Source organism: Pedobacter sp. MC2016-14, assembly GCF_020991475.1.
GTDB lineage: Bacteria > Bacteroidota > Bacteroidia > Sphingobacteriales > Sphingobacteriaceae > Pedobacter.
Genome location: NZ_JAJMPA010000001.1, coordinates 288357 through 519042, shown reverse-complemented (window position 1 = coordinate 519042; position 230686 = coordinate 288357). Strand labels below are relative to the sequence as shown.

Below are 230686 nucleotides of genomic sequence, written 5' to 3'. Positions count from 1 at the left end.
CATACGCTATTACAGAAAAAAATCAACGTAAATGTGGCCATCAATTTTAACCTTACTGCCCCAAATGGCGCATTTAGCTACAGTGGAACGATGGGCGCTTTTGATATGAAGACATTAAATCCTATAGCAAAGGCACTTGGACTTATTGAAATCAATAGTGGAAAGGTTAATAAGGTTGCTTTTGATATTCAGGGTAATACTTCTGGCTCCAAAGGTCTGGTTCAATTTAATTACACCGACTTGAATATCAAATTGCTAAAAGCAGGTGAGGAGGGCGAGCCCGTTAAAAAGAAAGGCCTTTTGTCGTTTTTAGCCAATGCACTTGTGGTAAAAAATGACAATCCCGATAAAAATAAGCCTGCGCGCACAGCCAACATCACTTTTGTAAGGCCTCCTTCTGCTTCTTTTTTCAACCTCATGTGGAAAAGCGTATACCTGGGCATACGTGAAATTGTAGGCATTGGCATCGTTCCTGTTAAAACACCTCAGCAAAAACAAGAGCAAGTAGAAGATAAACTGGAAGAAAGGAAACAAAAACGGGCGGAGAAAAGGGAGGAAAAGGAGAAAAAACGCAGGGAAGCAAAAGAAAAGAAAGAGTAAATTCGTATATTGGGAAATAAAATGAATGCTCCGTATGGTTAAAAGCTCCCGAAAAACGTATAAAGGCATAAAATGGGCAGCAGGCCTAATTGTTTTTACGGTGATATCGGTGCTTGGTGGCAGCTGGCTCATTTCCATTAGGCTGAAGCCCCTTATCACTTCGGAGCTCAAGAGCTTGATCCTCAAATCTACAGATAGTCTTTATCATGTAGAATTTTCAGATGTAAGGACCAATATTCTTACTGGTAATGCTGTATTTACCAATGTAAAAATCATTCCGGATACCAGGATACTTCAAAAACTGATTTTGCTTAAAAAAGCACCTAATAATAGTTATAGCATCCAGCTTAAACGAGTTGTCATTCAGGGCTTCCATCCTTTTAAACTCTGGGGGGCAAGAAGGTTAAATATAGATCTTATGCTGTTTGACAGGCCCACTATTGTTATGAGTAATAAACAGCTTGATTTTAATGATAATAAGCCACCAAGGCCATCCAAATCGCCATATCAATATATTAAAGCTCATTTAAAGGAGCTAAGGGTAGCCACCGTTGCCTTTAGGGACATTAAGTTTACGTATGTTAATAACAACCTCCCAATGCCTGTAGCGGATGAAGTTGATAAGCTCAACATTACCCTGTCCGATTGGTTAATTGATCCGGGTTCTGCTGAGGATGAAACGCGTTTTTACCTGCTTAAGGATATCAGTCTCAATTTAAATGATTACCAATACGCCACACCAGATAGCCTGTACCATGTAAATATGAATGAGTTAAACTTTCGGGCATCTTCAGGTAAAATCAGCATCCGGCAGTTTGGTCTTGTTCCCCGTTACGGTGAAATGGAATTTGGGAAAAAAGTAGGTTACATAAAGGAACGTTACAACATTCAAATGAGTAACATTAGTCTTGAAGGTGTTGATTTTCCTTTATATGTATCTAAACAGGAATTGTTTTCTAAAGAAATGAGGATCAGTAATGGTTTTGTAGCGGTGTTCAATAACAATGAACTTCCAAAGAATAAAACTTCTAAAAGCGGCAAATATCCTCACCAACTTTTTCAGGCTGTAAAAGGACTCATTACTATACAGCAGCTTAAGGTAGAAAATATTAACCTCAGTTATGCTGAGTTTGACAAGAGGAGTCAGCAGCGGGGAATCATTACTTTTGACAATACTTCGGGCACCTTTAGCAATGTTACCAATTCTGCAAAATATAAAAGTGCTAATCCCATTATGGATGCCAGCTTAAATAGTTACCTGATGGGTAGGGGTAAGCTAGCTGTAAATTTTAAGTTTAACCTGAATGCAAAAGATGCTGCATTTAGTTATAATGGGATTTTAACCGATATGAATGGCAGGTCTTTAAATAAAATTACCAAGCCCCTTGGGATGCTGCAAATTCGCAGTGGATATGTAAATAAACTTGATTTCGATATTCAGGCCAATGACCAGCTGGCCACTGGCAAAGTAAATTTTGCCTATCAGGATTTAAATGTGGGCTTGTTAAAAAAAGTGGAGGGAAAAGACAACCTGGTCAAATTGGGCTGGATCTCTTTTCTTGCCAACCAGATGGTCATCAACAGCGATAATCCAGATCGCCATACTGGTCGTTTTTCTGCAGCCTCAATTCATTATCAGCGGGTGCCTACTGCCAGTTTCTTTAGTTTTGTATGGCATACACTTTTTGAAGGTATTAAGTATAGTGTTGGTCTTACGGCAGAAAAAAAGGCGAAGATCTCCGGTCAGATTGCTCAATTTAAAAAAATTAAGGCTGATCGTGATCTCCGCCGTAAGCTTAGGCAGCGCCGTAAGCTAAAGGATGCTACAACAGGGTATTAAAGTATGGTATTCCATCCAAATTCATCCGGCGCAAGTCCGTAACGGATGTCATTTAGCGTTTTAGCAATACTATTAGAGATATTGTCTGGCGTAGATACCGGAAGGACATAAGATTTTCCATTGTATCCGATTTCGCCAATTGGTGTTACAGTTGCTGCAGTTCCTGCTGCAAAAGCTTCTGTTAAACTTCCGTTTTCAATTCCTTCAATTACTTCTTTTACACTTACCCTTCTTTCTTCTACCGCAATCCCTGCTTTTTTTGCCAGTTGCAGAATGGTATCGCGCGTTACGCCATCCAGCACAGTGCTTCTTACCGAAGGTGTAATTAGTTTGCCATCCATTACAAATAATAAATTTGCAGTGCCAGCCTCTTCAATAAACTCGTGGGTTACAGCATCTGTCCAAATTAGCTGGTCAAAACCTTCTTTTTGCGCTTCGGCAAAAGGATGTAAAGAACGGCCATAATTACCAGCTGTTTTTGCATATCCTACACCACCCTCATCGGCACGTGTAAATTCAGTTTCTATTTTAACTTTTAAAGCTTTAGTATAATACGGACCGGTTGGTGTAGTCAATAATGCGAAAGTATACTGATCTGATGGTCTTACGCCCAGATATGGGTCTGTAGCAAACATCACCGGACGGATATATAAAGAATAGCCATCTTGTGCCGGCACCCATTTCTCATCAATTTCAATCAATGCAGCAATGCCTTGCATAAAAATGTCTTCAGGAATAGCTGGCATAGACATTCTTGCCGCAGATTTGTTAAAGCGTTCAAGATTTTTATTCGCACGGAATACGCTAATTTTTCCATCAGGCTGGCGGTACGCCTTCATTCCTTCAAAAATAGCTTGTCCGTAGTGTAAGGCAGAAATTGCCGGGCTCATAGGGATAGGTCCGTATGGTAAAACCTGCAGGTTGCCCCAGGCGCCATCGTTATATTCCGCAATAAACATGTGGTCAGAAAAGACCTTTCCGAAAGGCAGTTGAGCAAAATCAGTTTCGGTTAATCTGGTTTCTGTTATTTTAGTTATGCTGATGTCTAATATTTCGTTCATATGACTGGTATTGATTTGCAAATTTAAGAAAAATCATGTTTTACTTCGCTAAATCTTTGAGTACGCTAAGTACCCAGCTTTTCCCCCATTCTTCCATTTGGGTTTCAGTCCATAGAAATGGGTAAAAGATTCGCTTCTGAAAACGTGGAGGCAGGTATTTCTGCCAGTTGGTGCCTCCCGTTGCTGCAATGTCTACAGGATCACGTTCCAGGTATCTTACGGCAGATTTGTAATGAGACAGCGGCCATTCAACATTCACATAGAAGTCAAGGTGCCTAAGCTCTTCCGCAAGCTCAGTTACGTCCTGGCCTTCAGCGGCAAATTTATGGTACAAAGCTGTAAAATTGCTGTACTCGCGGTCTTTTGCCAGCTGCAAAAATGTGGCTGCATACTTCTTAACAAACTGTTTCAGCGTCAGCGTTTGTTTGCCACTTGCCAGTTCTGTAGCGCCAAATTTCCAATATATATATTCAAATTGCTCTTCAATAGTGGCATTAGCCAGTTCTTCCCGCTTGCTTTTATCTACTAATCGGTTAAAATTAGTGGCACTGATCTCAATCATGCGGTACTGGCCCGACTGAAAACCAGAAGCTGGTAATAAAGACATCCTGAACTTAAGGAACTGCTCTTTTTCCATACCATTTACCATGACTTCAAAAGAGGTGGTCAGGGCGTTAAAATAAGAGTTGATCCTTTTTATCCGGGCTATAAAAAATGAAAGCGTCAGTTCTTCGTGCTCTGCAATTTGCCTGCATTCATGTAAGGAAAGCTTAAAGTAAAGCTCCGTAATCTGATGGTACATGATGAAGATTTCTTCATCAGGGAAAGGTGTTTTAGGGTTTTGTAAACTCAATAACGTATCCAGATGGATGTAATCCCAGTACGTTAAAAAGTCGGCGTACAATAGTCCGTCCAGATATGCCGACATATCCTGGCCCATCGCCTCGTATTTTTCCTGTAACTTATCTAGTTTTTCTTTAATTTGAGGAGTTAGTTCCATGCCGGCAAAGTTATACTAAACGTTTTGAAATATTAATATAGCACCCTGAATTTTATCGTCTGCTCTATTTTCTTAAGTGATTTAAATACCTGCTGATCGTATTCGGCATTTACATCGGTAATTACATAACCTATGCTGGCATTGGTCATTAAGAACTGACCTACAATATTGATGTTATGTTCTGCAAAGGTTGTATTCATCTGCGCCATAATACCCGGCACGTTATGGTGGATGTGAATTAAACGGTGCGATTTATCAATTCGGGGCAATTGCAGGTTAGGGAAGTTAACACTCATGTAGGTAGTGCCCGTATTCATAAAATCAATCATTCTTTTAGGGATGAAGTTCGAATTTCTCGGGTTGTTTTTAGCATCGTCAAATACCACAATTCCCATTGCCGTACAGGCTTGGGTATCCAGTTTTTTCGCATTGCCCAGGTAACCGATGGTTTTAAGTTTAACCGCTGCTTTTAATTGTTCAGGTTCAATTTTTACACCATCCTCCAGTAGCAACATGTGCACATCTGCCACATACTTTTCTTCAAATGTGGTTTTATGGCGAACAGAAAAGCCATCTTTTCTAAGTAAACTAATGCTTTCCTCTGCTACACCTTCGCCAACAATGAGGCACAGAATCCTGTTTTTTGGGTATGAAATGGCCCTTGGTAAGTTGTTTACATATAAAAACTCGTCAAAACTTGGCGTAACATGATCAGCACGTTTTACAATACTTTCCCTGGCAATATTTTCTGTAAAGGCGTAAAACTTCTTAATCAACCCACTTTCCCGAAGCTGAAAGTCAGAATAACCATCACCAATTCCATATAAATTTCCTTCCAGGTTCATCTGGCTAATCAATTTAACTTTTCCTCCCTCTTCACTTAGCGGATTTGCATGGTCATAATCAATAATCTTCCCATCACCAGTAGTCACAAAGGTATTGGCATAGATGTTTTCTTTTTTAATGTGGTATTGACTTACCACAGGGATGATAAACTCCTTAAATCCACCAGATACAATCAGTACTTCATCAGCATGTTTTTTAAAGAATTCGGCATTTCTCGAAAAAGAGAGAGATACTTTTTTCTTTAAATGTTTAATCAACTGCTTCAAATGATCTTCTGTAGCTTCCAGTAATTTTACCCGCTGGGCCAAACTTTCACTAAAAGACAACTTACCTTCCATAGAAAGATTGGTGTAATCTTCAATTTTCTTATAAATAGCTTCTCTGTCAGGGTGTTTTTGCAGTGAAATTCTAGCCAGTTCGTCTAAAGCCTCAACCTGTGTAAATGTACTATCAAAGTCAATGATGTAAGTATTCTTTTGCTTCATGTTTATGTGTTCCTCAGCGCCGTGCAAACTTCTTTAATGGTTTGCTGTAGCGGTTTAAATTCTATTCCTGTTGTTTGTTTAATTTTTTCGTTACTGTAAATGCTTGTAGTAAGACTGCTTTTTACAGTCGCTTTAGTCAAAGGAGATGGTCTGCCTGTGACTAATGACGCTATCTTCACTAACCGCCAGGCTAAAGCCAGCTTCCAGGGTTGAGCTTCTCTTGTCGGTCCTTTTAAGCCAAATCCCTGGGCAATTGCGCTAAATAAATCTTTATAGCTGATGTTTTCTGCCGAAACCGTATAGCGCTCACCTGAATTTTCGCTGTTCATCAAAAAGATCATACATTTGGCAACATCGCTTACGTCAACAAAGCCGGTACTGCCACTGGTATAGTAAGAGAGGCCGTTTTTAACCATTTTAAACAAAGTGCCACTTCCCTTATATCCGGCAGCTGCACCAATAATTACAGAAGGGTTCACAATCAGGGCATCTAAGCCTTCGGCAATGCCTCTCCAAACCTCCATCTCGCCTTCATATTTAGAAATGGCATAAGTATGCGCCTCCGAATCGTAGTCCCAATAGTCATTTTCGGTAATTGGCCTGCCTTTTTTTGCCAGACCCAGTGCCGCTACAGAACTTACATGTAGTAGCCTTATACCCAATTCAGCACATAAGTTCACCACATTACTGGTACCCTCTATGTTTACCCTCAGCAACTTCATCTTGTCGGCCGGGTTAAATGAAATTATTGCTGCACAATGGTAAACTTGCGAAATTCCCTCCATAGCATCTTCAAGGGCAGAAAGGTCATTGATGTCTGATGTCGCCCATTCAATCATGGTGTTATCCACAAGTAAAACAGGTACAGCAGCATTACTGCGTTTGATTGCACGAACCCGGATCCCCTGCCCGGTCAATTGATGGATAAGCTCCGCACCTAAAAATCCAGTAGCCCCGGTAACCAGTATCATTTCATCTGTTTGTTTTTTTGTAGTCATTTGTCAGATGGAGTTACCATGCTTAAAAAATATTTAAACACGGGCGGTTCATTTTTTTTAGGATGTTCATTAATATATGGGCTCAAAAATAGATATTTGAGCCCATAGATTATATTACTTTATGTCCTTATCAGATTTTTTTTCTCCCTTAAGCCTTGACGAAATCACCCCAAAACAGGGATTCTTGACCAGTCAGTTAGGATTAAAGGCCAGTTTTTACACAGATGAATTTCCGGAACTGGAAGAAAATACCTGGGATATTGCCATAGTTGGAGTACAGGATGACCGCGCTTCAGTAAACAATAGTGGCTGTGCACTGGGGCCTGACTATTTCAGGTCGCAATTTTATCAGTTAAATGAGGGTGCATTCAATAGCAAAATCATTGACCTCGGAAATATTAAGGCGGGGGCAGCAATATCTGATACCTATATCGCCTTAAAAATGGTAGTAACCGAGCTCATTAAGCTAAATATTGTACCTGTAATTATTGGCGGTGGACAAGATTTGACCTATGCACAATACCTTGCTTACGAAGATCTGGAACAAAAGGTAGACCTGGTTGTCATAGACAATAAATTTGATTTGGATGAGGATGATGAAGAGGGTATCGCCGCACGTTCTGATACTTACTTAAATAAAATTTTTCTGCACCAGCCCAACTACCTCTTTAACTTTAGTAACCTTGGCTATCAAACTTATTTTGTGAACCAGGAAAGTTTAAAAGTGATGAGCAAACTGTACTTTGATGTCCATCGTTTAGGCGAGTTTTCTGCAGATATTTCTGCAGCAGAGCCCGTACTGCGCAATGCCAACATGATTAGTTTCGACATTTCTGCTATAAGGTCTTCTGATGCTATCGGTAATGCCAATGCCAGTCCAAATGGTTTTTATGGCGAGCAAGCCTGTCGCATAGCCCGCTATGCCGGAATGAACGACAAGTTAAGCTCCATTGGCTTTTATGAATTTAATCCTGCTTACGATAAAAGTAGTCAGACCGCCATGTTACTGGCCCAAATTGTTTGGTATTTTATAGATGGCTTTTACAACCGTAAAAAGGATTTTCCACTAAGTCCCAAATCACAATACCTCATATACCGCACTACGCTCAGTGATGGTACAGGTGAGATGTTATTTGTAAAAAGCAAAAAATCTGATCGCTGGTGGATGCAAATCCCTTATCCTACAGGGCTGTCAAAAAACGAACGCTATCATTTGGTGCCGTGTTTATATAGCGATTACCAGACCGCAGTTAATGGCGAGATGCCTGACCTTTGGTGGCGTACTTTCCAAAAGCTGCTCTAGTGCTACCGATAATTTTTGTGCAGAATTAAAAAGCTGGTCTTTTCTTTCTTCTTCAATGGTACGTTCCAATTTCCCTGATAGGTAATCTTGGCTGGCAGCTTCACTTCATTTAGATAACTCATTTCAATGTTCATCTGCACATCAAAGTTAAACAGCATGTTGCCGTATTTCATGTCTACATAACGACCCAGGATTTCAAAGTTACGTTTGTCAAAAATCGTGACGAGTTCTTTGATCATCAATCCATCTTTTGTCCAGCTGCTCAGGTCTGGTTTCAGCGCTACTTTAAAGTGATATACAGGGATGCTGTCCAGGTATGTCGCATTGCTAAAGGTATAGTTATAATACTGCCGCATATTGGCTGTAAATATCTCAGTTTTACTGCCGATAAAGGGGATACCCTTCACAGGTCTGCCGGGTGCAAAAATCAATGTTTTCAGCTTGTCCTTATATCCGGAGTTTTTATCTTGTGTTTTGGATTTTGAGTCTTCAGTAGGATAAGGGCTCGACTTGCCAAAATCTGACTGGTAAGCATTCATAAAAATATGGTTAAACAGCTCTACAGTATATGACTGGTATTTGCCATCTTTCTTATACACTTTTCCGCTATCCTGCTTAACCAGGTAGCTGATCTTCTGCGGAGCAAGTGCCATGTGTGCAATCTTGCGATATAAACGTGCGGCTAACTTGTCTTTTTTGTCAAAAGTGTAAATGCGGTGCTCGGCAATAAAGTCGTACTTTTTCATGCTGCGGAAAGCACTGTAAAAACTGGTATCAGCCATTATTGCGTTGATAAACGTTTCCACACTTAATTTCTGTGCCTGAATGTTTACGGCATCATCTAATTGAATAGTTTGCAGCGTGTCAGGATTAAAGCGACTAATTTCCTGTGTAAAAGCAGTTTCCGGAAAAGGCAGGAGGCAGAGTACTAAAAGCCTGTAAATACTTTTCATCTGCGCCTGATCCTGTTAATTTCCCAGTTGCTTCAATGCAATATAGGCCATTAATCCTGTAGATATTTTCAGGGCATCTTCATCTACATCAAAGTTGGGTGTATGTACAGAATAGGTGCTGCCCTTTTCGGCATTTCCTGTTCCAAGCCTGTAAAAGCAAGCATCAGTAACTTGAGAATAATAGGCAAAATCTTCTGCTGCCATCCAGATGTCAAGGTCAATTACATTCTCTTTGCCTAAATAATCTTCGGCAAAACTACGTGCATTGCCAGTTAGCACCGGCTCATTGATTAAAAATGGATAACCGTCATGAATGTCAAACTCACAGCTTCCACCCATGCTTTCTGCAATGCCTTCAGCCATTTTTTTCATTAACCTTTTAGCTTCCTTACGCCATTCCTCGTTTAAAGTCCTGAAAGTCCCTTCCATTTTTACCTCATTAGGAATGATGTTCGTGGCGCCCATGGCCTGTACTTTTCCAAATGAAAGTACTGATGGCAAACGTGGATCTGCATTGCGACTCACAATTTGCTGTAAAGCCACAATTATATGCGCAGAAATGAGCACCGGATCTATATTTTGTTGTGGTTGGGCACCATGGCCACCTTTGCCTTTAACTGTTACATAAAGTTCATCCGTACTGGCCATATAAATGCCAGATCGGAAACCTACTTTTCCCGTTTCGATGAACGGCATTACATGCTGTCCAACAATATGCTGTGGTTTAGGATTTTCAAGTACGCCCTCTTTAATCATGATGCTGGCACCACCAGGCAACAGTTCTTCACCGGGCTGAAAAATCAGCTTAATGGTTCCGCCAAATTCTGCTTTTAGCTGATTTAAGATATGGGCTGCTCCTAGTAAGGAAGAGCTGTGTACATCATGTCCGCAGGCGTGCATAACGCCTTTGTTTTTTGAAATGTACGGTTTGTCATTGGCTTCCAGAATGGGTAGCGCATCCATATCAGCACGGAGGGCAATTACTTTATCTGAGGGTAAATCACCTTTTATCAAGCCTACAACGCCCGTATTTGCTAAAACAGTAAAGGGGATTCCCCATCCCTGAAGTTTCTCCTGTATAAAAAGTGAAGTTTCAAATTCATTAAAAGACAATTCAGGATTGGCATGGATGTGTCTGCGATAGGCCACTACATCATAGAATATTTCTGCTGCTAACTGCTGTATTTGATCTTTTATTGCCATCACTTCTAATCTAAATCTGGTGCGTTAATTTTTTCCTTAAAAATAAACAAGGTTGGGTAGGCTCCTTTGAGTTCATTCATTAAAGCCTGGGCTTCCAAGCGTGTGCGGAAATCTCCCGCCCGTAGGTAATAATTAGGCTCCTTATAGGTAATGTAGGTGTTTAACTTTGGATAATCTGTCTTAAAATTAGACTGTTGCCTATACATTTCCCGCCGGTCTGAACCATAAAAAATTTGAACTCTGTAGCCCATTTGAGAGACTACAGGTCCATTTTTTTTTACCCGGTTATCAGCTTTTTTACTCAGTTCAAGCCTCCTTGCAATCAAACTATCAATTGAAGGATCTTTTACTTCGGTTACTATACCCTTTGTTTGGGCGCTGAGTACCGCTGTAAAACAGCATAAAAAAGTACTAAGCCATAGTTTCATTACAATCCTGCGCCGTGGCAGTTTTTATATTTCTTCCCACTTCCACAAGGACAAGGCTCATTTCTGCCTACAGTAACCTCCTTGCGGATCGGTTGCTGTGGTACGGCTTCGCGGGTGTCTTCCATTTGCATTTCGCCGGCACCTGCCTGTGAAAATTCTGGTTTAGACATCTGAAGACGGCTTGGTGCCTGCGGCGCCTGTGCCTCTCTTACCTGTCCCGCATCCTGATGTACCGGAATACCACCTTTATATAAGAAACTCACCACTTCTTTATTTACGGCATTCAACATGTTTTTGAACAGGTTAAATGCTTCCATTTTATAAATGATCAATGGATCTTTCTGCTCATAAACTGCGTTTTGTACAGATTGTTTCAACTCGTCCATTTCACGCAAATGCTCTTTCCAGGATTCATCGATCAAACCGAGTACAATAGTTTTTTCAAATGCTTTGGTAACCTCACGGCCATTGTTGTCTATAGCGGTTTTTAACCCAACAGGAACCTGGATACTGCGGATGCCGTCTGTAAATGGAACAACAATTTGTTCTACCTGCTCACCACGTTCTTCATAAACCTGATGTAATACCGGCATGGCCTGGTTGATGATGTTTTCTGATTTACGGGCGTAAAATACAGATGCCTCCTCAAACAACTTGTCTGTAAGCGCAGCAATGTTTTTAGCAGTAAATTCTGCTTCTGTAATTTCTGTATCCAGAGAGAAGTTCTTGATCACTTCCAGCTTAAAGCCCTCAAAATTGCCTTCTTCTTTATATTCTGTAACTACGTCTTCAGCAACATCAAATACCATATTGTTCATGTCTACGTCTAAACGCTCTCCAAAAAGGGCATTTCTACGTTTGGCATAAATCACAGAACGTTGTGAATTCATTACGTCGTCATACTCCAATAACCGTTTACGGATACCAAAGTTGTTCTCTTCTACTTTCTTCTGTGCACGCTCAATGGATTTGGTAATCATAGAATGCTGAATCACCTCGCCTTCTTCAATACCAATCTTCACCATGATGTTTGAAATCCTTTCTGAACCAAACAAACGCATCAGGTTATCTTCCAGCGATACAAAGAACTGAGAAGATCCTGGATCGCCCTGGCGACCAGCACGACCACGTAATTGTCTGTCTACACGACGAGACTCATGGCGCTCTGTACCCACAATCGCTAAACCACCCGCTTCTTTAACGCCAGCGCCAAGTTTAATATCGGTACCACGACCAGCCATGTTGGTGGCAATGGTTACTTGTCCCGGTTGTCCGGCTTCAGCAACAATGTCAGCCTCTTTCTGGTGCATTTTAGCATTCAGTACATTGTGTTTAATGCCTCTCAGTTTCAGCATTCTACTCAGTAATTCTGAGATCTCCACCGAAGTAGTACCCACTAAAACTGGTCGCCCTGCCTGGGTTAAAGCTACAATTTCTTCAGCTACAGCATTGTATTTTTCACGTACCGTACGGTATACATAATCCTGGTGGTCCGTTCTTGAAATGGCCCTGTTGGTAGGGATTTCCACAACGTCCAGTTTGTAAATTGACCAAAACTCGCCCGATTCAGTTGTTGCAGTACCGGTCATACCACACAATTTATGGTACATTCTGAAAAAGTTCTGTAAAGTAACAGTAGCATAGGTTTGAGAAGCATCTTCTACTTTTACATTTTCTTTTGCTTCTATGGCCTGGTGTAAACCGTCAGAATAACGGCGACCGTCCATAATACGGCCTGTTTGCTCGTCTACAATTTTAATTTTACCTTCATCAATGATGTATTCTACATCAATTTCAAATAAGGTATAGGCTTTCAACAACTGGTTTACAGAGTGAACACGTTCTGCTTTGATGGAGTAATCGCGCATCAATGCATCTTTACGTGCAATCTTATCTTCACTGCTCAAGTCAGATTTTTCAATTTCTGCAATTTCAGTACCTACATCAGGCAAGACAAAGAAATGTTCGTCCTCACCAGATTTGGTAATCAGTTCAATACCTTTCTCTGTAAGTTCTACCTGGTTGTTTTTTTCATCTATATGGAAAAACAATTCAGCATCTACTTTAGGCATGTTTTTAGACTGATCAGCCATGTAGTGGTTTTCAGTTTTCAACAAAATCTGTTTGTTTCCACCTTCGCTTAAAAACTTAATCAGCGCCTTGCTTTTAGGTAAACCACGGTGTGCCCTCAATAAGGCTAAACCACCTTCACCTTCTTCCGTTCCTGTTTTACCATCAGCAAATGCTTTTTTGGCTTCATTCAAGGCACGTGAAACAAAATCTTTCTGTGCATTTACCAATCGCTCTATACGTGGTTTCAACTCATGAAATTCATGCTGATCTCCAAAAGGTACAGGACCAGAAATGATCAACGGCGTACGGGCATCGTCAATCAAAACTGAATCCACCTCATCTACCATGGCAAAGTGCAGCTTGCGCTGTACCAGCTGATCCGGAGTTTGCGACATATTGTCACGCAGGTAGTCGAAACCAAACTCATTGTTGGTGCCATAAGTAATGTCTGCAAGATAAGCCTGTCTGCGCTCTTCAGAGTTTGGCTCATGTTTGTCAATGCAATCCACCTTAATTCCGTGGAATTCAAACAATGGACCGTTCCACTCCGAGTCACGTCGGGCCAGGTAATCATTCACGGTTACAATGTGTACACCCTGACCGGCAAGTGCATTCAGGTAAGCTGGTAAAGTACTTACCAGTGTTTTACCTTCACCAGTTGCCATCTCGGCAATTTTTCCACTGTGCAATACAATACCACCAATTAACTGTACATCGTAATGTACCATGTTCCATTGTACTAAAGTACCCGCAGCATCCCAGCTGTTGGCCCAAAATGCTTTATCACCTCTAATTACAACATTTTTACGGCGTGCTGCATAATCTTTGTCAAATTGCTGTGCAGTAACTTCCAGCTCTGGATTTTCTGAAAAACGCCTGGATGTTTCTTTTACCACAGCAAAAGCTTCTGGTAGAATTTCCAGCAATACCACTTCAAGTTCTTTGTCGCGGTCGCTGATTAAAGCATCTACCTGATCATAAATGGCTGTTTTTTCTGCAAGTGAAAGTTCAGCACTTTCGGCTTCGGCTTTTAATCCGCTAATTTTAGCATCAATATCTGTTAAAGCTTTAGCTATAACATCTTTAAAGTAAACGGTCTTGTTGCGTAGCTCATCGTTAGAGAGCGATTGAAGCTTCGCATATTCCTCATTTATTTTGATGACCAAAGGTTGAATGGCCTTAATATCTCTTTCTGATTTGCTTCCAAATATCTTGGTTAAAAATCCTAACATCTCTTATTCCTGTAGTTTGTTTAATTAAAAATCATTATTTTACAACAACCAAGCCATATTAACCTGTAAGTCATATTGTCAGCCGTTGGGCGCTAAAAGTACAAAATATCCTTTAATTAGTTCAGCGGGCGTAGGTTCTTTTTATATCTTTAATGGCATATGATATAGAATTAGGGCAAAGTCCTATATTTGCGGCATATGAATATCTTATTATTAGGTTCTGGTGGAAGAGAAAGTGCTTTTGCCTGGAAGATGAGTCAGTCTGAGCAATGCACCAATTTATTTATTGCCCCTGGAAATGGTGGTACTGCTGCTTATGGTAAAAACATAAACCTTAACCCAAATGATTTCGAGGCGGTAAAAGCACTGGTCATTAAAGAAGAAATTACTTTAGTGGTAGTAGGTCCGGAAGAACCTTTGGTAAATGGTATTCATGATTTTTTTCTGTCTGATGCGGCACTTGCAGGGATTCCGGTTATTGGTCCCAAAAAGGAAGGCGCTATATTAGAAGGCAGTAAAGATTTCTCTAAAGAATTTATGGCCCGTCACGGTATTCCAACGCCGGGTTCAAGGTCTTTCAATGGCGAAAATTTGCAGGAAGGGCTGGCTTATCTGGAAAACCACAGTTTGCCGGTTGTATTGAAAGCCGACGGACTTGCCGCGGGTAAAGGGGTTTTGATTTGTCAGACTACCGAAGAGGCTAAAGCAGAATTACAGCTGATGCTGGGTGGCAAATTTGGAACAGCCGGTTCATTAGTGGTTATTGAAGAATATTTAACAGGTATTGAACTCTCTGTATTTGTGCTTACAGACGGCGACAACTACGTAATTTTACCGGAGGCAAAAGATTATAAAAAAATTGGTGTTGGCGATAGTGGCTTAAACACGGGTGGTATGGGCTCTGTTTCCCCAGTGCCTTTCGCTGATCAAAAGTTTTTGGATGAAGTAGAACAAAGCATCATCATTCCTACCATCAATGGATTAAAAAAGGACAATATAGATTATACTGGTTTTATTTTCTTTGGCCTTTTTAAAGTGGGCGATAAGCCGATGATTATTGAATACAATTGCCGTATGGGCGATCCGGAAACGGAAAGTGTAATTCCAAGAATTGAAAATGACCTGGTAGAATTGTTTATGGCCACGGCCTCAAAAAGATTAAATGAGGTTAAATTAAACATCAGCTCAAAAAGCGCGGCTACAGTAATGATTGTGGCAGGGGGTTATCCTGGCGAATATCAAAAAGGGAAAACCATCACCGGAATAGACAATATCCGTAAATCCCTGGCTTTCCATGCAGGTACACTTGCTGAGGGTGGTGTCATCAAAAGCAATGGCGGGCGTGTACTGGCTGTTACCAGCTTACAGGATACTTTTTTTGAAGCACTCCAATCGGCCACGGCAGATGCGGCAAGAATTTATTTTGACGGTAAGTATTTTAGGGAAGATATCGGTTTCGATCTGGCATAAAAAAAACAAAGTAGGCTTCGCCGTTCAGTTCAACTTAGCTATATAAAACAAGTTGCAGGGAATTTTAGGAAAGAAGCGGCGATTTGCCGTACCTTGCTGCCATCCGGCAATTTCTATATTAAGGCCAAAAGGCTATGTATTTTATAAATATGTAGATCTTAATCCAGGCCCCTAAGCTGGATGCTAAAGTAATGAATTTTCTACTACTTTAACGGATTTAATTTTAAAATATTACAGTAGTGCTAAATTCCTCCCTGTAATTAATTAGTATCTTTGATTCAAAAAAACTGTTCATGATCAACCACGAAACAATAAACAAAATTATGGAAACCGTCCGCATAGAGGAGGTTGTAGGTGATTTTGTGCATTTGAAAAAACGTGGTACCAGTTTAATCGGAAACTGCCCTTTTCACAATGAAAAAACACCTTCTTTTCACGTATCTGTAGCAAAGGGCATTTACAAGTGTTTTGGTTGTGGTAAAGGTGGAGATTCGGTCCATTTTATCATGGATCATGAAAAGTATTCCTATCCTGAAGCTTTAAAATTTCTTGCCCAAAAGTACAATATTGAGGTAGAGGAGACGGTGCAGTCGCCTCAAAACATAGAAGCGCAGAATGCGCGCGAAACCTTATATGTTGTTTCGCAGTTTGCCGCTGGTTTTTTTGCAAATGAATTGTGGACAGGTGCTGATGGCCGGGCTATAGGGCTCAGCTATTTTAAAGAACGCGGTTTCCGGGAAGACATCATCAAAAAATTTGAACTGGGATATTCTCCGGATGTATGGGATGCGATGACTGTTAAAGCGGTAAACAGCGGACACAGAGAAGAGTACCTGGAAAAAGCCGGTCTGTCTATCAGAAATGATAAAGGAAAACTGTACGACCGGTTCCGTGGGCGTGTAATGTTTCCCATCCACAACTTTACCGGACGGATTATTGGTTTTGGTGGCAGAACACTCAAAACGGATAAAAACGTTCCTAAATATGTCAACTCTCCCGAAAGTGACATCTACCACAAATCTAATGTGCTTTACGGCCTATTTCACGCAAAAAAGGCCATTCGGGAAGCTGATAACTGCTATCTTGTAGAAGGCTATGCAGATGTGCTTTCTGTACATCAGGCAGGTGTAGAAAATGTGGTCGCCTCATCGGGTACCTCTTTAACTGTAGAGCAGATTCGCCTGATTGGACGTTTTACGCAAAATGTAACGATACTTTATGATGGTGATGCCGCTGGAATAAAGGCCTCATTGCGGGGACTGGATATGATTCTGGAAGAAGACCTGAATGTAAAGGTCGTTAACTTTCCTGACGGCGATGATCCTGACTCCTACATGCACAAAGTTGGTGCCGGGGCCTTCAAGTTATACATCGAAAATAACCGTAAAGACTTCATTTTATATAAAGCCAATATTCTGCTCAAAGAGGCGGGTACCGACCCTATAAAAAGGGCTGGTATCATTCGTGATATTGTAGAAAGTATTGCTAAAATACCTGATGATATTAAAGCTTCGGTATTTATCAGGGAGTGTAGTCACCTGCTTCAGGTTGAGGAGCGTGTGCTGCTTTCCGAGCTTAATAAAATGCGGGTTGCCAAGTTTAAAAAGGCAAGTACAAACGCTCAAAATCAGCATCCGGCACAAAGGCAACAACCCTCGTCGTATCCTCCGGGAATGGATGGCCCGCCAGATAACCTGTTTGATGATACACCGGCTGCGGTGATGCTGGAACCTGAAAGTACGCAGGAAAATGACTTGCTTCAGGAACAGGAAATTGTGCGCTTATTGCTGGCCTTTGGTCATGAGCTGGTGAGCTGGGATAAAATAGACAATATGTACATCGGTTCTTTTATCATGCAGAACCTGTCTGATGTTACTTTTGAAGATGAGATTTGCAAAAGCATCATCGCCCAGTATAAAGAGGAAATTGAAAATGGGCATCTACCTGTAGCTAATCAGTTCATCAAAAGTGAAGACCGTAAAATAGCTGATCTGGCCATCACGCTTTCTACCTCTCCATATTCGCTCAGCGAAAACTGGTACAATAAACACCAGATTTATGTGCGGGATGAAACGGTAAATTTAAAGGCCACCATCCTTGGCGGACTCTTCCACCTGAAGAAGCGAAAGGTAGACCGGATCCTGCTCAACCTGCTCCAGGAAATTAAAGTAGAAAATGATCCTGTAAACCAGGAAATCCTGATGCAACGGTATGCCTTCATTAAAAATGTAGAAAGGGAAATCTCCAAATACCTGGGCTCAGTAATCTTAAAATAATGGCAATTCACCTGGAGCTTGGCAGAAATGGAGAGGATATCGCAAAGCAATATCTGGAGCAGAAAGGGTATAAAATTATGCAGCAAAATTGGGTTTATGGAAGGGCAGAAATAGACCTTATTGCTTTCTATGAGGAAAAGATCATCTTTGTAGAAGTTAAAACACGCCGAAAAACTGACCATGGTGAACCGGAAGATTTTGTAGACTGGAAAAAGGAAAAGCAATTGGCGCTGGCTTCTTCCGTTTACATAGAACGAAGAAAGCACCAGGGAGAAATTCGGTTTGATATTATTGCAATTGTATATGAAAATAAAGACCTTTATAAAATTAACCACATTGAAGATGCATTTTGGCCAGACTAATATCCTTAATTTTTTAAAAATTTCAGTTGCAGCATTTTCGCTGATTTGTATTACAGGGGTATCTTCCTGTAACGATAAAAACGAGCTTTCCAGCCTGGAATTTAAATATCCGGAAGCGGGAAAAAAGGTTAAAGCCGGAGAGGATGTCAAGATCGCACTTGATCTTCCTAAAGATGCAGCGCTGGCCTCTATCAGCTATAAAATTGACGGAAAGGTGTTTGCTACCGTAAAGGATGCTCAGGATGTTGCCCTAAAAACCGCAGGTTTGCAGTTAGGCTACCGGATGATTACCGCCCTGATAGATCATGGTACCACTAAAGATTCTGTATCTGTAAACATCGAACTTACTTCTGGATTGAAGCCCTCCATTCTCAAATATAAAGTAATCCATACCTTTCCGCATGATACCAGTGCCTATACGGAAGGATTGGCCTACCATGATGGTCGTTTGTTGGAAAGTACTGGTGAAACAGGAAATTCCAGGTTAAAATGGACAGATTTAAAAACTGGAAAGGTGTTACAAAGTGTAAATATCGACAATAAATATTTTGGAGAGGGTTCGGTTTTAATAGGTGACAAGATTTTAATGTTAACCTATAAAGAGCACATGGGACTGGTTTATGATGCCAAAACCTTAAAACTGTTGTCATCTTTTCCAACGTCTGAATATAGAGAAGGATGGGGACTAACATTTAACGGGGAACACATTTTAAATACCGACGGCACCAACAGGATCTGGTTTTTAAATAAAGATTCTTTCCGGGATGAAGGTTCTTTAGATGTGTATGACCATAACGGACCGGTAAACCAGCTCAACGAATTGGAGTACATTAACGGCAAGATCTATGCAAATATTTACCTTACAGATTCTATTGCTGTAATTGATCCTAAAACAGGTACTGTTGAGTCTTATATTGATTTGAAAGGATTACTTCCAGCCAAAGATAAATTCGCCAATACGGATGTGTTAAACGGGATTGCATGGGATGAAGCTGGGAAACGCCTCTTTGTAACCGGCAAAAAATGGAACAAGCTGTTTGAAATCAAGCTTGTCCCATAATACATCTCGTCATCTCGAACCGCAGGGAGAGATTTATTTCTTAGCCTTCGGCTCTTCAATGTAACCATTAAAAGAAATCGGCTGTCTGTTGTTATTGATCACAAATAAAGAGGCATAACCACTCTCTGTAACATTCAGGGTCAAACGTTGTCCGTCTTTAACATCCTTTGGATTGATGGTCACCACCCATCCTCCTTTTTTACCTTTTACGGAAGTGTAGGTAAACTTTTTCGACGTAAATTTTGTGCCTGATTCGTTGGGGTCCATAGTGGCAGTAAAGGCACGACCATAAAAAGGCAGCCACGCCACTACGCTGTCAGGTGTAATGCGCAGGTCGTAATTAGAGCCTGTAAGGTTAATGGTTCCCGCACCGCCCTGGTTGTTCATCTTCATCAAAATGTTGTTGATGTCGTTATTCGCCATCGGCATAGCAGTAGTTGCTACGAAAGTAAAGTTCTTTTCAGGAACAATTTTGGCAGTAGTTGCTTTATCGGTTTGTGCAAAGCTACTGGTGCCCGTAAGCACCAGTGCTGCTAATAGAATTTGGGTTATCGTTTTCATATCCATCTGTTTATGTATAGTTAAGACAAAATTTAGCGTCTTTAGTTTAACCAGATGCACAATTGCCTACGATTCCATAAAAAATTATTTCCTCCAGGCTTTATACGCATTAATCAGCCCATTCGTAGACGCATCGTGAGAAGAAACTTCCTCGTCACCTTTCAATTCTGGTAAAATGCTTTTCGCTAACTGCTTACCCAACTCAACACCCCATTGGTCAAAACTGAAGATGTTCCAGATAATCCCCTGAACAAAAATCTTATGCTCATAAAGCGCAATCAGACTACCTAATGTAAAAGGTGTAACTTTTTTTAATAAAATTGAATTGGTAGGCCTGTTGCCTTCAAAAACTTTAAAGGGCGCAAGTTTTTCAATTTCTTCAGCAGTTTTACCATCTTTCTGCAATTCTGCTACCACCGTTTCTTCGGTTTTGCCATTCATCAGCGCTTCTGTTTGCGCAAAAAAATTAGACAGTAAAATAGCATGGTGTTCTCCAATAGGATTTAAGCTTTGGGCAGGTGCAATGAAATCACAAGGAATTAAGCGCGTTCCCTGGTGTATCAACTGGTAAAAGGCATGCTGACCATTTGTTCCTGGCTCGCCCCAAATCACAGGTCCGGTTTCATAAGTAACCTCATTGCCATTGCGGTCTACGTGCTTACCATTACTTTCCATATCCCCTTGCTGAAAATAAGCAGCAAAACGGTGCATGTATTGGTCATATGGTAAAATAGCCTGCGTTTCTGCACCATAAAAGTTAATGTACCAGATTCCTAATAAGCCTAAAATTACCGGTATGTTGGCCTCAAAAGGTGTTTTTTCAAAATGTTTATCCGACGCATGTGCACCGGCAAGTAGTTGTTTAAAATTATCAAAACCAATGCTCAAAGCAATCGGTAAACCAATAGCACTCCATAAAGAGTATCTACCGCCAACCCAATCCCAAAATCCGAACATGTTTTCAGTATCAATACCAAAAGCGGCCACATCTTTGGCATTGGTAGAAAGCGCAGCAAAATGTTTGGCTACATCTCCTTGTTTAGCACCTTTGCTCAAAAACCATTCTTTTGCTGTATTGGCATTGGTCATGGTTTCCTGAGTGGTAAAAGTTTTAGAGGCTACCAGAAATAAAGTTGTTTCAGGATCTACTTCTTTCAACGTTTCTGCCATGTGTGTACCATCTATATTAGATACAAAATGCATGGTCAGGTGATTTTTATAAGCCTTTAAAGCTTCAGTAACCATTACTGGCCCCAGGTCAGAACCACCAATACCAATATTTACCACAGCTGTAATGGCTTTCCCTGTATATCCTTTCCATTCACCTGAAATGATTTGCCCACTAAATTTCTCCATCTTAGCAAGTACCTCATTCACATCATCCATCACATTTTTGCCCTCAACCAATATGGGTGTATTACTTTGGTTGCGCAAAGCGGTATGGAGCACTGCACGGCCCTCCGTCTGGTTAATGATTTCAGCGCCAAACATGGCCTTAATGGCTTCATCAAGTTTACATTCTTTAGCCAGTTGCAATAGCAAAGCAAAAGTAGTATCGTCAATTCTGTTTTTAGAAAAATCCAGTAAAATGTCTTCAAATACCAATGAGAATTTTTCAAATCTAGCCGGATCCTCAGCAAAAAGGTCCTTTAAGCTTTTTTCATTGATGTCAATAAAATGGTCTGCCAGGTATTTGTAGGCTTCAGTTTCAGTAAAATTTACAGATGGGAACATAACATTGTTGTTTTTGGTAAATGTAAGGGTTTTTATAACTTTATTAGTAAGTTTGGTTGGTTTTGACTTTAACCTTATTTGGGAGAATGGCATTGTATCATGAGTATACCGATCATCAGCTAACTCATCTTTTGGTAAAAGATGATGAAAAAGCCTTTACTCAAGTCTTTAAACGTTACAATTCTCTTCTTTATGCCCATGCCTACAAAAAATTGGGCAGCAGAGAGGAGGCAAAGGATATTGTACAGGAAATTTTTGCCGTTCTTTGGTCCAAACGACTTGAACTTAACGTTACCACAAGCTTATCTGGTTACCTCTTTACCGCAGTAAGGAATCGAATATTTGATTTTATCGCTCATCAGGATGTGGCTACGCGATACATCGATTCATTGCAGGATTTCCTCAATCATGGAGAAGCCATTACAGATCACCTGATCAGGGAAAAACAAATTAGGGAGATCATAGAAAAAGAAATCTCATTACTTCCTCCCAAAATGCGGGTGGTTTTTGAGTTGAGTCGCAAGAATTACATGAGTCATAAAGAAATTGCAGAAAATCTGGGCATATCCGAGCAAACTGTAACTGATCAAATCAAAAAGGCGCTTAAAATTCTTAGAAAACGAATGGGATTGGTTGTCTTTTTTGTTTTTCTGACAAATTATTAAAATAATTTAAAATTATATCCCCCCTGGCTTATTCTTTCCCGTCATGTATAGTGTTAAGGGTAGAAATTGTCCCTTGTAAGTATGCAGAAAAATAAAGCTAAAGAATTATTACTAAAATATAAGACGGGGAATTGTACTCCGGAGGAAATGGCCTGGCTGGAGAGTTGGTATTTAAAGCTCAATACAGATGAGCGCCTTCAGCCCTCGGAGAGGGAGTTAAGGGAAGTAGAAAATGAAATGATGCTTGCCCTCGGTCTAAGTAGTCCTAAAGTATACAAATTATGGACTAAAGTTGCTGCGGCAGCTGTTGTGTTGGTTTTTCTCAGTATCAGTTTTTATTATATGAGATCAGAACTTAGGCAAGATTCAATCGTGCAGGTAGCCCCAATTATTCGCCCTGGTGGCAATAAAGCAGTCTTGATCCTTTCAAATGGAAAGCGAATTGACCTGGAAAGTGCAAAATCAGGAGAACTGGCGAAATCAGGAAATGTCATCATTAAAAAATCAAAAGACGGACAGGTTGTTTACGATCTAAGCTCTGCAGGAGCCGGGTACGATCCAGGCAATCAGGTAAATGCTATTGAGACTCCCAGGTCTGGTACTTACCAAATTAAATTGCCCGATGGTTCATCAGTTTGGTTAAATGCGGCTTCAAGATTAATCTTCCCGACTGGTTTTACAGGTAAAGACCGGACGGTTAGGTTGTCCGGTGAGGCGTACTTTGAAATTGCCAAAGATAAATCCAAACCATTCAAGGTAATTTCTGGTGGTCAGACTATAGAAGTGCTGGGTACTCACTTTAATGTTAACCACTATAAAGATGAGCCGGACATAAAAACCACGCTCTTAGAAGGTAGTGTTAAACTTACAAGCCGTACTTCAATGGGCCAGCGACCGGGAAGTACAATACTCGCACCCGGAGAGCAGGCGCAACTACAGCCTTCTGGCGACATTAAAGTGGTTAACATAGATACAGAACAAGTTATTGCCTGGAAAAATGGCGTTTTTAATTTTAAGAGAGCAGATTTAAAAACCGTAATGCGCCAAATTTCAAGATGGTATGACGTTGAGGTAGAATACCAGGAGGAGATGCCTGAAATTTCCTTCACAGGGAAAATTTACCGGAATGTTAATCTGCAGGAGGCGCTGAAGAGCATTAGTTATCTGGATGTTAACTTCTCTGTTAAAGGAAAAAAGGTATTTGTGAAACCAGCACCATAAACGATAATAAAACGAATCAATAAACCTAACCAACCAAAAATTATGATGAAACCTATACGACAGAAAAGCTAAGACCACTGGGATAACCAAAAAAACCGCGGAAGTGTTGCAAGCACTGCCGCGGATACTATTGAGTTAATCCCTCCCGGTAAACCGGGACAAACAATTTGCGATTGATCTAGTGTATTTAACCCAACTTTTACAAATGTAATGAAATTTAATACGAATGACAGGGGCTGTCGCATGCGCGGTAGTCTCACCCTCAAAAAACTTTTTCTGGTCATGAAATTAACCACGTTGTTATTGATCTTGGCGTTTCTGCAAGTCAGTGCCAGAGGATACAGTCAAATTACACTGGATGTTAAGGATGCGTCCCTCAGCCAGGTACTTGCATCAATAGAAAAGCAGTCTGGTTATGTGTTTTTATATGATGAAAGTAAGTTGCCTTCAAGTACAATCACCCTAAACGTTAAGGATGCTTCTATTACTGAAACTTTAAACTTAGGGTTAAAAAGTATTGGTATCAATTACCAAATCATCAATAAAAATATTACCTTAAAAAGAGACCCACTTTTCTGGGGGCGAATGAACCTTGTGGTGCTGCAACAAGAACTGATCAATGTAAGCGGAACAGTGCGTGATTCATTGGGTAAGCCATTAGCCGGGGTTACTGTAAAATTGGAAGGAACAAAAAAGCCTACGGTATCACGTGGCTCTGTGCGGACAGCTGTTACAAACGACAAAGGTGTCTACCTGCTTACCGGTGTGCCGGATCAGGGTAATGTTGTGTTCTCTGCTTTAGGATATGTTACTAAGGCTGTTAAGCTTTCTGATTTCAACATATTGAGATCTGCCAAGGTAATTGATGTAGAATTGAGGCAACAAGTGACAGGCCTAACTGAAGTGACCATCAATACGGGGATTTATACCCGTAAAGCCAATAGCTTCACCGGATCTACGCTGGTGATCACTGGAGAGCAGTTGAAAAAAGTGGGTAATGCCAATTTCTTTCAGGCACTTAAAAATATCTCGCCTTCGATGGTGCTGGATAATTTTGATGTAGGCTCTAACCCGAATGCATTACCTGATATTCAGCTGAGGGGAACTTCGACTTTTCCTGCTGAGGCATCCTCTGCAAATTTGAAAGGTAATTATGAACGCAGTCCTAATCAGCCATTGTTTATATTGGATGGTTTTGAAGCAAGTTTAGAACGCATTTTTGATTTAGACATCAATAGAATTGCAGGAGTAACGATTCTGAAAGATGCAGCTTCTAAAGCTATTTACGGTTCCAAAGCAGCAAATGGTGTAATTATAATTGAAACCAAAAGAAATACTTCTGGTAAACCATTGGTAACTTATAACAGTAGTCTGGATTTAGATTTGCCAGATTTGCGAAGTTATAATTTAACCAATTCAACTGAAAAATTACAAGCCGAAGTGATTGATGGAATGTATAGCCGAACAACAGATGCAGCCACTTATGCAGCCCTGCAACAACTTTACAATGCCAGAAAAAAGTTGACTATGGAAGGTCTGGATACTTATTGGTTAGCAAAACCATTAAGAAATGGTGTGGGTCAGAAACACAATTTAAATGTGGAGCTTGGTGGTTCAGATTTAAGAATACTTGCAGATGTTTCTTATATGGATGTCAAAGGAGTAATGATTGGCAACGACCGTAAAAAGATTTCTGGAAATTTAACCACCTCTTACAGGCTGAACAACTTATTGTTTAGAAACATCACCAGTGCCAATAAAACTAATGCCGCAGAATCTCCATATGGCGAGTTTAGCGAGTATGCAAGGATGAACCCCTATTGGAGAGCAGAAAACATAGATGGTAGTATCCCATTTTACGCAGAAGTTGGCATGAATGGATTTAGGGTAACTAATCCACTCTATAATGCTGCTTTAAATTCTAAAAATGTAGAAAGCTATTTTAATTTCACCAATAACTTTTATTTAGAGTGGACCATGCTGCCAGGTTTGAAAGCCACTACCCGTTTGGGAATCGACCTGATTACTAATGATGCTGACGAATTTTATCCGGGTTCACACACCAGGTTTGATAATTATTCTGTTGATGATGCGAATAGGAAAGGATTATATCAGGTAAATAATGGGAAAGCCCAAAACTTGTCTGGCGATTTAAATATCAATTATTCTAAAGAAATCGGTAAAAATGTATTTTTTAGCAATGCAGGTTTTAACATCAGCGAGCGCACTTTTAGTGAAGTTGCGCATACTGTTGAAGGGTTTTCTAGTGATAAGTTAGATAATCTCTTATTCGGTCGTGGTTATTTGATCGATTCTAAACCTGTAGGTAATTCTTCAATTGTTAGGGATTTGGGCTTTCTTGGTGCTTTCTCTTACATGTATGATAATCGCTTCTTGTTGGATTTAACAGGCAGACTAAGTGCTTCTTCTCAGTTCGGTACAGACAAACGCTGGGCTGAATTTTGGAGTGCTGGTATAGGATGGAACCTGCACAATGAAAACTTTATGAAAGGTTTTCAGGCCCTTAAACAGTTGAAGTTAAGAGCTTCAATTGGTTCTACGGGTAACTCCAACTTCCAAACCAATGCATCTTTAGCCACGTATCAATACTATCAGCAATCATTCTATCAAGGTTTTCCCGGTTCGTTTCTTACAAATCTGGCTAACTCTGGTTTGCAGTGGGAGTCAAAATTTGATTATAATGCCGGATTTGATGCCAACTTGAACAATAAATTGAATATCAAATTTGATTATTACAGAGGGATAACTGAAAATTTAATTACTGATATCACAGTGCCTAATTCTACCGGTTTCGCTACCGTAAAAGATAATCTTGGTAAAGTAAGTAATTCTGGATTCGAGGTGTATGCTACCTATCTTGTATGGTCTAAAAACAGCAGCTTTTTTAATGTAAATGTTGGTCTGGAAACTAATAAAAACAAAATCATTGAACTCTCCAATTCAATGAAAGCCTTTAATGCCAATATGGATAAACAAGCTGCAGACCGGGGAAATAATGTACCAGTAAAAAAATATGTTGATGGGATGTCCATGAATGCAATTTGGGCAGTGCCTTCTTTAGGTATTGATCCAGCTACAGGAAGCGAAATCTATGTAGATCGCAATGGTGCAACCACCACCATCTACGATGCACAAGATATGGTAGTTGTGGGTAATTCTTATTCTCCTTACCAAGGTATCGTAGGCTTTAGTGCGGAGCACAAAGGTATCGGCCTTAGTGTAACCGGCAGGTATTTGTTTGGCGGACAGTTGTATAACCAGACCCTTGTTGATAAGGTTGAAAACGTTGATATGAATTACAATGTAGACAGAAGAGTATTAACAGGAAGATGGACTACCCCCGGACAAAATGCCTTGTTTAAGCGTTTAGGGGAATACTCCATCCAAAACGAAAATAACACAACCTCTCCGGCACAAGAAAAAACACGTGCTACTTCACGGTTTGTACAGGATAGAAACGAATTTACAATTGCAGCGGTAAATCTTTATTATATCCTTAGTAATAGTTTAACCAAGCACATTGGATTGCAACGCGTAAAAATTGGGTTTAATATGAACGAATTGGCAACCTTTTCTTCCATTACTATAGAACGTGGCTTAACCAACCCATTTGCAAAAACACTTTCATTTAACTTATCTGCAACATTCTAAATATAATTTTTATGAATACAAAATATAAAAATATAATAATGGTGCTCCTGGTAGTACTTATATCCAGTTCTTGTACTAAAGACTGGCTGGATGTTACATCCGGTTCTGAAGTGAGGTCTGACGATCAATTTAAATCAGAATCGGGTTTTAAAGATGCGCTTATTGGAGCATATATTGGAATGACTGATCCTGCCCTATATTCCAGAGATTTAACATACAACATTGTTGATCTTTTGAGTCAACAATACGGGGTCATGACAACACTTAGTCAATACGGTGAATTTCAAACGTATAATTATACCTCCGTTCGTACCGTACCAAGAATAGAAGCAGTTTGGAACAAAACTTACAGTGTAATTGCCAACGTAAATAATGCATTAACTAATATTGATAAAAATAAAGCGGTATTAAACCCAATTAGTTATGCTATTATAAAAGGCGAGTTATTGGGTTTACGTGCATTTTTGCACTTTGATTTAATGAGGTTATACGGTTACGGTAATATCGCGAACCGTACTGATTTAGCGGGTAAATTCGCGATTCCTTATGTGGTTAACTTTGATAAAAGCGTAACTCCTCAGTTGTCTTATGCCAATACCTTCGAGCTGTTGAACAAAGATTTAAATGAAGCAGCTGTTTTGCTTAAAGAGGATCCAATTTTTAACAACCCTAGAAAACCTACGGCCTATTATACAGCGATCAATAGAGATGGTTTTTATAATAAAAGGGAACAAAGGATGAACTATTATGCAGTTAAAGCGCTTCAGGCAAGGGTGTTGCAATGGCAAGGCGGAGTTACTAATTTAGCCAATGCAGCCATAGCTGCTGAAGAAGTAATTAAAGATGCCCCGGCTAAATTGATCAACAGCCCTAATGTGGCAGTTGCCGACCCAACACTATACCCAGAGCACCTGTTTAACCTGAACGTAAATGCTTTTGCAGACATTGTTAACCCATTTTTAGATGGAAGTTCTCTTACTAACTACAATGCATTATTCATTCCAACCACCAGAGCACAGGAAATATACGAAACAAATAACGCCAATATTGGCGCTGTTGATGTTAGGTTTAATACCTTATTGTCTCTGCAAACTAAAGGTTACATTTCTCAGAAATATTTCCAAAAAACCAATTCAGCTACCCGGAATGTGATGCCTTTAATCAAAGTTCCGGAAATGTATTATATCGCAGCTGAGCACTATGTAACTGCTAACTTGCCAAAAGCGATAGAATATTTAAACCTGGTAAGGTCCAGTCGGGGAATTATTCAAAATATACTGCCTACTGCCGATATGGCTACCGTTACCGCGGAAATTATGAAAGAATATCAGAAGGAATATGTGAGTGAAGGCCAGTTGTTTTATTTCTATAAAAGATTGGGTAAAACTACTTTTCCAGGTTTAGCTACCACCATAACGGCTAATGATAAAATCTACCTGTTTCCTTACCCGGCTAGCGAAATTGAGTTTGGAAACAGGGTACAATAATTAACATGTTAACGATATAATTATGAAAAATTTAAGAAATCAGTTCAGCTTAATTATCGCAATGACGTTAATATTAAGCGCTTGTAAAAAAGATGAAGTTGGTTCATTTACAGCAGAGCCGGCAATAAACTTCCTGGTTACGCCTGCTAAGCCTTTATATTCTACAGAGTATTCTTTTATGACTAACCCTCAACCCGAATACATACAAGAAATTGAGGTAAAAATAATTGGCAACACTGAGCCCCGGGATAGGGTTTTAAAAGCAGTAGCTGTAAAAGATGCCACTACTACTGCAAAAGATAGCCAATATGAAATTTTAGATGGTAAGGTAAAAGCGGGCGAATTCATTGGAAAGCTTAATGTAAAACTTAAAAATTCTGCAGAATTAAATACCACCAAAGTCGTTTTAAAATTAAGATTGGTAGATTCTGAAGATTTCAAAGCCGGCAATAAGGAATCTGCTGAATACACAATTGGATGGACCAATCAAATATTAGTACCTGCTTCATGGACCTATTATAATATCTTTTTTGCCACAAAAAGTACAGCGGTTTACAGGATTATATTGCAAACTGTTGGTTTAGTCACATTTACAGCAACAGATTATCGTGGAATTGGCGAGCAGGGTGCAATTGTATTGGGAACTAAATTTGGAGACTATGTTAAACAATGGAATTTAGATCATCCAAATGATCATCTCAAACATGATGATGGCACAAAAGCCGGACAAGATATTGTCCCGCTTTACTACACAAAATCTAAATATAACTAAATATGAAAACCATAAAATATGTATTCTTATTGATGTTCTTATTTGGAGCATTGATTATCCAATCCTGTAAAAAAGATTTAAGTTCTTTAGATATCAAGGATGTCGGTAGTTTAACTGTAGATACCCAGGCAGATGGCATATTAGATGTGTTGCAGTTTGAGCATCTCGTGCTAAACCCCAAAACCACTACTACTATAGCTGAGGCAAACCTGAGTTATCAATGGCGAATCAATTTAAAACCAAGTGATACACTTAGCCAGGTTATTGCGACTACTAAAACCTTAGATACAGAGATTAAGCTTAAACCTAATGATTTTGAAAAATACTATCAACTATGGTATGAAGTGACGGACAAAAGCACCGGGTTAAAGTATATTACTACCTGGAGAGTGAACGTTAGAAATGCCATTGGCGAAGGTCTGGTAATTGCAGAAACGGCAACGGACGGGTTATCCAGCGACATTAGCCATTTCATGTCTCCACTGGTAACTGCTGGCTTTACCGGTGAAAGCATTAAACGTGGCCTATACTCCGGTATTAATCTTAAAACAATTCCCGGTATTATCAAACAGATGCGATACACCAATATCTTCGGCGTAAACACTATTATGGCTATTACAAACAATAGCATTATTAAAATCAATACGTTAGACTACACCCTGGCCGGCACAAATGAAGACTTGTTCTTTGGTCATACAGGTACATTTGCACCCGAAAGCTTGTATGGCGCTTATCAGGGTGATATTTATATAGAGAAGAACACTTTTACCTTTACCTATTTGGGTGCCAATAGAAAATTTGGATTAGCATACGATAACGCATTTAAAGTGCCTGCGATAGTGGCCGTGAATAGAAATTCTAATCCACCTACCATACTTAGTTTTTATGATGAGGTAAATGGCTATTTTGCCTATCAGGGTTTTTTCAACTCTTTTGGTGACAGAACCGTGTACCGCTATCCAGTATCAGCCACACCTTTTAATCCAAATAGCTTGCCTAATAAAATAAATTTAGCCGCTATTTTTGATACGAACTATGATATACTTCACTTGTTGAAAGATAAAACAAGTGGGAATGTTGGTTTGTACATTTTTAATGGTGATGTTCCAGGTGGAGCGCCTAAAGCATTCTATGATCTTTCTGCCGCACCAAACATCGCAACGGCATCTAAATTTGTATTGATGGATAATCAAAAAGTGTTGTATTATGCCACAGAAACTAAAATCTATGCGGTATTATATGCTGGTACTACGCCAATTTACGAAGAACGTTACACTGTGCCCGCTGGCGAGAAAATTACCACTTTAGATATCTATCAGCAAGCTGATTACCCAATCGGTTCAACTTATTTGTCTTCTAACAATAACCAATTAATTTTAAGCACCTACAATACTGAAGGTAAGCTTTATATCCTGCCATTGAAAAATTTGGGGGCGGGTAATATTGATCTGCCTAATGTTAAAACCTATGGTGGCTTTAAGAAAATCACCGCAATTACTACACAAAAATAATCTGGTATTCAGCGGATGGTGGCCATTAGGCTTTCCATTCCCTTTTAAACATTATTCAGCCCCAAAAATTGGACAATGATAAACTACAACATTAACTAATGAAGAAAATACTGAAAATAGCCCGATTGGAGCTAAGTATCTTATTTTACTCCCCCATTGCATGGCTGATCCTGATTATTTTCATCATACAATCCGGGGTTACATTTACCTCCATGCTAAATGTGCTGGAATCAAAACAACAGCTTGGCGCCAATTTTGAGTTTTTAACAGCAGAGATTTTTGCTGGTCTGAATGGTTTTTTTGCCGCCGTCCAGAAGAAATTATATTTATACATCCCATTGTTAACCATGGGTCTTATGAGTAGGGAAATCAGCAGCGGATCAATTAAACTATTACTCTCCTCACCGTTAACTAATCTACAAATTATCCTTGGAAAGTTTGTTGCCATGATGGCATATGGAGCTTTGCTAATGCTGGTGCTATTGGGTGTAACAATATCAGGCTTTTTTGCTATCGAAAATTTAGATGTTACACATGTGTTGGGTGGTATTTTAGGTTTATACTTACTCATTTGCGCATATGCTGCAATCGGTGTGTTTATGTCCTCCCTTACTTCTTATCAGGTCGTTGCTGCCATCAGTACGCTGGCGGTGTTGGCTGCACTTAATTTTGTAGGCAGTGTTGGTCAGACCTATGATTTTGTCAGAGACATTACCTACTGGGTTTCCATTTCCGGCAGGGCCAATAACTTTATCAACGGAATGATAGGTAGTAATGATGTTATATACTTCCTCCTGGTAATTGTAGCATTTCTTACCTTAAGTATCATGAGGTTAAATGCGGGTCGTGAACTAAGAAGCCAAACATCAACGATCGCAAGATATACCCTGGTTGTTGTTGCCGTGCTGTTTGTTGGGTATTTAACTTCTATGCCCTGGCTTATCGCTTATTATGATACTACACGTTTAAAGACAAATACCCTTACAGATAAAAGCCTGGCCATTATAAAAAAGTTAGATCATCCGGTAAGTATTACAACTTATCCTAATGTGCTGAGTGCATTTGCAAATATCGGCGCACCCAAAATGAGGAATTTTGAACTAAGGGCATTTGAAAAATACAGGCGCTTTTTGCCGGGTATCAAGTTTAACTACGTTTCCTACTATGATACTACAATTTATAGCAGGGATAAAACAAAATCGCTTGAAGAGAGGGCAATTCGTGCTGCAACTGCACATGGTTACGATTTTAGTAAGTTATTAAGTCCTGTGGAGATTAAAAAGGTGATCGACCTTGGCCCAGAAGAAAATATCTTCGTCCGTACCATCAATTACAACGGCAAGCATACCTTTTTACGCATGTATTTTGACATGATAGGATATCCTGAAGAAGCGGAAATTTCTGCAGCTTTAAAAAGGCTTTTGTTTAAGCCACCTGTGGTCGGAATTCTAAACCAGAATGAGGAAAGAAGTCTAGATAAAACCGGTGATAAGGCCTATAAGAATATCCTTAATTCTATGAACACCCGTAAATCGCTCATTAACCAGGGTTTTGATCTGAAACGGATAGACTTATCTGCTTCAGGTGAAATACCCGCCGACCTCGCCGTCCTAATTATTGCAGATCCTAAGGTTCCTTATAGCACAGCGCAGCTGCAAAAAATAGCGCTCTATATTCAAAATGGCGGTAACGCACTTGTTGCTGCAGAACCAGGCCGTCAAAGCGAACTCAATGTTTTGCTAAAGCCCTTCGGCGTACAACTTATGCAAGGCGCTTTGCTACAGGAAAGTCCAGACCTGGATGTTAACCTGATACATTTAAAACCCAATAAGATCTCCGGGCCATTAGATATTAAAATTGATGATCAATATTTTATCACGATGCCAGGCACTGTAGGCATAACATATAAAAAAGTTGCCGGCTATAATTATCTTCCACTGCTAACTACAGATCAGAAATACGTATGGAATAAGCTGGGGACCTTTGATGACTCTGGAGTTAAAATTCCTTTTAATCCCCTGAAAGATACGAGGGTCAATGTGCCGGTCGCACTCGCCGTAACGCGTAAATTACAACAAAAGGATCAGAAAATCATTGTTATCGGCGATGCAGATTTTATGAGTAATGCAGAGGGATCAAGATATAAACCTCAAAGTGCAAATGTAGATTTTGCCGTTAATCTTTTTAAATGGTTTAGTAATGGTGAGTTTCCGATTGACATTACCAGACCAAAAAGTACCGATAACCACATCCTGATGTCTCATAAACAGATCTCCTGGCTAAAAATTTTGTGCTTAGGAATTCTACCTCTGGTTTTGGCCTCATCAGCAGCCTATATTTTAATATCACGTAAAAGAAAATAACAGCAATCAGCCTATGCTGATTTGCAATAAGAAATACAATATGAAGCAGAGCATCGCTAAAATAGCACACCTTTCGCACCGTTATAGTAGGGACTGGGCAATTAAAGACATTAGTTTCGAAATTACTGAAAAAGGAATTTTAGGCTTACTTGGATCAAATGGTGCAGGTAAGTCTACTACAATGAATATTCTTTGTGGTGTAATCAACCAAACTGAAGGTGACGTGTTTATCGATGGTATCAATGTCCGCAATAACCCGGTAGAGGCTAAAAAGCTAATCGGTTTTTTACCTCAAAAAGCACCCTTACATCTGGAGTTAACGGTAGATGAGTACCTTACACACTGCGCGCACATGCGCTCTATTCCTTCCGCAGAAATAAAAAACGCTCTGGAAATTGCAAAGGCAAAATGCGGCATTTCACATTTCAGTAATAGGGTATTGAGCAATCTTTCTGGTGGCTATCAGCAGCGTGTAGGCATTGCACAGGCCATCATCCACAATCCAAAATTAGTGGTATTAGATGAGCCAACCAATGGATTAGATCCAAACCAGATTTTGGAAGTGCGGAAACTCATTAAGGAAATTGCAGAAGACCGTTCAGTAATCTTGTCTACACACATTTTGTCTGAAGTGCAGGCAACTTGCGACAACATCATCATGATTGAGCATGGACACATCGTATTTGCCGATACCATGCATGCATTTAACAATTATATTGAGCCAAATTCATTAATCCTGATATTGGATAATCCACCCGAAATCGAAGAGATGGAGGCCATACCCGGTGTAACCAAGGCAGAATTGTTTCACAGCAACCAGTATAGGCTGCATTTTAATTCCGGGGCAGCAATAACCAAAAAAATTATTGCTACCTGCATTGAAAAGGATTGGGCTTTAGCAGAAATATACCTGGAAAAAAGCTCATTGGATGGCATTTTTGCCCAGTTATCTAAGAAAAACGGTTAACACTTAAGAACATCAGGAAATGCAAAAAATTTTAAGGATAGCCCGACTGGAACTCAGTATACTATTTTATTCTCCTATAGCCTGGTTGGTGCTCATCATCTTTACCATACAAAACGGTATTGCCTTTACAGAATTGCTGTATAGTCAGGAAACCTATCAGCAGCTGGAACGAGCTCTTGGTCCGATGTCAAAGGTGCTTTTTGCCGGCGAGAAAGGTATGCTTACCGTAGTTCAGGAAAATTTGTACCTCTATATCCCATTGTTAACAATGGGGCTGCTGAGCAGGGAAACCAGTAGCGGATCAATTAAATTGCTCTTGTCTTCGCCAGTTATGATTCGGGAAATTGTTTTGGGAAAGTTCCTTGCCATGATGGTCTATGGTCTTATCCTGGTAGCTGTGCTGCTTGGTTTTACAATTGTAGGATATTTTTCTGTGCAGTCATTAGATGTGCCATTTGTAATTGGCGGAATCTTTGGCGTCTATATGCTTATTTTAGCTTATGCAGCCATCGGTCTGTTCATGTCGGGCTTAACGCCATACCAGGTTGTCGCTGCAATCAGTACTCTCGCGGTATTGGCCTGCCTAAACTTTATGGCTGAGCTTGGACAGGGCACGGACATCTTACGAGATTTGACTCACTGGCTTTCTATCGCTGGTCGTACTGAACAGATGATAAACGGAATGATTACCAGTAAAGACACCATTTATTTTATTCTGGTCGTACTGCTCTTTTTATCACTAACCATTATAAAATTAAATTCGGGGAGGAAAATCAGAAGTTTCGGCTTTAAATTAATGCGATATGCGGTAATTATACTGGTATTTATTGGATTGGGGTACCTAAGTTCCCTGCCCTTGCTAACTGGTTATTTTGATACCACCAGGTTCAAAGATCGTACACTGACAGAAAAAAGCCAGGAATTGGTAAAGCGCTTTAGTAAACCAGTTAAAATCGTCTCCTATACCAACGTAATTCATTCCAACGCTATATTTGGCGTACCTAAGAATAGAATTGGTGATATGGACCGTTTCGAAATGTACCAACGTTTTCTTCCTGGAATGAAGATGGAGTACATAGCATATTATGATACGCTGATACATTATAACGATACCACTAAGACATTACTTGAAAAAGCAAAGCAAGCTTCGGATGCACAGGGATTTGATTTTAATGAATTGCTTACACCGCAGCAAATTAAAAAGAAGGTAAATTTAATTCCTGAAGAAAATGGCTTCGTACGCTTCATCGTTTATGATGGTAAAACAGCCCCTTTGCGGATGTTTAGCGACTTGTTTACTTATCCATTGGAACCAGAGATTAATGCTGCGCTTAAAAGATTGCTTGATCAGCCGGCTGTAGTGGGTATGGTTACCGGAAATGACGAGCGAAGTGCAGATAATAGTACTGAACGAGGTTATAAGGCCATTACAAAAGGCTTAGATGTAAGGGCTTCATTAATAAATCAGGGCTTTAATGTTATTGATATAGACTTGAATAAATCTGATCAAATACCTGATAGTCTTACCGTGCTCATCCTTGCCGATCCCACCGTGGAACTTAGTCCTATGAAGTTGCAGAAAATAAATCACTATCTGGAGACAGGAGGAAATATGCTGATTGCAGGGGAGCCTGGTCGGCAGCATATTCTAAATCCCGTATTGGCAAAATTGGGTATCAACATGATAGCGGGAACAGTGCTGGAAGAAAGCGACAATAATGAGCCTGATTTTGTACAGGCACTATTTACCAAACAAGCAGATGAGTATAAATTATCTGTGTATGATGATGCCAAAGTAAGTTTGTCTGGGGTTGCAAGCCTGGCTTATGAACCATCAGGACTTTACAAAAAACAACCCATACTGATAAGCAATGAAAACCTGACCTGGAACAAAACGGGTAATTTTAACCTTAAAGATAAAATCGTTTTTGACGCCGCTAAAGACCAAAAGAAAAGTTATCCATTGGCACTAGCCGTTACAAGAGCTCTAGGCAAACGGCAGCAACGTATTATGGTACTTGGCGATGCGGACTTTATGAGTAACCAGGAAGTTTCCAGAAGCAGCCCTGGTATTGTCAATGCAAACTTCGTTATTAAAACCATGAAATGGTTCAGTAATGGGGTATACCCTATTTCAAATCCCAGACCTAAGGCCATTGATACGGTCATATTAATCAGCAGGGCAGGAATCAATATGCAAAAGATGTTTTTATTGGGAATTGTGCCATTACTTATTGCCGTATGGGGTGGCGTCTTGTTAATCAGAAGAAAAAGAAAATAGTGCCAAGGATATCACCTTTGTTTTGTATCCGGAGAAAATTGATGATGAAAAAATTCGCGCTCTTATTCCTTTTGTTGGTGCTTAAAAGCCTGGCTCTTGCGCAAAGCAATATTGCAGTCACTGGTAAAGTGCTCGAAAACAAAAATACCCCTGTGCCTGGCGCGGGGGTGTTTTTGTTTAACAATAAGGATACTTTGAAAACGGTTACAGATACGGCTGGCAATTTTTATTTCAAAACGGTAACTACTGCTGTATTCAGTATCAAAGTACGTAGCCTGGGCTACATCACCCAGCAGCAAAACTTTAGTCTGCGCGCTGCTTCAAACATTAAACTTGATCCTATAATTCTTAACGAGGAAACACTTCAGCTCAAAAATGTAGATATCAAAGGAAAGGTAATCCCAATACGCATTAAGGAAGATACCCTGGAGTATGATGCACGGGCCTTTCAGGTACAGGAAAAAGATCGGCTAACTGAAATGTTAAAGTTGATGCCGGGCTTGCAGGTAGATCATGATGGAAACGTAACTTCTATGGGGCAAACCTTGACCCGGATTCGTGTAAATGGTAAAGATTTCTTTACTGGCAATGTAAAGGAATTTGTCAGTAAATTGCCTGCAAGCATCGTTTCCAAAGTTCAGGTGGTTGAGGATTACGGAGATGAGGCTAATTTTACAGGAATGAAAACAGGTACACCAAAAAAAATACTGAATATCGTGACCAATGGAAACATAGACAGTGGAAAATTTGGAAGTTTGTATGCGGAATCCGCATCAAATGATAGGCTAGGGTTATGGGGCGATGGCAGCTATTGGAAAGGAGATAAACAAATCTCTGCCAGTGCCAGGTTGAGCACACAGAACAACGGTGTAGGTAAAGCGAATTCTGCCGTAGCGAAGACCAGTTTTAACAATAGGATCAATAAAACCACCACCCTAAAAACCAGCTATGATTATGATGGATCTGCTACAAATAGTAGAACATTAAGCGATATCAATACGGTTATAAATCAGGAAGTCTTAATCAACAAAGACAGTGCTGAAAACTATAATAACCTTCAAAAACATGCCCTTTCCGGGACATTAGAGAGAAAAACTAATTCAGAGCTGATTAGGTTTGTCATGCTTGCAAATCTCTCACAGGAAAGCGTTAATGGCTTCCGGCAATCTCTTCAGAGTGGCTTAAACAGGCAAGATCAGCACAATCAAAATGTAACTGATGGTAGCCAGCCATCTTTATCATTGAAATTAAATCATAGCATTAAGCTAGCCAAACCTGGACGGTTATTTCAATATGAATTAGAGTCTTTATGGGGAAACAATGCTTTAACTGAAAGCCGGACTGATCAAACTACTTATTATGATATTGAAACAGGTCTCAAAGAAAAAGACTCCATTCTTAATCGGCGCATAGAGGAAGGGAAAAGAAATGGGCTTCTATCTGGAAAGTTAACGTTTTCTGAGCCCTTAAAAAGCAATAACATCCTCAAATCCAAAAAAAATGTATCTGTAAGTTATGCGTTTTCGCAAACTAAAAATAAAAACCATCTTTCTACTTTTGCAGATCGCCAAGGCCAATTTGCTCTTGTAGATTCCTTAAGTAATGCCTTTGTCACTTCTTTTACACAGCAGGAACTCAGACTTAGTTATCTATTCAGTAGAAAAGGCCTCAGGTATTCCTTCGGGATGAAATCTGCGTTATCCACCTTAAAAGGCGAGTATCAAAATAATACCTCAGGTGTTAACCTTTCGCTGTTTAATTTAAGTCCCGTATTCAATGTTTTGGTCCTTCGAGGTAAATCCAGCATTAGCTTAAACCTCAATCAAACCATTACCCCGCCAACTTTTAGTCAATTACAGCCCATACCTGAAGCAAGAAATTTGCAGCGGATTGTAATCGGTAATCCTGAATTGAAACCTGAAATAAGCCAAAACTTATCATTAAATTTTAATAAGACTACGCTCAGGGGCATTTCCCTACAGAGTAATTTAACAACAAGCATTATTCAAAATAGGGTCGCCACCAATACCTTAATTGTTAAGGATACCTTAAATAGCCTCAGGCAAGAGATCAGGTACCTGAATGCAAACGGCGATCTTAATTTTACAGGAATGTTTATGGCATTCAAAACCATAAAAAAGATTATATTCAGCATGTCTGGGCAGTTGGATTATGCAAATAATCTTTATTTCTCAGAAAATGTCAAAGGTTTTAATCGTACAATTTCATTCTCACAAGGTTTGGGTAGTCAGGTCAATTTAAAGAATTTTATGCTGCAGTCTATAATGGGTTATCGCCTAATTAAAAATACGTATAGCACAGGTAATATTAATCCCAGCAGCATTCAAACCTGGTCGCTAAACGCCACTGGTCGTATTGTGCTTACCGAGTCAATCAATACCACTTTCTCATTTGATAAAACCATAAATACTGGATATAACTTTGAAAATCCCAGTCCGTTTGTAGTAGGACTTGGCGTTGATAAGAGTTTTTTTAAAAAGACCCTCATTCTGGGTTTGAGTGTTGATGACTTGTTCAATCAACGTAACAACCAACAGCGTAATATCGCAGGCAATGTAACATCAGATATCCGGACCAATCAGGTAAAACGGGTTTTTCTTTTGGGCTTGCGCTACAGGCTGGATAAATTTGGCAGCTCATATGAGCAAAACCCCGGTGTCATTATAGATCTGCCTCAATAATCAAACTATTTTTAAAAATAATTTGGAGGTTCCAATATTTTTCCTACTTTTGTTGCGAGAGCGTTAATTTAGATGGCGGGAATACTTTTCGAAGTATTTCCGCTTCTTTTTTTATAAGGAATTTCTCAGGATCACTTTAGCCGGGTCACGCATCACTACAACCTCTTTATTCAAAATAGCTTTCGCGGCCTCTTCCCCCATTTTATTAAAATCGGTACCAATTACGGTAATGCCGTTTTCTAAAACTTCCTTCACCGCTGTATCATTGTAAGAGATGAGTCCAATGTCCTTTCCAAGTACCCAGTTATTTTTACGTGCCAATTTTATGATGTCAACATCGTCCTGATCGTACCTGCTAAAAGTAATGAAGGCATCACCTTTTAAAACAAGAGCTTCATCAACTGTACTAAAAATGTAGTGCTCCTTTTTATGAAGTTTGGAAAAGGCCTCAAAGCCCTTAATCACTTCAGCAGAATGAAAAGCCTCTTTGGGTGCAACAAGTATGATTCTCCTATACTTTTCCAGTTGGGGCAGTAATTCTGTAAGACACTCTGCAATGTCATTTTTGTAATCCTGGTAAATACAGGTGTAATCACCCGTTAGGTTTTTTTCATTAAAATCAAGGATAACCCTCTTCTGAGCAGGAATACTGTTCAATACCCCGGCAGTATTGCCATGAAGAAAAGTGGTGACCACAAAATGCGTATAGCTGGGCAGGTTTTCCTCCACCAATTTTTCAAACACTTTAAAATTGTGGTTATGGAAATAAACGTCTACTTCTGCATGCCCTTGTATGGTTTCCAGAAAAGACTGATACATCCTATCTCTTAGTACATTCATCTTGTCTAAAATCAAACAAATGCGATAAGGTTGGTACTGTGTCTTTTTCTTTACATAATAGCCTTTTCTATATTCTGCTTCTATAATGCCTTTTTCTGTAAGGTAATTCAATCCCTTTAAAGCGGTTTCTTTACTTATTTTTAGCTGATCAATCAATTGATTCAGAGAAGGAAGCCTGTCATTTATCTTCAATTGCTCGGTTTCAATTAAGTGGTTAATGTGTTCAGCTACCTTAAGATATTTCATCCGATGTAAGGAGGTATTGAGCTTTTGTTCCTCTTCAGCTGCAGTTTGATGGGCGGCTGTTGAATTTATATCCATAAAATATTTGCGTTTATAAGTTGATGTACAAAACTAAGAGATATTATTGAATAAATAATACCAGACCAAACCAGTTTTGAATTTATTTAACATGTTATTAGTCAGCTTATTGCGATATTTTGTCCTGCTCTGGCTTGGGTTTGTAATCATTTTATTACGGTTCAAATGCCTTAAAAATTTGGATAATGAAAATAATTGCTATTTTTGCTTTTGGTTTTAAACCAAACCAGACCAAACCAAGTATAAGCTATGTTAAACCGTTTCCAATCATCCTCAATATTCCGTTGGTGTAAAATTTGTTTTCTTTTGCTTGCAGTTACCTTTAACACAGCCAAAGCACAGGTTTATAGAGATAAGAAAGCCAAAGTGGAAGATCGGGTAAACGCGCTTCTATCCCAAATGACTTTAGACGAGAAACTAGAATATATTGGTGGAACAAAGGGATTTTACATTAGAGCAATTGAAAGGTTAGGCCTGCCTGAAATAAAAATGACCGACGGACCCGTTGGTACCCATAAAGATGGTAAATCAACAGCCTATCCTGCAAGTATTTTATCGGCAGCCACCTGGGATACCACTCTGGTTAAAAAACTGGGTAAAGAACTGGGGAGGGATTCGAGATCCAGAGGGGTACACATTCTGCTTGCGCCAGGTGTAAATATTGTCAGGGCACCTATGGGAGGGCGGAACTTCGAATATTTTAGTGAAGATCCATTTCTCAACTCCAGGATTGCAGTAAATTACATTACAGGTTTGCAGGAGCAAAGGGTGGTGGCCACCGTAAAACATTATGCCGCAAACAACCAGGAATGGGACCGTAACCATGTGAGCTCCGATATCGATGAACGTACACTCCATGAAATTTATTTGCCGGCTTTTAAAGCCGCTGTTCAGGAGGCAAAAACAGGTTCTGTCATGAACAGCTATAACCCTGTCAATGGCATTCATGCCACTCAGCATAATTACCTCAACAATGACGTGCTAAAAGGGCAATGGGGCTTTGATGGTTTTGTAATGTCAGATTGGTCCTCCACTTACGATGGGCTTGAAGCGGCTAAAGGTGGCTTAGATATTGAAATGCCAAGGGCAACCCGGATGAACAAAAAAGATTTAAATGAAGCCATAAACAAAGGCAAACTTAGCACACAGGTTATAGATGATAAAGTCCGCAGAATTTTAAGGATAATTTTTAGGTTTGGTTTTTACGATCAACAACAGCTCGATAAATCAATCCCTGCAGATAATCCAGATGCTGCAAAGGTAGCTCTTGAACTTGCCAGAGGAGGTATTGTTTTGTTAAAAAACAAAGGCCAGCTCCTGCCTTTGTCGAGCTCAATTAAAACCCTGGCCGTAATCGGACCGAATGCCAATGCCTACATTTCAGGCGGCGGAAGCTCTTATACCTTTCCCTTTCATTCGGTAAGTACAGTTAAAGGCATACAAAATGTGGCAAAAGGCGTTCAGGTTGCTTATGCTCCCGGATTACCAGTACTATCCGATCTTGTGCGTCAGTCAAAATTCTCAACAGGCACTGGTCCCGCTCAGCCAGGATTGAAAGCGGAATATTTCAACAATACCAAACTAAGCGGGAGCCCCGCCATTACCGCCGTTGATACCATTGTAAGCATCAACAATGGCTGGCATGTTGCTTCAGAAGGCCGGGGCATTCCCTTTGATCATTGTTCTATCCGCTGGACTGGTTTCGTAAAGCCAGATCATACAGGGAAATACAAGTTTACGGTGAGGGGTTTTGACGGATTCAGGTTATGGATAGGAGAGGATAAAGTTATAGATCTGTGGAAAGACCAGGGAATTACCACCAAAAGCATTTCTTTAGACCTGTCCGGTGGCAAAGAATATGCTGTTAAATTAGAATATTACGCTGGTCCCCATCCAGTGGACATCAGTTTTGCCTGGCATGCTGATGCATTGGATTTTTCTGAAGCAGCGCGTGCGGCTGCTCAGGCAGATGCGGCCATTGTTTGCGTCGGTTTTAATGAAAGTACCGAGCGTGAAGGAAATGACCGGGCATTTGAACTTTCTGATCATCAGGATAGTCTAATCAATGCTATTGCCAGCATAAACCCCAACACAATTGTAGTGTTAAACGCAGGGGGAAACCTGTCTATGGAAAAATGGCTGAACAATGTAGCTGGTGTATTGCATGCCTGGTATCCCGGGCAGGAGGGTGGAACTGCAATTGCAGAAATACTCTTCGGAAAAACAAATCCAAGTGGGAAATTACCTGTAAGTTTTGAAAAACGCTGGGAAGATAACCCTTCCTTCAACTGTTATTACGATCCTGAAAATACAAAACGCGTAAAATATAGCGAAGGTTTATTTACCGGGTACAGGTATTATGACTCAAATAAAGTTGCGCCCCTCTTCCCTTTTGGATTTGGTTTGTCTTACTCCACGTTTGAATATTCAGACTTAAAAATAAGCCCGCAACAAGGAAAGTCAACAGCATTTATGGTCAGCTTTAAAATAAAAAACACTGGAAAATATGATGGTGCCGAAGTCCCACAACTTTACGTAAGGGATCTGGAGTGTCCTGTACCAAGGCCCTATAAAGAATTGAAAGGTTTTTCAAAAGTATTTTTGAAACGCAATGAGCAGAAAACAGTTGCCATCAAACTGGATAAATCTACATTTTCTTATTACAAAACTGAGCTAAAGAGATTTGGCTATGATCCCGGAGCATTTGAGATTTTAATCGGCTCTTCTTCCAAAGACATTCATCTAAAAGCGGGCATTCAATTAAAGTAATCGATTACACTAACCAAATATATATGCAATGAAATTCTACGTTATATTACTTTATTCAATTTTCTTTTGTCTGCAGGCAAATGCAGCCAAATCTTCGAAAACATACTTTTCTGCCGGCTTGCAGAAGCAATCCCAGCTTACTATTACAGGAACGGTAACTGATATCAATGGCAACCTGATGCCCGGTGTAACCATTAAATTAAAAGGTACAAATGTGGCCACGCAGACCAATAATAGGGGCGCATTTAGAATTTCTGTTCCAAAAAACACTGGCATTTTAATCTTCTCTTACACCGGTTTTATCACCCAGGAGCTTCCCTTAAAAGGGGCGTCTGTTTATCCGGTAACATTGCTGGAAGACAGAAAAACTTTAGATGACGTAGTGGTCATAGGCTACGGTGCGGTTCAAAAAAGAGACCTCACGGGATCGGTAAGTCAGGTAAATGTTGTTGATTTACAAAAAGCACCTGTCGCTTCTTTTGAAGATGCCCTGGCAGGCAGGGTTGCAGGGGTCCAGGTATCTGCATCAGACGGGCAGCCCGGCTCAGCCATGCAAATCTCCATCCGTGGAAACAATTCCGTTACCCAAAGTAATTCCCCTCTATTTGTAATTGATGGCTTTCCTATTGAAGATCCAACCAATAACATCATTAATCCTGCAGAAATAGAAACGATGGATGTGCTTAAAGATGCATCTGCCACAGCAATCTATGGCGCAAGAGGGGCAAACGGTGTCATCATCATTACTACTAAAAGAGGGAAAGCTGGAATTCCTGTAATTACCTATCAAAATTATTTCGGAATACAGAAAAATCTCAGGCAGCAAGAGGTCATGAGTGCTTATGATTTTGTAAAATATCAACTCGAATTTAACAATGCGGTATATACACCAATATATCTCAAAGATGGTCGTACCCTGGATTTTTATAAAGATGTGGAAGGGATAAACTGGCAGGACAAAATATTCAGAACTGCCCCGATGCAAAATCATTTTATGTCTGTAAACGGCGGCACAGATAAAACCCGGTACGCTATCTCCGGATCTCTTCTAAATCAGGATGGAATTATCATCAATAGTGGATTTAGGAGGTATCAGGGAAGGGTCATACTCGATCAAACCATCAATCCAAATTTAAAGGTGGGTATTAACCTCAATTATTCTGCAACAAAAACTTACGGTACCATTGCTGCAGAGCAAAATGGGGGCGCAACCGCCAGTTTAATGTACAGCGTTTGGGGATATCGCCCGGTAACAGGAGATAATTTAAAGGATGAGCAACTGCTGGAACTTCCTTTTGACCCGGATGTAAACCCTACTGCCGAGTATAGGATTAACCCTGCCATCTCTACGCAAAATGAGTACAATCCGTCTTTTGTTAACGCCCTACTGGCCAATGCTTTTGCCGAGTATAAGTTTTTGAAGTCTTTCACCTTTCGCACATCGGGAGGCATTACAAAAAGAACAACCAGAAAGGAGATCTTCAACAATTCCAATACACGTTCCGGAAACCCGCTGTCCAGCAGTATCGGGATCAATGGTTCCATTATGAATTATGACGTTACCAATCTTCTAAATGAGAATACGCTAACATTCAAAAAGACCGTAAACAAAGTACACAATTTTAATGCACTGGCAGGTTTTACACTTCAGGAAATTTCGGGCATAAGTTCTGGTTTTGCGGCTACCCAGTTACCTAATGAATCACTCGGAATTAGCGGATTGGAAGAAGGCACACCCAGCCGACTATATAGCAGCAGCTCTAGTTCTGCCCTGATGTCCTTTTTAAGCCGGCTAACCTATGGTTATAAATCCAGGTACCTGTTTACAGCTTCATTCAGGGCAGATGGATCTTCTAAATTTGCGCCTGCTAACCGTTGGGCTTATTTCCCATCCGGCTCTTTTGCCTGGCTGTTAAGCAACGAGAAATTTATGAAAGGCATCACGCCTATTTCAAATGCTAAATTTAGGATCAGCCATGGTGTAACAGGAAACAACCGGGTGTCTGATTATGCTTACCTCTCTTCTTTGCAAATTACCCCCGCCTCGGGTTATCCCATCAACAACAACGCAATGAATGGTTTGATCCCAAATACACTGGGAAATAAAGATTTAATGTGGGAAAGTACGGCCCAGACTGATCTTGGTCTCGACCTCGGTTTTTTTAACGAACGCATTACCTTGACCGCAGATTACTACCACAAAAAAACCTATGATCTGCTCTTAAATTCATCACTGGCACCTTCCCAGGGTTTTCTAAATGGACTTCGAAATGTTGGTAAAGTACAAAACAAAGGATTCGAATTTACAGTCAATACGCTAAATATTAAAAACAAAAACTTCTCCTGGAATACCAATTTTAATATATCGTTCAATAAAAATAAAGTATTGGAACTTGCAGAAGAAGATCCCTCAATCTTATCAAGGGTAAACTGGGGCAACTTTAACAATGCCTATCCTTATATCGCCATTCCCGGCCATCCCATTGCACAGTATTTTGGTTACGTTTGGGATGGGGTGTACCAATATGCCGACTTCAACCAGCTGTCTAACGGAAGTTACGTGCTCAAAGACAACATCCCAAACAATGGCCAGTCCAGGGCAACTGTTCAGCCAGGCTTCATCAAATATAAAGACATTAATGGCGATGGAGAAGTGAATGGATTTGATCAAACCATTATCGGGAATCCTAATCCTTTGCATACCGGCGGTCTTTCTAATAATTTTACCTACAAAGGATTTGATCTCAATGTATTTCTGCAATGGTCTTACGGTAACGATCTCCTCAATGCAAACCGCATTGAATTTGAAGGGGGAGAGAACCGGAATTCCTTGAATATGTTTGCCGCTTACGCCGATAGGTGGACACCAGAAAATCAAACCAACAACCTATACAAAGTGTATGGTCAAGGTCCTCTGGTCTATTCATCCAGGACAATTGAAGATGGCTCTTACCTTAAGTTACGAACAGTCGCTTTGGGCTATTCCATCAGCCCATTGTTACTGAAACGATTAAATGTTACCAGCTTAAGGATCTACGCATCCGCGCAAAATTTATACACCTGGACCAACTACTCAGGGCTTGATCCGGACGTGTCCACTAATCCTACGGCTTTAACACCAGGGTTTGACTGGTCTGCTTATCCAAAAGCAAGAACCATCACTTTCGGTATTAACCTTACTTTATAATCATAACCAATAGATCCGACTATGAAACCATCATTATTATCAAAATCACCTATTGTAATGAATCATGATCGCTTCATCACAAATAAAGAAAAATTTATACCGATGAAACCTATTATCTATTTGATGTTTATTGTGCTCATTGCTTCCTCTATCTCCTGTAAGAAATTTCTGGACCGCGAGCCGACTGATTTTAAAACCCCTGAAAATTATTTCAACACAGAAAGTGAATTGAATACGGCGCTGATTGGCGTTTACAATAGGCTGGCAGACGAAAGAACCTACCGCAGGGGACTTTTTACTTACCTGGCCATCAGCGATGAGTTCTTTTACAGAAACGTTTCTACCAATTCCATTTATGTGCTGGATTTTGATGCGGCACACATTGATATTGGCCGGTTCTGGGAAACCTGCTACCAGGGAATTGATCGTGCCAATGCACTGTTGGAGCATATGAACAAGCCTATAATGAACGAACTTAAGAGAAATGAAATTAAGGGAGAAGCCTTATTTTTACGAGCTTACTTTTACTTTTTGCTGGTTGATAATTTTGGGGCTGTGCCTCTAAAATTAAGCTCCACAAAAAACCCTGCAGAAGCACCGCTGCCAAGATCTGCTGTAAATGTAGTATATCAACAAATATTAGAAGATATGACTGCCGCTTATGACCTGGTGCCCAGCATTAAAAAAAATCCTTTAGATCAAACAGATACTGGCTTGGAATACAGTGAAAGGATTACAAAATCTGCAGTAGGGGGCATCCTTGCTAAGGTCTGCCTCAGCATGGCCGGTGCGCCTTTAAATGATGTTGCAAAATATGCTGATGCCCTGAAATGGTCCGAACTAATAATCAATTCAGGAGCACATTCGCTGAACCCTGATTATAAACAGATTTTTATCAATGCGGCCAAAGATATAGAAGATCCAAAGGAGTGCATTTGGGAAATTGGTTTTTCCGGAAATAATACCGGTAATCTTTTGCAGGGCGGTACCCTCGGAATCAGTAACGGCATTACCAGTACAGAATTGAATGATCCAGGTTACTCTACAGGCAGTATCAACACTACTGCAAGGTTATATAATTTATATGATGCAACGGATGTAAGAAGAGATTGGTGCATCGCCCCTTTTAAATACACCACAACCAATAACGTAACCACTACAACACCCTGGACAAGCACACAGATTTACGACCGTAATATCGGCAAATGGCGCAGGCAATATGAAACTTTAGTCCCTAAAACCAAGGACTATAATGCCGTAAATTTTCCTGTTTTGCGGTATTCAGATGTATTATTGATGTACGCTGAAGCGGTAAATGGAATGCATGGCTCGCCAAACCTGGTGGCCGAAACTTACCTGAACCAGGTGCGGAGAAGAGGACATAATAAACCTGTAGGCATCCCTGATGCTACGGTAGATGTTACCCCTGGTTTGTCCGGAACCCGCTTTCTGGAAGAGCTTCAGAATGAAAGGGCAAGGGAGTTTGCATTTGAAGGAATGCGACAGCACGATTTAAAACGCTGGGGTATTTATGTATCTAAAATGAATACCCTGGCTGCCGAAATTACAGCCTCTGCACCTTCCACCTGGCGATATGCTGGGTCTGCGGGTAAAAATACCAGCAGCAGAAACCTCCTTTTGCCAATTCCAAATTCAGAGGTCGTACTGAATCCTGAAATTGGGGTTCGGGATCAAAATCCGGGCTGGTAATTGTATTTACACTAAATATTAAAAGAATGAAACCATTAATTTTTATCATCAGCATAAACCTCATTTTATTAGCTGCATGTTCAAAAGATAAGATCCAACAACCTGAATTTGAAGTGCAAACCACTGCGTTAACTTATAAAAAGGGCGAGGAAATTACATTCAAATTTTCAGGTAACCCAGACAATATCACCTTTTACTCGGGCGAAGCCGGGAAAGACTACACGTACCGCAACCGTACTTCCCTGCCCGGTAAATTACAAATCCAATTCAGTTCATTGGTAGACCGCGGCGTTCGAAACAACTTGTCGCTCATGGTTACCAATGATATTAGCGGAACAATTAACTCTGGCATTGTTGAAACCGTAAAGTGGACAGATGTTTCCAGCCGTGCCGTATTTTCAACTGGTGCAGACAATACCCCTTCTGGCGTAGTAGATCTGTCTGATTTTTCGGATCAGGGAAAACCTGTAACCGTCGCTTTTAAATATACAGACGTAAAAAGTACCGTACAACAAAACAGATGGGTAATCCGAACCTTTAGTGCCAGTTCGGTGCGCAACGGACAGGCTACTCCGCTTGCTGTTATGGCCGATGCCGGTTGGGTAGGTATAAGTTTTAAAAATCCTGCCATCACCTGGACCATTACCACTGCTCAATTGTTGATGTATGGTGGTGCCGTAGGGCTGGATGACAACGAAGATTGGGTGATTTCTAAACAACTTGATCCGAATTTTATCAAGTCAGACATCGGATATGTGCTTAAAGATATTAGCACACGGCCTTCAGATTTTAGTTATAGCTACGCTGCGGCAGGCGTATATAAAGTCACCTTCCTGGCTTCTAACAGAATTGGAACGGAGTATAAAGAAGTAGTCAAAGAAATTGTGCTTACCATAGTTCCGTAATCACACCCTATTTACACAAGCAATCAGGCATCATTATGTTTTTGAAAAGGAGAATCTTAGTTTTTATGATAGTGTTTAGCGGCCTTGCCATAACCTGCGCGCTAAATATTGGTTGGCAAAACATCAATTCTATTGTACTGAATGGATCTGGCCTTGATTTGCGTTGGGAGAAAAGCGGAGATGGCTGGCACCTTGCCGGGATTATGGTTAAAAGTAAAAACAGCTGGATAAAAATGCCTCATCCTGATGGCAACTATACCCTGCTCTATTCGGCCTATCAGCCCGATACCGCGGCTGTCCCGCTTTACAGAGATAACCAGAAAATAAACTTTCCTGAACCAGTTTACCGTTACATTACCTCGCACTGGGCCCAGGTTACACAACCTGTACAGCTTAACACCGCCGGAAAAGCCTATCATTTTTACCCTAAACATGGTGTCCAAAACTCCGGTAAAGAACTCCGGTTTTCAGAAGAAACGGCAGTGGCAAGTGTAAATGCCAGCTGGCAAATTGATCCAGTTTATGCCCAGGATGTTCTGGTGATCATAAATATCAAAGCCAAAAAAAGCGGCTACTTTTCCATCGCAAGTCCGTCCTTGGCTACCGTGCTGGAAAAGGAACTGGCCTGGGGTTTAATGCCAGGCTATTTTCAGGGTGCAGCAATAGAAAAAGATTTTGTCAAAGCATATGCCTACGGACAAGGGATACCTGATCAACCTGTGGTGGTTAGAGAGAGAACTGCCAGCACGCTTTCTCCTTTAATAAGTTCCAAAAATGGCCTGACTATGGCCGTTATTCCACAGCCTGGTACTGGTCGCAACCCCTGGGATAAAGATAAAAATACACACAACGAATGGTTGCTCGGCCTTTCCCTCATGAACAGAAAGGCTGCACTTACTCCAACGGTTTATCATCCTGTTTTGGGTCAAAAGGGGTCATATCTTAAAACCGGCGAGAGCAGCAGTTTTACATTCAGGTATTCCCTACAGGCTACAGACTGGTACCCGGTTTTTAAGCACGCTGTTTATGATATTTATCATTTCAAAGATTTTTTAGCGTTAAAACAAACCGCTCAGTCGCTTACCGACCGCATTTTGGCGATGCATAAATATGTAACCGACGATAAGACTTCAATGTGGCGTACAGAAACCTTCAAAGATTTGTCTATCGGTGCACAGGCCTATCTTGGCGGTGTTTTGGGTTCGGATAAGGATGCCATGAAAAACTCTGATTATGGAGCCATGTGGATGCTCGCCAACATCATGAAAGATTCTGTCTTACAGCAAGAACGGCTGCCCTTTGCTCGTAATTTTAAGCTGCTTCAGCAACAGGCAGCACCCGGATTTTTTGAAGGCGCGGCTACAGGTCAGTACTATTTGTCTAAAAGTAAAAAGTTTACAGAAGAATGGGGGCCATACGTAGAGCCCATAGGGCTTACTTATTATACCTTGATGGATATTGGCAACATCCTGTTGTTTCAACCAAATGATGCTGCACTTAAAGCAGGGCTAAGAAAAGGTGCAGACCGCTTGTTGAGCTGGCAACAACAGCATGGCGGCTGGGCAATCGCATATGACCATGCTTCTGAAAAGAAATTATTTACTGAACTGGAAGATTTAAGGCCCACATTTTATGGAATGCTGGTGGCCTACCAGATTTTGGGCGACGAAAAATACTTGCAAGCAGCCTGTAAGGGTGCAGACTGGTATATTGAGCACGCTGTAAACAAAGGGCATTTTCTTGGAGTTTGTGGTGATACCAGGTTTGTGCCCGACTTTGCCACAGGCCAAAGTATCCAGGCCTTGTTAACACTTCATGAAGTCACAAAAAACAAGGCTTACCTTGCTGCGGCAATAAAAACTGCCCGTTTTTACACCACCTCAGTGTATACCCATCCAATTCCAGATCAAACTTTAAAGATGGTTAAGGGAAAAAGCCTGCAGGATTGGGAAATCAGCCAGGTGGGTTTAAGCTTTGAGCATGGCGGCAGCATAGGCTCTGCAAATTCTTTGGGCCCAATTTTACTGGCCAGCCACGCTGGCTTGTTTGTCAGGCTTTTTCAGCTTACAAAAGATTCCATCTATGTAGACATGGCCCGTGCGGCTGCGCTTGGAAGGGATGCTTTTGTGGATAAAAAAACCAGCGTCGCTTCTTATTACTGGACTAAAATGGACGCAGGCCCAGGCTCATTCCCGCACCATGCCTGGTGGCAAATTGGCTGGATCACCGATTACCTCTTGTCAGAAACCGAATTGCGCTCTGAGGGAGGAATTAAATTTCCCAGAGGATTCATTACCCCTAAGGTAGGTCCGCACCAAAGTTATGGTTTTGCCCCCGGTCAGGTGTATGGAATTCCGGCATCCCTGATGCTTGTAGATGGCTTAATTAAAGCAGACAATCCTTATTTAGATTATACGCAAGCCATCAATTCAGACCAAAAGAAATGCTTCCTGACGCTGTTGAACAATAGTGGGAAAACATTAAAAACCCAGGTGCATTTTAACCCGAATAAAATCCCCGGTAGTCCTTCAGCTAAAGTGAAAAATGCGAATTGGCTAACCGCGACTGGTAAAACAGGAAGCCTCTCAACTTCTTCCACATCCTGGCCAGTTGAAATTGCAGCCTATGGTTTAAAAGTTATAGAAATTGAATATTAAACATGAAAAGATCCTGTAAAGTAAATCGTTTATATGTGCTGTGTACTGTGCTAATGTGTTGCATGTTTTGTTCGGCCAAACTGTACGCACAGCAGCAAGCGCATTATTTTATAGAAGCAGAAGATTTTCAATTTCCAGGTGCATGGGTTTTAGAAAAGGAAGCCGGCACTAACGTATTGGGCAAAGGCGCATTAATGGGCAATCACTCTACAGCAGAAACATCAGATGCCTTTACGGTTTTAAATATCAAGGCCAAAGGGAACTTTTTTGCCTGGACCCGCTCCAGGGATTACGCTACAAATAAACCCGGATCAAGAAAATACCTGTTGATTTGTAATGACCAGCCCTTGCAAAAAGAATCTGGCACACATCTTAGTGAGGGTTATGCATGGGAAAAAGTTGGTGCTGTAAATTTTGAAGCTGGCGAAAACCTATTGCGTTTAAAAAATACCAGTCGTAATTATGCAAGATGCGACGCATTATTTTTCACAACTGATGCATCCCTAAATCCGAATAGTCATTTAACCTTAAATAATTATGCCATAAAACCCTTACAGGTAAAAGAAAATCATACCAAAGTAAATGTAGCCGCAGCATCAGTTTTTACAAAAAGGGATAAACTCCTGGCTGTGTTGTCAAATGACAAAATAAGGTTGAGTTTTGAGGAAGTTACCGACAAGCAAAGGGCAAAAAAGCACATTGTTTCCATTACAGCATCTTTTCAGGAAAACCGTTGGGTTAACATTAAACCGGGAACAGAAGAGCACAGGATTTTTTTATTAAGGGCCAAAAATCCGGGTCTTAAATTTGGGCCCTTCTATGCACTTTGGAGCAATTCCTCCAGTTTAAGTGATTTTTCTGTGAAAGGGAAAATGTACAAGACTTTAGATCAAACCAGTGCTAAAAACCCTTTTCTTTCCGGAGAACTCCTGCTCTGCCGGCCTGTTTCAGTGCAACGGCTTTCGCCAGAAGCTTTGAACGTAAACTATCGTGCTGAAGATGGAACAATAGTGGAAGGCATATGGCGATTGAATCCCCAGGCCTCACACTATGAACTCAGTTTGTCCCATCAAGCTCAAACAGAGGGGTATTACAGCTTTGTGGTTTCTGCATTTCAATCTATTCCAGAAAATGAAGTAAAAAGCGTGCAGCTTCCGCCTATGTTTAACTATCAACGTATTCCACAAAGCCCAGTGTTTATACCGGGCGCAATGACGCCACAGCCGCTTAGTATTGTAACGGCCAATCATCATGGTCGGCCTTTAAGTTTGTTTGTTGCCGGCGCGCTCCATGATTTCCCGTTAGACTGGGGCAAGGATTTAAGCTCACGTATTGGTTTTTCCCTGAAAAATGAATTGAATGAAGTGCAGCCTGTAGCGTTTGCACCAGTCTTAGGCCTGGAAGATTCAAAGCTAGCTAGCGGACAAACTTTAAAAAGAAACTTTACTATTGGCGCGGTTGCGGGCGACTGGAATAGCGCGCTGGGCTATATTTCTGAAAACATTTACCGGGTTAAAGACTACCGTTCGCAAAAAGAAGGTTCTTTAACCAACGCAGCATTCAATATCATCGATCTTATAAAAAATGAGGATGCATCTGGCTGGAGCCCGGAACTTAAAGGTTTTTACGACATAGAGGCAGATCCAAAAATAGCACCTACAGTTGCGCAATCCGCCCCTTTGGCCATCATTTCTGCCGCAGTGATCGGTAAAGATGAAGACCTGTATGTTTCCCGTGCCTTGCCTTCCATTGAGTATACTTTATCCCGCAGTGCCTTTAGATGGGCTAAAAGTGCGGGTACACCCTACAATCAGGGAATTGCTTCGCTGCAACTAAATCCTTACACCAACATTCAGTTCAATACGGCCTATTTTGAAGCATTAAACCAGCTGCTGGATAAAAAAAATCCCTGGTTAGTTGAAGTCGCAATGCCTGGTAAATTACCGCGTAAGTCAGCGGGATATTCCGTAAATGTACCCTCATGGACACAGGAACTGGCGGCCTATAGACTTACATTGGATAAGAAGTGGCTTGATCTCGCAATTTTGCATGCCACAACCTTTGTTCAAAATGAGGTATACGGACAAAAGACTGTAGCACTTACTGCTCAGCCATTTTATAACACCTCATTTTATCCTTACTGGTGGGATCTTATGGATCTTTATGAAGTCAGTAAAAACAAAATTTTCCTGGAGGCGGCTACCTATGCTTCTTATTTTACCATCGCTGGTATTCGTGCTTACCCGCTTGTAGAAAATAAACAGCAGTTGATCCATCCGGGAAATGAGTTTGAAGGAAACACCAACTTATGGTGGAAAAATGGCGAAAAGTTCAGGTTGGGATTTCCACGTAAAGCTGGCGACGTGCTGGAAAAAGAAGTTCCACAATCTCTGGTGTCGCCAGTGGGACTTGGTCTGGAACAGCCGGTTACTTTTTTTCTGCCCAATAAAAACGTAAGACATATTTTCATGTCTTCCTGGGCACCGCATTTATTGCGTTTATCTGCGCCCAACCCATCAAATATCTTTGAAATTTATGCCAGAAATTCTATTATTGGTCGTTTTACCAATTATCCCGGTTATTATGCTACAGGTTTTACCGATCTTACTTATCATGCAGATTATCCTTTAAAAGGTCCAGATGTCAATTCAATCTATTACCATCACATTTCTCCTCATTTAGCCTTTACATTTGATTTTTTGGTTACAGAAGCCGTTCAAAGAGCTGCAGGGAATATCAGCTTTCCCTGGGGAAAACAAGAAGGATTTGTCTGGTTTAACAACAGGATTTACGGCGCGGGCGAGGGTACTGTTTTTGGTGATGCACAGGTAAAACTATGGTTAAAAAAAGACCTGGTCACCCTCAATAATCCACAAATCAACTATCTGTCCGGGATATCTAATGATCACTTTTGGTTGGTCTTGTTAAATGAATCTGATCAGGAGCAAGGCTTTGATGTAGTGCTAAGTCCAGAAACCGGGGTAAAAAATAATGGGATTAAGCTGTATAAAGGTAAATCTGCCGAACCTGAAAGTTTAACCCTCATCCAAAATAAAATGAATGGTGTCATTGCTGGAAAAGGCTTAACCGCATATTCTTTTCCCCTCGCTTCCCCAATTGTCAAAAAAGAACTTCCCCCGGTTAAAAATGGTCTTTTGGAAATAGATGCAGGTGCGCCATGGGGTACCGTATATGCATTTCGCATCCGTTCGCCATTTGGCTGGGATTCTATTTATGCCTACCTGGGCACCGCATCAGCAGCTGGTGTGGAAGCAGAACTGATGGTAAATGGGGACAAAAATGCCAGCAAAAAACTTGTGGCCTATCCATTTGAGTGGTCATTTATTAAAGTAGATCCGCTACAACCAGTAAGCATGAGTTTAAAGTTGAAAAATAAAATAACAAACGAAAGTCGTCAGATCAAGCTGGAATTTGAAGGATTTTAAAATAAATATTAGGGAACCATTATACAATCCATTATGAAACAGCTGAGGCCTTCAGAAGAGGGTAGGGCAGCTAAATTTGAATAACAATGATCAAAGAAGAATTTAACAGTAAAAGAGATTTAAGAACAGAAAATTTAAGCGCAGATCTTGTTGTTACAGGCGGAGGCCTTTCAGGTGTTTGTGCTGCAATTACTGCTGCCCGCAAAGGCCTAAAAGTAATTTTAATCCAGGACCGGCCTGTTCTCGGTGGCAACTCCTCCAGCGAAGTTCGTTTATGGGTGCTCGGCGCCACCTCACATCTCGGCAATAACAACAGATGGAGCAGGGAAGGAGGTGTAATAGATGAGATCCTGGTAGAAAACACCTACAAGAATAAGGAAGGAAACCCTTTAATCTTTGACACCATTTTATTGGATAAGGTCATTGCAGAGGCCAACATTACTTTGTTGTTGAATACTGCCGTTCATGAAGTTGATAAATCATCAGCAGATCTAATTTCGGCAGTAAAAGCATTTTGCAGTCAAAATGCTACGGCTTATCACGTTAAGGCGCCTTTATTTTGTGATGCCTCCGGAGATGGAATTGTAGGCTTCTTATCTGGTGCCCCATTCAGAATGGGTGCGGAAAGAATGGATGAATTTGACGAAAAATTTGCACCAAGCAGTGAATACGGTGAATTGCTGGGGCACAGTTTATACTTTTACAGTAAGGATACGGGTAAACCGGTTAAATTTACGCCACCTGATTTCGCATTACAAGACATTACCAAAGAAATCCCAAGATTTAAGAGTTTTAATGCTAAAGAATACGGTTGTAAACTTTGGTGGCTGGAATACGGTGGCCGGATGGACACCGTACATGATACGGAGAAAATCAAATGGGAACTTTGGAAAGTTGTGTATGGTGCATGGAATTACATTAAAAATTCCGGTGAATTTCCTGAAGCAGAAACCATGACGCTGGAATGGGTGGGTACTATTCCTGGAAAACGGGAAAGCCGCAGGTTTGAAGGAGACTACATGTTGCATCAAAAAGATATTGTAGAACAAAGGACACATCATGATGCCGTTGCCTACGGTGGATGGTCTATAGACCTGCACCCGGCAGATGGGGTTTTTAGCGAAAAACCTGGCTGTAACCAATGGCACAGTAAGGGTGTCTATCAAATTCCGTATCGTTGCCTTTACAGCAGGAGTATTAAAAACTTATTCCTCGCGGGCCGCATCATCAGTGCCACACACGTAGCATTTGCCTCTACAAGGGTGATGGCCACTGCCGCACACGTTGGGCAGGCGGTAGGCATGGCTGCATTCATTGCTAAAGAAAAAGGCTTAAACCCGGCGCAGCTGCTTCAGGAAAACAGAATAGCCAGCCTTCAAAAGGAACTGCTCAAAACCGGGCATCATATTCCAGGCTTTGAACTGCAGGACGAGGAAGATCTGGTCCAATCTGCACAGCTTTCTGCCTCCAGCAAATATTCCCTAAAAGCATTGCCTTTAGATTTCCTTAAACCCCTGGATGTATCAACGGCTCAAATGCTTCCTTTAAAACAAGGAGAACCACTTCAGTTGTCCTTCTGCACAGAAGCCCAGGAAAATGCCACGCTTCAAATTGAGTTGCGCATCAGCAGTAAAATAGAAAATTATACGCCCGATGTCATTCTGGAAAAGCAGACGCTTAACCTTAAAAAAGGAAAAAACATTTCAACGGTGGCCTTTAATGCGGTAAATCCGGCAACGAGTTATGCCTTCGTCACCATTCATAAAAATCCTGAAGTGCAGGTTTATTGTTCTGAGCAGCGCCTTACGGGTGTGCTCTCCGTTTTTAACCTGGTCAATAAAGCCGTGTCTAATTATGGTAAACAGACCCCGCCAGCTGATATTGGTGTAGATGAGTTTGAATTCTGGTGCCCGCAACGGCGTCCTGCTGGTCATAACCTGGCCTTTGAATTGGCACAACCGATCAATCAATTTGGCGTTGAAAACATCCAAAACGGCTTCTTTCGTCCCACTACAGCACCCAATGCATGGGTGGCTGATCTCAAAGATGAGCAACCCGTATTAGAGATTGAATGGGCGGAAACCCAGCAAATCCGCAGTATTGAACTCTCCTTTGATACCGATTTTGACCATCCGATGGAGACTGTATTAATGGGGCATCCTGAAGATGTAATGCCTTTCTGCATCAGGAATTATAAAATCAAGGATGATCAGGGCACTGTGGTGTTTGAACAAAAGAACAACTACCAAAGCAATAACACCATTCAACTGTCCCAACCTTTACAAACCAAAAAACTGTACATTGAAGTCAGCCATCCTTCTGCTAATGTACCAGCTGCGGTATTTTCAGTAAGGTGTTACAAATAACCAATTCTTAATTCTGTTAAAAAATTAAACAAAGACATATGAAAAATATCAGCATCTTCCTGAAGAAGATCAGGAATGAAAAAAGGACCTTAATGCTATTTGTATTGCTGAGTCTAAGCAGCCATGTATTTGGCCAGGACAATAATAAAGCGCTGAGGGTATTGGTTATTGGCAATAGTTTTTCCCGAAATGCGACTTCATACTTGCAAGCCATCACAAAAGAAAAAGGTAAAAAATTGGTGATCGGAAGTGCTGAGCTTGGCGGACACTCTTTAGAACAGCACTGGAAATATGTGGAAGCAGCTGAGGCAAATCCGGAAGACAGCGTTGGAAAACCATACAGAGGTAAATCTTTAAGGATGTTATTGTCATCCGGAACCTGGGATATGGTAACCCTTCAGCAATACTCTTATCTGTCTGCAGATCTGGAGAGTTATCAGCCCTATGCTTCAAAGCTTTATAATTACATCAAAACGCTCCAGCCCAATGCAGAAATTATTCTACACCAAACCTGGGCATACCGGAGCGATGCAAAGAAATTTGGCAGGGTTAAGGTGGGGCAATTGGCCAAAGACCAAACAGAAATGTGGCAAAAATCACGCGAGGCCTACCATGCCATTGCAAAACAGCTAAAAACGAGGATCATTCCGGTTGGCGATGCTTTTAATCTTGTCGCTTCAGATCCTGCCCATACCTACAAAAAGGATGAAGGTTTTAATTACCTGAGCCCTGTTTATCCTAATCTTCCAGATCAAACCAATTCTTTAAATGTAGGCTATTACTGGAATGCAAAAAAAGGATTCGCATTTGACGCTAATCATGCCAATGAGGCCGGCAGGTATTTAGGTTCCTTAATCTGGTATGCTTTTCTATTTAAAGATGCTGCCGAAACCGTACAATTTGTGCCAGAACAGGTATCTGCTGATTTGGCCAAGTACCTAAAGAAAGTGGCAGATCAAGTTGTCAATCATCCAATTCGCTAATATGAATTCTATCATAGATACCTCCGTTATTGTCGTTTTCTCGGTGTTCATCATGATCATCGGTTTACTGTTCTCCCGCACAGGGCGTAATTTAAAGTCATTTTTTGCCGGTGGCGAAGCCGTACCATGGTTTATTGGTGGTTTGTCGCTTTTCATGAGTTTTTTCTCTGCGGGTACTTTTGTGGCCTGGGGTTCTATTGCTTACAAGTACGGCTGGGTGGCGGTCACCATTCAGTGGACCATGTGTATCGGCGGCCTGGTTACCGGCATTTACCTTGCGCCAAAATGGAAAGCTACAGGTAACCTTACCGCAGCAGAATTTATCAAAGACCGCCTTGGTCCTAAAGTTCAAAAAAGCTTTATCTACATCTTTATGTTGGTGTCGTTGTTTATCAAAGGTTCGGTATTATATTCCGTAGCGCGATTGGTGGGTTCCTCCTTAGAGTTTCCTTTAATTCCGGTTACCATAGTGCTGGGTTTCTTTATGATTGCCTATACCGCTGTTGGTGGTCTTTGGGCTGTGATGGTTACTGATATCCTGCAATTTGTTATCCTTACCGCCTCGGTATTGCTTATCATTCCATTAGCCTTTGGCGAAGCCGGAGGTGTACAAAACGTATTGAATAAAATGCCGGATGATTTCTTTCAGCTTGTAAATGGTGAATACACCTGGGGCTTTATCCTGGCTTTTGCCTTGTACCACATTTTTTACATCGGCGGCAACTGGACCTTTGTACAAAGGTATACCAGTGTAGATACACCAAAATCTGCCGCTAAAGTAGCTTTCCTTTTCGCGGGCCTTTACATTCTAAGTCCGGTACTGTGGATGTTGCCACCCATGATTTACCAAACCATTAATCCCGGATTAACTGGCTTGGCCACAGAAAATGCCTACTTAATGGTTTGCAAGCAGGTTTTACCGGCAGGTTTGATGGGATTAATTCTTACCGGCATGTATTTCTCTACCTCTGCTTCTGCAAATACCGCTTTAAATGTGGTATCAGCAGTCTTTACCAACGATATTTATAAAGGGAGCATCAACCCTGCTGCTTCGGATGAAAAGCTCATGAAAATCGCCCGCCGCTCTTCCTGGGCTTTCGGGCTCGGCATGATTGTAATTGCCCTCATTGTACCCTACATTGGTGGCATAGTAGAATTTACGTTAAGTGTGGGTGCCATTACCGGCGGACCATTGCTTGCACCACCTATCTGGGCCTTATTTTCCAAACGCATTACAGGTAAGGCCACCATTTACATCACCACCATCAGTTTGGGGGTCAATCTGCTTTTCAAAATCCTACTGCCCGTGCTAATGCATTTCAAACTTAGCCGTGCCAATGAAATGTTACTTGGTGTTATCCTGCCCTGTATATTATTGCTTGCTTACGAAGTCTATGCAGCTTCTAAAGGTTGGATCAGCAAAGAGTACCTTGATTTGCAGGAGCGTAAAGCCATTCGCAAAACCAGTTTTCAGGGGGTTGATGAAAAGGAAGCGCTGGAAATTAAAAGGCAAAATAAATTTGGTCTGCAAGTGATTTCTTTTTCCCTGGCCTTTATCGCATTTCTGCTGTACATCCTTTGTTTATTTACGGCAAAAGGAACCAATATGGTCATCGGGATTGCTACCCTTATTTTACTAAGTGCTTTGATCCCGCTGCGGGCGTCTAAAAAAGTGGTGTTTTAGTTGCGGTTAGTTTTTACTCAGTTGAATAGATTTGATCCTTAAGAGGTCTTGCTCAAGTGCTTTCAGTGCATTTTCGACCTTCTTAAGGTTCTTTTCTAACTCAGTGGCAGTAGGGTTTAGGCTGCTGGTGTATTTTCCGGTAATTTCCCACAGTTCCTTTACATCATCTGTATTTACTTCAAAACTAGCTTCGTTTTCATTAAGCGCGCAAAACAGGGTCTTAAAAGGGAGGGCTACAGAAAGCAGTCTGGCTACAATCAGTTCTTTCTTCGTAATAATGATGTATAAATTGTTTACTACAACCTCTGCATAGGTTGAAACATGCTCAGCAATCAGCAGGTCATTTTGCAAAAGTGGGGCAGGTAATACTTTGTTCTTTACACTAAAAGCCCTTCGGTATCTTTCCCCGGCCTGCAGTGGGACTTCCAGTGGGGCTAAACTGCCTATAAAGGCTTCATCATTTAATAACTTTGCATATTTTTTGGTATCCTCTGCCTTAACGAATAAGGTGGCGGCATAACCATCCTTGTTCAGCACGATAGTGGGCTGTTGAAGTTCAGGCGTTTTTTTTAATAAATCAATTGGTATCAGGACTTCATGTTCACCTATTCCGTGCAACAGCCATTCGTAACTTTTCTGAAAATATTTTGATATGGCCAGAAGCGTTTGATAGGAAGGAAATTGGTTCCCGATTTCAATTTGCGAATAATTGCTTCTGGAAAGCTTAAGGATATTGGCTAAAAAAGACTGTGAAAGTCCATTTTCAACTCTAAGTTTTTTGATTCTCTCGCCGATCGCCTTTTTGGACAGTATTTCTTGCATAAGTAGTTTTAAATTTGTTGATTTGTATACGAGATTAACGGTGAAATGTAACCTTAATCTTGCAATTTAAGCTCCAAAACCCCCATCTTAAGCTATATACTAAAAATAACGAGATTTGGTTTTTGCTATAAATTAACCCATAAACTGTACAAAAGCAAAAATAAATGTCAATAAAACGCCCTGTATGAGAACTAACCTTGTATGCGACAGCTACAACAGCTCCTATTTTTTGATCGATAAAAAATTTCAGCTTGCTTCTTTTTCTGTTCATCCAATGGATAAGCTATCTGTTTTTGTATCGGGCAACTTAGCTCTGGGGCAACAAATTGAGGAATTGCTTACACAACGTTACCGCGAAAACTTTATCAGCAGGGTAGAAAATTGCTTCGCCGGACAGTGTTTTAGCCTGGAAAAGAAGGTGGCGCTGGCCGAAGAAGGAGATGTTGTATTTCAGGTCACTTTCACACCAATTTTTATTCAAAATGAAGTTCAGTATGTGAGCTGTACAGTGGTGAGCAGCAATAGAATTAAGCGACAGCTCAAACTACTCAATGAATATTCACATGTGGCTTCGCACGAATTAAGGGCGCCAATTTCCAATATCCTCAGTTTATCCGGCAGCATCAAAAATAAAAAGCTGGAAGCCTACGATGTAATTAGACTTAGCGGTTTGCTGTCCGACATTAATGCACAGGCAGAGAAGCTGGATGAAATTATCAAACTGCTCAATGACCTCCTGCACAATAACGAGCACATCGTATTCTTTCAGCCAGAGTCTGTTAATCCGGATAGTAAGCATATTGTATTGCTTGACGATGACAAGCTAACAAACAGGATGCATGAAATGTTGCTTTCTGGCTTAGATGTAGAAAAATGCCTCGTTACTTTTGACGAGCCTAAAAAGGCATTTGACTACGTTAAAGCACAAAACCCGGACCTCCTGTTCCTTGACTTGCATATGCCCGAAATTGATGGCTGGGCATTCCTGGGCATGATGCAGGAGCAAGGGATCCTGGTAGACGTTATTATTGTTTCTTCCTCTATAGATCCGTTAGAGCGTTCAAGAGCCCGGGCTTTCAGCTTTGTGAAAGATTTTGTCACAAAACCCCTTACCTCCGAAAAGCTGAAGCTGCTGTTTGATAAAGATAAACCGGCTTATTTCAAAAATTTATAAGCAAGCGCGGCAAACAGCAAACCTATGGAAAGCAGGAGCCACCGTTTCCAGCTGCTGCTGCGTTTAACCTCCAGTGTTTTATTCAATTGTTTTTCCTCCCTGCTTTCTTCAAGTTTAGTTTTGATACTGTTCATTTCCATGCTCCTGCTGTGCCCATTTTGCTCCTGATTTTGGAAAGTGTTAAAAAGCTGTGCGGTTTTTCCATGGTAAATAATTTTTTGAGCTGTACCTTCAAAGCCTTTATAAGGCGAGAAATCGAAGGGCCCGCTTGGCCAGATCTCTACCGTAAATTCAGTTCCTGCCGAATCGTGTTTCAGAAATAAGCTGCTGTTACTGGTGCTGTCTTCATTTACACTAAGATATTTCGAAATCATCTGCAGTTGCAACTTCCTTTTTTGCTGAGCAGTGCTCAATTCTTGATTTTTAACCGAACTGCAACCCATGCAAGTCAGTGTCGCCAAACAGGTGGCATTAAATTTTAATAATTCCATAAACGCGTCGTTAAATTTTCTTTTTCATCCAATCCGCATATCGGCTGATGCTTTTCCTGTGGCGTATGCGTGCATACACACCATCACCCTCTCTGCTGCCTGCCACATTCGTATTTCCTTCTACAGAATATACCCAGTTGTTGTGTACCCCTGTTACCAGTCCGCAATGTGCAATTCGCTTTAAGGCCGGGAAATAAATTCCAAGTACGGTGCCCCTTTCAGGCACTTTTACTACTCTGGAAGATGGAAATAAATTGGGAGACCAGCCCGTTCGTGGAGCTGGATATCCTGCTTGTTTAAAAACCCAGCTGATAAAGGCAGCACACCAGGGATCACCCTTAGTACAATCACCAGCTTTTTGGTACGCTGCAACCCTTTGCCCGTCATTGTGTCCGCTCAGCTCGCGTACACCGATTTCTGCTTTAGCAATCCCTGCTAGCAAATTGCCATCAGGCAGCCTGTTGCCGCCAGCAGCAGCAAGCCAAATAAAGACAAGTAAAAACTTAGTTGTTTCCATAATTCTAAACTTTTAAAATGTAAAACCATAAATTCTAAATCAGGCAAGTCTAAGGCCGACCAGAATTTTGTTAATAGAGTTTTGCATAAGGCAATTACTGCCATAAATACAAGGCCGCTGCAGGCTATCAATAGCCAAATACTTTCTATCCCTGCTACGGCAGCGGGATCAGTGCTGTTCATTTGAAACCTGACAGCCAGGTATAGGAAAAGAATAAAGCCGAAGGCCAAATGCCCTGTGTAACCGTTGAAGCCCCAATTCCGGGGGAACTTAATTGCTAAACTTGTCATAATCGTCTGTGTTAATGTTAAAAGTGAATGCACACCTGCTGGTCCTGTTCAACAAGGTGTGCATTGCCGGGTTAATTTACAGGAGTACTACGTTTCGGTAAATACTGTCGCTCACACGACCCTCTTTTCCTACAAAACTACAGTAACAATGGATTTCTGCTCCAGAAAAATCTGATGGTACATGCAGACTGTAAGTTAAAGCTGAACGTGGTGCTGCGCCAACTACGGGCAGGAATTCGTCCAGTTCTGGATTGTAGATCAGCAACATCAGCTGATCAGTAGGATCGCTTTGGGTGCTGGGGCCGCCGCTGGCCAAATCCCAGGTAAAATTGATGTTGTTACCCGCTGTCGGTACAACCAGCAGGTTTTTTGCCTGGGTAACTGAACCTAAGCTGGTTTTGAGCGTGGTAAAGTCAATCTCAAAATTGGGTGAGAGCCCCATTGTAGCATGTGTTAGGTTATAAGAAACAGCAGCATTCATTGCCGTCTCTGTTGCTTTTGCTTTTCTCGCAAAGCCGATTTCGATCAGGTCGCCAATGTGCGCCAGGAATGAAGTGATCATTCCAAATTTGTAGCGTTGATCTTTTTGTTTTTGTGTGGCGGGCTTGCTTGATTTGTTGTGCAAGCCGGTAATCACATTTTGCCCCTTAAGGTTGTAGCCGATAAGCGGGCCTGCTTTTCCGATGAAGCCTCCAAAGGCTCCTTTTGGTTGTGTTCCCATAATTTTGAGATTAAGTGTAAAATAATTGTTAAAGTTGGCCGCTCAACAGGTTTGCTTAACCAACAGTACAAACATAAGGGTAGCTTTTTTAATGCCTTGTAAAGCAAGGAATTGCTAGTATTTTTTGTCAAAAACTATCAAAAAAAGTAGTCCTGTGTAAAATATTGAACCAATAATCGTTGGTATTTTTTCCGCTGGTTGTCATGATGAAGGAGCTAAAAACGCGATTTTTCTATTTCTTTAACATTTGTGAAGTTTTGTTGAACTACCAAACTGTAGCTTTGCCATTAACTTAATATTGTAAAAGAAAATGACCATAGCGCACTCATTAACCAGGGTACCCAAAATAAGGCAGGATTTTGAAGATCAATTTATAAATGAACTCAGATTATTGAAGGCGTTTGACCTGGCTGCCGAGCAGGAATTAAGACGTGGAGGAGTGGGGTATTTGAGTGAGCAAGCATCTATGTTGCATCCTTATGGAGATATTTGCCGCAAATGCTGGTTTGTAAATGAGGGTTGTGTTGTGGCTTTCCATGAAACCGACGATGTTCACTTGATTTTTGTTGCTGGCGAAGTAGTCATCGTGCCTGCTGGTTGGTTAGGTAATGACGCCTCTTTATACAGTCTGGTAGCCGGTCGCAACACCCATGTGATTGAAATTAGCTATGCTGTTTATGAGCGCATCAGCACAAATTGTCCTGAAGTTATTCCTTTATGGAACAGGATAATTGCTAAAAAGTCGCAGAAACATACGCTTAAAGATATGATGACCAGGAAACCAGGAAAAGAAAAACTCGCGGATTTCGAGACACAATATGTCGATATGTTCCAGTCTTTTTCGATACAGCTACATAAATGGATCATAGCCAGTTTTCTTCACATTACGCCCGGATCTCTGAGTAGGTTATATAAAGAAAAAAGAACCAGCCACCTAAAGGCTGGTCCCAAATGAGTTTTAATTAAAGCCAGTAAATTTGTTTTTGTCTTAATAACCACCAGACTTGAACAATGATCATCGAAAGGAAATAGCTTGACTTGTACTGCATAATTTTGCTTAATGTTTAGTTGATAATCGGTTTTAATTGGCATCAATGTAGGCTTCAATGTCGTCGAGGGCTAATCCTGTGTACTCAGAAAAATCTCTCAGGCCTATATACTGGTGTTTGGACTTGTTAAAAAATGCCTTCATGTTCTGAAGTGCCTTATAGGAAGCGGATATTTCCAAACGGAGCATGCCCATTACGTCTCTAACATCAATCACTAATCTTCTTGTTTTTTCTCTCCTTGTCATTTCAAATACCTCCTTTCTAAGCTGGTTGACAACCGGTTAATTGCTCTTGTCACTCCATTCTTAAAGCTACAGATTTTCTGGAAAATGCATGTTTTTTATACGGGATCTGCCCTGTAACTTATCAACATTTTATGTTTTTTACCTCTTAATTAATGCGAAAATTTGCGAATGAGAAAATAAAAAAATCCCGATGTTAATCTTAAAGAACATATAATATCTTAGGGCTGTAAAATCCAAAAGAAAATAAATTTGCGCCTGATTACGTTTCCTTCACATATGTGAAGCTTAGCGTTCAGTTCTCCAGCATATTAAATCTCAGGAAATCTTAAAATGTTAATTTCTTTTTCAGCAATCCTGGCTTAATGCGCTATTTTTTCTTCTTGTTTATGGCAAAATCAGTCCTGATCGTTCGTTTATATCTTCAAATTTCCTGTATAAAAACTATTTGCCGATATTTTTTTTCCTTCAGACCTAAACGAGATGTAAGTCTCTACATATTTTCCCTGCCATGATTTTTCTAATGTTAATATAGCTGTACCCACCATTCTCTTCGCACCACTTATTTCGTAAGCAGCTTCTTTTAATTCCGGGCAATAGGCCATCAGCATCACACGGTCAGTAGAATTGAAGTCGCCTGCTGTCCTGATCCAGTGAAATATCAGCTCGCCATCTATGGCAGAAACGCTGGCGCCAATGGCTGTTTTCAAAGCTCCTTTACTCAAAATCACATTTTTGTAATCAATTTCCTGTGCAGGATAGGTTCCTGTAATGGCATTACGTAGCAGCTCTGAGGTCACTACATTGTAGATGGAAACGCCGGCTGCTCTATCTACATCCCTAAAGCCTGCATAAGTAAATTCTTTTATCGGCCGCAAAAAATCCACAACCAGTTTTATGCGCTGTTGCCTGCTCAGTTGTTTTTCAGTGGAAGGTTTACCCCCGATGTTTCGTCGTTTCCGGACAATGGATTGTCCTTTAGACTGGTAAACTGTTACCGGGCCAATAGCTCCGGTTATCGAACCTTGATCTGAATGTTTTAAAATCGCCATATCATTAAGTTTAAATGTTTTTTAATTGAACCAGCCCTGCGTACATACTGTTGCTGGTCATTCCGTTTTCATTGATAAAATAGAAGTAGCAATGCAATTCATCTCCAATAAAATCTTCTGGCAGTTTAAGTTTGCAAATTTGATCTTTGCGCCTGGCCTCTCCCTTCCATATTAAGAATTCGTTTTTAGCTTCATTGTAAACCATTATATTCAACTCATCCAGCCAGCTGCAATGTTGATTGCTTTGATCATTTACCCAGCTAAACTGCAGCTGGCTGTCCCCGGTATATTCCGCAGTCGGAAAGCTGGCAATTGGCAGGTTGCCCATACTGATCATTAAAAGGGGATAATCAATTGCAAAATCGGGTCCCAAGCCGGTCACTGCATTTTTTAAATTGTGCCTCATAGCCATGTTCATTGCTGTATGTTCCCGTTTCGCCGTATTGAAGCCTACAGAAATAAAATCCCTGATGATTGTTAAAAAGCCAATCATGAGCTTAAACTTTGCACGGTGATTGATTTGTTTTTCTGTGGGGGGGAGCGTAGATTTCTTTGGTGCGCTTTTTACCAAAAACTTTCCTCCAGCCTCGTAACCCACCATATTTCCTACCTTGCCGGTAAATCCTCCGAAAATTCCATTTTTTAGTATTGCCATCTTGTTTGCTTTAATTGTGATTGCCCCGGATTTTTCCATCCACTGATGATCCGGGTGTGATACAAACATAGCCCGATAGATTAATCGGAACTTCAAAAAACGGAATCGGCATTAAATCCGGTAAAAAGGATAAAAATGAATAATTAATTTGCAGACTTGCTGAACAAATTAGCCCTTATAGAAAGCCGCTGTGTAGTGTCTGTTAGGTTAAGACCAGAAGAATTTTGATAAATATAAACTGAACGATAAGATGTTTAGGGTTCATCTTCGGCAAAGCGGTATAGAAGAGCCCTAGGACAGCCGAAGAACGCTGAAACTTCCTGCTAACTTAGTCATCCACTAACGTATAGGTTTGCCTTTTCTTCCCCCAGAGCAGTTATAGAGAAGTCCCGAAGCACTAGCCTGGCAAGCTTAGTGTAAAAGAACTGCCCAGTCCGGGAAGGCTTTCTACCCACATCTTTCCATGGTTTTTCTCGGCAAACTCTTTACACAACTTGAGACCAAGACCTGTGCCTTTTTCTCTATTGGTACCCTGACTGGAATAAAAAGTGTGGTTGGCAAAGATTAATTTCAGGTTTTCTTCAGAAATCCCTGTTCCAAAATCCTGTATGGTAATTTCAGTCTGATCCAATTTGCGGACAGCAGAAATTTTAATGCTGCTACCCTCATAGCTAAATTTGATGGCATTACTCAGCAAGTTTCTTAAAATAAGCTGCAAATGGTTTGGATCTGCGGTTATGGCGGTATGAACGATGCCTGTGAGGTCGGCTTTAATGGACTTCGCTGCCATGGCAATCTCTGCACCAGCCAGTACTCTTGTTACCACAGGCAATAGATCAATAGTTTTGGGTTTAACCTCAATGCCGTTGAGCTGACTTTGGCTCCATAGCAGAATGGTGTCAATGTTTTCCTGCACGTTGTTTACCTGGTCGGCGAGTTTGCTGCTCAGTTCTGCAAATTCTTCAGGGCTAAAGATATCCTGTTTTAGCATCTGCAGGGCATTACCGGTGCTGGCAATCGGACTGCGGATGTCGTGCGCAATGATGGCAAAAAGTTTTTCCTTATTTAAGTTCTGCAGGTTCAGCTCCTGGTTCTGCAGTTCAATTCTCTGCTGATAGGCAAGGTTTTGCTTCTTAAAAAAGTAAAGAAAGAAAAGGAATAGTACAATGCCGTTAAACAGCACAATAAAGCGGTGGGTGGGAGAGACTGATGGATATTCCGGAAAAAGGTTTGGGTTATGATAAATGAAAAGGAACAATGTAGCATTGAACAGACTAAAGGTGATGCTAAACTTAAAATCATCCATGAGCATAAAATATACACCAATAAAAATCAGGAGGTAAAATTCCATGTTATTGTCGTAAAGCATGGCACTTGCAGAGCAGCAGAGCGAATAGATGAACCCGGCGACTATAGGAGGGTATTTGTAAATGCCGCATTTATGAAAGTACAAAATGCCAAATCCTGCTATCAATGTGATGCAATTTAAGAGCATAAGAATGCCATATCCTGCTAAACTATTGTTCAGCAGAAATATAAAAGATGAAAATCCTCCTAAAAGGCCTGCAAAATTAATTACTTTAACCTTGCGGCGCTCCCTGTACGCCATTTCGTGACGTATGCCAGTAGCTAACAAACGTCTAAACCATTTCATGTGGTATCTTTGGTTAATTGTCAAATATAGTAAATCAATCTGGGTTAGTTTAACGTAATTATCAGGGCATGAAGTTTCCTTGCACTCTGTTGCCAACTATATAGCTTAGCCCGCTGCAGCCCTTTTTTTCTAAGCAGTTCAAGCATGATTTCATCTTTCAGCAAACGCTGAAGCTGATTTGCCAGATCCTGCGCATCATTCGGGTTAAAATATACACAGGCATCGCCAAGTACTTCGGGAAGAGAAGAGGTATTGGATGAAATTACCGGACAACCACTATACATGGCTTCCAAAGGCGGGATGCCGAAACCTTCGTAAAGCGAAGGGAAAATAAAAAGCGAGGCATTTTGGTAAAGGTATTTAAGCTCTGCATTAGAAACATAACCCAGATATTTTACAAAAGAAGAAGGCGCCGACTGCTGTAGCGTGGCAGATGCACCACCTGCAATGAGCATTTGATAAGGCTTAAAATCAATTTTTTCAATGGCCTCGCCAATTACAGGGAAATTTTTATTAACGCTGAGGCTGCTTACCGCCAAAACAAATGGTTTTAACGCTGATATTTTTGTTTTAAAGTCCTCATCTGGTTCTTGAAAACGTGACAGATGATCTGCAGCGTTGTAAATGATCTCTAATTTATTTTCTTCAAAGCCGGCAAATTTTACCAGCTGTTGCTTTGAGAACGCAGAAACGGTAACCAATCTTTGTGCTATTTTGCTCAGTAATGGAATCGCCAGCTTATACCAGGTCCTGAATATAAATGGGAAAAATCTGGGGTTTACCATAAAGGATGCATCATGTACCATCAACAATTGTTTCCTTTTAAACAAGGTAGAAACAGAGCACATGCTGATCAGTAAGTTGCCGAAGGTATAAAGAGGCAATTCCAGTTGCTCCCATAAATTACCCTTCAACACACCTTTTTTTACAATGTCGATGTGCTTTAATGCTATCGGTGTTACCATTTCTCCCGAATAAATGAGGCGGTAACAAAACTTATCTTTGTCAATCTCCCCGTTTTCCAGCATCTTGTCCAACCCTTTTACCAATTCATAGGCAGTTCGCTGCACTCCGGTAAGCGCTTGGGTAGTAAAGCGGCCATTTAAATATATCGTTTGTTTCATGGCCTTAATTCCATTTAAATCTGTAGATGTACAATAGTGAAATAAGTAATGGGGGAATGTTATACATGTTAAGTGAGGTAAATCCCACAAGGAAGCCAAACAAAGTTCCAAAAATGACCACACAGATGGTTCGTGTTAGCAGGGATGGGAATTTCTCAAACCAATTCTTTAAAATTCTCAAAGAAAACCCGCTCAAAAATGCCGTGATGCCTGAAAATAACACCACGCCTACCCATTGAAACGAAACGTATCCCCATAAAGGTAAGGGTAGCCTGATACCTCCTGAACTTACATTGTTGATGTCTTCTGTCGGCGCGGTTACATTTAAGGTATATACAGAAGGGTTCCATTTATAATGTCCGGGAATTAAACCGCCGTAAATGGTCTTTCCATAAGTGTATACAGGATGGTCCCGGAACTTAACCAAAAATTGTAACTGATCATCAATATCAGGCGAACTCGCGGCAACTACCTGCCAAAAATCTTCTTTTCCAGATAAGGTTCTGGCACCCACAATATGATAAAAGAAAGCACTGCAAATAAACATGCCTACAATCCCAATCATCAGTAATGCAAAATGCCTTCTGCTTTTGGTCGCCATTACAATAGTTACTGCAAGTGCCACACCACCAAAAGCAGAAGACCTAACCAGCGACATGATCATGAGGGAAAAGGCAATCACGGTTAGGTATAAAAAGAAGGTATAACGATATTTATACCAGATGATGCAGGCAATAGGCATAATAGTTGCCAGAATAAAAAAGGAGCTGCGGAACAGTATGGCTACCCTTCTGTAAGGCTCCTGATAAGCTCCCCTAAATAGTTTGGCAGATATGGGGTCCTGAGCAAAAACAGGGATAAAGCCCATTCCAATATAGCTAATGATTAAGCCTGCCACGCCTCCAATCATTAAGTACTTTGTAATTTTTATGGCCCGCTGCTCATACTGTTCTTCATTCATCAGTTCAAAAGAAAACCGGGTATAATAGCCTCTGCCAGCTCTGAAACCAAGGATAAATAAAGGTAAAAAAGAGAGCATGCCTACAACCAGCACATTCACGTACAGGTCTACTACGGGTTTGGGATAAAACCTGGAAACATCTACCACAATTGAGGGGACAAAGATGGAAATGAAACTGCCGCCTGCCGTTAAATGAGAAACCACATTTAACCGACTTGGCCATACCATATAACCACAAAATGTAAAAACTATTAGTGAACTAAAAATTAGAAAATTATCCATGCTGTCCTTTCTTGGTTTGCAATTGTTTCAGTATGTCGTTATATTTTTCTGACATATGGCTAATGTTAAATTTTCCAAGCACTGTATCTCTTGCCGCTTCAGCGATCCTTTGACTCTTTTCCTTTTCCTTTAAGGCCATGATCATAATGATATATAAGGCTTCTGCATCTTCTGCCTTAAATAATAATCCATCCTTTTGATCGCTGATGATTTCTTTTGTGCCTCCGGTATCAGAGGCAATGACTAATTTTTTACAGGCCATGGCTTCGTAAATGGTTGTCCCAAGAGGTTCGCTACCCAAACAGTCACTATTGTTGATGACAATGTCGCATGCATTATAAAAAGCACACATATCCTTGATGAAACCAGCATGGTCAATATTTGCAGATTCTGAAATTTCCCTTTTTACGGCGGCGGCATAACGCAGGGTTGATTGTTCATAGCCACCGGCCAGCAACAACCTGATTGCCGGAAAAGATTGCTGCAGCTTATTAAATACTTTGATAAATTCAAGCTGCCCTTTTCTGGGGGCTACCACACCAGGAAAGCCAATTACAATTTCCTCGGTTTTGTAACGCAAACTGGCCCTGAGGCTTGCGCGTTTAGTCAACTCTGGTTTAAATACTTCCGGATCCAGCCCATTGTATAAAACCACGCATTTTTTATGCTCCCGATATTTTTCCTTAACAGCGGCAGACACCACCAGGGTGCGATCATATTTTTTTAAACATAATCTGGAAAGCCTATGCTCAATTTTAGAAAAATACTGAAGGTCATGGTCGCTCCAAACCCATTTTACTTGTCTGCACAATAAAGGCGCACAATACATCAACGGTAGCAAATAGGTTGCGGGCACAATGGTATTGGCGTGCACTACATCAATCTGGTGCTTTTTGATATAGACGTACACTTGAAAAGATAGGGCAAAATAATTTTTGATTGCTTTAAGGTAAAAGGAAATACTGCCCCCTGCGCCACGGTTAAGTTTCTTTAAATTGTTACTTGTGCTAATTTTATAAGGCGGTTTTTCCTGGAGCAGCTGTGTAGCAAAGTTTCCGGGCGAGAGCAGTAAATGAGCATCAGCAGAAGCGGTATTGTAGCGCATTAAACGCTCAATTACAATCTCCGCACCCTGGGCTTTCTCCCCACCAAAAACATATAAAATTACCGGCTTTTTATTGCTTTGCATCATAGTGATTTTCTACGGCACCAATAGCCAGTTTAAAATGTTTTCCCTTAATTACAGCTTCCCTAAGCTTAAGGACGTTGTTGTTCATTTCTTTATAGTCCGCTGCGGTTATGATTTTTGTTTGCAACTCCTGTAAATTGTCTATAAGGAAACCGATCTTTAGTTGTTGAATCAAAACGCCAATCGCCGAGCTGCGTGGTGCAATTAACGGAAGACCTGCAGCAATGTATAAGGAACATTTGTGTGGGTTGTTGTATCTTAGATAATTGCCTAATATTTCGTCGCAATGCTCAATGCTGCTGCCATCCCATATCAGACCAAAATTTCCTTTTAACTCCCTGGCTATTTGTTCTGGTGAATAGCTCCCCTCCCAGAACAGATTGCTGCCTTCCTTATTGTCCTCATTCCTAAATCCAGGGCCGTATAAATTAAACCTGCATTTGTCCAGTTTAGGTAAATCATAAATAAAGGTACTTTTTTGAAGGTTCCCGGCGTAAACAATGTTGAATGCTGGAAGACTACCGGCCGGTACCGCGAAATCATCTGTAAGGTAATCAAATAGATGAAGCGATATCATCGGTACGGTTACGCCATATTTTCGAAGCCAGCCCATCATTTGTTCGTTGTGTACAATCAACGAACTGTAAGCATTCAGGTTGTTTACTTCCGCTTTGATCAAATTGAGGTCTTTTCCACCATTCCGCAAAGATTCCAGGTCATGGACCACACAAAAAAAATGAATCTTTTTAAACTTCAGCAGCTTTATAAAATGTTTGAATACACTGTTGATGCTGAGTAATGGGTATTGAATGCCAATGATGGCATCGTTTTTTACCGATAAAAAAAAAGAGAGTAGCTCCTTAAGCAGTTTAAAATAATATTTGGGCCTGTTTGCGTTATTGCCAACGGTTAAAGTGTAATCTTTATAGCCCTGTGCCGAAAATATACGGTTGCAGTCCATCACCGCTTTACTTGCTGCAGAATTGGCATCTATATCTTCAAATCGGATACAAAACTGATATTTGTGTTTGATCATAAGACCCGTGTTATTTTAGGATTAAAGAATAGAGAAGCCCAGGCCGAACCTAAGAGCACACTGATAAACTGGAATCTGTTTTGCGTTCTTATGCTCAGCAATTTAAAGGAGGTATAGCTAACCTTAAATAGCAACCAAATGAAATAATAGGCAAATCCCCGGTTCTTTTTAACCATAAAAAACTCATTTCTAAAACCATATTTATGCTTCCAAAGGTTGGCAGGTATATCCCTGTAAAAATCCGGGGCATAATTAACAGGTGTCTTGTGCAAGGCAATGCTGTCTTTGCAGTATAAGCCTAAAAATCCTGCTTTAGTAATCCGCCTTGTATATTCCTGGTCGTCGCCCCAAATAAAAAACTCCCGATACGGTAGGCCCACCGCTCTAATAGTGGCAATATTAATCAAAAGTGATACAAAAGAGCTATTTTCTACCAGCAGAATATCTTGTTCATCGTAAAAGTTAAATGGAATTTTGGTGTTAAAGGCTGGTTTTATCTCTGGAATGTTCATCAAATGCGGGCTCCTGTCTGTCCATATGCATTTACTGCCAATAAACCCTACAGGTTTTTTCGGCAAGGATGTTTTCTTTACCAGGTTGCTCAGGGTATCGGGAAAACAAATGGTGTCATCGTCCATCACCCAAACCCAATCTGCATTCAGTTCTGCCGCTTTTTTAATGCCCGTGTAAAATCCCCCTGATCCACCTGAGTTTTCCTGATGGATCACCAATAGTCCCTGTTGTTCATTTAGCCAGGCTTCCGTACCATCTGTACTCCCATTGTTGACTACAATAATGTTCAACAGGGGGTACTGTTGTATTTTCACGGCAAATACAGCTTCTTTTAACAACGCTAAACGGTTATTGGTAACAATTAAGGCTACAATATAAGGGCTCATCTATTGGTCTTTAAAATGATCACGTACCTTTTTAAGGGCTGATCCAATGATCTGGTGCATGTCGTAATATTTATATTCTGCTAGTCTGCCGCCAAACAAAACTTTTGTTTCAGCATCTGCCAGGACCTTATATTCTTTATATATCCTGTTATTTTTATGGTCGTTAATTGGGTAGTAAGATTCCTTTCCCAGGGTCCATTCTTCAGGGTACTCCCTGGTAACAACAGTTTTCGGCTGGGTCCCAAATTCAAAGTGCTTATGCTCTATAATCCGGGTATAGGGAACCTCTGCTGCCGTATAGTTCACTACTGCATTGCCCTGAAAATTTTCCTCGTCCTTTAACTCATGTTCAAACCGCAGGCTCCTGTATTCCAGGGTACCAAACCGGTTGTTGTAAAACTTGTCTATGTGGCCAGTAAATACAGTGTATTCAGCAATTTCATCCCATTCATCCCTTTTTTCAAAATAGTCTACATTTAGTCGTATTTCTATATCTTGTAACAAGCCTTCCGTGAGTTTGTTATATCCACCAATAGGAATGCCCTGGTAACGGTCATTAAAGTAGTTGTTATCATACGTAAACCTCACCGGTAGTCTTTTAATGATAAATGCAGGAAGTTCCTTTGCAGGTCTTCCCCATTGTTTCTCTGTATATTCCTTAATGAGTTTCTCGTAAATGTCTTTACCCACCAGTGATAAGGCCTGCTCCTCCAGGTTGGCAGGTTCGCTGATTTTAAGCTGATCTATCTGCGACTTTATTTTTTCCTTTGCTTCAGCAGGTGTTTTTACTTTCCAGAGCTGGTAAAAGGTATTCATGTTAAAAGGAAGGTTAAAAAGTTCGCCTTTATAGTCCGCCACCGGAGCGTTGGTATATCGGTTAAATTCTACAAATGAATTCACATAATTCCATATCTCTACATCATTGGTATGAAAAATATGGGCACCGTAGGCATGTACATTAATGCCTTCTATTTCGTTGCAATACACATTGCCGCCCGCGTGTTTTCTTTTGTCGATGACCAGGCACTTCTTGCCGCGTTTAGTGGCTTCATGTGCAAATACAGCTCCGAATAAGCCGCTGCCCACAATTAAATAATCATATTGTTGTTTCATAGGTGTGTGTTTATTTTTTAGGTCTTATTACTGGCCTGGCCGACCAAAACTGATCGGCATAGAATTGTTGTACTTTTGTGGAAACCGGCGTGTGCTGGAGTTTGCTGCTCAATTTTAAGAAGTGGAAAAAGCCCTGCAAAATGTACCAGCCCGAAGCCATACCTTCTTTTTTTATAAATTTTAAATTGTTGATTAAGGTGCGGAAGATATATTTAGGCCTGTCTTTTTCGAAATATTTGTAGATAATGGCCATTTCGTTTCTGGCGCTGTAAAGGCGCATGCGTTTGCTGCTCCTGTTAATGGTACTGGCCCGGTGAATCACAATGGCCTGCCCAAAAAAGTTAACCCGGTACCCCGCATCCATGCAGCGCAGCGCATATTCAAACTCATGGGTATACAGATAAATCCATTCGGCGTAGCCACCTATTTTTTCAAAAAGCTCCCTGCGGATGATTGCACCGCAGCCAATGAAACCTACAATGTCTTGTTTATGCTGCCAGGCATCGGCAGGTAGTTCAGCTTCTGGTACAGTTTTTTCAGGCAAGATCTGAAGCGCCAGAATTCCGATATCGGCATGCTGCTCCAGGTAGTCAATGGCTTCATTAAGCCCGCTTTCAATATGGCTGTCGTCGTCCAGTACCAATATATACTTGTATTTCGCAATTTTAAAGCCTTCATTCCATCCTGCAATGCCATTATTTACTGGTTTTGTAACCAATACCACTTCCGGATGATGTGCGCGCAACAATTCGGAAGTATCATCTGCAGAAGCATTGTCTACCACAATGATTTCCATGGTATAGATGCAGCTACTGCTTAACTTTTTCAATTTCTCTATCGTAATCAGGACTTCATCGCTCCTGTTATACGCCAGGATTACTATTGATATCATACTTTGTCTTCCTTCCTTGCGGTACTTATGCCAAAGCCCTTTTTAATAAAATCAAATGACGGTTGTGTACCCCAGAACATGTTGGCAAAAAAATCCTGTGTTTGCTGGGAAACAGGGGTATGTGGTAGCCGACTCTTGAGTTGCAGAAATTTAAAGCCACCCATAAAGCAGTAAAAGGCGGCCATGAAGCCTTCCTTTTTAATTACTTTCATGCTGTTAAGCCATACTCGAAGTATATATTTTAACCTGTTGTTCCGGAAATGCTTGTATACAATTCCCATTTCATTACGGGTTGAATACATCCGGAGCCTTTTATTGGTCCGGTTAAGCGCACTGGTTCTATGGATTATACTGCTGCTCTTAAAATACCTGATCTTATAGCCGGCATCAATTACCCGTATTCCGTATTCCCATTCATGCCCATATACATGCATCCATGCTGCAAAGCCCCCTATTTTTTCGTAAACTTCCTTTCGGATCAGTGCCCCGCAACCTATAAAACCAATTATATCGGTATGTTCAGGCCAATCGCCGGTTTCGTAACTGCCACCAGTAATGTTCAGTGCTAAAATGCCAAAGCTGGGGCTTTGCTCCAGATAGCTTACCGCTTCAGCTAAACCGCTTTCAATGTGGCTGTCATCATCCAGTACCAGCAGGTATTGGTATGTCGCAACTTTAAAGCCTTCGTTCCAGCCTGCTATTCCGTTGTTTAATTCCTTCGTAATTAAAGTGATATCGGGGTGGCTTTGCGCAATTTTTAGAGAAGTATCGTCTGCAGAAGCATTGTCAACCACAATGATTTCTAACGGAAATGCTAAGTTTCTCCGTAAAGCTTTAAGCTTTTCAACAGTGTACAGCACCTCATCGCGTCTGTTGTAAGAAAGAATAATTGCAGAAACCATAGGTATGTTTAGTGTATATTGGCCTTGCCACGGTTTAAAATAAAATGTTTGATAATCCTCAATATCTCAATGGCATTACCGGCTATTTTTTTAGGTATAGCGCGGTAAGAGAAGTCCTCATATTTGTTTCCACGAAAGGGCAGGATTTTTAGGTACTTATAATATTCGTTTCTGTAAGGATGCCAGTTCAGGTAATTCCATGGTTTTGTTTTTCCTGCAAAATGTACAATAACAGGTTTCTTAGCTACCTTAACCCTAAGGTGCAGTCCATTATAGGTTGCACTCAATGCTTTCCATTTTCCGGCAAAATACATGTTCAGCGTATCCTGGTCCAGGTAAACAAGGTCATCCATTCGCTCTTCTGCCAGTTTTAGCAGTGCCGTTGTACTTTGATTTGAACGCCAGTTTTTCAGGTTGATGAACAAAACACCGGCATTAAAGTACTGCGTTGTAGGGTAACCAAGACTGGTGATCCTTTCTGCGTTTACAGCATTGTGCTCCCTTGTCTCCTTAACAGCATAGAGGTATTTCATTGATTCGGGTTGGCTGGTGTCATTGTAAGCGGCAAATTCCAGTTCTGTAAACGCTTGCAGCGAGCCGGTAACTATGGTGTCAGAATCGATGAACAGGCCTGCATCTACATCTTCTGGAATGACATCTGCAAGCAATAACCTCAGGTAGGTATGAACGGTAACGTGTTCACCCGTTTTGTATCCCTCAAATATTGAAGTGTCCTGGTATATAGGCTGTACGGTAATGCCATATTGCTTCCTGCACAAGTCTATAATGGGTAAAAGGAGTTGGTGCTCTTTAAAATCGTAGATCAGGAAAATCCGCAGGTCTATCTGCCTGTTGTTTTCGAGCAAAGATATCAGGGAAACTGAAAAATAAGGGATAAAATATTTGCTGGTGGCATAAAACACATTTAGCACTCTTCTTGGATACGTGTTTACAATCATGATCGGGAAAATTTGATGAGAATACTTTGTTTAAAGGCCTGCACATATGGGTTTTTGATGTACAAGCTGATATAGCAGGCATAAAAAAGGATGCAGGTAACGATAACAGACAGCTCATTGATCACTGTATTGAACGGCAGGTGTTTTAATAAAATGGCGATTGGGAAAAAGAATAGCGCACCTATTAAACATTGCAGCATGATTTTACGGTCAAAACTGATCTTAAATGTTTTGGTTAAGAAATAATAGGCCAATGCTGTGGTTAAGCCTTCTGTAAGCATAATGCCAATTGCTGCGCCTGTGTAAGAATAAAAATGGATCAATAAAATATTACTGGAAATGCTAAACAGCATGCCGATGAAATATGATTTTAGCAGGTATTTCTCCTTGCCCAATGGTGCAAGCAATTGTAAAAAAAGGATGCTTGCCATGCCATTCAGCAGCACCATGGCCGACATGATTTTTAGTGGCAGGCTGGCTTCTGCAAATTGATCTCCTGCAAACAGGTGTATTAAAAAATCAGCCGAAACATATAAACCCATTGCTACGGGAAACCCGATGAGGCAAATTAAGCTAAATGATTTGTGGATGAGCAAACGAATGCCTTCAAAATCTTTTTGTTCAAAAGCCCTGCTTACCCCAGGAACAATTACGGCCGTAACCGCAGCTACCATTGCCAAAGGCAAACGCACCACGCGTAAGGCCGTAGCATAAATACCTACAGCTTTATCTCCTTTCAGGAAGCCCAAAATAACCGTGTCCATTAACACGTATACACTTACCGCCAATGTAGATCCTAAAATGACCATGAGCGGGCGCATGTGTCTTTTAAGGTCAAGATTGTTAAATCGAATTTTAACCAGCTTTCTTAAATAATAGACATTTACAAGGCCATTGAGGATGCCGCCGCTGGCCAGTAAAAGGTAATAGACAATTGGATCGGAGGCTGGTTTCAAAAATATAAACAGCAGCAGTACCGAAAGACAGCGCACCAATAGGGTCCTGATGGTTACATACGCAAACTGTTCAAGTCCCTGGAACAACCACTCAGCAGATAATACTCCTGATACAACAATAGCAATTCCCACCCAAACCAGGTCATAATGATTTTTTAAGGCGGGTACAAAATGCGCGGCAATCAGGTAGATCAGTGAAAAGAGCAACGCTGAACAAATGTGGATCAGAAATATTTCGCTAAAGGTTTTGCTCAGTTTTTCTGGATGGTCTTTGAGTTTAGAAATTTCCCTTACGCCATACAATGGTATACCTAAAGCAGCAAATAAAATGGCATACTGCGTAAAGCTATCAATGAAATTCACACTTCCTATGCCTTCAGGACCCAAAATTCTTGAAGAATAGGGGAAGGTGACCAGAGGAAAAATGAATTGACTGATGGCCAATAAGTAATTGTATAGCAGGTTCTTTTTTAACATGTTAGCGCTTCTTTGTTGGCAGGATTAGCTGTTTTAACAGGTAGAGATAGTACCTAACCACCAGCGAGGGGTGAAGCAGCGGCAGGTAGGCATACTTACTGCCTGTTACTATTTTGCTCATGCCTCTATCTATCCATTCGGCCATCATCCACCTGAATTTATTGCTTAGCGGATTGAAATAATATTTAGGCACAAAACTTTTATATTCTGTAAATCTTTTCAGCTCTACCTCGATGGAAGGAGTGGAAAAAGAGCGTGTAGATTGCGCGTGCGACCGAAAATAATTGAGCGGACGATTCGAATAGGCGATTTTATAACCCGGTCCTTTCAGGATATTCTGCCAAAACAACCAGTCGCCACAAAACCTCATATTGGTTTGCAGCACTTCATCTACATTCCGAGGCTTTTGAAAGACCACTGCACTGGCATTTGGAATGGTATTTCTGTATTTAATGTACTTATCCAGCTCAACGGAAGCTTTTTCAACGTGACTTTGCGTCCATTTAACAGGATCCAGTTGGTCGGCATGTAAGGTTAAACCCAGCACATGGTCATGCTCATCTACATCTATACAGCGGCAATAGGAAATCATTACTTTTGGGTCATGGAGTAATGGCGCCATCAAAGTCTCCAGAAAATCCGGCTCCGCATAGTCATCGCTTTCGGCAATCCAGATGTATTTTCCCGAAGCCTGTGCCATGCCTTTTTTCCATTGTTTAAAAGTAGATCCACTGTTACTTTCGTTGTAAATAATGGTACACACTTTTTCATGCCTCCTAAAACTTTCAAGTATTTCCCTGCTGTTGTCTGTAGAACAATCATCCATTAAAATGAGTTCAAAGTCAGTATAAGTCTGGTTTAAAACGGTGCTGATGCGTTTGTTCAGAAACCGGGCATGGTTATAATTGGGTATAATTACAGTTACTTCAGGCATAATTGTTCGCTTATATATTTTCCACGCATAATGCAGTCATCCGTCCAGTAGTACTTCCATTGGGCAAACCTGCCTGCTAAAATGATACTGCCCAGTGCCTGCGGCGCCTTTTCTGTCCACTCGGTCATTGGCAAAAGGTCATCCGCTTCTCTGGCCAAACCTTTGCTTTCCAGCCAGTTCAATACTTGTTCCTGTGCAGCCCTGCGTTGCGTGTCAAAAATCACATTGGCCCAATCAATCCATTTGCGGTGTGAGGAGGAGATGTCTTCTGCAGCACGGATTAATTTCATTTCTACCAGCTCGTTCAGTACTTCGCATTCTATATCTTCTACCGCCCGCTGAAGTGGATGATAATCTGAAAAATATACTTCCACCTGAATGCCCGATTTGCCTTCAACACCGTTAGTGGGCGATAGCAATTCGGTAAAATTGATCCTTGTGCTGTAATATTGCTCATCGTATACATAAATCCAGTGGTTGTCTACCGGTGCCGGGTGGTTTACCACTACATTGATCAGCAAAACCTGTGAGCATTTTAATTTCTTCGCCTGTACTTTGATGTGCTCCGGCGCATCACTGTTCGCAATCAGCAAGGGTAAGGGAAGCGTAGAAATCAAGTTTTCGTAGGTACCGCTACTGCCATCACAAAATTGCAGTTCCTTTTTCTCAAAGGAGATGAACCTTAGTTTCTTATTGTATTGGATGTTCAGTTGCTTTTCTATTTTTTTAACGTAGGTATAAAATCCGCCATGGCTAGGGTAGCGTACGGTAGAGATGTAATGGGTTTGCTTTTGCAACGGACCATGTGCACTTTCTACCATGTCTTTAACTTCAGGAAAGTACACCCGTTTTCCAATCCAGTCTGTCGACAGCTGTTCGGCCTCCATAGTCCAGTATTTTTTCGTGTACACTGCGGCAAAAACATTGGCAAAAGTCTCCCCAAAGGCGTAGTCTATCCATTCTTTGTAGTTTTTAGGGCTAAAATCTGCAGGAAATGCATCCCTCACGCTAATCAAATCAGCAATACATTGCTCCCTCAGTTGTTGCGGGATGGCATATAAATTGGCTTGTGCAGGATGTGGGATCCAGCTTTGCTGGTGGTAATTCGCCGGTTTTGGGGCGTATTCCAGATATTGATCTTCAGCATTCTTTTCCAACCATGTTTTTACATATTCGTGTGCTGTAAAAGAGACATGTGGCCCTTCATCCCAAACAAAGCCATCTACCAGCTCACTGTAAATGTGACCTCCGCCATGAGCTTTCGCTTCAATTACTACATATGGCATATTTTTTTTTGCAAGGTGATCGGCTATGCTTATGCCGCTTAATCCTGCCCCCAGTATTGTATACATTGCTTAATAATTAGTATTGATGTAGTCCCTCAACGCAAGTTTCCAATGTCGCATCTGGTTGCAGTTGTTGAGGTTAAGGTTCCTGTTTTCCAGGCTTTCGTTATCAGGCATTCTGGCGGCGCGCACAAATCGACTGGAATCTACCGGTTCTACACGGTTATCCATGCCTAAGGCGTGGATCAGTTCCGCTACATAACTAAATCGGGTCGCCTCTCCTTCGTTCACCATATTAAAAAGCCCGGTATGCCCGTCATTAAGTACCCTCAATAGCTGTTGGGCCAGATCTTTGGTGTAAGTCGGCGAACCCTGTTTGTCGAAAGCACTTTTAAGTACTGGGTTACTAAGGGCCTCCTGTCTGCGGGCTTCTACAAAGTTTTTCTTGTGCTGCCTGCTGCCCCCAAATAACCAGCCTGGCCTCACAATCAGGTAATTTTCATGGTTTTCCTTTACCTGCTTTTCAGCTTCCAGTTTTGTTTGGTGGTGGTAATTTAAAGGACGCGTAGCATCCATTTCGTGGTAGGGAGTGGTTTTGCCATTGCCATACACGCCGCAACTGCTAATGTAAACCAGTTTTGAACCTGCTGCCCGTGCTGCCAGAGCCATATGGGCAGTACCTTTTACGTTAATGGCATACGCCAGTTCAGGCGCTGTTTCACAGAGGTCCACTGCTGTCATTGCTGCGCTATGAATCACCAGATCGGGTTTAAAAGCCTCCATTTTTCGGCCTACATCGTTTAAATCAGTAAGGTTGATGTCTGCAGAGCTAAAACCCAAAACTTCGTGGTTGTTTTCCTGAAATTGCTTCATCAGGTCTGTACCCAATATGCCTGAAGCGCCTGTTAAAAATACTTTCATCGCGAAGGGTTAAAATTTCCACTGGTAAGGAATAGTATTGCTGCCGGGTTCCAGTCTCATGCTCTCTTCGCGGCTATGAGGCATGCTGGCTACGTTCATCACAATGCTGTCGCCATCACCGGCAAGACTGGCAAAGCCGAACCATATGCCGGGATGGATAACCAGGCGACCATAAGCATTTTCGGAGAGCTCAAATTCTTGGATCTTTCCATAATCTGCACTGCCTTCCCTGTCGTCATAGAACACAAAGCGCACAGCCCCTTTCGGTACAAAAAGGTTGCATACCATTTGAGTATGTTTTTTCCATGCCTTTGGATCATGAAAAACTGCTGTAGAAAAATAACATTCTCCAAAGGCAGGTAAATCAATATCCAGCCCTTTTACGGCATGCATTACTTTGCCACCCGTGGTTTCAATTGGGCTAAGTGGATAAAAGAAAACGCCAGCAATTAATTCTTCGCCCATAACAGTCCTTTCTCTTCAGCTACTTTAATGTAAGCATCAATCTGTTTGCCCGTAAAATCCAACATACTTTCCGGTCCTTCCTGGTAATAGTGTTTATACCAGTCACTGGTAAAAGCAGCAGTTTCTTTAAAATTCAGGGTAGGGGTCCATTGCTGATCGTACAGTGCTTTGTCAATATTCAGTTTCAATAAGCCCGATTCCGGAAATTTGGCATCTTCAATTTGTAAGATGTCCTTGTCTTCTTCATTCCAGTTTAGCGCCAGTTCCTTCAGCAGATCCAGTACCGTATAATTTTGATCTGTTGGGGGGCCAAAGTTGTAAGCTTCCCCATTTATCTTTCCCTCCGTTGCTGCAAGCAATTCACCTGTTCTCAGATAACCACTTAAAGGCTCCAGTACATGTTGCCATGGACGCGTCGCATCCGGGCTTCTGATGATCACTTTTTCTCCCGATGCCCATGCCCTAAAGCAATCCGGTACAATCCGGCTGTCGGCCCAGTCGCCTCCGCCAATTACATTTCCTGCTCTTACGGATGACATTTTTATACGCTGATCCTTTTTAAAATACGTGTGGTAATAGGTTTTGATGATGAGTTCTGCCGCACCTTTAGAGGCAGAGTATGGATCCTTTCCACCAAGGTGATCGGTTTCCCGGTATCCCCAAACCCATTCTACATTATCGTAGCACTTATCACTGGTAATCATCACCGCAATACAGGGAAAATCAGCTACGCGCAAGGCTTCCAGAATATTGGCGGTGCCAATAATGTTTGTTGTAAAAGTGTCTACAGGTTCTTCAAAAGCTTTTTTAACAATAGGCTGTGCAGCCATGTGAAAAAGAAAGTCTGGTTTAATCTCCTGAATCAGCTTCTTCATCTGCTCAAGATCCCTGATGTCTGCCAACTGAGAGGTCATTTCCCTTTCCAGGCCAGCCACTTCAAACAAGGATGGAGAAGTATATACTTCGTCCGAAATCCCGAATACTTCGGCACCCATAGATTTTAGCCATAAGCAAAGCCAGCCACCTTTAAATCCGGTATGGCCCGTTACAAGTACCTTTTTGTCTTTATATATCCCGTTAAACATTTTTTTCCATTAATGAACCCACTTTCCATTTTGCATTTCCTGTAGCCCATTCAGCTTCAAGTTCCTGTTTGTCACGCAGGGTATCCATTGGTTTCCAGAAACCGTCATGCTTATAGGTATTCATCTGTCCTTCACTGGCAATATTTTCCATCGGCTCTTTTTCCCATGTAGTTTGGTCACCTTCAATGTAATCGAACACACCAGGTTCACATACAAAGAAGCCTCCGTTAATCCATGATCCATCACCTTTAGGTTTCTCCATAAAAGAGATTACCTTTTGGTCTTCTCCAATGTTCAATGCACCAAAACGTCCGCTAGGCTGCACAGAAGTTACTGTACATAACTTTCCATGTGTGTTGTGGAATTCTACCAGTTCCGTGATGTTTACATTACTCACACCATCACCATAAGTAAGTAAGAAAGGCTCATCTCCAATATGCGGCTGAATGCGTTTAATACGACCTCCGGTCAAGGTTTCATTTCCCGTATCTACCAGGGTAATTTTCCAGGGTTCAGCCTGAGAATCGTGCACAGTAAGGGAATTGTCTGACAGGTTAACCGTCACATCCGATTTGTGCAGGAAATAATTGCTGAAATACTCCTTAATCATATATCCTTTATAACCCAGACAAATGACAAAGTCATTATACCCGTGCGCGGAATAGATTTTCATAATATGCCACAGAATTGGCATTCCGCCCACTTCAACCATTGGCTTTGGCTTTAAAACTGTTTCTTCTGATAACCTCGTTCCAAGTCCACCCGCTAATAATACTACCTTCATATGCTAATCTTTATTTTTTAATTTGTTCCACCACAATTTTACCCCATTGTGCTCTTCGGTATCACTTCCATAGCCGTAACCGTAGCCATATCCATAACCGTAATTTTTTGAGGAAATATCGTTTACCACGATGCCCATATTTTCGAATATTCTACTTTCATGCAGTTGTTGCACCAATTCCAGTTGATCTTTTCCGGTAAATTTTTGACGCACCAGATACAGGGTAACATCAGCATAAGGTGCCAACAGTTCTGCATCTGTTACAATTCCTGCCGGTGGCGCATCCATAATGATGTAGTCAAATTCCGTTTTGAGTCTCGTAATCAACAGCTGCGTATTTTCATTCATCAGCAGCTCCGCCGGATTCGGGGGGAGCGCCCCTGATGGCAGTAAGTATAAATTTTGCGCTATCGTTAGGGGCTGGATCAGGTTATCCAGGCTTAAATCCGGATTAAGGATGTAATTCGTTAAGCCTGGCGTGTTCGGTACTCCGAGCTTTCCTGAAAGCCCCGGTCTCCTCAAATCCATTTCCATCAATAGCACTTTCTTTCCCGTAATGCCCAGCACGCTGGCAAGATTAATGGCTGTAAATGATTTGCCTTCTCCAGAAGCACTGGACGTAAAAAGGATCACCTGCTGCCCTGGCTTTTTAGTGTAGAAAGACAGTTTTGTTCGTAAGCCCCTGAACTGTTCCGCAATGGCCGATCGCCCATTGTCTGCCACAATAAGGTTGTTTGATCCTGTATTATGGCCTATTTCGCCTATAATGGGTACACTGGTTCGGTCGGTAATGTCTTGTTTGCTGTTAATGGTCGTGTTAGACAATTCCCTGATGAGTATGTATAGCACTGGTAATAGCAAACCAGCCAAAATGGCCATGGCATAGATCATTTTGCCATTAGGACTTATGGGCCAGGTTTCTGCTTTTGGAGGGTCTATAATTTTAGCTATGGATACATTGCTGGTTTTAGAGATGGCGGTTTCTTCCGCCTTCTCCATTAAAAAAATGTAAAGCTCTTCTTTAATCTTTTGCTGACGGGCCAGCACCAAATAGTTTTTTTCTGTCTGCGGTACATCATGGATCTCAGTTTCTGCATTCCGTAGCTGGCTCCTTAATTTATTGCGCGTTACTAAAAAGGTATTTTTGCTGGTTTTAATGTTCTCCGCCAAATCAGCCCTTAAGTTGTCTATTTGGTCGTCCATGTTACGGATAATGAAACTTTCAGGGGTTAAACTCAGCAATTGCCGGTCACGTTCCAGTAGCAATCCGTTATATTTCTCCATTAAACTACTGTATACCGCATCATTAGGTAGTAATGCACTTGGTAGTACCCTTTTGCTGGTCTTCGCATCTTTTAAGTACTTTTCCAGTTCAGTTAATACCGTAATCTGAACCTCTGTTTTTGCAAGGTCGTTGGTATATAAGCCTGTATTGGCAACCAATAGCTTACTCTGCTCAGACATATCTGCCAGGCTATTTTGCTCCCTGAATTTCTGAATGTTTCCTTCCAGTCCGCCAAGTTCACCTCCAAGATAGGCCAATCGGCTTTTGATAAATTTGATGGTGCTGTCAGCTACCTGGTTTCTGTCGTTAAGGTTAGACTCTTCGTACCTTTTAATAAGGGTAGCAAGAATATCTTCTCCTTTTTTGCGAGATGGATATTCCAGCCCTAGCTCAATAACGGTTTCTGATTTGCTGGTTTGCGATACAGAAAGCTGCCCCAGTAGTTGCGCAACCTTTACATCAAATGGAACTACCGTAATGGTATAACGTTCACCTTCTCTAATCGGCGCTTTAGATTCAGCTCCCAATTTAAAGGTACCTGCTCCCGCTACAAAAAACGACTCGTTCCAGCTGATTTCTTTTTGAAAATCTTTAGAGCTCAACTGCAATTTTTGACCTGGTAACTTTTTAATTTCCAGTTCAGTGTGTTCAAGGGTGTCCAGGCCTTTAACCAGGCTTAGGGTAAATGGAGCCCGGTCTGTCTCTGTAGACTTAAGCCCTTCCTTACGGGTCACTGTAATGTTCAACTGCATTTCCCTCACTACCTGCTCCATTAGAAACCGCGTCTTTAAAATCCGGGCTTCATTGTCTACCGAGCTTTTCATGTTAAACAGGCTGTTCATATCGCTACTGCCGGCGCCGGTACTCAAGTTGCTGGTTTCTCCGTTAACCAGCAACAATGCGGTTGATTTGTATACAGCTGGTGTCCTGAGCAGGTAAACATAAGCAAGGATTAAGAAAACCAGCGTACTGATCAGGAATAAAGGCCACCTGTCAGTTAACTTTTGAAATACCTGCCTCACATTAATGATGTCTGCATCTTTAGCTGCTGTCCGTAAATTATTGTCGTTTTTATGCATTGAAGATTGGAGGGTGAATTAAATATTGGTAAGGATCAGGATCAGCACAGTCACTATAGAGGTAATCACACCAATAGTTTGTACACTGGCCGCATTGTTAGCGGAGGTTTTTGCTTTATTAGGCTCCACATAAATCACATCATTTTGTTTGAGGTAAAAAAAGGGGCTGTTAAAAATTTTAGAAGAATTGAGGTCTAACCTCGCATATTGCTTTTGTCCGTCAATATCTCTAACAATCAGAATATTGTCGCGCTTGCCATAGATGGTCAGGTCGCCTGCCAAGCCAATTGCATCCAGTATCGAAACCTTTTCTTTAGGTAGCGTATAGGCTGCAGGATTATTTACTTCGCCTAGTACAGTCACAATAAAGTTGGCAAAACGAACCTGTACATTAGGGCTTTTATATTCTTTACTTGCTTTCTCTCTGATCAGCTCCCTGGCCTGTGTAGTGGTCAGGCCGGCTACTTTAATTTTCCCGATTGCGGTAAGTTCAATTTCTCCGTTTTCATCTACCAAAAAACCACTGGTAGATTGTGCATTTAAGGCTGTATTTTGTCCTCCGCCCAGTGTAGGCAGATTGGCCGCTTGGTTTACAACTGCCGCGGTGTTCGCGTTCAATGTAAAAATGCTGACCGATAAAATGTCATCCGGCTGGATCAAAGGTTTCTGGAAATTGCTTACCGTATCCAGTCTTGCACTTTGAACGGACTGGATATCCTGGAAGTAGGATATTTTTTTATTGCTAACGCAGGCGTTTAAAAATAAGGTAAAAAGAAGGAGGATCTTGATAGGAATACGTAAATTATAAATCATTTTTGCAGGGAAAAGGTATCAATTGCAATCACCACAATTCCAAACTTGGTGCCGATTCTTAGTTTTTGTCTGATAATAGGTATTTCTATCATGTAAAACCGTATATCTATCATTTTTTATTGAATTATACGTGTATTTTTTGCATAAAATACTGTATTTCTCTTTTTTTAAATCAATCTATTTCTTTTTCGGTTTGAGTTTTTGATGTCTTTGGCGATTCAAATGTTTAAAGGTGCTTTATATATAGGAACAAATATGAAAATAGCGATAGTTCATGATGAATTGATGCGAAAAGGTGGGGCGGAACAAGTCGTATTAACAATGTTGAAGGCATTTCCTGATGCTGATGTATATACTTTGGCTTACAATCCAACTGCAACTTATCCTGAATTTGCCAATTATAACATCCGTACCTCTGGTTTTCAATGGGTGTCTAAAAGTGTAGTGTGGATGCAAAGGCTATATTTTCCCTTTGGCATATTGGCCATGCGCAATATGGATGTTAAGGGCTATGATGTGGTGCTCACTTCTACTACGCATTGTGCAAAATACGTCAGTGTAGATGATGAAAGCTTGGTAGTTACATATTGCCATACGCCATTTAGATTAGCCTGGCGACCGGAGTCTTACAACGAGGTGACCAGTTCTGGTTTTATTAAAAAAATGCTGTACAAACTAGTGGTCAGGGTATTGAGAAAGGTGGATGCCGTCAGCGCGCTCCGTACCGATTATTTTTTAACCAATGCGCAGGAAGTTGTGCCCAGAATTAAGTCAGCCTATCATCCCAACCGCCGGGTCACTGTAATTAACCCTCCGGTAAAATGTGATCAATTTAAACCTGTAGAGCAGGATAAAGATTATTACCTTGTGGTAAGCCGTTTCGAACCCTACAAAAAGGTAGATCTTGTTATTGAGGCTTTTAATAAAATGCCAGATAAAAAACTTGTGGTATTGGGTAAAGGTACCATGGAAAATTACCTGAGAGGCATTGCAGCGCCAAACGTATCATTTTTAACTAATTTAGATGCCCAGGAAATTGCTGCGCTTTACGCTGGCGCCAGGGCCTTGGTTTTTCCCCAGCATGAAGACTATGGCATTACGCCCTTGGAGGCTAATGCTTCGGGTTGCCCTGTAATTGCTTATGGAGCAGGAGGCGTATTAGAAACCATGATCCCATATCGGGGTAATGCCTCCAGATGCACAGCATTGTTTTTCGAAAATCAGGATGTAGCATCGCTTACAGCAGCTATCTATGAATTTGAAGGCCTGAAATTTAATTCAAAATTTATCAGGCGGCATGCCGAACTTTTTGACGAGCCTGTATTTATTGAAAAATTAAAGAAATTTATCCAGGAAAAATACGAATTGAGCCAGCAGGTGCCTACAAGACTGGAGCCAGTTAAACAGGTAACTCTTCCTGTTGCAGCTGCTTTTGTTGTTCCGGAACGGCGCATTAGATTTGGTAACGTTTAAGGCTAGGCAATGAGAAAATACCTATTGCTCCTCTCGCTTTGTTTGATCTTTGTCAGTATACATGCACAATCCGTTCATCAACCATATTCTTTTTCATTTTACCATCAACTGGATCCTGATGTTTATAATGTAAAAACAAGAATTCATAGCTCTTTAAAGCCTTACCTCATTGAAGATAGCCTGCTAACCGCTGCGGCAGATTCACTTTTGCATTACAAAAGCAGGGAGAAAGGAAGCAGCTGGTTGCAGCGAAAATTGTACGCTGAACATTTGTTTCAGCATACCGAGCTGGGGTATTCCGTATATGCAGATTTTCTGCCCGATTTGTTGATCGGTAAAGAAACACACAGCACTGAAAAAACCTGGCTCAATACCCGTGGCTATCAGATTGGAGGTACAGTGGGTAAAAAGTTTTCTTTTTATACCAGTGGCTACGAAAATCAGGGAAGGTTTGCGCCTTATTATGCCCGTTATGTAGATCAGCATAGTGTTGTGCCAGGCCAGTCATATAACCGCGGTACTGAAAACGCAGTCATCCCCGTTACTAAGGACTGGTCTTATGTCACAGCTTTGCTTTCTTACAGTCCTGCAAAGGCAATTAACATCAGTCTGGGACACGACAAGAATTTTATCGGGGATGGATACCGCTCCATGTTGCTCTCAGATTTCTCTTCTCCCTACACCTTTTTTAGGGTTAAAGCGACTTTAGGTAATGTGCAGTACATGGCCATGTGGACAGGCATGCAGGATCCATCGGCAAAAAAACTTTCAGAGGCCACAGGTAACAGAACAAAAGGAGCGGTTTTTCATTATCTGGACTGGAATGTAAATGACCGTTTATCTCTCGGTTTTTTTGACGCGGTAGTTTGGGCTGGTACAGATGATGAGGGCAACCGAAGGGGCTTTAATGCGGATTACATTAATCCTGTTATTTTTCTCCGTCCCCTTGAGGCTTCAAGTGACTCTCCGGACAATGCCATGCTTGGGTTAACAGCAAAATATGAAATACTACAACACACCACCGTTTATGGTCAGTTTGCGCTGGATGATTTTGTGGCTAAAGAATTCCTGAGCGGGAATGGCTTTTACCGCAACAAATACGGTGTGCAGCTTGGCCTTCGGGGTACGCAATTGCTTAGCGTTAAGCAGTTGAATTACCTGGTTGAATTTAATTCGGCCCGGCCTTTTACTTATGCTGAGAAAAACCAAAGCATCATCAACTATGCAAATTACAATGAGCCTTTGGCCCATCCATTAGGGGCAAATTTTCGTGAATTTATTGGTATGCTTTCCTACCGCTTGGGTAGATTTGGATTTTCAGGGCAATTGAACTATTCAAAATATGGCTATGACCTGGATGGTGTAAACTATGGGAAAGATATTTTTCGTTTATACGAAGACGGTTCCCGTTATGTAGGGAATTTTACCGGGCAAGGTTTGGCTACAGTGTTATGGTATGGCGACGCGCGGGTTTCTTATCTCTTAAATCCACTTTACAATTTGCGGATTGAATTAGGTGCTGTGCTGAGGACTGAAAAAAATGTACAGGTCAACAATAAAACCAGCTGGTTTACTTTAGGGCTTCGTTCTTCATTTAGAAACCTGTATACCGACTTTTAAAAGAGCGTTTCCAGAGCTTTTGCATTTTTAGGGTATATAATCCTCGAATCCCTGGCCCACCATCCAGTAGCTTCCAATGCCGGATGCTCATAGATTTGTCCGTTAGCAAGAGATTTGATGTAAGCTGCCAATAGGGTAGCTTGTGGTTTGCCAGATTGCAAATCAAATGCGCCGGCTTCGTAATTGCCCCCGGGCAAAGTAAGCAGCTTGTCCCAGCCATAAGCGCCAAAAAGAGACCATGCAGTAAGGCTTAATACATTTATACCTTGAAATTTTAGTCGCTTTGCAGTTGTCCATAGGTAATGGAACCAACGCAACTGATCTTCTTTGTTGCAATGTAAATGTACTTCGGTAATGGCTATTGGCAGTCCGTACCTGTTCCAAACCTCTTTAATCAATTTTTCCGGACCATCTATCTCTACCTGATCTGTTCTAATCGCTTCAATATCTACATATACATGCTTTCCATTGCGGCCCGCTTTGATGTCAGGATACAGATCTATATCTTCATCCAGAAAGCGTTCGGAGGTGATATAGTAATTAAAGCCCATGACGTCTGGCGGTGTAGGATGGTTTAGAAAAAACTCCAGTTCGGTTTTTTGGATGCCCTCATCCAACATATACTTCCAGAAAAAGTGCCTTTCATTTACTTTTCCACAAAGCAAATCCATGCTCAACCAGCGCCTTTCATTCTCAAAATTAGCTTGATAACTCAACATAGGGCTACTGTGCACTTTACAAAGGTCTTCTGTTTGCACCAGTTTGGCTGCAGGGTTTATTTTTCTGATCGCCTGCATAGCCAGCACGGTAGCTTTACATTCGTTGAGGAGCATCCTGAAAAATGCTGACATGGTAGATTGATGCGGATACCAAAAGCCATACAAGGCACCAAAACGCGCGGTAGTCAAAGGTTCATTAACCGGAGTGTAATGGTTTATCCAGGGAAAATTTTTAGCTACCGCAGTGGCATATTCAGCCAATCCAATAGCAAAGGAATCATCCATTACTTCTACGTGGACAGGGCCACAGCCGTGATGTACCAGGCCGGCAATGATATCAACTCCAGCCTTTCTCAAGATGTCTAGTCTCGCTGCTGTACTTCCCCAGTTGATCTTTCCCTCTTTAGGCTGATGGTGCTCCCATAGTATAGGGTAACGCATTTTCGAGATGCCCAAATCGCAAACCAGCTTTAAATCTTCAGGCCGTTTGTAATGCCCCTGATACTCCAGTTGGTCAAACCACTGGTCCTGCACCCTGTTGATGGTACATTCCATCCCTCCCCAGATTTCCATCAGCTAGCTGGCTATAGATACCTTGTCGGTTAAGGCCATCCGCATTTGTGCCTGCATAGCTGCATGCGTATTGTCCCAGGATAAGTAGGCTAAAAACTCATCAACTTCATGGAGCCAGGCTTTTTTACAGGATTTATGAAGTTCAGTGTCAATTGCTTCAATAAATTCATCACAGCTGCTGCCAATATAGACCAGCTTTTTTACGCCATAGGGTTTAACCACATCTCTAATAGGCGTAGATACTACCGGAATTCCTGCTGCAAGGTATTCGGGAGTTTTAGTAGGGCTAATAAAGCGGGTTGATTCATTTAGGTAAAAGGGAATCATGGCCACATCCCATCCCGATAAGTATTCAGGTAATTCGTTATAGGTTTTCATGCCCAGGTAATGAATGTTTTTATTTTTCGGAAGACTTTCCGGATGAATTTTTACTACCGGGCCTATTAAAATAAGCTGCCATTCCGGACGTTTGGTAGCTAGTTCGGCAATCAGTTCAATGTCAAAGCGTTCATCCAGCACACCGTAAAATCCAATCTTCCGCCCTTCAATCATAGCCTGGTCTGCAGGTTGTTGCATGAGGCTGCGCGATTGAGCAAAATGTTCTTTTTCAATGCTGCTTGGGAAAGGAAAAATGTTAGCATGTTGTTGCTTTTTGGCTTCGTATAAAGAATGGCCACCTGTAAATACCAGGTCAGCTTTTGCCATTAACTTTTTCTCCAGTTCAATCAATGTAGGTGGAGCAAATTTAAAAGCTGAGAGCTCGTCCATGCAATCGTAAACCAACAGGCGGGGTTTGTATTTTGCTGTAAAGTTTAATGCCATTGGTGTGTAGTACCAGAAAATGGAATCGTCTAAATCAATGTTTGTAAATAATTGGTCAAGCAGGGCGGTTAAACCTGTATGCTGTTGCGCTTCTGTTAAAGCAGGAATAATATGTGGTATCACTATCGTGAGCGTATCACTGCGTTTTGATAGGGTAAGGAAATTCTGGCTTTCTGCATCCATTAAGGGTTCTTCAACATAATATACATTTGCATCAGCGGCAAAACGGCTCAGCAAATGTTGTGGTCTCTGGTACACAAAATCCCAGCGAAGATGGGAGAAACAAATTAAATTTTTGGGTTGACTGGCATAGGATGTTTTCATAGTGCTGTATTTAGTTTAACTGCTACTCCTTAACCATAAATTTCAAATGATTGTTTACCGTATAAATACCCATTTCGCTTGCGTAAATCCTCATTTTATTTGCGTAATCCAGTCTCAATCATTTTTCAGTTTATATATATGCCAAAGCGATTTTTAGGTAATTGTGCTGCGAAATTCAGTATTCTTCACCTATGATAGGAGGATAGCTAATTCTAACTTAGCTGCTATTTATGGGTATGGAAAAATCAATGCTTCCCAGGGAGGCACTTTATAATATTTTGCCCTTAAATAAGAAGATTCTTATTGTAGAAGACGATGATGAACTTAAAGATTTACTCACAACCCTGCTTGAACTTGAGGGTTGTAAGGTGCAATGTTGCGTTAAGAAATGTGATTTTTATCAATTGGTAAGAAGATTTGAACCCGATTTGATAGTATTAGACTATCTGCTGCCAGATATTACCGGAGGGGAACTTTGTCACCAGCTTAAACTTAACGATCAGTATGCGCATATTCCAGTGATCCTTTATACGGCCTTAGATCCCGCCCTATTATCGATGGATCATTACAATTGTGACGGCTTTATTTCTAAACCATTTAATTTGGAAGCACTATTGAGACTCATGAAACGGTTGATAGTACGTTGAAAGGTCATCCTTGCAATTTATACAAACAAAGAAGTGAAAATGTGTCAAACAATACCAATAAACAGATGTTATTTGTAATATTAATGCATCAAATCTATACAAATTATCTTTTGTATTGGTTTGACTAGGGTTCTCAAAGTAATAAGTACAAAATGTTAAATGTAATATTGGCAGAAGACCATATTGTAATGCGTAATGGCCTGAAAATGCTGTTAGAAATGGATGGTAAAATTCAGGTTATTGCTGAAGCATCCGGTGGGCGCGAAGTACTGAATTTGGCGGCTCAATTGCCGAAGATAGATTTTGTAATCTCAGACATCAGTATGCCTGATATGGATGGTATTGAAATGCTGAAACTTTTAAAGCAATCCAGACCAGAAGTTAAGGTCATCATCCTTTCCATGCTGGATGTCGAAAAATACATTATCGAAGCCTTTTCAGCAGGAGTATCTGGTTATCTTTTAAAAAGTGTGAGTACGGCCGAATTATTGTTCGCTATTGAGCATGTGCATAGCGGTGGTACGTATTTATGCACTGGACTGTCTAAAAACTTATTGGATAAGCTGATAGAAAATTCCAAAATTAAAACTTTCCGCGCGGGTCAGGATTTAAATTTTTCCAAAAGAGACAAGGAAGTTTTACGTATGCTGGCAAATGGCTTAACCACTTCAGAAATGGCGGATCAACTATTTGTGAGCAGCAGAACAATTGACGGGTATCGGCAAAGTTTGCTGGAAAAAACCGGTACCCGAAATACAACTTCTTTAATCTGGTATGCGGCTGTTAATGGCCTCATATCTGTTTAATGTACCATTTCTACGGTGTTAAAAGAATTAAAATACGTATAATGCGCAATCATTCAGTGCATTTACGCAAAATTAAACCCTATAAATACTGGATTTTTAATCTTTAGAAACAATCGTTATTTAAGATTGTGGTGGATGCGTATACATCTTAAACCACAAAATTATGTTTTATCACGTAAAAGAATTACAATTTAATGCCAGGGTATCCAAACCGGACCCAAGGTTTGCCAACATCCTGCTGGAGCAGTTTGGCGGAGAAAATGGCGAGCTGGCCGCTGCCATGCAATACTTTACCCAGGCTTTTGGTGCCAAAATGCCCCATCCAGACAAATATGATATGCTGATGGACATCGCCACAGAAGAATTTAGTCACCTGGAGATTGTCGGCGCTACCATTCAAATGTTGCTTAAAGGCGTTAACGGCGAGATGAAATATGCCGCAGATTCTGAAGAGATCATGCAGGTCATGGAAGGGAGCGAAAAACGTGAATCGATCATTCATAAAGCGCTAACCGCAAATCCGCAGTTTGATATCCTTTCTAGTGGCGGCCCAAGGTTAAGCAACAGTCAGGGAATCCCATGGTGCGGCTCTTACATTCATTCTAATGGAGATTTAACGGTAGATTTGCGTAGCAATCTTGCTTCAGAATCCAGGGCTAAATTGGTCTATGAGCACCTGATGAAATTTACTGATGATCCCTATGTTAAAGAAACACTCATGTTTTTGATGACCAGAGAGGTAGCCCATTACCAAATGTTTGAGGCGGCACTTGCTACCATTCAGCCCAACTTCCCTCCCGGAATTTTACAAAGCGATCCGCGCCATAGCAATACGTACTTTAACCTGTCAGATGGCGGAGTACGTGGCCCATGGAACGAAGGTTTGAGTACCCAGTTTAAAGAAGAATGGCAATTTGTAGAAAACCCTATTGAAACCGTAAGGGAAACAGAGGGTTTGAGTACGCTGGAACCAATTGGTACAGAGCGGGACGATGAATCTGTTGCCGAGGCAGATGTGGCTTTAAGTGAAGAAAGATCAGAAGAAGTTAAGGCCGCTACACCAGAGGGCGTAAGTCAGTGGAGTACGTATTAACGTATGGAGATTAACGCTCTCCATTTTTCCTTATCCTTGATGTTATGCAACAGAGCCTTTGATTTGAGCAGGCGAATTTAAAGGAAGTTCAATGTAGAAAGTTGTGCCCTTATTTTCTTCGCTTTCAAAGGTGATGTTCCCTTCATGCCATTCCACAATGGTTTTGATAATTGACATGCCCAGGCCTATAGATTGTTCGCCCCCCAGGCCGTTTCTTCGGGCACTGGTAAATTTATCAAATAAGTTGGCATGGTGTTTTTTAGGTATGCCGATTCCAGTATCCGCTACAATGAATAGGACCTTGTCTTCCTTTTGCTCAATTCTAATGGTGATCTGCCCTTCCTCTTTGATAAATTTAAGCGAATTGGAGATCAGGTTATTGATGACCTGGTAAAACTTATCTTCGTCAATTTCTGCAAAGATTTTATCGTGGCTGCTTTCCAAAAGAAAACGTACGCGCATGTGGTTCTGACTTTCATGGTATTTCTCCATCACGTCAGTCGTTTTTGCCACCAATTCAACCCGCGTTTTAATCAAGTTAATCGCCGCGGTTTCCAGAAATTCCTGGTCTATAAAAGCGTTAATAAGCTCCACACAGCTTCTGCTGGTCTTTTGAATCAGCTGTACGTATTTATCAATTTTGGGCCCTATATCCAGCTTTTGCCTGTGTATCATTGCCGACATGTTTTCGATGACGCTCAAAGGCCCTTTTAAATCGTGAGACAGGATATTCAGGATAGAGTTTTTCTTTTGATTGTGGGCATTCAGGTTGTCCACATAGGCCTTTTGCAAGGTGATGTCTTCTATTAAACATCCCAGTATGCATTCTTCCAATGTGTTTTTCAGTAATTTGGGTTGGATTCTCAGCCAATGTACCTCCTCTTGTAGATGAATCCTGCATTCAAAATCACGAAGCTCTTCTCCTTCAATGCAAGCTTTATATTTAGTAGCCAGGTAATCCAGGTCTTCTGTATAAGCCAGGCTTAACAGGGCGGCAGGGGAAGTATCGTCTTTAAAACTTACAAGGCTTTTAAAAGCCGGGTTTAAGTAAATGAAGGCATTCTGTTTCACATCCAGAACTAAGTATAACTGTTCTGATCGATCGGCTAACAATTTAAGGGATTCCTGAGGACTCATGTACAGTTGATTTGTGGCAAGGTACAACATTATATTGGCAGCTGGAGGAGTTATTATGTTAGGCGGGATTGCAGATCTCAAATAATCTTCGTTCATTTAGGTATGCAATATCAGTATAAGGCCTTTGGATTCCCTGTGCAATCAGAATTTGAATTGCCAGCACTTCTTCCGGTATATGTTCCTTTCAGCCAATTGACTAAGTGTATTCAGATTGTCAGGGGTACAGTTCCGGCTCAACTTCAAAATCCTTCTTTAGGAGAAAATGCAGTAGGGAGTTACAACAGCACAGAAGCTATCCTTAGCTTTCCTAACATTGCTAAGTTTTACATTGAGCGCGGTCATATCATTGTCGTGGAACCCCGGGGCGGAAATGCAGATACCATTGCACAAATGGTCTACGCAAATTGTTTAATTATTGCACTTTTTCAAAGAAACAGTATATTGTTGCATTGTTCGGGGGTTAGAGTTAACGAAGAGGAAGTGATTTTATTTGCCGCTCCTAAAATGACAGGTAAATCCACACTTACTGTGTTGTTACAGCAAAGAGGGTATGTTCCCTTTACCGATGATACTGCTTTGATCACTTTTAATGGAAACTGCTGTTACGCCCAGGCCTCCTATCCTATGCTCCGGTTAAATGAAGAAAGCATTTTACAACAGCAGATTTATGATGATGCGGATAAAAAGCATACCAGATCTACCTTGGATGAAAAGTCCGGTTTTTATTTTCATGAGCAATTTTCCACTGGAAAAATGAAAGTAGCTGGTTTGGTATTTCTGGAAAAAGCAGGTGATACCCTTTCTGTAGAGAAGTTGCAGCCTATTGTAGCCATACCATCTTTAGTTGCTAATATTTACCGTAGGGAATGGCTTAGCACCATGAAAAAACAGCAACTGGAAATTGAATTGCTGAGCAAACTAGGTAATCATGTGCCTTTGTGGAAAGCCGTAAGACCAGTACATAATGAAACCTTTAATGAATTTGCTCAACTCATAGAAGCGGAAATTCTTCAATCCTCTTTAAAAAATTGATTTGTTTCTTGTATTAACCTTTATTTATTGAGAAATTGGGCAAATAAATTCTGCCAATGTACTATATTAATAAAGAAAAGGTTTTGCTCTCTCAAATTGCCGATGAAGGGGTACTGTTTGACCTGGAAAAGAATGAATACAAACATTTAAATGAAACCTTATTTAAGATATTAGAAGGGATCCAGCTTGGACAGGATGCCTCAGCCATTTGCGATGGACTGGTTGAACAGTATGCTATTGCTAAAGAAGAATGTCTGAAAAAAGTTGAGCAGGCGATAGCTGATCTTCTAAAGCAGCAATATATTTTAAAAGTCTAAATGCTTCTGGCCAGGGCGGGTACTTTTTTTAAGCTGGGCTGGCGACTGCAATTGTTGCTGCTTTTTAATTTCTGTTTGGCTATTTACAGCTGGCTGCTCTTTAAGTTCTTTAATTCCAGGGCCAGGTTTAAAAGCAGGCCCAATCGAGGGCAAGTTAAAGGTCTCGGGAGAGAAGGGTTAATTACTGCTAAAGAGATCCGCTGGTCCATTGCAGCTATCAATAAGACAGTCTTCTGGAATAATGTATGCCGGCATCAGGCATTGCAAGCGGTTATTTTATGCCGCTATTTTAATATCCCTTATCAAATTAGCATTGGTATAAAAAAAGGTGCTAATTTTGAACTTGAAGCACATGTCTGGACCATCGCTGCTGGTAAAATGATCACAGGCGATTGTGAGCCAGCGCAATACAAAGTACTGCAACAATTTGAAGGCTAACTAGCTTATTGAATTATTCCTATGATAATTGCAAACATTTTTTTATCTTAGGCTTGAATTACAAATCATTAATCACAACTATTATGAATTTAGCGCCAAAATTACCGCAAGTAGAAAACGAAGAGAAAAAAGCCTGGGTTGATCCAGAAATGAAAAATATTGAAATAAATTCTGGTCCTATGGGACCTCTTTCGGGTGAAGACGCTCTTTACTCTTCTTAGCATTTTAGCATTACCAGTCAATCTGACTTTTCAACCATTCTTTGTTATTGAGGCGGGCGCTTTTTCTTTTTCCTAACCTGCTGGGGCACCTCCATCCAACTACAAGACTTTCCAGGCAGTTGGTCGCAGCTGGGTGGGATGTAATTTATTGCGGGCGGCAGGAAATGGTCGCCTTTACCGTTAAATCTGGTTTTAAGCTTTATCCTATCGAGTCATTTCCTGTTCTGGTAAACCGCTTTGCTGAGGGGGATTATTCTCCTTTTAAGGCCTGGTACTTAAAACTGCTGGATAAATGGGATCATAAAAAATTGAAGAGGCGAAGGGAGGAACTTCAACAGGTAATCCAAAAACATAAACCTGAACTCATCTTTCTGGATAACTTTTACTATTCCGATTTTCCAATCATTTATGGAATAGACCCAAAAATCAGGTGTGTCTTTTTAAATGTCAGGTTTCCCTCTGCGCCTAATGAAGCTGGAATTCCGCCAAGTAATGTATTCTCCTTTCCAGGCTTTCAATCAAAATTACAGTGGAGGAAGCGTAAAGTCCATAAATATCTTAAATCGCTCTGGAAAACGCTGTGTTATTTTGGAAAGAGCGATCACCACATGCTGTCCTCAATGGTAAAGAAGTTTGCAGTCCCCACTCAGTTTTCAATTGAATCGAAAAGGCAATATTCTCCTGCTTTCCGGGAAGTTGAAGAATGGTTTTTATTTCCTCAGCAGCTTGACTTTCCCTCGCAACAACTTGCGCCCTGGCAAAAATATGTTCCGCTTGGCATAGATCCAGAACGGTTTGAACTACTGCCAGCTGCATTACAAACTTTTGTTAAAAAGCAAACAGAAATCCAGGATGCAAAGCTAATCTATTGTAGCCTCGGTAGCATCAGCAAAAAACAAAGTACTTTATCAGCTGGGATCGATTTAAAAGGATTTTATCAAAAAATAATTGATATTGCCCACATGCAGCCAAACTGGTATTTTGCTGTCGCAATAGATGCTGAAATTAGTAAAGCGCTGCACAACATTCCGCCCAACGTATTTGTTGCGCCCTTTCTACCTCAATTGTATCTGCTTAAACACGCAGCTCTAATGATCAATCATGGTGGCGGCTCGGTTAATGAAGCCGCTTATTTTGGGGTTCCTATGCTCGTGTTCCCAATTAACAGCAAATGGGATTTCAACGGAAATGCTGCCCGGGTGGTTTATCACCATCTTGGTTTAAAAGCATCCTTCCAAGATTCAGTGCAGCAGATCAGTCTAGCGATAAGTAGTATGCTGTACGATCCACAATTCAAAGAAGCCGCCCTTCACAAGGCAAATGATTTGCATTTTGCGATCAATAATTTTAATATTAACACACATTTAAGCAATTAACTATAAAGATGGATTCACAAAAAATGGCACCAAGTACAGGGAATGAATTGCGTGTCAGCTATATTCAATTGTTACGTGACTGCGTTAGCTACTGGCTATGGCTTCCGTCTGATAAAAAAATGAAGCGGTTTATGGGAGAGGACTGTCCTAAAGATGGCCTTGGTGAAACCATGATCGGGATCAGGCGCCTGGATAACATCCATTATTGCTTAAAACAGATTTTAGAGCAGGATATTCCTGGAGATGTAATTGAAACGGGTGTATGGAGGGGAGGTGCGGTCATCTTTATGAAAGGCATCCTGCATGCCTATGGTGATCAGCAGCGGAAAGTCTGGGTGGCGGATTCTTTTCAGGGTGTACCGGCTCCTGACGAAGTGAATTATGCGGCAGATGCAGGTGTTAACCTACATGAAATGAAAATATTGAGTATCCCTAAATCAGTGGTAGTAGACAACTTTAAAAAATACAATCTACTGGATCATAAAGTAAAGTTTTTGGAAGGATGGTTTAAAGATACCCTACATACCGAAGAAATCAAACAGCTTTCATTACTGCGTTTAGATGGAGACTTGTACGAATCAAGTTATCAGGCACTGGAAGCGCTTTATCCTAAATTGTCTGTAGGGGGATATTGCATTGTAGACGACTATCTTTCTTTTGAATGCTGTAAACAGGCCGTAGACGATTATCGTGCAAAAATGAACATTACAGATCCAATTGTTCAAATAGACAATATCGCTGTGTTTTGGAGAAAAGAAAGCTAAAGATTAGCCGTAGAAATTTACCGGTTTAAATCTTTTATGACCCGCTGCGCCCGTTAAAATTAGTTCTCCTACCACTACCCAGGCATGGGCATCAAGCTTGCTATCATTTGGATTGTTTGCTATGCCTAAATATAATACGGATTTTATACTCCTTTTATTTAGCAGTCTCTTGCAAAGGATAGCCTGTACCAGGCATTTGCTTTCCCATGGGGTATGGTTACAGACGGTTTCAATCAGCATTTTGAGGTGTTTGGCTTGTTCGATTTGATTAGCGCTAAGTTCTTGTCTTACTTCTTGCTGCTGTTTGCCCAATAAGTTTCTGTAAAACCTGAATGGCAGAAAGTAAATCATAAATCTTAACAGAGCAGATCCGAAGAAAATGTATACCACGGTTAACTTATCCCTCAATGGCGCAGATAAAAATTTAGACTGGAAATGTTTAAAGAAGTTGGAATTCATCAAACCAATATATTGCCGTTGCTGTCAATATAGTTAAATTTTAGCAGCGTATCGTAATTCACATCAATAATCTGCTGTGCCTGTGCTTGGGTAATTTCATTTCTCCATTGGCCTGATTTTCCTTGTCTAAAGAAAGTATCTACCTTAGGTGTCATTTTAAATTTTTCTTTTTTTTCTTTTTCCTGTAGATTTTTGAAAGAGGTTTGTACTATCGCTTTCTCTATAGCTTTTTGATCATATCCTAGCTCAGCATATTGAATAATTTTGCCGAATTCTGTCAAAGAATCCTTAATAAGGTCCTCATATTTAATTATTAATATATTTTCAGCATGTACATTTACCCAACTATCCACATGATTTCCCCAGGTTCCTAAATGTTGGGATAGTTGGACACCTAGACGGGTTTGCCTTTGAGCTAATCCATGTGTATTACTGCATAACATGTGTACGGATTTATCTATTGATACCTTGAAATGATTTGCCATAGAAGCCACTATGTCAAAAGGATTCCGTAAAATGTAGATTGTTCCTCTGGTAATGGATGGTGGAAACAGGATCTCTTCTTTTAGGATACATGCATCGTGAACTTTACAAATTATTTTGTCCAGTGATGGTTGGTCGCGAGCCCAATTAAAATAAAGCCTGCTTCTAAATTTCAAATAATCGCTTTCCGGAAGATTAGCGGAGCTCATTCCAAGTGCACTATCTATGATAGATCTGGACGAAATATTCTGGTTTAAAGGTGTGTCATTGATGTTCAAATCATTGGCTTCAGAAAATAATGCAGACAAAAATAGCCTTAACCAGGTATTTCCAGATTTTGGATATGAACTTAACCAGATAAGTTTTGCACTTTTATTCAGCATTGGCTAAGATTTTCTCAAACTTCTTTAAAAAAGGGTAAATGCCATCTGTTCTTTCTACCCCTAGGATAGATACATTAACGTGACTGGCAATTTCCAACAGTTTAGCTGAATATTCTTTTTTCAGGTCTAAAGCATCAACCATATATGGATGAAATAGATTTTCTTTAAGCTCTTGTATCTTTTGTATTCCCAGAACCTTAATTGGTTGCCCTATTTTAGCTGTCATTTTTAAAATGTAAACGTGCTTAAGTATTACCGGCTTCGTAAAAAACCGATCATTAATAGGATAAAGGTACTTGCAAAGATTTTCCCGCAATTTTTCTCCTTCTTTGACCGTAAGATTTAGCTCATCTGCAGCATCCTGCCATATCATAATCCTCGGGAAAGTTGGATGGGCTAACACTTCGCCTTCAACCATCTGCAAGTTGCTGATGTCGTCGGCTATTATCGTGTGGCCATTTTTATATAATCCGGCGAGGAGGGTAGATTTACCTGTGCCTGAAAGACCAGAGATCAGAACAGCAATCCCATTAATAATAACCATTCCTCCATGAAAAGGAATTAGACCTCTTTGATAACTTAATGCAGCAAATGCCGAGGTAAGGATCTGTCTATTCACATTTACAAGTGCCGCCGACGGATCTGGTTGGATAGTGATTTTATTTCCCTGCTCCACCAGATACCTTCCTATGCCAGGCAATTTAAGTAAGTACTGGGAATGATTTATCTCTAAGAATGGGAAGTCAACGCAATTGATTTCGAGATGCTCAGGAACATCTCCGTAGGCAATGTAAGCATCGGAACTAGCACCACAATTGCTAGCGGATAGTTCCAGCTCTGGAAAATGAATGTCGGAGGCAATTGAAATCCCTCCGACTTTGTAATTGTACTTCAAAGATGATATCGCTATAGTTTATGAAGTATGGTAGTTATCTTCATGATTAAAGCCACCAAAAGGGCCACTATTAGTTGCTTCTATAACTTGTTCCTCTACTTTAGGAGCAATCCATTCTTTCTTTGAAGTGCTGTTTAAATCGTGTTTTTCTGTCATAATATTTGATTAAGTTTACCAATGTAAAAGTAAAAATAAATATTGTATTAGTATGACTTGGATGATATTTTTAAAAGCTTTTGCTCAACATAAATAAATGAATCAGGACTAATCTCTTCATCTTTATGACGTGATAAGGAATACATAGGGATGTCAGAAATTAGCTTAAACGTCATTTGGCTTAACACTCTTTTATTATGATGTTTTGCGAACATTTTTTTACGATATATATGGTTTTTAAGTTCAGACTTAGTAATCCAACCTTTTAATTCTCTAAATTTCAGTTCATTGCTTTTAAATGACAGAAATATAATTGCCTGAATAGGATAGCTGACTTGTGATTGATTGAATTGAATCGGTAAAGAATATTTTTGCTTGTGGTAGTTAATAAGTCTTAAACCGTGTGTGCTTTTTCCGATCAAACTTAAAGATGATGCACTGAGTTTGATTCTCGGTACAGAAGGATAAGCCATTGCCATCAGGCTATTAGAGATATTTACTGGAGTCATATCATCAGATAGTACTGTATATCCTTTTGAATGGAAATATGCGGCAACACTAGACTTGCCGTCTCCCGATTTTCCACAAAAGAGCACAGCTTTTCCATCAACGAGTACGCAGCAGGCATGCAGCGTAACGTATCCCATCGTTGTGGTCATTAACATGGAAACCGATCCAAGAAGATTCAGTTTGATTTGATCATGATCTGAACCTATCGGCGGTGTGTATTCTAAGATGTTATTATTCCATATCGCTACAAAACCCATATGCTTATTTTGAAAGCAAGAAAGTTGAAGTTTTTCATCCGAAAAAAAATTTTTACTTAGTGCTACAGTGGGTACTGCTTCTGATATGGAAGATTTTACGTAAATGCTAAATTGTGGGATACCAGTGGCCGGAATAAGTTCAGACAGAAGAAAATTGCATTCAAATATGTAACCTGCAAAATGATATTTGTGCAACATGTCGGTAATTAAGATTTAGCTTCAATTATTACTTTTCTATTCGTCAGATCTGCGATAAAGGAAATCACATCTGCTTCACATTGCTCTGGGCTAACATTATATATTTTCCCAATTTCATTAATAATAAGGTTTACAGATGCTGGTTTAGTTAAAATCTCCCAAATGGCCTTTCCTGTTTCGTTAATTGAGAGGTATAATCCAGTATTGATATTCATCATCACTAGTTCGCCGTCAACAATATTAAAAATATAATCTTCCCCTCTTTGTATAATGCTTGTTTTTTCTATTGCCATGATGTAGTTACTTAATATTTAGAATTCATTTTGTTAATCTTATTGTATAATAGGGCAAGAGATAAGAAAGATAAATTACCTTTGTTTTTTATTTCAGCTAATCTTTTTAACGTAAAATATTTTGAAAAACTCCCTTCTTGAATTGCTTTGCCTGTTTGAGTCGTCACGTCCTCCCTATAAAGGTTATTGAAATACCTTGTAAAAGGGACGCTACTTGTTTTACTTTTTTTTATGGCGGTGATTTCCTCTGGTATAATGTTTTTTACTGCTTTGGTGAATAGAAAACGCTCCTGATTTTTTGGAGCAACAGTATTTTCAGGAAGTCGCATGATATAATCCAGCAGTCGCACATCGAGTAAAGGAAAGCGATATTCTATATTAAAATGAAGTCCAGTTAAATCATGATGCCAGGCACGGTGCTGTAAACTAGCATAACTGATGCATTCAATGTATCTTTGTTGTCTGTTACTCTGACTATGTAGTGCATATCGGTCCGATGGTATATCCCAGAGATCATATTTTTTGATCCATCCCTTGTCAATCCCTTCCAGTTGTAGGCGTTTCCTGTTTATATTTATATTCTGTCTTAGGAAACGATTACCATCTATGCCTCTAATGAGGTAGTAAACAAAACGCAGCACTCCCTGTAGAATGCCGAATCTGTCCCTTAGTCCTTTCCAGAGTATTTTATAGTGTCGTCTCCTCGATGCGCCAAGATAGAAATGAGTAGAGCGACTGGTTACCAGTTGGTCACCGCCATGTCCTGACAGGACTACGCGAACATTCTTATCCCTGGCATCAGGTAAAAATGCCAAAGCGGATTGTGGTACCCCGTTGTTCTCATCATCGTCATAAACCGAAGTTTTTAAATTTAGCAACATTTTTAATGTCAGGTTCCTTTCATTAACTGCCGAGAAATACTTGCTTATATGGTATTGTTCACAAAATTTAGCGGCCAAATGGCTGTCATCTTTCCCCGTTATATCTTGATCAGATTTTCCAAAACAATACGTGTAAAACTCGGCACCTTCGCCGAGGATTTTCATGGCAATGGCTGCAATGCCCGTAGAATCTAATCCCCCGCTCAGTTCTGCGCCTATTTTACCCGAAGTTCTTAACCTCGTGCTTACTGATTTATATAATAATTTTTCAAAATGCTCAAACTGTTGCTCCGGGTGATCAGGAATTTCAATTTCTTTTTTCCCAAGTTCCCAATACTTGGTGATATTAAGCTTATGATTTTGCCACTCAAAATAGCTTCCAGAAGGGAGTTGGTGTATATTGTTATAGGGAGTTTCCGTTACAGGCAGACTAACCGCAGAAAAAGCATAAACGAAATACGCATCATTTAAGATTGGCTTTACTTGTTGATGTCCCAGAATACCTTTAATTTCACTTGAAAAAATGAACTCATCTTCAACTTTGGTATAGTACAATGTTTTGATACCAACATGATCACGCGCACCGAATAATTTCTGTGTTTCTTTATCCCATAGGACAAATGCAAAATCTCCATACAGATATTTTACACATTCGCAGCCCCATTTTTCGTAAGCCAGAGCAATATATTTGATGTCAGCTATGCTGTCTTTATGGGAAATATTAAATTGAGTAGCAAGTTCTTCACGGTTATCAATTCTGCAATTGGCAACTAATATAGTTTGACCATATTTTAAGGGCTGAGCATTAATGTATGACTCTGAAGTATTGAATAGTTCCAAACTTCCCATGCAAACATTCTCATCTTTGTAAATGTCCTTTCTGTCTGGTGTCCAATGCTGAAGACTTTCCAACATCTTATCAATAAAACCAAAGGTAAATCCTGTATATCCTGCTATTGAACCCATCGATTGATTTGATCTAGTCGTTATTTATCAAAGGTATAATCAAACATTTCAATATCCCTTTTGTAAAAATCGCTCACACGATTTTTTATCACTTCGTCATAATAGCTTGTATAAACTTCATGAGGGCTGGAATTTCTTTGGTCAAGTTCCAACATCGGTAAATTTATTCGGTTACAGATTTCGTTAAAATCTGACTGAATTGATTCTGTCTTTCCAATAAAATCGAGAGTAGAAAATCCTCTTTCATCGACAATAAAAGAAGATTGAGGTTTATAGAATAGACCTGGATTATCCCAGTGTTTGGTTAATATGGCGTTAAAAAAATCAAGCTTTGATTCATTACTGTGGATTAACTTCTTGTGCCTGTAAAATACAGTCGAAACAAACCTGTCCCATGGGTTTCTGACAAAACAAAATTTAAAATAGCTGTTCCATATTTGATCTGAAATAAACGGTCTGATTTCCTCAACAGAGAGATGCCCATCAGCACGATCTTTAAATTGAGGTACAGATAATTTTGATTGCTTGAATAGATGCACATGCTCCTCATCTCCTACATCTAAAAAAGGTCTTAATGCAAAACGGATAGAGTGTGTTCCGGTTTTTGGTATGGCAAAAAAAATAAACTTGTGTTTATGTGATATAATCATTTAAGCACGATAGTTAAAGGTCAGAACAAGGTAAATCATTGATTTCTGCATCCAAATACTCAAAAATTAGATGAATACGGGCAGTATCGCCATTATTTTTCGCCCAATGTTTTGCTGCATTATTTACCTCGTAAGATTTTCCTTTTTCGAAATAGTAAGTTTGACCAGCTACAGAGAATTCGGCCTGATCATTTGTGATTAGTGGAACATGAATCTTATGTGCTGCCCACATATTTAATTTGCCATCAATGTGGCTGGGGATGGAAGATCCCGGAAGCATTTTTGCCAGCATTACCCTTGTAAAATAACCCTTAGCATAGCCAAGTGGTTTAACAACCTCCCTCATAATTGGTAAAAGCGTATCTTTATACTTTTCCCATAAAGGAAGAGTTAAGTATTCTATTGGTACCCTGTTCTTGTAAGACCAACGAAAATTAATATGTTGAACTTCGCTTAAAGTCATAGTTTTATTTCCATTCAACTGATAGGTTGATTCGCTATCCCATTCGTTAATAAGTTGTGGGAGTAAGCGTATTACCGGAAATGGGTCTATAGATCCTAACTCTCGTACGGTATCTGTTTTATGTGGATTCTTTTCGATATGCATAATTACAAATTTTATTAAAAACATGCAAGAAGTAGCATCATAAAATGCCTTCTAAAATGCCATAGCCGATCTTTCATTGAAGTTTGGAAGGTAGAAAAAATCATTGTAGTTTTACCATTTTACATCTTGAAAAACAAAAGACAATTTAGCCTTTTCAGAAAAGACCTCTTCCGCGCATTTTCTTTAGCCTGGAAGGCCGATTCCCGTATCGCGGTTATCAATATGACCTTGCAGGTAGTACAGGCATTACTCCCTGTGGCCTCGCTTTACTTTTTAAAGCAGATGATAGAGGCGGTACAACATGGCGAGGCTTTTAAGGTCGTTCTTCCTGTAATTGTAGCTTTTGGGGCTGTGCAAGTGGTTTCAGCGCTTGCCGCTCAATATACCGCCTACATATCTGTCATTCATCAGGCAAAGCTAACAGATCATTTATCAGAGCAGGTATTACATCAGGCGGCCCATGTAGATTACAGTTATTACGAGAATCCAGACTACCACGATACCTTGCATCTGGCGCAGCAACAATCCCTTTATAAAGCTTCCGGGCTTTTGTCGAGTTTTAATGCGGCAATTTTAAATACGCTGTCCCTAATTTTTTTAATCGCCTTCTTTTTTAGCCTCAATGCTATGTTCGCCTTATTGTTTATGTTGGTTTCAGTCCCGCTGGCAGCCATCAAATGGTATTCAGGATTTACCTTGCAGCGACTCGAAAGTAGATTTGTAGGCCGGGAAAGGGAAGCCGGATATTTACATAGTGTGCTCACCGGAATAAACTACGCCAAAGAAGTGCGTTTATTTGGTTATGCTGAAGCCTTCATCAAAAAGTTTAAAAAGATCCGGAGCAGCATCCGCGAAGAGAAAGCTAAAGTCCATGGACGTTTGGCTTGCTACAGTCTTCTTGCCGAGTTGCTTGAAGTAGTGGTGATGGTGGTCATTTTTGGGATGCTGGCCAAATCTACCTGGGAAAAAGCAATGACCATCGGCGCCTTTGTCATTTACATCCAGGGTTTTCAACGCCTGCAAAGTACCTCCAGGAATTTCCTTCAAGCCTTGGTGCAGATTTTTCAGCAACGCATCTTTTTGAAAGACCTCTTTGCTTTTTTAGACATTAAAGTTAGCTATCCTGAGGCTGTAACTGAAAACGGCTTTGCAGGACCTAAGCAAGACCTTATAGTCAATCAGCTTTCATTCAAATATCCGGGAAGCACAAAGCCCGTCCTGAAAGAAATTTCTATGGCTTTTAAGCCTGGCACCATCACTGCCATTGTAGGCGAAAACGGCTCTGGCAAATCTACGCTGGTCAAACTCCTTTCCAGAATTTATGCAGTTCAGCAGGGTAGTATCCAGCTGGATGGAACGCCATTGGCAGAAATTGACCTCGATGCCTTCCGCAAAAATGCAAGTTTCGTGTTTCAGGATTTCGAAAAGTATTTCTTAACCGTTAATGAAAACATTGCCCTTGGAAATGGGGCTGAAGTTGTTGACCCCTTAAAGGCAGCGCGTTCCGCAAAATTGTCCGGTGCCCATCCGTTCATCAGTAAACTGTCTAAAGGATATGATACCCGGTTGGGTAGAAGTTTCGACAAAAGTGAACAGCTCAGTGGCGGACAATGGCAAAAGCTGGTGCTGTCCAGGATTTTTTACAATGATGCAAAGCTGATTGTACTTGATGAACCCAGCAGTGCCTTAGATCCTGTGGCAGAATTGGAGCTTTTCCAGAATATTAAAGAACTGGCTGTTGATAAAACCATTATTCTCATTTCGCACCGCTTGTACAACCTCAAAGTGGCAGATTACATTTATGTCATGAAAAATGGTGTTGTTGCGGAAGAAGGTGCTTTTGCCGCGCTGATTGAAAACGGCCCGGTGTTTAAAGAGATGTACGATGCACAGAAGTTGTAAAACTACTTAGCAAACAATTTAAAAAACAAACGAAAAGGCCTGAAAATAAATAATAAGGGAAGGGCAACTGCGGGTAGTTTGAAGTACCTGATGTCAGATGCTGTAGGTACCACATAATAATACAAAGTCCTCAACTGCGCTTTCATTTTGTTCCAGCTGCTATCCTGAAAGTTCAAAAAGAAGGGGTAATGTTCATTTCCTTTCTCCGTATTTTTTACCACTGGATAAGCTGTTGCTACATTTGAAAGCTCATTGTCAGGAATATTGTCAAAAGGGAGTTGCGCATTGCTGATCCCTAAAAGTTCTTCAATGGCAGAAAGTGACGCATTCACGATACGCTGGTGTCCATATTTTTTCAGGGTTTTATGGATAAGGACACCGTCAATGCTGTCGCCGGCAGTTTGTAGCAGGCAAGCTGTATCTATCACATATTTAAAACGCATCAGGGGTTCCCGGATAAAGTGGTTAGATGCCATACAAAGGAAATCATAGGCCGGTTGCAACCTTGGGTATCCATTACCCTTATTCAATTGCTCGTTCTTTTCCAGGCCCTGAATAAAAAAGTCGAACTCAGGAAAAGAGCCCATATGTAATTCGGTGAGCTTCCATTGAATCTCAACCGTACATTTCATGGCATTGTTTACCGCGGGTGTTTTCAGTTCCAGGTCCTTGGCAATCTTCAGGTAATAGGGTAACCATTCGTCAGGAATCTCCCAGCCGCTTTTAAAGGGCATGCCTTTCCGCTTAAAGTACTTTAGTGCAGGCTTAACTGATCTTCTGTTGATCATCAGGTCAATATCACTGCTCTCGCGCATGGAAGGAGATTTGTAGTATGCTTTTGCAAAAGAAATACCTTTATAAGGAATAACAGGAATGCCTGCGGCGGTCAGTTCCCTCACCAGTTCTACCAGATACTTTTGCTGATGAAGATTAGTCATACTCAAAGCCATCAAATCCCCCTTCAGTTTTTTTAAAAAATCCTCTGGCATGATCATGCCAGAGGCCTGAATACTATGATAGATAAAGGTTCGAATACCATGCCTGCGTATGAACAGGTAGCAAAGTTCCCAATCGAATTTTTGGACATCAATAAAATTCTGAACCTCAACTGCGCTGAGGGTTTTAAAGTAAACCCTCGAAATCAGGATCACCAGTGTTTTTTCGGTTCCGAATTTTTTAAGGAGGGTTTGTGTAGGCAGCATGAATTTTAAATGTGCCTCAAAGCTAATAAAAAGCCCTAAAAATTATTTGATTTTTGCATCGATCTCTTTCGCTTTTGCATGGTGTTTTTCTAAAACAGGCAGTGTTTTTTTTGCAAAGTTTTTAATTTTCTCGTTTTTATTGTTTTGCGCAGCCTTAAAAAGATCCAGCGTTTTCACATGGTCGTTCAGCATCATGTCCATATAATGCTTGTCAAATTCGCTTCCTTTCATCGTCATCATCATATCCAGGTGCTTTTTCTGGTCAGCAGGATATTCGTCGGGCAAAATGATTTTGAGGTCGGTTGCCAGAGCTTTTAATTCTGCATTCGCTTTGGTATGGTCTGTGACCATTTGCTGTGCAAACGCTTTGACATCAGCATTTTTAGTGGTTTTTAAAGCGTATTGTCCACTTTGCACTTCCATCATTCCGCCTATGGCTGCAGTTTTCATAAAAATTGCCCCATCTTCATCAGCATCAGATTTATAAGTTTCCGCCCGCTGACTGTCGTTACCTTCAGCTTTCTTTTGCTCAGGACTTTCATTGTTTTTTTGAAGGCTATCCAATTCTTTTTTTGGTGTTAACCCATCTTTTTGATCGGTAGAACGTTGCTCAGGACTTTGGCAAGCGGCCAGCAGGCAAGCTGCTGTAATACAAGTTGTAATAAAGTTTGTCGTTTTCATAGGTTTGAAATTTTATGCTTAACAACTCATATCTTTTAATGTGTTTAAAAATTGAAATAAAAGATTAACTATATTCGCCAGTACTATTACAACAATGAATTTACATCATTAATTCGTTTATGATGATAACCTTATATAACAGCTAAAATATGAAAGTTGCCTTAATTACAGGAGTTACAGGTCAGGATGGGGCCTACCTGGCAGAATTTTTATTAAAAAAGGGATATTTTGTCCATGGTTTAAAAAGAAGATCTTCTCTTTTCAATACCGACAGAATAGATCACCTGTACCAGGATCAGCACGATCATGGGGTAAACTTTAAACTTCATTTTGGCGACTTAACAGATTCCACCAACCTGATCCGCATCATTCAGGAAACACAGCCAGACGAAATTTACAACCTCGCAGCCATGAGCCATGTGCATGTGAGTTTCGAGATGCCGGAATACACCGCTAATGCAGATGGTATTGGTACATTAAGGCTCTTAGAAGCCATCCGGATTTTAGGCCTGGAAAAAAAGACCCGTATTTACCAAGCTTCCACTTCAGAATTATACGGATTGGTACAAGCAGTTCCACAAAGTGAAACCACACCTTTCTATCCCCGTTCTCCGTATGCGGTAGCTAAAATGTATGGCTATTGGATTACTGTCAATTACCGTGAAGCTTATGACATGTTTGCCTGCAATGGAATCCTGTTTAACCATGAGAGTCCGTTAAGAGGGGAAACTTTTGTTACGCGTAAAATTACCCGCGCGGCATCTAAAATTGCCCTTGGTTTGCAAAAATGTTTATATCTAGGTAACCTGTCGGCACAGCGCGATTGGGGCCATGCCAAAGATTACATTGAAGCCATGTGGCTGATTTTGCAGCAGGAAAAAGCAGAAGATTTTGTCATTGCTACGGGTGTAACTACAACGGTTAGAGATTTTGTGAAAATGGCCTTTGCAGAAATGGGTATCGAAGTAGAATTCAGCGGAAAAGACGAAAATGAAAGAGGTGTAATTATAGATGTAGATCAGGAGATGGTTGCAAAGTTAGGCTTAAATGCTGATGCCTTACACCTTGGACAAGAAGTAGTGCGTGTAGATCCAAAATATTTCCGTCCTACTGAAGTTGACTTGCTTCTGGGAGATCCTACCAAATCCAAAACCCAATTGGGCTGGGAGCCAAAATACGATTTACCAGCCTTGGTAAAAGACATGATGCAGGCAGATTTATTGCTCATGAAAAAAGATGAGCACCTAAAACAAGGTGGCTTTAAGACCTTAAATAATTTCGAGTAATCTTAGGTTGTCTATTTACACGAAGAAGAAAGATAGTGCTTTTTCATTAAAAGCGCTATCTTTGTCAACCTAACGTTAAATATGAAGAACATTTTCTACCTTTTTATCATCATAGCCATTTTTAGTTCATGTAAAGGTTATAAGGAAGTCGCTTACTTTCAAGACTTAAAAGGGCAAGTCCAGATAGACGAAGACATCACAAAATACCCCCCTATCAAAATTCAGCGGGACGATATTTTAGACATTACGGTAACCAGCCGTAATCCGGAAGCTACCGCATTATACAATGCCAATGCAGCTACTTCAAGTTCCTCTTCTGGTGGTAAAACTTCCTCCGGTGGCGGCGCTTCGGGTTATTTAGTCGATCAAAATGGAACCATACAATTGCCTTCTCTTGGTGCAGTAAAAATAGAAGGATTAACCACAGCAGAAGCAAGGGGCCTAATTCAGGACAAACTAACTACTTACTTAAAAGAGCCTATTGTGAATTTGAGGTTGACTAACTTTAAAATCTCAATCATTGGTGATGTTGCAAGTCCCGGTGTTTATAATATACAGGGAGAAAAGGTTACCGTAATTGAGGCTTTAAGTATGGCGGGAGACTTGAATATCACTGCCATACGGAAAAATGTTTTACTGGTTCGCGAAAACGCAGGAAAAAGGCAGTACGTAAGAATAAACTTGAATGAAAAAGAAATATTTAATTCACCTTATTTTTATTTGCAGCCCAATGATGCGCTATACATACAGCCCAGCAACGCCAAGTATGCCACTGTCGATACTTTTACAAGAAATATAGGTATTGCACTTTCTGTTATTTCTATTGGCTTAGTCATCCTTACACAGTTTTAGAGTACATTACATGTCAACTATTGAAGAAAATTCCGGGGCAGAAAAAAGTTTGAATTTTTCTAAGGACCAGGTTTTAAATATCCGTGAGATTATAGGCAATTATATTTTTCATTGGCCCGTTTTTGTTTTAGCCGTTGTAATCTGTTTATCGGTTGCTTACACTTACCTTCGTTACACGCAGCCCTTATATCAAATTAGTTCAACATTACTGATTAAGGATCAGAAAAAAAATAACGGTGCAGAGATTTTAAATCAGTTAGACCATACTGGAGGTTCGCAGAAGGATGTAGAGAGTGAAGTGGAAATTTTGAAATCGCGTACCTTGATGAACCAGGTGGTGGAGCGCTTAAATTTAAATGTATCATATACCTCAGAGGGCAGGTTAATTAGCACAGATGCTTATGAAACTAAACCCATTAGCTTAACGCCGGTTAAATTCAACAAGGCATGGTTAAATACAAAATTGCAACTTTCTTTTCCCGGAAAAAATACCTATTTGCTTAAAGACCTCGTCTCAGGAAAACATATTAGTGGAGAAATGGGCATTCTTCAGCAAAATTTGTTTGGGCTATACAGAATAGATAGGGTAAATGACACCAAAATAAACAATGCTGAGCATTTCATCGTCACTGTGTCTGCAGTAGAAGATGTGGTGGGTGGATACATGGGAGGTTTAACTGTTGAACCCAAAACTTTTCGCTCTAATGTATTGGATCTTGGCTACACCACTACGGTAGTTAAAAAAGGAGAAGACATTCTAAATACCCTGGTGCAGGTTTACAACGAGGCCTCACTTAAAGACAAAAACAGGGCAACAGACCGTACCATTCAGTTTATCAATGAACGGATTGTTCCGCTTAATGGAGAGTTAACTGACGTAGAAAAAAGTGTAGAAAATTTCAAAAGTAGTCAGGGCTTAACAGACATCACCACTCAGGCCGAGATGTATACAGATAATGTAAAAGAGAACCAACTCAGGCTTGAGGAAATTAACCTCAAGCTTGCCGAAATTGATGACATACAGCGTTACGTTAGTTCTGGCTCTGCTCAGGAGAAACTGCCATCTACTTTAAGTATCCTCGATCCGGTGTTAAATAGTCAGGTTGCCCAGCTCAATACGCTGCAATTGCAAAAAGTTCAATTGTTAAGTACCACTCAGGAGGCAAATCCAATCATGGATCCGCTCAATAGGCAAATTGAAACTACCCAGGCGAATATCCGGGCAAGCATAAAGAACATCAAACAAATCCTATTAAATTCAAAAGCACAATTGGCGGGTACTGGTACTACCAATCAGGGCTCAATCAAAAAGATTCCTGGTCAGGAGCGACAGTTCATCAGCATTCAGCGCCAACAAAAAATAAAAGAGGAACTGTATCTGTACCTTTTGCAGAAGAAAGAGGAAACTGCCTTAACTTATGCCTCAGCTGTAGCAGACAGCCGCCTTATTGACCCCGCTATCGGCTCCCGCGGACCTATCAAGCCTAAAAAGCAAATCATTTATATGGTTGCCTTTTTAGTGGGGCTTATCCTGCCTGTGGTATATATCCACGCTAAAGATCTGCTTAACAATAGAATCGGTAGTGTAGCTGATATCAACAAAGGCACTTCTGCCCCATTATTGTCTGAGTTGGTATTCCATGAGGGCAAAGAGGCAGTTGTGGTTACTGAAGGAAACAGAAGCGCCATTGCAGAGCAATTCAGGGCTTTACGTACCAATCTGAAATATATCCGTGGCAAGAAAACTGATGATTTGGGGAATGTTACCCTTTTTACTTCCAACATTTCAGGCGAAGGGAAAAGTTTTGTATCCACCAACCTGGCAGCTGTTCTGGCAGTTAGTGGCCGTAAAACAGTATTGCTCGAACTCGATTTGCGTAAACCTAAAATCACACAATACCTTAACCTGCCATCAAAAGCAGGTTTAAGTAATTACCTGATCGGGCAAGCTAAATATGAAGATATCCTTCAGGAATCCGGTGTTCATCCCAATTTATTTGTTTTGGGATCTGGCCCTATACCGCCAAATCCATCAGAATTGCTGATCGAAGGAGAAATAGACGTACTCATAGCCTATTTAAAAGAAAATTTTGACGAAATCATCATTGACTGTCCGCCTATAGGGCTGGTAACCGATGCTCAGATTCTTTCGCGTTTCGCAGACCTTACGCTGTATGTATTACGTCATGATTTCACGCTTAAATCTTTGCTTACCCAGGTAGATAAACTTTATAGGCAACAAAAATTCCCTAAATTAAACCTGATTCTTAATGGTATTAAAGCTGATGGAAGAAATGGTTACGGTTATGGTTACGGATATTATGGAAGTGATTTGAAGGCAAATTCATTTAGCTTAAAGTCAGCTCTTCGCAAATTTTTTAAACGGTTTTAATTTGTTTAACGAGGAAGGCAATCAGGAGCTTACCAGCAAACCCTGTTTTATGGTTCAGGCCAGGATGGGCTCAACCCGCCTGCCAAATAAGATGACCTTAAACTTTTTTGAGGGCCGCAATTTATTCGAGCTTATCCTCTCTAAATTAAAAGATAACTTCCCGGAGATACCCATCGTTATTGCAACGTCTACCATGCCTCAAAATGACATTCTTGCTGCTATAGCGGTAAACAAGGGATGCGAAGTTTACAGAGGGAGTGAAAATGATGTTTTAGAAAGATTTATAAATGCGGCAGATCAGTTGGGTTACAACAAAATTATACGGGTTTGTGCAGATAACCCCTTCCTTGATGTCCTGGAAATCGGTCGCCTGCTCGCTCATTTAAGTCATAATCCAACTGATGATTATATCGGCTTTATGGTGAATGGCACACCGGGGATTAAAACCCATTTTGGGTTTTGGGTAGAGTATGTTACACTACATGCACTAAAAATGGTTTCGGGCAAAACAGCAGAGCCTTTATTTAAAGAACATGTTACCAATTATATCTATGGCCATCCTGAATCTTTCAAGGTTAAATTTATTCCGGCAAATCAACGTTTGGAAGGAAGAGTGGACATCAGGATGACCTTAGATACACCAGAAGATTTTGAAATTCTATCCCAGCTGTATGCCAGATTAACGAGCACATACGGTGCGGTTTTTGGAATAGCCCAGATAGTCGATTTCCTTGATACCCACGTAGGTTACAAGCAGAAGATGTCAGCCCAGATCGGGCAAAATTTAAAGTAATAATTCTTATATTCACCTCCCAAATCAAATATACTAACCTTATGAAAAATACAGAAGAAGAAGTTTACATCATTGGTGAAATCGGTCAAAATCACAATGGCTCTGTAGATATCGCCAAATTGATTATTGAACTCGTTTCAAGACCTGTAACTGAAGATAATTTTGGCTTAAGTTTAAAGCCGATGAACGCAATTAAACTGACCAAAAGAGATTTGAAAGAAGAATTGACAGATACGCAAATGAACCGCATCTACGATTCACCACATGCTTTTGGAAAAACATATGGTGAGCACCGTGAGTTTTTGGAATTAAATGACGAGCAGCATTTCGAGATCTACCAGTATGCTAAAAGTAAAGGTCTTGAGTTTGTAGAAACGCTTTGTGCAATTGGCTGTCTTTCTTTGTTGAAATTATTTACACCAAACTATTTAAAAGTTGCCAGCCGCGACCTAACAAATCTCCCGCTGCTTGCTGCAATGGCAGAAACAAAAATACCTATTATTCTCTCCACTGGTATGGCCGGGAAAAAGGAATTAGACGAAGCTTTGGATGTCATTACAAAATCTCATTCAGACATCTCCATTTTACACTGTGTGTCGCAGTACCCAACCCATCCGGATAACCTGAACCTGAAAACAATTACTTACCTGCAAAAACACTATGGTCAATATAATATTGGATTTTCAGATCATACCATTGGGATTTCTGCACCCGTTGTTGCCGTGGGCATGGGCGCAAAAATGATTGAGAAACACATTACCATAGACCGGCATATGAAAGGGACCGACCAATTAGGCTCTTTAGGTCCTGATGGCGTATACAGAATGCTGCGTGACATCCGTATTGCCGAAAAGTGGATGGGCGTAGAAGATATTTATATCGAGAAAGATGTCCTGTCTGCAAAAGTTAAGCTGGAGCGTTCTTTGGCTGCCAAACACGATTTGCTCCCAGGTGATGTCATTAAAGAAGAAGACTTATGTTTATTAAGTCCAGGAGATGGGTACAAATGGAGTCAAAGGGCCGAACTAATTGGTAAGGTAGTTAAAACCAAAGTTTTGGAAAATGAATTGATCTATCCTGACTTTGTTTAAATTTAAGCTCATTACGCAATGCTTCCAAAATTAATTATAACAGATATAGACGGTGTATGGACAGATGGAAGTATGTATTACGACCAGACAGGTAACGAACTTAAGCGATTTCATACCTATGATAGTGCCGGTGTAGTTTTTGCCCAGCTGTTACATATTCCGGTTGTAATTATCACCGGAGAGGATACCGAAATCGTGAGCAGGCGAGCAAAGAAGATTAAAGTTGATTACCTTTTTCAGGGTGTAAAGAACAAGGTAGAGGTCATTCAAACCTTACTTACAGAGCTGCAATTAAGTTTTGAAGACTGTGCTTATATCGGAGACGACATTAACGATGCACTGTTACTTCAAAAGGTAGGTTTTAGTTCCTGCCCCGCAAATGCGCCAGACTATATTAAAAAAATGGTGCATTATGTTACCCTTAAACAAGGGGGGCAGGGTGCTTTCAGGGAATTTGTGGAATATATCCTCAGCAGTAACAATGCATTTGAAGATGTGCTCAAGTTAGCGGTTTCACGTCATGAAAAGTCAAACTAATCATAAAATGGAATATGACGTAATTTTCTATTATCCCCAACATTTTAATAGAAGTAAAGCGGGCACAAATCCATTCTTCGATCCGCTGATTAAAATATGTGAGGATTTTAATATTAGTTTTCTCCTTATTGAAGAACCTGATAAAAATACTGCTGCACCACGAAATTCAAAAGCATATCAGTTCGATTTCTGGCTGTTTTTAATCTTATCTTTTAGAAAACTGATCCCGGGCTTTTTTTTTAAAACTAGCAGGCACCGTGATCGTTTTATTGGCAAACTCATAAGCCGTCTTTCTTTCAGAAAATTCAGCGCCAGGAATTACATTACCATATCAAATTCTATGATCAATTGCCTTTCGGCCTTTAACGATCAGGCAAAAGTGTATGATCTGCAGCATGGAATTATTTACAGTTGGCATCATGGTTATTTCAACGCAGATGGCAGCCTGAAAGAAGAATTGAATAGCCCGAACCTGGGTTTTTTAGTTTATGGAGCAGGATTTTTAAACGAGTTTTCTAAGGGCAATGAAAATAGCCTTAATCACCGTGTCAAAGTTATAGGCAATGTATTGAAACCTCTGCACATGGAAGTTGCAGTTATGCCTGAAAAAAATCTGAATAAAGTAGTGTATTCATTGCAATTTACAAGAGATTGGGATGTAAGGCGTTTGGAAGATCAAAGAGAAGAGTTGTTTGCCCTGCTGGAAAGTGTAGAAGCAACTTTTCTTAAATTTGGACTCGTATTTTACCTTAAGCATCACCCCAGATTTGGCAATTGTATCAACCTGAGTACGCTTTCCGAACGGTTCAAATTTGTGGAATTTATAAATCCCGGATTTTACGAACCAGATCAGGAGCCATTTTTACATGTCACAATTTACTCCACTGTTGCATTTGATTACGCAGAAAAAGGAATTCCTACATATTTTGTGCAGTCAAAGTCGGCGCCAGAAGGTAAAATGATCTATCTGGATAAGTATGCTTATCCTTGTGTTTATCCTTCACTTTCAGAAATGATAACGGTTTACCTGACCGATCATGGGAGGTATATGGATGAGGGGCTTAAAGTGATGGAGTGGCAGAAAAATTTTTATGCAGATTTCGACGCAAAACAATTTCTGAATATCTTATCGTTCAGCGGCAATGAAAATTTGAAAGGATCAGCTCATGTTGGAGAAGAAAATTAAGGTTTTTTTAGGCGGTTATACCAACTACGTCAATGCCCAGAATCTCAACTGCCGTGCATTGGCAGAGCACCTGGATAAAAGAAAGTTTGGGGTGTATACCTTAGCATTGTATAACGGGCAGCTTTCAGACATGCCTTCAACTGCCGGACTAAAGGTTTTTAAGTGCTTCAGACCTGTTCGCCTATCGCAATACCTTGGTTTTCTATGGGGCATATGGCACTGTGATGTAGCTTATTTACCTAAAGACGATCTTTGGAAATTTAACAGGTTTTTGCTTAGGCTGTTAAAGAAAAAGAGTTTCTCAACCATAGAAGTTATTTTAGAGCCGGTAATCTACCATACTTTACTTGCAAAGCATGTTAACCGGGAGATGTTTCTTCAATCAAAGCGCTATTTTTCCAGGTTGTTTAGCATCACACATTATATGTCCAGATTTAATTATGACGTTTGCGGATTAAAAACCGAAAATGAAGTGTTATTTCTGGGGGTAAATGCCAAACTGAGCCCAAAAACTACAATGGTACCTAAATTGGAGAAAGTAATCATGATTGGTAATGATTTGGTAAGAAAGGGCATCTCAGATTATTTAGAACTCTCTAAAAGTTTTCCCGACTTAACATTTGTTGTTGTTGGCAGTGGAAATGGACAAATTGATATAGATCAGGAGATTCAGAAAAATGGAATCCGCAATGTCATTTATAAAGGCATGTTAGGATCAGCAGCACTTAGCGATTTGTTACAAACTGTAGATTTACACATTCTGCCTTCCCGGTCAGAGGGTTTTCCAAAAGTAGTTTTGGAGACTGCTTCAGCTGGTATTCCATCTGTTTTATATGCTGATTATGGGGCAGATGAATGGGTTGAAAATAACAAAAATGGCTGGATAGTAAACACCATAGCTGAGATGGCCGATAGGATAAGAAAACTGCAAAATGAGCCTGCCATGCTATCCGCTGCTTCCAGGTCGGCTGTGGAACTGGCTAAAACATTTGATTGGAAAATTAAAATCCTGCAATGGGAAAGGGTAATCATGGACATACATGAGTAGTAAACAAATTTATATTTACCTTTGAAACCAAACCTATCAAATTGGATAAAGAAATAAAAGGAACTGCTCAGGGGCTTAGGATGCGGGCTGTGAAGGGTGTATTCTGGAGCTTCATTGATCAGTTTTCTTCTCAGGGCATAGGCTTTGTTTTAGGCATTATACTGGCACGTCTGCTTTCCCCGGCAGATTATGGTTTAATCGGCATGCTTAGCATTTTTATCGCCATAGCCAATTCATTTGTTACTAGTGGTTTTGGCACCGCCTTGATTCAGAAAGTAGATCGTTCGGAAACAGATTTTTCTACCGTATTTATTTTTAATCTAGGCTCAAGCCTGGTTTTTTATGCCATCCTTTTCTTCAGTTCGCCCTACGTAGCCGCGTTTTATAATATTCCTCTTCTAGAGCCCATCACTAAAATTGTTGCTTTAAATGTGATCATCAATGCCCTAACCATTGTTCCGCGCACAAAATTAACCATCAATATTGACTTCCGCTCGCAAACAAAAATTTCTATAACCTCCATTGTACTATCTGGCATGGTTGGTGTATCTATGGCATACCTGGGCTACGGCGTATGGTCACTGGTCATTCAAGGGCTGGTTGCTGCAGTAGTTCAGGCCATTTTGCTCATTTATTTCATCAATTGGAGGCCATCTTTAGTATTCTCAAAGGCATCCTACAAAACCCTGTTTGGCTTTGGTTCAAAAATGATGGCTTCTGGCCTATTAGATACGGTATATAACAATATGTATGCCTTAGTAATCGGTAAAAAATTTCTCCCTGCAGATCTTGGTTATTATTCCAGGGCACAGCAGCTGGAGTCACTTCCCGCACAAAATATTACCGCAATTTTGCAGCGGGTTACCTTTCCAATCTTTTGCCAGATACAAAATGAAGACGATCGGTTAATCAGCGCTTACCGCAAACTCATACGCATGACTTCATTTATCGTATTTCCGTTGATGTTTCTGCTGGTGGCTATATCTGAACCATTAATTACCGTATTGCTTACCGAAAAATGGCTGCCTGCGGCAGCGTTATTCCGGATATTATGCTTTGCAGGAATGTGGTACCCCATCCATGCCATCAATCTTAATATCCTTCAGGCTAAGGGGCGGTCAGATTTATTTCTTAAGCTGGAAATATGGAAGAAAGTACTTGGGGTAGCCGTCTTATGCATCACACTCCCTATGGGCTTAATTGCCATGGCAGTCGGGCAGGTTGTAAGTTCTTTCCTTGCCTTATTTATCAATACTTATTATACCGGAAAACATTTCAAGTACGGTATTTGGCTTCAGATAAGAGATATAGCTGGGTTTTTGCTCATTTCACTACTGGTTTGTGCCATTACACTTTATGGTACACAATACATCTCATCTAATTGGTTAAAATTATTTGCTGGTGGATTTGTTTACGTTTTTGTATACCTTGGTGCTTTGAAACTATTTAACTTCTCAGAATTGAGCGAAATGTTATCCATGGTCAAAAAGCCAGGTTAAACCTTAGATTTATCAAATGATACCTGTTACAAAACCCTTTTTACCGCCTCAGGAAGAATATGAAGCATACCTAAAAGGTATCTGGAAACGTCAATGGCTAACCAATATGGGGCCATTAGCCAATGAGCTGGAGCTTCAGCTAAAGAATCATCTTCAAATAGACCATCTTTTGTTTGTTACGAATGGAACGGTGGCACTGCAAATTGCAATTAAGGCATTGGAATTAACCGGAGAGATCATCACTACACCTTTTTCTTTTGTTGCCACTACCAGTTCAATTGCCTGGGAGGGCATTAAGCCTGTATTTGTAGATATAGATCCCAAAACTTTTAATATTGATCCTTCAGCAATTGAAGCCGCAATTACAGAAAAAACCTCTGCCATTATTGCTACCCATGTATATGGAAACCCATGCGATATTGATGCCATACAGCTGATTGCAGAAAAACATAATCTCAAAGTAATTTACGATGGTGCCCATGCATTTGGGGTAAATTATAAAGGCAAAAGTATTTTTGAATATGGCGACATCAGTACCTGCAGTTTGCACGCAACAAAATTGTACCATTCTATAGAAGGTGGTTTGGTTATTACCAAAGATCCTGACCTGTTAAAAAAAATGGCTTACATGCGTAATTTTGGTTTTGATGGTCCGGAGCGTTTTGCTGAACTGGGCATCAATGGCAAAAATTCTGAGTTTCATGCAGCGATGGGCCTGAATAACCTAAAGTACATTAATCAGATTATTGATAAAAGGAAGGAACTAACGCAACACTATGATAAAATGCTTAAAAATGTAAAGTGTTTTACCCAGGAGTGGAATCGAAATTCTAATTGCAATTATGCTTACTTACCTATTGTGTTTAACGATGAGCAGCTGATGTTAAAGTGCATGGAGAATTTAATTGCATATAATATTTACCCAAGACGGTATTTTTATCCTTCGCTGGCTAAATCACTCCCGTATGTAGATCCGGTAGAAATGAAACATACAGATGACATCGCAAGAAGGGTACTATGTCTTCCCTTGTATTACGACTTATCTAAAGAAGAGGTGGACCTCATTTGCCGTTTAATTCTTAGGGTTCAAAATAACTAGATCATTAATAAACATACATATGTATAATATTGCAGTAACCGGTGTTGGGGGTGGAGTTGGCCAGAGTATACTTAAATCACTTGAAAAATCTGGATACAACGTAATTGCTCTTGATGGTGAATTACTTGCTGCAGGGCTTTATGCTGCCGGCAAATCCTACCTGATTCCATATGCCAATAGCCCGGAATATATTGATGCATTGCTCGCAATTTGTAAGGCCGAAAAAATCGCTTTGTTATTTCCGGGTTTAGACGCAGAATTGATGCCACTTTCTTTAAACAGAGATGCATTTAAGGCTATAGGTACTACAGTGGTAGTCAGCAGTCCCGAAGTGATCAAGATTTCTGACGATAAGCAGGAAACCCACAATCAGTTAATAGCCCATGGAATCGATGTGCCTTTTACCTCCCCGCTGCAAGGATTTCAGCCTTCGGCTAAAGATTTTCCCTTAATTGTAAAGCAACAGGTTGGTGGCGCAAGGTCAAAGAATGTTTACCTTGCTAAAAATGAAGAACAATGGGGGCTGCTAAAAAGTAAAGTAGCGGGCGATGAAGATAGTTTCATAGTCATGCAGTACATAGAGGGTGATGAATATACCTGCGGAACCGTTAATTTAGATGAGCAATGCAAAGGTGTAATTGTAATGCGAAGGATTTTACGTGATGGAGATACTCATAAATGTTTTTCGGAAAAGAATCCGGTTATAGAAAAAGCAGTGCGAAAGGTAGTTGAAGCCATTAAACCTTTTGGGGCATGTAATGTACAATTAAGGATGAAAGATGGAATCCCATATGTTTTTGAAATCAATGCACGTTGCTCAGGCACAACTGCCTCCAGAACACTTTGTGGATTTAATGAACCAAAAATGATTGCTGATTATTTATTGCAAAACATTGAGCCGCAGTTTGAGATCAGAGAGCAAACCATTTTAAGGTACTGGCAGGAACTTGTAGTAGAGAATGAAAGTGTACGAAAGCTAAAAGATTCGTCAAAAATTCAACTCCATAACCATATTTCCTTATGATAATAGGCGTGTTGGGAGCCAATGGTTTTGTGGGAAGATCACTTTGCACTACATTTCTTAATTCAGGAAATACAGTGCTGGCTTTTTACAATTCCAGTCAATCTGATGTCCCGGAGGGATGCGTTTGTTATGCCGTAGATCGATTACCGGAGACAAAAATGAATTGCTTATTTATTGCGATGGGCGGACATGGATTAAGTTACGAGTCATATTTAAGGCAGTTTTTATCCTTACAGGCTACACTTCAGGCATTAAATTTTGATCGGATGGTCTACATTTCAAGCACCGAAGTATATGGTGCTCATATTGGAATTATAAATGCAGATAGTTGCTACAATAATCCAAAAACCTACGGGCTGTCAAAACTAATGGAAGAATTTTTAATAAATTCCTTTGAAAATGTTTCCATTATAAGACCAACCTATATTTATGGTATAGGGATGAAGCCAAATTCATTAGTGCCCATCTGGATAAAACAAGCATTGGTGGCTAAAGAAATTGTTGTTTATGGTGATGGTACCCGTTGCCAGGATTATTTGCATATTAATGATCTTATGGATTTATGTCAACTCCTGGCCACTTCAGTTATTAAGGAGGTAGTTGTCGCTGCCACAGGTAATTCTATTACTAATATGGATCTTGCAAAATGCATTGGCGGTCACCTGGGGGGAATAAAAATTAGTACAAGAGATTCAGATCTATCCTCGTCATTTCATTTTGATGTCTCTAAAACATTTTGCCTTTTTGGATGGCAGTCGAAGATTTCAATTCAAGACGGCATTAAAGAATTGATAGATTATGAAATTGCTAATTTATAGTGATGTACATGGCAATCTTCCTGCATTTGAAAAAATGCTGGAAATGGAGCCGGATTGTGAAATGCACATCTGTCTTGGCGACCTCGTAAATTATGGACCATGGAGTGATGAATGTATAGACCTGGCTTCCTCTCTTCGTAATCCGGTGCTGATTATGGGGAATCACGAAGAAGCCTTTATTGATGGGTTTTATCCGGGCAGTAATCCACTTGTCCAAACATTTTTTCAGCAGAATATTTCCGGATTTCATCGGCGCGAGCAGATCAAAACATTTGTTAGCGCCTACCAGCTTGATAAATTTTTGTGTACACACACAATAATGGATAAATATATTTATCCCGATACCGATGTAGTTTTAGATAACAATTATATTATAGGGCACTCGCATCATCAGTTTAAATATATAAATAGTGATTTTGAATTGTACAATGCGGGTAGTGTGGGTCAGAACAGGAAGTATATTAATGTAATTAATTATCTTACCTACGATACTGAAACCAATGATTTGAAAATGAAGCGCCAGTTGTATAATGTAGCGCTGCTGATAAATGAGATGAAGGCTAAAAAATTCCCTGAAATTTGCTTAGACTATTATTTACAAAAGGAAAGATTATAATGAATGAATCTAACAGTATTATAGAGAACTGTACCTTGCCAGATACTATAAATTTGGGGAACATGATAACCCTGCTGAATACTCAGCTTGGAGATCAGTGCATGGTTGGTAACTTCTCAAAGATGGCCTATTCAAAGATGGATACACTCTCCTATATCGGTGATTATACAGTGGTAATCAATGCCATAATTGGCAGATTTTGTTCTATATCCTGGGGGGTTACCATCGGACCCGAAGAACATGATTATACCAGATTGACCAATCATAGCTTTTTGTACTCACTAAAATCTTTCCAGTTAACTCCTTATAAACATTACAGTCCTTTTGAAAAGGAATGTGTTATTGGTAACGATGTTTGGATTGGGTGTAACAGTACAATCTTAAGAGGGGTAACCATAGGCGATGGCGCTGTAATAGGAGCAAACTCCCTTGTCAATAAGGATGTGCCTCCTTACGCAATTGTGGCCGGTACTCCGGCTAAAGTTATAAAGTATAGGTTTAACGATGCTGTTATTGCTGCTCTTTTGGATTTAAAGTGGTGGGATTTGCCTCTTAAACTAATTTCAGCAAATACCGAACTTTTTGCCGCACAGCCAACTTTAGGAATTATAGCTCAAATTAAAGGCTTGCATCAATCTGGATAATCAGGCGCTATTCGTTACTTTTAGTGGCAGAACCGCATTGGATTAACTATCTTTGACTATTATTTCTGAGAACTTAAATCCAACAGGCTAAATATAAATATGGAACTGGAACACTTCCTTGAAAACTTTTCGAATACCCTTAGTGACACTGATAAAGAATTAATTAAACCCGAAACTGTTTTCAGAGAGCTGGGAGAATGGGATTCGTTAACAGCGTTACTTGTAGTTGAAATGATAGATGAGAAGTACGATAAAACACTCACTGGTGAAGATTTGCGGGGTTCAGTTACTATTCTCGATATTTATAAAATACTAAAAGCAAAAGGCTAACCCATCAAATAAACTTTTGTTAATGAAGAATTTGATCATTATCGGTGCGCGGGGCATGGGCCGGGAAACTTTTTCCCTTGCTAAAAACTGCCAGGGATATGGTACTGAATATCAAGTTAAAGGATTTCTGGATGATCATCTGCATGTTTTGGATGACTTTACAGGTTACCCACCTATTTTGGGTTCAGTTGAGGCTTATGAAGTGCAGGAACACGATGTTTTTATCTGTGCACTAGGTGCGGTTTATTGGAAGAAATTCTATGCAGAGCAGATCCTTGCAAAAGGTGGATTATTTATTAATTTGATTCATCCGTCGGTTACATTTTCGGATAATGTAACGTTAGGCACAGGGTTGATTATTTGCCAGGGGGCTTGCCTGAGTAACGAAGTTAGCGTTGGAGATTTTGTAATTATTCTTAATTACAGTGGCTTGGGGCACAATACAAAAGTAGGAGATTGGTGTCATATCGGTGCTTATTCTTTTACAGGGGGCTTCTCGGTTCTGGAAAATGAGGCTACACTCCATGTGAGAGCTACGATTTTACCAAATATACAAGTCAGAAAAAATGCAGTAATAGGCGCCTGTAGCCTGGTTACAAAAAATGTTAAAGAAAATACAACTGTTTTCGGAGTACCAGCAAAGGTTCTTGAATTTTAATTAGTAATTTAACTTCCCATCCAATATTTCCTATGGCAAATTTTTCAATTCATAACATTGCAATAAAAGGAATATCATGCTGTGTTCCTGAAAATAAAAGTAATAACCGAAATCTGGATCATCTTTTTCAAGGTGATGCCGAGAAATTTATTAATGCAACGGGCATTGAAGAGCGTCGTATCGCCTTGAAAGATATTTGTGCATCAGATTTGTGTATTGAGGCAGGGAATAAATTAATTGAAGCCCTGGACTGGAAGAAAGAAGATATCCAAATTTTAGTCTTTGTTACCCTAACCGGAGATCATATTGTACCTGGTACCTCCTCTATTTTGCAAGACCGCCTTGGCTTATCTAAAACCTGCATGGCTTTCGATGTCACTTTAGGCTGTTCTGGCTATGTTTATGGACTTTCTATTATCACAGGTCTGATGAACAGCTTTGGGATAAAAAAAGGCCTTTTACTGGCTGGAGATACCTGCAGTAAAATTGTTTCTAAAAATGACAAGACTACCTTCCCTTTGTTTGGGGATGCTGGTACAGCCACCGCATTACAAATAGAAGAAAACTCAGGTGAATTATTATTTGATGTGGGCACAGATGGTAGTGGTTATGAGTCAATCTTTATCCCGCATGGTGGTTCCAGGCGTAGAGCTGATACCGATTCCGTGATTGAGACTGAGATAGCTCCTGGAGTCAGCAAAAGTAAGTATCATGTTCACCTGGATGGCATCAATGTTTTCTATTTCGGGATATCCCAGGCGCCAAAAACAGTCAATAACCTGATCGATCATTTCGGTATACAAAAAGATGAGATCGACTATTATGTGTTTCATCAGGCTAATAAGATGATGAACACTAAAATCGCCTCAAAACTTAACATTCCAATTGAAAAAGTTCCCGCTTCACTAAAAAAATTTGGCAATACCTCTTCTGCGTCTATACCCCTAACCGTAGTAACCGAATTAAGGGATGCCATAAAAAATGATAAAGGCAAACTTATCTTTTCTGGATTTGGCGTAGGATTATCATGGGGGACTATGTATGTAAAGATAAAACAGGATACTCCATTAATTTTTACAGAGCTGTAATTGTCAATAGTAAAAATGGAAGGTAACCAAACATCAGCCGTCATGGTTTCGGTTCTCATGATCACCTATAAGCATGAAGCTTTTATCAAACAAGCTGTGGAGTGTATTCTTGCGCAGGAAACGGGCTTTGAATATGAACTGATCATAGCTGATGATTGCTCCCCTGACAGCACCAGTGCTGTAATAGCAGCCTTAACAAGCTCGCATCCAGCAGCACGAAGAATAAAGTATTTCAGGCATAGTCCTAACATTGGCGCTGCTGCCAATGTTGTGTTCGCCTTTAATCATTGCAAAGGTAAATATATAGCACTTTGCGAAGGCGATGATTACTGGACAGATTCCTTAAAATTACAAAAACAGGTTGATTTTCTGGAGGCCAATAGAGACTATGGTTTGGTGCACACCAATAATAAAATCTTTCTGGAAAAAGATCAAACTTTTAGTGAGCTCTCAAGGATAATTAACGATGATGAAAATCTGTTTGAGTATTTAATTTTTAAGAACAATCCAATTTGCACCTTAACGGTTTGTTTAAGGGCAGAAATGATGCTGCGTTATCTTTCATTAATTGATGTTCAAAAGGATGCTTATTTAGTTTCAGATTATCCAATTTGGATTTGGTTTTCCATGAACAGTAAAATTAAACTGATCAATGAAGTAACGGGTGTTTATCGAATTTTAGAAGAGTCTGCCTCACAATCTGCTGATCCAAAAAAGAAAATTCTTTTTATAGAGAATGCTAAAAAGCAAGCGCTTTTCTTCCTGGATGAGCACAGAAAGGCTGAATATGAACTTGCCTTTTATAAAAAGTATTCCTTTTTATATGCCCGGATGGGTGAAGCTGAAAAGAAGAAATTTATAACCAGACTATTTTGGAATACTAAAAATTATCTTCACTATTTAAGATTTAACCTTTTAAAGGTTTTTAATTCAGAAAGTGCCGCTATAAAGTTGATTGATAAAATTCAGTTATTGACTGAGACTAAAATGCGCGGATAATGATGAAGGAAAAATACGTTATCATAACTCCATTCTTTCCTACAGATGATGATTTTGTAGGCCCTTACATATACGATCAGGTAAAGGCCATTCAAAAGACAGCACAATATGAGCTCATCGTAATTAAGATTGTGGGCAATAGAGCTGCCATCCCTTACATATATCAAGGTATATTTGTGAACGAAATCAGCTTGGTTGATTTGCCTTCCTTTATTTTGCCGGGTCTTTTTCTGCAAAAAAATATTAAAAATTTGTTGTCGTTAATGAAGATGTTAACGGACAACAACCTCAGCACCATTAAATTTATTCATGGTCATGTCACTTATCCATCCGGTTTGCTTGCTGTCCTCCTTGCTCAAAAAATAGGGGCTAAGTCTATCGTTCAGCACCATGGTTTTGATGTCATGGGTTATACCAATGGATGCTTTCAGCAAAAATGGCTGCAAAAATTAAATGCGCTATGGATTAATAAATTTCATGTGCCTGTGCTAAATAAAGCCACATGGAATGTAGGCGTAAGTAAACAGACGCTAAGCCACTTAAATCAAATACCCGGGTATCAACCTAAAAAGGAACTCGTGCTTTATAATGGTACAGATCCATTAAAATTTTACCCCATCGCTGGTTTAAAAGACCAAAATTACTTTACCATTGGCTGCGTTGGCAACTTCTGGGCAATTAAAGATCAATTGTCACTCCTTAAAGCCCTGCGTATTTTACGTTCTAAAAGCCAAAAATACGATTGCATCCGGCTAAAACTTATAGGTTCAGGTCAGATGTTGAACACCTGTATTGCATATGTAAATGAAAACGGGCTGTCTTCGGTTGTGCACTTTCTCCCTACGCTTGACCATACACAGCTTAATGCTTTTTACAACAGCCTGGATTTATTTGTACTGCCTTCGTATGATGAGGCTTTTGGTTGTGTGTATACTGAAGCTTATGCATGCGGGGTTCCTTTTATTGCCGTAGAAGGGCAGGGCATTGCAGAATTAGTTACATTTGCAAACTCCAGGCACCAGCTGATGAAAAAAGAAGACATTAAGGGGCTTGCTGATCAAATTGAGTACTTCTTTAACCATCGTGACTTTAGGCCTGAACTGATGCATAATATAGATATCGACTTTCAAATAAGGAATTTTATGACTAGTATAACTGTAACATGAACTTTTTAGTAAAATACGGCATCGGGGTTTATTTACTTGTCACCTTGTTCTATAAACTCATGTTTATTTTGCCCGGAGCGGTGATCAATGTTATTTTTCTTGTAGTAATGCTGATAGGGATACTTTGTCTTCCTTTTTACCTAAAAGTTATCTATAGTGGGGAGTCATTAAAAGTTTTTTGGGTATTTCACCTTGTTAATTTGTTAAATTTTGTCCATTTAATGTTGTTCAGCCCAACAGAGTTTAAGGCAATACTTTATTTTTTTACAAAATATGCGTCATTTAATCTGATCATTCTTGGGCTGGTCTATAACGAAGAATTTTATAAAACGGTGATCGTAAAGTACTTTAAATATGTCCTTCTCTTTATGCTGGTCACCGGTGCCTTTCTTGGGAAGTCGGCATTGGATGACGGACGTTTATCCATCGGTTACAATTCGAATGATGTTGGTCTTTTTGGTCTGTTGGGTCTGTTTTCCATCATTACTTTTAACAAGGGTTGGCAAAAGGATAAAAAAGACCTTACGCTTGCGGTTATCTTCTTGTTAGTAAGTTTGCTCTCAGGATCCAAGGCAGCTTTACTAGGTATTGTTGTTGTGGGTTTTTTAAATTGGGGCATCACCTTAAGAAGTGTAGGTATGGCCGCCTTATTTATGTTTTCAATGCTAATAATGACGTTTATAGGGCATAAGACTGCGCTCGATCGCTTGGAAAGTAGTGAGGGTGCTTTTTCATCCAGGGAAGATGTATTTAGAAGTGGGATGCGCACATTTAACGATAGTCCGGTATTTGGCTTCGGTCTGGACAGGTATGGTTGGGCAAACCCAAAGTATTCAAAGGCTGTCGGAGAAACTTTAGGTCCCCATAACACCTATATATCTATCGGCATCATGTATGGTGCGTTTTTTGGGATTATATTCTTATTGATTCTGACTAGATTTTTATGGCGCACTTACAGGAAATCCTATAAAAGCCCGGATCGGTATATCCGATTTGGTTATTACTTTTTATTGCTCATCATGGTCAATGGCTTTTTTGAAACGCTTATTGTGGGAGTGAATGAATTTGTAACGCTGCTTTATTGGTTTTTTATTGGCACTGTATCGCTTAATTATTTCTCTACTCAAAAATTAAATCATGCTGCAGATCATTAATGACATTGCTGAGCTTGAGCAGAAGGAGGAAGTTTTGGGCGAAGCGTACCGAAAGCATAGCTGCCTTTCTTTCTGCAGCCCCGCTTTTTTATTTAATGCTTATCAGGAATTTTTATCCAAAGAACAACGCAATCAGCTTTACTTTGTCATCTACGCTGTCAAAGAGGAAATTGTTGCTTATCTGCCCTTATACATTGATGCTGCCCATACACTTAAATTTATATTCGATCGCCATACCGATTACTGCGGAATTGTTGGGCAACAGCCCGATATTGAATTTTTTAAAGAGTTTGCAAAGCAAATCCTATCCGAGCCAAAAATCAAAAGACTTGATTTTGATAACCTGTTGCCCAATGACGGTTTGTTAAACTATTTGAAGCAGTTTTTTAATAGCGGCATTATTGCTTCCTCTTACAATAACCATTCTTATGTAAGTGCAGAAAAAGACAAGGGTTATTTCGGCACTTTAAAATCCAAATTCAGAAGTGAGTTAAAAAGAGTACAAGGGAAAACTAGTAATTATGCCTTTAAAACCTTTACACATCCTGAAGATTTTCCAGTCCAAAAAATTCAGGACCTCAGGAACCACATGATCCAAAGCGGATTGCGGGATCAATCATTCTTCGATGAACAGTTCATCAGCTTCAGCAAAAAAATGTACGAAGCCGGAGAAATGATCCTGATTTCTAAATGGGACCAAAATGAGCTGTTATCCATCGTCTTCGTATTCAGCAATCAGCATCAAAAATCATTCACTTTCTGGATTACCTTATTTAACGATCGCGTCCAATACATCAACCTTAGCACCTATCTGGATTTTATCAGTCAGATAGAACATCAAGAGCCTTATCGCTTTAGTTTCGGAAGAGGAAATTATGATTTTAAACTCAAATTCCTACCGGTTATAGAAAACCTCTACAACCTGCGCTACAGTAAATCCAAATGGGACTTCTTTTTTGTTAATTTCTATCCCATTAAATTATTTCTAAAGCGACTAATCAGGGAAAAGAAATGAAGGTTCATACCATATTTGTAGAGCCTGCAAATTATACACAGGACCTGATAGAAAACGTGCACCATAAAGTGGGCATCAGTTATTCCTTCCTTTACTCAAATTCTGCTGCTGCGGCATCAGGCCAAATCAGCAGTGCTGCATCGCGTTTTTTTGACCAACACAGCCCATTCAGCAACATGGCTTATCTTTGGAAATGCAGTCGCCAATACAGTCTTATCATCGTTAACGGCTACAACCATCTACCCTTTATTTTCCTGTGGATCTTTGGCTTTTTCAACTCCTGCCATGTTGGGATAGAATCCGATACGCCCTATTATGAGCGTAGGGGCATTAAGGGATTGCTCAAATCCATCTGGCTTAAGCTGGTGTTTTCCTGCCCTCATGTATTAGGCTTTCCTGGAGGTCATGGCAAACACTATGATTTGTTTATAAATTACGGCATGTGCGAAACCCGCATTTTCACCCTGCCCATGATGGTAGATAATGCAAAATATTACAAGCCATTGTCTAATGATATGTCTGATCCTGAGGGGACAATTAAGTTTTTATGTGTAGCCAGGCTGGCACCAGAAAAAAATATCCCCCTGCTTGTTGCCGCTTTTAAAACTTTGCTTGTTTCGTATAAAAATATACAGTTGGATCTTGTTGGCGATGGGCCGCAAGGGGCAGAAATTGAAATGTTAGTAAAAGACATTCCCGAGATCAGCCTACATGGTAAAAAGTTCGGCGCAGAACTGTTGGTGTTCTATAAAAATAACCATGTGCTCATTTTACCCTCTATTTTTGAGCCCTGGGGATTGGTGGTCAACGAGGCCATGGCGGCTGGTATGGCTGTAGTTTGCAGTGATGAGGTTGGTGCTTCCCATGATTTACTCTCCAATACCGATTCCGGCTGGATTTTTGAAAACAACAACCAGCAAGACTTAACAGAAAGCCTGGCAGACATTATAGAACACCCTCATCAAATCTATAGCAATGGCAAAAATGCGCAGGATTTTATGATGCAACACTGGAATTATCATACCTACATAGAAAGTTTAAACAAGATCCTTAATTATGTTAAAAGCCATTAAGTCATTTGTGTATTCAGGAGGTTTGTTGTTGGGTAAATTGCTGTACCATAACCGCAAGAGCAAGGTATTGTACTACCATGATGTGCACCAGGATCAGGAAATAGCCGAAACCCCCATGTCTACGCCAATGCGGCTTTTTGCACAACACGTAGCAATCATCCGCGAAAACGGCTTTGAGATTGTTGATGTAATTACCCAGGCCAAAAATCAAATCCAAATTAGCTTTGACGATGGTTACGCAGGCGTATATAAAAACAGGCATTTCTTCATTCAGCAAGGTTTAAAACCTACCATTTTTCTCATTACTGCCAGTATCGGAACAGAGAAGTACATGACGGTACAGGAAATTAGAAAACTCCAGGCCGAAGGCTTCAGGTTTCAATCCCATACCCACACTCATCCAGACCTCAATCTGCTCAATATCCCACAGCTCCAGCAAGAATTCAGTACCTCCAAAGACCTGCTTGAAAATATATTGGAACAGCCGGTTACGGAAATTTGCTTTCCAAAAGGCTTTTTTAACGATAAAGCGGTAAACACTGCCTTTCAGCAAGGTTACACTGCATTGTATTCCAGCATTCCCGGATACCACCAGGAAAAAAACCAATTTAAGGTACAATACAGAAACCTGGTACAGTTTGCCTCTCCCTTCAACCTTAAATGCATTTTGCTGGGCGGGCTGGATATCTATAAAAAACGTTATACCCAACAGCACTACCATGAACAATAAAGTAATAGTCTATCCCAAGCTCCATTCGCTATACCACTTTATCATTCGTTTTCGGGGTGCTGGTTTAGCCAATTGCCTTTTCATGTATGCCAGGGCCTTGGTATTGGCAGAGCGTCACCATTTAAAAATCATCAATCCCAGCTGGCTGCAGTTCAATATCGGCCCTTACCTGCGCAAAGAAAAAGACAAAAGACATTACAATGGCTTGTTTAAATCCTTTGGCATCCAGGGCTTCAGTAAACACTGGCTCCTGCTCAGCCAAAAAATGCTGCCCGAAGATACCGATCCCGCTAGGGTAAGCAGCGGATTAATTACTGTGCAGGGCTTGGGTAATTATTTTAAAGACTTAACCGGACAGCATACCTTTATTAAAAAACACCTGCTCAGCATTGTCAGCAACAAAACTTTACAGGCCTACCAGCAAGCAGAGCAAGATTTCATTGGCCTGCACATCCGCCTGGGCGATTATGATCCCGCAGGACGTGTATCCATAGATTGGTATTTGCAAGCGATGGCCTTGGTGGCCTCCAGTAGTAAAAAGCCCGTTCGCTTTTTCATCTTTTCAGATGGCTTGCCCGAAGAACTGGAGCCGGTTTTAAATTTTCCTAACACAGTTATGGCTTTCTATGGTAATGCCATTGCAGATATACTTGTACTTTCAAAGGCAAAGTTCATCATTGCCTCCGATTCTACTTTTTCTGCCTGGGGCGCTTACCTGGGTCAGGTGCCTGTTTTATTTTTTAGGAGACATTTTCCTGCGGTGCTGGATAATTCTGAACATGAATGGGTTTATACCGAACAGCCGCTGGAAGAAATAGAACAAGGGATCATCAAAGTGTTAAATGAGCCCTCATGATCCTGATCGACGCTGTATATATCAATATGGGCGGAGGTAAAGTCCTGCTGGATTACCTGATCCAAAGCCTGGAGCGAAGTGGCTTAGCGGTGCATTATTTGTTGGATGAGAGGATACAGGGAAAGCATCCCCACATTGAAAATACCTGTACTTACTTAACTGCAGGCTTAAAAACCAGGCATGTTTTTTACAAAAGCCATCAGGAAAATTTCAGCAGTGTATTGTGTTTTGCCAGCATCCCGCCAACCATCCGGCTTAATGCAAAAGTATATACCTATTTTCATCAGTTGTTGTACCTTAAAGTGCCCAAAAACAGTGGTTTCAAATTTACGCTGATGGCCAGGCTCAAATCAGCCGTATCCCGCCTGCTCAAAGGCAATAGCGATTACTGGCTGGTACAATCCGAAAGTGTAAAAAGCCAATTACAGCATAAATACCAATTAAAAGAGCAGCAATTAAAGGTACTTCCATTTTACCCCGCTGCAACAGCGCTGCCCAATACCACGCGGATTCCCAATAGTTTTACTTACGTAAGTTTGCCTGCCAGTTATAAAAACCACCAGCGCTTGCTGGAGGCATTTCAGCTGTTTTATCATAAAAACAAGACCGGGCAATTGAACCTTACGGTTAACGATCAGTTTCCAGCCTTGCTTCAGCAAATTGCGCAACTTCAGCAACAAGGCGTCCCCATCATCAACCATGGTTTTCTGGCACAAAAAGAGCTTGCCAAATTGTATAGTCAATCTGCTTTTGTCGTCTATCCATCATTGGCCGAAAGTTTTGGCCTTGGACTGGTAGAGGCCCTGGAATATGGCTGTGAAATCATTGCGGCAGATTTGCCTTATGTGCAGGCCATTTGCAAACCCGCCCTTACTTTCAATCCTTTAAATACCCAGGATATGGCCGGGGCTTTTGAACAAGCTACAAAGGGTAAATACCAAAAGAGCAAACAGCTGGTGTTTAACCAAATTGATCAGCTCATAAACTTGTTACAATCTTAAGAGCCTATTTTCAATTTACCTAATTATTTGCCTATGCTTCTTTTTGGTTACAACATCGTTATATGTTCTCGAGGTAGAAGCCCCGCTATCTCCTCGAAAACAAGCCTCGTTTCGCTCAAAATTAAGCTATAACCAATTTCATCATGTAAATTTAAACAGGCTCTGATGCATGCTCCCCAATATTTTGTATTTTTGACCACAAACCCAAATAAATGCCTGATGTAAGTGTAATAGTTTTAACCTTTAATGAAGCCCTGCACATCGAACGCTGCATAGAAAAAATTAAGGGTTTAACGCTAAAAATATTTGTTGTAGATAGTTACTCTACAGATCAGACTGCGCAAATTGCAACAGCAGCAGGTGCATTAGTGGTACAAAATCAATGGCCGGGTAACCAGGCCGCACAATTTAATTGGGCATTAGACAATCTGAATTTAGAAACTGAATGGATTTTGAGGCTGGATGCGGATGAATACCTCACAACAGAACTCATTGAAGAGATTAAAGAAAAGCTTCCTGCATTAAAGGAACCTGTAAATGGTGTTTACTTAGATAGAAAACTGATTTTTATGGGCAGGCAAATCCGGCATGGCGTAGATAAGGTAGAAATCTTAAGACTATTCCGGAGCAATAAAGCGCGTTATGCGGAGAGCTGGATGGATGAACATTTGGTATTGCAGGAGGGGCAGAGCGTAACTTTTAAAGCGAGTTTCCTGGATGACAACCTCAACACCATCGGTCACTGGACCGCTAAACACAACGATTACGCCATCCGGGAGGTCATCAACATTCTTGACAACCGTTTAGGCTTAATCCCGGCAAATACCCATGCTGGCCAGGGGGCCGGTAAAAAGAACTTTTACGCCAAACTACCACTATTTTACCGGTCATTTTTCTATTTCCTGTTGCGGTATGTCTTTAAGCTCGGTTTTCTGGATGGCAGGGAAGGTTTCATCAGGCATTTTTTGCAGGGCTGGTGGTACCGTACACTGGTTGATGCCATGTTGGTAGAAATAGAAAAGGCCTGCGGAAATGATAAATTTAAAATTAAGGCTTACCTTAAAACAAGGTACAGCATAGAATTATAACATATGTTAAAAGATAGAACCTTGTTGATCACGGGTGGTACGGGCTCCTTTGGAAATGCCGTATTAAACCGTTTTTTGCATACAGATCATTTTAAAGAAATCAGGATTTTTAGCAGGGATGAGAAAAAGCAGGATGACATGCGCACCCAGCTTAAAAATGAGAAGCTGAAGTTTTATATTGGTGATGTAAGGGATTACGGCAGTGTAGAGAAAGCCATGCGTGGGGTAGACTATGTTTTCCATGCCGCCGCTTTAAAACAAGTGCCCTCCTGCGAGTTTTTTCCGCTGGAGGCTACCAAGACCAACGTATTCGGTACCCAAAATGTAATAGATGCTGCTGTAGCCAATAACGTGGAAAAGGTAATTTGCCTCAGTACAGATAAAGCCGCTTATCCCATCAATGCCATGGGTATATCAAAAGCTTTGATGGAAAAAGTAGCCATTGCGGCATCCAGAAACATCATTAACGATACCACTACCGTGTGTTTAACCCGTTATGGCAATGTCATGGCTTCCCGGGGTTCGGTAATTCCTTTGTTCTTAAAGCAAATTCAGGAAGGGGCAACCATTACCATTACGGACCCTAAAATGACCCGCTTTTTAATGTCGCTTGACGAGGCCGTAGAACTGGTGCTTTTTGCTTTTGAGCATGGCAACCAGGGCGATCTTTTTGTCAATAAGGCTCCCGCAGGCACCATAGGCGATTTGGCAGAAGCTTTAAAGCAACTGTGCAAAAAAGATACTGAAGTAAAAATCATTGGTACCCGCCATGGCGAAAAATTGTACGAAACCCTGTGCACCCGTGAAGAAATGACCAAAGCACAGGATATGGGCGATTTTTACCGGATCCCGGCCGATAACCGCAACCTCAATTACAACCAGTATTTTACTGAAGGGGAAACCGATATTTCCAGTGTAGAAGATTACCATTCGCACAATACCGAACAGCTGGACGTGGAGGGAATGAAAAAATTATTAAGTACTTTGCCACTCATCCGCAAGGAAGTGTTTGGAGACAATAGTGCCGTACAATACCCAGGATAAATGATTAAAATAGGCATCACCGGACAGTCAGGTTTTATCGGCCAGCACCTTTACAACACCCTTGGATTATACCCGCAAGAGTTTGAACGCATTGAATTTAAGCGCAGCTATTTTGAAGATCAGCAGGCTTTAACCAATTTTGTTGCCCAATGTGATGTCATTGTGCACCTGGCTGCAGTTAATAGGCACAACGATCCCAACCAGATTTACAATACCAACATCAACCTGGTTACAAAACTTATTGATGCCTTAAATTATACCAATAGCAAAGCACATGTACTTTTTTCTTCCTCTTCCCAGGAAGGACTGGATAACCTATACGGGAAAAGTAAAAAAGAAGGCCGGGAAATGCTGGAACAATGGGCCGGTGCAACTGATGCTAAGCTGAGCGGAATGCTCATCCCGAATGTCTTCGGCCCCTTCGGACAGCCTTATTACAATTCATTTGTCGCTACCTTTTGCCATCAGCTTACACACAATGCGCAACCTGTGATCCTAAATGATAGTCTGGTCAAACTCATTTATGTTGGCGATGTGGTCAATCAGATCTTGTTGCTGATCAGGGCAGGAAAGGAAAGTACGCAGCAGGCTGTTTTTGCAACTGAAGAAAAGAAGGTGTCGGAAGTACTGGAACTTTTAGAAACTTACAAAACCCAGTACCTTATGCAAGGCATCATCCCTGCATTAAATTCAAACTTTGAACTCAACCTGTTCAATACCTTTCGGGGATATATTGATCACGGTACGCATTATCCTGTTGCTTATACCAAACATACCGATGAGCGGGGGGCTTTCGTAGAAATCATCCGCTTAAATGCAGGCGGCCAGGTTTCCTTTTCTACAACTGTCCCCGGCATTACCAGGGGCAACCACTACCATACCCGTAAAATAGAACGTTTTGCTGTCATCAAAGGCAAGGCACTGATTCAGTTGCGTAAAATAGGCGGTACCGAAGTACTTAACTTTTACCTGGATGGCAATTCACCTGCCTATGTAGACATGCCCATCTGGTTTACCCATAACATTAAAAACATTGGCGAAGAAGAATTGCTGACCAATTTCTGGATCAACGAGTTTTACGATCCCAATGATCCCGATACTTATTTTGAAACTGTATAATTTTACCACGTTTTTGCCTGATACCTATGAAAGCTAAATTAAAAGTAATGACCGTAGTGGGCACCAGGCCCGAAATCATCCGACTGGCCCGGGTAATGGCTGCTTTAGATGCCTCTGAGGCCATAGAACATGTTATTGTGCATACCGGTCAGAATTACGATTACGAGCTGAACCAAATCTTTTTTGATGACCTTGCCATCCGTAAGCCCGATTTCTTTTTGGATGCCGCGGGTAAAACGGCCACAGAAACGGTAGGTCAAATCCTTATCAAAATAGATCCTTTACTGGAAAGCGAAAAGCCAGATGCTTTTTTAGTACTAGGGGATACCAATTCCTGCCTTTGCGCCATTCCGGCAAAAAAACGCCATATCCCTATTTTCCATATGGAAGCAGGGAACCGTTGCTTCGACCAGCGCGTACCCGAAGAAACCAACCGTAAAATTGTAGACCACATCTCTGATGTGAACCTGACCTATAGTGATATCGCGCGCGAATACCTGTTGAGGGAGGGTTTACCGGCCGATCGCATCATCAAAACCGGCTCGCCCATGTTTGAAGTGCTGAACCATTACCTTCCGCAAATTGAGGCTTCAACGGTGCTGGAACGCTTAAACCTGGAGGCAGAAAAGTATTTCGTGGTTTCCTCCCACCGTGAAGAAAACATCAGCAGCGAAAAAAACTTTAGTCGCCTGATGGAAAGTTTAAACCTCATTGCGGAAAAGTATGGTTATCCCATCATTGTGAGCACGCACCCAAGGACCCGCAACATGATCGAAGCGAAAAAGATAGCCATGCGACCTGAAATCCAGTTTCTTAAACCCATGGGTTTCAACGATTACAATGCTTTGCAAATGAATTCTTATGTAGTACTGTCTGATAGCGGTACGATCTCTGAAGAATCTTCAACCCTCAATTTCCCGGCTTTAAACCTTCGGGATGCCCATGAGCGACCAGAAGCAATGGAAGAAGCTTCCGTTATGATGGTTGGTATGAATCCGGAGCGCATTATGCAGGCCCTGGTACAGTTGCAATATCAAAAGCGAGGAACAGAACGCAACTTTAGGAGAGTAGCCGATTATAGCATGCCTAATGTGTCTGACAAGATGGTCCGCATCATCATCAGTTATGTAGATTACATCAAAAGAGTAGTCTGGTCTGAGTAAAAAATATGAAAAAAAAGATCCTCCTGCATTCCATTGTATTTAGTCCGGATGGCGTTTCTACTGCCTATCTGTACAATGATATTGCCCTGGAATTTGCAGCCAGCGGATATGAAGTGGTGGTGTTAACTACCACACCACATTACAATGTATTGCCCGATGTCCTGGCCACACAGCCGCTTAAAAAGCGTTGGGCAGGTTTGTATTATGAAAGTGACTACCAGGGAATCCGCGTGGTCCATGTCCCTCAAAAGAAATTCAAAAGTAGTTTGTTGCGCATCTTTGGATTTATGTACTGGCATATGTTATCGCTTATCCTGGGCCTGTTGCAAAAAAACATCGCATTGATCCTCTCACCCTCCCCACCGCTTAGCATCGGTCTAATTAATTTGTTGATAGGCAAGCTAAAAGGGGCAAAGGTGGTCTACAATGTGCAGGAAATCTATCCAGACTTCCTCATTAACCAGGGCAGTTTAAAGTTAAAACCAGTCATTAGCCTGCTCAAATCAATGGAGCGAAGGGTTTACAACAGCTCAGATGCCGTTACTACGATAGATGCCGTTTTTTACGATACCATCGCACCTCGTTTCAAAAAGCGTTCTAAATTGCACATCATCCCTAATTTTGTAGATACCTCTTTATTTAAACCTGGTATTTCATCCGAATTAAATCAGGTTTTTTTTCCTGAAAATAATAAGGTTTTGAAAGTGATGTATGCTGGTAACATCGGACATGCGCAAGACTGGGCGCCCTTATTATATCTTGCAAAAGAGCTGATTCAACAAGCCATTGAATTTTGGGTCATTGGCGAAGGGGTGATGAAAGCTTACCTGGAACAGCAAATCAGCATACATAAGCTAACAAATGTGCACCTGGTACCTTACCAGAATAGGGAACAGATGCCTGCACTGATTGCTTATGCCGATCTGCATTTCATTTTCATGTCGCCCGATATGGAAGGACAGGGTTTTCCATCCAAGGTATATACCATTATGGCCTGTGCAAAGCCATTGTTAGTGATGTCGGGCAAAGATACACCGATTCATAATTTTCTGGAACCCGCAGGCTGTGCTTTTCTGGCAGATGCCGGAGCTTTTGCGGAGAATTGTAAACAGCTTTCTGCTTTCCTGCAAATTGCTGCTGCAAATCCAGTACTCCTGCAGGAAATGGGTCAAAAAGGCCACCAGCTCATTGAAGCTACTTATTCCAATACCGCGGTTACCCGTCAATATGTTCAACTCGCTACTCAACTTCTAAACCCGGAACCATGAAAATTGCAGTAACAGGAAGTACAGGTTTTGTGGGACAAAATTTAACGCTTTACTTAAAACGTTTTGGGATAGAAATCCAGGTGATCAGTCGTGCTGAATTACAACACCCAGATGCCAGCTTGTTTGAGGGTTGCGATGCGCTGATCCACCTGGCCGCCAAAGCGCATGACTTAAAAAGGGTTTCCAATCCCGAAGAATACGAAGCGGTTAATTATGTGCTCACAAAAAAATTATATGATGCTTTCCTGTTTTCAAAAGCTTCAAAATTCATCTTTTTAAGTTCCGTTAAAGCTGCCGCTGATACCCTTTCCGGTGTATTAAAAGAAGATAGCTTGCCTAAGCCGCAGACAGCTTACGGCAAATCCAAGTTAAAGGCCGAGACATACCTCGCTGCGCAAAACTTAGCAGAAGGAAAATCTCTGTACATTTTACGTCCCTGTATGATTCACGGTCCGGGTAATAAAGGAAACCTAAACCTGCTGTATCAATTTGTTAAAAAGGGAATTCCATGGCCATTGGCAGCATTTGACAACAAGCGCTCATTTTTAAGCGTAGAAAACCTGTGTTTTGTGATTAAGGAGATCTTGAATCATCCCCATATTCCATCCGGGATTTACAATGTTGCTGATGATGAAGCACTTTCTACTTCCACGGTAGTTTCCATCCTGGCAGCATCTTTACAGCAAGAGCCTAAACTGTGGTTCCTGCCCAAAGGCTTGGTTTGTAAATTGGCAAAATTAGGCGATACCTTAAGGCTGCCCTTAAATACAGAGCGTTTAACAAAACTTACAGAAAGTTACGTGGCAGACAATAGTAAAATCAAACAGGTGCTTCAACAAGATTTGCCTTTAAGTGCCAGGGAAGGTTTAAAGCTTACTGCAAACTCTTTCCATAATTTAAAACACAAATGACCACCGCATTACTCAGCATCATCCTATTGCTCTTTATCGCCGAACTGCTTTATTTTAAAGTGGCAGCGCATTACAACATCATTGATAAACCCAACCACCGCAGTTCGCATACGAAAATTACCATTAGGGGCGGGGGCATCATTTTTGCCCTGGCTATGTTGTTGTATCCGGCCTTTTTTGGTCTGCAGTACGCCTATTTCCTGGCAGGCATGTTCATCATCAGCCTCATCAGTTTCCTGGACGACCTTGATCCAATCAGCAGTAAAATCAGGATTGGTTTCCACCTTATTGCTGTCGGGCTTTTGTTCTGCCAGTTGGATGCCTTTCATCTGCCCTTTTATTTTGTTCTTACTGCCCTGGTCATCAGCATCGGCATCATCAATGCCATCAATTTTATGGATGGCATTAACGGCATTACCGGGGCTTATGCTTTTGTTACCCTCATTAGCCTGTTGTATATTAACGGGCAGGTTATTGAATTTATCAGCAGCAGTTTAATTTACACGGCCCTCGGCGCAATCCTGGTCTTTAATTTTTTTAATTTCAGGAGCCGTGCCCGTTGTTTTGCTGGCGATGTAGGGAGTGTGGGCATTGCATTTGTCCTGATTTTTTTAATCGCTGAGTTGATCCTGGTCAGCGGAAATTTAGGCTATCTCCTATTGCTGGTGATTTATGGGTTAGATACCATAAGTACCATCATTTTCAGGCTGATCCGTAGGGAGCGTATTTTTGAGGCGCACCGTTCCCATTATTACCAATATTTAGCGAACGAACGTAAAATACCCCAATTGTATGTCTCTTCCGGATATGCACTGGTACAATTGCTGGTCAACGCCCTGATTGTATACTATTTTATCAAGGCCTCAATTTTGTTAATGCTCTTTTTACTGGTCTCAACGGCTGTTTTTGTGGGAATCCGGTTTTATATGGAGGGGAAAAACCGTCTTTTAAAAGCTACAGCGTAAATTTATAAGCGGGCATAATTAACCGTCCCGAAATTTTTACACAATCTTGTTGTTGCTTTAATTGATTGGCTATAAGTTGATTATGTGTCGGTGTTGTGAAATTTGGATATAAGTTTGTTACATTAGCATAAAATTTGTTTTAAATTTACCAAATATATATACCCACTTGTTTACAAATATTAATATCGTTCCCCGCTGGATCATCTTTATACTTGATCTCATCATCTGTGGAATGTCATTGTCGCTGGCCTATCTCATCCGGTATAACTTTGACCCTTCAAGGATAGATTATGTAGAATTTAGCCGTAACGTATTAATCGGTACAGGGATCTCTACAATCGTTTTTCTTCAGGTAAAAACCTATTCCGGCATCATCCGTTACACCAGTGCGCAAGACAGCATCCGCATTCTTTTTTCCGTTTGTATCACCAATGGGCTGTTTTTCTTCATCAACATAGGCCTTATCGCATCTGAACATGGACAATACATTTCCAGCAGTATACTGGTAATTAACGGATTGGTTAGTTTTTTATTGCTCATTACCTATCGGGTACTCGTAAAATATTTTTTCATGTACATCAAAAATATTCAGCTGGATACAGTGGGCATTATGATCTACGGCGCAGGAGAAGCCGGTTTAGCCACTAAAAGAACTTTTGACCACGACAATACCATCAATAAAAACATCATTGCTTTTGTAGATGACGACGAACGCAAAATCGGGAAAACGATAGACGGGATTAAAATCCTGGACGCCAAAAACCTGGAACACCTGATTGTGAAACATGAACTCCATGAAATCATTTTTGCTTCATACACCATTCCTGTAGAACGTAAAAATGAGATTGTAGACCTTTGCCTGGAACATGATGTGAAGGTATTAAACATTCCAACGCCGGATGTATGGATCAACGGGACGCTCAAACCAGCACAAATCCAAAACCTAAATATCGAAGACCTGCTCAACAGGAAAGCGATTCAAATCGATATTGAAGGTATCGGCAAACAACTCAAAGATAAACGCATTCTCATTACAGGCGCAGCCGGCTCTATCGGAAGTGAAATTGTACGGCAGCTGACCAAATTTGAAGTAGGCCTCATCATCCTGAATGACCAATCAGAAAGTGCACTGCATGATTTGTATCTGGAACTGAGCGAAAGCGTGAAATGCACAAATTTCCATGCTTACATTGGTGATGTAAGGGATGAAAAAAGGATGGACAATTTGTTTGCCAATTATAAGCCTCATTACGTGTACCATGCTGCGGCTTATAAACATGTGCCGATGATGGAAGATAATCCTTGTGAGGCCATTAAAACCAATGTACTGGGGACTAAAATCATCGCTGATAAGTCTGTTAAATATGGCGTGCAGAAGTTTGTCATGATCTCTACAGATAAAGCAGTAAACCCCACCAATGTAATGGGGGCATCCAAACGCATCGCAGAAATCTATGTGCAATCGCTCAACAATTCCCTGCATTCGGCCGATCAGATTTTTCAAAACGGCCTCAGTTTCATCAATGAAATGGAGGTTAAACCGATTACCCGATTCATCACTACGCGTTTTGGTAATGTATTGGGTTCTAATGGATCGGTGATCCCGAGGTTTAAGCAACAGATTGAAAAGGGTGGGCCCATCACCGTTACCCATCCGGAGATTACCCGTTATTTTATGACCATCCCCGAAGCCTGCCGATTGGTACTGGAAGCTGGATGCATGGGCAAAGGAGGGGAGATTTTCATCTTCGACATGGGTAAATCTGTAAAGATTGTAGAGCTGGCTAAAAAGATGATCAGATTGGCGGGCCTGGTTCCTGTGCAGGACATTAAAATTGAATTTACAGGTTTAAGGCCAGGAGAAAAACTTTACGAAGAGCTGCTGAACGACAATGAAAATACCATGCCTACGCATCATGAAAAAATCATGATCGGTAAAGTGCGTGAATATGTATTTTCGGATGTTTCCAAATCTATAAAAGCGCTGGTTGCTGCAGCTAAGAACAATGACGAGCAGCAGGTAGTTGCCGATATGAAAGTCCTGGTTCAGGAATACATCAGCCAGAACTCCAAATTCGAGAATCTCGATAAAATCCCCGAGGGATTATAATACATTTGTACATGAAGAAAATCTTTGCTTTTTGCTTATCCCTGATGATATGTGCGGGGATAAAGGCGCAGGATGCTACCCCCAATCAGAACCTGCCTTATGCTTTTTCCTTTTATCAAAAGTTTAACAAACAGGTTTACGATCCGAATACCAGGATGCACAGTTCCATCAAAAACTATTATGCAGATGAGCCCCTACTGGCGGCCCGTTACGGAGAATTGATGAACCTCGGAGTAGACAGTCTGCAAAAAAGAAGCTGGTTGCGGCGTAAATTGACCGATGAACATCTGCTCAATTTCAAGGCAGAGGACTATACCATTTATGCCGATTTCCTGCCAGACTTCCAGATCGGTAACGAGTTTGAGGAAGGTAAAAACATCTGGAAAAATACAAGAGGTTATCAGGTTGGTGGTACGGTGGGTAAGACGTTTTCCTTTTATACCAACGGTTATGAAAATCAGGCAGTATTTGCCAATTACCTCACAGAATTTATCAATACCAACCAGGTGGTGCCCAGTGAAATGTCGGGCAAGTTTGAAAATGAGACCAAAGACTGGTCGTATGTTACAGCAAATGTATCTTATACGCCTAATAAATACCTCAACTTTACGTTGGCCTACGATAAAAACTTCATAGGTGATGGTTATCGTTCCATGTTGCTGTCGGATGTTGCGGCCAATCATTCCTTTTTCCGGATGCGTGCTAACCTTGGCAATGTGCAATATCAGACTATTTTTAGCTACATGCTGGATAATGGGGCAGAGCGTTTGACTGCAGACCGTCGATTAGGTGCTAGAGGGAAATGGAATGCCATGCATTACATTGACTGGAATGTTAGCAATCGTTTCTCTTTAGGATTTTTTCAGGCCGTAACCTGGTCAGATGTGGAAAAAGAAGGCAAGCGGGGATTTGATTTTAACTACATCCATCCTTTTGTGTTTTTAAGGCCAATAGAAGGTGCAAACGGAAATTCTCCTGATAAAATGCGTTTGGGATTGAATACAAAATATGAGTTGTCGGCAAAAACTGTAGCCTATGGTCAGTTTATGTTTGACGAATTTACCGCAAGTGAGGCTTTTAGTAATAAAGGCTATTGGGCAAATAAATGGTCGGCTCAATTGGGAATCCGTGGATCGGATTTGTTTAAAACTGAGGCTTTAAATTACTTGGTGGAGTTTAATACTGCCAGACCTTATACTTACGCCCATTACGACAGGATTACAAGTTACACCGGGATGAGCCAACCCTTGGCACATCCTATGGGCGCTAATTTCAGGGAGTTCCTTGGCATACTTAATTACAGCTACAAACGCTTTGATTTTCAATTGCAAGGTAGCTATGCACAATACGGGCTTGATCCTGCGGGTTTAAATTATGGCAAGAATATCCTGCTTAGTTATGATGTACATGTGTCAGATTACGGCAATACGATAGCCCAGGGCATCAAAACCAATTTGTATTTTGGCGAAGCCAAAGCTTCTTATCTGCTCAATCCAAAGTATAACCTTCGCATCGAGTTAGGCGGTGTCTACAGACAAGAGAAGAATGAATTGGGTAGCAAGAATACGCAAATCGTCAACATCGGCTTGAGGAGTACCTTCCGGAATTTATATCAGGATTTTTAACAGCTAATGGACACATAAAAAAAGCGGCTCCTTTTGGGAAGCCGCTTTTTTTATGTGTTTATAAACTTAGTTCGCTGTAATTACTACAGGGTTCAATTGTCTTGGCACGCCATCAGGGCCAGTAGCAATGATGTTGTCAAAGATCACCCTGGTACCCGGTGTAATGGTTGCCATAGCAGCTTTCATAGCGCCGTTCAATGAATTTCCGCTGGCGGAAAGTAACATTGGGTCGGCCCTTGGTTTGGCGATGATCAAACTAAAACGGGTGATGGTAAATTTAGCATCAAAGTCAAAGTTCTCCAGTTGAGCAAAGATCTTGTCCTGCGCTTTCAAGGCCACAGTGGCTACAGAACCACCGTTCTTGCCAGAAAACTTCGCTGTAGGGTCAGGAATGCGTTTCACCCTGAATTCAGAGGTGCCCACATTAGCCGTTTTTCCCGGAGCTACTTCCGCAGAGATGTTGATTTTTACGGTTCCTACAGAACTTACTTTTACGTTGTACTTTCCATTGGCTCCGGAAATGCTTCCGCCGCTCATGGTTACACGTAATTTATCTGAAGGAATACCAGGTGCAGAAAGTGATACCGGGTTGGTTACGCCAATATAAAATACGTTCATCTTATCAGGTGATACTACTGCAGATGGACGAGATACCTGATATTTTTGCTCCGGAGTACGGTATTGTTTTATCGAACCATCGGTCTGTTTCACACTTACCGATCCTACCCAGGTAAATACACCCTCACGAGTAGTATTCACGGTGTAAGTACCTTTTCCCTGTTTAACGCTCAGCGACTGTCCACCAACCGAAATGCTCGGGCTGGATTTAGAGTCATAAGCCGTTAAAAATACCTCAGCGGTATAAGGTTGTCCCTGGATCAGGTAAGAAGAAGGTGCTACAGCTACTGCTGCAAACTGGTCAAGGTTTACAACTGCCTGGTCCATTTTACCCAGGATGCGTTTTACCACATCAGATTCAGCGTTTTTCAAATCCGCCTGCACTTTAGTCAAAATTGCCATTGCCGCAGTTAGCGGGGTGCCTTCACCAAAATTAATGTCAACCCATTTTTTCTTGCCATTAAGCGACTTTTCCGAGTCCTTAGCCATCAGCGTAAAGGATACGTTTTTATTGTTGCTCTGGTCAAGCAGGGCCAATAACTTATCATGTGTAGTGTTGATGCGTTGTTGCAATTCTTCCGCTTTTTTCTCGTTGATCATCAGGCCTTGCGCAATGTCAAGGTTCCCGCGTTCTACAAGATCTCCGGTTTCAGGATCATAACCACCACCACGGGTTTCCAGTTCCTTTTTAAGGGATGCTACATAAGTCTCCAGTTCTGCCGCCAGTGTACGTGCCTGTTTGGCTTTATCGTAAAGCGGTTTTGCCCTTTCAGGCGATTCTTTAAGTTTGGTTGCTTCAAACGAAGAAAACATCTGGTCTACAGAGTTGGTTACATTCGTTGTTGATACTTCCAAACTATTGGTAATGGTACGGAAAGCATCCAGGATACTGTCCGATACATTGAGGGCAAGCATAGCTAACAATACCAAATACATGATATTGATCATCTTCTGCCGCGTCGTTTCTTTTCCTCCAGCCATTTTTAGATATCAAATATAATTAGGTGAAAAATTAAACTTTTGGCTGGTTCATGGCCACCAACATGTTGCCATAAATTGCATTCAGAGAAGAAAGGTTTTTGCTTAGTTTGCCAACTTCCTCTTTAAATTTCTGAGAATCCTCGATAGAACCAGAAAAATTGTCCATGGTAGTAGCTAAGCTGCCATAAAATTTGTTCATTGCTTTTAAGTGTGCGCTTGAATCTTGTAATTCCAATTCGTACACCGCATTTAAAGAAGAAAGGTTTTTAGCCAGGTTATTTACCTGCTCATGGTAAGCTTTATTGCCAGAATCACTTGAAGCCAATTCCGTTAAGCTTGCCGAAGCTTTTTCGAAAGTTACAGACAATTTATCATAACTGGTTGTTGCTTGTTTCATTTTCTCAGTCAATTGGTTAGTAGTTACCGAAACATCAGAGATATTGCTGATGGCAGTTACCTTGTCACCAAAGTTACGCAAACCAGAACCCAGGCTTTCAATCAGTTCAGGGCCAATTTTAGTGCTCAGCATTTGGTCTAAAGCAGCAGTAACCGGAGGAGCAGCTGCAACAGCAACGGCACGTTTTTGCGCTACCGGGCCATCATAGTCATCGGCCAATTCAGGATAAACACGCTCCCATGCAGGATCCTGTGCTGGCGGTACAAAACCAGTGATAAAGAAGAGTAGAGCTTCTACACCCAGTCCAAGACCGATCATGTAATTTCCCCAAACCCCACCTAAGTGAAGAATTTTAAATAAGGCACCGAGAATAACGACACTGGCACCAAAGGAAATGGCCATGTGTAACAAGTTGGAGGATGATTTTTTTGCCATAATAAGCGTGTTTGTTTTTTATTTTTTTGTTTGATTTGATTTAAAAATTGTAGCTGATAGCAGCATGCAGGTCAAGACCTTTAACAATAACAGCAGGGAATTTATCGACTTCTGGTTTTTGAATGGCACCGTTAGGCTTACTAATTTGTTCTTTGCTATGTGCAAAGTAATAGCCCGCATTTAAAGAAAGCCCCAAACGTTCACCCAATACCAGATTTGCTAATCCAGTTCCTAGATAAGGAGCTTGGTTAAAATAGATAACATATTGTGGTACCTCACCATTTCTAAAGGCTTTTTTGTAGTTGCTCAGTTCGTTTTTAAAGAAATAACCAGCACCAACAGTCACAAACCATTTGCTGGCAAATTCACTTTCCCTTCCATAAAGGGGTTGCCAGTCTACCATGAAGGTTACTCCTGCACGGTTGAATTCATATTTTGGAGAATTGGCACTGCCTCCCGGCTTTCCTAATTTAATAGGGGGAAAGACAGTCGCTCCCGCTCTTAGGTTAAAAGTCTGGCCAACAGGATAACTTCCTTCCACTCCGATCCCGTAAGAACCTAGTGTCAAACCAACCGATCTGTGGAAAGCAGAGTATTCTTTCAGCATCTGCGCATTACTTATAGTTGTACTTGCAAGTACTATACCTGCAATAAGAACAAGAGTTTTTAAAGTCTTCATAGGGAATGAGCTTGATTAGTTGGTAACTGGAGTTGATTTAGGTGCAACGGGAGTACTCTCTTTTTTAACCGCTTTCTCTTTTGGCAACTTTGCTGCTTTAGGTGCTTTCGCTGCCTTTGGTTTTTTCTCTTTCTTTTTGTCGGCTTTCAGCAAATCTGCCTCTGTAACCAGGTCCTTTTCTTTCACACCTTTTGGGTTTTTCCAAAGGTCATCGTTCATTTTTTTCAGTTTCAATTCTGAAGCCTGAGAGCTGATGCTATCCTGTGTACTTGGGTTATTGCCTTCACGAATAATTTTGCTGGCAAATTTGCGCTGCAAAAAGATATCGTCCATACTCATGTCAAAGAGGTTGCGCTCTACATCAGAAATGTCCATTTTAACCATCGTGTATCGTACTTGCGGATAATATAACCAGAAAGCTGGGGTAGCGCCAACTGATGCGGCAAGTTCAGCGTTTGAAGTAATGTCCATCAATGGTGCAAGACCAACAATGCGGGTTTCCATTTTTCCTCTTTGTTTATCCAAAAAGATGTCTTCCTTAATTCTGAATTTGGTGATTTTTTCCGGATTAAATTCGTTTAAGGTCATTGTACCACCAATCTGGTTTCCTTCGTTATCGAATTTTGGTACCATTACACTGTCAGTAAAACGCGCCATGCCTTCTTTAGCACTTAGTTTTTTCTTAAAAGAGTCATCGGTTGCATCATATACTGTCAGTTTCCCAGCGGCGATGTCTTTCATGATGGCCTCAATTAAAGTTGCGCCCGGTGTAGCGAAGATCGCATTTTGTTTATCCGTCAAATCAATATCGCGGTACACCCTTTTGTAAAAGCGGATGTTCGATTGTTTGATCACCGGCATTGGAAAAGGCTTGGCATTGTCGTATACTGTAGAATGGCTGTATCCATCAACCAATGGAATACTATCTGTGGCATAAGTACCTGGAGGAACAGAATCTACCTGGGCCGTAGCATTAAGGCTAATGACACCAAGTAGTACTATAAGGAGGGAAGTAAAATTTTTCATATAAATTATATTAGCTGTTAAAATTGGTCCGGGATAATTGGACGTTATTATTTCGCTTTTAATTGCGGGCTGTTCATTTCAATTGCAGCCATCGCACATCTAAAGCCGATATAAGAGTGGCCATTAAATTGAGATTCATAATTCCTTGCATCTGCATTTAACAAACTTCCAGGATCTTTCCAGGATCCACCTCTGATTACTTTACGTGTAAGGGCTTCAGCATCGTTATTGTCTGCGTCCAGTAATAGTACCGGATTTAAGTCATTGATAAAGAAAGAAGAAGAAGGGCTATAAGCATCCAAAGTCCATTCTGATACGTTTCCAAACATATTGTACAAGCCAAATCCGTTGGGTGAATAAGAAGTTACCGGAACGGTAAAGGTAGAACCGTCTTTCGAGTATGAACCTTCGCCTTGCTTAAAGTTAATGGCCAGCAATTGTTTCTTGGTTTTTTTATCCGTTTTGGTTAGGTTCATTGCTGATGTATCTAAACTATTGTCAGAACCTACTGCTGCGCGCTGCCATTGAGCTTCAGAAGGAAGACTATAAGCCAGGTTAAAGCCTCTTAAATAAGGGTTTTTATTGGCCATTGCGGTCATTTCTTTACCTTTCCAATCTGTATAAGCACGTGCCTGTTTCCAGTTTACACCAACTACAGGATTAGTTTTAAAAGCTTTATGTGTTAAGTAGTTGCGGTCATATAATGACATTTGCGCATTCGGGAAATCTTTAGACCAGATGTCTGTTTCCGGCATTACGCTCACAGTATCAGTAACGTACTGGCCGTCTTTAGCCCCACCTTTTCTCATATAGCTAAATCTGTACTTTACTTTGTCAGGATTCAGGATTTTAGCACCATTGCGGTCGATAAACATTGCTGCGATTTTACCCTGAATTCCGTTTTTGTTACTTTTCCATAAAGGAGAATTGGAATCTACCTTGCTCCAGTCAATTCTTTTTGCAGGAGTGATGGTGCTCACTGTAGTTACAGTTGGTGTCGTGTTCGTTTTTGCAGAAATTTTAGGTGCCCCTTTTTCTTTGATAAAGAATTTTTCATCTTTCAAATAGTCCGTAATCGCTACCGAATCCGCCACCCAGTTGATGAACTTGCTGTATTCTTCGTTAGTTACTTCTGTTTTGTCGATGTAAAAAGCACTAACGCTGTACATCTTTCCTTTTCCGGCGCTATCGGCTGGGTTGTTGTAAGTTATGGTTCCGGAGGGAATATAAACCATACCTGGAGGAGCAGTTAATCCATTGCTGCCTGCAGTTTGAAAGGCGCTACGGGTTTTGCAGGCGGAGAATGCGGTGGCTACCATAAGCCCCATAGCCAGCTTTGTCTTAAAGTTGACGGTTCGACCGCCCTCTTTCTTAGTTTCGATCTTTTTAATCATTGCAGGAAATGTAATAATTCGTGAATTATTCTTCTAAATTTTCTAGTTTGTGAAAGCCCTATCCCTAGTACAAGCCAATACCATACCAGTATCGCCTCAAGATTTTCTTTCGGGACGAAAATGCGAATAATAATTGAGAAACAGAAGAAAAATGCTTCTGTTGTATACGAAATTTATTTAAAAATCCTATTTTGGATCAAAATTGTTTCATAAAAATGGCAATTCGGTGGTTTATATTATGTTAACATCAGCAAAGTGTTAAGTTTAAGATTTATTTGCCTTGCTGATCATTTTTTAAAGCTTCGTGTCAATTTTTGGTGGAATAGTGTATAGATTGGTGGTCATTTGTCAAATTTCCTGAACATTTTCACGTTTTAATCCAACCTTTATCCAGATATATCGATTTGTTACACATTTAGGGCACCAATAAACACGTAAAGGAATAAAAGGACATAACTGTTTGAGCAGAAATGGTCTGGGTACCTGGTAGTGGAATGTTGTACTACAGCGTTTGCATTTATAGTCCTTATAGCTCATTAAAAATGATTAATTTAATATTTGGCTCTTGTTAATACGTATATGTAACCAATAAAGTTTTGCCGACTTATTGATTGGAGCAAAAATATCTTCCTAAGACTGAATTGCCTACGTTCATTTTGTTCTTTTTATCCTTGCCGCACTAAATGTTACCTAGAGTATAATGTGTATTTTGTATTCAAATCCTAAAAACTATATGTACCTTAAGCCCAATTTCTCCTAGTAGAGGGATGCAGGGCGCTAATGATTTACATGAAATTGTTAAAAAAGGAATTTTATAACATAGATCTTCAGATTCTCCTTTTGGTTTGTCTGTTGTTTAGCTCTTATCATGCGATGAAACGTGTTGACCAGCGTGAAAAATGGGTTAAACATGGGAATGAAGTACTCATTCACACCAGTAGATTGCTCTTTAATAGTGGTCAGAGCGCTATGCATGCGCGTTATTATATGCTTACCAGTCGTCCAGAAAGTTTATCGGCAGTTAAAAAGTCAGATCAGGCCACTTTAAAAGAATTGGATACGGTAAAGTTTTTAACCCGAGATAATGCAGAAATCAATTATTTACTGGATTCCATCTCATTATATGTACAGCGGCGAATTGAGTACTCCAGGCGGCTGATCCGTACTACTGAAACGCAGGGAATGCTCGCAGGAATCCAAATCGTTCGTTCGGGCCAAGGCAGGTACAACGCAGAGCAATGTAGTCGTTATGTAAACCTGGTGGAACAAAATGAAAGTGATTTAATGGAATTGCGTAAAGCAGATTCTGCTGACGCAACTTTCCTGATGAACATATGCTTTGCCGTTACGGGCGCTTTTATTTTAACTATGGTGGTGATGCTGTTGCTGCGTTTTAAATCTGAAGCAAAAAGCCGTAACAATTTATATTTAGAGCGTGAACAAATCATTACCGATCTGGTACGAAGAAATGCGGTATTGGAGAAATTCCGATATTTTGTATCGCATAACCTGCGTGTGCCCGTAGCGAATATCATCGGCTTAACAGATTTGCTAAATGACCTGCCTCCAGATCAGCAGGAAGAAATCATTTGCAAGCTAAATAGCGCTGCTGGTAACCTTGATCAAATGGTGAAAGATTTGATGTCCGCCCTCGAAGTAAAAGAGTAGTTCCCTGTCATCTCGAGCGAGCATAGCGACGAGAGATCTAGCTATAGCCTTTCTATTTCCTCGACTGCAAGTCCTGTGGCATTTGCAATATCTATATCTGCCAGGCCTAGCATTTTCAAATTGCGGGCAACCTCTACTGCCTTCTCGTTTTTTGCAGCATCAAGCTCCTTCTTTTGCGCCATTTCGGTGGCCAGCATGGCCTCTTCGGCAGTAATGCCCGGATCTTCCTCCAAAATGGGTGTTGATGTATCGCTAAATATTGTTCCGGGAACCTTTAAGCCAGCGTGTGAAGCCCATTTATAAAGTTCTTTTCCCATGTCTTTTTCTGGAAATTCACCAGGATTTACAATCGCACCACAGATTCCAGATGGGGCAAACTTTTCAGAATTGATGGGTGTCTTGATGTCATTACGCAGGTAATAATAATTCAAACCCAAAGCGACTACACATACTGTGCCCTTAGGTGCTTCAAAAATAATTTCCTGAGCAGGTAAAATACTCTTCTCATTGCTCACCGCATTAAGTTCCCTGTGCCTGCTAAGCTCACGGCCAGTTGCCGGCGAAAACCAAAACACGCTGATTCTGGGTACACAGTAGTTGGCTCTTGCTGGAAAATTAAATTGTACAGGAATGGCAATATCCGGGATACGGATGCGCAAGGCATCGTCTTCTATGCTGAGCTTTATGTTAACGAAGAAACTATCTGTTAATTTTGACTTTTCATTGAATGCAAAACCAATAAGGCGATTAAAGCTGTCGGGATAAAAGGTATGTGTATTGGCAGGTTTATCAAAACAACTATCAAGGATGCTTCTTACTGTAGTGGTGAATCGGTTAACCATAGTGCCATCCTTGTGCGAGTAAGATGGCCGGAAGCCCTGTCGCATTCTGCCTGCAATGGTGCTGGCGATTCCAAAGCGGGTGGCGCTTTTTTTGGTTTCTATAGTTTGTTTTACGCGTTTAGCTTTTGATTGTGCAATCATTCTTTTGCGGTACTTTCTCCAAATGACGTCACCAATTGCTCCTGTATATTCTTTTCCTTTTCTTATAGCCATGTATTAATAGTTTTTTCTCGGCTTAAGATACTCAAAAATTGTTTGATGTTACGTATTTAGGAATATTTATTTTAACCACTACCCATACTGACCAGAAATGTGCGCATCATTGAACCAGCATGATAGCGGGAAGAGTCCAGGTTTTTTCTAGAAAAAAGGTGGACTCATGGTGGACTCATCGTGGAAACATGGTGGAGTCATTTCGAGTATGTATGGGACATGGCTCGGGCCTGTTCCGTCCTAATATAGCTATACAATCCGATGTTGGCACAAAGATAAGAATAGTTTATCATTGTCGTCTCGCCGAAAGGAATGGCTGCCCTTTAAAGTAGATCTACTGTTATCTCTAGCGGTTGGCCCCGTCGTCTCGAGCGAGCATAGCGACGAGAACCGAGCTTGCGAGCTCAATGAGGCAAAAAATAACTAGATCTACGAATTAGATCTGATAAGAAAAGGTACGTTCCACGTTAAAAAATCCTTAAATTATTAAAAACTCCAAAAAATCCCAGATCATTTTGCTATTTTCGTCGTGTTCTTTCAAGCGCTTCCTATGAAAAACGTATTGTTAGTTATAAATCCATTAGAAACGATAGATGTTTTCATTTTTTAGAAAAAAGTCCAAGGTATATGACATAGAATGGCTGGGTGTAGATATGCACTCTCACTTATTGCCAGGGATAGATGACGGCTCTCCTGATACTGATACATCTGTAGGCTTCATAAATGGCTTAAAGGATCTTGGATTTACTAAATTTCTTTGTACTCCTCATATTTTCACGGAACTATATCCAAATACGAGGGAAACGATTGAGCCAGCGCTGAAAAAACTTAAAGAGGGCCTAAAAAATGCTAATCTAGCAGTAACGTTGGGTGCAGGGGCAGAGTACATGGTTGATGAAACATTTAAAATAACGGATAATCTCATGGCTTTGCCGGGTAATTATGTATTGATTGAGATGTCCTACCTGAATGAGTCACCCAATATCGAACAAGTGATTTTTGATTTGCATATTAAAGGTTATCATGTGATATTAGCTCATCCTGAACGGTATAATTTTTACCATCATGATTATAAGAAATTTCACCGATTCAAAGATATGGGTGTATTGTTTCAACTCAACTTACTTTCTGTGATGGGATACTATGGCAAGGAGGTGAAAAAAACCGCAGAATATTTATTAGAAAAAAAGTGTTACGATTTAGCGGCCACAGATTTGCACCATGATAAACATTTAGAGGTTTTGACGCATGCCGTGGTTAGCGGCATACTCTATCAAAAAATTGGAGAATATCCATTTAAGAATAAAGAACTGTTTGCGCATTGATAGATGATAAAAATGGCCTGTTTCTGTAATAAAAAAGTTAAGTTTACACCAAAATTCATCTTTTCTACCTAAAAAGCATTGAATACATTATGAATAAATTATACGTTAAAAGCTCAATTATCCTCTCCTTTTTAATTTGCGGATATGTATGCCTGTTATCCTCTTGTGGAACTCCCATGAAGGCAGTTTATTTTTCGGATTTAGACTCTACTCAGGTTAGACAATTGAATGCATCTGAATTTAAAGAGCCAGTCATACAGACTGATGATATTTTGAGCATCAACATACAAACCATTGATTTTGCCTCTTCATCCGCACTTAACCAGGCACCTGTTTTTTCAGGAGGCGGAGCTACTGGTGCTGGCACATTGCCTGTAAGTGGTTTTTTAGTCGATAAATCAGGAAATGTAGAAATGCCTATGTTAGGAATTATTAAGCTTTCTGGTCTTACAACAACTGCCGCTAAGGAATTAATTAGATCAAAAGCGGCTAAATATTATAAAGATCCAACAGTGCAGGTACGCTTTGCGAATTATAAAATTACAGTTTTAGGCGAGGTAGTTAAGCCTGCTACTTATACCGTTCCAAATGAAAAAGTAACTGTTTTGGATGCTATTTCCATGGCAGGGGATTTAACTATTTTTGGCAAAAGGGAGAATGTACTCCTTATCCGTGACAATGGGAATAAAAAGGAAATGATTCGGTTAGATTTGACTTCTTCAAATCTGATAGGTTCACCATATTTTTATTTAAAGCAAAATGATGTGTTGTATGTTGAACCTACAAAAGCAAAAATTGCAGCAAATAATGCCCCTCGCAACCAAATGATTACAATTGGAATCTCAGTTGTAGCACTACTTATCACTATAATTAGCAGATTTTAATAGATCATCTTATGATTAACAATAATACCCTTCAAGAGGATGCATTCGAAGAAAAGAGCCAAATTGACTTTAAACTCCTTACCTATAAAATTGTTAGCAATTGGTACTGGTTTGTCATATCAGTTGTAGTTTGTCTTTTATTGTCTTCATTTTATTTAAGATATACTTCTCCAATTTATAAAACGAATGCTAAAATTTCAATAACTAGCGAACAAACGACGGCTGGAGGAGAGAATGCAGCATTGGCAAAGGCTATTGGCGGACAGCTTGGAACAATGAGTGATGTAGCGGGCGAAGCTGAAATACTTAAAACCCGTTTGTTAATGGATAAGGTGGTAAGGGAGTTAAACCTGAATGTCAATTATTATCACAATGGAAAAATACGTACAACGGAGCTATATAAATCGGCCCCTTTCGTGCTTAAAGTACTTGATGCGGCTGCCAATTCCCAGTTTGTCACCTTAAATGTTAGGTTTAATGGAAATCAAATTACGTTGTCTAAAGAGGGTTATAAAAAACAAGTGAACTTCTATCAGCCATTCCTGGTTCCAGGTCTTGGTAAAGTACAAATAGAAAAAGGAATAGGGGTTTCGTTAGCAGATGAAAATTATAGTGTTAGCATCGCTCCGATTTCTCAAACTGTTGCTAACTCTATGCGTAGATTGGAGGTTTCAATAGTAAAACAATTGGATATACTTGCCTTAGATTTTACTTCCGAATCTCCTAAAAAATCTGAAGACGTACTTAACAAGCTAATTGAGGTATATATCAAAGGTAATCTTATTGATAAAAATAAAATTGCTGACAGTACAATCGCATTCATTGAAAATAGATTGTTATACGTAGGACGGGAACTGGGAGATATTGAAGGAAATGTTCAAAGTTTTAAGCAAACAAATAAGCTTGCAGATATGTCAGCACAGTCTTCTATTTTGGTCAATTCCACAAATCAGTACACAGAAGAATTGACAAAAATAGAAACTCAGATTAGCATATTAAATGCAGTTGAAAAGTTTCTAAATGATGCGCAAAAAAATCAGAGAATTGTTCCTAATGGTGCATTGCTTGATGATCCAGGTTTTGCCAGTTTGGTTGATCGCTACAATACTATAGTCTTGGAAAAGGAAAAGAGTAGCTTAAGCCAAACAGAGGACAATCCTTATATGCAAAATTTGAATACTCAGATAGCAGGAGCCAGAGCAGATATGTTTTCAAGTCTGAAAGGCCTAAGAAGATCTTTAATCATTTCAAGAGACAAAGTTTTATCAAGGTCAAATATCGTAGCAGGTCAAATTAGAGATGTTCCTCAGGTTGAAAGAACCTACCTTGATTTAGCAAGGCAACAACAAATTAAGCAAGAGTTGTACGTATTTTTAATGCAAAAGCGGGAAGAAACGGCGATATCAAAAACTTCCAATATTTCTAATTGCAAGATTATTGAACCTCCTGTAACTTCTGGTGTAATCAGTCCTGTGAAGAACAACGTGCTGAGTTACGGATTTTTATTAGGGCTACTTATTCCTTTTGGGATTATTTTTTTAAAGGATAGATTTAATACCAGGATTATTTCAAGAGACCAGATTTTAGGACTTACTCAAGTTCCAATTATTGGAGAGATTGGAAATAATGATACTGATAATGGGGTTATAGCGATTACCAAGGGCTCCAGAACACCAGTTTCTGAACAGTTTAGGTCATTAAGAACTAACCTTTCGTTTTTCCTAAAGGAAGGACAAAAGAATATTTTGCTAACATCCAGTATGTCTGGAGAGGGTAAATCATTCGTGTCGTTGAATTTAGCAACCGCTCTGGCAATTTCCGGTAAGAAGGTAATTGTACTGGAGATGGATCTACGTAAGCCAAATTTATCCAGTAAATTGAATTTGAAAAACAATTTTGGTTTTACTAATTACATTATTTCAAACGACGTAACAATCGACGATATCATAAAACCTTCAGGAACAAATGAAAATCTATTCATTATAAGTTCTGGAAATATTCCTCCAAATCCAGCAGAGATCATTTTGAATGAAAGGACCGCATTATTGATGGAAGAGTTAAAAAGGAATTTTGATTTTATTATTGTAGATGCTCCGCCAATAGGAATGGTTACCGATGCTCAGCTGTTAAGTAAGTTTGCAGATTTAACATTATATGTAGTCAGACAGGCCTATACATATAAAAATCAGCTTGGAATTGCTCAGGAAATATATACCAATCAGAAGATTAAGCAAATTGCAATATTAGTGAACGACCTGCGAAATGATTCTGGTTATGGCTACGGTTATGGCTACGGTTACGGCTATGGCGCAGGCTATGGTTATGGATATTACTATGGTATAGAGGCGAAGAAAAAGGAAAGTTTTCTGGAGCGGATATTTAAAAGAAAGAAATAAAATTTAGATCGGCACCACTATTAACAAATTTAAACAGTACTCTAATTATGCAGAAGGAAATTAAACAAACGATATTTGGCTATTACCAATTCTTTTATCGAATTATGGGTAATAAATTGCTATTTACGATGTTTTTGGGATTGGCAGTTAGTTTTCTGGATGGTATCGGATTGGCGTTATTTATTCCTTTGCTTCAGTTTATTGACAATGCCAAATCAGTATCAAAAGAGTCTTTAGGAGGGTTACATTATATCATTGATCTGTTTGAAGGACTTAACGTACCGTTAAATATATATTCTGTATTGGTTCTGATGGTGTCACTTTTTTCATTAAAGGGTCTTCTTAATTATTTCCAGTTAATGCAACAGGTTTCTCTACGCCAAATCTTTATGGTTAAGCTAAGAAACGAACAAACAGAAGATTTGCAGAATTTAAAATACTCTGGATTTCTTGGCTTGGATGCAGGTAAGATTCAGAATACATTGACCACAGAAGTTGCTAAAGTGATAGAAGCTATGATCAACTTTCTTGGAAGCTTTAAGGGGATGGTGATGCTGTTTAGTTATTTAGTGCTGGCATTCCTGTCGAACTGGCAATTTGCGCTGTTAGTTGCTGTTGGTGGGTTGTTGTCAAATCTTGTGTTTCGTGGGATATTCAGGTCTGTTAAGAAGTCTTCTGTAGAAGTATCGCATAAAGGACATATTTTTAATGCATATATCATTCAGGCGGTCCACTCATTCAAATACCTTAAAGCGACAAATTACTATAGGATATTTGCGCTGAAACTAAAAGATATTATTAAACAAATGGAGCAGGTTAACCGAAAAATCGGTTATAACCAGGCCATAACATCAAGTGTTAGAGAACCCTTTATTATTTTTATTGTTGCCGTAGTCATCATTCTTCAAATTAAACTTTTGGGTAGTAATTTAGGTTCCATTATTTTAAGTATTTTACTTTTTTATAGAGCTTTAGTTAGCTTAATGGCGGTGCAAACCTCTTGGCAAACATTTATTCAGAATGTTGGGGCCCTGTATTCATTGGAGGATTTAAGATATCAAATGCTGGAGCATAAAGAGCATCAGTCTGAAACTAGTTTAGATAAATTTGAGCAGGAAATTTCCATGAACAATCTTGATTTCTCTTATGGGAGCAATCAGGTGCTAAAGAAGGTTAATATCAAAATTCCAAAAAACAAAACCATTGCCTTAGTAGGAGAAAGTGGTTCTGGAAAAACTACGCTGGCCAATTTAATTACCGGATTGATTGAACCTATTGACGGAGAAATTCTTATTGATGGAGTTTCTTTATTTAACTATAATTTGGATAGTTATAGAAGCAGGATTGGTTATATTTCTCAGGAAGCTGTAATTTTTACAGATGATATTTTTAATAATATAACTTTTTGGGCAGAGCCTACAGAAGAAAATTTAAAAAGGTTCTGGACTGTAATAGAACAAACCAGCTTGACCGGATTTATTGAAGGGCTAGAGCATAAAGAAAAAACCCAGCTAGGCGATAATGGTATTTTGATTTCAGGAGGGCAGAAGCAGCGGATATCTATTGCCAGGGAATTGTATAAAGAAGCGGATATATTGATTTTTGATGAAGCTACCTCGGCCCTGGATTCGGAAACAGAACGCTATATTCAAGACAATATTGAAAAATTACATGGACAATATACTATGGTTATCATCGCTCACCGATTGTCTACAATTAAAAATGCTGACATCATTTATTTGTTGGAAAGTGGAGTCGTTACAGGAAGCGGTAATTTCAATGAAATGATAGATATCTCGCCGAGATTTAAGAAGATGGTTTCTTTACAAGAGTTTTAATAATATTAGGAATGAAAACGAATTTAACAGCGAAAATTATTGGTGGTCAAGTACCAAATGGAAAAGTTAGGGTTAGTGGGGCTAAGAATGCCAGTACACGACTTCTTGCTGCTGCTTTGATTGCAGATGAGCCGGTAACATTAATGAACTTCCCAACAGAGTTAGTGGATGCCCGGTACAAAATGGATTTCATAGAAAAAAGCGGTGGAACCGTTGTAATTGATGAAGAAAAACAAACGGTTACAGTTGACCCCGCTAATTATTCAGATAGACTGTTATCTAGTTATGATTTTCCAATAAGAACCACTTATTTACTTGTTGCTGGTTTAATCAAGCGTTCAGGTATTGCCAGAATTCCTTATCCAGGTGGATGTAAGATTGGTGACAGGGGTTACGATTTGCATATGATGGTTTGGGAAAAACTAGGTGCAATTGTTGAAGAAAAGCCTGACTACATTGAAATTAGAGCACCTAAGGGCTTCCAGGCTGGAGAAATCAACTTTCCGATTTCTACAATTGGTGGTACAGAGAATGCATTGATTTCTGCTTCTACAGTAGATGGCGAAACAATTATAAAAAATGCTTATATAAGTCCCGAGGTAGAAAGTTTAATTGAATTTTTAAGGACGTTAGGCGCTAAAATTGATGTAGTAGGTAACAGTTATGTTAAAGTTTTAGGTTCGACTAATTTGCGTGGATCTATTTTTAACGTGATGCCAGATAGGATTGAAGCCATTACATGGATTGTTTTTGGTATCATTTCTGGTGGAAACATCACGGTTGAGGATGTTCCTTTTGATACAATGGAAATTCCTCTTATTCACCTGAGACATGCAGGGATTGAGCTTTATAGAAATGATAAAAATGTGATCATTTCTCCTGAGTGCCTTGTAAATGGTATGGTACAACCGTTTGAACTTGCTTGCGGTACGCATCCAGGAATAATTTCTGACATGCAGCCATTTTATACTTTGCTAGGTCTTTATGCAGATGGAACAAGTAGAATCTTTGATTATAGGTATCCTGCAAGACTAAAATACTGCGAAGAACTCAGTAAATTCTATCAAAATGGTTTGAAATGGGAAACTGGTGCGATCACTACCTTTGGAAATAGTGAAGTTTTGGCAGCTGAAGCAACTTCAACTGATTTAAGAGGAAGTATGGCGCTTGTAATGGCGGCTTTACTTGCTAAAGGCGAATCTACCATCCATAATGTTGAAATGGCATTGAGAGGATATAATAACTTAGAGCTAAAACTTAAACAATTAGGAATAAATATAGACGTATACTAGTCTGGCTATTTAACACCAAAAATTATATTTCAGTATGAAAATTGTAAATAATCTAGATCTCACGCCTTATAACTCTTACGGGATTAAGTCTGTTTGTAAAAGAGCATTTTTTCCTGATACAGAAGAAGAAATACAAGAGATTTTTACAAGATATGCTGAGGGAAAGAAGATTATAATTGGTGGAGGGTATAACATTATATTGTCTAATGAATTTTATGAGGATGATTTTGTTATATTCTCAGGGAATTTCGGTAAAGTAGTATTGGACAATGAATTCATTACTGCGGAATCGGGTGTTTCTATGTTTGACTTAAGTAATATTGCATTGCAGGCGTCCCTTTCGGGATTAGAACTTTTTTACGATATCCCTAGTTCTTTAGGAGGGGCGGTAGTGATGAATGCTGGCGCAAGCGGGGAAGAAATAAAGGATTTGTTGGTTAAAGTTAGGTACTACGATCCTGTATTAAATATTTTTACAGATATACTGCGGGATGATATAAGTTTTGAATATAGGAATAGCTTTTTTCAACGAAACCCTCATCTTATCATTATCAAAACAGTACTTAAATTAAATCAAGGAAACGCGGAGGCTATTTTTGAAAAAATGGAATCAAATAAAGCTATGCGATGGGCTAAACAGCCAAAAGATTTTCCTAATGCAGGTAGTGTTTTTAAGCGGCCCAAGGGTTATTATGTGGGAGCAATGATGGACGAACTAGGTCTTAAAGGTTTCTCAGTTGGAGGGGCTAAAATATCTGAAAAACATGGTGGTTTTATTGTCAATTTCAACAACGCTTCTGGCCGTGATATTTTGGATTTGATCGCCATAGTTAAACAGCGTATTTTTAGCAAATATGGAATAGACATTGAGGTTGAACAAAGAATTATATAACGTTAGATATAAGTTTTAAACAATGGAGGAAAAGCAACCACTCGTTAGTATTATTTCAGGTTATTATAATAGGGAAAACTATGTAGATGAATCCATTCTAAGTTTAATAAACCAAACTTATGAGCATATCGAAATTATAATCTTTGACGATCTTTCCACGGATAATACCTATGAGAAACTTAGAGTTTTTGAAGAAAAAGACAGCAGAGTTAAAGTAATTAGACATGAGAAAAATAAAGGATTCGTTAAAGGCTTAATAGATGCAATTGCTGTCTCAAAAGGAGATTACATAGCAATACATGGATCTGGAGATTTTTCTTATCCTGAAAGAATCAATGAACAGGTCGAAATACTGAATCTCCACCAGGGAGTTGGGGTTGTTGGCTGCACCATTGAAAATCTTGATTTAATCAAAAGTGGGAATAGTTATTCTCATTCTGCAAAAATTGAAGGAAAGGCATTTTTTGGAAATGCCCGCGAGATACTAGCGAAAAAAAACATGTTTTCTCATGGCGAAGTGATGATCAGGCGAAAACATTATGATATGGTTGGTGGCTATAGAGATATATATAAATTTTCACAGGATTACGATTTATGGTGTAGAATGAGTTTTGTATGCGATTTTTATATAGTTCCTAAATTACTTTACAGAAGATACATCTTAAGTGATGGCGCTTCTTTTGTTTTTAATAAGGTTTTGATTCAGAGAATGCTTGCTGAGTTTATCCGACAGTCTCAAGAATCCAGGCTTACCAATCCAAAAGCCGATTTGGTGGATAGATATGGTTCACAAGGTTTTTTCTTCTTTGAATATACAAAAGTCTTTTTTAAAAACCTTTATCCTGCAATTATCAACGAGTTTGTATCTGAGGTGAAATCTGAGGACCGTAAAATTGTAAGACATTTAATCTCCAGAACGCCGACGTCGATTTATACATTTTTAGCTTATGTATATTATTTTGTGTTGCCAAAGAAGGTAGCTCTTTCAATAATAAATTTGCGTAATAAAACTAAATAACTTATGAAACAGCCTATTATCTCTCGTTTGAGATTTAAAATAAATCAAAAGAAAGCATTAGCTAGAAAGTTTTGGTTTAGGCTGCTGGGGCTAAAAATTAATGAAGGGACTTATCTAGGTAATATAACTTGTGAATGGCCTAAAAATGTTAAAATTGGAGCCAATTGTACTATCCAGGATAAAGTTGATTTCAGGATAGGTGAACCTTTTTCCGAAAGTAATTATATAGCTATTGGGGACAGAGTTTTTATTGGTCGCCATTGTGAATTTAATGCATCTACAAGAATAATTGTTGGGAATGATTGTAAGATAGCGAGTAATACAACTTTTGTTGATTCTGGGCATGGCATATTGAAGTCAGCTAGGATAAATGAACAGGAGCTAATTGCTGAAGACATTATAGTTGGTAATGATGTTTGGATAGGGACGAACTGCGTGATCTTAAAGGGGGTAAGGATTGGGGACGGTTGCGTTATAGCAGCAGGAGCAGTAGTTAATAAATCTATACCTGATTACCAGGTTTGGGGCGGGGTTCCAGCGAAGTTTTTAAAGAATAGAGATTAATATGAAAAATGTGATTTGTACTTTATTTGAGGGTAGCTATGACTTAGGTGTTGTAGCTTTGGTAAACTCTCTTTATAAAAACGGCTTTCGTGGCGAATTCTATGCCGGATATAGAGGTAATATGCCTAAATGGGCAAATTCGGCTCAGCTGAATAAAGAAATTCAATGGGCAGGATGCAAATCTATGAATGTAGCCGAAGGCATTATTCTTCATTTTTTACCTGTTGCAACCAATTATCATTTAACCAATTATAAGCCTGATTTTATGTTAGACTTGTTAAATGGGCCAGCAAAAGATGCCGATGGAATGTTCTATTTTGATCCGGACATCGTTGTGACTGCCCCATGGTCATTTTTAAGTCGTTGGATAAACTGTGGTGTTGCACTTTGCGAAGATGTTAATTCTCCACTCAAAAAGAATCACCCTACGAGAGTGGCATGGCGTGAATATTTTTCTGGTTTCAGAATAGATTTGAGTTTTAAAGATTCGGTATATGTGAACGGTGGATTCGTTGGCGTAAAAATTAAAGATAAAGGTTTTCTAGAGACTTGGAAAAATGTTCAGGAAGCTATGGCTGCTGCGATCGGAGGTTTAGAACGTTCTGCTTTTACTACGGGATCTCAGTTGCCAGAAGAATCTCAGGGGCCTTTTGCACCTTTTGGAAAAACAGATCAGGATGCTTTAAATGCAGCTGTTGAGGCATGGGATGGTGAATTTAGTTTTATTACTAAAGAAGGAATGGGATTTGGTCCAGGACTGCGTTTATTACCTCATGCACTAGGCCAACCTAAGCCGTGGAATGCGAAATATATAAAAAGAGCATTTTCTGGAAGAACTCCTCGTGATGTGGATAAAGAATATTGGAAGTATATAGATAATCCACTATCGGTGTACCCATCGAGCATGGTAAGGTCAAAAAATATGGCAATCAATGTAGCGACATTAATATCCAGATTTTACAAGAGATAGTAGGATGGGGTATTATATTCATAAAGCTGGTTATGCGCTAAGGCGATTTTTTAGAAAATTTTCCAGCCGTTTACGCGGTGTATGGTTAAAGTCTATGGGAATGGCTATTGGACGCCAAACTTACCTTCCAAAAATTCATGTTTCCTGGCCGCATAAAGTTTCCATTGGAAATCGATGTAAAATTGAACCCGGCAGTTCTTTTAAATTTGATGGCATTTGGTCCTCAGGATTTTCAATCGTTATTGGTGATCATGTTTTCCTGGGTACTGGATGCGAGTTTAACATTACTAAAGGCATATCAATTGGATGTGATTCGCTAATTGCATCAGGCTGTCGGTTTATAGACCATGATCATGGCATGGTTATAGGTCAGCTAATGCGTATGCAAGAGGGAAAAGAAGGATCAATTAACATAGGCCGAGACGTTTGGCTAGGTTGTAATGTTATAGTCCTGAAAGGGGTGGAAATAGGCGATGGAGCCATTGTTGCAGCAGGTGCAGTTGTTACGAAATCAATTCAGCCCTTAGAGATCTGGGGAGGAATTCCTGCTAAAAAAATCGGAATGCGGACAATAACTTCAGATTTGCCATGAAAATAGCTTTTTTATGTGGCTCGCTGGAGCCGGGAAGGGATGGTGTTGGTGATTATGTTAGACGACTGGGGGGAGAGCTTGCAGAATCTGGTCATCAGATTCTTGCTGTCGCTTTAAACGATGGTTTTGTAGAAAAAGCGACTTATGAGGATAACAATGATAGAAGTAGTAATTTAAGGCTAATAAGAATCCCGACAAATTCCATAGATGATAAAAATGAAATGATGATGGTATCAAATTCTATTAAAGAATTTGACCCAAATGTCATAAGCCTTCAATATGTACCTTATGCTTTTGACTTAAAAGGACTACCTTTTAATCTGGCTAAAAAACTTAAGGGTGTAATTCAGGGAAAATCACTTCATATCATGTTTCACGAACTTTGGCTTGATATGCCTGTCTCATGGTCCCAACGGATTGTTGCAATTGCTCAAAAAGCACTTATATATAATTTTATTAGAATTTTAAAGCCAGCATACTGTAGCGTTTCGATTCCATTTAATCAAAAGAGATTAAAAGGACTAGGTGTCCAGTCAGAAGTTCTGAATTTATTCGGAAATATATATAAAAATGACACTGAGCATCTTTTAAATCCAAAAGGAATTGATTTTAACGTTCCTTCTATCTTTTATTTTGGCACTGCTCCAAAGGGTGAATTTTTGCAGAAACTATTAAAGGAAATTTCCCGGTTGCGGGAGAAAATATCTGGCAATATCCAGGTTATTGTTGCCTGTGGTAATTCTCATGACAAGGATATTTTTTATAATGAATTGAAAACAATTCTTTCAGACAAGGACAAAGTAATAGACTGTGGCTTCTTAGAAGTGGAAGCAGTAAGTGAACTCATGTCAAATTGTACCGTTGGGATTTCAAGATCTAGTGTTCGCTTGTTGGGCAAGAGCGGGTCAGCAATTGCGATGCTGGAGCATGGTTTACCTTTATGGATGCCCAAATGGGATGGAATGGAGAAGTTGGATTTAGGCTTTCGGGAAAACTTGATTTATTCAGATTTATATACTGCATTGCAAGCTAAAAGAGAAACCCATTATCACTCTCTTTTGCCAGGTGTTGCGGAATTATTTATAAAAAGTTTAGCTCAATTGAAACAGTAAAATGAGAATATTATTTATCACTAATTTCTTTTATCCTTATATCGGCGGCATCGAGGTGAACTCCGAGATATTAGCAAATGGTTTTCATAGGGAAGGGCATGAAGTGAAATTGATCACCTGGACTGCCGAAATTGGAGATTCAAAATTTGATTATCCTGTTATTCGTCAACCTAATTTAAGTACGCTAGTTAAAGCGCACAAATGGGCTGATGTAGTTTATGAAAACAATCCCTGCCTAAAATTATCATGGCCCGCTTTTATTTTTGGTAAAACCTCTGTGGTCGCTTTAAGAACTTGGGTAAGCCGCTTAGATGGTACATCAGGATGGCAGGATAAACTTAAGTTACTTTGGTTAAAGAGAGCAGCGAAAGTTATTGCAGTAAGCAAAGTTATTAGAGATGAATGCTGGCCGGAGGCTATTGTAATAGGCAATCCATATCGGGAAAAGATTTTTAGGGTAATACCTGAATGCAGCCGGACTAAAGACTTTGTTTTTTTGGGTAGATTGGTCTCTGATAAGGGTGCTGATTTAGCTATTAAAGCACTAAGAGATTTGAATGCATGGGGTTCTTCAGGGAAATTTTCTCAATCTGAATTTTCCTTAACAATTATTGGTGACGGGGATGAATTGACTTCTTTAAAAGAATTAGTTAACGAATTGGGCCTTGCACATTCCGTTGTGTTTGCTGGTGCCCTAAGGGGCGAGGAAATGGTGAAGTTGCTAAATGAGCATAAATATCTCCTGGTTCCTTCAATGTGGAAAGAACCTTTTGGCAACGTTGCACTAGAAGGCATGGCCTGTGGCTGCCTACCAATAGTTGCAGACGGTGGTGGACTTCCTGACGCGGTTGGTGACGCGGGTGTGGTATTTGAAAGAGGAAATTTGGACGCTTTGGTCCTGGCAATTAAAAAATTATTAAATGATCCGGATAGGGAAAGTTTAATTCGTTCAAATGCGGCTTCGCACCTTGAACAACACCATCCTGATGTTATTATTAAACGGTATCTTAGTGTTATTGAGTCTACTACAGAAAACTTATAAACCATATTGATGAAAATTTTATTATCACATCCTACTGGTAATGCAAATGTTAGACAGGCTGCACTAGGTTGTGCTAAGGCCGGTATTCTATCCAATTTCTATACGAGCCTTGCTGTATTCGATAATAACATACTTGATAAACTAGCGACGATAAAAGCTTTATCAGAATTAGACAGGCGCCGTTTTGATAATCTTCTGCGGGCTGATACAAAAATGTGGCCGTGGCTGGAAGTGGGCCGTATTGCTGCTCAAAAGTTAGGATTAAAAAGTTTGGTAAGACATGAAGAAGGGCCTTTAAGTGTTGATGCTGTTTACAGTGGCCTGGACAAAAAAGTAGCGTGCCAGATTAGAAAGCAATATGCAAAGGGCTTAACGGCTGTATATGCTTATGAGGATGGTGCATTACATACTTTTAAGGAAGCAAAAAAGTACGGTATAAAATGTATATATGATTTACCTATTGGCTATTGGAAAGCCGCAAGGAAACTTTTAAATACAGAACATGAGAGATGGCCAGAGTGGGCCTCTACACTTATCGGTTTACAGGATTCTGCTGTAAAATTGTCGAGAAAAGATGAAGAATTAAATCTTGCAGATCATATAGTTGTAGCAAGTAGCTTTACCGCAAGTACATTAATGGAATATCCCGGGAAGTTAGCTCAAATTGAAGTTATCCCTTATGGATTTCCGGCTGTATATACAGAACGAAAATATCTTGGCATAGAAAAAAGACCTTTAAAATTATTGTTTGTAGGAGGCTTATCACAGCGAAAGGGCATAGCCGATTTGTTTACTGCAGTGGATAACATTGGTAACCATGTTGAACTAACGGTTGTTGGCGCTAAGACAAGTCAAGATTGTCCCGCATTAGATGCGGCGCTAAAAAAACACACCTGGATTCCAAGTCTGCCGCATGAAAAGATTTTAGAATTAATGAGGCAACATGATGTGTTGGTTTTTCCTTCATTATTTGAAGGTTTTGGTTTGGTAATAACAGAGGCGATGTCACAGGGAACGCCTGTGATCACAACAGATAGAACCGCTGGTCCTGATTTGATAAATGATGGTTCAAATGGTTGGATAATTGAAGCGGGTTCAACTAATGCGTTACAGGAGGCAATTGAAAAATTGCTGGAAAGGCCCAAAGATATTGCTGAAATTGGAACTGAAGCAATGAATGCCGCAAAAAAAAGGCCATGGGAAAGCTATGGTAAGGAACTATCGGATGCGTTGCTTAAGATGTAATATGTCTGTGTAACAATTAAAGATAAATATATAACAATATAAAAATGAGCAATAATCAGAAAGTCTTAAATATCGAACGGGAAGATAGTGGCGAACCGAATGTTGCTTTTAGGGCTAAATCCAGAAAGGTAAGTCGTAGGCTAATGACTAATCTAAAAAGAGGAATCTGGGCTTATTTTTTTCTGCTTATTTTTGAAGGAGCCTTAAGAAAATGGGTGCTTCCTGGATTGGCCACGCCCCTGTTGGTCATTCGCGATCCTATCGCAATTTGGCTGGTTATAACCTGTTGGAATAAAGGGCTGCTGCCTTCTAACTTTTATTTAAATGCAATGTTTTGGTTAGGGGTATTTGGATTTATAGCAGCGATTTTTGTTGGACATGGAAGTGTCCCGGTAGCCATATTTGGGGCCAGGATATTTATGATACATTTCCCTATGATATTTGTAATTGGGAAAATTATGGATCGTAATGATGTTCTGGAGATGGGGAAGGCGCTGTTAGTAATCTCAATAATAATGGTGACATTAATTGCTCTCCAGTTTTACAGTTCGCAATCTGCTTGGGTAAATAAAGGTATTGGGGGTGATGAGGGGACAGGTTTTGCCGGTGCTATGGGATTTTTTAGACCTTCAGGCACTTTCTCGTTTACGAATGGAATTTCGCTTTTCTTTAGTTTGGTAGCGTGTTTTTCTATCTATTTTTTATTAAATCAAAAAGGGGTAAATCGATTGATCCTGATCTTTTCTTCCGGTGCGGTAATTGCTTCCATACCACTGTCTATTAGTCGTGGATTATTTTTTGCAATAGTAGTTTCTGTATTTTTTGCGGTGATAGGAGCTTCAAGAAATCCAAAATATGCTGGTAAGATAATTATAAGTGGTATAGTCTTATTTTTTTGTATCATTATCCTGAGTCAATTTACTTTTTTTAACCAGGCAACGGAAGCTTTTACATCTAGATTTGAAACTGCTGGTGAGCAGGAAGGGGGATTACAAGGTACCTTGGGAGACAGATACCTTGGAGGAATGTTAGGCGCTCTGAATAAATCTACTCAGCAACCAGTTTTTGGCTATGGAATTGGAATGGGTACAAGTGTAGGTAGTCAATTGCTCACAGGAAAGGTTTCTTATTTAATTGCAGAAGGTGAATGGGGGCGTTTAGTGGGGGAGTTGGGTGCCATAATGGGTATTGGCGCTATTTTGGTTAGGCTTTCCTTTTGTTTCAATCTTTCGGTAAGAGCTTATAAAAAACTTGTAAGTGGTGATTTCCTTCCCTGGATTCTCCTAAGTTTTGGCTTAGTGAACATACCTCAGGCTCAATGGGCACAAGCTACTTCACTTGGGTTTAGCATTCTGATTGGAGGGATGATCATTGCATCGCTAAATAAGCCAGCCGAGGATAGGATGCTTAAGTAGCGGAGACAGTGGACTAATATTAATTGAGGTTTTTAAATAGATATTGTTATGAAAATCGTTTTTTTTTCACATCCCTTGTTTTTAGGATCACAAAGTATGTTGCGTTTCGCCAACATGTTGTCTGACGGTATGAAGGCGCGCGGACATAAAGTGGAGATTTGGCGACCAGAGCCATACTTTTTAAAGTTAAAAGTTAAAGGGGTCAAAAAGTGGTTGGGTTATTTGGATCAATATCTGGCATTTCCCTTAGTAGTTCGCAGACGTTTAAAGCAATTATCTGCAGAGGAAGAGGTCCTATATGTTATTACAGACCATGCCTTAGGTCCATATGTTCCTTTGATTAATAAAATGCCTCATGTAATTCATTGCCATGATTTTCTGGCTCAACGGTCCGCGTTAGGACAAATTGCGGAGAATTTAACCTCTTACACCGGTATCAAGTACCAGCAATACATTCGAAATGGCTACTCGCAAGGAAGGAACTTTATATCTGTTTCTAAAAGGACTAAAATAGATCTGGAAGAGTTCCTGGAAGAGCTGCCTGATATTTCAGAAGTTGTGTATAATGGATTAGATAAGTCATTTAAACCTTTGTCAAAAGTCTCGTCCAGAAAAGAACTTCAAACCAAGTTAGGTGCTGATTTAAGCATGGGATATATTTTGCATGTTGGTGGTAATCAATGGTATAAAAACCGGGGTGGGGTAGTTGCTATTTATGATTCGTGGAGAAAATTGTCCGGAAAAGAACTGCCTCTTCTGTTGGTAGGAGAAGAACCAGACGGCAGTTTGTTAAAGGCGATTACGAATTCTGCGTATGCTAAAGATATTTTTATATATTCTGGTGCTGGAAATGATGATGTACAAATTGCTTATTCGGGCGCTACGGTTTTTATCTTTCCTTCTCTTGCGGAGGGCTTTGGCTGGCCTATAGCCGAAGCTATGGCTTCGGGAACGTTGGTCATTACAACAAATGAAGCACCAATGACAGAAGTAGCCGGCGATGCTGCCTTTTTGATAGACAGGATGCCATTTGAAGAAGTTGACAAAGAAAACTGGGCTACTAAGTCAGCTGGTGTTTTAGAGACTATATTGAATTTAAGCGAGGAAGAATTTGATCAACATCAGTTATTAAATAAGACAAACGTAGCACGTTTTGATTTAGAAAAGGCCCTGGATGAAATTGAAGAAATATACATCCAGGTATTGAATCAGAACACCTCGTCATAAAAATAGATAAAAATAAGAAAATGAGAGTACTTCATATTGTCTCCAGTATTGACCCAAAAGAGGGCGGGGTAACCCAGGCAATTAAAACGATGATTGCTGGTTTAAGTACATTTGATGTGATAAATGAGGTAGCCTGTCTCAACGATCCCTCTAGCTTTTTCTTAAGAGAGCTGCCATTTAAGGCTCATGCTTTAGGACCAACTAAAACTCCCTGGAGATATTCGACACTGCTGTTTGAATGGCTTACAAATCATATCAACGATTTTGATGTGCTAATTATCCATGGCCTTTGGCAATACCATACTTTTGCAACTTATAAAGCTTTTAAGAGCTTGAAAAATGATAGGATAAAGCTTTTTGTAATGCCACATGGGATGCTTGACCCTTATTTTCAGCGGGCAAAAGGAAGAAAGATAAAAGCTGTAAGAAATTGGGTTTTTTGGAAACTGGTAGAGAAAAATGTTATCAACGGATCCACAGGTATGTTGTTTACCTGTGAATCTGAAATGAATTTAGCCTCGCAAACATTTACAGGCTACCATCCAAAAACCCGACATGTAGTTGGCTTAGGTGTGGAGACACCTCCTGCATTTAACGAAGGGATGAAGATTGCACTTGAAAGAATACTGGGATATTCTGTAAGCGATTTTTTACTGTTTCTGGGTAGAATAGATGAGAAAAAGGGCGTAGATCTTTTAGTAAAAGCTTATTTGAAATTATCTGAGGAAAAAGTTCAACTGCCAACATTAGTTATCGCCGGACCAGGTTTGGATTCCAAATTTGGGACTGATATTATTACTTTGGTGGGCGGTTATAAAAATATAATTTTTCCTGGTATGTTAACTGGAGATGCTAAATGGGGGGCTTTTTATGGAGCAGAAGCGTTTGTATTACCAAGTCATCAGGAGAATTTTGGAATTGCGGTTGTAGAAGCGCTGGCTTGTACTACACCAGTTTTAATTTCCGATCAGGTAAACATTTGGAAAGAAATTGAAATGGGGAAGGCAGGCGTCATCGGCGCAGATACCGAAGAAGGAACTTATAGTATGCTGAAAAATTGGATTGAGAAAACAGATAAAGAAAAAAAAGATATGCGTATTTTTGCTAAAGACACATTTAATGCGTGTTTTTCTGTTAAAAAAGCAGCTGATCGTTTATTTGAGGTGATAAAATAGGTATGAATTCTGAATTAGTGAATACTGACACGCATGTTGGGGCATCTTTTTCCCTAAAAAATAGAATTGGCAGGTTAGTCTGGGGTTTGGTTTATCAAATTTTATTCAGATTTTCTCCACGTCCCTTTCATGGCTGGCGTTCTTTTCTATTAAGGTTATTTGGGGCTAACGTTGGAAACGGCGTTCATGTATATCCCGGTGTTAAAATATGGGCACCATGGAATCTGGAATTACATGACGAATGCGGCATTGGCAGCGGTGCCAATTTGTATTCACAGGGTAAGATTACCATAGGGAGAAGGGCAGTTGTATCTCAGGGAGCTTATCTATGTGCCGGTACCCATGATTATACCAAGCAAGGTTTCCCTTTACTTACGGCACCCATTACAATTGGCGAGCAGGTTTGGATTGCAGCAGAGGCATTTGTACATCCTGGTGTAACTATTGGCGATGGTGCTGTAATTGGCGCACGGTCAGTTGTGATCAGGGATATGCCATCCTGGATGGTTTGTGCCGGAAATCCTGCTAAGCCTTTAAAAGAAAGAATTATTACTGATTTGAATACCGCTACAATTTAAGGAGATGATTGACTTAACAATTGCTATACCTGCTAAAAATGAAGAACGAAATTTACCAGGTTGCCTGGAGGCGATAGGTAAGGATTTTGCTGCAAAAGTTGTTCTAATAGATTCTGGTAGTACAGATAGAACAAAAGAGATTGCATTAGATTTCGGTGCGGAAGTAATTGATTTTGCTTGGAACGGACAGTTCCCCAAAAAGAGAAACTGGTTTTTAAGAAACCACACCCCGAATACCAAATGGATTTTATTTCTAGATGCTGATGAGTACTTGACGCCTGCTTTTAAAGAAGAATTAGCAGCAGCACTGGCGAAAGATGATAAAATAGCATATTGGCTAAACTACACTATTTATTTTCTTGGTAAACAACTTAAAGGAGGATATCCTTTGGATAAACTCGCTTTATTTAGGGTGGGGGCAGGCGAATATGAGCGAATAGATGAAGACCAGTGGAGCAAACTTGACATGGAGATCCATGAGCATCCAATACTGGTTGGCGAGATTGGAAAGATTAAAAGTAAGATTGATCACCTTGATTTCAGGGGTGTCGCCCACTACGTGAATAAGCATGTTGAATATGCAAATTGGGAGGCATCCAGGTTTTTGAAAAAGCTGGGGGATTCGGATCTGGATCAGAAACTAACCTGGAAGCAGAAAATCAAATATGGGCTGATGCAGAGCCCCTTTATAGGAATTGTTTACTTTTTTGGGAGCTTTTTTTTATTAGGTGGTTTTAGAGATGGATCAAGAGGGCTTGCTTTTGCCATACTTAAAATGTCATACTTTACGCAGGTTTATTGCAAGATCAAAGAGCTAAAGCAGGAGAAAATTAAAAATTAACTGGATCATTTTGGAAAACGATAATAAAATAAAAAAAAGGGTTTTGGTTTTGGGGATTAATTTTGCACCCGAACTTACAGGAATTGGTCGTTATACTGGTGAAATGGTGTCCTGGTTGGCAGAGCACAATTATGAGACTACTTTGGTTACCGGTTTTCCTTATTATCCCTATTGGAAGGTTCAACAGCCTTATACAGGCAACTTTTATAAAACGGAAACGCTCAGCGATAATTTAAAAGTCTACAGGTGCCCTTTATACGTGCCGGTAGCACCCTCTGGATTGAAGCGTTTAATCCATGAGGCGACTTTCTTTTTAAGTTCATTTTTTGTAGTCTTCCTGCTCCTGTTTAAAAGGAAGAATGACCTGATTTTCTCCATTGCTCCCCCATTTCATCTTGGCTTTCTAGCACTTTTTTACCGCTTTTTTAAGGGTGGTAAGATCGTTTATCACATTCAGGATCTCCAGGTTGATGCCGCAAAGCAGCTGAAAATGTTGCCTGATGGACTTTTTTCTGTCTTATTTGCATTGGAGAAATTTATTCTTAAACGTGTAGATTATGTAAGTACCATTTCTGAGGGTATGACCAGGCAGATCGTAAATAAATGGTCGAGAGAGATCACATTTTTCCCTAATTGGGTTGATATACATAATTATTTTCCCGTAGTACAACGAGCTTTGCTAAAGCCTAAATGGGGATTTTCGATGGATGACAGGATCGTTTTATATTCTGGTAGCATCGGCGAAAAGCAAGGATTGGATAGTCTGGTTAGAATTGCTGAGCAACTTAAAGAGGAGAAAGTTATAAAATTTGTAATTTGTGGGACAGGGCCTTTTAAAGAGAAACTAATAGAAATGTGCAAAGAGAAAGGGCTTGATAATGTTTCCTTTCTCCCGTTACAGAGTAATGAGGTATTTAATGATTTTCTTAATGTAGCAGATGTTCACCTCGTACTGCAAAAGGCTGATGCAAGTGATCTGGTTATGCCTTCTAAGTTGACTACGATTTTGGCAGTTGGCGGTTTAGCTTTGGTCACTGCTCATCCAGGGACTTCATTGGGTGATGTCATTAGAAGATATGAAATGGGGATGGTTATTCCTCCTGAAAATGAAGATTCGCTGAAGAATGCAATAGTTTTATGCTGTAAGAATGATTATACTAAAGAGAGATTCAATGCCCGGGAATACGCTAAGCAGTACCTGGATAAGGATAGCATACTAGCTAAATTAATGCAACAATTAAAAATGTAACTTAGTCAATTGTATAACAAATTTCGATATTAAAATGAATGAATATTTAAGTGTAAAATTAAAAGTAGTTTCGTTTTTTTTAATGGTCATGGTTGTAGTTTTACATGCCAATAATTTGAATAATGGTACATTTGGCCTGGATAAAAGTTTCAGTTATTTTATTCAGAATTTTTTTAGCGACGGGTTGGCAAGAGTAACTGTACCGCTCTTTTTTCTAATTTCTGGTTATTTGTTCTTTTTCAACATAAAAGGTACAGTTCAAGATTTTAATTATAAAATCTCTAAGCGACTTAAAACACTTTTTATCCCTTATCTTTTTTGGTCTCTTTGGGGCTTATTTGTATTTTTTATGCTGCAGACCATTCCCTTTTCCAGGTCTTTCATAAATATGTCTTTAATTAAAGACTATCCAATTAAACAACTATTAACTGTTATATTTTTAGATCCTCTGCCGTACCAGTTGTGGTTTGTAAAAGATCTAATGCTCTTAGTGATACTTTCCCCAATCCTATTCTATCTGATAAAGACTTTAAAGTATTTTGTATTAATTGCTTTTTTTGTTCTTTGGTTCTTAAACTATCAATTTGTAGTAGTTAATAATGAATCCATTTTGTTTTTCTCATTAGGTACATATATTGGAATGGAATGGAAAAAAGTTTTGCTAATTAAATTTGGGAGACAGTCATTCATCTTTGTTGGCCTATGGGTCAGTTTTGTGCTATGCAAGGAACTTATGATTCAATTTGACTATATAAATCCATTGTTGTTAAATAGCTTAAAGAAGACCGGAGTTTTGCTTGGTGTCTTCTCCAGTTGGGCATTATATGATATTTTATTTAGGGATGTAGATTTTCAAAAATCTAAACATTATCCTGTTTTTTCTTTTACCTTTTTTCTATATGCCTTTCATGAGCCTGTGCTAACGATTTATAAAAAAGCACTCTTGTCAATTGTCGGAAAAACTGAATCGGGTACATTAATTGTGTATGTTTTAACTATATTATTGACTATTAGCACCGCTTTAACTGTTGCTTATTTGGTTAAGCTTATTATTCCTAAATTTTATGAATTAATTACAGGAGGAAGGTGATAATGATCTATAATTTACTTTCCAGTATCTCAAACATTTTTTGCTGGCCATGGTCGTTAAAATGGATTGGGTCCCTATAACAGGAATCTATGGGGATATTGTAATCCAGTTCTTTAACTAGATCTATGTTGTGATTTTTGCAAAAATTAATTATTATTTGTCCTTGTTCGTTGTATTTCCCTCTTTTAGCTTCGCTTGTGTCGGAATGGAGATACACTATAAAAGGTAAGTTTTTATTTTTACAATAGTTGTAGAAGCTATTAAAACCGGGGTTAAATGGAGTTGATTTTGTTCTTTTATTTATGAAAAATGGTTCCGTGGTTGAAGTTCTGTGTTTACCAAATATCTTCGGCAAGATATACCGATATAATACTTCAATAACAGCTAATTTGTATTGCTCTTCCGGGTGCCGCGGATCAATCTGGTTGGGATTTTCAAATGTCATATTATCGAAAGCATCATGGGAGCTCACAACCAAAAGGATTTTTTGACATTTGAAATCCCCATATCTTTTTAAATATGCAAAGCAATTGTCTGGCCCCCATGATCCCGCCGCAATATTTAAAACTTTAACAGGCTTTTTATACTTTTTAGATAAGGACTTGGTCAACTTTGTCGTTGCCAGGCTATCTTGATCTGACAAGGTGCCACCATTAATTACTGAATCCCCAAAACCTGCAATAATTATGGAATCTTTGCTTGTGATGTTATCGTTGCGCTGGGAGTAAGCATTATAAAAATTTCGCTTTCCAAATCGGACTACTTCTTGTGGAATTGGTATATATTCAAAGTCTTTATCTCTTCTATATAAAACAGCATTGTCAAGTCCCATTATCCATCTTAAAGAGATTTCAGTGATTAAGATAAGTATTATTGTCGATAATAAGATTATTTTTAAGAGTTTAATTGATTTCCGCTTCATTAAATGTGTTTTTTACTCATAGGATTCTTAAATTTTTAGGGATCTCATAAAATAAAATTACAGTGCTCATTATCTTTATGTAATGAGTAAATTCTTTAGTTTTTTTTACTGTTTTCGATGAAATGAGAACCAAATTTCACCGAAAGACATGCTAATTATTAATTTAATCCTGATTTTGCATATTTAATAAATTAAATATGATTTAAGACTAGATTGATTTTGATCTTGTATTTCGTGACTAATATGCGAAAAATATATTTGTTTTTTGAGTATGAGATAAATTAGTTGGTATATATTAATGATCTTTTTGTGTTTTATTGCGACAAATTTTCTCTTTTAGGTTGTATTTTGTATATTTCAATTTATTTGTATTTAACTAGTAAGCTGTTCTTTGATTAAGGAGGATTTTTAATAACTATATTTTAGCCTTTCTGTTAATATGAGTATTTTTTTTGTTACTATTGCCTGCTATTTAATTTCCGGACTAACAATTTATCCTCATGACATTAAAATTTAAAATTGGGTCTTATGTTATTTAATTCGTTAAATTTCGCGGTATTCCTTCCAGTTGTGTTCATGCTTTATTGGTTAATTGGGAAGGATAGATTACGAATGCAAAACGTTCTTCTATTGGTGTCAAGTTATTACTTTTACTCCTGCTGGGATTACAGGTTTCTGTTTCTATTAATTTTCTCCACTTTACTCGATTATTACACAGGGCTAAAAATGTACGACTCAAAATCCTTAGTCGCGAAGAAAATTTGGTTCTGGATTAGCATAATTGTGAATCTAGGTTTCTTAGCCACATTTAAATATTTTAATTTTTTTGCGGAGTCATTTGCAGATTCTATGAGCCAGCTGGGATTACAAACCAGCGTGTGGACTCTAAATGTTATTCTTCCTGTAGGCATCTCTTTTTACACTTTTCATGGGCTTTCATATGTAATTGATATCTATAAGAATAGGATAGCACCGGAAAGGGATTTCGTGGACTATTCTCTATTTGTTAGTTTCTTTCCACTCCTTGTTGCCGGTCCTATAGAGAGAGCTACACATCTATTGCCGCAAATAAAAAGAAAGAGAAGCTTTAATTATGTTAATGCGGCAGATGGATTGAGACAAATACTTTGGGGTTTATTTAAGAAAGTTGTTATTGCGGATAATTGTGCAGAATACGCAAATGAAATTTTTAATCATTCAGCTAGCTATTCCGGTAGTACGTTGCTCCTTGGTGCTTTATTTTTTACTTTTCAAATCTATTGTGATTTTTCTGGTTATTCTGATATAGCTCTTGGAACAGCTAGATTGTTCGGCATCGACTTATTGAGAAATTTCGCATTTCCCTATTTCTCGAGAGATATTGCTGAATTTTGGAGGCGTTGGCACATCTCTTTGTCGACGTGGTTTAAGGATTACTTATATATTCCATTAGGCGGAAGTAAAGGTAGTATGTGGATGAAAATTAGGAATACTTTCGTAATATTTATTGTCAGTGGTTTTTGGCATGGAGCTAATTGGACATTTATTATTTGGGGTGCACTTAATGCGCTCTTTATAATGCCGTCTATAATTTTTAATACAAATAGAAATAATATGGAAATTGTGGCCAAAGGAAAGCTTTTGCCTTCAGTTAAAGAGTTTTTTCAGATTATTTTTACCTTTTCACTTACCATTTTGGCTTGGGTGTTTTTTAGGGCTGCAACAGTCAGCCAAGCAATTCAGTACTTGACTAACATCTTTTCGGTAGAAATTTTTAGGATGCCACATGAGGTTCCTAAGCTTGTCTGCATACTTCTAGTTATTTTTATGATAATTGAATGGATCGGCAGAGAAGGAAAATATGCTATCGAGAATTTTGGTTCAAATTGGAGACCAATTTTTAGGTGGAGCTTTTATTCAATAATTATATTTTGTATAGGAATGTATATGCAAACTAATGAGACAGGATTTATTTACTTCCAATTTTAAAGAAATGAAAAAATTCATTAGCAGGCTTATTCTCTTTTTTATTTTTAGCACCCTAATTTACATTTTAATGATAATAGTCTCTGGCGCTTTCGCACCTAAGCTATTAGTAAAAAATATGAGGGTGGGAGGTGCTTTTGGCTTTGTCGGTCGCCGGTTGGAAGAAGCACGACAGAAACGAAATGTCGATATTTTGGTTATTGGATCATCTCATGCTTATAGGGGTTATGATCCAAGGATTTTTAGAAGGAATGGCTATGATATTTGCAACCTTGGATCAAGTGCGCAGACTTTGATTCAGACTGAATATTTAATGAATAAATTTTCCGATGATTTAAACCCAAAGTTTGTTATCATAGACATTTATCCTATGTTGTTAAATTCTGATGGACTTGAGTCAACCATTGATTTAGTGTCAAATGGTGAAGTCAGTTTTGAGACTGTGAAAATGACTTTCAACTCTAATAGTCTGAAGGCTTACAACACATTAATATTTAGTAGTTTTAATAATATTCTACATTTAAAGGATACCAAAAATGGTGAATTTGAAGGGGAGAAATATATTTCTGGAGGATATGTTGAAACTTATAAGAATTCAAAAAGTTTTAAACGCAGGGAAAAGTCAGTTATTAGTGTATCAGATGACCAGCTAAATGCTTTAAAAAGAATTCTTAAAAAGTTAGAAGTTGAGAAGATTCCCTTTGTTTTAGTTCAATCTCCATTTGCAAGGTCAAATTATAACTCATATGTTAATAACAAGTCTATTGATACATTGCTATCCAAATTTGGCCCTTATTATAATTTTAATGAAAAGCTTAATCTGCCTGCTAATATGCATTATGATGATAGTCACGTGAACCAATATGGCGTTAATATATTCAATAAGTATTTAATAGGTATACTCAGGAAAGAGAAATTCATCCTATAAGCCTCGTTTAATTGTGAATTTCTAAGAGCTAAGTTTGAGGATCAGCGAGCAAGATATCTGTTCTGATCTTTTTGAAATGCTTTTTAGCCGCTGTTTCATGAAGGGGGATCATTAATGTGCTAAAACAAAGGTTTTTATTGTTAAGATTTACTATTTAGCGACGAAACATTTGTAAATTTGTTTTAAATGTTTAAACAATCTAAAATAACAAGTCTCGCTTTATTAAGGGGGATAGCAGTAGTTGCTGTATGTTTATGCCATTTCGGCGATCAGGTCACTAGCGGTAGCACTCTACCGCAACTTTTTGAGGTATTTAGAGACTATGGAAGATATGGTGTTCACATATTCTTTGTAATATCCGGATTTATAATTCCTTATAGCTTATTTAAATCGAGGTATGTTATTAGTGACTATTTTAAGTTTTTATACAAGCGTCTTTTGCGCTTACATCCTCCTTACTTAGTCGCTCTGCTGTTGACATTTATAATAGCTGCAGTTTCTTATAAAATAAGGCATATTTCCAATCCAGAGACCCCACTTAGAATAATTAAAAGTTTGTTTTATATTTATATTCCTTCCGAAAATCCCGTATTTTGGACGCTGCGGATTGAGGCAGAATATTATTTGTTTATAGGTCTTTTTTTTGTCGCATTATCCAAATTCCCAAAGCTATCAATGGTTTTGATAATCCCATTTTTAATGATCCTAACCCAAACTTCCTTAACGAATTATATTGGGTTATTTGATTATTTGGTTTTTTTCCTGATTGGGACATTAGGGTATTTGATTTATATTGCGGAAAAACGTCCTTATCTAGAAATTGTGACGCTAGCATCCATGGTTATTTTTTCGTTTTGCTATTATGAGTTACCTGCTTCTATTTCGGCGGTTGCTACGGTTTTAGTTGTATTATTTTATAGGAGACCTGTAAATTCCAGACTTGAATTTACTGGAGAGATCTCTTATTCATTATATTTAATGCATTTTCCAATTGGAATCAAATTGATCAATTTATTGCAGCGCTATACAAATCCTTCTCATTATTGGATGTTATTGATATTGGCGATGCTAGTTTGTTATGGGTTTTCTTGGGGATTTTGGTATTTTATTGAGAAACCATCTGCAAGGCTATCAGGTGGAGTTAAATATGGTAAGCCAAATTTAGATCTTGGGAGGTAATCTAAAACATAAAATTTCCTTCATTAGTGTGGGGAAATATTTACTAAGACTTACATTTTCTTTATTTGAAATTGGTCGAGAGGTCTAAAGAATTAGAAATCTCGACCAATTCTGTTAACAACGTTAGGAGTAATCTCTTTAGTAATACTCTGTAGAATGTGATTCCCTTTCAGTAGGGATTTTAAATTCGAAATCTTGCTATTTAAGTCTAAATAAAGTTCTCTCCAAACTCTTTAGCCATTTCAGCCACAACTGCTTTTATCTCCTGTTCCTGACCTTTAGGGTAAATCAATAAGGCGTTGCCTTCATCTACCACAATAAAGTCATCCAAGCCTCTAATAACAGCTAATTTATCAGTATGGATATGAATAATACTATTGGTGGTCTCTTTGACATTGATTTGTTTGGCAGAAATCACATTGTTTTCCTCATTCCTTGGTGCAGCTTCATATAAAGATGCCCAGGTGCCTAAATCAGACCAGCCGAAATCTGCAGGTATGGTATACACATTATCTGCCTGCTCCATAATTGCATAGTCTATGGAGATATTAGGAGAGGTTGGATATTTCTCATCTATAAAAGCACGTTCCTGGTCTGTATTGTATAATGCGCTTCCTTCCTGAAATAAGGCGTGTATTTCTGGAGAATGTTTTTGAAGCGCCTCCAGAATTGAACTCACTTTCCAGATAAAGATTCCGGCATTCCAAACGTAGTTACCAGCAGCCAGATATTCTTTCGCCTTTTCTAAGGCAGGCTTCTCTTTAAATTCAGTTACTTTATGGATACCCTCTTCCTCATGTGCGTCGTACTGGATGTAGCCGTAGCCTGTATCAGGACGCGTTGGTGCAATACCTAGGGTAACTAATGCGTTGTGCTTTTCTGTATAGGCCAAAGCTTGTTCTACCTTGCTCACGAAGATGTCTTCGTATAGGATAAAGTGATCGGAGGGGGCAACTACGATGTTTGCATTTGGGTTTAAAGCAGCCAGTTTAAAGGATGCGTAAGCGATGCAGGGTGCGGTATTGTTACGGCTTGGTTCGCAGATCAGTTGTGCATCTGTAATGCCTTTTAACTGATCCAGAATAATATCCCTGTATTGGCTATTGGTTACGATGAAAATGTTTTCTGATGGGCATAGTTTCAGAAACCGCTCATGCGTAAGTTGCAGTAATGATTTACCTATACCAAGGATGTCCAGAAATTGTTTAGGGAAATTGTTTCGGCTTTTTGGCCAGAAGCGGCTTCCTACTCCGCCTGCCATGATCAATACGTAATTGTTGTTGTTCATAGGTTTATTCAAACTGGTTTTTAACGGAATATCCTGCTTCTTTTAACATTCTTTCTTTGCGGAAATAACTTACATCTGAAGTCATCATATCATTAACTAATGCGGCTAAATCATATTTAGGCATCCAGTTTAGTTTTGTTTTACATTTTGTTGGATCGCCGATTAGTAAATCTACTTCTGTAGGGCGGAAATAGCGTTTATCTACTGCGACTACTTCTTTACCAATTTCTACCTGGAAATCTGGGTTTGAGCAGGAAACTACTGTTCCTTTCTCGTCTGCACCTTCACCTGTAAATGCTAAGGTGATCCCTACTTCCTGGAAAGACATTTTAATAAAATCGCGTACGGTAGTAGTTACACCGGTAGCAATGACAAAATCTTCCGGGGTTTCTTGTTGTAAGATTAACCACATGGCTTCTACGTAATCTTTAGCATGTCCCCAGTCCCTGCGTGCGTCTAAGTTTCCAAGGTATAATTTATCTTGCATGCCTAAAGCTATTTTAGCGGTACCACGCGTGATTTTGCGGGTTACAAAGGTTTCGCCACGTAATGGGCTTTCGTGGTTGAAAAGAATCCCATTGCAGGCATACATACCGTAGGCTTCGCGATAATTTACGGTGATCCAGTAAGCGTACATTTTGGCTACTGCGTAGGGAGAACGTGGGTAAAATGGAGTAGTTTCTGATTGTGGAACTGCTTGTACCAAACCATACAATTCTGAGGTTGAAGCCTGGTATACTTTAGTTTTTTTTACCAATCCGAGGATGCGGATGGCTTCAAGAATTCTTAAGGTTCCGATACCATCGGCATTTGCGGTATATTCTGGGGTATCGAAACTTACCTGTACATGGCTCATTGCACCCAGGTTATAGATTTCGTCTGGTTGTACTTGTTGGATAATCCGGATTAAATTGGTAGAATCGCTTAAGTCGCCGTAGTGCAGTACAAATTTAACATTGCTTTCATGCGGGTCCTGGTAAAGGTGGTCTATACGGTCTGTGTTGAAGAGTGAACTACGGCGTTTGATACCGTGTACTTCATAACCTTTTTTTAACAATAGATCTGCGAGATAGGAGCCATCCTGCCCTGTGATACCTGTAATTAGCGCTTTCTTCATGTTTCTTGTACGTGTAAGCTGAGTTTTAGATAATGTATGTTTTAATGTTTTATTCCGCTTGTTAAATTATGCAATTATGGAAATAAAATTAGGGTGTTTTGCCTTTCTGCCCGTTAATTTCATCGTGATTTGATGTTATCTTAGTGTTAAAAGTACAATACGCGCCCTAGTTGAGTCCAAATATACTCGAATTATTCAAATTTTATAATATTAGTGTAATGTTTTTGGGTGTGTAAAGGGTAGGGATTTGGCATGTTGGCTTTGAATGTTATAGCCTATTTTGAAATTACACAAGTTTTGTTGGAGATGAATTCGCAAGATGCCCCTGTTTGACCAGTAGATTTATATGTATATATAATTTTGTAATGTCCAACAACGAAGGCTTGCTCATTCATTCCTCAAATCCGGAAGGATGGGGCGGGTTGGGAATGGTTGCTCGGAATGACGGGGAGGTCGGTTTCGATAATTAACTGGAAAGCCCTACCTTCATCCCTGCGAATGCTTACCTATGGTTAAAGACAGTATTAAATTTAGATACGACATCAATGCGCTGAGGGCAATTGCGGTTTTGGGTGTGGTGCTCTTTCATTTTAAGGTTCCTTATTTAACTGGTGGCTTTGCAGGGGTTGACGTTTTTTTTGTGATTTCTGGGTATTTGATGACCAAAATCATTAACAATGGGATACTTGGTGGTAGCTTTTCTTTCGCCGAATTTTATGGCAAGCGCTTAAAAAGAATTGTACCGGCTTTAGTTTTTCTGGTGATCCTGGTGGCCCTGTGCGCATTCTTTGTCTATTTTCCAGACGATTATGCCTTAACCTTAAAGAACGGCTTAGCAAGTTTGCTGTTTTTGTCCAATATCTACTATTGGCAGAACGCTGGCTATTTTGATGCCTCCTCCGATACGAATATCTTTTTACATACCTGGTCGCTCTCTGTAGAATGGCAGTTTTACCTGCTTTATCCGCTTATTTTACTCGCACTGAACAGGCTGTTCTCTCATAAGCTTAAGTTTTTGTGGGTTTTTGTGCTGTTAAATGTGGCCTTTTGTTGCCTGGCGCTTTATACCACCAGCATTGCACCCAGCACTTCTTTTTACTTTTTGCATACCCGTGCCTGGGAAATGCTGGCAGGTGGGCTTGCTTTCTTTTTTGAAAGGTCAGGGACAGATGCTGCTAAAGCCGGCCTGAGAAAGCTCACTGCGCTGGTAGGTTATGCCGCTATTATTTTGTGCTTTTTCTTTTTAGACAGCAGCATGGCCTGGCCCGGTGCTTTTACTTTATTGCCTGTTGTGGCTACGGTGTTCATTTTGATGGCCAACTGGAATGATTTTAGGGGGTTGCGGCTGACTGCTGTACAGTGGCCGGGTAAAATCTCATACTCCTTATACCTGTGGCATTGGCCGGTATATGTATTTGCACAATATCTTGGTTTGGAAATGACACCTGTAGTGCTCTGCCTGCTGTTACTAACGGCGGCGACTTTAGGCTGGTGTTCTTATCGGTACCTGGAGCCCTTAAAATTTAGCAGTGCCGGGATCATGGGCTTTTCTGCAGGGCTGCTGGTTTTGCTGGGCCTGATCGCTTTTTTCCAGTTAAACAAGGTGGCTTTTAGCGCTAGTACGTTGAAAATCGCAGGCTACGGTAAGGCCAAAGTCAAAGATCTGGTTCCCCAATATCAATTGGGTACTTGTTTTGTTTGTCCCAGTTGTCCCGGTGCGAAACCTTTTAACAGGGGGAAATGCCTGGATTTACGTAAGGGTAAAAAGAATATTTTACTGATTGGCGACAGCCATGGCGCACATTTTTCTGCTTCATTAAGGGAGGCTTTTGCAGAGAGAAATGTGAATCTGTTGCAGGCCACGGCAAGTGGGTGTTTTCCGGTCATCAATATGAGCGGCAGGGCGCACTGTACGGAGGTAAGGGATTTTGTGTATGATCAATTTATTGTGGAAAATGCCGATGCGATTGACGGGGTGATTTTGAGTGCGAACTGGGTGGATGCATATGAAGGCCGCAGGGCGGAATTGCTCAGCGACATTAAGGCTACGCTGAGCTTTTTGAAATCCTATAAAATTCCTGTTGTGCTCATTGGGCAGAATGAAACCTATACCATTCCATACCCCACCATTGCCGCGAAGGAACACCAATACCACATTTCCATCTGGAAACATTTTTTGAAAGCGAATTCCGTTAAAATAGATGGACTGTTAAAGGCTAAGCTAAAAGAGGTGTATATCCCGATTATAAATACAGACAGTGTACCGGGCATCTCTCCTAATGCTGTTCCTTATATTTCGGACGACCACCATCTGAGTAAGTTTGGTGCAGACAAGGCTTTGGCAAAGGTATTGGCCAGCCCGATCTTTAAGAAGTTTATGGCATCAGATACCCTCATTTCGCGATGACGCCTGTTATGCCCTGTCGGAATGGCGTTGTAACAGCAAATGGAACTGCATTCTTCTAAAACCCTGGTAAATTTTATACAAGGTACTTTTGTGGGGATAAAGGTATTTCAGGATCAGGTAAACATTTTTGATCTTTAAGGTGGTGAGCTTAAAGCTGCTGAACTGCTGAATGGATTGATCTTTAAAGATGGTGATTTTTTGAATGCGCTTACCTTCCCTAAGTTGCGGTCCGGAATAGATGCCGTTGAGTTGCAGGAGGTGACAACCGTAATCAAACAGTTCTTCTTTTTTTTCTGCCAGGGCGAGCTGTCTTGCCGCAGGCCAAAAACTTTGATCGGTTTTGGAATTGATCTGCTGGATGTCAATCATCCAGTTGAGGTTGTCTTCTGCCCCGTACATGACGGCATGAATGATGATCATGTATACTTCAAAAGCTACTTTTGGCTTTTGGGCAGCAGGCCATCCCGGAAAACTTTCCAGGTTGTTGCGCAGGGCTGCGGTAAATGGATAAGAAGAAGAGGAGCCAATCCGCCAATGCAGGTCCAGTTCTGTGCCGGTTAAGGTATGTACACATTCAATAGAGTGGGTAAAGTCTGTAACCAGCTTGGGGTATTTGCTTAAGATGGATTCTGTTTTTAATTTAGGTTGATAACCTAATATCTTAAGGGTCTGGATGGTGCTGCTGATTTCATTTGGTTTAATCAACAGGTCGAAATCAGCCATTGGCCTGAGTTCAGCTTTGTCATAATAGGCCAGCAAAGAAATTCCCTTGATCAATATGGGCTTTATTCCTTGTTGTTGCAGTGCCTGATTGACGGTTTTGACCTGGTTTAAAATGTGCTGTGTTTTGAGCCACCAATGTTTATAGATGACTTTAAGGCGTTTTTCATAACTGCTGCTGAGTCCCGCTTCCTGGATTTTATGGTAGAATAATGGGATCAGTCTCATGGCGCTGAAGCTGAGGTCATCCATCACCACCAATTTTTCCCATTGCCGCAAAGCGCCTTCCAGGGCTTTCGGCTCATTAGAAAGGCAGGCTTTGACCAAAGCCTGCTGTGCCGGTTCCAGCTTGTCGAGGTTGTTAAAATCTTCTGATCTCATCTGCTAAGGTTTCAAATCCGGTTTGGTGACTGATGATAATGACAATGGCATTGTGCTTGATATTCACAATTTCGCGCCTGAGCTCGGTAATGGAATATTCATCCAGGTGATTGAGCGGTTCGTCCAGGATGATGAGTTCCGAGTCGCGTAGCCATTCCCGGATGAGGGCCAGACGGCGGGCTTCTCCACCGGAGAGTCCCTCCCCATGTTCTCCTATGGTTCGGCTTTCTGCGTTTTGTCCCGATGGTAATAAAGGGTGGAGCCAGCTGTGCTGGAGCTGTTGCCAGGCCCTGGCAGGCTCCGGGTGCCCGAAAAGGATGTTTTCCTGGAGCGTGCCGATGAACATAGGGGCTTCCTGATGTACGAAAGCAAAACGGTGCTGGTAGGCCTTTAATTCCTGCCAGCTGCATGCTGCCCCATTGACGGTCAAGTTTCCGCTATCCGGTTCCAGTAAACCCATCAGTACATGTGCGGTGGTGGATTTGCCACTGCCATTGGCACCTTGCCATAAATACAGCTTTCCCTTTTGTAAATGTATGGCTGGATTTTTAACAACGTTCTGGCTGCTGTAGGCAAAGCGGAGGTCGGTTATGCTGATGCTGTGAATGTTGGGCAGGGGCTTGATGTTGTTTTGCGCTGCCAGATCTGTATCCATGGCAAAAAACTCCCTGATCCTGTTGCTGGCTTCCTTACTTTCGATAGAGGTATAAATAGCGGTAGGCACCTGGTTGAGGTTGGTTTGGATCATGCTCACGATGAGCAATATAAACAGGAAATCTGCAAACAGGATTTGCTGTTGCTGTACCCAGTACATGCCAAGCAGAAAAACGAGCAGGCGCAGCAGGTTGTTGACCAAGAGGTTGATAGAGTTCCATTTGCTTTGGTCCTTTAACATGGCGGAGTTGCTACCCAGAAAGGCGGCAGTATTGTTTTCGTTTTGAACCCTGGAAAAGGCATGACCACGGTCCATTTTCAGGAGGTCGAACTGATCGGTTAGGGTTGAACTCCAGTGGTGCTGGTTACGCCAGGCCTGATGAAAGTGTTGGACCAGTGGGCGGAGCTTGTAGCTGGAATACAGGTGAAGTGCCCCGCTGATGCCCAGTGAAAAGATGCAGAGCAGGAACATCAGTTTGCTGCTGAGGAAAACCAGGAGCATTAAAGCGGCGACGAGAATGAGGTTAACGACAATGGATTCCAGTAATGCGGTAATGCCTTTGCGTAGGCGCCAGGCTTCATTCATAAAAATGTCTATAAAATAAACCCTGCTTTTGCGGTGAAAGCTGAGCCATTTGATGGCCAGCATCTTTTCCCATAACTTTTGGTAAAGTGCATGGCTAAAACCATCAACCAGCTTAATGTTGAGTACAGATTGCCTATGGGTGGCGAGGGCGGATAATATAAAGAGCAGGAAGATGATGGCCAGGATTTGTCCGGCCGCTGCGTTAAAGGTAAAATCTCTTTTTTGCAGGTAATGGTATAACAGGTAGGGCCAGGCGGTGGCAAAGAGAATCCTGATGCTGCCATAAAACAGGGAGGACAGCAGTATTTTTTTAGGTGCCCAATGGATAAATCCAGACCAGCTTAAATTATCTTGCTCTTCTTTTTTCATCCAGGTGGGCTTTCAATATTTGCAGGTAATCATTTTTGTTGGTGTTGCTGGTGGTATTGTGGTGGTGGATGCGGCGGTAGGCCAATACTTCATCAAGCATCACAACAGGTTCATTTGCCCTAAGGAGTCTGCTATACCATTCTACAAAATCGCCGGTGGGCAGGTTTTCATCAAAGTCGCCAAAGGTATCAAAGACTTCCCTTTTAGCCAGGAAAGCAGTTTTGGCATAGCCTTTAAATAGCTGAGGTCTGGCCTGGTGTGCAGGTGTGCCGGCAGCAGGGTTAAAAGTCTCAAACTCCCTGATCATGCAGAAGCAGGCACTTAAACCGGTATTTTGCAGGCTTTGCAATTGCTTTTCCAATTTTTCGGGCGCCCAGAGGTCATCAGCATCAAGTATAGCAATATATGGTGCACTACTCGATGCCAACGCTGCGTTCAAGGTTTTGGCTACACCTGTATGCGGGCGCTCCAGTACCATAATTCGATCGTCGGTAGCGCACATTTCCTTCACCATTTGTACGGTTTCATCTGCTGAGCCGTCATCGGCTACGATAATGCGGAGGTCTTTCCAGGTTTGTGCTTGTATGGTATGGATGGCTTCAGAAATAAATTGGGCACCATTGTATACCGCTATGATGACATCTATTTGAGCAACACTCATTGACCTTTAATTTGTTTTTGCAGCAGGATTAGCATTTCTTTAATGATTTTATCTTTCTGATAGCTGGCATTGTTGGCGTGGTACCACTTATACAATAAGGTCTCCCCGGCATTCAGTTCAGCAAAGCCAGAATTGCGCAAACGCCGTACCAAATCCATGTCGTTGCTGTTTTCCATGTTTTCGTCAAAGCCACCGAGGCTGAGCAAGGCATGTTTGCGGATAAGGATGGCACTGGGCACAAAAGAACGGTGTGCCTGGAGCAAAGCGGTTTTGAAAAAGGCCGGCAGTGTGGTGTTATCTGCACATTTAAAGAGCTGGTTGCAGGTCACGAAGCTGCAATAGGGGTTTTGTTTGAGGAGCAGCCATTGTTTTTCCAGTTTGTCTGGCGTCCATTCATCGTCCTGATCCAGGAAAGCGATCAATGCGCCGTTGGCAGCTTTAATGCCGGTGTTTCTTGCTGCGGCGACGCCTTTGTTTTTTTGCCGGATGAGTATGGCCTGCGGATAATTTTCGGTAAGCCAATCCGCTCCCCCGTCGGTAGAACCATCGTCTACAATAATGAGCTCCCAATGCTGGTAGCTTTGTTGGAGGACGCTTTTCAACGCTTGCTGCAGCAGTAGTTTTCCATTGTATAGTGGAATGATGATGCTGATAAGGGGATCTGGCTGTATACTCCGGAAATCTTTGATTTGAGGGAGCGCTTCGTCCTTTCCCGCCTTTCTTCTCCTTTGTAGCGACTGATGCAATACTTTTAGCATCTGTAAATCCTGGATGCTTTTGTGGACGGACATGTTGTTACCGTGGACATGGTACAAAAGCGTGGTATATTCGGTAATGAGGATGCCGGTATGGCTTTCGCGCAGGCGGAGCCACCAGTCTACATCTTCACTGTAAGTGAGCTTTTCATCAAAGTAAAAGCCCGTATCAAAGATGCTTTTGCGGAGTAGCAGTGCCCCAAGGTGGACATGGGTGATCCGTTGTTCTGCCTGGTCTTCGTACCGAATCTCAGGTGCGATGGCACCTTCCGCAACGATGTATTTTACTTTTCCGCCTACCAGACTAAGGTTGGGATCTTGAAAGTAGGGCAGCAGCAGACTGATTCTGTTGAGTGGCCATTCGTCATCTGCATCCAGAAAACTGATGAATTGGCCCTTTGCTGATTTAAGTCCAAGGTTCCTTGCCGCTGCGGGACCGGATTGTTTGGGGGTATGCAGCAGTTGGAGTTCCGGATATTTTAGCTTTAAGGCCTCCAGTGCGGGCAGGAAGCTGCTTTCGGAAGCATCGTTTACAAGCACAATAGAGAGCCTGCAGGATTTATTTATCAGTGCATCCTGCTGTAGAATGCTTTGAATGGCCCTTTCCAGTTCGGTGCCATTGTTATGGCTGGGTATAATGACGCTGATTTCAGGACAATTCATCTGTAAACTGCTGGAATGAAGTATAAAACTGTTGTGTTGCTGTACCGAGTTGCCATTGGTAGGCTGGCAGTGCATGAGACAGCCTGCTGAACTTTTGAAAGGCGATTTGACGGTGGTGCGGCAAGTGGTGCAGGGTTGTGGGTGCCATACCCATTAATGAACCCGCTGATGAAGCAGGCTGAAAAACGGAGTTTTCCTGTTGTGCGACCCGGGGAAGCAGAATGGCTTTTAAGCTTGCTTTGTTGAGCCAGGAAGCTGGGGCAAGCTCCCGCATGTTAAATATGGCTTTCTGGCTTTTGTAGTCCTGCGGATTGTGGATGGCCGTTGTCCAGTCGCTAAAGCGCGCCAGAAGATTGTCGGCCTCCACTTTGGCGGTCTGATAGAGTGCATGTACCACTGGTGTTGCTTCCAGTTCTACCCACACATAATCGTCGCCGAGGTATTGATAACCTGCACGCACCAAATTGAGGCAGGAGGTTGATTTGCCGGAGCCACTTGGTCCCGTGATGAGTACAGCGGTATGCTCATCTTTTGCGATGGCGCCGGCATGCACCAGTTGCGCGGGCAGGTCACGTGTCCAGAGATGAAATAAAGTGCGGAAAGAAAATGTAGCTTCCCACCAGGGCAGGTTTTCGGCCGATCTGGTCCAGTAGATGCCCGTTTTGAGCGCCCTGGAATAGAGAAATAATTGCTTTTGCCAGGGGAGGAAGAAAATCTGGTAATCTTCCTGGTCTATTGCCGTGGTATAGCCCTGGTTATTGAATGTCCAGGGTGGTGCCTTTAATTTAGCCGGCAGGTCTTTCTCTTCTGCATACCAGATGGTCAGTGCTGCTGCGGTATGTGTTGCAGGAACGAGCAGGTGAGCCAGCGAGAAGAGGAGTGTTTTTTGTAATACCGGAGAGGGCGTATTTAAATGTACCCTTCGTCCTGCCAGTAGCAGTTGATCGGTATGGTAGGTGGGTAAGTCAGAAAATAAAGAGAGCGCTTGCTGAAAATATTGAGCGGCATCCATAAGTGATTTACTGATCTGGCTTTACTGCCCAGCCTTCTTCATCCACATCATGGATAGGATCCAGCATCAGCAGGTCCTGCATATCGGCATAACGGTTAAATTTTGGGCTGGTGTATTCGCTTGCGGCTTGCCAGGTTTCATTTAAAGGAAAGGCATTTTCCTGCGCTTCTTTTACAATTTCATCGTTAAGCAATTGTGCCCAAACTTGTGTAAGTTCTTCCGTAGCGGTATTGGGATGGCTATGAAGTTGTGCAAGCGCACTGATGGCCTGTTGAGGTTGAAGAAAGGGCAAAGCCTGAAGTAAAGAAACGGCAGCACCTTGTACGCTATAATACAAGCCATTGTCTAAATTGGCAATCACGTATTCATTGTCAAAAATATCGGCTGCAAGTCGGGGATTCAGAATATACATTGTATTTCGCTTAGTTTTGCAAAAGTAGTAAAATTTTTTAACCTGCCGTTTTTGGTATATTGCGGTTCAATTGGCTTGTATGTGAAAAAAGTTTTGTGGTGCATATTGTTATGGTCCTGCCAGGCCAGACAAGAGGAAGTTTTTGTTTTTAAGGACTTTGATGTGCGGGTGCTGGCAGATCATTTGAGTAATCCATGGGAGCTGAGCTATGGGCCGGACCATTATTTGTGGCTCACCGCATCGAGGTCTTATGAAGTGCTGCGGATTGATCCTGTAACCGGGCGGAAGGAAGTATTGGCAGATTTGAGCAGGGAAAGAAATTTTCCGAGGTATGATAAGATTGATGATGAACAGGATGGGGGAAAGCCCTGGCCGCAGGGGGGATTGATGGGCATGGCGCTTCATCCCCTGCTCCTTAAGGGTAAACCTTATGTGTACCTGCATTACATACATAAATTTGAGGGCGCTGAAGCGAAGGGCAATGGCAAATCTGCTGGTCAGGGATTTAAATTTTTGTCGCGGATTGTGCGCTATGTTTACGATCGGCAGGACCGGAAATTGATTGATCCGGTAGTGCTTTGCGATACCATTCCTTCGAGTAATGACCATACCGGGGGGCGGCTATTGATTGCGGATTGTAAGGGAAAGCCTTATTTGTTTTGTAGTGTTGGTGATATGGGGGCAGGGCAATTTGCCAATGCGCAACGGCCTAATAAGGCACAGCGCATGGAAAGTTATGAAGGTAAAATTTTAAGATTTAACCTGGAAGCTGATCCGCATTTGCAGGGCAGCGACCAGTGGATCCCGGATGACAATCCTTTTAACGGGAGGAGAAAAAATGCGGTATGGACCATGGGGCACCGGAATGCACAGGGGCTTGCCGCCTTAAACATAGCTGGTAAAACCAGGATTTATGCTTGCGAGCATGGCCCTTATTCTGATGATGAACTCAATGTCATTGAAAAGGGTTGTAATTATGGACATCCCCTGATTGTTGGGTATGCCGATGGTAACTATAACGGGATGAAAGCATTTTTCTCAAACAATAAAACCTATGGCTGGAGCAGTTTGCCATTGATTAAGGATGAGCGCAGCAATGCCATAGCATTGGGTGAAAACTACCGGGATCCCTTAAAAAGCTTTCCGCTGGGGCACCCTGCTGAACTGGCGGGACTTTGTGCGCATATACGTTTAGGGAAACGTGTGCAGGAAGGGATTTCTGAGCAGCGGGCGAGCTGGAAGGCCTATGCACCATCGAGCCTGGAGGTGTATACAGCTGATGCGATACCGGGCTGGAAAAATTCCATATTGATGACCACGTTGAAAGGTGGACGGTTACTGCGGTTAAAACTGGATGACAAGGGGGAGCTGCTGGATGGAAAATTCAGTGAGTATGCCAAATCTGATGCCCGTTACAGAGACCTGGCGGTCTCCAACGATGGACTGAAATTGTATCTGGCACTGGATAGCATTGCTGTGACTTCTGAGCCTTCCAAATATTTTATGGAAGGGAAGCATTGCAAAGGCTGCATTCTGGAGTTGAGGTATAAAGGAGCAACTACGGTCTCGAGATGACAGTAGTGGGCGTCATCTCGAGCGAGCCTGGCAACGAGAGGTCTGTTCGCTAGAGAATGGCACAGGAAATTGAGATTATTGGCAATAATTTTTAGAGGCGTTTAGAATATGAGTTAGAAAACGGGCGGGCTTTTAAGCTATGTTATGGATTCGGGCTTTAAACGCTTGGCTTCTTATAATTATTTACGCTTTTTATGAATGGTAGCAGATAAATTACTTAAATTAGCTGCTTAAATAAATAGGTAAATCCGGGCATTTGTCCGGGGATTGAAAATTAACATTATGCAAACACGTTATTTATATCTGTTACGTTATATTTTGCCCATAACTGACGTTTTGATGTTGAACGCGGTATACTTTTTATCCTATTTTGTAACCAATTCTCTGGGTAAAACGGTTACTTATGAATTGCTGCAGCATTATGTGGTGGTTTGTAACCTGATCTGGCTGTTTAACGGTTTGCTTTTTGGTTTGTATTCTGAATATGGGGCTCGTAAACTGGAGCGGATTTACCGCGGTACCTGGCGGAGTACCCTGATGCATTTTGTATTGTTTTCTATCTACCTGATGTTTGATAAAAACGTTGATTTTTCAAGGACCTTTTTGGTGGTGTTTTATGTGCTGTTGACCGTTTTCTTTGTGATCAACCGTTTTCTGGGTACGGCCCTGCAGTTTATACTGGTGAAGAAGTTTAATGCCACTAAAAAGATTGCGGTGATGGGTAAAAATGCCACTGGTGTAAATTTAGGTGAGTATTTCAAAAAGCAAAGAAACGTTGATTTTTATGGTTTTCTGGATAGTGATCCTGCTTATTTTGCCCGAACGGGTGTGCCTTCTGAAGTAGCGATTTCGCAAATGGAGGCTGCAGCCAGCGATGGGGTGCAGGAATTATATGTGGCCATTGCGCCGGAAAAAATGTCTAAAATACATGCGCTGGTAAAGGAAGCGGATAAGCAATGCCTGCGCTTGAAATTTGTGCCTGATATTGCCGGGAGTTTAGCGGCGCCTTATACCATTAGTTATATGGGCGGGGAGTTCCCACTGATCACGCTCAGGAACGAACCCCTGGAAAATATGAGCGCCCGTTTTAAAAAGCGCGCTTTTGACCTGGTGTTTAGCAGTCTGGTCATTGTATTTATCCTGAGCTGGTTGTATCCGATTATCGCCATTATCATTAAATATCAGAGCAGAGGCCCCGTGTTGTTTAAGCAATTGCGGAGCGGAAGGAATGACGAGCCATTCTGGTGCCTCAAGTTCCGGAGTATGCGGATGAACAATGAGAGCAATAAAAAGCAGGCGACTAAAGATGACGACAGGGTTACGCCAATTGGCCGGTTTTTACGGAAGAGCAGTTTGGATGAATTGCCACAGTTTTTTAACGTATTTTGGGGAAGTATGAGCGTGGTAGGGCCAAGGCCTCATATGCTGAGCCATACCGAAGAATATAAAGCCATCATCAGTCAGTTTATGGTGCGCCATTTTATGAAGCCGGGTATTACCGGATGGGCACAGGTGAACGGTTATCGCGGGGAAACCAAGGAAGACAATGCGATGGAAAACCGCGTAAAGTACGACATCCATTATCTGGAAAACTGGACCGGGATGCTGGATGTAAAGATTATTTTTATGACCGTGATCCAGGTCATCAAGGGCGACGACAAGGCCTATTAAATTCTATTTTTAGCGAGGTAAACGAAATTTGTTTACGTATGTTGAACATTTTGTGTGTATTGCGTGTTTCTATGCTTAGAAAATAAACCGTAAATGCTTATTTTTGTTTAAAGCTTCTGTGTTGAGGATTTAGCACGGTATTGTTATAAATAACTTTCAAAATGTAATCTGCTATCCGTATTTAAAATTTCCGTTTACCTAATCCCTAAAAACATGAAAAAGTTACTAAAAGTACTGAGCTTCCTGGTCCTGACCGGATTCCTTTTTAACAGTTGTAAGAACCCTACTGATGATATTGAGTTGGTATTCGATGCCTCAGTGATCAATTATAAGACCGCCATTATGGTGGTGAGTTCTACAGGTGAAACCTTACCGCCGCTCGAGGTTACCTTAACAGGTGCGGATAAGGACAATATTTATGACTTTTCGGGTGTTAAATTGCCCTTTGCCCCAAGTGGCGTAGTAACCCTGGGTGTGCATTACGATCATGAGCCTACCGCCACAAGAAGTGTAAATTTTAATGTCATTTTAAAGGCGACAGGTTATCTGGATGCCAACATTCCTGTAAATATTGTAAATGGCCAGATGACGCAGCTGAAAAGGGTGGTTTTACAGAAAATAGGCGCCAGCACCCCTGTATCTACCTATGTAAGTTCTACTGCAGCGCTGACTGCAAATGCGACAACCGCTGTATTTAACATGAATACCGCTTCGAATACCAATGTTTCTACCATTACTTCGCTGAGCATTCCTGTAGGCACCCAGTTTAAAGGTGCAGATGGTTCCATATTGGAAGGACCTTCTTTGGTAAGCCAGGTATTTAATTACAAAACCAGCGAGCCCAGTACCCTGAGTATGTTTCCAGGGGGCGCCTTGAATGCATCAAGCGTATTGTTGCCTGCTGCGGCTACTGCGGGTCCTGCGTTTTTTTTGCCGGCTGCTTTTGCTTCGATCAAAATGTATGTGGGCAATAAAGAAGTGAAACAGTTTACCAAAGACATTGCGGTTAGCATACAACTGGATCCTGATTATAAAACCTTTAACGGGAGTACCTTAGTTGCAGGGAGCAGCATCCCGCTTTATAGTTATGATGTAGCTAAAGGCCAGTTTAAATTTGAGCAATTGGGTAAAGTGACTGCTGTGGGCGGAAAGTTAAACCTAAGTTTTAACACCAATCATTTAACGGTATTTGTAGTGGGCGAGGTGGAACCGACAGTGGAGTGTAAAGATGTGTATGTAAATGTTTCGGCCCCATGGATGCTTGACGGTACCCGACCGGTGAAAATGAATGTGAGCAGTACTGAGGGAGTATTGCTAAAAAGTATTGATGTGGTGGTGAGTAATGGTTTTCAGGCGGTTTTAAAAGGACTTCCTGATAATATTGCTTTAAAATATGCCATCCTGGATGGAGCGAATGCAACGGTATTGGCTTCTGGTGATTTGAATTCCCCTTGTGATGGACCTACGATAAATGTTGCACTAACAGCACCCCCGGTTGAACTGGAGAACATTACCCTGAAACTAAATGTGAAATGCCCGGGTAAGGGTACCATTCTGATTCCTAATTTTGACATTTACTATAAACCGGCGGGGAGCCCTGCTTCAAGTTACAACATTTTGGGAACTGCTGAGGATGGTTTAATTAAAACCACTTTGCTGAAAAAAGGACAGGCTTATGATTTTAAAGCTATATGGGGCAATTCGGTTAGGCAGGTGTTAAACCGTACCATTACGGAGCAGGACAATTCTGCTACGGTAGGGGATGGCGCCTTATCTGCTGACGACAATAGTTTGCTGATTGAAGCTTGTAAATAGGCTAATTTTTAGCTATTTCTGGTTAAAATATTTTACAAAGGCTACCAATTTGGTGGCCTTTGTGCTAAAATAAAGTTTTTAATTTGCTTTAAATGCTTGCTGTTGTTGTATGTTGCACATTTTTAGTTATTTATATGATTGTTTTTCTGAATATAGAGATATAAGTGCTTATATTTGTAACAATTACACTGCAATAAACTGTTAAATGAAACAGGATTGCAATAAAAAACCAATAAACTGTAATCTAAATTAAAAATCAATTATGAAAAGAAAATTACTGATGCTTACGCTAGCGGTAATCCTAATGTCTGCGGTAAAAATGAAAGCGCAGAATGGTTCTTCAACTGTGCTGAGTGCAACTGCAGGTACACAAGGTGTGGGTTTGGACCTGAAGTATTCCAAAAATCCGAAGTATGTGTTTAAAGCCGGAGCTAGTGTAGTGCCTATTAAAGCCAACGTGGTGACTAAAATTAGCAATGAGCCTACTGAAGTGGATGTGGATGGTGATTTTGCCAATGCCCATGTGATGTTTGACTGGCATCCTTTTGGAAACAGTGCGTCGTTTTCACGCAAAATTTTATTCAGCGCCGGTGGTGCCTATTGGTGGAAAAGAGGTGGGAAGGCCACCATTACCTACCAGGGTACCTTTAAATATGGCGATATCCTGATTCCAAGTGAGGATCTTGGTGAGCTCATTGGCGATGTAAAATGGAACAAAGTAACGCCTTACCTGGGTACAGGGATTGAGAGCGTAGTCAGTAAAAAGCGCTTTAGCCTTGGTTTTAACCTTGGGGTATATTACATGGGCAAACCTGAAGCTTCCCTTACCGGCACCAAATTGCTTGCTGCCAACAATGCCAGTTCTGCACAGTTCCAGAAAAACATGGACGATTACAGGTTTTTGCCTGTATTGCAGCTGAACCTGAATTTCCGTCTTTAATTTACCTAAGTTAATTCATAAAAACATGAAAAAAATATTTACGCTGCTGAGCGTTATGCTCTTTACAGGATTCTTTTTCAATAGCTGTAAGAATCCTACTGATGATATTGAGGTGTTGTTTGACGCTTCAGTGATCAATTATAAAGCCTCTATCATGGTGGTTGGTTCTACCGGTGAGACTTTACCTACTTCTTTAACTGTGACCTTAACTGGTGCGGATAAGGATTATATCTATGATTTTTCTGGTGATAAAACACCTTATGCGCCGGGTGGGATCATTACGCTGGGGGTACATTACAAACATGAGCCTACAGCCGCAAAAAGTGTAAACTTTAACGTGGTACTGAAAGCTACAGGGTATGAGGATGCGAATATTCCCATGAGTATTGTGAATGGTCAGCTGACCCAGCTTAAAAAAGTAGTTTTGCAAAAAACAGGAAATAGCACAACTGCTGCTACGTATGTAAGTGCAACGACCACTTTGACCGGGAACGCAACAACAGCTGTGATTCCATTAACTACGGCTACCAATGCGAATGTGCCGACGGTGACTTCTATCAGTATCCCGGCAGGTACTGAATTTAAAACTGCTACGGGCGCTGCATTGACAGGTACGGCCTTAACCAGTCAGATTTTTAACTATGACACCACTGATCCGGAAGCCTTAAAATTGTTCCCTGGTGGAGAACTAAGCGCGTCAAGTGTAATTTTGCCAGGAACAACTGTAGCGGCCCCTGCGTTCTTTTTGCCTGCAGGTTTTGCTTCCATTAAAATGTTTGTGGGTAGTACAGAGGTTAAATCATTTACTAAAGACATTTCTGTGAGCATAGAGCTGGATCCGAATTATAAATCATTTACTGGTGCTGCACTAACTGCCGGTACGGTGATCCCGATTTATAGTTATGACGTGGCTTCTGGTCAGTTTAAATATGAAAAAGATGGTACGGTAACTGCCAATGGGAATAAATTGGTGGTAACTTTTACCACTAACCACTTAACAGTTTATACCGTAGGTTATGTGAGCCCAACCTCTACTTGTAAGGATGTAAACATCAATGTATCGGCAGCATGGTTGAAAGATGCGAGCAGACCAGTTAAAGTAAAGTTATATACCACAAGTAATGTGTTGCTGGGCAGTACCGATATGGTAGTGAGCAATGGTTTCCAGGCTACTGTAAGAGGCTTACCTAACATCCCTTTAAAATACACCATCTTGGATATCGCCAATGATGCCATTTTGGCTTTTGGTGACCTGGCTTCTCCTTGTTCCGGGCCAACGGTAAATGTTACACTAACAGAACCTACTGTAGCTTTTGAAAACATTACGCTTAAACTGAACGTGAAATGTCCGGGTAAAGGAACGATTCTGATCCCTAATTTTGACATCTACTACAAAATAGCTGGAAGTTCTGCATTAAACTACAGCATTTTAGGTACGGCAAGTGATGGTTTACTGAAGACTACTTTGCTGACAAAAGGAACAGCTTATGATTTTAAAGCGGTTTGGGGTAATTCCGCAAAACAAGTTTTAAAACGTACCATTACAGAGCAAGATAATTCTGCCAGTGTGGGAGACGGTGCGTTATCCCCTGAGGACAATGGGCTGTTGATCCAGGCTTGTAAATAGACTGGATTTTTAATACCGTATTTCGGATACAATAAAGGCCACCCAATCGGTGGCCTTTATTGTATATTAAACCCAGATGTACATTTTTCTCTGGCAATTGTTGCAACGATATTTTCTAACCTTGAGCCAAAAAAATACATATTTCACAAAAGGATCCCGGGGCACCCTGGTGTCCAGGTAACCTGGTTTGCATTTAGGACATTTGTGGTAGACTTTCTGGACTTTTAACCAGCTATTCTCTGTGTGCGTTGTTTCCATTGCTGATTTCGTTTATGCTTTTTCTTTCCTTATTTTTTCCAGGCAGATTAACAGGGATGACACATGACAGCGCAAGACTTCTATGGTCAAATGTGCGAATTATAATTCACACATTTGGAATAAAGTATATAAATTCTATATTAATTAATTAATAACGCTTGTTGATTTCTTAATAATTACAGTACTAGCCCATTTTTTCAAATTTTACCCCTTTTTTTTTGCCATGGTGGCTATTATGGATCCCATTTCCATTTAATTCTTTAAATATCGTGAATATTTTTAAAAATGTACACATGATTTGTTATGTTTACAGGAAGAAATACTAGAGATTATCAATACTTCAATTATATGACTAAGATTACAAAAATTTGCTGCATTGGTGCAGGTTATGTAGGCGGACCCACCATGGCCATTATCGCTTTAAAATGCCCGCACATACAGGTGACTGTTGTGGATTTAAACGTGGCCAGAATTGAGGCCTGGAATGATCCTGATACCAATAACATTCCTGTTTATGAGCCAGGTTTGAGCGAAGTGGTCGCGGAAGCAAGGGGAAGAAACCTGTTTTTTTCTACTGAAGTGGACAAAGCCATAGATGAGGCGGAAATGATTTTTATTTCTGTAAATACGCCAACTAAAACCTACGGTGCAGGTAAAGGTATGGGCGCTGATTTGAAATACATTGAGCTATGTGCCCGCCAGATTGCAAGGGTATCTACCTCTGATAAAATTATTGTGGAGAAATCTACCCTTCCGGTAAGGACTGCTGAAGCCGTGCGTGATATTTTACACAATACGGGCAGTGGTGTTAAATTTGAAGTGCTTTCTAATCCTGAGTTTTTAGCGGAAGGTACGGCTGTAGAAGATTTATTTGCGCCAGACCGTGTATTGATTGGTGGTGACAGTACGGATACCGGAAAGGAAGCCATTGCTGCTTTGGTAGATGTGTATGCGAACTGGATTCCTAGAGAACGTATTTTGACCACCAATGTATGGTCTTCTGAGTTGAGTAAACTGGTTGCAAATGCTTACCTGGCCCAACGTATTTCTTCTATCAATGCCATTTCTGAACTTTGTGAGAAAACGGAAGCGGATGTAAATGAAGTTGCCCGGGCTATTGGTACGGACAGCAGGATTGGTTCTAAATTCTTAAAAGCTTCTGTTGGTTTTGGGGGTTCTTGTTTTCAAAAGGACATTTTAAACCTGGTCTATATTTCCCGTAGTTTTGGCTTACAGGAGGTTGCGGATTACTGGGAGCAGGTGATCATCATGAACGACCACCAGAAGAAACGTTTTGCGTTAAATATCATTAAAAATTTATACAATACCATTTCTGGTAAAAAGATTGCCTTTTTAGGCTGGGCTTTTAAAAAGGATACCAATGATACGCGTGAGTCTGCCGCGATTTATGTGGCTGATGAACTGCTGAACGAGCAGGCGAAAATCCGTGTGTATGATCCGAAGGTAACTGCTGGTCAGGTGTACGGTGATCTGGATTACCTGGAAACCCGTAAACCGGAGCAAAACCAGGAAGCGGTAAAGGTATTTGAGGATCCTTATCGTGCTTGTGAAAACGCACATGCGATTGCAGTACTGACTGAATGGGACGAATTTAAGGAGTATGACTGGCAGCGCATTTATGACAGCATGTTGAAACCGGCAAAGATTTTTGACGGCCGTAACTTGCTGGATGCGGATAAATTAAGGGCGATTGGCTTTAAGGTGCAGAGTATCGGAAGTTAGCGTTCGGGGATGTATTCGCAAGCTGCATCCGCTAGGCCTTCGGCAACCGGCGCTAGGCTTGCTCATACATCCCCTCACTTTACCAAAAAAAACCGCATTGCGCATATGCAAATAGCATAGAAGAGGTTGTATCTTTCAATTGCAGAAAGTACATTGAGTATACACAAATAGCATAGAGGTTGTGTCGTTTTTTTAACGATGCAACCTTTTTTATTTTACGATGGCTTCTAGTTTTTCTTTGAGGAGATTGGGAGAAAATGGTTTGGTCAGGTAGTCGTCCAGGTAGGTATAGCTGAAGGATTGCTGGATATCTACTTCGCTGGAAGCGGTGAGGGCGATGATTTTGATTTGGGAGATCCTGACATCTTCGACTTCCCGGATTAATTTAGCGGCTTCAAAGCCGTCCATCACGGGCATGTGGATGTCCATGAGTATGACATCAAATTCACCGGTTTTTGCTTTTTCGAGTGCTTCCAGTCCGTTGTGCACCTCGGTGTACCTGCAGTTCCATTGGTCCAGGATCCTTTTGAGCAGCATGATGTTGATGAGGTTGTCTTCTGCGATGAGGATATTGAGCTGACTGATGTCGATGATGGTTGGGCCAATTGGTACAGCGGCTACTGTGGGATGCTGGCTGCTGACAAAATCGTAGCGCAGATCAAATGTGAATGTTGAGCCCTTGTTTTCTTCGCTTTCCAGGATCAGGTTGCTGTCGTGCAGTTGCACCAATCGTTTTACAATGGCCAGGCCTAGCCCGGTGCCACCATAGCGTTTGGCGATGTTGTTATCGGCTTGCAAAAAAGGTTCGAAAATGATGGTCTGCTTATTTTTTGGGATGCCGATACCATTGTCGCTTACTTTAAAAGCCAGTAAAACGCTGTTTTGATCTTTGGTGATGGTTTTTACCGAGATTTCGACCTTCCCTTTTGCGTCGGTAAATTTGATGGCATTGGAGATGAGGTTATTTAAGATTTGCGTGAGCCGGGTTTGATCGCCGTTCAGCATCAGTGGGCATTGTTCATCTTCTGTATTGAGCAGCAGTGCTACGCCCTTTTGTTTGGCCTTGCTGTGGAAGGAGCCATAAATGTTCTGGAGTAACTGCTGCAAATTAAATTCGGACTTGCTGAGTACAATTTTATCGGCATTCAGCTTGCTGAAATCCAGGGTGTCATTGATGAGGGCCATTAAATTTTCTGCCGAGAAACGCAGGATGGCAAGGTGTTCTTCCTGGTCTTTGCGGGGATGCCCGGTACTTAGCAAATTGCTCATTCCTATGACCGCATGGAGCGGGGTGCGCAATTCGTGAGACATGGAGGAAAGGAAATTTGCCCGCATTTTTGTGGCTTGCTGCGCCTCGCTGAGGGCTTGCTGAAGCTGGATGTTGAGCTCGCGCTCTTTGATCTGGCTTTGGTAAAAAGATTTGAAAAACTCGTAATGCATCAATACCAGCAGGATGAAATTGCCGGTAAAAGCCACCAGGAAGCTTGGTCTTTGTGCCTGCAGGTTGGTAATGTACACTTCGCCGGGTGCTATGTTTGCGTATAAAAGACGGATAAATACAGGTACTACGGTGATGATGGCGTACCAGATGCCCCAGTTTTTACCCAAAATGTAAAAAGAGGCGGAAATAGTGATGAGGATAAGCTGAAAGGTGATCATGTTCATGCCATGTGAATAGAGCATGAGGTTAGACCACATGAAGAGACAAAGGGAAAGCAACAGCATGTGTCCTGATATTTTCCATTTGCCTTTGACCAGTAAGAGATAAAGCGCAAAACACAATGCCGCCAGAAGCGTACCTAAACGAGGGATAGCATGCGGGTTGAGTGGATTGTAAAATAAAATAACCAGTAATACGCTGCAGAGCAGGATCAGGAACAGCAGGCCAAAGGTTAGGATTTTAATCCTGGCTTTCATTAAGGGTACGGAGCTGTCTGATAAAAGTGCCTGATAGTTTAGTTGTATGGCCATTGCAAGCAAATTTAGGGAAAAACATCAGCTTTTAAAGTTTGACCGACAATAAATGCCCATAGGTGCAGCGGCATTTATTGTTTATTATTGTGGTGAAATAAAGTACCTTCGTTATTTACGACGTATTTATTATAGTTTGATCTGCAAATTTTATCGATTTTTAAGAATATGAATACAAATGGAGGAAATTTAGGCTAAATGCAGGGGATGGATGAGGTTAGGGCGAAAGAACTGCTGCAAAAAGTTGCGGCAGGGGATGAATATGCCTTTGCCCAGCTCTTTGATCTTTATAGGCCGAATATTTATTCGACAGCTTTGCGGCTTACGGGTGAGGTATTTATTGCGGAAGAAATTGCCCAGGATGCTTTTTTGAAGGTTTGGTTAAACAGATTGACTTTGCCTGATATCGTTAATTTTGATGGCTGGTTGTATACGATAGCAAAGAATTTGACTTTTAATGCCATTAAAGGCCTGCAACAAGAAAAGAAGAAGCGTTTGGAAATGGTTCAGGAATCACTTACCGCACACTATCCGCAAACCGATCATTTGGTACAGGAAAAGCAATTTAACGCCATTTTGGAACAAGCGATAGCGCGGCTGCCGCCAAAGCAAAAGCAAACTTATTTGCTGATTAAAAAGCAGGAGATGAAAAGGGAAGAGGTGGCTGCGGAGTTACAGGTATCTGCAGAAACCGTAAAATGGAACCTTGAGCAGGCCATGAAAAGTATCCGTGCATTTTGCCTGGTACACCTGGATGAGGTACCCAGAATTTTTATGTTGTATTATTTTACAAAATATTTTTAGTCCTTACCCCCCAAAGGTCGCCAGCTCTTGTCTATGTTGTTTTAAAAGCTAATAAAGGGAAAATTCCCATTTGAATTTGAGATGAATAAAGAAACGGGCAGACTACAGCAGTTGTACAAATTGAGCATGAATGAGGAGGCCTCGGCAGCGGAACTGCAGGAAATGGCCGATTTGCTGCTGATGCCTGAGCATAAGGTGCTGGCAGATGACTTGCTTTTTAATGCCTACATGGAGCCTAAAGATATTAAGGATGATGTAAGCTTAAGCACCAGGCTGGCCATTTTGCAGGCTATCTTTGCTGCCGACCGTTCTATGGCCACTCAACCTGTGGTTAAACAGTTCCCTTTCAAAATATGGATGGCCGCTGCAGTTTTACTGATTGCAGGTGCATTGGCCATTCTCGTTAATTCTTCGCGATTTAATGGTAATGCCAGCAAGTATAATGGTATAGCTGCAATAAATGATATTGATGCCGGAAAAAACGGGGCTACGCTTACGCTGGCAGACGGACGGAAAATAAGGCTTTCTGATGCGGTAACCGGAAAGCTGGCCACTGAGGCCGGCGTGAGCATTGTAAAAACCAGGGAGGGCCAACTGCAATATTCTGTGCTCCTGAACCAACAGGGCAAGGAGAAAGCTACCTTCAATACGCTTTCTACGGCCAGGGGAGAAATGTACCAGGTTGTGCTGCCAGATGGATCTAAAGTTTGGCTCAATGCATCATCTTCTTTAAAATATCCTTCTTCTTTTACATCGGTTAAGGAAAGAAGAGTGGAGCTTGTAGGAGAGGCGTATTTTGAAATTTCAAAAGTTTTTAGGAAAGGGCAGAAGGAAAGGCTACCCTTTATGGTGGTTACAAAAGGCCAGTCGGTAGAGGTACTGGGTACACATTTTAACATCAACAGCTATGCTGATGAGCCCAATACGAAAACGACTTTGCTGGAGGGCAGTATACGCGTCAATCCATCAGATGTGATATTAAAACCAGGCGAGCAGGCTGTGGTATCTAAAACGGGCGCTGTTAAAGTAGGGCTTACCGATTTGGAAGGCGTAATGGCCTGGAAAAATGGCGACTTTATATTTAGCCCTGGTGACGACCTGAAATCGGCCATGCGTAAAATAGCGAGATGGTACGATGTTGAGGTGATATACGATGCTTCTGCGCCCTTAGGCATGGAGCCACGGGGATGGATTTCAAGAAAGAATAAGCTCTCTGCTGTGTTAAGCAGAATAGAATCAACAGGAAAAGTTCATTTTAAAATTGAAGGAAGGAGGGTTACTGTAATGAGGTAAAACATACCAAATGCGGTAATGCGTAGAAAGAAGATCAGCAGTGCTTGGAACACTACTGATCTGGATTTGGCATTACGTTAATACATATTTAGAACACCTATCAACTTAAACCAAACAAACTTAGTGAAAAATTGCCATAAATAGCAATGGAAAGGTCTCTTGTCGGCCGCTAAGGATGTTTACAACTTAGACAAAAATGTATAAAATTTATACCAGGAAACCGGGTATAGCAGATCGTTATATCCATAAATTATGGATGATTATGCGCTTAACCACGATACTATTGATTGTAAGCTTACTACAGGTAAGTGCGGCGGGACTTGCACAAAAAGTTACTGTAGTAGCCAATAAAGCACCATTAGAAAATGTTTTAAGAACCATCCGTATGCAAAGCGGTTACGATATTTTTTATGATGGCAAAGATTTAGTGGGCAGCGCTCCGGTAAATATCTCGGTGCACGATGTGTCTGCAGAGCAAGCTATTATGCTGGCGCTGGAAAAACAAGCCTTAACTTATACCATAGAAGGAAATGTGGTGGTGATTACCCGTAAAGTCCCTTCGGTTTTAGAGCGGGTGGTAACTGCTTTTAGCCAGATGGAAGTGCAGGGAAGGGTGGTAGACGAGAAGGGAAATCCACTTTCCGGAGCCAATATATGGATATCTGGTTCAAACAGGGGCTACGGTACTGGTGAATCTGGTCGTTTTATACTTAGCGATATGACGGGCAATGAAACTTTGATTACTACCTATTTGGGCTATAAAACCGATACGCTAAAGTTAAGAGGACAAAAAAATGTGACCATTAGGATGCAGCCCATGGTGTCTGCATTGGCCGAGGTAGCGATTGCAGTAAATACGGGTTATCAGGAACTGGACAAACAAAGGGCTACTGGTTCATTTGGAAAACCGGATATGGAGGTTTTTAAAAACCGTACCGGAACACCTGATATTATAGGCCGGTTGGAAGGTTTGGTTCCAGGTCTGGTGGTTGTTCCGGGACCATCTGGTAAGACCGGTAGTTACATCACCAGTAGTTCGGGTACACAGAGAAGTTTAGTCCGTGGCAAAAGCACTGTGAATTTGCAGTCTGAGCCACTGTATGTGGTTAACGGGGTGCAGGTACGTGACCTCTCTAACTTCAATCCGGATGATGTAATGGACATTACCGTGCTTAAGGATGCCGCCGCATCATCCATTTACGGGGTTCAGGCCACCAATGGCGTAATTGTAATTACCACAAAAAAAGGTAATCCTTATAGTAGGATTAAAGTGAATTATAATGGCTATTTCAATTTCCAGAACCGGCCCAATTTTGCGAAGAGCCACATGCTGAGCAGCAGTCAGTATATCCAGGCGGCAAGGGAAACATTTGACGCAGCTGTTAATCCATTAATTTACATGAACGGATCGATCGTTGCACCACATGAATATATTTTGTACGATCAGGAAGCACACAAAAATGATCCTGCCTATGTAGCAAGAACCAATGCACAGCTGGACAGCCTGGGCAGGATAGACAACAAAAGTCAGATCCTGGATTTATGGTATCAAAATGCCGTTGTAATGAACCATACCTTATCCGCATCTGGTGGTGGGGATGCTTATAATTTTTATACTTCGCTATCTTATGCAGATAACCAAAGTACCACCAGGGGAACGAATAACAATAGTTACCGCGTGAATTTTAACCAGACTTTTAGTCCGGCCAGGCGTTTGAGAATTTCCCTGAATACTTCATTAGACAATACGCTGAGTAATTATGACAATTCTGCCAGCGTACCCAGTAGTTTTATTCCTTATCAGCTGTTTAAAGATGCCAATGGTAACAATATCAAACTGAATTATCTGAAAAGGTTATCGCCCGAGGTTGTTGCTGATTACGAAGCCAGAAGTGGGATTAACCTGGATTATAGTCCGGTGGACGAGCGGGAAGCAGGGTACAATAAAAGAAATGCACTGACCATAAATGTAACGGGTAATGTAAATTTGAACATTTGGAAAGGTTTCAGTTTTGACGGAACCTACGGCTACCAAAAAGGACTTGGGAAAGGAAATTCTTTTAAAGATATGAGGGATTATGACGCCCGGTATCAGGTGGTGAGTTTAACGATGCCTGCCACGGCTACCTCTCCAATTAAATACCTGTTGCCAATAACTGGTGGCCGTTACACAATAGATGATTATGAACAGCGCAACTGGACCTTGAGGAACCAATTGGTATATGCTGCAAATCCGAGATACGGAAGGGATAACTTAAGTGTACAGATTGGACAAGAGGTACTTGAAAATTTAGGTAAACGAACGAATTCATCTTTATTGGGCTATGACGAAGATCTGCAAACCTACACGCTGCTGGACTATGTTACTTTAAGAAATGGAGTAAGCGGCACGGTAACGGGTTACGGCGGTTTTTATGATACGCCTTACAGTGTAATGGAAGAACTTACCCGCAATACTTCTTTATTTGGTTTGTTCAATTATACTTTTAACGGAAAGTATAGCCTGGATGCGAGCTGGAGAAAGGACAAAAGCAACTTATTTGGCTCCGAACACTCGATGCAACGAAAACCAACCTACAGTGTTGGTGCCAAATGGCAGTTGAAAAGGGAGGAATTTTTACAGGGTATAAACTGGCTGAATGATTTGGGTTTAAGGGCAACCTATGGGATTACCGGAAACTCGCCGTATGTAGGCGCATCTTCGCAATTTGATATATTGGGTAGCAGCAATGATGCGGTAACGGGTGCATCACTTTATCTGGCTATACCTGCCAATGATAAACTAAGTTTCGAAAAAACGCGTACCACTAATATAGGCCTGGATTTTAGTTTATTTAAAAACCGGATTGGAGGTTCTGTAGATATATATGATAAAAAAACCACAGATCTGCTGGGCTCTTACCGGACTAATCCGCTTACTGGAACCAGCAGTACGACAGGTAACCTGGGTAATTTAAATAACAAAGGGATTGAGTTGAGTTTACGGACGGAAAATATTCAGACCCGTAATTTTAACTGGTCGACTAATTTTGTATTCAGCTTCAATAAAAATAAACTGATTTCTTATGTTGAACCACAGCCTTACATGTTGACAGGTGATGGCAGGTTGTATGCTCAAAGTGTTGTAGGCTATGAAACAGGGGCATTATTTGCGTACAGATTTGCGGGGCTGGATAACATGGGCGACCCCCAAATTCAGCTGGCCGATGGTACCATAACCAAATCGAACGAGCAAGGAACTGTGATGGCAGATGATTTATTGTACATGGGCACCACCGCACCAAAATTTAATGGTGGATTGAGCAATACTTTCCGGTACAAAAACCTTTCCATTGCCGCTAATATGGTCTATAGTCTTGGACATGTAATGCGGCGACCTGCATATATGACATTTGATGGCAGACTTACTGCAGAGGGTTTTTCCGGTAACTTACCGCAGGAATTTATGCAGCGCTGGAAAAAGCCAGGGGATGAAGCTTTTACCAATATTCCATCTTTTGTAGCCGGGTATGATGGTTATAGCCGTAGAAGTACCCAGTATTACACACAGGCAGACATCAATGTTATTGACGCATCTTATATCAAACTTAGGGATGTGACCCTTTCTTATAGTTTTGCTACATCCATATTGCGGCTGATTAGGGTAGAAGCTGTAAACGTATTTGTGCAAACCGGTAATTTTATGATCTGGAAAGCAAATAAGAATGGCATAGACCCTGAAGCTGCCTATGATTACATTGCCGGACGTGCAGGCAGGACTTTTAGTATTGGAGCCAGTGTTACATTTTAATAAACAGAAAGAGATGAACAGATTTAACTATTATATACTTTTTGCTGCGTTATTGGTGGGTAGCCTAACGGGTTGCAAAAAAGATTTCCTAAGCGTTGTGCCCAAAGGAAAGCAAGTGGCTAAAGTTACAGCCGATTACGATTTACTGATGAATGGTACCGATCTTTACGTTAACAGTTATGCTGGTGGCTGGCAGGCCCAGGCTTTGATGGGAGATGATGTAGCGGCAGAGGGTACTTTGTTTAGCAAGGCTACCTCAATTTCACAAAAAACATTTCGCTGGGACAATGACATTTACCTTTCCAGCGAGAACCCGTTTGCCTTGCAGTCATTTTTGGAAGACATTTATCTGTTAAATAAGGTGATTAATGAAGTAATGGCTTCTCCGGGCGGTACCGAGGCCCAAAAGAAATCAATTTTGGGGGAAGCGCTTGCCTGCAGGGCCTGGATCTATTTTCAGCTGATTAATGTGTATGGTAAGCCTTACGAGGCCGGTACTGCAGCTGCAGATCCTGGTTTTCCTATTATCAAAACAGCAGACATTACCGAAACTGGCTTTAAGCGCAACACTATACAGGAAGTATATGATTTTATCGTCAGCGATTTTACAACGGCAATTGCAGATTTGCCGATCCAGAATAAATTTCCAACGCGTTTTTCAAAACCGGCAGCAGAAGGCGTACTGGGAAAAGTATACCTGTTTATGCACCGGAATACAGATGCTCTGGGCATGTTCAACGCTGCATTTACGCATATGGCAGCGCAGCCGGTGCCGGCAAGGTTGTACGATTACAATGTAGAGTTTGGTCCTGGTGGTAAGTTTATGCCGATTGGGTTTGCCGGGCCAAATAATGCACCTGGTCAAAATACGAACGATTTTACAGAAGGCATCCTAACAAGGATCAATTATAACGGGCCATATAGTGGAAATGGTCTACAGAATGAGTTTATTGTCCTTTCTCCGAAAGCTGTAGATTTATTTGAACCGTTAGATTTGCGCTTGAATTTTTATGCTCCTTTTATTACTTCAACGATGCAACCCAATCCGTCGGGCAGGTTATCTAAGTATGCTGTTAGGTACAGTAGAATTGGCTTGGAACTACCCGATTTATACTTGCTTAGGGCTGAAGTTAAAGCGCGCTTAGCTGATCTTTCTGGTGCAAAAGCTGATGTTGAGGCCTTGCGGAACAAAAGGATGCTGGATGGTACGGTGCCTGCTGTGGTAGCGGCTGATAAAATGGCCTTGCTCAATTTTATCCTTGATGAAAGGGTGAGGGAATTTGCAGCCGAAGGCTATCGTTGGTTTGACATGAGGAGGTTGTACGTAGACCCGCTTTTTACTAAACCGACCTATACTCATATTTTGTACAATGATGCAGTACCGAATACGACAAACATCAGCACTTTTACCTTACGCCCGGAGCGTTTAACCATGAAGATTCCACCTTACATCATGGATTCAAATCCACAGTTTACAAATAATCCATAACTGAAGCAACCTATACTATTATCCTAACTGCTGCATGTAATGTGTAGCAGAAGGGAATATTACAACCTTAAAAAATAAAACATTGGAAAAAAGCATCATTAAAATCGAACATTTATCTCATAAGTACAGTGCCTCCTGGGCCATACGTGATATAAATATGGAAATTAACCACAGTGGTATTGTGGGTTTACTGGGCTCTAACGGGGCTGGAAAATCCACCACCATGAACATTCTTTGCGGTGTGCTGAGCCAAACCGAAGGCGAAGTATACATTAACGGGATTAATGTAAGGGAGCAGCCTGAACTGGCTAAACAGCAAATCGGTTTTTTGCCGCAAAATGCACCCTTGTATACTGACCTTACTGTAGACGAGTACCTGATTTACTGTGCGGAACTTAGGCGAATGCCGGATGACCAGATCAAAGCCGCCTTGGAGGAAGCTAAAGAACGTTGCGGGATTAGCCATTTTAGCAGCAGGTTAATTGGTAACCTTTCTGGCGGTTACAGACAGCGTGTGGGCATAGCCCAGGCCATTATTCACCATCCAAAAGTGGTGGTGCTGGATGAGCCTACTAATGGGTTGGATCCTAACCAGATTACGGAAGTAAGGGCATTAATTAAAGAAATTGCCACGGATAGGCTGGTGATTTTTTCTTCGCATATTTTATCAGAAGTGCAGGTGCTTTGTAAAGACATCAAAATGATTGAGGGTGGGCGAATTGTATTTGAGGATACGATGGATGCTTTTAACAATTATGTTGAGCCGCATAGTGCTCTAATGTTGATGGAAAATCCTCCTGTGGAAGCTGAGTTTTTAAAGATTGAAGGCGTGGATCGCGTAGATTTTTTAACAGAAAGACAGGTGCGGGTATATTTTAATGGCAGCCAGGAAATTTCTGAGCGGCTCATTTCAACTAGTGTACACAATGGATGGCGCTTGAAAGAAATTAACCTGGATAAAACCGCATTAGATGAAGTATTTAAACAATTGTCAACCAAATCCTCATAAAGCGTAATGAAACCATCATGATCTTTCAAAATCTCACAGTGGAATGATTAAGATCATGATCGCTTCATCACCAATAAAAATAAATTATAAACTGATGAAAATCATATTTAAAATAGCAAAAACAGAGTTAAAAAACCTTTTTTACTCGCCAATCCCCTGGTTTCTGATGATCGCTTTTATGGTTACCTGTGCAATTGTATACATGGATATGGTAGACAGTACGGCCCAGAGCCAGGAAATAGGCGGACCGGGACTGGAATATATGAGAGACCTAACCAGCAGAGTTTTTACTGGAAGAGGTGGCCTTTTTAACAAGGTGATGCAAAATTTGTATCTTTTTATGCCCTTACTCACCATGGGGCTGATTAGCCGGGAAATAAATGCAGGCACCATTAAACTACTGTATTCTTCGCCAGTGAAAATCCGCGACATTGTATTCGGAAAATACCTGGCCATGATGGTTTACAGTTTGATTCTTGTGGCTATAGTCAGCATTTTTATGGTAGCGGGTTATTTTCATATTGTTGAACTGGATTCGGGAATGTTGTGGTCCAGTGCCCTTGGCTTGTATTTATTGTTGTGCGCCTATGCTGCCATAGGCATGTTTATGTCTAGCTTAACTACCTACCAGGTTGTGGCTGCCATTAGTACGTTTATGATGATTGGTGTATTAAGTTATATTGGTGAAATGTGGCAGGAAATAGATTTTGTACGTGATCTTGCCTATTTTCTTTCTTTGTCTGGCCGTACAGGGCATATGCTCAACGGGCTGCTGACCACCAAAGACATCATTTATTTTATTGTTATTGTATACATCTTTTTAGGTCTTACCATTTTTAAACTTACTGCCGGCCGGGAGTCTAAACCTTTTGCGGTGAAGGCAGGGAGATATGCCTTTATAGTAATCTCTGCCCTGGCTATTGGGTACATTAGCTCCAGACCTGCCATGACAGGTTATGTAGATACCACCAGGAACCAAAAAATGACACTGACAGTGAATGCGCAGAAAATTATTAAACAGCTGGGTGATGACGAACTGGAGATTACGCAATACAACAACTTACTGGATAATTTTAACTGGCTTGGTTTTCCGGCGCAACGTAACAACTACCTGAGCGTATGGGAACCCTATACCAGGTTTAAACCAGGGATTAGTTTTAAATATGTAAGCTACTACGATACGGTATACAATACTGGTGGGATGGGTGTGCAAATGGGTTTTCCTGAAGGCAAAACGATGAAACAAAAGGCAGAGATCCAAGCCAAGAACTATAGGGTAGACCTGGGCATGTTTAAATCTCCTGCCGAAATCCATAAAATCATTAACCTTACACCAGAGCGTAACCGTTTTGTAATGCAGTTGAAATATAAAGGCAAAACGACCTTCCTTCGTGTTTTTGACGACATGGAAATGTTTCCGGGCGAAGCGGAGGTTTCAGCGGCATTTAAAAGGTTAATGTCTGCAAAGCTGCCTAAAATTGCATTCTTAAAAGGAAACCTTGAGCGTGACATTACAAAAAACAGTGAGCGTGACTATTTGGTGCTGGCCAACATGAGTACCTTTCGTAATTCATTAATTAACCAGGGATTTGACACAGATACACTGTCGCTCGAAACTCAAAATATCCCGGCTGATATCTCTGCAATTGTAATTGCCGATCCAAAAACTGCGCTGAGTGGAATTACCTTGGCAAAGATTGAAGCTTTTATAGCGCAGGGAGGCAATTTGCTGATTAATGGCGAACCGGGTAAGCAGGACATCTTAAATCCATTGCTGGCGAAACTGGGTGTTCAATTGATGCCAGGTGCTATTGTACAGCCTGAGAAAGAGCTGCCACAGCATTTAGCACAGAATGAAATAACGGCTTTTGCTGGTGGATTTACCAAAAACCTGGCTAAAAGCAGGACTGACAGTACGGTGGTAACGATGCCGGGTGCCACAGGGATTAACTACAGCACTACCGGCCCCTTTAAAGTAACCCCATTGCTGCAAACTAACGAAAAGAAAAGCTGGCTTAAAAAGAACAAATATGTGCTGGACTCTGCCACAGTAGAATTTTCTGCTGCTGAAGGAGACATCAGGAAATCTTTTGCTACGGCGGTAGCCTTAACAAGGACGATAAATGGGAAAGAACAAAGAATAGTAGTATCTGGTGATGCAGATTTTATGAGCACGGCAGAATTAAAACGATATGGAGTTAAAAATTGTAATTTTATTTATAATACAGCTTTGTTTAGCTGGTTAAGTAATGGCGAGTTTCCTATTGATACTTCCAGGCCCGACTCAAAAGATAAACGTATGAAAGTGTCTACTGAGCAGCTGAAGTTCCAAAAGATTATCTTTATCTGGGTGCTGCCTGCACTAATCCTTGCCTTTGCTGCGGTTTTATTAGTGAGACGTAAAAGAAAATAATATATGTTATTTACCACCGACCAGCAGACGCTGGAAGATTTGAATATTTTTGGTAAGCATGGAAGTGAATCCATTTATGCCATCTATAACCGCAGCAGTACCCGTGGCGGGGCTGCGCTTTTGGAAGAAATGTTCAGGTATCCTTTGTCGGATGAAAGCGCCATTAACCGGCGAAGTGGTATTATCCAGTACTTTGCGGGCATAGGCCTGGATTTTCCCTTACAAAGCAGTCATTTTGATGCAATTGAACCTTATCTGGAAAATACCGATGAGCGAACCAAGCTTGAGGCAGGAGATCAATCTGTAACAAGGAGGTTAACCAACCTGATTGCTGTAGACGCTGATACTTCGGCGATACATAAAGGGGTAACAACGTTAGTAGATTTGTTGAAAAGCCTGCATACTTTTCTGCTTTCATTGCAGGTAGAAAAGGGGAATCCCTGGCATGCCGACAGCACTATTATGGCCGGAATTCTTGCTGCGCCATCTTTTAGCGCAATTTTGCAAGGGGGGGCTGGCAAATTATCTCATGCAGAGCTGGCTGAATATGATGTGCTTTTCCGTTTCAGGCAGCGGGAAGACATCCTGAAGCTGCTGCGCCATGTTTATTTTTTGGATGTTTATTGTGCGGTGGCAAAAGTTGCCGGATCACGAGGATTTGTATTTCCAAAGGCCCTTCCGGGACATACCCACGAGCTTCATTTAATTGATGTATACCATCCGCAGGTTAAAAATGCGGTGCCCAATTCTATTGATATTACCGCGGAAAGCAATGTGATTTTTTTGACGGGTGCTAACATGGCGGGTAAATCTACTTTCATGAAATCCTTGAGTATAGCCATGTACCTGGCCCATATGGGTTTTCCTGTGGCTGCGGCTAAAATGGAGTTTTCTGTGCTGGATGGTGTTTATACCACCATTAACCTGCCAGATAACCTGGGCATGGGGGCCAGTCATTTTTATGCGGAAGTATTGCGGGCAAAAAAGATGGCTATGGAACTAAAGAACAAGCGGCTTTTTGTGCTGTTTGATGAGTTGTTTCGCGGGACGAATGTGAAAGATGCAGGCGAAGCGACCATTGCCTTTACAGGGGCATTTGCCGCAAAAAAGGGGAGCATTTTTGTAATCTCTACGCATATCATTGAAGCTGGTGCGGTACTTAAAGAGCGGTGTAAAAACATTAATTTTATTTACCTGCCTACGCTTATGGAAGGAACAAAGCCAGTGTATACATACAAACTGGAGCAGGGCATTACGGAAGACCGACATGGCATGGTGATCATTAACAATGAGGGAATTTTGAATGTTCTGGATGAAGGAGCACGGAGTAAGGATGAAGGAGTAAGGAACAAGGATGAAGGAATAAGGAGTAAAGATGAAGGATTAGGGAGCAAGGATGAAGGATTAAGGAGTAAAGATGAAGGATTAGGGAACAAGGATGAAGGAGTAAGGAATAAAGATGAAGGATTAAGGAGCAAGGATGAAGGAGGCTTTATTGCAGATAAACAAACACTGAACGATTTGAATTTACTGGGGAAATACAAACCCAATTCTATCTACAGTCTTTTTAACCAGGTACAGACGGCCGGAGGCGAGCGACTGTTGCAGGAAATGTTTAACGCGCCATTAACCGAGCCTGTGCAGATTAATGAACGCAGTGCGCTGTTCAGGTACTTTCATGAAAATGAGCACCACTTTGCTTTTAAAAGGCAAACTTTTGAGCAGATGGAGTCTTATCTGGGCATGGGCACCAATAGCAATTTTGTTGCGGCATTAGCTAACACAGCCTACCAAAAATTTTCTGCTTCTTTTTTACGTGATGAGCAATACGAGAGCGCTCATACCGGGCTGCTGGCAACGGTAGCCGTGCTGAATGCTTTTCGTGATTTTGTAAGTATGGAGGATGGGGACGAGAATCCTTATGCCCGGGAAAAAAAGGCGATGAGAGCGGTTTTTTCGGACGGACGATTGCAATGGCTCTCTACTGAACGGAACACAACGGTTTTTCCGCTGCTGGCCTTTGCAAAATACGATTACCTGCTGAAGCAGACTTTGCAGAAAGAAATGGAAAGTTTGTTAAAAGGGATGCACCGCGCAGATGTTTATCTTTCTGTAAGTAAAGTGGCCAGGGCGAATGGTTTTAGTTACGCAAAAGCTCATCCCCAGGGCGGGAACGTGATGCGAAGCACTGCGCTTAGGCATCCGGGGCTTGCCAAAGGGGTTGCCAATCCAGTTTCCTTTAACCGGGATCAAAACCTGATGTTTTTAACAGGTGCCAACATGGCGGGTAAATCTACCTTTATGAAGGCATTTGGCATTGCAGTTTACCTGGCGCACATGGGCTTTCCTGTTGCCGCTAAGGAGATGGATTTTTCTGTGCTGGATGGCATTTATTCTTCTATTAACGTTGCCGATGATTTAAATATGGGCCATAGCCATTTTTATGCCGAGGTGCTGCGGGTAAAAAATGTTGCAGAAGAAGTGGCCAGTGGCAAAAACCTGGTGGTATTGTTTGATGAGTTGTTTAAAGGAACCAACGTGAAAGATGCATATGATGGAACGCTATCTGTAACTGCGGCCTTTGCTAAATACACCACTTGTTTTTATATTGTTTCTACCCATATTATTGAAGTTGGAGAGGCTTTGCAAAGCAAGGCCGAAAACCTGCAGTATGCGTACCTGCCAACGGTAATGGAAGGCAATACGCCAAGATATACTTATCAGCTCAAACAAGGTATTACCTCCGACAGGCAGGGTATGATGATCATTGAAAATGAAGGGATCCTGGATATTTTAAAAGATAACATACAGGTTTAAATGAATTAAGGCTGTATCGTAACAGATCTCCCGGTTGCTCTGCATGTTGGGATGACGAATTTTGATACAGCCTTATCTAATTGTTAGGGTAACACAATTGTGTTTGCATCTAGCGTTACAGCGGTTTGGGCCAATAAACGGCCGGTAACTTTGGCACCTGTATTTAAGGAGATCAGCGTTTTGCTTAAAATAATCCCTTTAACGTTACTGGTTGTGCCCAATGTGGCTTTACCAGATACTACCCAAAATACATTTTTAGCTTGTGCACCACCTGTAAGTGTGATGATGGCGCCATCGCCAATTACCATGTCTTGTGCAATTTGAAATACCCAGGTATCATTGGCTCCGCCGTTGAGCACTAAGCCTGCGCTGCTAACGGATACTCCTGTACTCCATTTGTATAAACCGGGAGCGATCGTTTTACCACTTAGGTTCCCAGTATGCAGCTCTACCACTGGAGCAGGAGAAACGATGGTATTCCCTGCGTTAAATGCAGTCTCCATATTGCTTATGGCTGTAGTCATTTTTGCAGCTGAAGCTGAATAGTCTGCCGCATAAATATTTCCTACTACCAATGAAGATCCAGCGTATTGTAAGTTTGCATTCATCACTAGTCCGAAACCAGTGATGGCTGTGGCTGCTGCAGGGCTAACACCAATGTCTGCTGTGATTAGTGTTACGCCTGTAGTAGAAATTGCGGTTTTGGCCAGGATGCCAAATGTGCCTGCGGTACCAAGGTTAATAGCGGTTGGGCCAATTGGCGTTGGTGGCGCAGTAACTGTACCAGTTGCTACAAAATTGGCCACTAAGCTGCGGTTTGCCGCCGCGGTGTAGATGTAAATTGCCGTGTTGGCAACGGCAGTCCCGTTTTCGGTCCAGTTGAAAAAGTTATAGCCAGCTGCAGGTGTAGCGGTTGCGGTTACTGTACTGCCTATAGTAAATGTACCTGCTCCGGATACGCTACCGCCTGCCGAAGCAGATGCTAACGTAAGTCGCGTCTGGTTTTCAGTGAGGGCTTCTGTATCACCTCTCTTGGTACAGCTCAGCGTAAATAAGGTAAAAAGTAATGCTAAAAGCCCCAGGCCTTTAAATGTAAATTTTCTGTTCATGGTAAGGCATTTGCAAATGCAGTGCCCTCATTGTGATATGGCTGGCAGTTTACATTAGTAACGGGGTGTATTCCAGTTCTTTGTAAGGTTTAATTATTTTTTGATTAATAATAATTAAAAATTATTTAAATATTTTTATGATTAGTTTAAAGGACTAGTTTGGTATTATTCGCCAAATTGGTACATAATGGTTGTTGAGAATTTATCATGTAATTGAAAAATGGATTATTTATGCAAATAGCCTTTAAAGCCATTTAAAGGCCTGTCAACCTAGTAAATCAAAAGTTCAACTTTTGATTTACTAGGTTGGATGAATTATAGTTCTACAACTTCTCCTGAACCCACAACAGTTTTTTCAATTTCGGGATTGCCGCTGTAACGGATTTGTCCTGATCCGAGAATGGTGGCCTTGATGCGGTTGCTGGCTTTAATGGTTATTTTTCCTGAGCCGCTTATTCTTGCGGTTAGGTTTTCTGTAGCCAGTGCGCTGCCCTCGAAATTGCAGGAGCCACTGAGGTTTGCGCTGATCTGGCTTGTTTTGCCCTGAAGGTTCAGTTGTCCTGATCCACTGATTACGGTTGTTAATTTGTCTGCGTCTATATTGGCTTTGATGCTGCCAGAGCCACTTAAAGTAGTGGTTAAGGCTTCGGCAGTAACGGTACCAATGACTACAATACTGCCATCTCCACTGATGGTGATGCTGCTAAGGCTTTTGGCGTTAACATGGGCGGTGATTTTTTTATTTTCGTAGGTTTTTGCCCAGCTTTTCCAGCTGTTTTTTGGACGGATCACCAATATGCCGTTCCTCACCTCGGCAACAAGGGTAGCAATGGCTTCGGCATCACCTTCAAATTTTAAACTTTCTGTACTCCCCATGTGTACAATCACTTCAATTGGTCCGCCGGAACCAATGCCATGAAAATCTTTAACCTTTCTTTCATCTGTAGGATTGGTATAGGATTGAAATCCTGCTGCCGCATTTGCGGATGCTTTAAAACTAGCACCGCATAGGGTGCTGGCTAACAAAAGTGTATATATTGCTTTCATGCTCTTTAAACGATTATTTAATAGTTTTTGTTATCATAAGACGCAGTAACGTATAAAAAGTTGCAGCCTGTGCAGGTTTGTGAACCTAAATTTATAGCTTAGCGTTATGAAGATTTTAGTATTGGGTGCTTCCGGTCAGCTGGGAAGTTGTTTGAAAAAAGTAGCCGATGAAAGAGGCTTAACTGATCTTTCTTTTCCTGAAGAGGGTAAAGGCAATATTTTGGATCCAGATGCCCTTGACGCACTTTTTGAGGAGGAAAAACCTGCCTATGTCATCAATTGTGCCGCTTATACTGCGGTAGATAAAGCGGAAGATGATGTGGAACTTTGCCGGAAGGTAAACCGTGATGGTGCTGAAAATGTAGCGGTACTGTGCAAAAAATATGCTGCGGTACTGGTGCATGTAAGTACAGATTTTGTATTTGAAGGCAATAGCGTAGGCTTATTACAGGAAGACGATGTTGCAAATCCTATAAACATGTATGGGCTGACTAAACTGGAAGGTGAGCAGGCTGTGACCGCTGCTTTAGCGGAGTATTTTACTTTACGTACCAGCTGGTTATATTCTGAATATGGCAATAACTTTGTAAAGACGATGTTGAAACTGGGAGCGGAACGGGATGAACTGAACATTATTGCGGATCAGATTGGCACACCTACTTATGCCATTGATTTGGCAGGTGCCATTCTTGATATCATCTATTCTGGCTCTAGGGCTTATGGCATTTACCACTACAGCAATGAGGGCGTAACTTCATGGTACGATTTTGCAAAGGGTATTTTTGACCTGAGCGCAACGGAGGTAAAGGTATTTCCTATTCCAACTTCTAAGTATCCTACACGCGCAGTGCGGCCAAAGTTTTCTGTAATGGATAAAGCGAAAATCAAAACTACCTTTAACATTGAAGTCCCTTATTGGAGGGATAGCCTGGCCGTATGTATTTCCAGATTACAATCGATATAAATTTAATTTTTAAACCCAAATATGAAAGCTTTATTTAATAATGCCCTGCCCCTTTTTATTGCGGGCTTGATGATGACCGCCGCTTGTAACAACCCAACTTCTAAACAAGAAACAGGGGCGGCAGATGGTACACTGAAGGTGGTAACTTTACAGGATACTGCCTTTAAAAAAACAATTGACGGTAAGCAAACAGGCTTATTTACCTTAAAAAACAGTAAAAACGTAAGCGCTGTTCTTACCAATTACGGTGCACGTTTGGTAAGCATGGTAGTTCCGGACAGTGCCGGAAAAATGGTGGACGTGGTGACCGGTTTTTCTGGTGTAGAAACCTATAAAAAATCTACCGAGCCTTATTATGGCGCTATTATTGGCCGTTATGGCAACCGTATTGCCAAAGGCAAATTTACAATTGACGGTAAAGAATATTCTTTGTTAAAAAACGATGGGCCAAATGCTTTGCACGGTGGTAAAAGAGGCTTCCATGATGTGGTATGGGATGCTAAACAAACTGATGCACATACCGTAGTATTTACTTACGTTTCTAAAGATATGGAAGAAGGTTATCCAGGTAATTTAACGGCAACGGTAACGTACAGCCTTACAGACCAGAACGAGCTAAAAATAGATTATGAGGCCGTAACGGATAAAAAGACGGTAGTTAATTTAACCAATCATGCCTTTTTTAATTTAAATGGTGAGGGTAGCGGTACAATATTGAACCACCTGGTTCAAATTAACGCAGACCGGTATACACCAGTGGATACCACACTGATTCCTACAGGTGTACTGGCACCGGTTAAGGGAACGCCTTTTGATTTTACCACTGCAAAAACTATTGCGGAAAGAATTGGTGAAAACGACGTACAGCTGAAAAATGGCAAGGGCTACGATCATAATTTTGTGCTGAACGAACCGACAGATAAAAGCATTAAATTAAAGCCTGCAGCCAAAGTTTGGGGAGATAAAACAGGGATTATTATGGAAGTGTTTACTGAAGAACCAGGTTTGCAGTTTTACAGTGGCAATTTCATGAAAGGCGTTTGTACTTTTAAAGGTGGGGCTAAAGATGATTTTAGAACGGCCTTTTGCATGGAGACCCAACATTTTCCGGATGCGCCTAACCAGCCTGCTTTTGCCAGTACTTTATTGCTGCCGGGTGCAAAATATAAAACAAGTTCTGTGTATCGTTTCTCCGTTAAGTAGCTGCTAAATAATTCTTAACTTGCTGGCCAAGACCAACTATAAATATATGGAACTAAAAGAAAATAAAGGACTTTCTGCAAGAAGAGGGTTTTTAAAAACGGCTGCAGCCGGCGGTTTGCTTACTTTGGTAAGTCCGCAGTTAATGCTGGCTGCTGAGGTAGAAAAGGTGGGTAAAATTACCCTTGCCAAAGATGATGTCATTGTATTTCAGGGAGATTCTATTACAGATTCTGGCAGGAAAAGGGAGTCTGCTGATTTTAACAATGCAGGTGCATTGGGTAATGGTTATGCATTGATGGCCGCAGCAGAACTGCTGAACAGGTTTCCTGATAAAAACCTTAAAATTTACAACAAAGGCATTAGCGGAAATAAAGTTTACCAGCTTGCTGAACGCTGGGATGCGGATTGTTTGAATTTAAAACCCAATGTACTGAGTATTTTAATTGGGGTTAACGATTACTGGCACAAGCACAATGGCAAATACGATGGTACAGTTAAGGTGTACAGGGATGATTTGACGAAACTGCTGGACAGGACTAAGCAAAAGTTTCCGGAGTTGAAGCTGATCCTTGCCGAGCCTTTTGCGGTTAAAGGCATTAAAGCAGTAGACGATACCTGGTACCCTGAATTTAACGAGTACCGTACTGCGGCAAAGGAAATTGCTGAATCATTTAACGCGGCCTGGATCCCTTACCAGAAGGTTTTTGATGATGCCCAAAAAACAGCGCCAGGCGTTTACTGGACTGGTGATGGCGTACACCCTAGTGTTGCTGGTGCAAAATTAATGGCCAAAGCCTGGCTGGAAACCATTAAAGGTTAAGACAAGTACTTGCCTACAATAGGCATCCGTCTGCCCATGCCAAAGGCTTTGGGCGACACCCTTAAGATTGGCGGAGTTTGATATCTTTTGAACTCCGCTGTATTGACCATCTTTAATATTCTGCGCACCAGACTTTCTTCATAACCCTGGGCAATGATGGCCGAAGAACTCTTTTTAAGCTCTATAAACTGGTACAAAATGGCATCAAGGGTATCGTAATCTGGAAGAGAATCTGAATCTTTCTGGCCAGGTCTCAATTCTGCCGATGGTGGTTTTACAATGGTGTTTTCGGGAATGAGTTCGCCATCCTTATTGATGTAATGCGCCAGCTCATAGATTTGAGTTTTGTATACGTCGCCAATAACACCAATGGCACCACACATATCGCCATATAAGGTGCCATAACCTACTGCGCATTCGCTTTTGTTGGAGGTATTGAGCAAGATGTACCCAAATTTGTTAGACATGGCCATCACCACAATTCCCCTTGTTCTTGCCTGAATATTCTCTTCGGCCAGGCCAAAAGGCAGGCCATTAAAAGCATTGGCCAGCATGGCATCAAATGCATCGGCAGCTGGTGCGATGGCAATGATTTCGTGTTTGCAGCCAAAATTTTCTACCAGGTCTAAGGCATCCTTAATGGAATGGTCTGATGAATATTGAGAAGGCATGAGTACCGCCATTACATTTTCTGGGCCTAAAGCGCGACAAGCAAGTGCACATACGATGGCAGAATCTATACCTCCTGATAAACCCAATACTGCTTTTGAAAAGCCGGATTTGCCAAAGTAATCTTTAATGCCCAAAATAAGGGCATCATGAATTTGAGCAATGTCTGATTGTGGCTGATGGTTAAGGGCGCTGTATCCTGATATGTGGCCGTTGAGCAGCTGATATGTTTTTAATTCTTCTTTAAAGTACGCCATTTCATCCAGCAGGCTGCCTTCGCGGTCTACCACCATGGATCCGCCATCAAAAATGATCTCTGTTTGTGCGCCAACCTGGTTTACGTACAGCAGGGGCAGCTGGTATTTTTTTGCGTTATCTGTTAAGACCACCCTGCGTTCATCATCATGCTGATAAGAGAAAGGTGATGCCGCAATGTTGATCATGACATCTGGTTTTTCAAGGATGAGCACATCCATTGGATTGGAAATGTATAAAGGGTTGTTGTTGATGTTCCAAAGGTCTTCGCAAATGGTTAGGGCTATTTTAACCCCTTTAAAATCTATACAGCCAAAAGCGGTAGCAGGTTCAAAATAGCGGTATTCATCAAACACATCGTAGTTGGGCAGCAGGGCCTTTTTTACAATCGCTTTTACTTTACCTTCTTCTATAAAATAGGCTGCGTTGTACAAATCTTTTCCTGCCACCTGTGTGTTCTTAACCGGCAGGCCTACAATGCAGGCAATGCCATAACAATGTGTAGCAATTTCCTGTGCGGCTGCCTCGCAGAGGTCAACAAATTCTTCAAACTCCAGAAAATCACGTGGTGGATACCCGCAAATGGCCAACTCGGCAAAAACCACCAGGTCAGATCCAGCTGCTTTTGCAAGGGCAATGTTTTCTATGATCTTTTTGGTATTGCTTTCAAAATTTCCGATATGGTAATTGAGTTGGGCCAGGGTAATGTTCATGATGATTGGGGATTTAAAGGTAGGGTTAGAATAAGATGCCGAAATTGATGCTTACATAATGGTTTTTAACTTTTCGGCTTTTATCATCAGAGATGTCGGTAAGGCCGTTGTTAAAGGTTAAGCCAGTAGTGATGCTGGTGCTTTTGGCGATGTCATATTCCAATCCTGCGCCAATAACAAGTCCGGCGCGGTAAAAATTAATGTCGTCTTTGATGTCCAGGTCATTTGCGGAGGTATTGCTTGAACCTGATCCAATTTGTAGAATGTCTTGTTTGGCACTGATGTTAAAATCATTGGAGAGCCCAAACTGGCCGTACCAGCGTGTACCGTTATTTTTCTCTGTTTTTAACTTTACCGTTAAAGGTACTTCGAGGTATTGCAACTTATACTTTAAATTGCCGGTAATTAAGGGAGAACCGCTGGCATAGGTGTTGTTAAAGGTTTCTGTGCTTTTACCGTTGATGGTGGTTACCGTTAAGCCTGTGCCAAAACTATAGTTCTCTGCAAAGTTAAGGTCGGCCAGCAAACCGTAGCTAAAGCCAAAACTGATGCCATCGCCTTTACCTCCATCTGGTTTTATCCAGCCAATGGTTGGATGAGCAGTTAAACCTAACCTGAAGCCATATCCTGTACCAGCATAGTCCTGCGCTTGTGCAGCATTAAATATGGAAGCGCTGATGAGGATGAAAAATGAAAATACTATGTACCGGAATGTTTGTTTCATGTTGATCTGATTATATTTGCTGTTCATGAGCTTTAATCTTAAATACCCCCAAATTTATCTATTTTTTCTTTTTACAGCGGCATTAATTTCCTGTAAGGATAGCAGCAGACCGGATGTAAGCGGTATAAAGCTGGATGTTAAGATAGAAAGGTTTGATCTGGACCTTTATGCGGGCCGGGGGAAAGCGGTAGCCGCGCAGGATCAATTATTCAGCCGCAAATACGGCAATTTTTATGAGGATTACATCCATAGGATGGTGGGTACGCCGGAATATACAGGGGAACAAATTTTGAGCACGCTTTATAAAGACAAAGCTTATGCGGATTTGAACAGGGAGAAAGATAGCGTTTTTAAAGATTTACAATTGCAGGAACAGGGGCTTACGGAGAGTTTCAGGTACATTAAATATTACTTTCCTAAGATAAAGGTACCTCGTTTTATTGCTTTCATTTCTGGATTTGCCGTGCAGGCGCCCATTGGCGACCAATATATGGGGATAGGTTTGGATATGTTTTTAGGCAAAGACAGCCAATTTTATGGTGCTATTGTGCAAAGTGTGCCCAGGTATTTATCTAAAAGATTTGCCCCTGAATACATAGTGCCCCGAATTACGGAAACGTATGTAAGGGAAGAGCTTTTTCCGGAGGCCGACGAAGACAGGACTTTGCTCTCTAAAATGGTACACAATGGTAAAATCCTTTATTTTATGGACCAGGTGTTGCCGGAAGATTTGGCGGATACGGTTAAAATTGGCTATACCGCCAAACAACTGAGTTGGTGTGCAACCTATGAGGGCGACATTTGGGCCTATCTAATCTCCAATAATTTGCTTTACGAAACAGATGACCAGAAAATACAGGTATATGTAAGTGAAGGGCCTTTTACACCAGGATTGGGCGAGAAAAATGAATCTGCACCTAAACTGGGCAGCTGGATAGGCTGGCAGATTGTTAGAAAATACATGGATGCACATCCTGATGTGAGTTTGCAGCAACTAATGGCAGAGAAGGATGCACAGGCCATTTTACAGGGATCTAAATACAAACCGAAATCGGGTAAATGATGGAAGCTTTAGCAGAAAACAAAAAGATGAAGATTGGGTTGGTACTATCTGGAGGCGGAATAAGAGGGATTGCGCATTTAGGGGTGTTAAAAGCTTTGATTAATGCGGGGATTAGGTTTAGCCATATTAGCGGAACCAGTGCGGGCTCCATTGCGGGTGCTTTTTATGCTGCGGGCATAGACCCTGAAGAAGGTTTAAATATATTTATGAAAACGAGGCTGCTTCGTTTTATCCGTCCGGCGGTAGGTTCTTTGGGATTGATTAATATTGAGCATACTTCTGAATTGCTGAAAGAATATTTCCCGGAGGATGATATTGAAAAACTAAAAATCCCCCTTACCATTGCGGCTACAGATTTTAGTGAAGGTAAACTGGTATATTTAACCAAAGGCCCGCTGATACGCGCTATACAGGCTTCGAGTTGTATTCCCGGCATTTTTAAGCCCATTATGATCAACAATAAAATGTATGTGGATGGTGGTATTTTAAATAATTTCCCGGTTGAACCTTTAATTGGGAAATGTGATTTTATCATCGGCTCTTCTTGTAACCACTTGAAACCAGTGGAGAAAATTAGTGGTTTTAGTGCCTTGATTACCCGGGCTGGGGTAATGTCTATCAACAAAGATATGGAGCAAAAGGCATCGCTTTGCAATGTGTTGATTGAACCAAAGGGACTGGGCGAGATTAGTACTTTTGATATGAAAAAGGCAGAAACCATTTACTGGCTGGCCTATGAAGAAACCTTGAAATCGCTTAAAAATAACCCGGTGATGGCGGCTTTAATCAGTCAGGGCAACTAACGCTGCGCCTTTTAATACGGGAATGGCCTGGCAGATGTTGAGCTGCAGGCAGAATTTTACATCCTCTTCAATGTTCAGGTCGGCCAGGCGCTGACTGTGTGATGATTTGTGCAGGTAAGCCCTTAAATCATCTTTAGCAAGGTTGTACAAGTCTTCTGCGGCTACGCTTGAATCATCAAAATGGCTGAAATCTTTACGTAATTCACGTACTACTGCACCTGCGAATAAGGTGTCTTCCAGGTTAAACTGATCTTTCCAGCCTGCGCAAAGTAACAAAACATCCTGATCCTGGGTTTTAAGCCAGTTGCAGAGTGCCTGTAAATTTAAAAAGGAGCCGATGACTACCTGGCTGGCCCTGCGTTGTGCCAGGTGTAAGGCTTTAGTACCATTGGTGGTGGTTAACACAATGGTTTTTTCGGCTACTTTTTCTTTAGTATAAGAAAAGGGGGAGTTGCCAAAGTCATATCCTTTAACAACTTCCCCATTTCGCTCTGCGGCAAGTAAATAACCTTTGTCGCTATAATTTAAACATTCCTCTACCTGGGCTACAGGAATGATGGCCTTTGCGCCATTGTCTATGCCATAAACTATAGAAGAAGTGGCCCTGAGGACATCTATAACCACCACAATGCTATTTTCTATAGCATAAAGGTCTATCAATGCAGGGGTTAAACAAACTTCTATGGTTCTTTTTGCAGACATGGTATACAGGGCTTTATTTATTTGTAAAAGGGAAACTTAACTACTTTAGCTTTGATTTGCTGATTGCGGATGCTGATGAAAATTTCGTTACCTTCTTTGGCATATGCCTTTTCTACATAACCCATGCCTATTGCTTTTTGCAAAGA

General features: G+C 40.7%; 191 protein-coding genes (2 of these 191 only partly in view). 117 read left to right on the top strand and 74 right to left on the bottom strand.

All coding sequences use genetic code 11. The annotated features are described in order from the left end of the window. On the top strand, window positions 1–600 hold the end of the coding sequence (locus LPB86_RS02110) for a hypothetical protein (protein ID WP_230640892.1). 1218 nt of this gene lie to the left of the window's left edge; only the last 600 of its 1818 coding nucleotides appear in the window; the start codon falls outside the window, past its left edge; the stop codon is at window positions 598–600. Between the two features lie 34 nt (window positions 601–634). Then, window positions 635–2440 (top strand): hypothetical protein, encoded by a 1806-nt coding sequence (locus LPB86_RS02105; RefSeq protein ID WP_230640891.1) that lies wholly within the window; start codon window positions 635–637, stop codon window positions 2438–2440. On the opposite strand, the gene LPB86_RS02100 is transcribed toward LPB86_RS02105, so the two are convergent. The 4 genes from LPB86_RS02100 to LPB86_RS02085 are packed head-to-tail and all read right to left on the bottom strand — an operon-like array spanning window position 2437 to window position 6830. Beyond that, window positions 2437–3501: a branched-chain amino acid aminotransferase gene (locus LPB86_RS02100; protein WP_230640890.1), complete on the bottom strand. Its 1065-nt coding sequence runs from the start codon at window positions 3499–3501 to the stop codon at window positions 2437–2439. The genes LPB86_RS02105 and LPB86_RS02100 overlap by 4 nt on opposite strands. Window positions 3502–3541: 40 nt before the next feature. Further along, window positions 3542–4501, bottom strand: a complete 960-nt coding sequence (locus LPB86_RS02095) for a tryptophan 2,3-dioxygenase family protein (RefSeq protein ID WP_230640889.1) — start codon at window positions 4499–4501, stop codon at window positions 3542–3544. Window positions 4502–4533: 32 nt separating this feature from the next. Further along, the gene (locus LPB86_RS02090; protein WP_230640888.1) at window positions 4534–5832 is read right to left on the bottom strand and encodes an HAD-IB family phosphatase; all 1299 of its coding nucleotides are present in this window, start codon (window positions 5830–5832) and stop codon (window positions 4534–4536) included. A gap of 2 nt (window positions 5833–5834) precedes the next feature. Next, complete coding sequence (locus tag LPB86_RS02085; protein ID WP_230640887.1) at window positions 5835–6830, bottom strand: NAD-dependent epimerase/dehydratase family protein; 996 nt, start codon at window positions 6828–6830, stop codon at window positions 5835–5837. Window positions 6831–6951: 121 nt separating this feature from the next. Between LPB86_RS02085 and LPB86_RS02080 the strand changes: the two genes are divergently transcribed. Further along, on the top strand, window positions 6952–8133 hold the full coding sequence (locus LPB86_RS02080) for a formimidoylglutamase (protein ID WP_230640886.1): 1182 nt from the start codon (window positions 6952–6954) through the stop codon (window positions 8131–8133). A 2-nt stretch (window positions 8134–8135) separates the two neighbouring features. Here LPB86_RS02080 and LPB86_RS02075 read toward each other — a convergent pair whose 3' ends face one another. From LPB86_RS02075 to secA, 4 genes are read right to left on the bottom strand one after another with little or no spacing between them, the layout of a single operon-like run. After that, on the bottom strand, window positions 8136–9086 hold the full coding sequence (locus LPB86_RS02075; RefSeq protein ID WP_230640885.1) for a hypothetical protein: 951 nt from the start codon (window positions 9084–9086) through the stop codon (window positions 8136–8138). 15 nt (window positions 9087–9101) lie between these two features. Next, a complete protein-coding gene (locus LPB86_RS02070; RefSeq protein WP_230640884.1) occupies window positions 9102–10289 on the bottom strand; it encodes a M20 family metallopeptidase in 1188 nt (395 codons plus the stop codon). 5 nt (window positions 10290–10294) lie between these two features. After that, window positions 10295–10717, bottom strand: a complete 423-nt coding sequence (locus LPB86_RS02065) for an SPOR domain-containing protein (RefSeq protein ID WP_230640883.1) — start codon at window positions 10715–10717, stop codon at window positions 10295–10297. Continuing rightward, window positions 10717–14022, bottom strand: coding sequence for a preprotein translocase subunit SecA (gene secA, locus LPB86_RS02060; protein ID WP_230640882.1), 3306 nt, complete (start codon window positions 14020–14022; stop codon window positions 10717–10719). Before secA ends, LPB86_RS02065 begins: the two co-directional genes overlap by 1 nt. A gap of 198 nt (window positions 14023–14220) precedes the next feature. On the opposite strand from secA, the gene purD reads away from it, so the two are divergent. The 4 genes from purD (at window position 14221) to LPB86_RS02040 (ending at window position 19190) form a co-directional block, all read left to right on the top strand. Further along, complete coding sequence (purD, locus tag LPB86_RS02055) at window positions 14221–15492, top strand: phosphoribosylamine--glycine ligase (RefSeq protein ID WP_230640881.1); 1272 nt, start codon at window positions 14221–14223, stop codon at window positions 15490–15492. A gap of 293 nt (window positions 15493–15785) precedes the next feature. Next, window positions 15786–17768, top strand: a complete 1983-nt coding sequence (dnaG, locus tag LPB86_RS02050; protein WP_230640880.1) for a DNA primase — start codon at window positions 15786–15788, stop codon at window positions 17766–17768. Next, on the top strand, window positions 17768–18130 hold the full coding sequence (locus tag LPB86_RS02045) for a YraN family protein (protein WP_230640879.1): 363 nt from the start codon (window positions 17768–17770) through the stop codon (window positions 18128–18130). The genes dnaG and LPB86_RS02045 overlap by 1 nt, the downstream gene beginning before the upstream one ends. Continuing rightward, window positions 18111–19190, top strand: a complete 1080-nt coding sequence (locus LPB86_RS02040; protein ID WP_230640878.1) for a glutaminyl-peptide cyclotransferase — start codon at window positions 18111–18113, stop codon at window positions 19188–19190. The genes LPB86_RS02045 and LPB86_RS02040 overlap by 20 nt, the downstream gene beginning before the upstream one ends. A 33-nt stretch (window positions 19191–19223) precedes the next feature. On the opposite strand, the gene LPB86_RS02035 is transcribed toward LPB86_RS02040, so the two are convergent. Continuing rightward, the gene (locus LPB86_RS02035) at window positions 19224–19751 is read right to left on the bottom strand and encodes a DUF4251 domain-containing protein (RefSeq protein WP_230640877.1); all 528 of its coding nucleotides are present in this window, start codon (window positions 19749–19751) and stop codon (window positions 19224–19226) included. Between the two features lie 84 nt (window positions 19752–19835). Continuing rightward, window positions 19836–21485 carry a glucose-6-phosphate isomerase gene (pgi, locus tag LPB86_RS02030; protein WP_230640876.1) on the bottom strand — a complete coding sequence of 550 codons (1650 nt, stop codon included), beginning with the start codon at window positions 21483–21485 and terminating at the stop codon, window positions 19836–19838. Between the two features lie 86 nt (window positions 21486–21571). On the opposite strand from pgi, the gene LPB86_RS02025 reads away from it, so the two are divergent. The 10 genes from LPB86_RS02025 (at window position 21572) to LPB86_RS01980 (ending at window position 39126) form a co-directional block, all read left to right on the top strand. After that, window positions 21572–22150, top strand: a complete 579-nt coding sequence (locus LPB86_RS02025; RefSeq protein WP_230640875.1) for an RNA polymerase sigma-70 factor — start codon at window positions 21572–21574, stop codon at window positions 22148–22150. Window positions 22151–22231: 81 nt separating this feature from the next. Beyond that, window positions 22232–23371 carry a FecR family protein gene (locus LPB86_RS02020; RefSeq protein ID WP_230640874.1) on the top strand — a complete coding sequence of 380 codons (1140 nt, stop codon included), beginning with the start codon at window positions 22232–22234 and terminating at the stop codon, window positions 23369–23371. Between the two features lie 210 nt (window positions 23372–23581). Continuing rightward, window positions 23582–27043 carry a SusC/RagA family TonB-linked outer membrane protein gene (locus LPB86_RS02015; RefSeq protein WP_230640873.1) on the top strand — a complete coding sequence of 1154 codons (3462 nt, stop codon included), beginning with the start codon at window positions 23582–23584 and terminating at the stop codon, window positions 27041–27043. A gap of 11 nt (window positions 27044–27054) precedes the next feature. Further along, window positions 27055–28530 carry a RagB/SusD family nutrient uptake outer membrane protein gene (locus LPB86_RS02010; RefSeq protein WP_230640872.1) on the top strand — a complete coding sequence of 492 codons (1476 nt, stop codon included), beginning with the start codon at window positions 27055–27057 and terminating at the stop codon, window positions 28528–28530. Window positions 28531–28552: 22 nt separating this feature from the next. Further along, window positions 28553–29302 carry a DUF4843 domain-containing protein gene (locus tag LPB86_RS02005; RefSeq protein WP_230640871.1) on the top strand — a complete coding sequence of 250 codons (750 nt, stop codon included), beginning with the start codon at window positions 28553–28555 and terminating at the stop codon, window positions 29300–29302. Between the two features lie 2 nt (window positions 29303–29304). After that, window positions 29305–30813 carry a PKD-like family lipoprotein gene (locus LPB86_RS02000; RefSeq protein ID WP_230640870.1) on the top strand — a complete coding sequence of 503 codons (1509 nt, stop codon included), beginning with the start codon at window positions 29305–29307 and terminating at the stop codon, window positions 30811–30813. Between the two features lie 98 nt (window positions 30814–30911). Continuing rightward, window positions 30912–33176: a Gldg family protein gene (locus LPB86_RS01995; protein ID WP_230640869.1), complete on the top strand. Its 2265-nt coding sequence runs from the start codon at window positions 30912–30914 to the stop codon at window positions 33174–33176. Window positions 33177–33216: 40 nt separating this feature from the next. Next, window positions 33217–34143 carry an ABC transporter ATP-binding protein gene (locus LPB86_RS01990; RefSeq protein ID WP_230640868.1) on the top strand — a complete coding sequence of 309 codons (927 nt, stop codon included), beginning with the start codon at window positions 33217–33219 and terminating at the stop codon, window positions 34141–34143. Window positions 34144–34162: 19 nt separating this feature from the next. Continuing rightward, window positions 34163–36424, top strand: coding sequence for a Gldg family protein (locus LPB86_RS01985; protein WP_230640867.1), 2262 nt, complete (start codon window positions 34163–34165; stop codon window positions 36422–36424). Between the two features lie 41 nt (window positions 36425–36465). Further along, window positions 36466–39126 (top strand): outer membrane beta-barrel protein, encoded by a 2661-nt coding sequence (locus LPB86_RS01980; RefSeq protein WP_230640866.1) that lies wholly within the window; start codon window positions 36466–36468, stop codon window positions 39124–39126. A 111-nt stretch (window positions 39127–39237) separates the two neighbouring features. Here LPB86_RS01980 and LPB86_RS01975 read toward each other — a convergent pair whose 3' ends face one another. Then, window positions 39238–40287, bottom strand: a complete 1050-nt coding sequence (locus tag LPB86_RS01975) for a GntR family transcriptional regulator (RefSeq protein ID WP_230640865.1) — start codon at window positions 40285–40287, stop codon at window positions 39238–39240. A 306-nt stretch (window positions 40288–40593) separates the two neighbouring features. On the opposite strand from LPB86_RS01975, the gene LPB86_RS01970 reads away from it, so the two are divergent. From LPB86_RS01970 to LPB86_RS01930, 9 genes are all read left to right on the top strand, one after another. Beyond that, window positions 40594–43056 carry a glycoside hydrolase family 3 protein gene (locus LPB86_RS01970; RefSeq protein ID WP_230640864.1) on the top strand — a complete coding sequence of 821 codons (2463 nt, stop codon included), beginning with the start codon at window positions 40594–40596 and terminating at the stop codon, window positions 43054–43056. 28 nt (window positions 43057–43084) lie between these two features. After that, window positions 43085–46243 carry a TonB-dependent receptor gene (locus LPB86_RS01965; protein ID WP_230640863.1) on the top strand — a complete coding sequence of 1053 codons (3159 nt, stop codon included), beginning with the start codon at window positions 43085–43087 and terminating at the stop codon, window positions 46241–46243. Window positions 46244–46345: 102 nt separating this feature from the next. After that, window positions 46346–47953, top strand: coding sequence for a RagB/SusD family nutrient uptake outer membrane protein (locus tag LPB86_RS01960; RefSeq protein ID WP_230640862.1), 1608 nt, complete (start codon window positions 46346–46348; stop codon window positions 47951–47953). A gap of 26 nt (window positions 47954–47979) precedes the next feature. Then, a complete protein-coding gene (locus LPB86_RS01955; protein WP_230640861.1) occupies window positions 47980–48858 on the top strand; it encodes a DUF5017 domain-containing protein in 879 nt (292 codons plus the stop codon). 65 nt (window positions 48859–48923) lie between these two features. Beyond that, window positions 48924–51515: a glycerophosphoryl diester phosphodiesterase gene (locus LPB86_RS01950; protein ID WP_230640860.1), complete on the top strand. Its 2592-nt coding sequence runs from the start codon at window positions 48924–48926 to the stop codon at window positions 51513–51515. Window positions 51516–51517: 2 nt separating this feature from the next. Next, window positions 51518–54961, top strand: a complete 3444-nt coding sequence (locus LPB86_RS01945) for a hypothetical protein (protein ID WP_230640859.1) — start codon at window positions 51518–51520, stop codon at window positions 54959–54961. A gap of 86 nt (window positions 54962–55047) precedes the next feature. After that, window positions 55048–57327 (top strand): FAD-dependent oxidoreductase, encoded by a 2280-nt coding sequence (locus tag LPB86_RS01940; protein WP_230640858.1) that lies wholly within the window; start codon window positions 55048–55050, stop codon window positions 57325–57327. Window positions 57328–57365: 38 nt separating this feature from the next. After that, window positions 57366–58310 carry a DUF4886 domain-containing protein gene (locus LPB86_RS01935; RefSeq protein WP_230640857.1) on the top strand — a complete coding sequence of 315 codons (945 nt, stop codon included), beginning with the start codon at window positions 57366–57368 and terminating at the stop codon, window positions 58308–58310. 1 nt (window position 58311) lies between these two features. Beyond that, entirely contained in the window at window positions 58312–59994 is a 1683-nt protein-coding gene (locus LPB86_RS01930) for a sodium:solute symporter family protein (RefSeq protein ID WP_230640856.1), read from the top strand. 6 nt (window positions 59995–60000) lie between these two features. Here LPB86_RS01930 and LPB86_RS01925 read toward each other — a convergent pair whose 3' ends face one another. Then, window positions 60001–60816, bottom strand: coding sequence for a helix-turn-helix domain-containing protein (locus tag LPB86_RS01925; protein ID WP_230640855.1), 816 nt, complete (start codon window positions 60814–60816; stop codon window positions 60001–60003). A gap of 184 nt (window positions 60817–61000) precedes the next feature. Here LPB86_RS01925 and LPB86_RS01920 point away from each other — a divergent pair, with 184 nt between their 5' ends. Then, window positions 61001–61990, top strand: a complete 990-nt coding sequence (locus tag LPB86_RS01920) for a response regulator (protein ID WP_230640854.1) — start codon at window positions 61001–61003, stop codon at window positions 61988–61990. On the opposite strand, the gene LPB86_RS01915 is transcribed toward LPB86_RS01920, so the two are convergent. The 4 genes from LPB86_RS01915 to LPB86_RS01900 form a co-directional block, all read right to left on the bottom strand. Further along, on the bottom strand, window positions 61972–62481 hold the full coding sequence (locus LPB86_RS01915) for a hypothetical protein (RefSeq protein ID WP_230640853.1): 510 nt from the start codon (window positions 62479–62481) through the stop codon (window positions 61972–61974). The two genes, LPB86_RS01920 and LPB86_RS01915, sit on opposite strands and share 19 nt — an antisense overlap. A 10-nt stretch (window positions 62482–62491) precedes the next feature. Further along, the gene (locus LPB86_RS01910) at window positions 62492–62998 is read right to left on the bottom strand and encodes a peptidoglycan-binding protein (RefSeq protein ID WP_230640852.1); all 507 of its coding nucleotides are present in this window, start codon (window positions 62996–62998) and stop codon (window positions 62492–62494) included. Further along, window positions 62917–63288 (bottom strand): hypothetical protein, encoded by a 372-nt coding sequence (locus tag LPB86_RS01905; protein ID WP_230640851.1) that lies wholly within the window; start codon window positions 63286–63288, stop codon window positions 62917–62919. Before LPB86_RS01905 ends, LPB86_RS01910 begins: the two co-directional genes overlap by 82 nt. 76 nt (window positions 63289–63364) lie before the next feature. Then, complete coding sequence (locus tag LPB86_RS01900) at window positions 63365–64009, bottom strand: DUF6266 family protein (RefSeq protein ID WP_230640850.1); 645 nt, start codon at window positions 64007–64009, stop codon at window positions 63365–63367. Window positions 64010–64319: 310 nt separating this feature from the next. On the opposite strand from LPB86_RS01900, the gene LPB86_RS01895 reads away from it, so the two are divergent. Then, window positions 64320–64964, top strand: a complete 645-nt coding sequence (locus LPB86_RS01895; protein ID WP_230640849.1) for a Crp/Fnr family transcriptional regulator — start codon at window positions 64320–64322, stop codon at window positions 64962–64964. Window positions 64965–65090: 126 nt separating this feature from the next. Here LPB86_RS01895 and LPB86_RS01890 read toward each other — a convergent pair whose 3' ends face one another. The 22 genes from LPB86_RS01890 to LPB86_RS01785 form a co-directional block, all read right to left on the bottom strand. Continuing rightward, window positions 65091–65303, bottom strand: a complete 213-nt coding sequence (locus LPB86_RS01890) for a hypothetical protein (protein ID WP_230640848.1) — start codon at window positions 65301–65303, stop codon at window positions 65091–65093. Window positions 65304–65716: 413 nt separating this feature from the next. After that, on the bottom strand, window positions 65717–66352 hold the full coding sequence (locus tag LPB86_RS01885; RefSeq protein WP_230640847.1) for a DUF6266 family protein: 636 nt from the start codon (window positions 66350–66352) through the stop codon (window positions 65717–65719). Window positions 66353–66362: 10 nt separating this feature from the next. Next, window positions 66363–67076, bottom strand: coding sequence for a DUF6266 family protein (locus tag LPB86_RS01880; RefSeq protein ID WP_230640846.1), 714 nt, complete (start codon window positions 67074–67076; stop codon window positions 66363–66365). Between the two features lie 328 nt (window positions 67077–67404). Beyond that, the gene (locus tag LPB86_RS01875; RefSeq protein ID WP_230640845.1) at window positions 67405–68661 is read right to left on the bottom strand and encodes a sensor histidine kinase KdpD; all 1257 of its coding nucleotides are present in this window, start codon (window positions 68659–68661) and stop codon (window positions 67405–67407) included. Window positions 68662–68705: 44 nt separating this feature from the next. Next, complete coding sequence (locus LPB86_RS01870) at window positions 68706–69785, bottom strand: glycosyltransferase family 1 protein (RefSeq protein ID WP_230640844.1); 1080 nt, start codon at window positions 69783–69785, stop codon at window positions 68706–68708. 4 nt (window positions 69786–69789) lie between these two features. Beyond that, on the bottom strand, window positions 69790–71028 hold the full coding sequence (locus tag LPB86_RS01865; protein ID WP_230640843.1) for a hypothetical protein: 1239 nt from the start codon (window positions 71026–71028) through the stop codon (window positions 69790–69792). Next, window positions 71021–72220, bottom strand: a complete 1200-nt coding sequence (locus LPB86_RS01860) for a glycosyltransferase family 4 protein (RefSeq protein ID WP_230640842.1) — start codon at window positions 72218–72220, stop codon at window positions 71021–71023. Before LPB86_RS01860 ends, LPB86_RS01865 begins: the two co-directional genes overlap by 8 nt. Beyond that, entirely contained in the window at window positions 72204–73253 is a 1050-nt protein-coding gene (locus LPB86_RS01855; protein WP_230640841.1) for a hypothetical protein, read from the bottom strand. Before LPB86_RS01855 ends, LPB86_RS01860 begins: the two co-directional genes overlap by 17 nt. Further along, entirely contained in the window at window positions 73250–74152 is a 903-nt protein-coding gene (locus LPB86_RS01850) for a glycosyltransferase family 2 protein (protein ID WP_230640840.1), read from the bottom strand. Before LPB86_RS01850 ends, LPB86_RS01855 begins: the two co-directional genes overlap by 4 nt. Then, window positions 74153–75265 (bottom strand): UDP-galactopyranose mutase, encoded by a 1113-nt coding sequence (gene glf, locus LPB86_RS01845; protein WP_230640839.1) that lies wholly within the window; start codon window positions 75263–75265, stop codon window positions 74153–74155. Between the two features lie 10 nt (window positions 75266–75275). After that, complete coding sequence (locus LPB86_RS01840; RefSeq protein ID WP_230640838.1) at window positions 75276–76157, bottom strand: glycosyltransferase family 2 protein; 882 nt, start codon at window positions 76155–76157, stop codon at window positions 75276–75278. Continuing rightward, window positions 76154–77059 (bottom strand): glycosyltransferase family 2 protein, encoded by a 906-nt coding sequence (locus LPB86_RS01835; protein ID WP_230640837.1) that lies wholly within the window; start codon window positions 77057–77059, stop codon window positions 76154–76156. Before LPB86_RS01835 ends, LPB86_RS01840 begins: the two co-directional genes overlap by 4 nt. 8 nt (window positions 77060–77067) lie before the next feature. After that, window positions 77068–78018, bottom strand: a complete 951-nt coding sequence (locus LPB86_RS01830) for a glycosyltransferase family 8 protein (protein ID WP_230640836.1) — start codon at window positions 78016–78018, stop codon at window positions 77068–77070. Continuing rightward, the gene (locus LPB86_RS01825; protein WP_230640835.1) at window positions 78015–79451 is read right to left on the bottom strand and encodes a flippase; all 1437 of its coding nucleotides are present in this window, start codon (window positions 79449–79451) and stop codon (window positions 78015–78017) included. Before LPB86_RS01825 ends, LPB86_RS01830 begins: the two co-directional genes overlap by 4 nt. Before the next feature lies 1 nt (window position 79452). Beyond that, window positions 79453–80385, bottom strand: a complete 933-nt coding sequence (locus LPB86_RS01820; protein ID WP_230640834.1) for a glycosyltransferase family 2 protein — start codon at window positions 80383–80385, stop codon at window positions 79453–79455. Beyond that, window positions 80373–81737 (bottom strand): NAD(P)/FAD-dependent oxidoreductase, encoded by a 1365-nt coding sequence (locus LPB86_RS01815; protein WP_230640833.1) that lies wholly within the window; start codon window positions 81735–81737, stop codon window positions 80373–80375. Before LPB86_RS01815 ends, LPB86_RS01820 begins: the two co-directional genes overlap by 13 nt. 3 nt (window positions 81738–81740) lie before the next feature. Then, window positions 81741–82592, bottom strand: a complete 852-nt coding sequence (locus LPB86_RS01810) for a sugar nucleotide-binding protein (protein ID WP_230640832.1) — start codon at window positions 82590–82592, stop codon at window positions 81741–81743. 9 nt (window positions 82593–82601) lie between these two features. Further along, window positions 82602–83057, bottom strand: a complete 456-nt coding sequence (locus LPB86_RS01805) for a dTDP-4-dehydrorhamnose 3,5-epimerase family protein (protein ID WP_230640831.1) — start codon at window positions 83055–83057, stop codon at window positions 82602–82604. After that, window positions 83042–84142, bottom strand: a complete 1101-nt coding sequence (gene rfbG, locus LPB86_RS01800; protein ID WP_230640830.1) for a CDP-glucose 4,6-dehydratase — start codon at window positions 84140–84142, stop codon at window positions 83042–83044. The genes LPB86_RS01805 and rfbG overlap by 16 nt, the downstream gene beginning before the upstream one ends. Continuing rightward, the gene (gene rfbF, locus LPB86_RS01795; RefSeq protein ID WP_230640829.1) at window positions 84135–84926 is read right to left on the bottom strand and encodes a glucose-1-phosphate cytidylyltransferase; all 792 of its coding nucleotides are present in this window, start codon (window positions 84924–84926) and stop codon (window positions 84135–84137) included. The genes rfbG and rfbF overlap by 8 nt, the downstream gene beginning before the upstream one ends. Window positions 84927–84929: 3 nt before the next feature. Beyond that, entirely contained in the window at window positions 84930–87290 is a 2361-nt protein-coding gene (locus LPB86_RS01790) for a tyrosine-protein kinase (protein ID WP_230640828.1), read from the bottom strand. Between the two features lie 18 nt (window positions 87291–87308). Next, window positions 87309–88103: a polysaccharide biosynthesis/export family protein gene (locus LPB86_RS01785; RefSeq protein WP_230640827.1), complete on the bottom strand. Its 795-nt coding sequence runs from the start codon at window positions 88101–88103 to the stop codon at window positions 87309–87311. A gap of 255 nt (window positions 88104–88358) precedes the next feature. On the opposite strand from LPB86_RS01785, the gene LPB86_RS01780 reads away from it, so the two are divergent. Together LPB86_RS01780 and LPB86_RS01775 are read left to right on the top strand one after the other, a co-directional pair. Beyond that, the gene (locus tag LPB86_RS01780; RefSeq protein WP_230640826.1) at window positions 88359–89576 is read left to right on the top strand and encodes a glycosyltransferase; all 1218 of its coding nucleotides are present in this window, start codon (window positions 88359–88361) and stop codon (window positions 89574–89576) included. 9 nt (window positions 89577–89585) lie between these two features. Beyond that, window positions 89586–91196 carry a gliding motility protein RemB gene (locus LPB86_RS01775; RefSeq protein WP_230640825.1) on the top strand — a complete coding sequence of 537 codons (1611 nt, stop codon included), beginning with the start codon at window positions 89586–89588 and terminating at the stop codon, window positions 91194–91196. Here LPB86_RS01775 and LPB86_RS01770 read toward each other — a convergent pair. Then, window positions 91193–92488 (bottom strand): family 1 glycosylhydrolase, encoded by a 1296-nt coding sequence (locus LPB86_RS01770; protein WP_230640824.1) that lies wholly within the window; start codon window positions 92486–92488, stop codon window positions 91193–91195. The genes LPB86_RS01775 and LPB86_RS01770 overlap by 4 nt on opposite strands. A 3-nt stretch (window positions 92489–92491) precedes the next feature. Continuing rightward, a complete protein-coding gene (locus LPB86_RS01765) occupies window positions 92492–93634 on the bottom strand; it encodes a glycosyltransferase family 1 protein (RefSeq protein WP_230640823.1) in 1143 nt (380 codons plus the stop codon). Between the two features lie 236 nt (window positions 93635–93870). Here LPB86_RS01765 and LPB86_RS01760 point away from each other — a divergent pair, with 236 nt between their 5' ends. From LPB86_RS01760 to LPB86_RS01750, 3 genes are all read left to right on the top strand, one after another. Beyond that, a complete protein-coding gene (locus LPB86_RS01760; protein ID WP_230640822.1) occupies window positions 93871–94281 on the top strand; it encodes a PleD family two-component system response regulator in 411 nt (136 codons plus the stop codon). Between the two features lie 152 nt (window positions 94282–94433). Continuing rightward, window positions 94434–95087 (top strand): response regulator transcription factor, encoded by a 654-nt coding sequence (locus tag LPB86_RS01755; RefSeq protein WP_230640821.1) that lies wholly within the window; start codon window positions 94434–94436, stop codon window positions 95085–95087. A gap of 163 nt (window positions 95088–95250) precedes the next feature. Beyond that, complete coding sequence (locus LPB86_RS01750; protein WP_230640820.1) at window positions 95251–96180, top strand: manganese catalase family protein; 930 nt, start codon at window positions 95251–95253, stop codon at window positions 96178–96180. Between the two features lie 42 nt (window positions 96181–96222). Here LPB86_RS01750 and LPB86_RS01745 read toward each other — a convergent pair whose 3' ends face one another. Then, window positions 96223–97317 (bottom strand): sensor histidine kinase KdpD, encoded by a 1095-nt coding sequence (locus LPB86_RS01745; protein WP_230640819.1) that lies wholly within the window; start codon window positions 97315–97317, stop codon window positions 96223–96225. A gap of 102 nt (window positions 97318–97419) precedes the next feature. Between LPB86_RS01745 and LPB86_RS01740 the strand changes: the two genes are divergently transcribed. From LPB86_RS01740 to LPB86_RS01715, 6 genes are all read left to right on the top strand, one after another. Continuing rightward, window positions 97420–98349 carry a hypothetical protein gene (locus tag LPB86_RS01740; protein ID WP_230640818.1) on the top strand — a complete coding sequence of 310 codons (930 nt, stop codon included), beginning with the start codon at window positions 97420–97422 and terminating at the stop codon, window positions 98347–98349. Between the two features lie 56 nt (window positions 98350–98405). Next, window positions 98406–98666, top strand: coding sequence for a PqqD family protein (locus LPB86_RS01735; RefSeq protein ID WP_230640817.1), 261 nt, complete (start codon window positions 98406–98408; stop codon window positions 98664–98666). Further along, complete coding sequence (locus LPB86_RS01730; RefSeq protein WP_230640816.1) at window positions 98667–99104, top strand: lasso peptide biosynthesis B2 protein; 438 nt, start codon at window positions 98667–98669, stop codon at window positions 99102–99104. Window positions 99105–99187: 83 nt separating this feature from the next. After that, on the top strand, window positions 99188–99325 hold the full coding sequence (locus LPB86_RS01725; RefSeq protein WP_230640815.1) for a hypothetical protein: 138 nt from the start codon (window positions 99188–99190) through the stop codon (window positions 99323–99325). 47 nt (window positions 99326–99372) lie between these two features. Then, the gene (locus LPB86_RS01720; protein WP_230640814.1) at window positions 99373–100701 is read left to right on the top strand and encodes a glycosyltransferase; all 1329 of its coding nucleotides are present in this window, start codon (window positions 99373–99375) and stop codon (window positions 100699–100701) included. An 8-nt stretch (window positions 100702–100709) separates the two neighbouring features. Beyond that, complete coding sequence (locus tag LPB86_RS01715) at window positions 100710–101465, top strand: TylF/MycF/NovP-related O-methyltransferase (protein WP_230640813.1); 756 nt, start codon at window positions 100710–100712, stop codon at window positions 101463–101465. Between the two features lie 3 nt (window positions 101466–101468). On the opposite strand, the gene LPB86_RS01710 is transcribed toward LPB86_RS01715, so the two are convergent. The 9 genes from LPB86_RS01710 to LPB86_RS01670 are packed head-to-tail and all read right to left on the bottom strand — an operon-like array spanning window position 101469 to window position 108203. Further along, window positions 101469–101924: a lasso peptide biosynthesis B2 protein gene (locus LPB86_RS01710; RefSeq protein WP_230640812.1), complete on the bottom strand. Its 456-nt coding sequence runs from the start codon at window positions 101922–101924 to the stop codon at window positions 101469–101471. Beyond that, on the bottom strand, window positions 101924–102790 hold the full coding sequence (locus tag LPB86_RS01705; protein ID WP_230640811.1) for a sulfotransferase domain-containing protein: 867 nt from the start codon (window positions 102788–102790) through the stop codon (window positions 101924–101926). Before LPB86_RS01705 ends, LPB86_RS01710 begins: the two co-directional genes overlap by 1 nt. Beyond that, on the bottom strand, window positions 102780–103685 hold the full coding sequence (locus LPB86_RS01700) for a hypothetical protein (protein ID WP_230640810.1): 906 nt from the start codon (window positions 103683–103685) through the stop codon (window positions 102780–102782). The genes LPB86_RS01705 and LPB86_RS01700 overlap by 11 nt, the downstream gene beginning before the upstream one ends. A gap of 18 nt (window positions 103686–103703) precedes the next feature. Then, window positions 103704–103841, bottom strand: a complete 138-nt coding sequence (locus tag LPB86_RS01695) for a hypothetical protein (RefSeq protein ID WP_230640809.1) — start codon at window positions 103839–103841, stop codon at window positions 103704–103706. A gap of 47 nt (window positions 103842–103888) precedes the next feature. Next, window positions 103889–104806: a hypothetical protein gene (locus LPB86_RS01690; protein WP_230640808.1), complete on the bottom strand. Its 918-nt coding sequence runs from the start codon at window positions 104804–104806 to the stop codon at window positions 103889–103891. A gap of 8 nt (window positions 104807–104814) precedes the next feature. Further along, the gene (locus LPB86_RS01685; RefSeq protein ID WP_230640807.1) at window positions 104815–105099 is read right to left on the bottom strand and encodes a PqqD family peptide modification chaperone; all 285 of its coding nucleotides are present in this window, start codon (window positions 105097–105099) and stop codon (window positions 104815–104817) included. Between the two features lie 11 nt (window positions 105100–105110). After that, window positions 105111–106946 (bottom strand): asparagine synthetase B, encoded by a 1836-nt coding sequence (locus LPB86_RS01680; protein WP_230640806.1) that lies wholly within the window; start codon window positions 106944–106946, stop codon window positions 105111–105113. Between the two features lie 20 nt (window positions 106947–106966). Beyond that, entirely contained in the window at window positions 106967–107596 is a 630-nt protein-coding gene (locus LPB86_RS01675) for a sulfotransferase family 2 domain-containing protein (RefSeq protein WP_230640805.1), read from the bottom strand. Between the two features lie 13 nt (window positions 107597–107609). Then, on the bottom strand, window positions 107610–108203 hold the full coding sequence (locus LPB86_RS01670) for an aspartyl/asparaginyl beta-hydroxylase domain-containing protein (RefSeq protein WP_230640804.1): 594 nt from the start codon (window positions 108201–108203) through the stop codon (window positions 107610–107612). 126 nt (window positions 108204–108329) lie between these two features. Here LPB86_RS01670 and LPB86_RS01665 point away from each other — a divergent pair, with 126 nt between their 5' ends. Then, the gene (locus tag LPB86_RS01665) at window positions 108330–110105 is read left to right on the top strand and encodes an ABC transporter ATP-binding protein (RefSeq protein WP_230640802.1); all 1776 of its coding nucleotides are present in this window, start codon (window positions 108330–108332) and stop codon (window positions 110103–110105) included. A 2-nt stretch (window positions 110106–110107) separates the two neighbouring features. Here the strand turns inward: LPB86_RS01665 and LPB86_RS01660 are convergent, their stop codons facing one another. Both LPB86_RS01660 and LPB86_RS01655 read right to left on the bottom strand, forming a co-directional pair. Next, the gene (locus LPB86_RS01660) at window positions 110108–111307 is read right to left on the bottom strand and encodes a nucleotidyltransferase family protein (protein ID WP_230640800.1); all 1200 of its coding nucleotides are present in this window, start codon (window positions 111305–111307) and stop codon (window positions 110108–110110) included. Between the two features lie 42 nt (window positions 111308–111349). Continuing rightward, a complete protein-coding gene (locus LPB86_RS01655; protein ID WP_230640799.1) occupies window positions 111350–111988 on the bottom strand; it encodes a DUF4142 domain-containing protein in 639 nt (212 codons plus the stop codon). 149 nt (window positions 111989–112137) lie between these two features. Here LPB86_RS01655 and gmd (LPB86_RS01650) point away from each other — a divergent pair, with 149 nt between their 5' ends. The 34 genes from gmd (LPB86_RS01650) to LPB86_RS01485 all read left to right on the top strand — a co-directional run bounded on the left by gmd (LPB86_RS01650) (window position 112138) and on the right by LPB86_RS01485 (window position 148236). Next, window positions 112138–113274: a GDP-mannose 4,6-dehydratase gene (gene gmd / locus LPB86_RS01650; RefSeq protein WP_230640797.1), complete on the top strand. Its 1137-nt coding sequence runs from the start codon at window positions 112138–112140 to the stop codon at window positions 113272–113274. 81 nt (window positions 113275–113355) lie between these two features. Next, complete coding sequence (locus LPB86_RS01645) at window positions 113356–114126, top strand: polysaccharide biosynthesis/export family protein (RefSeq protein ID WP_230640795.1); 771 nt, start codon at window positions 113356–113358, stop codon at window positions 114124–114126. A 10-nt stretch (window positions 114127–114136) separates the two neighbouring features. After that, complete coding sequence (locus LPB86_RS01640) at window positions 114137–116518, top strand: polysaccharide biosynthesis tyrosine autokinase (protein ID WP_230640793.1); 2382 nt, start codon at window positions 114137–114139, stop codon at window positions 116516–116518. Window position 116519: 1 nt separating this feature from the next. Then, a complete protein-coding gene (locus LPB86_RS01635; RefSeq protein ID WP_230640791.1) occupies window positions 116520–117311 on the top strand; it encodes a cytidylyltransferase domain-containing protein in 792 nt (263 codons plus the stop codon). A gap of 41 nt (window positions 117312–117352) precedes the next feature. Further along, window positions 117353–118402, top strand: a complete 1050-nt coding sequence (locus tag LPB86_RS01630; RefSeq protein ID WP_230640790.1) for an N-acetylneuraminate synthase family protein — start codon at window positions 117353–117355, stop codon at window positions 118400–118402. A gap of 18 nt (window positions 118403–118420) precedes the next feature. After that, window positions 118421–118939 (top strand): HAD family hydrolase, encoded by a 519-nt coding sequence (locus LPB86_RS01625; RefSeq protein WP_230640788.1) that lies wholly within the window; start codon window positions 118421–118423, stop codon window positions 118937–118939. Between the two features lie 7 nt (window positions 118940–118946). Next, window positions 118947–120125 (top strand): hypothetical protein, encoded by a 1179-nt coding sequence (locus LPB86_RS01620; protein ID WP_230640786.1) that lies wholly within the window; start codon window positions 118947–118949, stop codon window positions 120123–120125. After that, on the top strand, window positions 120106–121173 hold the full coding sequence (locus tag LPB86_RS01615) for a glycosyltransferase family 4 protein (protein ID WP_230640784.1): 1068 nt from the start codon (window positions 120106–120108) through the stop codon (window positions 121171–121173). The genes LPB86_RS01620 and LPB86_RS01615 overlap by 20 nt, the downstream gene beginning before the upstream one ends. A 41-nt stretch (window positions 121174–121214) precedes the next feature. Beyond that, window positions 121215–122672, top strand: a complete 1458-nt coding sequence (locus LPB86_RS01610; protein ID WP_230640782.1) for a lipopolysaccharide biosynthesis protein — start codon at window positions 121215–121217, stop codon at window positions 122670–122672. 16 nt (window positions 122673–122688) lie between these two features. Next, on the top strand, window positions 122689–123771 hold the full coding sequence (locus LPB86_RS01605; protein ID WP_230640780.1) for a DegT/DnrJ/EryC1/StrS aminotransferase family protein: 1083 nt from the start codon (window positions 122689–122691) through the stop codon (window positions 123769–123771). Window positions 123772–123790: 19 nt separating this feature from the next. After that, window positions 123791–124795, top strand: a complete 1005-nt coding sequence (locus LPB86_RS01600) for an ATP-grasp domain-containing protein (RefSeq protein WP_230640778.1) — start codon at window positions 123791–123793, stop codon at window positions 124793–124795. Further along, a complete protein-coding gene (locus LPB86_RS01595) occupies window positions 124792–125613 on the top strand; it encodes an NAD(P)-dependent oxidoreductase (RefSeq protein ID WP_230640776.1) in 822 nt (273 codons plus the stop codon). Before LPB86_RS01600 ends, LPB86_RS01595 begins: the two co-directional genes overlap by 4 nt. Further along, a complete protein-coding gene (locus LPB86_RS01590) occupies window positions 125594–126229 on the top strand; it encodes a metallophosphoesterase (RefSeq protein WP_230640774.1) in 636 nt (211 codons plus the stop codon). The genes LPB86_RS01595 and LPB86_RS01590 overlap by 20 nt, the downstream gene beginning before the upstream one ends. Window positions 126230–126291: 62 nt before the next feature. Next, window positions 126292–126873, top strand: a complete 582-nt coding sequence (locus tag LPB86_RS20900; RefSeq protein ID WP_304622677.1) for a CatB-related O-acetyltransferase — start codon at window positions 126292–126294, stop codon at window positions 126871–126873. Between the two features lie 99 nt (window positions 126874–126972). Continuing rightward, window positions 126973–127203, top strand: a complete 231-nt coding sequence (locus LPB86_RS01580; protein ID WP_230640772.1) for a phosphopantetheine-binding protein — start codon at window positions 126973–126975, stop codon at window positions 127201–127203. 22 nt (window positions 127204–127225) lie between these two features. Next, window positions 127226–127861 (top strand): acetyltransferase, encoded by a 636-nt coding sequence (locus LPB86_RS01575; protein ID WP_230640770.1) that lies wholly within the window; start codon window positions 127226–127228, stop codon window positions 127859–127861. Window positions 127862–127893: 32 nt separating this feature from the next. Next, the gene (locus tag LPB86_RS01570) at window positions 127894–128949 is read left to right on the top strand and encodes a 3-oxoacyl-ACP synthase III family protein (protein ID WP_230640768.1); all 1056 of its coding nucleotides are present in this window, start codon (window positions 127894–127896) and stop codon (window positions 128947–128949) included. Then, window positions 128950–129948, top strand: a complete 999-nt coding sequence (locus tag LPB86_RS01565) for a glycosyltransferase (protein WP_230640766.1) — start codon at window positions 128950–128952, stop codon at window positions 129946–129948. After that, window positions 129948–131114, top strand: coding sequence for a glycosyltransferase (locus LPB86_RS01560; protein ID WP_230640764.1), 1167 nt, complete (start codon window positions 129948–129950; stop codon window positions 131112–131114). Before LPB86_RS01565 ends, LPB86_RS01560 begins: the two co-directional genes overlap by 1 nt. Then, a complete protein-coding gene (locus tag LPB86_RS01555) occupies window positions 131111–132268 on the top strand; it encodes an O-antigen ligase (RefSeq protein WP_230640762.1) in 1158 nt (385 codons plus the stop codon). The genes LPB86_RS01560 and LPB86_RS01555 overlap by 4 nt, the downstream gene beginning before the upstream one ends. After that, window positions 132252–133283 carry a hypothetical protein gene (locus LPB86_RS01550; protein WP_230640760.1) on the top strand — a complete coding sequence of 344 codons (1032 nt, stop codon included), beginning with the start codon at window positions 132252–132254 and terminating at the stop codon, window positions 133281–133283. Before LPB86_RS01555 ends, LPB86_RS01550 begins: the two co-directional genes overlap by 17 nt. After that, window positions 133280–134356 carry a glycosyltransferase family 4 protein gene (locus LPB86_RS01545; RefSeq protein WP_230640758.1) on the top strand — a complete coding sequence of 359 codons (1077 nt, stop codon included), beginning with the start codon at window positions 133280–133282 and terminating at the stop codon, window positions 134354–134356. Before LPB86_RS01550 ends, LPB86_RS01545 begins: the two co-directional genes overlap by 4 nt. Then, window positions 134340–135086, top strand: coding sequence for a polysaccharide deacetylase family protein (locus LPB86_RS01540; RefSeq protein WP_230640756.1), 747 nt, complete (start codon window positions 134340–134342; stop codon window positions 135084–135086). The genes LPB86_RS01545 and LPB86_RS01540 overlap by 17 nt, the downstream gene beginning before the upstream one ends. Next, on the top strand, window positions 135076–135942 hold the full coding sequence (locus tag LPB86_RS01535) for an alpha-1,2-fucosyltransferase (RefSeq protein ID WP_230640754.1): 867 nt from the start codon (window positions 135076–135078) through the stop codon (window positions 135940–135942). Before LPB86_RS01540 ends, LPB86_RS01535 begins: the two co-directional genes overlap by 11 nt. Continuing rightward, window positions 135939–136943: a glycosyltransferase gene (locus tag LPB86_RS01530; RefSeq protein ID WP_230640752.1), complete on the top strand. Its 1005-nt coding sequence runs from the start codon at window positions 135939–135941 to the stop codon at window positions 136941–136943. The genes LPB86_RS01535 and LPB86_RS01530 overlap by 4 nt, the downstream gene beginning before the upstream one ends. A 212-nt stretch (window positions 136944–137155) precedes the next feature. Next, window positions 137156–138031: a glycosyltransferase family 2 protein gene (locus tag LPB86_RS01525; RefSeq protein ID WP_230640750.1), complete on the top strand. Its 876-nt coding sequence runs from the start codon at window positions 137156–137158 to the stop codon at window positions 138029–138031. 3 nt (window positions 138032–138034) lie between these two features. Then, window positions 138035–139075 carry a polysaccharide biosynthesis protein gene (locus tag LPB86_RS01520; RefSeq protein ID WP_230640748.1) on the top strand — a complete coding sequence of 347 codons (1041 nt, stop codon included), beginning with the start codon at window positions 138035–138037 and terminating at the stop codon, window positions 139073–139075. Next, complete coding sequence (locus LPB86_RS01515) at window positions 139076–140194, top strand: NAD-dependent epimerase/dehydratase family protein (RefSeq protein WP_230640746.1); 1119 nt, start codon at window positions 139076–139078, stop codon at window positions 140192–140194. Between the two features lie 26 nt (window positions 140195–140220). After that, window positions 140221–141357 carry a non-hydrolyzing UDP-N-acetylglucosamine 2-epimerase gene (gene wecB / locus LPB86_RS01510; protein WP_230640744.1) on the top strand — a complete coding sequence of 379 codons (1137 nt, stop codon included), beginning with the start codon at window positions 140221–140223 and terminating at the stop codon, window positions 141355–141357. Between the two features lie 5 nt (window positions 141358–141362). Next, on the top strand, window positions 141363–142625 hold the full coding sequence (locus LPB86_RS01505) for a glycosyltransferase family 4 protein (RefSeq protein ID WP_230640742.1): 1263 nt from the start codon (window positions 141363–141365) through the stop codon (window positions 142623–142625). Further along, window positions 142622–143536, top strand: a complete 915-nt coding sequence (locus LPB86_RS01500) for an NAD-dependent epimerase/dehydratase family protein (protein ID WP_230640740.1) — start codon at window positions 142622–142624, stop codon at window positions 143534–143536. The genes LPB86_RS01505 and LPB86_RS01500 overlap by 4 nt, the downstream gene beginning before the upstream one ends. Then, on the top strand, window positions 143533–144501 hold the full coding sequence (locus LPB86_RS01495) for a glycosyltransferase family 4 protein (RefSeq protein WP_230640738.1): 969 nt from the start codon (window positions 143533–143535) through the stop codon (window positions 144499–144501). Before LPB86_RS01500 ends, LPB86_RS01495 begins: the two co-directional genes overlap by 4 nt. 166 nt (window positions 144502–144667) lie before the next feature. Continuing rightward, the gene (locus LPB86_RS01490) at window positions 144668–146611 is read left to right on the top strand and encodes a nucleoside-diphosphate sugar epimerase/dehydratase (RefSeq protein WP_230640736.1); all 1944 of its coding nucleotides are present in this window, start codon (window positions 144668–144670) and stop codon (window positions 146609–146611) included. Between the two features lie 11 nt (window positions 146612–146622). Further along, entirely contained in the window at window positions 146623–148236 is a 1614-nt protein-coding gene (locus tag LPB86_RS01485) for a gliding motility protein RemB (protein WP_230640734.1), read from the top strand. A 66-nt stretch (window positions 148237–148302) separates the two neighbouring features. Here LPB86_RS01485 and gldM read toward each other — a convergent pair whose 3' ends face one another. From gldM to LPB86_RS01460, 5 genes are read right to left on the bottom strand one after another with little or no spacing between them, the layout of a single operon-like run. Next, window positions 148303–149835 carry a gliding motility protein GldM gene (gene gldM / locus LPB86_RS01480; protein ID WP_230640732.1) on the bottom strand — a complete coding sequence of 511 codons (1533 nt, stop codon included), beginning with the start codon at window positions 149833–149835 and terminating at the stop codon, window positions 148303–148305. Between the two features lie 31 nt (window positions 149836–149866). Then, entirely contained in the window at window positions 149867–150667 is an 801-nt protein-coding gene (gene gldL / locus LPB86_RS01475) for a gliding motility protein GldL (RefSeq protein ID WP_230640730.1), read from the bottom strand. Between the two features lie 40 nt (window positions 150668–150707). Then, window positions 150708–151346, bottom strand: coding sequence for a hypothetical protein (locus LPB86_RS01470; RefSeq protein WP_230640728.1), 639 nt, complete (start codon window positions 151344–151346; stop codon window positions 150708–150710). 15 nt (window positions 151347–151361) lie between these two features. Next, window positions 151362–152372: a gliding motility protein GldN gene (gene gldN, locus LPB86_RS01465; RefSeq protein WP_230640726.1), complete on the bottom strand. Its 1011-nt coding sequence runs from the start codon at window positions 152370–152372 to the stop codon at window positions 151362–151364. Between the two features lie 47 nt (window positions 152373–152419). Continuing rightward, window positions 152420–153766, bottom strand: coding sequence for an SUMF1/EgtB/PvdO family nonheme iron enzyme (locus LPB86_RS01460; protein ID WP_230640724.1), 1347 nt, complete (start codon window positions 153764–153766; stop codon window positions 152420–152422). Between the two features lie 789 nt (window positions 153767–154555). Here LPB86_RS01460 and LPB86_RS01455 point away from each other — a divergent pair. Then, entirely contained in the window at window positions 154556–155434 is an 879-nt protein-coding gene (locus tag LPB86_RS01455) for a CHASE3 domain-containing protein (protein ID WP_230640722.1), read from the top strand. Between the two features lie 41 nt (window positions 155435–155475). On the opposite strand, the gene LPB86_RS01450 is transcribed toward LPB86_RS01455, so the two are convergent. Continuing rightward, entirely contained in the window at window positions 155476–156489 is a 1014-nt protein-coding gene (locus tag LPB86_RS01450) for a hypothetical protein (protein ID WP_230640720.1), read from the bottom strand. A 593-nt stretch (window positions 156490–157082) separates the two neighbouring features. Here LPB86_RS01450 and LPB86_RS01445 point away from each other — a divergent pair. From LPB86_RS01445 to LPB86_RS01350, 20 genes are all read left to right on the top strand, one after another. Continuing rightward, entirely contained in the window at window positions 157083–157814 is a 732-nt protein-coding gene (locus LPB86_RS01445; RefSeq protein WP_230640718.1) for a tyrosine-protein phosphatase, read from the top strand. Window positions 157815–158038: 224 nt separating this feature from the next. Continuing rightward, the gene (locus LPB86_RS01440) at window positions 158039–158698 is read left to right on the top strand and encodes a polysaccharide biosynthesis/export family protein (RefSeq protein WP_230640716.1); all 660 of its coding nucleotides are present in this window, start codon (window positions 158039–158041) and stop codon (window positions 158696–158698) included. An 11-nt stretch (window positions 158699–158709) separates the two neighbouring features. Further along, complete coding sequence (locus LPB86_RS01435) at window positions 158710–161094, top strand: tyrosine-protein kinase (RefSeq protein WP_230640714.1); 2385 nt, start codon at window positions 158710–158712, stop codon at window positions 161092–161094. Window positions 161095–161141: 47 nt separating this feature from the next. Beyond that, the gene (locus LPB86_RS01430) at window positions 161142–162932 is read left to right on the top strand and encodes an ABC transporter ATP-binding protein (RefSeq protein WP_230640712.1); all 1791 of its coding nucleotides are present in this window, start codon (window positions 161142–161144) and stop codon (window positions 162930–162932) included. An 11-nt stretch (window positions 162933–162943) separates the two neighbouring features. Further along, window positions 162944–164224, top strand: a complete 1281-nt coding sequence (locus LPB86_RS01425) for a UDP-N-acetylglucosamine 1-carboxyvinyltransferase (protein WP_230640710.1) — start codon at window positions 162944–162946, stop codon at window positions 164222–164224. A 34-nt stretch (window positions 164225–164258) separates the two neighbouring features. Continuing rightward, complete coding sequence (gene murB, locus LPB86_RS01420; RefSeq protein WP_230640708.1) at window positions 164259–165116, top strand: UDP-N-acetylmuramate dehydrogenase; 858 nt, start codon at window positions 164259–164261, stop codon at window positions 165114–165116. 22 nt (window positions 165117–165138) lie between these two features. After that, complete coding sequence (locus LPB86_RS01415) at window positions 165139–166134, top strand: glycosyltransferase family 2 protein (protein WP_230640706.1); 996 nt, start codon at window positions 165139–165141, stop codon at window positions 166132–166134. Between the two features lie 3 nt (window positions 166135–166137). Beyond that, window positions 166138–166698, top strand: a complete 561-nt coding sequence (locus LPB86_RS01410) for a DapH/DapD/GlmU-related protein (protein WP_230640704.1) — start codon at window positions 166138–166140, stop codon at window positions 166696–166698. Between the two features lies 1 nt (window position 166699). After that, on the top strand, window positions 166700–167668 hold the full coding sequence (locus tag LPB86_RS01405) for a hypothetical protein (RefSeq protein ID WP_230640702.1): 969 nt from the start codon (window positions 166700–166702) through the stop codon (window positions 167666–167668). A 4-nt stretch (window positions 167669–167672) separates the two neighbouring features. Continuing rightward, window positions 167673–168260: a DapH/DapD/GlmU-related protein gene (locus LPB86_RS01400; protein WP_230640700.1), complete on the top strand. Its 588-nt coding sequence runs from the start codon at window positions 167673–167675 to the stop codon at window positions 168258–168260. Next, window positions 168257–169372 carry a hypothetical protein gene (locus tag LPB86_RS01395; protein WP_230640698.1) on the top strand — a complete coding sequence of 372 codons (1116 nt, stop codon included), beginning with the start codon at window positions 168257–168259 and terminating at the stop codon, window positions 169370–169372. The genes LPB86_RS01400 and LPB86_RS01395 overlap by 4 nt, the downstream gene beginning before the upstream one ends. Before the next feature lies 1 nt (window position 169373). Further along, a complete protein-coding gene (locus LPB86_RS01390) occupies window positions 169374–170414 on the top strand; it encodes a glycosyltransferase family 4 protein (RefSeq protein WP_230640696.1) in 1041 nt (346 codons plus the stop codon). Window positions 170415–170423: 9 nt separating this feature from the next. Next, on the top strand, window positions 170424–171659 hold the full coding sequence (locus LPB86_RS01385) for a glycosyltransferase family 4 protein (RefSeq protein ID WP_230640694.1): 1236 nt from the start codon (window positions 170424–170426) through the stop codon (window positions 171657–171659). Between the two features lie 44 nt (window positions 171660–171703). Beyond that, the gene (locus LPB86_RS01380; RefSeq protein ID WP_230640692.1) at window positions 171704–173074 is read left to right on the top strand and encodes a hypothetical protein; all 1371 of its coding nucleotides are present in this window, start codon (window positions 171704–171706) and stop codon (window positions 173072–173074) included. Window positions 173075–173122: 48 nt separating this feature from the next. Beyond that, the gene (locus tag LPB86_RS01375; RefSeq protein ID WP_230640690.1) at window positions 173123–174301 is read left to right on the top strand and encodes a glycosyltransferase; all 1179 of its coding nucleotides are present in this window, start codon (window positions 173123–173125) and stop codon (window positions 174299–174301) included. Window positions 174302–174390: 89 nt separating this feature from the next. After that, window positions 174391–175476 carry a glycosyltransferase gene (locus tag LPB86_RS01370; protein WP_230640688.1) on the top strand — a complete coding sequence of 362 codons (1086 nt, stop codon included), beginning with the start codon at window positions 174391–174393 and terminating at the stop codon, window positions 175474–175476. Between the two features lie 2 nt (window positions 175477–175478). Further along, window positions 175479–176054 carry a WcaF family extracellular polysaccharide biosynthesis acetyltransferase gene (locus LPB86_RS01365; RefSeq protein WP_230640686.1) on the top strand — a complete coding sequence of 192 codons (576 nt, stop codon included), beginning with the start codon at window positions 175479–175481 and terminating at the stop codon, window positions 176052–176054. 4 nt (window positions 176055–176058) lie between these two features. Next, window positions 176059–176895: a glycosyltransferase family 2 protein gene (locus tag LPB86_RS01360; RefSeq protein WP_230640684.1), complete on the top strand. Its 837-nt coding sequence runs from the start codon at window positions 176059–176061 to the stop codon at window positions 176893–176895. A gap of 10 nt (window positions 176896–176905) precedes the next feature. Then, entirely contained in the window at window positions 176906–178144 is a 1239-nt protein-coding gene (locus LPB86_RS01355; RefSeq protein ID WP_230640682.1) for a WcaI family glycosyltransferase, read from the top strand. Between the two features lie 34 nt (window positions 178145–178178). Next, entirely contained in the window at window positions 178179–179234 is a 1056-nt protein-coding gene (locus LPB86_RS01350; protein WP_230640680.1) for an acyltransferase, read from the top strand. Between the two features lie 7 nt (window positions 179235–179241). Here the strand turns inward: LPB86_RS01350 and LPB86_RS01345 are convergent, their stop codons facing one another. After that, a complete protein-coding gene (locus tag LPB86_RS01345) occupies window positions 179242–180156 on the bottom strand; it encodes a hypothetical protein (protein ID WP_230640678.1) in 915 nt (304 codons plus the stop codon). Window positions 180157–180882: 726 nt separating this feature from the next. Here LPB86_RS01345 and LPB86_RS01340 point away from each other — a divergent pair. The 3 genes from LPB86_RS01340 to LPB86_RS01330 all read left to right on the top strand — a co-directional run bounded on the left by LPB86_RS01340 (window position 180883) and on the right by LPB86_RS01330 (window position 184228). After that, window positions 180883–182124 (top strand): MBOAT family O-acyltransferase, encoded by a 1242-nt coding sequence (locus LPB86_RS01340; protein WP_230640676.1) that lies wholly within the window; start codon window positions 180883–180885, stop codon window positions 182122–182124. Beyond that, entirely contained in the window at window positions 182093–183049 is a 957-nt protein-coding gene (locus LPB86_RS01335; protein ID WP_230644334.1) for a hypothetical protein, read from the top strand. The genes LPB86_RS01340 and LPB86_RS01335 overlap by 32 nt, the downstream gene beginning before the upstream one ends. Before the next feature lie 186 nt (window positions 183050–183235). Further along, window positions 183236–184228, top strand: coding sequence for an acyltransferase (locus tag LPB86_RS01330; RefSeq protein WP_230640675.1), 993 nt, complete (start codon window positions 183236–183238; stop codon window positions 184226–184228). A 208-nt stretch (window positions 184229–184436) separates the two neighbouring features. Here the strand turns inward: LPB86_RS01330 and LPB86_RS01325 are convergent, their stop codons facing one another. Next, window positions 184437–185516, bottom strand: a complete 1080-nt coding sequence (locus LPB86_RS01325) for a mannose-1-phosphate guanylyltransferase (protein ID WP_230640674.1) — start codon at window positions 185514–185516, stop codon at window positions 184437–184439. A gap of 4 nt (window positions 185517–185520) precedes the next feature. Continuing rightward, window positions 185521–186633 carry a GDP-mannose 4,6-dehydratase gene (gene gmd / locus LPB86_RS01320; protein WP_230640673.1) on the bottom strand — a complete coding sequence of 371 codons (1113 nt, stop codon included), beginning with the start codon at window positions 186631–186633 and terminating at the stop codon, window positions 185521–185523. A 508-nt stretch (window positions 186634–187141) separates the two neighbouring features. On the opposite strand from gmd (LPB86_RS01320), the gene LPB86_RS01315 reads away from it, so the two are divergent. Next, window positions 187142–189040 carry an acyltransferase family protein gene (locus tag LPB86_RS01315; RefSeq protein ID WP_230640672.1) on the top strand — a complete coding sequence of 633 codons (1899 nt, stop codon included), beginning with the start codon at window positions 187142–187144 and terminating at the stop codon, window positions 189038–189040. Between the two features lie 6 nt (window positions 189041–189046). Here the strand turns inward: LPB86_RS01315 and LPB86_RS01310 are convergent, their stop codons facing one another. The 6 genes from LPB86_RS01310 to LPB86_RS01285 are packed head-to-tail and all read right to left on the bottom strand — an operon-like array spanning window position 189047 to window position 195253. Next, entirely contained in the window at window positions 189047–190141 is a 1095-nt protein-coding gene (locus LPB86_RS01310) for a nucleotidyltransferase family protein (RefSeq protein WP_230640671.1), read from the bottom strand. Next, window positions 190122–191750 (bottom strand): ABC transporter ATP-binding protein, encoded by a 1629-nt coding sequence (locus tag LPB86_RS01305; protein ID WP_230640670.1) that lies wholly within the window; start codon window positions 191748–191750, stop codon window positions 190122–190124. The genes LPB86_RS01310 and LPB86_RS01305 overlap by 20 nt, the downstream gene beginning before the upstream one ends. Then, on the bottom strand, window positions 191728–192411 hold the full coding sequence (locus LPB86_RS01300; protein ID WP_230640669.1) for a glycosyltransferase family 2 protein: 684 nt from the start codon (window positions 192409–192411) through the stop codon (window positions 191728–191730). The genes LPB86_RS01305 and LPB86_RS01300 overlap by 23 nt, the downstream gene beginning before the upstream one ends. Continuing rightward, a complete protein-coding gene (locus LPB86_RS01295; protein ID WP_230640668.1) occupies window positions 192408–193829 on the bottom strand; it encodes a glycosyltransferase in 1422 nt (473 codons plus the stop codon). Before LPB86_RS01295 ends, LPB86_RS01300 begins: the two co-directional genes overlap by 4 nt. Further along, the gene (locus tag LPB86_RS01290) at window positions 193816–194841 is read right to left on the bottom strand and encodes a hypothetical protein (protein WP_230640667.1); all 1026 of its coding nucleotides are present in this window, start codon (window positions 194839–194841) and stop codon (window positions 193816–193818) included. Before LPB86_RS01290 ends, LPB86_RS01295 begins: the two co-directional genes overlap by 14 nt. A 7-nt stretch (window positions 194842–194848) precedes the next feature. Beyond that, window positions 194849–195253 (bottom strand): hypothetical protein, encoded by a 405-nt coding sequence (locus LPB86_RS01285; protein WP_230640666.1) that lies wholly within the window; start codon window positions 195251–195253, stop codon window positions 194849–194851. A gap of 81 nt (window positions 195254–195334) precedes the next feature. On the opposite strand from LPB86_RS01285, the gene LPB86_RS01280 reads away from it, so the two are divergent. The 6 genes from LPB86_RS01280 to LPB86_RS01255 all read left to right on the top strand — a co-directional run bounded on the left by LPB86_RS01280 (window position 195335) and on the right by LPB86_RS01255 (window position 204882). Continuing rightward, window positions 195335–196828, top strand: a complete 1494-nt coding sequence (locus tag LPB86_RS01280; RefSeq protein ID WP_230640665.1) for a PQQ-dependent sugar dehydrogenase — start codon at window positions 195335–195337, stop codon at window positions 196826–196828. Window positions 196829–197110: 282 nt separating this feature from the next. Beyond that, window positions 197111–198499 (top strand): undecaprenyl-phosphate glucose phosphotransferase, encoded by a 1389-nt coding sequence (locus LPB86_RS01275; RefSeq protein ID WP_230640663.1) that lies wholly within the window; start codon window positions 197111–197113, stop codon window positions 198497–198499. 213 nt (window positions 198500–198712) lie between these two features. After that, the gene (locus LPB86_RS01270) at window positions 198713–200314 is read left to right on the top strand and encodes a hypothetical protein (protein WP_230640661.1); all 1602 of its coding nucleotides are present in this window, start codon (window positions 198713–198715) and stop codon (window positions 200312–200314) included. A gap of 262 nt (window positions 200315–200576) precedes the next feature. Continuing rightward, window positions 200577–201254 carry a hypothetical protein gene (locus LPB86_RS01265; RefSeq protein ID WP_230640659.1) on the top strand — a complete coding sequence of 226 codons (678 nt, stop codon included), beginning with the start codon at window positions 200577–200579 and terminating at the stop codon, window positions 201252–201254. A 25-nt stretch (window positions 201255–201279) separates the two neighbouring features. Beyond that, a complete protein-coding gene (locus tag LPB86_RS01260) occupies window positions 201280–202881 on the top strand; it encodes a hypothetical protein (RefSeq protein WP_230640657.1) in 1602 nt (533 codons plus the stop codon). Between the two features lie 606 nt (window positions 202882–203487). Continuing rightward, a complete protein-coding gene (locus tag LPB86_RS01255) occupies window positions 203488–204882 on the top strand; it encodes a UDP-glucose 6-dehydrogenase (protein WP_230640655.1) in 1395 nt (464 codons plus the stop codon). Between the two features lie 210 nt (window positions 204883–205092). Here LPB86_RS01255 and LPB86_RS01250 read toward each other — a convergent pair whose 3' ends face one another. After that, complete coding sequence (locus LPB86_RS01250) at window positions 205093–206853, bottom strand: ATP-binding protein (RefSeq protein ID WP_230640653.1); 1761 nt, start codon at window positions 206851–206853, stop codon at window positions 205093–205095. Window positions 206854–207060: 207 nt separating this feature from the next. On the opposite strand from LPB86_RS01250, the gene LPB86_RS01245 reads away from it, so the two are divergent. From LPB86_RS01245 to LPB86_RS01215, 7 genes are all read left to right on the top strand, one after another. After that, the gene (locus LPB86_RS01245) at window positions 207061–207657 is read left to right on the top strand and encodes an RNA polymerase sigma factor (protein ID WP_230640652.1); all 597 of its coding nucleotides are present in this window, start codon (window positions 207061–207063) and stop codon (window positions 207655–207657) included. Between the two features lie 81 nt (window positions 207658–207738). Further along, entirely contained in the window at window positions 207739–208950 is a 1212-nt protein-coding gene (locus LPB86_RS01240) for a FecR family protein (RefSeq protein ID WP_230640650.1), read from the top strand. A gap of 196 nt (window positions 208951–209146) precedes the next feature. Further along, on the top strand, window positions 209147–212740 hold the full coding sequence (locus LPB86_RS01235) for a SusC/RagA family TonB-linked outer membrane protein (RefSeq protein WP_230640648.1): 3594 nt from the start codon (window positions 209147–209149) through the stop codon (window positions 212738–212740). Window positions 212741–212753: 13 nt separating this feature from the next. Then, window positions 212754–214229: a RagB/SusD family nutrient uptake outer membrane protein gene (locus tag LPB86_RS01230; RefSeq protein ID WP_230640647.1), complete on the top strand. Its 1476-nt coding sequence runs from the start codon at window positions 212754–212756 to the stop codon at window positions 214227–214229. A gap of 82 nt (window positions 214230–214311) precedes the next feature. Beyond that, window positions 214312–215238 carry an ABC transporter ATP-binding protein gene (locus LPB86_RS01225; RefSeq protein WP_230640646.1) on the top strand — a complete coding sequence of 309 codons (927 nt, stop codon included), beginning with the start codon at window positions 214312–214314 and terminating at the stop codon, window positions 215236–215238. A 94-nt stretch (window positions 215239–215332) separates the two neighbouring features. Further along, window positions 215333–217651: a Gldg family protein gene (locus LPB86_RS01220; protein ID WP_230640645.1), complete on the top strand. Its 2319-nt coding sequence runs from the start codon at window positions 215333–215335 to the stop codon at window positions 217649–217651. Between the two features lie 3 nt (window positions 217652–217654). Next, window positions 217655–220468, top strand: a complete 2814-nt coding sequence (locus tag LPB86_RS01215; protein ID WP_230640644.1) for a hypothetical protein — start codon at window positions 217655–217657, stop codon at window positions 220466–220468. 83 nt (window positions 220469–220551) lie between these two features. Here the strand turns inward: LPB86_RS01215 and LPB86_RS01210 are convergent, their stop codons facing one another. Together LPB86_RS01210 and LPB86_RS01205 are read right to left on the bottom strand one after the other, a co-directional pair. After that, window positions 220552–221577 (bottom strand): ice-binding family protein, encoded by a 1026-nt coding sequence (locus tag LPB86_RS01210; RefSeq protein WP_230640642.1) that lies wholly within the window; start codon window positions 221575–221577, stop codon window positions 220552–220554. Between the two features lie 315 nt (window positions 221578–221892). Then, window positions 221893–222624, bottom strand: a complete 732-nt coding sequence (locus LPB86_RS01205) for a head GIN domain-containing protein (protein WP_230640640.1) — start codon at window positions 222622–222624, stop codon at window positions 221893–221895. 106 nt (window positions 222625–222730) lie between these two features. Between LPB86_RS01205 and rfbD the strand changes: the two genes are divergently transcribed. The 3 genes from rfbD to LPB86_RS01190 are packed head-to-tail and all read left to right on the top strand — an operon-like array spanning window position 222731 to window position 225611. Continuing rightward, complete coding sequence (rfbD, locus tag LPB86_RS01200; protein WP_230640639.1) at window positions 222731–223588, top strand: dTDP-4-dehydrorhamnose reductase; 858 nt, start codon at window positions 222731–222733, stop codon at window positions 223586–223588. A 21-nt stretch (window positions 223589–223609) separates the two neighbouring features. Then, complete coding sequence (locus LPB86_RS01195) at window positions 223610–224791, top strand: aldose epimerase family protein (protein WP_230640638.1); 1182 nt, start codon at window positions 223610–223612, stop codon at window positions 224789–224791. Window positions 224792–224837: 46 nt separating this feature from the next. After that, complete coding sequence (locus tag LPB86_RS01190) at window positions 224838–225611, top strand: SGNH/GDSL hydrolase family protein (RefSeq protein ID WP_230640637.1); 774 nt, start codon at window positions 224838–224840, stop codon at window positions 225609–225611. Here LPB86_RS01190 and LPB86_RS01185 read toward each other — a convergent pair. After that, window positions 225608–227248, bottom strand: coding sequence for an NAD+ synthase (locus tag LPB86_RS01185; protein WP_230640636.1), 1641 nt, complete (start codon window positions 227246–227248; stop codon window positions 225608–225610). The two genes, LPB86_RS01190 and LPB86_RS01185, sit on opposite strands and share 4 nt — an antisense overlap. Window positions 227249–227273: 25 nt before the next feature. Further along, window positions 227274–227972 carry a porin family protein gene (locus LPB86_RS01180; RefSeq protein WP_230640635.1) on the bottom strand — a complete coding sequence of 233 codons (699 nt, stop codon included), beginning with the start codon at window positions 227970–227972 and terminating at the stop codon, window positions 227274–227276. 25 nt (window positions 227973–227997) lie between these two features. Between LPB86_RS01180 and gldB the strand changes: the two genes are divergently transcribed. Both gldB and LPB86_RS01170 read left to right on the top strand, forming a co-directional pair. Continuing rightward, a complete protein-coding gene (gene gldB / locus LPB86_RS01175) occupies window positions 227998–229035 on the top strand; it encodes a gliding motility lipoprotein GldB (protein ID WP_230640634.1) in 1038 nt (345 codons plus the stop codon). Further along, on the top strand, window positions 229032–229838 hold the full coding sequence (locus LPB86_RS01170) for a patatin-like phospholipase family protein (RefSeq protein ID WP_230640633.1): 807 nt from the start codon (window positions 229032–229034) through the stop codon (window positions 229836–229838). Before gldB ends, LPB86_RS01170 begins: the two co-directional genes overlap by 4 nt. On the opposite strand, the gene LPB86_RS01165 is transcribed toward LPB86_RS01170, so the two are convergent. After that, window positions 229818–230540, bottom strand: coding sequence for a 2-phosphosulfolactate phosphatase (locus LPB86_RS01165; protein ID WP_230640631.1), 723 nt, complete (start codon window positions 230538–230540; stop codon window positions 229818–229820). The two genes, LPB86_RS01170 and LPB86_RS01165, sit on opposite strands and share 21 nt — an antisense overlap. Before the next feature lie 17 nt (window positions 230541–230557). Beyond that, window positions 230558–230686, bottom strand: partial view of a glycine cleavage system aminomethyltransferase GcvT gene (gene gcvT / locus LPB86_RS01160; protein ID WP_230640630.1) — the 3' portion only. 951 nt of this gene lie beyond the right edge of the window; 129 of the gene's 1080 nt are visible here — the last part of the coding sequence; its start codon lies beyond the right edge, outside the window; its stop codon occupies window positions 230558–230560.

Bases quoted from the DNA above. Each gene is read 5' to 3' on its own strand.
- LPB86_RS02105 (WP_230640891.1), top strand. From the start codon at position 635: ATGGTTAAAAGCTCCCGAAAAACGTATAAAGGCATAAAATGGGCAGCA.
- LPB86_RS02100 (WP_230640890.1), bottom strand. From the start codon at position 3,501: ATGAACGAAATATTAGACATCAGCATAACTAAAATAACAGAAACCAGA.
- LPB86_RS02095 (WP_230640889.1), bottom strand. From the start codon at position 4,501: ATGGAACTAACTCCTCAAATTAAAGAAAAACTAGATAAGTTACAGGAA.
- LPB86_RS02090 (WP_230640888.1), bottom strand. From the start codon at position 5,832: ATGAAGCAAAAGAATACTTACATCATTGACTTTGATAGTACATTTACA.
- LPB86_RS02085 (WP_230640887.1), bottom strand. From the start codon at position 6,830: ATGACTACAAAAAAACAAACAGATGAAATGATACTGGTTACCGGGGCT.
- LPB86_RS02080 (WP_230640886.1), top strand. From the start codon at position 6,952: ATGTCCTTATCAGATTTTTTTTCTCCCTTAAGCCTTGACGAAATCACC.
- LPB86_RS02075 (WP_230640885.1), bottom strand. From the start codon at position 9,086: ATGAAAAGTATTTACAGGCTTTTAGTACTCTGCCTCCTGCCTTTTCCG.
- LPB86_RS02070 (WP_230640884.1), bottom strand. From the start codon at position 10,289: ATGGCAATAAAAGATCAAATACAGCAGTTAGCAGCAGAAATATTCTAT.
- LPB86_RS02065 (WP_230640883.1), bottom strand. From the start codon at position 10,717: ATGAAACTATGGCTTAGTACTTTTTTATGCTGTTTTACAGCGGTACTC.
- secA (WP_230640882.1), bottom strand. From the start codon at position 14,022: ATGTTAGGATTTTTAACCAAGATATTTGGAAGCAAATCAGAAAGAGAT.
- purD (WP_230640881.1), top strand. From the start codon at position 14,221: ATGAATATCTTATTATTAGGTTCTGGTGGAAGAGAAAGTGCTTTTGCC.
- dnaG (WP_230640880.1), top strand. From the start codon at position 15,786: ATGATCAACCACGAAACAATAAACAAAATTATGGAAACCGTCCGCATA.
- LPB86_RS02045 (WP_230640879.1), top strand. From the start codon at position 17,768: ATGGCAATTCACCTGGAGCTTGGCAGAAATGGAGAGGATATCGCAAAG.
- LPB86_RS02040 (WP_230640878.1), top strand. From the start codon at position 18,111: ATGCATTTTGGCCAGACTAATATCCTTAATTTTTTAAAAATTTCAGTT.
- LPB86_RS02035 (WP_230640877.1), bottom strand. From the start codon at position 19,751: ATGAAAACGATAACCCAAATTCTATTAGCAGCACTGGTGCTTACGGGC.
- pgi (WP_230640876.1), bottom strand. From the start codon at position 21,485: ATGTTCCCATCTGTAAATTTTACTGAAACTGAAGCCTACAAATACCTG.
- LPB86_RS02025 (WP_230640875.1), top strand. From the start codon at position 21,572: ATGGCATTGTATCATGAGTATACCGATCATCAGCTAACTCATCTTTTG.
- LPB86_RS02020 (WP_230640874.1), top strand. From the start codon at position 22,232: ATGCAGAAAAATAAAGCTAAAGAATTATTACTAAAATATAAGACGGGG.
- LPB86_RS02015 (WP_230640873.1), top strand. From the start codon at position 23,582: ATGAAATTTAATACGAATGACAGGGGCTGTCGCATGCGCGGTAGTCTC.
- LPB86_RS02010 (WP_230640872.1), top strand. From the start codon at position 27,055: ATGAATACAAAATATAAAAATATAATAATGGTGCTCCTGGTAGTACTT.
- LPB86_RS02005 (WP_230640871.1), top strand. From the start codon at position 28,553: ATGAAAAATTTAAGAAATCAGTTCAGCTTAATTATCGCAATGACGTTA.
- LPB86_RS02000 (WP_230640870.1), top strand. From the start codon at position 29,305: ATGAAAACCATAAAATATGTATTCTTATTGATGTTCTTATTTGGAGCA.
- LPB86_RS01995 (WP_230640869.1), top strand. From the start codon at position 30,912: ATGAAGAAAATACTGAAAATAGCCCGATTGGAGCTAAGTATCTTATTT.
- LPB86_RS01990 (WP_230640868.1), top strand. From the start codon at position 33,217: ATGAAGCAGAGCATCGCTAAAATAGCACACCTTTCGCACCGTTATAGT.
- LPB86_RS01985 (WP_230640867.1), top strand. From the start codon at position 34,163: ATGCAAAAAATTTTAAGGATAGCCCGACTGGAACTCAGTATACTATTT.
- LPB86_RS01980 (WP_230640866.1), top strand. From the start codon at position 36,466: ATGATGAAAAAATTCGCGCTCTTATTCCTTTTGTTGGTGCTTAAAAGC.
- LPB86_RS01975 (WP_230640865.1), bottom strand. From the start codon at position 40,287: ATGGATATAAATTCAACAGCCGCCCATCAAACTGCAGCTGAAGAGGAA.
- LPB86_RS01965 (WP_230640863.1), top strand. From the start codon at position 43,085: ATGAAATTCTACGTTATATTACTTTATTCAATTTTCTTTTGTCTGCAG.
- LPB86_RS01960 (WP_230640862.1), top strand. From the start codon at position 46,346: ATGAAACCTATTATCTATTTGATGTTTATTGTGCTCATTGCTTCCTCT.
- LPB86_RS01955 (WP_230640861.1), top strand. From the start codon at position 47,980: ATGAAACCATTAATTTTTATCATCAGCATAAACCTCATTTTATTAGCT.
- LPB86_RS01950 (WP_230640860.1), top strand. From the start codon at position 48,924: ATGATAGTGTTTAGCGGCCTTGCCATAACCTGCGCGCTAAATATTGGT.
- LPB86_RS01945 (WP_230640859.1), top strand. From the start codon at position 51,518: ATGAAAAGATCCTGTAAAGTAAATCGTTTATATGTGCTGTGTACTGTG.
- LPB86_RS01940 (WP_230640858.1), top strand. From the start codon at position 55,048: ATGATCAAAGAAGAATTTAACAGTAAAAGAGATTTAAGAACAGAAAAT.
- LPB86_RS01935 (WP_230640857.1), top strand. From the start codon at position 57,366: ATGAAAAATATCAGCATCTTCCTGAAGAAGATCAGGAATGAAAAAAGG.
- LPB86_RS01930 (WP_230640856.1), top strand. From the start codon at position 58,312: ATGAATTCTATCATAGATACCTCCGTTATTGTCGTTTTCTCGGTGTTC.
- LPB86_RS01925 (WP_230640855.1), bottom strand. From the start codon at position 60,816: ATGCAAGAAATACTGTCCAAAAAGGCGATCGGCGAGAGAATCAAAAAA.
- LPB86_RS01920 (WP_230640854.1), top strand. From the start codon at position 61,001: ATGAGAACTAACCTTGTATGCGACAGCTACAACAGCTCCTATTTTTTG.
- LPB86_RS01915 (WP_230640853.1), bottom strand. From the start codon at position 62,481: ATGGAATTATTAAAATTTAATGCCACCTGTTTGGCGACACTGACTTGC.
- LPB86_RS01910 (WP_230640852.1), bottom strand. From the start codon at position 62,998: ATGGAAACAACTAAGTTTTTACTTGTCTTTATTTGGCTTGCTGCTGCT.
- LPB86_RS01905 (WP_230640851.1), bottom strand. From the start codon at position 63,288: ATGACAAGTTTAGCAATTAAGTTCCCCCGGAATTGGGGCTTCAACGGT.
- LPB86_RS01900 (WP_230640850.1), bottom strand. From the start codon at position 64,009: ATGGGAACACAACCAAAAGGAGCCTTTGGAGGCTTCATCGGAAAAGCA.
- LPB86_RS01895 (WP_230640849.1), top strand. From the start codon at position 64,320: ATGACCATAGCGCACTCATTAACCAGGGTACCCAAAATAAGGCAGGAT.
- LPB86_RS01890 (WP_230640848.1), bottom strand. From the start codon at position 65,303: ATGACAAGGAGAGAAAAAACAAGAAGATTAGTGATTGATGTTAGAGAC.
- LPB86_RS01885 (WP_230640847.1), bottom strand. From the start codon at position 66,352: ATGGCGATTTTAAAACATTCAGATCAAGGTTCGATAACCGGAGCTATT.
- LPB86_RS01880 (WP_230640846.1), bottom strand. From the start codon at position 67,076: ATGTTTGTATCACACCCGGATCATCAGTGGATGGAAAAATCCGGGGCA.
- LPB86_RS01875 (WP_230640845.1), bottom strand. From the start codon at position 68,661: ATGAAATGGTTTAGACGTTTGTTAGCTACTGGCATACGTCACGAAATG.
- LPB86_RS01870 (WP_230640844.1), bottom strand. From the start codon at position 69,785: ATGAAACAAACGATATATTTAAATGGCCGCTTTACTACCCAAGCGCTT.
- LPB86_RS01865 (WP_230640843.1), bottom strand. From the start codon at position 71,028: ATGGATAATTTTCTAATTTTTAGTTCACTAATAGTTTTTACATTTTGT.
- LPB86_RS01860 (WP_230640842.1), bottom strand. From the start codon at position 72,220: ATGATGCAAAGCAATAAAAAGCCGGTAATTTTATATGTTTTTGGTGGG.
- LPB86_RS01855 (WP_230640841.1), bottom strand. From the start codon at position 73,253: ATGATCAAACACAAATATCAGTTTTGTATCCGATTTGAAGATATAGAT.
- LPB86_RS01850 (WP_230640840.1), bottom strand. From the start codon at position 74,152: ATGAGCCCTTATATTGTAGCCTTAATTGTTACCAATAACCGTTTAGCG.
- glf (WP_230640839.1), bottom strand. From the start codon at position 75,265: ATGAAACAACAATATGATTATTTAATTGTGGGCAGCGGCTTATTCGGA.
- LPB86_RS01840 (WP_230640838.1), bottom strand. From the start codon at position 76,157: ATGATATCAATAGTAATCCTGGCGTATAACAGGAGCGATGAAGTCCTG.
- LPB86_RS01835 (WP_230640837.1), bottom strand. From the start codon at position 77,059: ATGGTTTCTGCAATTATTCTTTCTTACAACAGACGCGATGAGGTGCTG.
- LPB86_RS01830 (WP_230640836.1), bottom strand. From the start codon at position 78,018: ATGATTGTAAACACGTATCCAAGAAGAGTGCTAAATGTGTTTTATGCC.
- LPB86_RS01825 (WP_230640835.1), bottom strand. From the start codon at position 79,451: ATGTTAAAAAAGAACCTGCTATACAATTACTTATTGGCCATCAGTCAA.
- LPB86_RS01820 (WP_230640834.1), bottom strand. From the start codon at position 80,385: ATGCCTGAAGTAACTGTAATTATACCCAATTATAACCATGCCCGGTTT.
- LPB86_RS01815 (WP_230640833.1), bottom strand. From the start codon at position 81,737: ATGTATACAATACTGGGGGCAGGATTAAGCGGCATAAGCATAGCCGAT.
- LPB86_RS01810 (WP_230640832.1), bottom strand. From the start codon at position 82,592: ATGAAAGTATTTTTAACAGGCGCTTCAGGCATATTGGGTACAGACCTG.
- LPB86_RS01805 (WP_230640831.1), bottom strand. From the start codon at position 83,057: ATGGGCGAAGAATTAATTGCTGGCGTTTTCTTTTATCCACTTAGCCCA.
- rfbG (WP_230640830.1), bottom strand. From the start codon at position 84,142: ATGTTTAACGGGATATATAAAGACAAAAAGGTACTTGTAACGGGCCAT.
- rfbF (WP_230640829.1), bottom strand. From the start codon at position 84,926: ATGAAGGTAGTATTATTAGCGGGTGGACTTGGAACGAGGTTATCAGAA.
- LPB86_RS01790 (WP_230640828.1), bottom strand. From the start codon at position 87,290: ATGCATAAAAACGACAATAATTTACGGACAGCAGCTAAAGATGCAGAC.
- LPB86_RS01785 (WP_230640827.1), bottom strand. From the start codon at position 88,103: ATGATTTATAATTTACGTATTCCTATCAAGATCCTCCTTCTTTTTACC.
- LPB86_RS01780 (WP_230640826.1), top strand. From the start codon at position 88,359: ATGAAAATAGCGATAGTTCATGATGAATTGATGCGAAAAGGTGGGGCG.
- LPB86_RS01775 (WP_230640825.1), top strand. From the start codon at position 89,586: ATGAGAAAATACCTATTGCTCCTCTCGCTTTGTTTGATCTTTGTCAGT.
- LPB86_RS01770 (WP_230640824.1), bottom strand. From the start codon at position 92,488: ATGGAAATCTGGGGAGGGATGGAATGTACCATCAACAGGGTGCAGGAC.
- LPB86_RS01765 (WP_230640823.1), bottom strand. From the start codon at position 93,634: ATGAAAACATCCTATGCCAGTCAACCCAAAAATTTAATTTGTTTCTCC.
- LPB86_RS01760 (WP_230640822.1), top strand. From the start codon at position 93,871: ATGGAAAAATCAATGCTTCCCAGGGAGGCACTTTATAATATTTTGCCC.
- LPB86_RS01755 (WP_230640821.1), top strand. From the start codon at position 94,434: ATGTTAAATGTAATATTGGCAGAAGACCATATTGTAATGCGTAATGGC.
- LPB86_RS01750 (WP_230640820.1), top strand. From the start codon at position 95,251: ATGTTTTATCACGTAAAAGAATTACAATTTAATGCCAGGGTATCCAAA.
- LPB86_RS01745 (WP_230640819.1), bottom strand. From the start codon at position 97,317: ATGAGTCCTCAGGAATCCCTTAAATTGTTAGCCGATCGATCAGAACAG.
- LPB86_RS01740 (WP_230640818.1), top strand. From the start codon at position 97,420: ATGCAATATCAGTATAAGGCCTTTGGATTCCCTGTGCAATCAGAATTT.
- LPB86_RS01735 (WP_230640817.1), top strand. From the start codon at position 98,406: ATGTACTATATTAATAAAGAAAAGGTTTTGCTCTCTCAAATTGCCGAT.
- LPB86_RS01730 (WP_230640816.1), top strand. From the start codon at position 98,667: ATGCTTCTGGCCAGGGCGGGTACTTTTTTTAAGCTGGGCTGGCGACTG.
- LPB86_RS01725 (WP_230640815.1), top strand. From the start codon at position 99,188: ATGAATTTAGCGCCAAAATTACCGCAAGTAGAAAACGAAGAGAAAAAA.
- LPB86_RS01715 (WP_230640813.1), top strand. From the start codon at position 100,710: ATGGATTCACAAAAAATGGCACCAAGTACAGGGAATGAATTGCGTGTC.
- LPB86_RS01710 (WP_230640812.1), bottom strand. From the start codon at position 101,924: ATGAATTCCAACTTCTTTAAACATTTCCAGTCTAAATTTTTATCTGCG.
- LPB86_RS01705 (WP_230640811.1), bottom strand. From the start codon at position 102,790: ATGCTGAATAAAAGTGCAAAACTTATCTGGTTAAGTTCATATCCAAAA.
- LPB86_RS01695 (WP_230640809.1), bottom strand. From the start codon at position 103,841: ATGACAGAAAAACACGATTTAAACAGCACTTCAAAGAAAGAATGGATT.
- LPB86_RS01690 (WP_230640808.1), bottom strand. From the start codon at position 104,806: ATGTTGCACAAATATCATTTTGCAGGTTACATATTTGAATGCAATTTT.
- LPB86_RS01685 (WP_230640807.1), bottom strand. From the start codon at position 105,099: ATGGCAATAGAAAAAACAAGCATTATACAAAGAGGGGAAGATTATATT.
- LPB86_RS01680 (WP_230640806.1), bottom strand. From the start codon at position 106,946: ATGGGTTCAATAGCAGGATATACAGGATTTACCTTTGGTTTTATTGAT.
- LPB86_RS01675 (WP_230640805.1), bottom strand. From the start codon at position 107,596: ATGATTATATCACATAAACACAAGTTTATTTTTTTTGCCATACCAAAA.
- LPB86_RS01670 (WP_230640804.1), bottom strand. From the start codon at position 108,203: ATGCATATCGAAAAGAATCCACATAAAACAGATACCGTACGAGAGTTA.
- LPB86_RS01660 (WP_230640800.1), bottom strand. From the start codon at position 111,307: ATGCTGCCTACACAAACCCTCCTTAAAAAATTCGGAACCGAAAAAACA.
- LPB86_RS01655 (WP_230640799.1), bottom strand. From the start codon at position 111,988: ATGAAAACGACAAACTTTATTACAACTTGTATTACAGCAGCTTGCCTG.
- gmd (WP_230640797.1), top strand. From the start codon at position 112,138: ATGAAAGTTGCCTTAATTACAGGAGTTACAGGTCAGGATGGGGCCTAC.
- LPB86_RS01645 (WP_230640795.1), top strand. From the start codon at position 113,356: ATGAAGAACATTTTCTACCTTTTTATCATCATAGCCATTTTTAGTTCA.
- LPB86_RS01640 (WP_230640793.1), top strand. From the start codon at position 114,137: ATGTCAACTATTGAAGAAAATTCCGGGGCAGAAAAAAGTTTGAATTTT.
- LPB86_RS01630 (WP_230640790.1), top strand. From the start codon at position 117,353: ATGAAAAATACAGAAGAAGAAGTTTACATCATTGGTGAAATCGGTCAA.
- LPB86_RS01625 (WP_230640788.1), top strand. From the start codon at position 118,421: ATGCTTCCAAAATTAATTATAACAGATATAGACGGTGTATGGACAGAT.
- LPB86_RS01620 (WP_230640786.1), top strand. From the start codon at position 118,947: ATGGAATATGACGTAATTTTCTATTATCCCCAACATTTTAATAGAAGT.
- LPB86_RS01615 (WP_230640784.1), top strand. From the start codon at position 120,106: ATGTTGGAGAAGAAAATTAAGGTTTTTTTAGGCGGTTATACCAACTAC.
- LPB86_RS01605 (WP_230640780.1), top strand. From the start codon at position 122,689: ATGATACCTGTTACAAAACCCTTTTTACCGCCTCAGGAAGAATATGAA.
- LPB86_RS01600 (WP_230640778.1), top strand. From the start codon at position 123,791: ATGTATAATATTGCAGTAACCGGTGTTGGGGGTGGAGTTGGCCAGAGT.
- LPB86_RS01595 (WP_230640776.1), top strand. From the start codon at position 124,792: ATGATAATAGGCGTGTTGGGAGCCAATGGTTTTGTGGGAAGATCACTT.
- LPB86_RS01590 (WP_230640774.1), top strand. From the start codon at position 125,594: ATGAAATTGCTAATTTATAGTGATGTACATGGCAATCTTCCTGCATTT.
- LPB86_RS20900 (WP_304622677.1), top strand. From the start codon at position 126,292: ATGATAACCCTGCTGAATACTCAGCTTGGAGATCAGTGCATGGTTGGT.
- LPB86_RS01580 (WP_230640772.1), top strand. From the start codon at position 126,973: ATGGAACTGGAACACTTCCTTGAAAACTTTTCGAATACCCTTAGTGAC.
- LPB86_RS01575 (WP_230640770.1), top strand. From the start codon at position 127,226: ATGAAGAATTTGATCATTATCGGTGCGCGGGGCATGGGCCGGGAAACT.
- LPB86_RS01570 (WP_230640768.1), top strand. From the start codon at position 127,894: ATGGCAAATTTTTCAATTCATAACATTGCAATAAAAGGAATATCATGC.
- LPB86_RS01560 (WP_230640764.1), top strand. From the start codon at position 129,948: ATGATGAAGGAAAAATACGTTATCATAACTCCATTCTTTCCTACAGAT.
- LPB86_RS01555 (WP_230640762.1), top strand. From the start codon at position 131,111: ATGAACTTTTTAGTAAAATACGGCATCGGGGTTTATTTACTTGTCACC.
- LPB86_RS01550 (WP_230640760.1), top strand. From the start codon at position 132,252: ATGCTGCAGATCATTAATGACATTGCTGAGCTTGAGCAGAAGGAGGAA.
- LPB86_RS01545 (WP_230640758.1), top strand. From the start codon at position 133,280: ATGAAGGTTCATACCATATTTGTAGAGCCTGCAAATTATACACAGGAC.
- LPB86_RS01540 (WP_230640756.1), top strand. From the start codon at position 134,340: ATGTTAAAAGCCATTAAGTCATTTGTGTATTCAGGAGGTTTGTTGTTG.
- LPB86_RS01535 (WP_230640754.1), top strand. From the start codon at position 135,076: ATGAACAATAAAGTAATAGTCTATCCCAAGCTCCATTCGCTATACCAC.
- LPB86_RS01530 (WP_230640752.1), top strand. From the start codon at position 135,939: ATGATCCTGATCGACGCTGTATATATCAATATGGGCGGAGGTAAAGTC.
- LPB86_RS01525 (WP_230640750.1), top strand. From the start codon at position 137,156: ATGCCTGATGTAAGTGTAATAGTTTTAACCTTTAATGAAGCCCTGCAC.
- LPB86_RS01520 (WP_230640748.1), top strand. From the start codon at position 138,035: ATGTTAAAAGATAGAACCTTGTTGATCACGGGTGGTACGGGCTCCTTT.
- LPB86_RS01515 (WP_230640746.1), top strand. From the start codon at position 139,076: ATGATTAAAATAGGCATCACCGGACAGTCAGGTTTTATCGGCCAGCAC.
- wecB (WP_230640744.1), top strand. From the start codon at position 140,221: ATGAAAGCTAAATTAAAAGTAATGACCGTAGTGGGCACCAGGCCCGAA.
- LPB86_RS01505 (WP_230640742.1), top strand. From the start codon at position 141,363: ATGAAAAAAAAGATCCTCCTGCATTCCATTGTATTTAGTCCGGATGGC.
- LPB86_RS01500 (WP_230640740.1), top strand. From the start codon at position 142,622: ATGAAAATTGCAGTAACAGGAAGTACAGGTTTTGTGGGACAAAATTTA.
- LPB86_RS01495 (WP_230640738.1), top strand. From the start codon at position 143,533: ATGACCACCGCATTACTCAGCATCATCCTATTGCTCTTTATCGCCGAA.
- LPB86_RS01485 (WP_230640734.1), top strand. From the start codon at position 146,623: ATGAAGAAAATCTTTGCTTTTTGCTTATCCCTGATGATATGTGCGGGG.
- gldM (WP_230640732.1), bottom strand. From the start codon at position 149,835: ATGGCTGGAGGAAAAGAAACGACGCGGCAGAAGATGATCAATATCATG.
- gldL (WP_230640730.1), bottom strand. From the start codon at position 150,667: ATGGCAAAAAAATCATCCTCCAACTTGTTACACATGGCCATTTCCTTT.
- LPB86_RS01470 (WP_230640728.1), bottom strand. From the start codon at position 151,346: ATGAAGACTTTAAAAACTCTTGTTCTTATTGCAGGTATAGTACTTGCA.
- gldN (WP_230640726.1), bottom strand. From the start codon at position 152,372: ATGAAAAATTTTACTTCCCTCCTTATAGTACTACTTGGTGTCATTAGC.
- LPB86_RS01460 (WP_230640724.1), bottom strand. From the start codon at position 153,766: ATGATTAAAAAGATCGAAACTAAGAAAGAGGGCGGTCGAACCGTCAAC.
- LPB86_RS01455 (WP_230640722.1), top strand. From the start codon at position 154,556: ATGAAATTGTTAAAAAAGGAATTTTATAACATAGATCTTCAGATTCTC.
- LPB86_RS01450 (WP_230640720.1), bottom strand. From the start codon at position 156,489: ATGGCTATAAGAAAAGGAAAAGAATATACAGGAGCAATTGGTGACGTC.
- LPB86_RS01445 (WP_230640718.1), top strand. From the start codon at position 157,083: ATGTTTTCATTTTTTAGAAAAAAGTCCAAGGTATATGACATAGAATGG.
- LPB86_RS01435 (WP_230640714.1), top strand. From the start codon at position 158,710: ATGATTAACAATAATACCCTTCAAGAGGATGCATTCGAAGAAAAGAGC.
- LPB86_RS01430 (WP_230640712.1), top strand. From the start codon at position 161,142: ATGCAGAAGGAAATTAAACAAACGATATTTGGCTATTACCAATTCTTT.
- LPB86_RS01425 (WP_230640710.1), top strand. From the start codon at position 162,944: ATGAAAACGAATTTAACAGCGAAAATTATTGGTGGTCAAGTACCAAAT.
- murB (WP_230640708.1), top strand. From the start codon at position 164,259: ATGAAAATTGTAAATAATCTAGATCTCACGCCTTATAACTCTTACGGG.
- LPB86_RS01415 (WP_230640706.1), top strand. From the start codon at position 165,139: ATGGAGGAAAAGCAACCACTCGTTAGTATTATTTCAGGTTATTATAAT.
- LPB86_RS01410 (WP_230640704.1), top strand. From the start codon at position 166,138: ATGAAACAGCCTATTATCTCTCGTTTGAGATTTAAAATAAATCAAAAG.
- LPB86_RS01405 (WP_230640702.1), top strand. From the start codon at position 166,700: ATGAAAAATGTGATTTGTACTTTATTTGAGGGTAGCTATGACTTAGGT.
- LPB86_RS01400 (WP_230640700.1), top strand. From the start codon at position 167,673: ATGGGGTATTATATTCATAAAGCTGGTTATGCGCTAAGGCGATTTTTT.
- LPB86_RS01395 (WP_230640698.1), top strand. From the start codon at position 168,257: ATGAAAATAGCTTTTTTATGTGGCTCGCTGGAGCCGGGAAGGGATGGT.
- LPB86_RS01390 (WP_230640696.1), top strand. From the start codon at position 169,374: ATGAGAATATTATTTATCACTAATTTCTTTTATCCTTATATCGGCGGC.
- LPB86_RS01385 (WP_230640694.1), top strand. From the start codon at position 170,424: ATGAAAATTTTATTATCACATCCTACTGGTAATGCAAATGTTAGACAG.
- LPB86_RS01380 (WP_230640692.1), top strand. From the start codon at position 171,704: ATGAGCAATAATCAGAAAGTCTTAAATATCGAACGGGAAGATAGTGGC.
- LPB86_RS01375 (WP_230640690.1), top strand. From the start codon at position 173,123: ATGAAAATCGTTTTTTTTTCACATCCCTTGTTTTTAGGATCACAAAGT.
- LPB86_RS01370 (WP_230640688.1), top strand. From the start codon at position 174,391: ATGATTGCTGGTTTAAGTACATTTGATGTGATAAATGAGGTAGCCTGT.
- LPB86_RS01365 (WP_230640686.1), top strand. From the start codon at position 175,479: ATGAATTCTGAATTAGTGAATACTGACACGCATGTTGGGGCATCTTTT.
- LPB86_RS01360 (WP_230640684.1), top strand. From the start codon at position 176,059: ATGATTGACTTAACAATTGCTATACCTGCTAAAAATGAAGAACGAAAT.
- LPB86_RS01350 (WP_230640680.1), top strand. From the start codon at position 178,179: ATGAATGAATATTTAAGTGTAAAATTAAAAGTAGTTTCGTTTTTTTTA.
- LPB86_RS01345 (WP_230640678.1), bottom strand. From the start codon at position 180,156: ATGAAGCGGAAATCAATTAAACTCTTAAAAATAATCTTATTATCGACA.
- LPB86_RS01340 (WP_230640676.1), top strand. From the start codon at position 180,883: ATGTACGACTCAAAATCCTTAGTCGCGAAGAAAATTTGGTTCTGGATT.
- LPB86_RS01335 (WP_230644334.1), top strand. From the start codon at position 182,093: ATGAGACAGGATTTATTTACTTCCAATTTTAAAGAAATGAAAAAATTC.
- LPB86_RS01330 (WP_230640675.1), top strand. From the start codon at position 183,236: ATGTTTAAACAATCTAAAATAACAAGTCTCGCTTTATTAAGGGGGATA.
- LPB86_RS01325 (WP_230640674.1), bottom strand. From the start codon at position 185,516: ATGAACAACAACAATTACGTATTGATCATGGCAGGCGGAGTAGGAAGC.
- gmd (WP_230640673.1), bottom strand. From the start codon at position 186,633: ATGAAGAAAGCGCTAATTACAGGTATCACAGGGCAGGATGGCTCCTAT.
- LPB86_RS01315 (WP_230640672.1), top strand. From the start codon at position 187,142: ATGGTTAAAGACAGTATTAAATTTAGATACGACATCAATGCGCTGAGG.
- LPB86_RS01310 (WP_230640671.1), bottom strand. From the start codon at position 190,141: ATGAGATCAGAAGATTTTAACAACCTCGACAAGCTGGAACCGGCACAG.
- LPB86_RS01305 (WP_230640670.1), bottom strand. From the start codon at position 191,750: ATGAAAAAAGAAGAGCAAGATAATTTAAGCTGGTCTGGATTTATCCAT.
- LPB86_RS01300 (WP_230640669.1), bottom strand. From the start codon at position 192,411: ATGAGTGTTGCTCAAATAGATGTCATCATAGCGGTATACAATGGTGCC.
- LPB86_RS01295 (WP_230640668.1), bottom strand. From the start codon at position 193,829: ATGAATTGTCCTGAAATCAGCGTCATTATACCCAGCCATAACAATGGC.
- LPB86_RS01290 (WP_230640667.1), bottom strand. From the start codon at position 194,841: ATGGATGCCGCTCAATATTTTCAGCAAGCGCTCTCTTTATTTTCTGAC.
- LPB86_RS01285 (WP_230640666.1), bottom strand. From the start codon at position 195,253: ATGTATATTCTGAATCCCCGACTTGCAGCCGATATTTTTGACAATGAA.
- LPB86_RS01275 (WP_230640663.1), top strand. From the start codon at position 197,111: ATGCAAACACGTTATTTATATCTGTTACGTTATATTTTGCCCATAACT.
- LPB86_RS01270 (WP_230640661.1), top strand. From the start codon at position 198,713: ATGAAAAAGTTACTAAAAGTACTGAGCTTCCTGGTCCTGACCGGATTC.
- LPB86_RS01265 (WP_230640659.1), top strand. From the start codon at position 200,577: ATGAAAAGAAAATTACTGATGCTTACGCTAGCGGTAATCCTAATGTCT.
- LPB86_RS01260 (WP_230640657.1), top strand. From the start codon at position 201,280: ATGAAAAAAATATTTACGCTGCTGAGCGTTATGCTCTTTACAGGATTC.
- LPB86_RS01255 (WP_230640655.1), top strand. From the start codon at position 203,488: ATGACTAAGATTACAAAAATTTGCTGCATTGGTGCAGGTTATGTAGGC.
- LPB86_RS01250 (WP_230640653.1), bottom strand. From the start codon at position 206,853: ATGGCCATACAACTAAACTATCAGGCACTTTTATCAGACAGCTCCGTA.
- LPB86_RS01245 (WP_230640652.1), top strand. From the start codon at position 207,061: ATGGATGAGGTTAGGGCGAAAGAACTGCTGCAAAAAGTTGCGGCAGGG.
- LPB86_RS01240 (WP_230640650.1), top strand. From the start codon at position 207,739: ATGAATAAAGAAACGGGCAGACTACAGCAGTTGTACAAATTGAGCATG.
- LPB86_RS01235 (WP_230640648.1), top strand. From the start codon at position 209,147: ATGTATAAAATTTATACCAGGAAACCGGGTATAGCAGATCGTTATATC.
- LPB86_RS01230 (WP_230640647.1), top strand. From the start codon at position 212,754: ATGAACAGATTTAACTATTATATACTTTTTGCTGCGTTATTGGTGGGT.
- LPB86_RS01220 (WP_230640645.1), top strand. From the start codon at position 215,333: ATGAAAATCATATTTAAAATAGCAAAAACAGAGTTAAAAAACCTTTTT.
- LPB86_RS01215 (WP_230640644.1), top strand. From the start codon at position 217,655: ATGTTATTTACCACCGACCAGCAGACGCTGGAAGATTTGAATATTTTT.
- LPB86_RS01210 (WP_230640642.1), bottom strand. From the start codon at position 221,577: ATGAACAGAAAATTTACATTTAAAGGCCTGGGGCTTTTAGCATTACTT.
- LPB86_RS01205 (WP_230640640.1), bottom strand. From the start codon at position 222,624: ATGAAAGCAATATATACACTTTTGTTAGCCAGCACCCTATGCGGTGCT.
- rfbD (WP_230640639.1), top strand. From the start codon at position 222,731: ATGAAGATTTTAGTATTGGGTGCTTCCGGTCAGCTGGGAAGTTGTTTG.
- LPB86_RS01195 (WP_230640638.1), top strand. From the start codon at position 223,610: ATGAAAGCTTTATTTAATAATGCCCTGCCCCTTTTTATTGCGGGCTTG.
- LPB86_RS01190 (WP_230640637.1), top strand. From the start codon at position 224,838: ATGGAACTAAAAGAAAATAAAGGACTTTCTGCAAGAAGAGGGTTTTTA.
- LPB86_RS01185 (WP_230640636.1), bottom strand. From the start codon at position 227,248: ATGAACATTACCCTGGCCCAACTCAATTACCATATCGGAAATTTTGAA.
- LPB86_RS01180 (WP_230640635.1), bottom strand. From the start codon at position 227,972: ATGAAACAAACATTCCGGTACATAGTATTTTCATTTTTCATCCTCATC.
- gldB (WP_230640634.1), top strand. From the start codon at position 227,998: ATGAGCTTTAATCTTAAATACCCCCAAATTTATCTATTTTTTCTTTTT.
- LPB86_RS01170 (WP_230640633.1), top strand. From the start codon at position 229,032: ATGATGGAAGCTTTAGCAGAAAACAAAAAGATGAAGATTGGGTTGGTA.
- LPB86_RS01165 (WP_230640631.1), bottom strand. From the start codon at position 230,540: ATGTCTGCAAAAAGAACCATAGAAGTTTGTTTAACCCCTGCATTGATA.